Origin of the sequence: Pseudomonas haemolytica, assembly GCF_009659625.1 — a bacterium.
Lineage (GTDB): Bacteria > Pseudomonadota > Gammaproteobacteria > Pseudomonadales > Pseudomonadaceae > Aquipseudomonas > Aquipseudomonas haemolytica.
The window spans coordinates 803,621-1,023,207 of record NZ_VOIW01000001.1 but is presented as its reverse complement, the minus strand read 5'-3'; the positions used below and the strand labels follow the sequence as shown (position 1 = coordinate 1,023,207).

Here is a 219,587-nt window from a genome sequence, read left to right as displayed (position 1 = left end):
TAGCTTGGCACGATCTGGTGCAGTTTTTCCTGCCAGGCCGGGCTTGCCACCTTGTCCTTGAACACTTTCTGCAGCACGGTCAGCATGATCGGAGCCGCGGTGGACGCGCCTGGCGATGCACCCAACAGGCCAGCGATGCTGTTGTCGGCGGAGCTGACCACTTCGGTACCGAGTTTCAGCACGCCGCCCTGCTCTTCATCACGCTTGATGATCTGCACGCGCTGGCCGGCTTGCCACAGGCGCCAGTCGGATTGCTTGGCGTTCGGGAAGTACTCTTGCAGCGCCTTGAAGCGGTCGTCATCCGACAGCATCAGTTGGCCGGCGAGGTACTCGACCAGAGGGTATTCACGAATACCGACTTTGGTCATTGGCCAGATGTTGTGGGTGGTGGTGCTGGTCAGCAGGTCCAGGTACGAGCCTTCTTTCAGGAACTTGGTCGAGAAGGTCGCGAATGGGCCAAACAGGATCACGCGCTTGCCATCCAGCACGCGGGTGTCCAGGTGCGGAACCGACATCGGTGGCGAACCCACCGAAGCCTTGCCGTAGGCCTTGGCCAGGTGTTGTTCGGCGATGGTTGGGTTATCGGTCACCAGGAACGAACCCCCTACCGGGAAGCCAGCGTATTCCTTGGCTTCAGGAATGCCCGACTTTTGCAGCAAGTGCAGGGCACCGCCGCCGGCGCCGATGAACACGAACTTGGCGTCGGTTTCAGTCTTGGTGCCGTCCTTGAGGTTTTTGTAGCTCACACGCCACGAACCGTCGTCGTTGCGGGTGATGTCCTGTACTTCGCTCGACAGTTTCAGGTCGAACTTCGGCGTGGTTTGCAGGTGAGCGACGAACTGGCGAGTGATCTCGCCGAAGTTCACGTCGGTACCGATCGGGCTCCAGGTGGCCGCGATTTTCTGGTTCGGGTCACGCCCTTCCATCATCAGCGGAACCCACTTGGCGATCTGCGCCGGGTCTTCGGAGTACTGCATACCGGCGAACAGCGGGCTCGCTTGCAGGGCTTCGTAGCGTTTTTTCAGGAACTTGATGTTGTCATCGCCCCACACAAAGCTCATGTGCGGAGTGGAGTTGATGAACGAACGCGGGTTCTTCAACACGCCCTGCTGGACCTGCCAGGACCAGAACTGACGGGAGATCTGGAATGCTTCGTTGATCTCGACCGCTTTGGGGATCTCAACGTTGCCGTTCTTGTCTTCCGGGGTGTAGTTCAGCTCGGCCAGGGCCGAGTGACCGGTACCGGCGTTGTTCCAGCCGTTGGAGCTTTCTTCGGCCACGCCATCGAGGCGCTCGACCATCTCCATGGACCAGTCCGGTTCCAGCTCATTGAGCCAGACACCCAGGGTCGCACTCATGATGCCGCCGCCGATCAGCAGCACATCGACTTTCTTTGCCTCTTCCGCGTGAACGGACGTGATCCCCATCGACAAAGCCAGCCCCAGCAGGGCAGTGTTTACTTTTTTAAACATCAGTAGCACCTATGATAAAACGCCATCCGCCCTACCGCCCCTGGTCATGAGCGACCCTCGATCACGCTACGTCAGGCAACGTACCGCGGGGTCTGCACATTCACATAAGGACTGCAGGGTGGGCACACAAGGCCGATTGATCGACCTCACTGTTATGTCCCTTCTGCGCTGACTTCTTATCATTATTGGCTTCAGCTACCTGGGCGACAGCCAACCGCTGGGACGTATACGGGTGTACGCACCATGGAAAGACTAGACCAAGACGGCGCGCAGAATATCACGCTGAACGGCGTTTATGCGCCGTTTGGCCAATTGACAGCCCTAAATCGCGGGTTTTAATGCCCCAGTGTCAAGCCTGGCAGGCGCGACCTGCGGTCACAGGCCTGGAACTCTCGCGCAAATGGCGGTTCTAGACACCTTCGTCGCCGTTTGCGTAGCATCGGCGACTGTCCTTCGTGCACGCCACCCCAACAGAGTTACCCATGACTATCCAGCAAACACCCGGGCACGTACTGCCCGTGCGCAGCGCCGCCAAAATGGAAGCCGCCATGGCCGTGGGCGCCTTCGCGATCGGCACCGGCGAATTCGCCATCATGGGCCTGATGCCCGACATCGCCCAGAACCTGGGTTTGAGCGAACCCCAGGTCGGCCACGCCATCAGCGCCTACGCACTGGGCGTGATGGTCGGTGCCCCGCTGCTGGCCATCCTCGGCGCCAAGCTGCTACGCAAACACATGCTGCTGTTGCTGATGGGCCTGTATGCCCTCGGCAACTTCGCCACCGCCTTCACCCCGACCTTCGGCTCGCTGGTGGCCTTCCGCTTTATCAGCGGCCTGCCCCACGGCGCCTACTTCGGCATCGCCGCCGTGGTTGCCTCCAGCATGGTGCCCAACGACAAACGCGCCGGCGCCGTAGCGCGCGTAATGATGGGCCTGACCCTGGCCATGCTGCTCGGCAACCCCATCGCCACTTTCCTCGGCCAACACCTGGGCTGGCGGTCGGCGTTCGCCCTGGTCAGCGTGATCGCCCTCATCACCATCGCCCTGGTCTGGCAGTTCGTACCCCACCGCCACGACGAACAACGCAGCGACCCACGCAAGGAACTGCGCGCCTTCACCAAACCCCAGGTGTGGATGGCGCTGTCCATCGGCGCGATAGGTTTTGCCGGGATGTTCTGCGTATTCAGCTACCTCGCGCCGACCATGCTCGAAGTGACCAGAGTCTCGCCACAGTGGATTCCGTTCGGCCTGGCCGCATTTGGCGTCGGCGGCATCATCGGCAATATCGCCGGCGGCAAGCTGTTCGATCGCATGCAATTTCGGGCGGTGGGCTTGATCTTGGTGTGGTCGATGGCCGTGTTGTTGTTCTTCCCCTTCGCCGCATCGTCGCTGTGGGGCGTGCTGCTGAGCATGGGGTTGGTGGGCACCATGGTCGCGTTGGCGGCGCCGTTGCAGATTCGCCTGATGGACATTGCACATGAGGCGCCGAGCTTGGCGGCGGCGTCGAATCATGCGGCGTTTAACCTGGCGAATGCACTGGGGCCGTGGTTTGGCGGGATGGCCATCACTGCCGGCCTGGGCTGGACCAGCACCGGCTACATCGGCGCCGCTACGGCACTGGTGGGCTTGGGCCTTTACCTGATCGCCCGGCGCATGAAAGGCGGTCACTAACGCCACAAGTTTTGCGCCGATCATAAATCCAATGTGGGAGGGGGCTTGCTCCCGATTGCAGTGGGTCAGTCAACACACCACAGACTGACCCACCACCTCATCAATCATCATGCAACAACCCCGAACCATAGTCCCCATAACTACTCCCCAGCCCGTTGCCACCGAAATTTAGCTTGGTGGCTTTGTTGGGGCTGTGGTCACCGAATGCCTGGCATCCACCTGAAAAGCACGGGTCACTGCTCACGGCTGGTGAGGATGAACAAGCACTCAACATCAACGTACCGGTGATCATCACAACTTTGACGAGGTTCGAGACCATGGTTTCAGCTTCCTGTGGGCTGGAGGCGTAGAGGCCTCTCTTGTTGGGATCGTAGACCTCAAAGGTGCAGCGGATTATGAAACTTTGCAGCGGGACAGGATGAGTTCAGGTTGCCGCCTTGGGGTAAGGCGGCGGGGCTGATTGTCAGGCTTTGACTGCGGCCGCTACAGACGCAACTTGTTCCTGGGCTCGGTCAACAAGCAGCGAGCTCAACTCGATTAACTGCTGAATGCCCAGGGCGATGGCGCGTTGGGAGTCGTCGAGATCGAAAGCCAAGGTAGCGGCCATTTCGTTGGCGGATGCGAGATTTTCGGCGGCGTTGGCCAGGAGGGTGTCGGGGTCGATGGTTGGGTTTACGAGGTATAGGTTGTTGCTTGGACGTTCGGCGGGCGCAGTGTCGTAGGTGTGATCTTGTACATGGCGAAGCTCCTTAACTATTCAGGAACTACCAATCTCACTTCCACATGAGAGGTGGCAGCTGTACGCAGGTGTGGAAGACCAGGGCCTTCATCAGCAAGCCCTGTGCCCTGAGTACCGAATACTCCGTGCATCCAAGAAAGGAGAGGACTGTTACTGATCAACGGGATCAGTCCCTGAGCTTCGTAGTCCAATTAAGAACTTTTAAACAAACTCCACAAAAACGCCACCAGACCACCCGCCGTGGCAATCGCCGCCAGCCAACTGAGCATCGGCAAGCCCGCCCACACCGGCCCCACTGCAGCGATCTGCGGACCGAAGGTAATCACCAAGGCGCTGATCAGCAACGCTAAGGACAGCCTTGTGGAGGCCAGGCGCAATGAGCGCTCCAGACGCTCTAGCCCAGGCAGATCCATGCGCACTTCCAGGACTCCGTGCTTGAGCCGGTTGACTAGAAGTCGCGCCAGTTGCGGCAACTCACCCAACAGGCCGCGTCCCAACTCAAGGCCATCGAGGCCCAGGCGCTTAGTCATCCTCCAACTCAATTGCTCCCGGAGCATTTTGACGATGGCCGGCTTGGCTGTGGCGATAAGGTCTAATTCCGGGTCCAGACGCGTCAGCACACCATCGGCAGTCACCAGTGCCTTGAACAGCACCAACAAATCAGGCGGTAAGAGCAATTGGTGCTCGCGCATCAAATCAAGAAAGTCTTCAATGAGCGCACTCATGTTCAATGCCTTGCCACCATGGCGCGCAATGTATTCGCGAGCGGCCTGTTCAATGGCGGGTACGTTCTGCACACCATTGCCGCTCCAGTCGATTAGCACAGTCACCAGCGCATCACTATTGTTCTCGGTCAATGCGCGCATGAAGCTCATCACCTCCAGGCGTCGGCGCTCATCGAGACGACCAACCATGCCAAAGTCGATAAAACCGACACGGTTACCACTCATGGCCTTGAGGTTGCCTGGGTGCGGATCACCATGGAACACACCGTCCTCCAAGAGCATTTTTATAAATGCACTTGCGCCACGGCTGGCCAGCAGGCTCGGGTCCAAGCCTTGCTCGATCAGAGCTTGGCGCTCCAGTGGGGTATAGCTGGGAAGGTATTCCTGTACAAGCAGCCGCTCGCTGCTATGGGCCCAATAAATACGCGGGATGACAATGTGCGGCTGCTGCGAAAAATTAGCCGCTACGGCGTCACAGTTAAGGCCTTCCTGAGTGAAATCCAGCTCTTCCAACATCGCTCGAGCCAGTTGTCGGACCATCTTGCGCGGTTGGTACTGCGCCAAAGCGCCGTTGTCTTCAATCAGTAGGGCGACGCTTTCCAGCAGTTGCAGGTCGGCAGTCATTTTACGTCGCAACCCAGGGCGCTGAATTTTGACCACCACGTCCTCACCACTGAGCAGGCGCGCGCGATAGACCTGGGCAATCGACGCTGCCGCAAGAGGAGTGGTATTGAACTCGGCGAACACCTGATCAAGCTCAGCACCAAGGTCTTCAAGAACCTGGCCTTGCAACTGCTCCCAAGTCAACGTTGCCGCGCCGCTGTGCAGGTTTTCGAGTTCTTCGATCCACAATGCCGGCAAGATGTCGCCGCGACTTGCAAGGATCTGCCCAAGCTTGACAAACGTTGGCCCCAACGCCTCCAATGCTCGCCTCACGCGCTGTGGGGTGCCCTCGTCAGTTGGTTGGCTGGCGACGGGCTCAGCCCCCCCCACCAGCCGTCCCAGGCCCAGACGGAATAGCACATCCTGAGCCCCGAAACTGGCGAGGACAGTAACAATTTCACGCACTCGTTGATGGTGCTTGAGTGCGGTCCAAGTCGATTCGAGCATAGCGGGTAGCCCCCAGGTTTTTCTATCGTGTCGTGCAAACAGCGAAATTCCAGCACTCGGTGCCTGGATGCACCTTTGGACACTCGCAGCTCATTTTCGATCAGTTGATTGACCGCTTGGGCTTTGAATTTTCGGGTAATACGGGGGGCTGCAAGGCAGCGTTCATTCGCGTTTGCCAGCCCAGAAGCTCGCATTAGCCACATGAGCTTTTCCGACTCCGAGTACGCCGGTACAGCGTCAGTGACATCGGCCATCGCCCTGTGTGGGAGCGTTGACCAAGCCGCTGGCGGTGGATGTGTTGGGGAGGCAGGTTTCTAGCGGTGTGCTGCTAGCTGCGCGCCGTCCTTATGAACCTCGAGCACTGCACGAACAGCCGTCTCTAGCGGCCGCCCAAAATATTACAATTATTTTTTACGGTTGTTGGTGCCTGGTCCGTCTCACTACCTAGAACGATAATTCTTCGTATTTAGGGGGAGGCGCCGATGTACCGTCCGCTGTATAGAGCTTCGCGCATAAAATTTTTGCCCGTAGCGCCGCTTACCATGCTGTGTGTGCTGATGTCCGACCTGGCGGCTGCCGATCCTCATCAGTTCAATATCACACCACAGCCCTTGGCAAGCGCGCTGAATCGCCTGGCCGCTCAGAGCGGTTTGCGGGTGATAGTGGATGGCTCGTTGGTATCGGGCAAGAACAGCCCTGGCGTAGTCGGCTCCAAAGAACCGGAGGCCGCACTGGCTGAAGTGTTGAGCGGCAGCGGCTTGACCTGGCGGCCTACCGCTGAGGGTAGCGTGACGCTGGAGAAGGCTGTTGAATCAGGCGGCGCCTTGCAGCTGGGTGAGACCGCAATCACCGCTCAGCAGTTGGGCGAGACGACCGAGAACAGCGGTTCCTACACGACGGGGGCCATGCAAACTGCCACCAAGCTGCCACTCACCTTGCGTGAAACGCCGCAGTCGGTCAGCGTGGTCACGCGCAAGCGCATGGACGACAAGGCCATGACCACCCTCAGCGATGTCGCCAAGAGTGCGCCGGGTGTATTTCTGAATACCTCCGGCGGCGCCGGGCGGCCCACGTTCAGCGCGCGTGGTTTCGACGTCGATACCATCTTGTACGACGGTTTCCCCACCAGTTTCCTCACCTACATACCCAGCAGCGAAGCCAACCTGGCGATGTATGACCGCGTCGAGATCGTTCGCGGTGCCACCGGCCTGGCTCAGGGCGCCGGCAGCCCCGCTGGCGCCATCAACTTGATACGCAAGCGCCCGACCCATAAGTTCCAGGCCACGCTCACCGGCAGTGCCGGTAGCTGGGACAATTACAGCAGCACCCTGGACGTCGGCGGCCCGCTCAATGACAGCGGCACCTTACGCGCCCGGACCGTGCTCTCAAAGCAGGACTCGAAAAGCTTTCGCGAGTCGGTCGAGAGTGATGCCGACCTGTACTACGGCGTAGTCGACGCCGACCTGACCGATACCACCACCCTGACGCTGGGTGCCTACCGGCAGAAGGACTACACCAACTACGTCTGGGGTGGGCTGCCTATGGCCCGCGGCGGCGGCCATCTAGGCTTGCCCCGCGACACCTTCCTGGGCCATGACTATGAATACATGGACAACCGCACCACCGGTTATTTCGCGACCCTGGAGCATGGCTTCGCCAATGACTGGAAGCTGCGCATGGCCGCCATGCAGGCGACGACCAACACAGACGTGCTGGCCTCTTCCATCTGGGGGTACAACCGCCACTACCTGTGGACGCAAGCCATGGAGCAGAAGGAAAAAGGTTACGACCTGGCGCTCAGCGGCCCCTTCCAGCTACTGGGTATGGAACATGACTTCACCGTGGGCGCCAGCAAGCGTCAGCTGGACTACCGCACCGGCAAGCTTTGGGAGCGTTTCATCGACAGTAACGTCGATCTCTTCGGGTGGGATCCACGGGGTCATACCAAGCCGGAGATCACCAAGGGGCGCACCCTGCGTCCCGAGACCACGACTCAGGACAGCTTCTATACCAGCACCCGCCTGCGCCTGACCGAGCCGTTGTCGCTGATTCTCGGCGGCCGCCTGGACTGGTACGAATTCGAAAGCCGGGAAACCCCCGAAAGCAACTACAAGGTCACGCGCAACCTGACCCGTTATGCCGGCCTGGTCTATGACCTGGATGCCAATCACTCGGTCTATGTGAGCTACACCGATATCTTCAAGCCGCAGACCGAAAAAGGCCTCGGCGGACAAGTGATCAAGCCTATCGAGGGTGAGAACTACGAGGTGGGCATCAAGGGCGAATACTTTGGTGGTGCGCTGAACGCCAGTGCCGCAATCTTCCAGATCGATCAGAACAACCGCGCCCAGGAACTGCTTGATGTCAAAGGCTGCGGTACCACCCCTGTCAGTTCGTGCTACCAGGCTTCCGGCCTGGTGCGCAGTCGAGGCATTGACCTGGAAGTCCAGGGCGCCCTGACCGAAAACTGGCAACTGGCCGGCGGGTACACCTACACCCAGACCAAATATGTCACCGATGCCGACACCTCCCTGGAAGGCCAGGACTTCAACCGCCGACTGCCGCGTCAGATGTTCAAGGTGTCCACGATCTACAACCTGTCCGGCGACCTGAACCGCTGGCGCATTGGCGGTGATCTCTACCAGCAGAGCCAGATCCGCACCTCGGGTGGCAGCGGTACCAGTGCATGGAAAAACCGGCAGGGCTCGTACACAGTCGCCGGCCTGGTGGCGGGCTACAAGGCCAACGAGCATCTGGATCTGCAGTTCAACGTAAACAACCTGTTCGACCGTAAGTACTACTCCAGCGTCGCCAATGGCGGCTATGAGCCTTACGACATCTACGGCGACCCACGCAATTTCAAGCTGACTGCCCGCTACAGCTTCTAAGCAGCGGCCCCTCGCTCGCGCCCAGGGATGGACGCGGGCAGGTCGCGCAGGCGGAAAACAGCCCCTTGCTGCGCATAGCAGGGGACAGATGTATTTAGCGAAATGCTCAATCCATGCAGGTTTTTAACCACGATATACGGCGCAATTATCTCCTTGAGATCTGAGGTGTTATCCAAACGACAAGATGTAGAAAATCATCTTCTAAAAACACTAGGAGTAAAAAACGTTGCCTGACCATTGAGAACGGTAGACTCCAGGTGTGATGCCTGACCACGATTTGAACGCACGGTGGAAGGTGTTTCCGTCCTCAAAACCCAACAGATACGCTACTTCAGCAACGCTGATTTGCGAACGGCTCAAGTAATGCTCGGCAAGTCTGCGCCGCGTCTCCACCAGCAACTTTTGATAGCTGCTGCCTTCAAGCTCCAGCGCACGCTGCAAGGAGCGTTTGCTCGTCGCTAGCCGTTGCGCGACCGCATCGATGTTCGCCTGGCCGCTTGGCAATAAGTCAAGCAGCACCCCCTGCACACGCTTGCGTACGCTGGCCGCGGCGCCCAATTCACTTAAGCGCTTGTCCAGCAGCGGCTGAAAAAACGCCCACATGGGTTGGTTCGCGGTCAGAAAAGGCCGCTTTGAATCACTGTCGCTAAACCTGATTGAAGGCTTGGGGCCCACCGTGACAGCGCAGCCGAAAAACGCTTCGTAAGGGCCGCAATCATCGGGCGGCGTCGGTAATTGCACACGTATTGGGCAGATCCGATGACGGGTTGCCAGGCGAGCCAGTTGAGTAAAAAACACAAGCTCCGTCATTACGGTGCTGGCAGGCCATGACGGCACAACCCTCGGAAACTCTACACTCACCGCCATGAAGGCCGCTTGCTGCTCAATGTGCAACACCAGAGGCCCTATCAGCGCTTTATAGCCGGCAAGTCGCCGCAGGGCGACCTCCAGGTTCGGGCTGCACAAGCTTGCAAATATGGGAGGGTCAAACGCTTCGGCGGTAATCGCTTTGCCTATGATCAATGGCAGTTCTTGCCCTTGGGTCAACTGCTCCAGTGCGAGCCAAAGCTGGTAATACTCTATCGGGTCCACGCTCGCATCTGGCCGGGCAAAAAGGTCATCGGGAAGCTTGGCAAGCCTCAGCACATCGGCAACGTTCGCACCGAGATCAGCAATGAGCAACGCCCACCCCGGATGCACCGAAAACTGCGTAGCAGGCCTCATAGGTCTCGCTCCTGTCACCGCACCATAGCTATCATTAGCTTGTCGTAAATCCGGTCACCCAGCCATTTGCGGATGGTCATCAGTGGCCGCGCATATTTACCCCCAACATAGCGTGTTTTGGGATGGGCGCTACGCACAGCCTTCAACACCAGGTCGACGATTACCTGGGGCTTGGACAGCGACCCGGGTTTATACGACTGCCGAGTGGCAGAGGCGACCTTTTGGGCCATGGCATGGTAAGCACCGTTTTCCGAGCGGCGAAGCATGGGTTCCAGCATGACCGCCCCAAACTCGGTGTCGATCGCGCCCGGTTCAATCAAGACCACGTTGATACCGAACTGTCGAAGCTCCAGGCGCAAACAATCCGACCATCCTTCCAGAGCATGTTTGGTGGCGTGATACCAACTGCCTAGCGGGGTGTAGACCTTGCCCCCCATGGAGGAGATATTGATGATGAGACCTTTGCCCTGGCTACGCATACCCGGCAGCAGGGCCTGCGTCAGTCGTGCAAGCCCGAACAGGTTCACCTCGAATTGGTAGCGGGCGTCATCGATCAGGGTGTCTTCCATCGCCCCGTATAATCCAAAGCCGGCATTATTCAGAAGCACATCTACCGTACCGTGCTGACTTTTAATGTGGGCAACGACTCGCTCCACATCCTGCTCGCTAGTGATATCCATCGCGAGTGTAATCGCCCCCAACCGGCGCAGTTCCGTCATCTGATCCACGCGCCGGGCGACGGCGTAAACGACCATGCCCTCCCCCAACAAAGCCTGCGCGAAAGCCTTCCCCATCCCGGAAGAAGCGCCCGTTACCAGTACTACTCGACTTGATTGCTTCATGGAACAAACCTGCGCCTGACTCGATGTGAGTGAAGGTTATCGCCAGGTCAGGAGAGAGGCATTGGTAAGACACGCCAGTTGGCATGCCAATGACGCCAACTCGAAGTCATCGACACTAAAGCTCCGCTACTTCCCCCCACAAACAACCGACATCGGCCCCAACCAAACATAGGTGTAGTACGCGAACGCCTGTGAACTGTTCAAGTAATCTGGAGATGTCGGGGGTCAAACCGTATTATCTGACGAAATAGCGCCTTCGGATCCTTGGCATATTCAACACGCTGCACCGCTAAGTGCGAAGTGGTGAGAGACACGGCTCACGCCTCTCCCACACCCAAGATCCATCCCTGATGCACTGCACACCATTCGCCTCATTGACTCAGATTCCCCAGGCCCCTACAAACCGCTCCCTCTCCCGCCGCTTTTCCGTCGCACCGCGGTAATAGCTGTAGCTAAGCAAGCCAACCAATTCTCGTATCCAGCTATGCCAACGTCCGCAGCCATTCCAGCAGGTCGGCCTGAGGGCTATCAGGCCGCAACGGCTCAGGGGATAACAGGCAGTAGCGTGAGCCATCCTCCACGAAATCCAATGGAGCAGTTAAGACACCCGTCTCCAAATCGTCTCGCACTAGATGCCACGGCCCGATTGCCACACCCAGGCCTGCCACAGAAGCCTGCAAGCTAAAATAGAAGTGCTCAAAGGTTTGCCCTGTCGTATCGGGTGGAGACTCGCCTACAGCTGACGCCCATTCATGCCAAGCACTTAGACGCGAGCGGGTATGCAGACGCGGTGCGGTCGCCTTAATCACGGTGCCCGTCTTCTTCTTGGTGAACCAAGCTGCTGCCTTATCGGAGCGGCAAACTGGTCCCACTTTTTCCGCGAAAAGAGGCTCGACGTGGTAGCTGTTGGGCCAAGGAAAATCATCACGCCGGATGGCGAGGTCGATACCGTTGGCGAAGCTGAACGGCCCCCCGCCAGCTACGAGGTGTACGTTGATGTCGGGGTGCCGAGCCTGGAAGGTTGACCAGCGTGGAATTAGCCATCGCATTAGCAGTGTCGGCTCACAAGACAGTACCCAGCGCCGCTCTTGTCGAGCACTGACACGTAGTTCGCTAATAGCCTGGCGCATCAGATCCATGCCTTTGCCGACAGCTTTCGCCAACTTGCAACCCGCATCGTTCAGGTACACACGCCTGCTCCGCCGATCGAACAACGGAATGCCAAGCTCGTCCTCCAGCAGACGTACAGCGCGACTGATCGCGCCCGGAGTCAGATGTAACTCCTCTGCTGCCCTGCTGAAATTCTCTAGGCGAGCCGCTGCTTCGAAGCAGCGCAATGCAATCAGCGAAGGCATGCGTGGTTGTGAGTCTGGCTCACCATTTCTATCAGGAATCATCGTTATCAACTAAGCATGGGGTTCAGTAATATCTCGTAAATCCTGCAATTATACAGAATACGACATGACCGAATTGTTAGCCGTAATCACGATAACCCTACTCGCCGTTATCAGCCCAGGCCCGGATTTTGCCATGGTATCGCGCAACAGCCTTATTCTCTCGCGGCGCGCTGGGGTGCTGACAGCATTAGGCATAGGGTTGGGTGTCCTTGTGCATGTTACGTACACCCTCGTGGGCGTGGGTCTGGTAATTCAGCAATCACTCTGGCTATTCAATGCTATCAAGCTCATCGGGGCGGTCTACCTGGTTTATCTAGGCGTGAAGATGCTTCGATCCAAGCCCAGCCGTGTATCAGTCGACAGAGGCTTAGCATCGCTATCGGATCTAGCTGCAATGCGCACCGGCTTCCTGACCAACGTGCTAAATCCCAAGACCACCATCTTCATTATCAGTTTATTCATGCAGGTGGTTCGCCCTGATACGCCTTTGGCAGTACAGATAGGTTATGGGGCTATTATCTCAGTGGCGCATGTTGCGTGGTTCAGCCTAGTAGCGCTTTGCTTTTCCGCAGGCCCTGTACGGAATAGATTGCTGGCTGTGCGCCATTGGATCGACCGCGTGTTTGGCGGACTTCTGGTCGGGTTCGGTATTCTGCTGACAGTAGTAACCGGGCCGTCGCATTTGTAATCTCGCACCTTGAAAGAATATCTGCTTTTGGCCGATTGAGGGCTGTCGCAAAGGGCAGCAACCGGCCAAAAGCAGTCAGTGGGATCTATCTAAAAACTCGGGGTGACTCACGTTGACATCGTTGGCAGCAAAACTAGCCATTTATCACCTTAATTTACTACACTGCGCTGCCATACCCCCTCTAGAGGATGATGTAAAGTGACCACATCGTTCGAAGAAATAGTTATTGAGCGATTTACAGAGGTGCACGTCGAAGGTGTAACAGCGCTCTACAACGAGCCAACGGTATGCCGTCAAGTACTTCAGATGCCTTATCAACCAAATGATATATGGCGAAGCCGTCTATCTGGCTGCGATGAACGTCGAGTCCAATTAGTGGCAGTCCACAAAGGTAAAGTCATCGGTAATATTGGGTTAGACCAGTATTCACGAATCCGACAAAGCCATGTCGGCTCAATCTATATGGGTGTCGCGCTAGCTTGGCACGGCAAAGGTGTAGGGAGCCAATTGATGGGGGCCGTTTTGGAGATTGCTGATAACTGGATGAATCTTCACCGGGTAGAGCTAACAGTCTACTCGGACAACAATGCCGCTAAATCCCTCTACCAAAAATTTGGATTTGAAGTTGAAGGGACATTGCGAAAGTATGCGGTTCGTGACGGTGTCTTTGTCGATGCACTTGCAATGGCTCGTCTACGTTAGTTCGAGAGCTTTTAGTGTTGTGTGACGTCCGTTTCTGGATGGGTATCATCTGTCTCTACGGTGCCGAGTCGCGCAGCTGTGTGTGCTGACGTTCGACGCCGCTGGGGCCATTTTGAAGGCACGGTTCTTCAATTTTACGACCGAGCTTTGCAAAAGACTCTGCTGCTATTGGGCCCACTCAATGGTGCTGATGAAATCAACTGTGGTTGAGTGGCATACGGCGAGAGAATCTAGCACTTGGAAGTGTTGAATAACAACAGTACATAAGGGGCTTCGCCCGGCTCTTCGATGCGACTAACTGGCGTATCCGCTGGCACGACTGCCCGCCAAAATTTTAATCCGTTCATATTGTCAATCATGGTTGAAACTCGCCAGGCTCCTGCGTGTAATTTGAAGAGTGTACGCACCGCCGCTCTTCCGACTGAGTCGCCGCGATATGATTCTGCTACAAAAAACTCGGCCATCTCAAACAAGGGCGCATCGCTCAATGTTCTCACAAGAGCAAATCCAGCAACCTTGCCATTCACAAGAATAAAATAGGGGTGCCTCTCAGGCTCCTCCCAGTAAAGTGGGAGGTACGGATACGCTGTGTCTACGCCCAGCTCATGTAAGTAATCGACCAGCATAGCGGTCAAAATTCCTTGCGAGTTCTTTGCCACAACGCTGACTTCAATATTCACTATTTATCCTTTAGTTATGATTAGCAGAGCAGTTTCCTGGAGAACAGAAGCACTCCCAGCTTACCCTTTGAAGTCACAATGGATTTGCATGCTCTCTGTTTGGTTGTGATGAATACTGAAGCCGCACTGCTCAAGTTCTCCTTTGACGTGTTTAATAACAGCGAGGTGCTCCTCCGCTCTACGCTGTTGAAGACTCAACGATGTAAAGACTCCCAGGGGCAAGAATCGCAGTCTTTTTCCATTCAGAACGATTGACACATCTACATGAGAACCATCCACGTCATGCCCATTGGAGCCAAATATATCACCCACCTCGCTCTTTCGACTGGGGTAGCATGTGCAAAATAGCTTGATACCTAGCCATCTTGACATGTGCCTAAATACACCAAGCCTGCTACTTTTATTTTCATATCCACGAACGAGCAATAGCTTAACGGATGACGGGAGTTTCGACTGGACTTCAAGCAACTTAAGAAATACATTTTTTTCAATTAATACTTTAGAGGATGGCCAGCGAGGTGCAACCTTTAAACCTTGGGATTCCCCTTTAAAAAGTGTCAGCATGCTGTTCGAACTCTTATCGTTTATCTGTGTGACTTCCTAAGAGTTTATCATGCGTCAGCGTGTTTAGTATTGTCCTCACAATTCGATACTCCGGGAAACCAGCCCCTCCAGAACTTAAAAGAACCCCGAGCGTTTTTTTGTTGCAAGTGCCTGTAGCGCCAATCCCGACACCCACTGCCAACGCCGACATCTGACGCTGTGCAAAAAAGGGGACCAAAAAGAGGACAGATTTATTTAACATTTGGGTCTCGCGACGCACGATCAACACCCAGCCCCCCTCCGACCCATTCCTGATAAACTGCCCACCCTTCGCATTATCCATCCCAGATCCCAATGCCCTCAGTCATAGCTCCACCGCAAGCCCTGTCCCGCCGCTTCTCCGTCGCTCCCATGATGGATTGGAACGACTGATTCTACAGCCCCCGTAATACATGGCCTTCAGAGCCACCCCAAAAAGCCCATACCACTTTCGTACCACCAGAATGCCCCAGCACTGAAGCCCTGTCCGTTACCTCGGCAAATACGATTGATCTTTCAGCTCAACACGTATACTCACTGGAGATCACGTCATCGTTAGGCAAATGGCCCATGGCAAAGAAAAAAACGGACGGCAAACAGTTAGAGAACGTCGTCACTTACATCGAGAGTTTGCGGCTCCCAACGGATTGGACGATCACACCCCGACTGCTCAGTAGTACTGATAAGGGAAGGCCAGGAGCTGAGCTCGACATAATGGTCGAAGGCAAGGTTGGCACGATCGACTTCAAGTGGCTTATTGAATGCCGAGACCGACCGTCAGCAGGACCCGCCCCTGCTGCATGGATCGAACAGCTGATTGGCAGACGGCAGAGATTTAACCTTTCACGCGTGACGGCAGTTTCTACAACCGGCTTCAGTGCTGCCGCATTGGAGGAGGCAGCGCGCTTTGAGATCGACACTCGAGAATTTAGGGAGCTTTCCCCCTCTGAATTCGAGGGTTGGCCAGAGCTTGTCGGCATGCCCCATCGCACAGAGTTGCGCTACCTAGACAAAATTGAGTTTGGCATAGAGTCACTCCCGCGAACGGTCAGCTTAGAGAGCCTGAACGAGCTGTTACGAGGCGATCAAGCGAACATTTCGCTTCGAAATGTGAATAACAACATGACCATCACTCCGCGTGAGGTTTTTACAAAAACACTCGGTAATCATCCGGAGCTACTGAGTGGCTTGACGCCGAACGGTCCAGCAGTACCAGTGCATTTCAACGTCACCTTAAAGGAGCCCTATGCCTTAGATACGTCCGATGGCCCAGTGCCCATTGTTCTACTAAGGTGTACAGGTAGCGTCCAATGGCTTGAGGAGCACAAACCGTTGGTTCTTTCGGGCGAGTACTCCCGCAGTCCCACTGGAGAAACGATTTCGCGATTGCGGATGTTCGAACCCCTGGAAATTCTGGGCTTGAATCTACAGACGGAAATTCATGAAACTCCCGGTATTCCTGGCTCCACAGTCGTATTTAGGAATATCTCCGAAGCACCACGTCAGGCAGTTAAGAAACCCAAGTCTTAAGGATTTCGGGGGCAGACCACGATATCCGACGCAATGATCACCTTGAGATCCATATTCGGGTCCGATGTGACTCAAAATCAGCCAGCATCACAACGCACGGGATCAACGATATGGCAGCGCAAGAAGGAATTGATGCTTTGGTGAGAGAACTAAGCAACTGTGGGAAAGGCTCCTCAGGGTATGTGGCTGTTCTGCAGGGCCTTGGTGAAGCCGGTGGTGCGCAAGCGGTAGACGTATTGATCAAAGAGATGCACGCCTGTGGGCGCGGAAGCGCTGGCCATGTCGCCGCAGCCATAGCGCTGGGGCGTGCTAGTCGGAATCAATAAACGTCCCCAGAACAACAGAAAGGAACATTCGCCAGGCTATCTCGGCCAGGCGTAACTGCAACAAGGAGTCGTCGCGATGGCTGAACAATTTGAACCGGAAAAAACCTACGCACTTCACTATGAGGGTGATCGCCTGGGCGTAGTGCGCAAAGGACTGTATTACGAGGGACCAGAGGCCTGGCAGGTTGGGGAAATCAAAGACGGAACCTTTTATTACAACGGCAAATCGGCTGGCACCATCGAAGGGCTGATTGTAACGCGGACCGAACCCAAGCCCGTAACTATGCTACGACTTGTCCCTCTGGAGGAGTAACCTCACCCAATTCCCCATAACGCCGCTTAGATAAAAGGCTCCGCACATCGACCAAGTGCAGGAGCCTTTTTTGTACGCTGTATTTAATCCATGCCAGGCCAGCGGCACCCAAGACCACCCATACAACGATTGCCTATCACCTCAATCCCTCTATCCAGCTCCCCAGCACCTGACATCGCCCTAACAAATCAACGCGACCAACAAACGCCGCTCGTACGTGCGCACCCGCACATAAGGGAGCCCTAAGCTCAAAATTTTTCGGGCTAAAAAAAAGAGTAACATAAGTAATCTTGACCATTTTTTACGCTCAAGCCATTGAAATTAAAGGGTTTTGCGTTTCAAGCAAAAGGTAATATTTAAGTAATATTGAAGTAATCTGATTACTCTCTATAAATGTAATTCTCTACTTTAATAAAAACCTTTAAAATCAATAGGTTGTAAAATAATTACCTTTTCAATTACTTCTCTATTACTCCTTTTTGTAATCTCATAGCCCGCGGAATACGTGGCCTCCAGACCGTTTCTGTGGGGAGATTACTGAAATTACTCTTTTTGAGACTCCCCCCCTCCCCCTCAACAGCAGAGCCTCCAGCCCCCTTCTACGAAATACCCCCTCGGTGCAGGGTTCCGCAGGCTTTTGACCACTCCACAACGCCGAGCAGCCCCCCAGCCGGTGCCGCGTTGAGCTATCCGCAGGGCCGCAGAAAAAACGACCCATTTAGCCCGCAGGCGAGGTGGGGGGACGACGGCGCGCGCCAGGTGCAGACCAACCTACCAACCGCCTGTAGCACGTCAATTCCCCGGAATGTGTAGCACGCCACAGCCCCACCCAGTAGTGCGTCCACCGAGCCGATGACTCCCTTGCCGTCCCGCCGTGCTTCAGCGAGCCAGTCGATGCTTCAGGACACGGCCGTAGCCCCGTGTTTATTGGCTGTCACCCCCGCTTTCCATTGTCGTGACACCTCAAAAGTGCTATGTTTGACTGGGTTTTTTCGCGCCCTCCGAGCACAAACTTTCATCCCTTCCTGTTCACTTTTGCCGCCTGCGGTACCCCCTTCTTCTACAGCTCGTCGCTTCAAATCGCGTCTTGGTCAAACCTCGATTACTGTATGCGCATACAGTACAAATAAGCAGTCAGACGCATGACCCCTACTGAACTCAAAACGGCATGGCTCGCCAAATGGCGTCGAACTCTTGACGACGGTGTGTACCGAATGGATCACCCCGAAGCCCATAGAGTGTCTTGCCGGCTGGAAGCCCGGGACATGCTAGAGGCCGGCGTGATTGATCAAATGGAAAAGTTGGAAATGGACGAGCTGGCCGATGCGGCTTACTGGCATGCCGTCGAAGAGCTGGCTACCGCCGCTGAGGGGTACATGTTTGGCGGCCACTACGATGTAGTGCGCAAAGCTGGAGCAGTGTGCATTGGGCGGATTGATGCCAACACATACTATTCAGCCACCGGGCCAGGAGCGGATGGGTTTGATGGAAAGGTATTTGGCACAAAGCACTACCTGCGCTTGGTATTTCGCCGTAACGATGAAGCCTGGCCCATTAAGGGGCTGTTGCTTACCGCGCCATGTGGTGAGTTGTATGACCTAGTGCAGACCGCACAAGTTATCAATGGAAAGGTTTATCCAATCATTTGCGACGCGGATGCTTATCGGACGGTGGTAGATTGCGCACAGATCGCCTTGGAAGAGCACGATTTCGAGAGCTATCGGATAGCCAGACCTCTGGTGGTCACGGCCAAATTCGCAAAGTGTGCCGCTTGCCTTGACCGCTTTGGGCTGCGTGAGGACTGCATGAACTGCGCAGGCCAAGGCTTCATCGCTAAAACTGGCAGTCAACCAACGTCGTCTGCGTAAGCAGAAACCGCCTCGTCGACCAGCTCCCGCCATTCGCCACAATCGATCACCTTACGCTCAAGCATGCTGTCAGCTAGCGCCAGGCGTGTTTCATACCGGTATTCTGGTGACCCAGCTTTAAACTCTGCGTCACTGAGAAGCGCAAACCAAGCCTCCATCTCGTTAACCTGCTGTATATCGGTTGTCATGACGAATCTCCCGCCCAGGTGTCTATTCGATAGAGACCGGCCGGGGTACGGCTGTTCACCAGGACCGACGGGCGGAAATAGATATGTGCGGAAGGCTCTCGCAGTACAGCGGCATCCACGACTTCGTTGCGGCGTTGAGCATGCCCAACGCGCTGGTTAATTCCGTAGGGGATCTACCGCTTGACCGCTATAACGTCGCTCCTACGACCCAGGTTGCGCTACTGCACCTGCAGGGCGAGCTGCTGCGCGCCGACCCAGTGCGCTGGGGCTGGCGACCTCACTGGGCAAAGGACCGAGCCGCGCCAATTAATGCCCGAGTTGAGAAGGTCGCTCATGGGCCGTTCTTCCGCTCGATCTGGCCACATCGCGCAATCGCGCCCATAGATAACTGGTTTGAATGGGTCGATGAAGGCGGGCCGAAAAAACAGCCCTACCTGATCCGTAGACGGGATGGCGCGCCGGTACTATGTGCATCCATCGGCCAGCTACCTGACTCCGATGAGGGACCAGGCGAGCATGACGGCTTCGTGATTATCACCGCCGACAGTGCCGGCGGCATGGTGGACATTCACGACAGAAGGCCCGTGGTGTTAACCCCGGACCTAGCCCGTGAATGGTTGGACCCGGCGACGCCCAAGGAACGTGCCGAGCAGATGGTGTTGCACCAGGGCGAGCCGGCAGAGGCCTTTGAATGGTTTAAGGTCGACGTTGCGGTGGGCAACGTGAAAAACAAAGGCCCCAGTTTGATCCAGCCGGTGAGTTAGAAGAGTCCGCCGAAGGCGTTGGGCTCCCAGTTCATGATCACCAGCTCGCCGCTAACTTCGGCCTTCGCCTGGCGTTGATTTGCCGTGCTGTATCGAATATCCACCGTTTCGAAGTGGAACCCCTCAAACACCCGCCTGATATCGGGGTGATCGTTGATGCTCACCATCACCTTGCCTTTGCAGCGCCGCATGAACTCGGCCATCCGTTCATAGTTTTCGAAGGGGAAGTCCACGCCATAGCCGGCGGTCTGCCAATACGGTGGGTCCATGTAATGGAAGGTATGTGGCCGGTCATAGCGCTCGGCGCACTCAAGCCACCCGAGGTTCTCGACGTAGGTACCGGACAAGCGCTGCCAAGCTGCAGACAGGTTCTCCTCGATCCTCAGCAGATTGATGGCCGGCCCCGTTGTGGCGGTACCGAACGTCTGCCCACTGACCTTCCCGGCGAAAGCGTGGTGTTGCAGGTAGAAAAACCGAGCCGCGCGCTGGATATCGGTAAGGGTTTCCGGCCGGGTCATCTTCTGCCATTCAAACACCTGCCTGGAGCTGAGTGCCCACTTGAACTGGCGCACGAACTCTTCCAGGTGGTTCTGCACGACGCGGTACAGCGTCACCAGGTCTCCGTTGATATCGTTGAGAACCTCAACCGGAGCAGCCTGTGGGCGCATGAAGTAAAGCGCGGCGCCGCCTGCAAAGACCTCGACATAGCATTCATGGGGTGGAAACAGTGGAATTAGACGATCTGCCAGGCGGCGCTTGCCGCCCATCCACGGGATAATAGGTGTGCTCATAAGTGATCCTTGTTTTGGAAATTGGATTCGCTTAGGCTTCGCACCCCCTGCGCAGTGGGGCGAGGCCTTGGTTGGAGCACTCGGCGTGTTCGAGTGATTCAGCGTCGAGCGGGTGTTAGCGCACCAGCTCGTCGCCTCGTTTACTGCGCGGGGGTACTACTTTCCCCCCGTTGGAAGCTCAAATTCTTTGAAGCTGACAACCTCTTCACCCAACCACTCGTTTACCTGGGCCAGCCTGGCCTGCAGCGGTTCCAGCTCGTTGACCGCCCAAACTTCAGCAGCCTCCCGCAACGACCCGAAACCGCCCGCGTTCTGCGGCACGATGCCCATCAATTGGGGTGGAATGCGCAACGCCGCAAGCAGATCGTCGCGGCTGATGTTCTTGATCGAGCTGAATTCGTCCTTCGCGGCCACCTCGCTCACCGGGATGAGCTGGATGCCATCTTTCTTGCCAGCAGGCGCGTACACGAACAGGTTTCGGAAGTTGCCAGGCCCTTTCGAGTTCTTCAGCGCGGTGCGCAGTGAGTCGATGTCTTCTTCTTTCTGCGCTGCATCGGTCATGTACAGGATGAAACCGGCGTGACTGCCGTTGTTGTAGTACTTGCGGCGGAATAGCGTGGCGCTCTCGTTGAGCAGCGCGCTTTGCAGCGCTGCCAGCCACTCCGGCAACCCATAAATCTCTTGATTGATATCGGCTTCACGCAGGTGGCAAATCGAACCTGGTGCAAACTCGTGCTCATCCTTCCAGCCGCGCACTTGGTAATAGGCTTCCATGTCCACACCTCGACGCATGTACTTCGCCAGCGGTGGCAGCAAGCCCATGGTGTTGCGCAGCATGTTGTTGCGCTTTTCCAAGTAGCAGTTGCCGCACCAGAGCCAGTCTAGGGCGAACTGTTCAAAGGCCTGACGGCTCAGCAACCGGTGAGGAACGAACGTGCGGGCCAGCATGTTCCGCTTGAAGTTGAGACCGGACTGCAGGTAAACGCTGGCCCGCGTCGTTTTGGCTAGGCCGTCCATGGACATGGGTGTTTCGAACCAACGCCCATTGGCCCAGCATTCCAAATAGTCGAGGATCTCCCTGCTATCGAGCACAGGCGCCGGGTCACCGAAGGTGAACGCCTCCACCGGCCCGGATTCAGCCGGCAGCACGTCCCCCTCAATGGGTGGCTGAACGGTGGTCAGTTGGGTTCCGCGCTTACGTTTGCTCATCAGTAGGACTCCATAAATCCGGTATTCGCCGTGGTCTGCCCTTCAAGAGGCTCGTTATGCAGGGCGTGGAAGGTCGCCCACGCCAAGTCGGCATGGCCTGTCTCGTCAGTGCGACCGGCCGTGTAAGTGAACATGCGCCCGGAGGCGGTGACTGTTTTGCGGATAGCCATCAACGACTGCGCCATGTCTGTCCAGCCGGCATCGAACTCCAGGCGACCGTTCTTGATGACGTCGTAAGCCTTCAACACCAGGCGCGTTTTGACCTCGGGCGAGTAGCTGAACGTGGTGATGTTTGGGAAGAATTGCTTGACCAGCTGCGCGACGCCGGACCCCATGCCCGTGATGTCGATACCGATGTAGGTCACCCAGTAACGTCTGGTGACCTGGCGGATCGCTTCCGCCTGTGCGGCGAAGTCCATTCCCCTGAATTGGTGTCTCTCCAGCACGCGGAACTTGCCGCCAGGGACTGTCGGTGGGGCAATTACCACCAACGCAGCACTGTCGCCGTTCTCGGCTGGGTCATAGCCAACCCAAACCTGACGATCCCCGAACGGACGCGCTGCAAATGGTTTGTAGTCCTCGGCCCAAAGATCCCAGCTGTCCACCATGCAAGGCTGCAGCATCGCAAGCGGGAAAATGCTGGCCCCGTCGTCGATGAACTGGCACATCAGCAGGTTCTGGAAAGCCTCGGCATCGTATTCCTGGCGCAGTTCGTCCAGGTCGAACAGGTCGCAGCCACGGTCCTCCGCGTCCAGGATGGTGACGATCTGTCGCCATACCCGGTCTTCACACAGCCGGCCCTGTTGCAGAACATCATGAGAGACGTCGATTTTGACCCGTTGCGCCGCCGGCTTGCCTTTGTTGAACCGCTCACCGGTCCAGAACGTGTAGGCCTCATGGGCCATGCTGGAAGGCGTCGAAAAGTACGTTCGTCGGTATTGCTTCTGCATCGCCATGCCGCTGGCGACCTTGTTCAGTTCCTTGAATTTGAACGTCCAGAAAAATTCGTCGAAGTAGAAGTTGCCGTGATAGCCCTGGGCCGTCCGAGCGTTGGTCCCCAGGAAGTGCAGCTCGGCGCCATTGCCCAGAATGATGGGATCGCCCGTCAGCTCAACGCCGACTACCTCACGGGCAAAGGCCTGAATGTAGGCCTTGAAAATATGCGCCTGGTTTTTCGAGGCTGACAGGAAAATCTGGTTACGGCCTGTCGTCAGCGCATCGATCAGCGCTTCACGGGCGAAATAATACGTCGCACCGATCTGACGTGACTTGAGGATTGCGCGGGTGCGCTGGTTACCGGCCTTGTACCAATCCAACTGGTAGCCGAAACAGCCGTCGATGAACGCTTCGGTCAGCTTTTCAATGTGTTCTTCGTCGAACTCGTTACGTTTCGGCGCCTTCTTCGGCCCCGCATTGCGCTTCGCCAGGTTCGGATTCAACTCGGTTTCGGTACCGCCGTCGTTGAAGCGCTGAATACGGGCTTGCCGCTCCAGCTGGCGGTGCAGAAGGTCAATTTCCTTGTAGTCGGCCCCTGACTTCGGGTCTTTTAAGATCAGCTGCACCAGGCGGGCTTCGGTCGCCGCCTGGATACGCTCCAGCGGCGTCGCGCGGTCCCATTCGTCCCGGGCTTTCCAGCTGTGCAGCGTTTTTTCCTTCTCCCCGATCAACTCAGCGATCTCGCACACGCGATAGCCCTGCCAATACAGGTGCTTGGCGTGGCGGCGGTGATCGGTAGGTAGTTCGACGATGGCATTCATGGCGCAGATGCTGCCGCCCGCGCGCGAACAGTTCCCCCTCCGCCCCTTGTAGATCAACGATCTACAACAGCGCCTCGTTGCCCGTCGCGCCCGCGCTCAACAACATGCGCTCATCGCCAAGGCAGACTGCCACCGCACTGAGGGATTCACGCATGGCCGGCAAAACCGACAACCCAGCCAAGAAACAACGCTCCAAGTTCTTCCGCGTCGCCGTTGAAGGCGCCACCACCGATGGTCGTCAGATCGAGCGCCAATGGTTGGTCGACGCTGCCGAAACCTACAGCCAGAACACCTACGGTGCGCGGGTTTGGATTGAGCACATGCGCAGCTTGCTGCCGGATAGCCCTTTCCGCGCTTACGGCGATGTCGTCGCGCTGAAGACGGAAGAGGTCGAGATTGCCGGGGCTAAAAAATTGGCCTTGTTCGCGCAAATCGAACCGACCTCCGACCTGATCGCTATGAACAAAGCACGGCAGAAGCTGTACACCAGCATCGAGATTCGGCCGAAATTTGCCGACACCGGCCGCGCCTATTTGGACGGCATCGCCGTTACCGATACCCCGGCCAGTCTGGGCACCGAGATGCTGACGTTCAGCGCCCAGCACCCGGACATGAACCCGCTGACCAGTCGCAAACGCGATCCCGGCAACCTCTTCTCTGAGGTCGTCGAAATCGAACTTGAATTCGAAGAAATTGAGGACGAAGGCGGCAAAGTCGCAGGCCTGTTTACCCGCGTTCTCGACCTACTCGGCAAGAGCAAGGACAAGGAAGGCAAGGACGCCGCTCTATTCACTGAACTCGGCGAGGCTGTTGAAGCCATGGCCGAGCATGTCGCCGGTCAGGGCGAAGCCTTTACCGCCGAAAAAACCGCCCGCGAAAAGCTGCAGACCGCTCACGAGAAGCTGTCTGCCGACTTCACCGCGTTGGTTCAACAGCTCGAAAAAACCCCGGACACCACCGGCCAGAAACCGCAGTACTCCGTTCGCCCGCCGGCTACGGGCGGTGACGGCGCACTCGTCACCGACTGCTGATCCAGATCACGGACAACACCCAGCCAAGGAACATCGGAGAACACCATGCGTAACGATACTCGCGTTCTTTTCAACGCTTACCTGCAACAACTCGCCCAATTGCACGGCGTGAGCGACGTCACCACCAAATTCACAGCCGCTCCATCCGTTGCCCAGACATTGGAAACCCGTATGCAGGAGTCGAGCGCGTTTCTCAGCTCGATCAACGTCTACGGTGTATCCGAGCAGTCGGGCGAAAAAATCGGCATCGGTATCGACGGCACTATTGCCGGCACCACCGATACCACTCAGCAAGACCGCGAGCCACGCGATCCTACCGGCCTCGACAACCGTAGTTACACCTGCACCCAAACCAACTTCGATACGGGCCTGCGTTACCAGAAGCTGGATCAATGGGCCAAGTTCAAAGACTTCCAGGCGCGTATCCGTGACGCCATCATCCGGGCCCAGGCGCTCAACCGGATCATGATTGGCTGGAACGGTACCAGCCGTGCGGCGACCTCTAAACCGGACATCAACAAGCTGCTGCAGGACGTTAACGTCGGATGGCTGCAAAAGATGCGCCTGGAGAACCCTGCACGCGTTATGAAAGAAGTGGTCGACGGCAGCGGCAAGATCCAGATCGGCGCGGGCAAAGACTTCGAAAACATCGACGCCCTGGTCGTGAGCATGGTCAACGAGTTCATCGAGCCCTGGTACCAGGAAGATACTGACCTGGTGGTGATCTGCGGTCGCCAGCTGCTGGCCGACAAGTACTTCCCGATCATCAACAAAACCCAAGCGCCGACCGAAATGCTTGCGGCCGATATCGTCACCAGCCAGAAGCGCATCGGCAACCTGCCGGCGGTGCGAGTGCCTCACTTCCCGCCGAACGGCCTGCTGGTTACCCGCCTCGACAACCTGTCGATCTACTGGCAGGAAGGCACCCGCCGCCGCACGGTGGTGGATAACGCCAAACGCGACCGTATTGAAAACTACGAGTCGGTCAATGAAGCCTACGTGATCGAAGACCTTGGCTGCGCTGCCATGGCCGAAAACATCACCCTGAGCTAAGGCGAGCAACCATGACCAACCCTTGCCGTCGTCACTTCCAGCGCATCACAGCAGCCGTTGCAGCGGCTGCTGTGGCCGGACCAGCCATGACCATGGAAGGTTCCACTGTTTACGAACTGCACCTGGCGAAGCTCCAGCAGGACTACTTGCGCCTGAAACAGGTGCAGTCCACCGAGGGCAAAGCAGAGCTGAAAAAGCAACTGCTGCCCGAATACGTCCCATACGTGGAAGGCGTGCTGGCAGGCGGCAAAGGCGCGCAGGACCAGGTGCTAACCACTTTAATGGTTTGGCGAATGGATGCCGGCGACTTTGCCGGCGCCCTGGACATTGCCGAGTACGTCATCCAGCACGCCTTGCTCATGCCTGACCGCTTCGAACGCACTACCGGCACCATCGTTGCCGAAGAAATTGCCGAAGTCGCCCTGAAGGCGCAGAAGGCCGGTGGCACGTTCGACGTGAAGCTGCTGCTGCGTACTGAGCAAATCGCGGGTGAAGAAGACATGCCCGACCAGGCTAAAGCCAAGCTGCATCTGGCCCTGGGCAAAGCGTTCGCAGAGATGGTTTCGGACGACGACACATCGGAAAGCAAGGTGGCCGCCCTGTGTCACCTGGAGTCCTCGAAAAAATATCTGTCCCGTGCCATCGAGCTGAACACCAACTGCGGTGGCAAGAAGGATTTGGAGCGCGTCGAGCGTCTCCTCAAAAAATACGCTGCTCCGGCAGCTGACTGAGCGTCCCCACGCACCCCGCCGGCTCGGGGCGGATCGGCCAGGCCGCTCCTCCTGAACGTGAAGCCCCGACCACCGGCGACCTATTTCCGAGTGCAGTCTCATGAGCGCATTTGTAGCCAGCGGCACCGTTGCCAGCGGCCACATCAACACCGACCCGTTCTGGCCGTCGATTGACCTGGATAGCCTGCGCGCCACCCTGCGCATCGACGCCAGCGTCACCCCAGCCCGCTTGGAGACCGCCGTGATCTCTGCCGCTATCAACCTCAACCGCGAGCTGAGTGACTGGCGAGCAGCTCAACAGGCAGCTGGTTACGCCACGTTGGACGCTGTACCAGGTGATCGGATCAAAGACGTATCGGTAAAGGCTCACCTCTACCGCCGCGCGATCGAGGCCGGTACCGGCGCCGAAGTCTGCGAGCGCTTTCGCGACTACAGCGCCACCAACACCGGCAACAACAAGGCCGAGGAGGTCGCACCTACCATCGATGACTACCGCCGCGATCTGCGTTGGGCGGTGCGTGACTTTCTCGAAAAAAGCCGCACCACCGTGGAGCTGATCTGATGGCCGTCGCCGTCCGCGCCAATCAAAACGACACCGTCGACGCCCTGTGCTGGCGGTATTACGGCCGAACCGCAGGCGTCACCGAAGCAGTGCTGCAGGCGAACCCCGGCCTGGCCGACTACGGCCCCGTCCTGCCACAAGGCCTCGTTATCAACATGCCCGAAGCCCAAACCAGCGCGCCCCAACGGCAGATGGTGAACCTATGGGACTGACCCACTGCTACCAAGGAAACCCACACCATGGCTGATCCGACTTCCAGCGTTGTGTCCGGCCTGCTTATTGGCCTGGGCCTGGCGAGCGTCACGCCAGTCATCGACGACGGGGCGCTGTTCGGCGCCATCCTCGGCGCTTGGCTGGTCACCAGCACCAAGCGCGACCTCAAGGTCTGGCAGCGCCTGGGCTCTCTGTTCCTATCGGCCGGGGTAGGCTACCTGTTCGCCCCCATGGCCTTGCAAGCAATTCCGTTCATCACCAGCGGCGGTAGCGCTTTCCTCTGCGCCCTGGTGGTCATCCCGATCAGCATCAAACTGATGGTGTGGGTGGAAAAGGCGGACATCTGGGACATCTGGCGTCGCATCCGAGGGGGCACCTGATATGCCGAACATCGAACTGGCCGTGCAGTTGATCGCGGCAATCGCCTACTTGCTGAGCGCTCTGCGCCTGGCCTGTTACACCCGGGGGGATGCGCGTTACCGGCGCAGCATCTCCCTGCTGGCAAGCCTGTTTGGCGGAGTGCTCTGCATCTGCGGTCTGGAAATCCTACTGGACCGTCAGCCGACGAGCTTCGGCCAGGCCGCAGCCATCGTGCTGCTCTGCATCCTGATTTTCCGTTCACGCGGCAACGTCGCCGCCCTGTTGAGGCCCAGTGCATGACCACCACCCTTCGCCACGGCGACCGCTCGCAGGCGGTGCTTATTCTGCAAAAGAACCTCAACAGGTACGGTGCCAACCTGGTACCGGACGGCCACTACGGTGACGCCACCGAGATCGCCGTACGCGCCTACCAGTTGAAAGTTGGCTTGGTAGCCGATGGCGTTGCCGGCACCAAGACCCAATCCAGCCTGGCAGGCGGCGATTGTGCCGAACTGCTGCGCAACCAAGACCTGGTAACCGCTGCTGAACGCCTCGGCGTGCCGCTGGCGACTATCTACGCCGTCAACGAAGTGGAATCGAAAGGCAAAGGCTTCCTGGAAAACGGCAAGCCGGTGATCCTGTTCGAACGGCACGTCATGTACCGACAGCTCGCGAAGGTTCGACACCCAGGTGATGATCCAGCGGAGATCAAGCGGCATGCCGATGAACTCGCCGCGACCAATCCCGCCCTGGTCAATCCGAAGGCCGGTGGTTATGTCGGCGGTACCGCCGAGCACCAGCGCCTGGCGATGGCCCGCCAGATCGACGACACGGCCGCGCTGGAATCGGCCTCCTGGGGCGCCTTCCAAATCATGGGCTATCACTGGCAACGTCTTGGCTATGCCAGCGTGCAGGACTTTGTGGCGGCAATGAGTGCCGGCGAATCGCAGCAATTCGACACCTTCACCCGCTTCATCGAGACGGACTCGGTGCTGCACAAGGCCCTGAAAGCCCGCAAATGGGCCGAGTTTGCCCGTCTCTACAACGGCCCGGACTACCTGCGCAATCTCTACGACACCAAGCTTCAACGCGCCTATGAGCGGCACGCCAGTTGCGAGTGCGGGCAAGGGGTGGCGGCATGAGCACTCCATTGCCTCAGCGTTTTCCTTATCACGAGCTGTTCGAAAAGCTCGCCGTCCTTCGCCCAAGGCCATTTGACGTACTGCTGCTCCCCGCTGAGACCACCAACGAAGAAATGCAGAAAATCGTGAGTGCGGCAGGTTACATGCTTCCCCATCACACCCTGGCTGTCCGGGGTGATGTTCAGTTACTGGACGAAGCCGCGATGAACGCACTTGGTTGGTACCGCGCACCGGAGAGTCAGCACAAATGATCGACTTTAAAGCGGTTCAGAAGCTGCGAGTGCAGGACGGTGACCTTTTGGTGGTCCCGGAATCGACCGAACAGGACGACATGGTACGGCTGGCCGAGTGCATCCAGCTGATGAACAACGCAAGGGCTGTAATCGTGCGCGGCCCGATTAAGCAGCTCGACACCGCTGCCATGAACAAACTCGGCTGGTACCGCGCGTGAGCACCCTGCGCCAGGCCCTGTACGGCATTGCCCTGCTCGGAGCCCTGGCGCTGCTGATTTGGGGCCAGCAACAGCGCATTAACACCGCCCAAAGCCAAGCAGACCTGGCAAAGAGTGCAGCCAAGACGGCCCGCGACGACGCCGACCGCAATCTGGCGACCGCCACCACGCTCACCGCCACGCTGAAGCAAGAGCGCGAAAACCAGTCAACTCTGCGCGCCCAGCAGGATCAACTGCGCCAGGCCCTAGCAAAACGCGCACGAACCATAGAGGAACTGAAACGTGAAAACGACGAACTACGCGACTGGGCTGCTCAGCCTCTGCCTGACGTTGCTCGCCGGCTGCGCGAACGCCCCGCCCTCACCGGCGCCGCAGCTTACCGTGACTGGCTGTCCGGCCGTGGTGCCGTGCCAGCTGCCAGCGACAAGCCCAGCCAGCAACGGTGACCTGCTCACCGACGAAGACCGCGCCGAAGCCGCCTGGGCCGACTGCGCCACACAGGTCGACATGGTCTACAAACACCAGCAGGCCCATCCATGAACAAGCCCGAGAGCCTCCGCGCTCACCTGCTGGACACCGTAGCCGAGTTCCAGAACAACCCCGACCGGTTGCTGATTTTCATCGACAACGGCAAGGTCCGCTGCACTGCTGCGGCGACCTTTTCTTTTGAGTACAGCTACGATCTACAGATCATCATGACCGCCTTCGCGGGGCACCCTGACAGCGTGATGCTGCCCGTGCTGGGGTGGATCAGTGTCAACCAACCGGAGCTGCTGGAAAACTACGAAAAAATGCAGACCGGTATTCAGTTCGAAGCCGACATTCTCGATAAAGACAAGGTGGATCTCGGCCTCACATTGCGCCTGACAGAGCGGGTGGTGGTAGGCACCGATGCACAAGGCAATACAACCGTGAAGCATGCCGGCGAGCCGCAGCGAGTGGCAGGTTACCTCGATCCGAATTGGGTGCCAGGCTCCGAAGGTAATGCCGGCGAATGGGTAGTGCCTGATGACAAGTAAGCTTGAAGCCCTGGAGACTTGGGCGTCCGGCCTGCTGGAGCAACTCCAGCCAGCCGCCCGCAATCAGCTCGCCCGATCCATCGGCCAGGAACTGCGGCGCAGCCAGCAAAAGCGGGTGCTGACACAACAAAACCCGGACGGCAGCAAGTTCGCACCACGAAAAAAGCGCGACTTGCGCGGCAAGCAAGGCCGCATCCGGCGCAAAGTTGAGATGTTCAAAAAGCTGCGTACCGCGACCTACATGAAGGCCCGAGGCGATAGCAACGCTGTGACCGTGGGTTTCACAGGGCGAATCTCCCGCATCGCCAGGGTGCACCAATTCGGTTTGAAAGACCGCGCGGAACGTGACGCGCCCGAAGTGCGCTACGAACAACGCGAGGTACTGGGCTTTACGGACGAAGACCTTGATCTGATCCGCGACAGCTTGTTGGCCCACCTGACACTGTAGATCCCCCTCCTACAAGGCGCCGAAGCTGCGCCCGCACGCGCGTGGCGCCACCATCGGCGCCATGAACGACTTAGCCGCCCTCGCCCGCCTGCTCGAAAACCTCATCCGCTTCGGCGTCATCGCCGCCGTGCAGATGGAGCCCCCGCGCGTGCAGGTAACAACCGGAAAGCTGACCACCGCCTGGCTGCCCTGGCTCGCGGGACGCGCCGGATCTGACCGCGAATGGGACCCGCCCACCGTCGGCGAGCAGGTGATCCTGCTCAGCCCGTCCGGCCAGCTCGCCAACGGCATCGTCGTGACAGGCGTATTCAGCGACCATGTCCCGGCCAACGGTAACCGCGCCGGCCTGCACCGCCGCACCTACGCCGACGGCACGGTGATCGAGTACGACAGCATTGCCCATCACCTCAATGCCACGCTGGTCGACGGCGGCACCACCAATCTGATCAGCAAGGGAGGTATCAACCTGGTAGGCGACATCACGCACCAGGGCGACTACATCCAAACCGGGAATCAGACCGTCACCGGCCAGGTCCAGGTTTCTATTGATGTGATCGCAGCCGGCGTCAGCTTGGTCACGCACCCGCACTCCGGGGTCAAGGCCGGTGGCGACCAATCCGGGGTGCCCATCCCATCATGAACCGACATACCGGCGGCGCCATCAGCGAGCGCGAGCACATCAGTCAGGCAATCACCGACATTCTCACCACCCGCATTGGCACGCGTGTAATGCGCCGCGAATACGGCAGCTTGGTACCCGAGCTGGTGGATCACCCCTTAAACGACGTCAACCGTCTGCGCGTTTACGCCGCCACGGTCATGGCCCTGATGCGCTGGGAAACCCGCATCAGCCTGAGCCGCGTGCAGTTCGCGGGAGCGAACATGCAGGGCCAGGCCTCGATCGATCTGGAGGGCACTGTGGTGGATACCAATGAGCCGCTGAGCCTCAGCGTGCCGCTGCAGCTGGGAGGCAGTGTATGAACAGTTTCGCCGCCATCGACCTCAGTCAGCTACCGCCGCCGCAGATCGTCGAGCAAATTGACTTCGAACTGATCCTGGCTGAACGAAGGGCCTACATGATCAGCTTGTGGCCGGTGGAAGAGCAGGCCCAAATCGCGGCCCGCCTGGCAAAAGATTCGGAGCCACTGACCAAGTTGCTGCAGGAAAACGCCTACCGCGAGACCGTGTGGCGTCAACGGGTCAACGAAGCGTCGCTTGCCAACCTGCTCGCCACCGCGCGTGGCACTGACCTGGAACAGTTGGCCGGCAACTTCAACGTCAAACGCCTGGTGATTCAGCAAGGCAAAGCCAATGCCGTACCGCCGATCCCTACTTTGATGGAAAGCGACGACAGCCTGCGCGAGCGTGCGCAGATGGCCTGGGAAGGGTTGAGCACTGCCGGCCCACGCAACAGCTACATCTTCCATGCTAGGGCAGCGGACGGTCGCGTGGCCGACGCCACCGCCGAAAGCCCCTCTCCTGCCGTCGCCGTGGTCACGGTTCAATCATTGCTGGGCGATGGCACGGCGCCCCCCGAGCTGCTTGCCGTCGTCAACGCTTACCTGAGCGACGACGACCGCCGGCCCGTGGCCGACCGTCTCACCGTTCAGGGCGCGCAAATCCTGAATTACCAGGTCAAGGCCAAGCTCTATTTGTTGTCGAGCGGTCCGGAGTCGGAACCTATCCTGGCCGCTGCCGAACAGCGCCTGCTGGCCTACGTTCATCAACGGCGCCGCCTGGGGATGGAAGTTTCGGAATCGGCCCTGCATGCCGCGCTCCACGTCGAAGGCGTGCGCAAGGTCGAACTCGAAGGTTGGGTGGACATTGTCGCGACCAAGGCTCAAGCGCCCTATTGCACCGGCATCACATTGATCCGAGGCGTTGAGTGATGAGCACGCAGCAGCTGTTACCGGGTAACGATACGCCGCTAGAACGCCATGCGGCGCAGGCACTCGCACAGATCCAGCGCGTCCCCATTCCTTTGCGTCAACTCTGCGACCCGAACAAATGCCCGCTTGAACTGCTGCCGTACCTGGCTTGGGCTTTCTCAGTCGACCGCTGGGACAGCAAATGGAGCGAGGCAGCTAAGCGCACCGCCATTCGTTCATCCCATTACATCCACTCGCGCAAAGGCACCATCGGCGCACTGCGCCGAGTAGTCGAGCCTCTGGGCTACCTGATTGAAGTGATGGAATGGTGGGAGACCGTGCCCGAGGGCGTGCCGGGCACGTTTGCCTTAAAGGTCGGCGTGCTGGACACCGGCATCACCGAAGAAATGTACCTGGAACTGACCTGGCTGATCGACGACGCCAAGCCCCTCACCCGTCACTTGACCGGCCTCGCCATCAGCCTGGAAACACAAGGCGTTATCAACATCGGTGTCGCCGTTTACGAAGGCGACGTAATCGACGTCTACCCGCCTGTGCAGCGTGACATTGAAGTCACTGGCTACATCGGTGTGGTCGGGCGCGAACACAGCATAGACACCCTGGACGTGTACCCATGATCGATCAGAACTCGCAATTTATGGCGATGCTCACCAATGTGGGGGCAGCCAAACTGGCAAACGCTAACGCGTTGGGACTCCCTTGGAAGCTCACAGCGTTGGGGGTGGGTGATGCGAACGGCACCGACCCGCTGCCGAGTGCGACCCAAACCAAGCTAATCAACGAGCGCCGCCGAGCGCCTTTGAATCAGCTCATCATTGACCCGGTAAACCCCGCCGTAATCATCGCCGAGCAGGTCATCCCTGAGGACGTCGGGGGCTGGTGGATCAGGGAGTTGGGTCTCTACGACGAAGACGGGGACTTGGTCGCTGTCTCCAACTGCGCCCCTAGCTTCAAGCCGGTGTTGTCCCAAGGCTCCGGACGCACGCAGATTGTGCGGATGAACTTCATTGTTTCCAGCACCGGCAACATCGTGTTGAAGATCGATCCGGCCGTGGTCCTGGCAACCCGAGAATATGTTGACCTGTCGATTGACACAGTACTGCCGTCGAACAAAGTACCCGGCACGTTTCACCGGGTGACCATCGACAAACGCGGCGTAGTGACCAAGGGCTACAACCCGACGACGCTTGAGGGCTACGGCATTACCGATGCCTTGTCATTGTCGGGGGGCGATGTGGACGGCGAACTCCGTCTGATCGGCGGGCGCAGCCTGTTCGTCCTGGCAAACGAATCCGAATCGTGGGCCGGTGGCGTGCTGACCAAATCACGCGATGGCCAGAACGTTATCGGCGGCGTGGGCGTCTGGGGTAACGGCAACGCCGTGCGCTGTGCCTTTATGGGCCTGGGTAGCTCGCCTTGGGCATCTGGTAACGGCGTGCGGGTGACCTCGGCCGGGGTGGACATTACCGGTGTCGTCAACGGCAACGGCGCAGGGCTGACAGGCCTCAAGTTTGCATCTCTCAACGGCTTACCGAACTCGCTGAGTGGCTACGGCGTTGCGTTTGCCACTCAGGCAGAAGCCGAAACAGGCGCCGACACCAACAAACCTATGAGCGCATTGCGCGTATGGCAGGCCATCGCGGCAAAAGTGGTTCAGGCGACTGAATCGCTATTGGGCCTGACCCGGATTGCGACGTTAACTCAGACGGTTGCCGGCGAGGATGACCGCTCGAGCATCACCCCTAAGAAGCTGCTTTTTGGCTTCGCCATCATGATTGGCTCACAGGGTTACATTTGTTTCCCGGCGTGGCTTAAAGGGTTGACCATTCAATGGGGTACTGGCGGCTCGATTGCCCCTGGTGCATCGGTAGAAGTGAACTATCCCGTGTCCTACCCCAACGCTCACTTGATGACCATGGTCAGCAACTCCTACTCGTCCGGTAACACCACGGGGTCCAGCTCGCTTGGCGTCGCATACATCAACGAGTCACGGTTCAGAATCAGCGCTGTGGGCACCTCGGGCCAGCCCAACTCGCCCTGGATTTCCATCGGATATTAGGAGGCAACATGATTTACTACTGTGAAAGCACGGGCGGTTTTTATGAGGACCAGGTGAACAAAAAAGCGATCCCTGACGATAAGGTTGAAATCAGTGCTGCGTATCGTCTGGAACTCCTCAAAGGCCAGGTACAAGGGCAGTGCATCGTCGCTGATGATAAAGGCTATCCCGTGCTGATAGACGTCCAACCGCCATCAGAACAAGAACTGCGTGCGGAAGCGTTGGCGAAGCGCGACGACCTGGTCAGAGAAGCCAGCACCAAGATTGCCACGCTACAGGATGCGGTCGACCTGGGCGAAGCAACCACCGAGGAACAAGCTGCATTGATTGAGTGGAAGCGCTACCGCATTGCGCTAATGCGGATAGACCAGCAGCCAGGTTTTCCGCGCGACACTCAATGGCCGGCGCAACCTGGCACCACTCAAACAGACTGAACACCTTGTAAGGCAGGGCTGTACAAGCCCTGCACCTCGCTCATACGGCGCGCGCGCGGCAACCTCTGCACTGTCATTCCATCACAGCGCAGGCACCAACCCATGGCCGATTATCTCCACGGCGTGCGGGTCATCGAACTCAACGACGGCACCCGCCCCATTCGCACTATTCCCACCGCAGTTATCGGCATGGTTTGCACGGCTGAAGATGCGGATCCACTGGTTTTCCCCCTCGACACGCCCGTCCTGCTCACCAACGTGCAAACCGCCGTTGGCAAAGCTGGCGTCAAAGGCACCCTGGCCGCGAGCCTGCAAGGCATCGCCGACCAGACCAAGCCCTACGTCATCGTTGTGCGAGTCAAGGAAGGCGCGGACGAAGCGTCCACCACCAGCGCCCTGATCGGCGGCACGACCCCGAACGGCCAATACACCGGCATGAAAGCCTTGCTCGCCGCCAAGTCCCGCGTGGGCATGACTCCGCGCATTCTCGGCGTGCCTGGCCTGGACAGTTTGCCGGTGGCCACCGCCCTTGGCGCCATTGCCAAAGACCTTCGTGCCTTTGCCTACGTCAGCGCCTGGGGCTGCAAAACCAAGGAAGAGGTGGTGGCGTACCGCGAGAACTTCGGCGCCCGCGAGATGATGGTGATCTGGCCGGACTTCCAGAACTGGGACACCGTCGCCAACAAGACCACCACCGCCTCGGCAGTGGCCCGTGCGCTGGGCCTACGCGCCAAGATCGATCAGGAGACAGGCTGGCACAAGACCCTCTCCAACGTGGCCGTCAGCGGCGTGACCGGTATCAGCGCCGACGTATTCTGGGATCTACAGAACCCAGCCACCGACGCCAACTACCTCAACAGCAACGAAGTCACCACGCTGATCAACGCCAACGGCTTCCGCTTCTGGGGTAGCCGCACTTGCAGCGATGACCCGTTGTTCGCCTTCGAAAACTACACCCGCACCGCGCAGATCCTCGCGGACACCATGGCCGAAGCGCACATGTGGGCCATCGACCGCCCGATGCACGCCTCCCTGGTACGCGACCTGGTCGAAGGCGTGAACGCCAAGATGCGCGAGTTGAAGTCCCAGGGCTACCTGATCGGCGGCAGCTGCTGGTACCCGGACGACATCAACACCAAGGACACCCTCAAGGCCGGCAAGCTCTGGGTTGATTACGACTACACCCCCGTGCCACCGCTTGAAGACCTCACCTTCCGCCAGCGAATCACCGACCGCTACTTGATCGACTTCGCCAAGGGCATCAACAGCTAAACCGGGCCTCCCCGCAAGGGGAGTTCACCCTGACCCCGTACCCCGGAGAACACCGCCATGGCAATGCCTCGCAAACTCAAAAACCTCAACCTGTTCAATGACGGCAACAGCTACCTCGGTTTGGTGAAGTCCCTCACCCTGCCCGCCCTCGGCCGCAAGATGGAAGCCTATCGCGGCGGCGGCATGAACGGCCCGGTTAAAGCTGACCTCGGCTTTTCCGATGACGGTATCCAGTTCGAATGGAAGACCGGTGGCCTCGATCTGATCTCTCTGCGCCAGTTCGGTGCCGTCAGCGCCAACAGCGTGGCGCTGCGTTTCTCTGGCCCCTACCAGCAAGACGACACCAACGAAGTCAGCAATGTGGAAGTAGTCGTGCGCGGTCGCCACGAAACCATCGAGATGGGCGACGCCCAGCCCGGTGAGGACACCGAACACTCCATGACCACCACCTGCAGCTACTACAAGCTGACCGTGGATGGTGAAGAAATCATCGAAATCGACCTGCTCAACTTCGTCGAGAAGGTCAACGGCGTGGACATGCTGGAGAAGCACCGCACCGCCATGGGCATCTGACTTGCCTTAGATCAAACACCAAACCTTAACCACCCGGAGTTTTCCCAATGACCACCAAAGCAGGCACCGAACAACCTGATGTGCAGCAACTGGCCGACGACAACACCGTCATCCTCGACACTCCAATCCGTCGCGGCACCACCTACATCGAGAGCATCACCCTACGCAAGCCGAACTCCGGCGAGTTGCGCGGTGTGAGCTTGGTGGAGCTGCTACAAATGGACGTTGGCAGTCTGATCAAGGTTCTGCCGCGCATCAGCTCGCCGAGCATCACCGCCGTGGAAGTCGCCGGCATGGACCCGGCCGATCTGCTGGCTCTGAGCAGCAAGATCTCTGGTTTTTTGTTGCAGAAGTCGGCGATGACGGATGCATCCCTCGTTGCGTAGAGGACGCCATGGCTGATCTGGCCGTGGTTTTTCACTGGGCACCGGCTGATATGGATCGGTTGGGCCTGCAAGACCTGATGGACTGGCGCGAGCGCGCCAGGGTGCGGAGTTCTACCGATGGCGAATGATCTGAGACTTCAGGTGCTGCTCAGTGCCATCGACAAGGCCACAGGTCCGCTGAACAAAATCACGGGCGGCAGCAAGGAAACCGCCCAAGCCCTCAAGGCTGCCCGTGACCGCCTGAAAGAACTCAACACCCAGCAACGCGACGTCAGCGCCTGGCGTGAACTGCAGGCCGCAACCCGCGCGACGTCCGAGGCGCTCGCCGCCAACAACGCTAAAGTAGGCCAGCTCGCCCGCGAAACGGCCAAAGTCCGGCAGCAGCTCGCGCCGACCCAGGCACTCTTCGACAAGTCCCGGCAGAAGGTTGACGCGCTCAAAACCAGTCAGACCGACCTCAAGCGCGACCTCACCGGGACACGCAATGCGCTGGGGTTGATGAGCGACGAACACCGCCAGTCCGCCAGCCAGATAGCCGCGCTCAATGCCGTGATGCAAAAGGGCAATGCACTGACCCGAGCGCAGCATGACGAATACACCCGCCTCACAGCCGCCCAGCGGGAGCGCAAAACCCAACTGGATCAGCTGGCAGCCAAGGAAAAGGCCCTGGCTGACCGGTTCACACTGAACAACGCGCAGTTGCGCACCAGTCGTGCGGGCCATGCCAGTCTGCGCGACGAGATCCGCCGCCTGGAAACCCCGTTCAAGGACCAGCTCGCGCTGCTGAAACAGCACACGGCCGAGTCGAAACGCTTGGGCGAACAGTACGGCCAGCAGCAAGTAAAACTCGGCAACCTCGGCGTGCAGCTCAAAAACGCCGGCATCAACACCAATGCCCTAGGCGCACACGAGTTAAAGCTCAAGCGCGATATCGACACCGCCACCCAGGCCATGAAATTGCAGATGGACCATCTGGATGCGTTGAAGCGAAAGCAGGACAGCCTGGCGAAAGCGCGTGCCACCTACGACAAAACCCAGAGTCTGGCCGGCAGCATTGCTGTATCCGGTGCTGGTAGCCTCGGCGCTGGCTACGCCGCCAGCCGCCCTGTGGTGTCGGCAATTAAAGCCTTTGCACCGAATGAGGACTCTGCCACGCAGCTCAAGGTGTCGATGATGGGCGACACCGGCAAGGTCTCTGCAGACTTTCAAAAGATCACCGATCTGGCGACCAACCTGGGCGACCGACTGCCAGGCACCACGGCCGACTTTCAGAACATGATGACGATGCTGCGACGCCAGGGCCTGAGCGCGCAGAGCATTCTCGGCGGTACCGGTGAGGCTGCTGCCTACCTCGGTGTGCAGTTGAAGATGCAAGCCACGGACGCGGCGGAGTTCGCTGCCAAGATGCAGGATGCAACCCGGACCACCGAAAAAGACATGATGGGTCTGATGGACACCATCCAGCGCGGTTTCTACGCGGGTGTGGACCCAGGCAACATGCTCCAGGGCTTCAGCAAAATCGCGCCTGTCATGGACGTCATCAAAAAGTCAGGGATCGACGCGGCCAAGGAGCTGGCACCGCTGTTGATCATGATGGACCAGGCCGGTATGGAAGGTGGATCGGCGGGAAACGCCTTCCGCAAAATCTTCCAGGCGGGCCTTGATCAAGACAAGGTCGATAAAGCTAACAAAATTGCAGCTGGTGCAAACAAGGGTGTATCGCTCAAGTTCACGAATGATGATGGCAACTTCGCCGGGCTGGAAAATCTCTACGCACAGGTGGAAAAGCTTAAGGTCCTGAACGATACCGACCGCACTGCCGTGATCTCCAAGCTATTTGGGGATGACGCTGAAACGCTGACCACCTTGAATACGATGATGAACAAAGGGTTGGCCGGGTATCAGGAGGTGCAACAGAAGCTGCAGAGCCAGGCCGATCTGCGTACCCGCGTCAACGAGCAGCTGGGTACCCTAACGAACGTCATGGAAGCCGCCGAGGGCAGCTTTACCAATGCCATGGCGGAGTTTGGCGCCGCAGTTGCTCCCGAGCTAAAGGATCTGATCAATACGCTGGGCGAACTTGCCAATGGAGTCGGTGCCTGGGCGCGCGAAAACCCGAAGCTGGCCGGCGGCCTGGTCAAGGTAGTGGCGGCCGTAGCAGTTGCTGCCGTGGTGTTCGGCACGTTGGCGTTGACCATGGCAAGCATGCTCGGCCCCTTCGCAGTACTGCGGTATGGCATGGCGTTGTTTGGCATTCGCTTGGGCAGCATCAAAGCTCAGATGATCGGCACCCGTATTGCTGCCGCCGGCGCCGGTACCGAGGTCGGCCGGATGGGACGAATCTGGAAGAGGGTCACGGCCAGTCGTGCCGCTGGCGGCATGATGAGCGTTATCCCTACGCTGGTCAGCTCCGCGCGGATTGCTGCGGTCAGCGTATTGCCAATGCTCGGCGGCGCAATCAGCGCGGTAGGCGCAGCCATACTTGCTACCCCGGTCGGGTGGCTGATCGCCGCTGTAGCTGGCCTGGTCGCCATTGCAGCGCTGATTTACAAATACTGGAAGCCTATCAAGGGGTTTTTCCTTGGCTTTTGGCAGGGGCTTACCGACGCCCTGCAGCCGGTGCTCGTGGGGTTCGGTAAGTTTGGCGGACTGCTGATCAGCTTGGTGAAAGCCGCTTACTCCATTCCGGTTATCGGTTTCGCGTTGCGCCTTCTGGGCAGCATTTTCCGCCCGCTGTTCAACATGATCTCCTCCGGCATCAGCGGGGTGATTGGTTGGTTCAGTGACCTGTTGAAACCGGTCGAAGACGTCGGTGGCGTCGCCCAGTCGATGGGCCAGCGATTCGGCGCAGCCATTGGCAACATGATCATGACCCTGCTGCAGAGCATCGGCTCAATCGCAACCGGCGCAGTGAACGTATGGACCACCATCAAAGCCAGCTTTGACCAGGGCCTCGCCGGCATCCTGCAATTGATCACCAACTTCAGCCCGCTTGGTTTGTTCTACCAGGCGTTCGCCGGGGTGATGAGCTACTTCGGTGTTGAACTGCCGGGGAAATTTACCGAGTTCGGCGGCATGATCGTCAACGGGCTGGTCAACGGCTTGACCGCTGGCCTCGGCGCCGTCAAAAGCGCCATTGGTTCCATTGGTGACTCCAGCATCGGATGGTTCAAGGAAAAGCTCGGCATCCACAGCCCGTCGCGGGTGTTCGCGGAGCTGGGCGGTTTCACCATGGATGGGCTGACAAAGGGCCTGGAGGGCGGACAAAAAGGGCCGCTCAAAGCGTTGTCGACCATGAGTAAACAACTGACAGCGGCCGGCACCTTGGCCCTCACCGCGACAGCCATGCCGGCGTTGGCGGTCGATGATCGGCCACCGATCAGCAGCGCGGGTACGTCGACGGTTTACGACAGCCACGACAACTATCAGATCACCATCGCTGCGGCGCCTGGCATGGACCTGCAGGCCATGGAAAAAAGTCTGCGCGCCATGTTGAACAAGATTGAAAACGAGAAACGCGCCCGTCAGCGCAGCAAGTTATCGGACCGGGATTAATCACCATGATGCTCAGCCTCGGCATGTTCGTGTTCAGCCTATCGACCCTTGCTTACCAGGAGCTGCAGCGCCAAACCAATTGGCGCCATGCCAGCAACAGCCGCGTCGGTGCACCACCCGCACTGCAATTTGTTGGCCGTGGCGAAGACACCATCACCCTCCCCGGCATCATCCTTCCGGAGCTGGCCGGCAGCATTCTCAGCTTGGACGCTCTGCGTCTGATGGCGAACACCGGCAAAGCCTGGCCGATGGTTGAGGGTACCGGCCGGATATACGGACTGTGGGTGATCGAAAGCCTGAGCGAGACCAAGACCTTGTTTTTTCGCGACGGCACGCCACGGCGCATTGAGTTCACCCTTACGCTCAAGCGTACCGATGATGACCGTATTGACCTGCTCGGCGCTGCTACCAGTACGGGGCTCAACATTCTGCGGGGTTTGCTGTGATAGAGGCTGCACTGTCCAAAGTTACCGGTTACATCATGGATACGGCAGAACGCTTCGTTCGGGACGCCGCCTATCCTGTTCCGGCCTTCCGTCTCACGGTGGACGGCAACGATATCGCCATGAAGGTGAGCCCGCGGCTGATGAACTTGGATCTAACCGACAACCGTGGCGTCGAGGCCGATCAGCTCACGATCACATTGAGCGACCATGACGGCCTGCTGTCGATACCGCCAAAGGGCGCAGTACTTCGCTTGTGGTTGGGCTGGAGCGACACCGGCCTGGTGGACAAGGGCACCTACACCGTCGACGAAACGGAACACAGCGGCGCGCCGGATGTGCTCAGCATCCGCGCTCGATCAGCAGATCTTCGCAAGGGGCTCAAAACCAAGCGCGAGCGCAGCTGGAGCAACACCACGCTGGGCAAAGTCATCGGCGATATCGCCATGGGAAACAACCTCACCTCGACCGTGGCCGGCGCGCTCGGTGCGCTACCGATCCTGCAGCTTGACCAGGCCAACGAATCGGACGCCAACCTAATCACCCGCCTGGGCGAAGAATTCGACGCTGTGACCAGCGTCAAGGCCGGGTGCCTGCTGTGCATCCCCGCCGGCGGCGGCAAGACTGCCAGTGGTCTCCCCCTGCCCCACATCACCCTCACCCGCGCCGACGGCGACCAGCACCGATACCTGCAGGCGGATCGCGACAGCTACGACGGCGTGCGCGCATATTTCTACGACGTGCACAGTGCCAAAAAGCAGGAGGCGATTGCCGGAGGTGGCGAGAACCTCAAGGATTTACGCCACACCTACAGCGATCAGCAGTCAGCACTACGGGCTGCGAGGGCCGAGTTCCGACGCCTGCAACGCGGCAGCGCCACGCTCAGCTATACGCTTGCCATGGGCCGACCAGATCTGATCCCCGAACTGACCTACACACTCCAGGGAGTTAAAGCGGAAATCGACGAGATCATCTGGTACGGAGGCAACGTTCAGCACAGCCTGAGCCCGGATGGGGGCTATACCGTCAGCCTGGAGCTTGAAAGCAGTTTGCCAGAGGAAAATGTTGAAGATCTGGCCGAAGAACATATAGGCGATTACACGGGGATCATCGCCTACTATCGAGACCAGAAAACGGGTAAAGAAAAGACGGTTACAGCAGGTGATCAGACGAAGCCAAGGCGACTGCGATGGTTGTACGCTGGTGAGAAATCAGCAAAGCGGGCGGTGAACCGCGAGTGGCGGAATATGACAACGCCACAATAAAATTTCCCCTACAATGAGAAATATTCACTCACGTTAGCAAAAACTTAGCTTCGTTATTCACAACCATAATCAGCTTAAAATGTTTTCTTTGTGAGCACATGCGAGATAAGATAATTTATCCACTTCTTTCACGGAACTTATAGAGTTAGAGTACCCTGCCTTCAGGCTCAAAAGTTGACTCAACGATCCTATAACAGCCCCTATAGGAATGGAGAATGCACTTGAAAAAAAATCAAATGCCGCTCCCGCCGACCCAGCAGCGATAGCAAGAGGCAACGAGCTTCTATCCAAGTTAAAATTGACAGAGTAATCAAACTTCGAAGTTTTACTCCAACGCTCAAGTGAAACGGTGGATATATCCCCAATCGCTTTTGCAAGATCGGCAACGGCTTTTCTAGATGATAACTCTTGATCAGGAGAGCGCAGGACATCGAGATAAATTTCATCTAGAGCGTTGTGCAAACGCTTCAGCTCGTCGCCTCTCCTTAATTTGAAATCTAAAACATCTTCAATTGGGACGTCGCGGGACGGCACAGGCAAAGTATTAGTCAGATCCAGCCGTAGGGTTCTACGAATTTCGCCTGCTGATTCAGGTAGAACCAGTTCATCACTCATTTGATGGATGACCCAATCGGTCATTCGATCTGTTTTAATCAGGTGAGCAGCAAAGTCAACTTGGGCTTTAAGCATTATTGATGCCATATCCCCAGCTCCTACCCTATGTGGCATGGGAGCCTCCGGCCTTTCTATTACACCACTAGATATTAAGATATCCTCATCAGGAACTTGAACATGGATCATACTATTACTGGGTATGAGCACGCGATCCCAGTACATTGTATAGAATCTAATATCATCAGCACTAAGGCCATTACCACCTATTGAAAACCCTCCGGGCTCAGACTTTACAGGTGTTGAATTTGCAACTACGCCTCTTTTCATAAAAACTCCGGTCTAAACATCATGGAAAAACATGTTCATCAGGCGCGGTCTTATGATTTTTAAAATAGCAGTTGCTCGCCACCCGACTTGAAATCGAGCTAAAAAAATCTGATGCTCCATCCTGACGCGCTCCTTCATATTCTTTAGAGGTTATGCGGGCCTCCTAGTGGCTTCAAGGGCTTCCGTCAAATCCTCAAGGCGCTGCTCAATGTCCCTTATGCGTTTCTTTTCCTCAGCAGCGCTCTGTATCTCCCTCTTACCAGCCTCTCCGAGCGAACGAAACAGCTCAAGGATAGCCTCCTCTTGCTGATTAACAGTTCGCGTTTCGGATGAAGCAGCTGAAACATCGACAGCCATATTGCCTTCACCTGTCAGCAACCAATCCAGGCTTATACCCAAATGGGTGCGTATAGCAGCCATAGCCTTTGCGTTGGGTTCACGCTCACCCAAAAGGTAGTTCTGAAGCGTCCTGTAAGGGATCCCAACTACCTCTGAGGCTTCCTTAATAGACATGCCTCTGTCGTCGATTACGCTGCGCAGGCGAGCGGATATACTCATTTTTTCATGAATCCCGATTGACGCACCCGTTTTGGTGCGTATACTGCGAACAAACAGGTACATCTTAACCAACTAGGAACACTCGAACCATGAGCCAAGCCATGGAAAAGCGCCAGATCCAAGCACGACTGATCGAGCGTGGCAGTAACTTCCGTCAGTTCGCCCTCACCCACGGTTATGAGGTACGCACAGTGACGCAAGTGGTTCAGCGGTGGGCGGGGCACAACAAGCTGCCCCGCGGCAGGTTGACGTTCCAGATCCTACGAGACCTGTCTCGGGTGATTGGCAAAGAGATTTTGCCAGGAATCCTCGCGGGAAACGCCGAGCAAAACTCAGCACCGGCGGTATGAAACAACTGTAGGGGCGATGACTCCAGGGAGAAACCAGAAGATGAAATGCCCAGTTCTAGACAGCAGAAAGAGCGTCGTTATGGCCGTCATAAGCGCCTACCCAGGCGGTCGTTCGTATGCCTCGGCAGACCTCGGCATGCCGCTTAAGAAGTTCGACAACCAGGCCTACGAGAACGCTGGCAGCCGTCCGCTGACCGATGAACATATTCACCGTCTGGAGCAAGTCGCCGGGACCACGTTCCTGCCCGACTACATCGCATCAATGTACGGCGGCATGTTCGTACCACTGAGCCTCCCTGAAACGCTGGATAACGTGGAACTGTACAGCCGATCACTCAAGGCCTCTGCCAAACGGGGCAAGGTCGACCAGATCATGTCTGCGGCCCTTGATGACGGGGTAATCGAAAAACGTGAAGCCGACGCGATCATCGGCGCCCTGATCACTTACATGTCGGCTCGCTACGCCGAGGTGTTCGCGACCATTCAGCTTTACAGCCAGGACGCGGTCCAGTGAACGCCCAAAATCAGCCCTTACCGAGCCGTGATTTGATCTCCTTCAAAGCTGTGGCCACGTCATCAACCGCAAAGCGGATATCCGCCGCTTTCACCGATAGTCCAGGAATGATTCCCGAGGCAGTCAACTTCTCGGTCTCCTTTCCTCGCATGATTTCTAAAAGTGCCTCATATCGCTCAGCGAAACGATGCACCAATTCTTCAACTTCCTTTTTCGAGTGAACAGCCATGAACAAACTCCTTGAAGAAAACCGGGAACAACTCATTGAGCTGTTGGCGAAAGCACAAAAACGACTGGATACCCTAAAGGAAACTGTCAGCACGGCCAATGGTGACCTAGCTGGAATGGATATCCGGATCGCAATTGGCGATGCGATTACACCGTTGAATATTGCCTTCGAAATTGCTGAGCCCATCTGAGCATGAGCACCTACAAGCTGGTCTGCCCCCACTGCCACGGCCGTATGCGTATTCGTACCAGCGAAGGCCAGCATATTTTCCTGCGTATCACCTACATGCAATGCACCAACGAAGCCTGCGGCTGGGCGGTGCGTGCTGAATTTCAAATGACCCACGAACTGAGCCCCAGCGGTATGCCGAACCCGGCTGTAAAGCTGCCAGTTGCAGACGTGGTCATTCGTCGACAGGCAATGAAAACCGCCAATGATCAACCCGATCTGCTGGACCAAATGGAAATGGAGCGTGCGTGATGAATACAGCTACCCACACCGATTACCAGGAATACCAGGCAACCATGCAAGCCGCTGGCCTGTCCTTCTTGCAACGCCACCAGGGCGAACACCTGGGCAACGACCAGTTACTGTTCTGCCGTGCGGTGCAGCACCTGGTGGGCAGTTTAGAAGTGCCATTGCACATGGCGGAAAAGCTGATCAGCCGTGCTTACGGTGAACTCAAATCCAACAACGACCGCCACCAACTGGACGTCGACGCCAGCTCCGGGGCGGTGGCAGTTATCACCGACCCCGCCAACGGCATGACCTGGGCTGTACCGGTCAGCCTGATTTACCAGCGCATCATCAACGCACCGGAAAACCGCCGGCTGCGTCTCGTAACACCGTAACCCCCAACTAACCCACCCTACCCCATTCCCAATGGGTTTGGGTGAGCTTTGCCCGCAATCCGAGGTGGACCATGGAAATCGACATCGCCATCACCGCAAAACTGCCCCGCGACCAAGCCGAGGCACTGCTCCAGGACCTGCGCGCGCAGTACGCGGCGCTGTTCAACGAGCATTGGTATGACGACCGCTTTCGCCGGATCCCCGAGGGTTTGCGGCATGGCTCGTTACTGGTGGCCTTCCCTGCGCTGGCCGCACGAAAAAGCCTGATTGGCGCCCTTAAACACAGCCTCGACGAAGCGAAGTAAGCCACGATGGACATGAAAGAAAGGCTGCGCGCCGACGTCATCCAACGCATTGAGCGGGACTACCAGCTCAAGCACATGCGCGGCACCGACTATATGCGTAAGGGTGTTTGCCCGGCCTGCGGCCAAAAGACCCTGTACACCTTCTACAACTCGCCCTGGACGCTGATATGCGGCCGGCCAGAAAAGTGCGACCACCGTCTCCACGTAAAGGACGTCTATGACGACCTGTTCAACGACTGGAGCAAGACCGCCCCGTCGACACTCGACAACCCCCTTGCCACGGCGCGCGCTTACCTTGAGTTTGCCCGGGGCTTCAAGTTCGAGCTGATTGCTGGTTGGTTCAGCCAGGATAACTACTGGGATGGCAGGCTGAACATTGGCAGCGCCACGGTACGTTTCCCCCTTGAGAAAGGGGGCTACTGGGAGCGCCTGATAGATCGGCCAGACCGGTTCGGCAAGATGAAAGCTCGCTTCCGGCCGACTGGTGAGGGCCAGCCCGGTTACAAAGGCGTCTGGTGGTGCCCACCAAGCGTGGACCTGTTGGAGGTCGACGAACTCTGGATAACAGAGGGTATCTTCGACGCCATCGCGCTGCTGCATAACGACGTGTCGGCGGTATCGATGATGTCCAGCGCCCCCTGCCCGACTGACTCACTCAAGGCCCTGGTCAAACTGCGCCACGACGCCGACAAGCGCTTACCGCTGCTAGTGTGGGCACTTGATAACGAGCCCGTTGCCAAGGCGAACATGCGCCGCTGGGCGAAGGAAGCCAACGACCTGGGCTTCATCTGCAAGGCTGCGGTGATCCCACAGCCCAATGGCAAAAAGGTTGATTGGAACGATCTGCACCTACGGTGGAAGCCAATTGAGGGCGACGACAAGCGCGCCGAGCAGATCGAGCAGGACCTTGACGAAGCGCGCCACCAGGGCGATTTGCTACTGGCTGATTCGGCGGAAGAGAAAGCGTTCCTGATCTACGTGCGCAACGAGCGCAAGGAATTCCATTTCTCATTCCGCAAGCGCTTGTATTGGTTCCGGCTGGACCTTGAGAAGTACGACCGAGCTATGAGCGATCTGGAAAGTTCAGAACGCCATGAAGACCAGTTGCTCAGCGACGAACAGCGCCGTTACAAAGCGTTGCGCCAATCCGGTTCAGTCACCAGCATCGCCAACTGTAATTTCCAGGCGCTGTACTACATGCGCAACGACCTGACTGACGAGGCCTGGTATTACTTCCGCATTGAGCGCCCACAAGGTGCTGCCATCAAGAGCACGTTCACAGCCAAACAACTTACGTCAGCGTCTGAGTTCTCGAATCGCCTGCTCAACGTCGCCAATGGTGCTTGGTTTGATGGCAGCGCCCAGCAACTGAAACGGATCTTGGCGCCCCAGCTGGACTGCCTGAAAGCCGTCAACACCATCGAATGGATCGGCTACAGCCGCGACCACAGTGCCTATGTCTTCAACGACCTGGCGTTCCACGGCGGCAAAGCGCAGGTGCGCAACAAGGAAGACTTTTTTGACCTCGGCAAACTGAGCATCAAGTCGCAAAGCCAGTCGCCAGTGCTGCACATCAATACCGACCTCAACGCCTACAACGAAGGTTGGTTCGACATCTACTGGCGCTGCTTTGGAGTAAAGGGCCTGGTGGTGCTGGCCTGGTGGCTGGGCGCGTTGCATGCCGAGCAAATCCGCCAGATCCACAAGTCACTGATGTTCCTGGAACTGGTGGGCGAAGCTGGATCGGGCAAGACGACATTGGTGGAGCTGCTGTGGAAGTCGGTCGGCCGCACTGATTACGAAGGCTTCGACCCTTCCAAAGCCACCGCAGCCAGTCGTGCGCGTAACTTCTCGCAGGTCAGCAACTTGCCGGTGGTGCTGATCGAGTCGGAGCGTGAACAAAAGGAAGGCCAGCCGGTTAAACACTTCGACTGGGACGAACTGAAAACCGCCTACAACGGCCGCAGCGTTCGCTCCACTGGCGTGAAAAACAACGGCAACGACACCCACGAACCGCCGTTCCGCGCAGCCCTGCTGATCGCGCAGAACAACCCGGTGAACGCCTCAGAACCGATCTTGCAGCGGATCTGCCATGTCCACCTGACACGCGAGCACCACACGCCGGAAACCAAGCAGTACGCCGAGCAGCTGGAGCGCATGCCGATGGACAGCATCAGCGGCTTCCTGGTCAAGGCGCTGCAGCGCGAAAGCGAAACCATGCGGCTGATGGAAGAAAACACCTCCGGCTACGAGCAGGAGCTGCTGGCCCAGCCTGGTGTGCGCACCGTGCGTATCGCCAAGAACCACGCTCAACTGCGCAGCCTGGTGGATGCACTGGCCGGTGTTGTGCCGCTCGGCGACCACCGCAAAGCCCTCGCTCACGCCGAAATCAGCCGCATGGCCTTGGAGCGGCAGCAGGCAATCAACGCCGACCACCCGACCGTCACGGAGTTTTGGGACCTGTACGACTTTCTGAATGGCATGGACGAGAAAGGGGCACTGAACCACGCACGCCGTGATGGCCTGATCGCCGTGAACCTCAACGAGTTCGTGGAGATGGCAGCCAACAAACGCCAGCAGGTGCCCGCCCTCAGTGACCTAAAGCGCCTGCTCAAGACCAGCAAGTCACCCAAGTTTCTGGAGTCGAACAAAGCCGTCAACTCAGCCCGGCTGCTTGACGCTTTCGACAAACCGAAAACCATTCGCTGCTGGGTATTCCAGGGCGTGTAGGGGCTGCAACCCCTCGATATCTACCACCCAAAGGAGAAGCACCATGCACATCCAAGTCATCACCGGTGACGGCCGCCAGGGCGAAACCAACCGTCTTCGGCACCTGAAAGAGCTGAAAGACTGGTTTAACGAGTCTGGGAAAATCGTTCACGCGGAAGCCTATGACCCGGCGGGTTTGGTAGCGATCCTGGAGGTTCGTGCGGTAAGCGACAAAGAAATTCTGGTGCTGGAGTGCAGCCGGTATCAGATCCAGGCGGTCCTGGAATGGCAGTCGGCAACGGATGAAGTTGTTGAGTTTGAAGACCTGCTGCTGCACCTGGTACGCAAGCAAAACCCAATCGGCGAAAGCCAGTAAGAAGGTGGTGCCGAGGGGCTGCAACCCCCCGACACCGACCACCCAAAGGAGAAGCACCATGCAAGTGAATCAACCCCAAGGCGGCATCGAAGAGGCTACCACAACCCCACTGGCAATCGGCGACACGGTCAGCTACGTCGCAATAAGCGGTGGTGGCCGGGAATACCGTCTCATCGCACGTATAGGCGTGATAATTGGGATCGACAGCAACGTTGCCACCTTGCGTGCCGCAAACGGACGCAGCATTACCCAACCGCTGGACAAGCTGACACCCGACGGCCAGCCAAATGCGCTGACGCGCATGTTCATCGGAGGTTAGCGTATGACCGTATTCCTTTTACTTTATCTCTGCGCGGATGCGACCCGGTCCGATTGCCAAGTGGTGAAGGCTGATAGCTGGAATGGCCCTTACGCCAACGAGCAATGCAGCGACGCCTTAACGGACCTAACAGAAGCACTGACTGCAACCAATCGGGAACGGCATCGGTTCGTTTGCGAGATGCAGGGTACTGGAGTGAAACCCGCAGAACATAAGACTCAGCCGGCGCTCATTCATCAATCGTTTCGGATGTAAGGGGATCACCATGAAGACAGCCTTCATCCTGATGGCCCAATACGACGGCCAAGCGATTATCTCGCTGGAGTTGGTTTGCCGGGATTACTTCACGCACCTGACGCCGGACATGTTCCAGCGCAAAGTGATGAGTGGTCAGATCAAGCTGCCCATTACGCGCCTGGAACGGAGCCAGAAGTCCGCCAAAGGCATCCACCTCACCGACCTGGCCGCTTACCTCGATCTACAACGCGCGGCCGCGGTTAAAGAGCACAGCCAGCTCAACGGGTTAAAACACGTCGGTTGAGCCACTTCATTGATGCGGCGCCCAGTTGGACGGGCGCCCTCAATATCTTTTCGTGCCATCCCCACCCTAGATATCGGTCTCCCTTGCCACGCAAGTGCGTGTATCGCCGCATTGAATTCCAATCCCTGTGGCCGGAAACACTCGCCACACGCGGGATATCCCAATCCATTTCAAACAGGCGACTGATACCTTCGTGGCGTAGATCGTGGAAGTGCAGGTCTGCAATCTCCAGGAACTTGCACGCTTTTGCCCAGGATGTGGAGATTGACTCAGGGCTGTATGGAAATATGTCCTCGCCGGCCTTTGGCATTGTCTGGAGGATCTGCCACGCCTCGTCTGGCAGATAACACCAGACGTCGTTGCCGATCTTCTGCCCAGGGTTCTTCATGTCGCGCACCAGCACCCGCTGGCCCGGCTCGTCGACGTCCGCCCAGCGAATACGGGTTATTTCATCCAGTCGGCGCGTGGAGAACAGGGCAAAGCCCACAACCTTCAGCATATTGGTGACAGTCGGGCGCCTTGCCTGCATGGCCTGGTAGTGCGTCAGCACCTTTCCCAGCTCGTCCAACGTTGGCCGGCGGTCCCGTTCGCGGCTTTTCAGGTTGTAGCCCAGTTTCCGTAGCACGCGCCGGGCGCCGCCCATCGCGAGTGGATCGACCTGGTAACCCCACGCATCTCTGGCAATCGCCAGAACAGCGCCGAGATGCGCCAGGTCATTGCCGGCAGTTTGAGGCTGAACCCCTCCGCCCTCCTTGCTCATTCGCCATAGGGCAAAGTCGACCAGTGCCTGGGTGTTGATGTCCGTATCGGTTAACTGGCCCAGGTATGTCTCGCCGATGGCTGTCAGGGTCGCGCGCTTGGTCTTGCCCAGTGGTCGGGCCTTTTCCACCTCGACCAGGTACTGAGCATTCATCTCCTTAACCGTGGCGCCTTTGCGGCTTGCCCGCTCGATTGCACCAGGCTCATCCAGCTGCGTCTCGCGCTTACGCGCCCAAGCCTGCGCGGCCTGTTTTCGGGCGAAGGTCTGGCTCTCTTGGTAGACTTGCACTCCGTCGCGTTTGATGCGGATTTGAGCCGTGTAGCTCACAGTCCCATCCGCCAGTTTTCTTGCCCTGATAGTCGCCATATCGAAAGTGGTACGCGTCTTTTTCTGAGTGGTACATCGTACCACCGAGCCTTAAGAAACGCCTGAAAACGCCCAAAAACACGCCCAGAATACGTTGAGTAAAATGCTAGATAAACAGAGCTTTAGCCCAGCAGAATCAAGCCCCGCACTGTCTCGGCGCTTTAGTGTTGCACCCATGATGGATTGGACCGACCGCCATTGCCGGTTCTTCCTGCGCCTGCTCTCCAAACACGCCCTGCTCTACACCGAGATGGTCACCACCGGCGCGATCCTGCATGGCGATCATGACCGCTTCCTGCGTCACAACGAAGCCGAGCACCCGCTTGCGCTGCAGTTGGGTGGCAGTGTTCCGGCTGATTTGGCCGCGTGCGCCCGCATGGCCGAGGCCGCGGGCTATGACGAAGTGAACTTGAACGTCGGTTGCCCCAGCGACCGGGTGCAAAACAACATGATCGGCGCAATCCTCATGGCTCACCCTGCCCTGGTAGCGGACTGCGTGAAGGCCATGCGCGATGCGGTGTCGATTCCGGTGACGGTGAAGCACCGTATCGGGATCAATGGCCGGGACAGTTATGCCGAGTTGTGTGATTTCGTCGGGACGATGAAGGATGCGGGTTGCACCAGTTTTACCGTGCATGCGCGGATTGCGATTCTGGAGGGGTTGTCGCCGAAGGAGAATCGGGACATTCCGCCGTTGCGCTATGACGTGGCGGCGCAGTTGAAGCAGGATTTCCCTGAGCTGGAAATTAATCTCAATGGCGGCATCAAGACGTTGGAGCAATGCCGTGAGCATTTGCAGACGTTTGATGGGGTGATGCTGGGCCGGGAGGCTTATCACAATCCGTATCTGCTGGCAGAGGTGGATCAGCAGTTGTTTGGCAGTGAGGCGCCGGTGATCAGTCGGGCGCAGGCATTGGCGCAGTTGCGGCCGTATATCGCGGAACATCTGGCGACCGGTGGTTCAATGCATCACGTCACGCGGCATGTGTTGGGGCTGGGGACGGGTTTCCCTGGTGCACGCAAGTTTCGGCAGATGTTGTCGGTGGATATTCACAAGGCGGCGGATCCGTTGGCGTTGTTGGATCAGGCTGCGGGGCTGTTGGAAGGGCGGTGAGTGTCAGTGGGGCAAGCCCCCTCCCACACTTTTATCACGTGCAAGGGCACGGCATTAAGTGCCGGCCCTTGCTGCGGTTTTACAGTTTTTCCGGCACTGTTCCATTGGGTACGGCTATCCATGTGTCGGTCTTGCGGTCATATCGTTTCCAGACACTCTCCGTTCTAAGCTTTCGATAAAGCGTGTCGAACGTGGTGCCACCAAGAATTTGAACTTGAACTTCGCCACCGGCAGTCTTGCAGTTAACCAGCCCTAGAATGGGTGAATTCGGATTCACCTGAAGGGCATACACCGCCTCTCCAAAGGTTCCTGTGGTAGCGTAATCCAGTGCAAAACTTACAAACTGGCTTTGCGGAGTGTCGCTGGACTGTAACGCGAGCAGGCGCATTGTCGTGTAAGTGGCACTGGGGAAATCCGGTTGGTGCAGGTCAGGCCCATCGATTGCCCAGTACTTTTCCGGTGTACCGCCGTTTTTAATATATTTGTCCAGGTCATTCTGGGCCTTGGCATAGATCACGCCTGCCTTCAGCTTCTGGACGTGCCAATTGTTGGTGTCTGCCCCTTCGTACGCGCGGTACACCCAGGTAGCAGGCGCCGTCACTCTGGAATCAGTGATCTTCGCCCCATAGGTTGAGGTCAGTTCATTTTCCTTCTCAAGGGTGCGACTCCCTATGGGTTTGCCAGCTTTGGCGGTATCAATGATTTCACGCATTTGTTGGTTATCGTAGCAACCGGCGTTAAGGGCCTGCTGCACTGTTACGTCGGCAAATACCGCTGTTGAACATATAAAACCCATGGCAGCGACTAGCGTTGATACATTCCGTTTCATCACATCTCTCCTTTGCTTTTTCACTAGCGAACAAACAGATTATTAATGGGAAGGCACACATACGCTTCGCCGCGAACAGTTAAGTCTTCAGAGTTTTTATCGGCATATTTAGCGTCTGCGAATCAGGTATAGCACAGGCAAAAACAGGAACAAGCAAACTTAAAGAAAATAAAGTTTTCACAACTTCAGAATATTGAAAATCACTATATAAAGGCTGTCATACGCCTGACCTCGACTCAAATTGAACCTCCCCCCGATTTTGCCCTCCTATTTAGCAGCACAGCCGGTCTTTCAAACGGCCGTTTCCAGGTTATTGCCCTCGCAAACGACCTAACGCATTTGCGCCCTTGAGCGCCTGCCAGCGCTCGGGTAATGTCATCAGACCCACAGGACAGAGCACGCCCATGACTTCCAAGCTGGAACAACTCAAGCAATTCACCACCGTCGTAGCCGATACCGGCGATTTTTCCACCCTCGCCAAGCTCAAGCCGCAAGACGCGACCACCAACCCTTCCCTGCTGCTCAAGGCTGCGTCGATCCCTGGCTATGCCAAGCTGCTGGATGAGTGTGTACAGGACTGCAACGGCGACGTGGGCCTGGCCAGTGACCGTTTCGCGGTAGCGGTAGGCCAAGAGATCCTTAAAGTGGTGCCAGGCCGTATTTCCACTGAGGTGGATGCGCGCCTGTCGTTCGACGAAGCCGCCATTCTCAAGCGTGCACACCGTCTGATTGACCTGTACGACAAAGCCGGCGTTAGCCGTGACCGCGTGCTGATCAAGATCGCCTCCACCTGGGAAGGCATCCGCGCCGCAGAGAAGCTGGAAAAAGAAGGCATCCAGACCAACCTGACCCTGCTGTTCTCGTTTGCCCAGGCCGTCGCCTGTGCCGAAGCAGGCGTGTTCCTGATTTCGCCGTTCGTGGGCCGTATCTACGACTGGTACAAGAAAGCCAACGGTAACGACTACACCGGTTCCGATGACCCGGGCGTGCAGTCTGTGACGCGCATCTACAACTACTACAAGGCCAACGGCTACAAGACCGTGGTGATGGGTGCGAGCTTCCGCAACCTGAGCCAGATCGAGGAGCTGGCCGGGTGTGACCGCCTGACCATCAGCCCGGACCTGCTGGAAAAACTCGCGGCGGATGAAGGCAAGCTGGAGCGTAAGTTGTCGCCAGGCCATGCCGGTGAGGCCCGTGTGCATCTGACTGAAGCGCAGTTCCGTTGGGAGTCCAACGAGGATGCGATGGCAACTGAGAAGCTGGCGGAGGGGATTCGCCAGTTTGCTCGGGATCAGGAGAAGCTGGAAGCGTTGCTGACTGCCAAGCTGTAAAGGCAGATAGCAGCAAAAAGGGCGGCACCTGTGAGGGTGCCGCCCTTTTTTGTGTGCCAGTCTCGAGCCGATCGCAGGTCAATTGTGGGAGGGGGCTTGCTCCCGATAGCGGTGGGTCAGTTATGAATTTACTGACTGTCACTCCGCTATCGGGAGCAAGCCCCCTCCCACATTTTGATCATATTTCAATTGGGGATCAGTGGCGCTCGAGGGCGTTCACGAGGTCGTGGAAGGCTTCGCGGTTGGACTCGTTGAGGCCCATGAGGATTTTGTGCGCTTCCAGCACCTTGATTCGTACGACTTCCTCGGACTGGTCCTGGGACGGCAGGTCGGTGAGGCATTCCGGGCAGGGGATCGGGCGGTCAACGATGTTGAACACCTGGTCGAAGCCCATGGACTGCAACAGGCGGGTGATGTCTTCGTGGGTGGTGACCACGGTCGGCAACAGGCCGACCTTCTGCCGCGACAGAATGGACAACTTGGCCAAAAGGCCCAGGGTAGTGCTATCGATGCTGCGGGTTTCAGTCAGATCGATCACGATCGCCGAGAAGTTCAGCGCTGTGAAGATCCGCTCAATCGTCGCATCCAGCGCCGAACACAAGGTCAGGCGCACTTCACCGACAAACTTCAGGACGAAGGTCCCGTCTTGCTCGGCGAATTGGATTCTTCCGGTACTCATCAAAGATTCCTGCTCAACACCAATAGGGCGATATCATCCGGCATCTCCCCTAGCGTGGCCAATCCAAAAACCTGCCGCAGGCCATCCAGGCTGCCGCCCGCCGACTTGACCTTTTGGGGCAAGGCGGCTTCTTTCTCTTTGAGTGTAGGCTCTGGAAGAAGGTCCAGGATACCGTCGGACATCAGCGTCAGGCTGAACGTCGGCGGCAGTTCCAGGATGTGGTCTTCGTAGGTGGCTTCATTGAACAAGCCAACCGGCAAACCACGCCCCTCCAGGTAACGCACACTGTCAGGAGTGTACAAAACAGGCATCGGCAGGTGACCGCCAATGCTGTAGGTCAAAAGACCGGTTTCTTCATCGATCACGCCGCCGACCATCGTCACGTGCTTGCCCAGCTTGCAGCTGATCAAGCCTCGGTTGATGTGGCCCAGCACCTCGGAGGGGGTGAACTCCGGCAAGGTGCCATTGCGCTTGGACTCGAACAACAGCCGTGTGGTCATGAACTTCAACAACACGGTGACAAAAGCAGAAGAAGCCCCGTGGCCGGAAACGTCGGCCAGGTAGAACGCCACTCGTCGCTCATCGACACGGAAATAGTCGACAAAATCACCCGACAGATACAACGACGGGATGATCTGGTGCGCGAACTTGAATTCGTCGATGGTCCATGGGCTGACCGGCAGCATGTTCATCTGCACCTGGCGACCGGCGTTCTGGTCTTCCTGCAGCAGGTTCAGGCTGGCTTCGAGCTCGCGGTTGGCGGTCTCGAGCTTTTCCCGGTAGCGCTGGTTTTCCAGGAGCAGACGTGCACGGTCCAGGGCGCGGCGCACCGAGTGCTCCAGCACGGCCAGGTCTTCCAGGGGCTTGATCAGGTAATCGGCGGCGCCCAGGCGCAGGGCTTCCACGGCGTCGTTCATGACCCCGGCACCGGACACGACAATCACCGGCGTCTGCGGGGCAAGGTCGGTCACTTGGCGAATCAGCTCGAGGCCGCCCATCTGAGGCATGCGCAGATCGCAGATCACGAGGTCGGGCTTGTCGCGCTCGAATACCTGAAGACCCTGTTGGCCATTACTGGCCTGCAGGACGCTGAAGCCACTGTCTTCCAAATAGGCCGCGAGGCTCGCACGCACTACTTCGTCGTCATCGATTATCAGCAGCGTGGCACTGGTTTTCTGCATGTGGGCAAACGGCGCCAGAATTAGGTTGGCGTAGGCGGCCCGGCAATGGCCGGGCTCACGTACTGGATTCGCTTTCTAGCCTCTCTGTCCTACAAAGCATTGGGATTTAACCCATGCACAACGGTAAAGCAGAGGTGCCCTTCTAAGGCGCAGACGGTACTCCCATCCGTGAGGGGTTTCAAGCTCATGCCGATGGTCGCCGAGCGTCTTTACATCGCAAATCACCGGGAGTTATAAGAACTGTCACGACCCCAACGTAAAGTAAGGATGGATGCTGTGAGCGAACACGAGCGCGGCTACGACGAAAAACGCGATTTCATCCGCATGCGGGTGGACGCCAATGTGTCTTTGATCCACGCCGGGCAGGAGATTGAAGGTATATGCCTGGACCTTTCCAGCTCCGGCATGCAGGTGCAGGCACCGCGCCAGTTCAGCGTGGGCGACCAACTGACCGTGCGCATCGACTCAGAGCATGCGGCACTCAAGGGCCTGGAGGCGGATACTGAAGTCGTGTGGACCAAGACTGCAGGCGATGAACAACACCTGGGCCTTAAGATCTTGAACATGCGCTGAAAAGCGCGCACAAAAAAGGCGACCCTTCTCAGGTCGCCTTTTTCATTTCAAAACGTCACAGCTTAAAAGTCGTCAACGACCTTGCCATCCTTGACCTTGAACTCGCGGTTCTGCAGGTAGGCGTTACGAATGAAGGTGTACTTGTCACCGCTGATCAGCTTCTCGCTGTCGAGCAGGCTGGCGCGCACGTCGACGACGTTGAGGCCAAAGGTGCTGTTACGCCAGCCGATGTCGTTCATGTAGCGGTACGGCTGGGTGTAGCTGTCAACGTATTTGGACGGCGCATCACGCAAGGTGCTTGGGCCGAGCAATGGGATCATCACGTACGGGCCGCTGCCGACGCCCCAGTAACCGAGGGTCTGGCCGAAGTCTTCATCACTGCGATGCAGCCCCATTTTGGTGCCGACGTCGACGAAGCCCATCACGCCAAACGTGGTATTGACCAACAGGCGAGCCGTGTCTACACCCGCATTGTAGGGCTTGAGCTGCAGCACGTTGTTGGCCAGGTTGCCGACATCGCCGATATTGCGGAAGAAGTTGTGAACGCCGTCCTGCACAAATTGCGGGGTGACGAACTGATAGCCCTGGGCGATTGGCTTGAGGGCATAGGTGTCAACGGTGTCGTTGAAGGTGAAGATCGGGCGGTTGACGCTTTCCCATGGGTCATCTTCCGACGCGGCTTGGGCGGCGAACGGTGCCAACAGGATGGTGGCACACACCGATAGCTGAGCGAAGTACTGGCTCCAGCGCATAGCTTTTGCTCCTTGAATGGTCTGTCATGGGCGCTATGCCCTGAATAAGACCGTCAGTATATGACGGAAGTGTCGATTAAGGCAGCCACTAGGAACTGACTTACGGAAAATGAACAAAATTCCTACAAGTACGCCAGTGTCATGCCCTTGTCATGCCAGCCCGATAGTGTTGCTGCTATTTCAGGGACGTTCAGATGCCACACGCCGAGATTGCCGTCGCCACTGCCCCCTCGTTGACCGCCGTGTTATTTGGCCTGAGTGGCTGCCTGGTAGATTTTGGTTCCCTGGCGCGCACCGATTCGCCCTGCCCCGATGCCGAGGTCACACCCGGCGCGTTGAAAATTCTGCGCAGCCTTAAAGAACAAGGCGTGCCCTGCGCCTGGCTGGACGAACTGCCCCCCTCAATCACTACGCCTCTGTCCACCGGCCTGCCGGGCTGGCTCAAGGCAGCCTCGCCCTCCTCCATCCGCTGGCCCGCGCCCCACGCTTGCTGGCAAGCCTTGATGGAGTTGAACATCGAACGCCTGGAAGGCTGCGTACTGGTCAGCGGCGAGCCGCGCCTACTGCAATCGGGCCTGAATGCCGGGTTGTGGACCATCGGCCTGGCCTCCTGTGGCTCGCTCTGCGGCCTGTCGCCCGAGCAATGGCAAGCACTGACCGAGCAGCAGCGCGAATCCAAGCGTGGCAAGGCGACGATGGCGCTCTATGGCCTGGGCGTGCACTCGGTGATCGATCATCTGGGCGAGCTCGGCAGTTGCCTTGCAGACATCAGCCTGCGCCAGCTCAAAGGCGAGAAGCCCTGATCAAGATCATGCACGGTTGGCCCCAGTGGATTAATCTACAGGCCAGCTCGTAGACCTTTCACGGCGTGCCGCGGTCTATGCCAGTGACTATCGATAAAAGGAAAGAACGTCATGCCTGATCGCAAAAAGCTGGAAGAACAGGTCGAGATCCTGCGCGGGCAGTTGGAACAGGAACCGCCGCTGTCGGAAGAAAAACGTGAAGCGCTGGAAGCCTTGATTGCCAAGTTTGAATTACAGCTCGAACTTGAACCGGCGACTCAGACGCCCAGTATTTCCGACGATGTGAATCAAGCGGCCATAGAGTTCGATGCCGAACATCCAGTCATTTCCGGGACATTGCGCAATATCATGATCACCCTGGGCAATATCGGGATCTAACCTGCCCGCAAGCCAAGCACGAAACCAAAATGTGGGAGGGGGCTTGCCCCCGATAGCAGAGGTTCAGACACAGTTGCTGTGACTGACACTCCGCTATCGGGGGCAAGCCCCCTCCCACATTTGGTTTTGCGTGCAGGCTTACTGACGCGCCAACCGCACGTTCAGAAACTGCGTGTTCTCAGTGCTGCGATACGGGTTGATATCCAACCCACCCCGGCGCACATACCGCGCATACACGGTCAACTTCTCCGGTTTGAGCAAGCGCTGCAAGTCCAGGAAGATCCGCTCCACACACTGCTCATGGAAGTCCGAGTGCTGGCGAAAGCTCACGATGTATTCCAGCAGGCTGGCATGATCCAGTGCCGCACCACGGTACTCCACCACCACACTGCCCCAGTCTGGCTGGCTGGTCACCGGGCAGTTGGATTTAAGCAGGTGGCTGTGCACGCTCTCCTCCACGACACGCGAGTCATCGCAACGCAGCAGTTCCGGGCGCGGGTGTTCGTAATTGCTGACGCTGATATCCAGGTCGTCAATGCACGCACCCGGCAACGCCATCACGCCTTCGGCCTCGATGTCGGCCAGGCTGCGGATGCGCACGTCCACCGGTTTGCCGGCGGCGGCGCTGAGGTCGGCACGCAGGGTGGCTTCCAGGCTGGGGGTATCGACAAACGCGGTCTGGTTCAGCGAATTGAGGTACAGCTTGAAGGACTTGGACTCGATGATGTTCGGCGAGTCGGCCGGAATGCTGAATTCACCGATGGCCACCACCGGCTTGCCCGAGGGCAGCAACCAGGACAATTCGAAGCAGTTCCAGAAATCCACGCCCTTGTACGGCAGGGTTTCGGCGCTCAGGCCCAGTTCGGCCCACTTGGCGGCGCGCGGAATCGGGAACAGCAACGATGGGGTATAGGTGGATATGTATTCACTGGACTTGCCCAGCGGCGAATGTTCGGCTGCGGGATGCATGGCGGAAACCTGGCTAAATAAACCGCGCCAGTCTACCAGCCTTTGCCCCCGCCCTTAACAAACGCCTCACTCAACGGTTAGTTTGCCGACCATGCCCGCCTGGTAATGGCCGGGAAGGTTGCAGGCGAACTCCAGGCCCGTGGCCTTGGTAAAGGTCCAGGTCAGTTCGGCAGTCTTGCCCGGTTCCACCAATACACTGTTGGGATCGTCGTGCTTCATGCCGCCCATATCACCGTGCCCCATGGCGCTGTGGTCCATCTTGCCCATGCCGGTGGCGGTGAGCATGCCGCTGGCTTGCATCTGCAACATCTCTTTCTGGTGCGCCGCATGCATCGCCGCGTCGCCCAGGTTGAATTCGTGGAGCAACTGGCCTTTGTTGACCAGTACAAAACGCACGGTTTCACCGGCCTTTACGTCCAGGGACTTGGGCGTAAAGGCAATGTCCTGCAGCGTGACTTCCACGGTACGCGTGGCTTTTTCAGCCGGTGCCGGTTGGCCGAACGCGTAAGTGTGAGCTGCATCCGCCAGTGCATTGAAACTCAACGCCAACAAACAGCCCGCTAATAACAGGGGGGTACGCAATGCCATCTCTTACTCTCCAAAAATAGGTGACCCGCTTGGGGCGCACTTTAAGATAGCCTCGCTGCCAGCCAACTGACTGCTAGATTACAACTTTGTCAGCTTGCGCCCCTACCCTGGCAGCCACGGTATAAAGGCCAGCGTCCCCTTTGCCAAGAGCCCTACATGAAACTGCTGATCGTCGAAGACCAACCGAAAACCGGCCAATACCTGCGCCAGGGCCTGAGCGAGGCGGGCTTCACCACCGAGTTGGTGGCCGACGGCACGACTGGGCAGCATCAGGCATTGACCGGCGATTACGACCTGCTGATCCTCGACGTAATGCTCCCCGGCCGCGACGGCTGGCAAATTCTCCAAGCGGTGCGCAGCGCAGGCCTGGATATCCCGGTGCTGTTTCTCACGGCTCGCGATGCAGTAGAAGACCGTGTACATGGCCTGGAACTGGGCGCCGATGATTACTTGGTCAAGCCGTTTGCCTTTTCCGAGTTGCTGGCGCGCGTGCGTAGCCTATTGCGTCGTGGCGGCAGCACACCGCAGGAAACCACGTTGCAACTGGCCGACCTGCGCCTGGACCTCGTCCGTCGCCGTGTAGAGCGCGACGGCCAGCGCATCGACCTCACCGCCAAGGAGTTCTCTTTGCTGGAATTGCTGCTGCGCCGCCAGGGCGAGGTGCTGCCCAAGTCGCTGATCGCCTCCCAGGTGTGGGACATGAACTTCGACAGCGACACCAACATCATCGAAGTAGCGATTCGCCGCTTGCGTCTTAAAGTCGATGATAGCTTCACCAACAAGCTGATTCACACCGTGCGCGGCATGGGCTATGTGCTGGAGGAACGGTGCAATTGATCAAGCGGCTCTCCCTCACCAGCCGCCTGGCGTTGCTGTTCGCTGCTTGCACCGCAGTGGTGTCACTGGTCGCAGGCGTGCTGTTCAACCGCGCCAGCGAGGCGCACTTCATTGAGTTGGACCAGCAGCAGCTTGACAGCAAATTAGTGGCGCTGCGCAGCACCTTGCAGGGTATCGACTCACGGGAAGCCTTCCTCCAGCGAACACCACAGCTGCGCGCCGACCTGGGTCACCAGCCCGACCTCACTTTACGCGTCAGCGCTGCCGGCCAGCGCTGGCTGGACGGCGCGCCGAACATCACCTTGCCCGAAGCACCCGGCCTGCACAGCCTGCAAAACGCTGGCACCGAGTACCGCGTGTACAACGCACCGTTGACGCCCGGCCAACCCGGTTCGCCACAGCTGAGCCTGGTACTCGACATCACGCACCACCAACACTTTCTGGAACGTATGCAGCGCTTGATCTGGCTGACCGTCGGCCTCTCGGCCCTGGCTACCGCCCTGCTCGGTGCCTGGGCTGCGCGCAGTGGCTTACGACCGTTGCGCCGCATGGGCGAAGTGGCCGCCGGGGTATCCGCCCACTCCCTGACGCAACGCTTGCCCCATACACAAATGCCGGCGGAACTGGCAGAACTGGCTCAAGCGTTCAACGCCATGCTGGGGCGCCTGGACGATGCGTTCCAGCGCCTCTCTGCCTTCTCCGCCGATATCGCCCACGAACTGCGCACGCCGTTGTCGAACCTGCTGACCCAGACCCAAGTCATCCTCACCCAGCCGCGCCCGCTGGAAGATTATCGCGAGGCGCTGCATAGCAACCTGGAAGAGTTGCAGTGGATGGCGCAACTGGTCAACGACATGCTTTATCTGGCCAAGGCGGATCACGGTTTACTGATGCCCACGCGTGAACCCTTGGACCTGGCTCTCGAAGTAGAAGCGCTGTTGGAGTTTTTCACCCTGGTGGCGGAAGACGCGCAGGTCACGCTGGTGCGCGAGGGTAATGCCCACACGGCGGGAGATCGCGGCATGCTGCGCCGGGCCGTGTCGAACCTGCTGGATAACGCGTTGCGGTTCACCCCATCAGGCGGCGAAGTGCGGGTGCGCATCTTGCAAGGCACAGAGGGCGTGAAGCTGACGGTGGAGAACAACGGGGAAGGCATTCCGGCGCGGTTATTACCGCGGCTGTTTGACCGTTTCTACCGGGCTGATCCGGCACGGCATGAGGGCAGCAGTGAGCATGCAGGGCTGGGGTTGGCGATCACCCAGTCGATTGTGCGGGCCCATGGGGGGAAGATTTATTGTGAGTCGAAGGCGGGCTGGACAAGGTTTGTGATTGAGTTGCCGAAGGGAGATTGATGCAGGCTGGGCCGCCCCTATCGGGAGCAAGCCCCCTCCCACACTGGACCGCGTTTATTCAGGAACAATGAGGTCAAAATGTGGGAGGGGGCTTGCCCCCGATAGCGGTCTAAAGCCTTACGAATATCTCAGCGCATGCGCCGGCTCAATCTTCGCCGCCCGATACGCCGGGTAAATCGTCGCCAGGAAGCTCAGCACAAACCCCGCCGAGCAAATCAGCAACACGTCCCCGCCTTGCAGCTCCGAAGGCAGGTTGCTGACGAAGTACACGTCCGAACTGAAGATATGCTGCCCGCTGACCCGCTCCAGCCAGCCCACCAGTTCACTGACGTTCAGCGCGGCAATCACCCCCAGCACACCGCCGATCAGGGTACCGACTACGCCGATCACCGTGCCCTGCACCATGAAGATCGCCATGATCTGCCGAGGCGTGGCGCCGATGGTGCGCAGGATCGCGATGTCCGCGCCCTTGTCGTTCACCACCATGATCAAGGTCGCGATGATGTTGAACGCGGCCACGGCGACGATCATCAGCAGCAACAGGCCGATCATGGTCTTTTCCATTTTCATCGCGCTGAACAGGCTGCCCTGGGTGTGGGTCCAGTCATCGGGCTTGTAGGCTGCACCCAGGCTGGCGGCGATATCCGCCGACACTTTCGGCGCCGCATACAAATCCTTTACCGCCAGGCGCACGCTTTGCACCTGGTTGGGCTGCCAATGCTGGATTTCTGCTGCGTCGGCCATGTGGATCAGCGCCATGGAGCCATCCAGCTCGGCGCCCACCTTGAAGATGCCCACCACGTTCAGCCGCTGCATGCGCGGGGTAATGCCACCTGGGGCGCTGCTGAGTTCCGGAACGATCAGGGTCAGCTTGTCACCCACATTCAGGCGGAAGCGGCGCGCCGTGATATCACCGACCACTACGCCGAACTCACCGGGTTTCAGGTCGTCGAGTTTGCCGCGTACGATGTGCTGGGCCACGATGGACACCTTGCCTTCCTGGGCCGGGTCGACGCCGCTGATCTCAATCGGCTGCATGGCCCCCTTGTAGGAGAACATGCCGTCCATCTGCGTGAAGGGTACGGCCGCAGTGACTTGCGGATTCTTCATCGCGGCAGCGGCTACTGGCTGCCAATCATCAATCGGCTTCACGCCAACGAGGGTGGCGTGGGGCACCATGCCCAAAATGCGCGAGCTCATTTCACGCTGGAAGCCGTTCATCACCGACAGCACCACGATCATGGCCAGTACGCCCAGGGCGAGGCCGATCATCGAGGTCATCGAGATAAACGAGACAAAACGGTTGCGGCGCTTGGCGCGGGTATAGCGCGTGCCGATGAAAATGGATAACGGTCTGAACATTCGCGTACACCGCCTGAAAAAATGAAAAAGCCCAGCGTCAACAACGCCGGGCTTGAAGCAGGTCAGATGGCGACCAGGTGACCTTCCTGCAGGTGCAACACGCGGTCCATCTGCCGGGCCATGCTCATGTCATGGGTCACCACCAGGAACGCGGTGCGCATCTGGGTGCTCAGTTCCAGCATCAAGTCCTTGATGCCCTGAGCGGTGTGGGAGTCGAGGTTGCCGGTCGGCTCGTCGAGCATCACCAGGCCCGGGTTGTTCACCAGGGCGCGGGCAATCGCCACACGCTGGCGCTCACCGCCGGACAGTTCGGCCGGCTTGTGCTCCAGGCGATGGCCGAGGCCGACGCGCTCCAGCAAGGCTGTAGCACGCTGGCGCGCTTCGGGAATCGCGGTCTTGCCGATCAGCAACGGCATGCACACGTTTTCCAGGGCGGTGAATTCCGGCAACAAGTGGTGGAACTGGTACACAAAACCCAACGAACGGTTGCGCAGTTGGCCACGGGCCTTTTCATTCAAGGCCGACAGTTCTTCACCGGCCAGCCACACGCTGCCCTGGGACGGGGTATCGAGGCCGCCCAACAGGTTGAGCAAGGTACTTTTGCCGGAACCGGAACTGCCGACGATCGCCACGCGTTCGCCCGGGTGCAGTTCGAGCTGCAGGTTGGACAACACCACCACCGATTCCGGGCCTTCCTCGTAGGATTTGCCCAGGTTGCGGCAGCTCAGGATTGCTTTTTCACTCATGCCCGATTCACTCATAACGTAATGCCTGTGCTGGCTGGGTACGTGCCGCGCGCCAGGCTGGATACAGGGTGGCAAGGAAGCTCAGGACCAACGCAGCGCCGCCCACCATCAGCACGTCCTGGGTTTGCACCTGGGACGGCAAGTAATCGATGAAGTAGACGTCGGCGTTGAGAAACTTGTGGCCGATCAGGGTTTCGAGCCCGGCGATGGCAGCACTGACATTCAGTGCGGCGAGGATGCCCACCGCCGTGCCGATCAAGGTGCCGACTACGCCGATCACGGTGCCCTGCACCATGAAGATCGCCATGATCTGCCCCGGCGTGGCGCCCAGGGTACGCAGGATGGCGATATCGCCCTTCTTGTCGTTCACCACCATCACCAGTGTGGAAATGATGTTGAAAGCAGCGACAGCGACGATCAGCAGCAACAGCAGGCCGATCATGGCTTTCTCCATGCGGATGGCCTGGTACAGGTTGCCGTGGGTGCGAGTCCAGTCGCGGGCGTAATACTGCGACTCGCCCAGGTGCTGGGCGATTTCCCAGGCACCACGCGGCGCATCGAACAGGTCATTGAACTTGAGGCGCAGGCCCTGCACCTGATCCGGCTGCCAGCGATGCAGGCGGGCCAGGTCGGTGAGGTTGGTCAGGCCGAGGTAGCCGTCGATCTCGCCGGCGCCGACGTGGAAGGTGCCGACCACGGTAAAGCGCTTCATGCGCGGGAACATGCCGGCCGGGGTCACAGTGACTTCCGGGGCGACAAACGTCAGCTTGTCGCCGACCCCCACGCCGAGCTTGGCTGCGGCCTTGTCGCCGATCACGATGCCGAAGCTACCGGGCGCCAGGTCATCGAGCTTACCCTGCAACATGAACTGGTCGATGATCGAGACGTTGCGCTCCTGGGCCGGGTCGATGGCATTGAGCAGGATCTTCTGCACCTTGCCGTCGTTGGTCAGCAATCCCTGCATCTGGGTAAACGGCGCGACGGCCACCACCTTGGGGTTCTGCTTGACCTTGTCGGCCAGGCTTTGCCAGTCGTTGATGGGCGCATCGCCCTCGATGGTCGCATGGGGCACCATGCCCAGCACGCGGGTGCGCATCTCATGATCGAAGCCGTTCATCACCGACAGCACCACAATCATCACGACCACGCCCAGGGCGAGACCGATCATCGAGGTCAAGGAAATGAACGACACAAAATGATTGCGACGCTTTGCACGGGTATAACGCGTGCCGATAAATACGAAGAGAGGTCTGAACATGTCGGGGCTTGTTCGGAGGAAAAGAAGACGTCCCGGTGGCGGGGTCTGGTAAGCAGCTTTACACTCAGACCATTACCGTTACCTGGGGTTCGCCATGTCGACATTAGATGAAGAAGAGCGCCGCGAATACTACCGTATCGACGACATGATCGCACTTCAAATCAGCACATTGTCTGGCCCCGAAGCGGCGAGCAAGGAAGTGTTGCTGGATGATTCGCCGCTGTTCAATCTCCTCAGCGAACTGCACCTGAGCGAATTCGAAGCCCAGCATCTGCTGCGCCAGATCAGCGAGAAAGATCGCAGCCTGGCAGCGTTCCTCAAAGTGCAGAACAAGCGCCTGGACCTGCTCAGCCAGATCATGGCCCGCGGCCTGCTGAACGAGGTTGGGGCGCCGCAACCGGTGATCATTTCCGAGGGCGGTATCGACTTCCAGCACCCTACTCCGCTGGCGCCCGACACTCACCTGGCGGTCAAGCTGGTGCTGATGCCCCAGGCGCTCGGCCTGTTGCTGCGCGCACGGGTGACCCATTGCGACCCCAAGGGCGCCGGCTTTGATGTCGGCACGGAATTCGAATCCATGACCGATGCCCAACGCCAGTTGCTGGCGCGCTACATCCTGCAGAAACAGGCACAGGAACGGCGCCTGGCGCGGGAACAAAGCGACGCCCAAGACACCTGAATTCGTATTATCCCGCCAGACCACCTGGCGCAAAGGAGCAACTGTGACCCTGATCTACGGCCACCGCGGTGCCAAAGGCGAAGCACCGGAAAACACCCTGACCAGCTTTCAGGAGTGCCTCAAGCACGGCGTACGCCGTTGCGAACTGGATTTGCACCTGTCCATGGACGGCGAGCTGATGGTCATTCACGACCCGACCCTCAAGCGCACCGCCGACCGGCGTGGCAAAGTCGTCGAGTATTCGGCGGCCGACCTGGTGAAAATGGACGCACGCAAAGGCGGCCCAGGCTGGGTCAGCCCTTGCCCGATCCCGCGCCTGGAGGAGCTGTTCGAAAAGTGCGACTTCGACCACTGGCAGTTGGAAGTCAAAAGCGCCTCGCGCACTCGCGCTGCGACCACCGTGCTGGCAATCCGCGAAATGGCCGTACGCTTTGGCCTGATGGACAAGGTCACCGTGACGTCAAGCTCGCGGGAAGTGCTCAAGGCTGCCGTCGAACTCACCCCGGACCTGTCGCGCGGCCTGGTCGCCGAATACGCCTGGCTCGACCCGTTGAAGGTCGCGCAGAACTACGGCTGTGAATACTTGGCGTTGAACTGGACGCTGTGCACCCCTGAGCGGCTGGAAAAAGCCCAGCGCCAGGGACTGCACGTGTCCGTGTGGACAGTCAACGAACCCGCGCTGATGCGCAGGCTCGCCGACTTCGGCGTAGATAGCCTGATTACAGACTTTCCCGGTTTGGCCACTGCCACCCTCGGGAATTACTGAAATCGGTCTCCCCGGCCGGCTCAGGCCACCGGCCGGAGCCGCTCAAAAAAGCCGGTTGAGGCCGTCGTAGGCGGCAACCCGGTAGGCTTCGGCCATGGTCGGGTAGTTGAAGGTGGTGTTGACGAAATACTTGAGGGTATTTTGCTCGCCCGGCTGGTTCATGATCGCCTGGCCGATGTGCACGATCTCCGAAGCCTGGTAGCCGAAGCAATGCACGCCGAGGACTTCCAGGGTTTCACGGTGGAACAGGATCTTCAGCATGCCTTGCGGCTCACCGGCAATCTGCGCACGCGCCATGCTCTTGAAGAACGCCTTGCCCACTTCGTAAGGCACCTTGGCCTTGGTCAGCTCGTGTTCGTTCTTGCCGATGGAGCTGATCTCGGGAATCGTGTAGATCCCGGTGGGCACGTCGTTCACATAGCGCCAGCTGCCATTGTCGACAATGCTGCCGGCGGCCGAGCGGCCCTGGTCATGGGCGGCACTGGCCAGGCTTGGCCAGCCAATCACGTCACCAGCCCCGTAGATGTTGGTCACGCAGGTACGGTAGTTCTCGTCCACTTCGATCTGGCCACGGCTGTTGACCTTGACCCCGATGTTTTCCATGCCCAGCTTGTCGGTGTTGCCGGTACGGCCATTGCACCACAGCAAGGCGTCGGCCTTGATCTTCTTGCCGGACTTGAGGTGCAGGATCACCCCGTTGTCCAGGCCTTCGACCCGCTCGTACTCTTCGTTGTGACGCACAGTGATGTTGTTGTTGCTGAAGTGGTAGCTCAACGCCTGGGAGATTTCCGAGTCGAGGAAGCTGAGCAACTGGTCGCGGTTATCCACCAGCTCCACCAATACACCCAGGCCGCTGAAGATCGAGGCGTATTCACAGCCGATCACGCCGGCGCCGTAGATGATCAGTTTGCGCGGGGTGTGGCCCAGGCTGAGAATAGTGTCGCTATCGTAGATACGCGGGTGGTGGAAATCGATATCCGCCGGGCGATACGGGCGCGAGCCGGTGGCGATGATGATGTGCTTGGCCACCAGCTTCTCGACCACGCCATTGGCGCAGACCACTTCGACGGTTTGCTCGTCGGCGAAACTGCCGGTGCCGAAGAACAGGTCAACACGGTTACGGGCGTAGTAGCCGGTGCGCGAGGCGACTTGCTTGGAGATGACTTTTTCGGCGCTTTTCAACACGTCCGGGAACGAGAACCAGCGCGGCTCACCAATGGCCCGGAACATCGGGTTGGTGTTGAACTGCATGATCTGCCGCACCGAGTGACGCAACGCCTTGGACGGGATGGTACCCAGGTGGGTGCAGTTACCGCCGACCTGGCGACGGCTATCGACCATCGCCACCTTGCGCCCTGCTTTGGCAGCGTTCATCGCCGCACCTTCTCCAGCTGGGCCGGAACCCAGTACCACCACGTCGTAGTTGTAGACAGCCATGCGTACTCCTCAGAACAGGCCAGGCGTACGGTTGGACGCCGGGCTAAATCATGCCGCGGCCAGCGGTCATGAAGGACAATTTGGCTCAAGTGTGTGAACCGGGGCACAGTCTATAGAAGGCTCAACGCCGCGAACATTAACCCTTGGTCGCGTCGTAGGCCAGTTTTGCCTTTACTACAGAACATCCTGTTGGAAATAAATGGGATAGTCACCTGCGCAACAAACGCCCCATGTGACCCCTACACCGGCCAGACACAAAAACGCCCCGATAAGTCGGGGCGTTTTCATTTACTGCAACGGCTTAGCGCGGAAACGCAGGTGGGTTGACCCCAGCCATGTCTTCCATCACGCGAACCACCTGGCAGCTGTAGCCGAACTCGTTGTCGTACCACACGTACAGCACAACACGGTTGTCCTGGGTGATGGTCGCTTCGGCGTCTACCACACCGGCGTGGCGCGAGCCGACGAAGTCGGTGGAGACCACTTCCTGGGAATTGACGAAGTCGATTTGCTTATGCAGATCGGAGTGCAGCGCCATGTAGCGCAGGTACTCGTTCATCTCTTCACGGGTGGCGGCTTTCTCAAGGTTCAGGTTGAGGATGGCCATCGACACGTTCGGCGTCGGCACGCGGATCGCGTTACCGGTCAGCTTGCCGGCCAGTTCAGGCAGTGCCTTGGCAGCAGCGGTGGCAGCACCGGTCTCGGTGATCACCATGTTCAACGCGGCGCTACGGCCGCGGCGATCGCCCTTGTGGAAGTTGTCGATCAGGTTCTGGTCGTTGGTGTACGAGTGAACGGTTTCAACGTGGCCGTTAACGATGCCGAACTTGTCATTCACAGCCTTCAGCACCGGCACGATGGCGTTGGTGGTGCAGGAAGCGGCGGACACGATCTTGTCGTCAGCGGTGATTTCAGCGTGGTTGATACCGTGCACGATGTTCTTGAGCTTGCCTTTGCCAGGCGCGGTCAGCACAACGCGATCGATACCCGGGCAAGCCAGGTGCTGGCCCAGGCCCTCGGCATCACGCCATACGCCGGTGTTGTCCACCAGCAGGGCGTCCTTGATACCGTACTGGGTGTAATCCACCTCAGACGGGTTCTTCGCGTAGATCACCTGGATCAGGTTGCCGTTGGCGGTGATGGTGTTGTTTTCTTCATCAATGACGATGGTGCCGTTGAACGGACCGTGTACCGAGTCGCGACGCAGCAGGCTGGCGCGCTTGGTCAGGTCGTTCTCGGCACCTTTGCGCACCACGATGGCACGCAGGCGCAGGCCGTCGCCGCCACCGGTTTTCTCGATCAGGATGCGCGCCAACAGGCGGCCGATACGACCGAAGCCGTACAGCACGACGTCGGTGCCCTTGCGGGCCGCGGCGTTTTGCTGGCCAACCACTTCGGCCATTTCTTCACGCACGAACTGCTCGGCGCTACGGCCGGCGCCTTCCTTGCGGAACTTGTAGGCCAACTTGCCCAGGTCTACCGAGGCCGCGCCGAGCTTGAGCTCGCTCATGGCCTTGAGCAGTGGGAATGTTTCGTGGACGGAGAGTTCGCTGTCGTCGGCAGAGCGATGGCGCGCAAAGCGGTGCGCCTTGAGAATCGCGATGACAGACTGGTTGATCAGGCTGCGGCCATAGATCGAGCTCACCACATTGTTATTGCGGTACAGCTGGCCGATAAGCGGAATCATCGCTTCTGCGAGTGCTTCACGGTCGATCCATTCACCAAGACACTGGTCGGGCTTCTGAGTCACGGGAACCTTCCACATGTAGGGGCAGAAAAAAGGGGCTACATTATGTCGCCCGACTGCACGATGAGCAATGCGCGAGGGGCAACAAAAAGCCCTTGCAAAAAAATACCACCGCGCTACAGCCCAGGAAATACGCGGGTTCCAGAAGGCCACTAGTCGAGCGCAGAGGCTGACTTGTCCGTAACCCTCCTAAACATTCGCGCATTTTGGCACTACATATTGAGTCAAAACCCACCATTGTTTGTCTTAGCCACTACATTTCCTACAAACCGTAATAGGCACAGTCAGCAACTGACAGGCGGCACCTCGGGCCGTTACAATTACCGACTTTGTCGCAACGCTTGGAGCTCAACCTTCCGTGCCCGTTCTGCGTCTACCGCTTCTCCCTGCCGCGGCAGGTAAACAGCACTGGGGCAACCTGCCCGGTGCCGCCCTGAGCCTGGCCATTGCCGAGGCTGCCAGCGCAGCCAAGCGCTTTACCCTGCTGCTGACCGCCGACAGCCAAAGTGCCGAACGGCTGGAGCAGGAGCTGAGCTTCTTCGCCCCCGATTTGCCGGTGCTGCATTTTCCCGACTGGGAAACCCTGCCCTATGACCTGTTCTCGCCGCACCAGGACATCATTTCCCAGCGCATCGCCAGCCTGTACCGCCTGCCGGAACTGGCCCACGGCGTGCTGGTGGTGCCGATCACCACGGCCTTGCACCGCCTGGCGCCGACCAAGTTCCTGCTGGGCAGCAGCCTGGTGCTGGACATTGGCCAGAAGCTCGACGTAGAACAGATGCGCACGCGCCTGGAGGCCAGCGGCTACCGCTGCGTCGACACGGTGTACGAGCACGGTGAATTCGCAGTGCGTGGGGCGCTGATCGACCTGTTCCCGATGGGCAGCAAATTGCCGTATCGCATCGACCTGTTCGATGACGAAATCGAAACGCTGCGCACCTTTGATCCGGAAAACCAGCGCTCCATCGACAAGGTCGATTCGATCAAGCTGCTGCCGGCGCGGGAATTCCCGCTGCAAAAGGACGCGGTCACGCGTTTCAAGGCGCGCTTTCGTGAACGCTTCGACGTGGACTTCCGCCGCTGCCCGATCTTCCAGGACTTGAGCAGCGGGATTACACCGGCGGGTATCGAGTACTACCTGCCGTTGTTCTTCGACGAAACCTCCACCCTCTTCGACTACTTGCCCCAGGACACCCAGGTGTTCTCGCTGCCGGGCATCGAACAGGCGGCAGAAAACTTCTGGAACGATGTGCGTAACCGCTATGAAGAGCGCCGCGTCGATCCGTCCCGGCCTTTATTGCCGCCCGCCGAACTGTTCCTGCCGGTGGAAGACTGCTTCGCCCGCTTGAAAAACTGGCCGCGCGTGGTCGCCAGCCAGCAGGACGTGGATGCCGGCAGTGGCCGCGAGCGTTTCCCAGCAGGGACGCTGCCGGACCTGGCAATCCAGGCCAAGGCCACGCAACCGCTGGAAGCACTGTCCAACTTCCTCGGTGACTTCCCCGGCCGCGTGCTGTTTACCGCCGAATCCGCCGGGCGTCGCGAAGTGCTGCTGGAACTGCTGGAACGCCTGAAGCTGCGCCCGAAAACCGTCGACAGCTGGCCGGACTTTGTCGCCAGCAAAGAGCGCCTGGCGATTACCATCGCGCCGTTGGACGAAGGGCTGCTGCTGGATGACCCGGCGCTTGCACTGATCGCCGAGAGCCCGCTGTTCGGTCAACGCGTGATGCAGCGCCGCCGCCGGGAAAAACGTGCCGATGCCAACAATGACGCGGTGATCAAGAACCTCACCGAGCTGCGCGAAGGCGCGCCGGTGGTGCATATCGACCACGGCGTCGGCCGCTACCTCGGCCTGCAGACCCTGGAGATCGACAACCAGGCCGCCGAATTCCTCACCATGGAATACGCCGAGGGCGCCAAGCTCTACGTGCCGGTGGCCAGCCTGCACTTGATTGCCCGCTATACCGGTAGCGACGATGCCCTGGCACCGTTGCACCGCCTGGGCTCCGAGACCTGGCAGAAAGCCAAGCGCAAGGCCGCCGAACAAGTGCGCGACGTGGCAGCCGAGTTGCTCGACATCTATGCCCGCCGTGCGGCCCGCGAAGGCTACGCGTTCGCCGACCCCAAAGCCGACTACGCCACCTTCAGCGCCGGCTTCGCCTTCGAAGAAACCCCGGACCAGCAAACCACCATCGAAGCGGTGCGCGCCGACATGCTTGCGCCCAAGCCGATGGACCGCCTGGTGTGTGGCGACGTGGGCTTCGGCAAGACCGAAGTGGCGATGCGCGCAGCCTTTATTGCGGTACACGGCGGTCGCCAGGTGGCGATCCTGGTGCCCACCACCCTGCTCGCCCAGCAGCACTACAACAGTTTCCGCGACCGCTTTGCCGACTGGCCGGTAACCGTGGAGGTGATGAGCCGTTTCAAGTCCGCCAAGGAAGTGAATGCCGCCATCGCCGACCTGGCCGAGGGCAAGATCGATATCGTCATCGGTACCCACAAGCTGTTGTCGGACGATGTGAAGATCAAAAACCTGGGCCTGGTGATCATCGACGAAGAACACCGCTTCGGGGTGCGCCAGAAAGAACAGCTCAAGGCCCTGCGCAGCGAAGTCGACATCCTCACCCTCACCGCTACGCCGATTCCGCGCACGCTGAACATGGCGGTGTCGGGCATGCGTGACCTGTCGATCATCGCCACCCCGCCGGCGCGCCGCCTGTCGGTGCGTACGTTCGTGATGGAGCAGAACAAGAGCACGGTCAAGGAAGCGCTGCTGCGCGAACTGCTGCGCGGCGGCCAGGTGTATTACCTGCATAACGATGTGAAGACCATCGAGAAATGCGCCGCCGACCTCGCCGAGCTGGTGCCAGAAGCGCGTATCGCCATAGGCCATGGGCAGATGCGCGAGCGCGAACTCGAACAGGTGATGAGCGACTTCTACCACAAGCGCTTCAACGTGTTGATCGCCTCGACCATCATCGAGACCGGCATCGACGTGCCGAGCGCCAACACCATCATCATCGAACGCGCCGACAAGTTCGGCCTGGCCCAGTTGCACCAACTGCGTGGCCGTGTCGGGCGCAGTCACCACCAGGCGTATGCCTATCTGCTTACACCGCCGCGCCAGCAAATCACCAGCGACGCGGAAAAGCGCCTGGAAGCCATCGCCAACACCCAGGACCTCGGCGCCGGCTTCGTGCTGGCGACCAACGACCTGGAAATCCGCGGCGCCGGCGAACTGCTCGGCGATGGCCAGAGCGGCCAGATCCAGGCAGTCGGCTTCACCCTGTACATGGAGATGCTCGAACGCGCAGTGAAAGCCATCCGCAAAGGCGAGCAACCGAATCTCGACCAACCGTTGGGCGGCGGCCCGGAGATCAACCTGCGCCTACCAGCGTTGATTCCCGAAGACTACCTGCCGGATGTGCATGCGCGGCTGATCCTCTACAAGCGCATTGCCTCGGCCACCGACGAAGAGGGCCTCAAGGACCTGCAAGTGGAGATGATCGACCGCTTCGGCCTGCTGCCGGAACCGACCAAGAACCTGGTGCGCCTGACCCTGCTCAAATTGCAGGCCGAGCAGTTGGGTATCAAGAAAGTCGACGCCGGGCCGCAGGGTGGCCGCATCGAATTCGAAGCGCAGACGCCGGTAGACCCGTTGGTGCTGATCAAGCTGATCCAGGGCCAGCCCAACCGCTACAAGTTCGAAGGGGCTACGCTGTTCAAGTTCATGGTACCGATGGAACGTGCCGAAGAACGCTTCAATACCTTGGAGGCGCTGTTCGAGCGCCTCATCCCGAAATCCGCTTGAAGGACGCCGCCATGCGCCTGTTCCGCATTCTGAGCCTGTTGTTGGTGGTAATCGCGCCTTCGGCATTCGCCGACGGCCTGTACCAGGTGGAAATGATCCTGGTGCGCCAGAATGCCGAGCCGGTGATCAACAGCCGCGCCGCACCCGAAAACTGGGATGCGGGCGCACCACGCCTGGGCGAGCGGATGAGCCCGCCGCGCCTGGGCAATATCGTCGACAAGCTCAGCGCCGACGCCAACTATACGGTGCTCGCCCACAAGGCCTGGGAACAGAACCTGGGCGAGCAGCCGGTCAACGTCGCGATCACCGACGGCCAGGAGCAATTCGGCCAGTTCCCCATCGAAGGTGTGTTGAGCCTGCAACTGGGGCGTTTTACCGATATCGACGCGGACTTCTGGATCAACCAGTTCGACAGCAACGGCAGCGTGATTGCCAGCGAGCATTTGAGCCAGAAAGACGTGCGCACCAAGAACAACCAGCTCAACTACCTGGATGGTGGTCACCTGGCGTTGCTGATCAAGATCACCTCGCTGACCGCCAAGCCACCCAGTGCACCACCGCCCGACCTTCAGGACTGATCCCGCGCCATGCCCCTGACGTCGTCGCTGACCAAACCCCTGGCCCCTTCGTGGGCCAATCGCTTTAAAGAGCAAAGCCTTGAGCGCGGGCGGCGCTACGCCCTGGAAAACCGCGTGCGCATCGTCGAGTCCGGCGACAGCACCATCATTGCCAGTTGCGAAGGTTCGGGCGGCAACGTTTACCGGCAGACCATCTCGCTGCGCGAATCAGCCAAGGGCACGCTGATCCTGGTGGACAGCCGCTGCACGTGCCCGGTGCACACCAATTGCAAGCACATCGCGGCGGTGCTGCTCAAGGTTCAGGAAACCCTGGCCTACCCGGCAGCGGCCCAGGATGCCGAACTGCTGGAGAAACTCCAGGCGGTGCTGGATAACCGCGTGGTGTTGCCACAGGTGGTGATGGACGATGTACAGCCCGTACCGCGCTTGTGGCTGGCCAGTGTGGAGTTCAGCGCATTCGAGCCGCGCAACGGCAAGATGCAACGGTATATCCAGCACCGTGCGGCGCTGTCGTTCAACTACCTGGGCAACTATGTCAGCGGGCAGAAAAATGCCGACATCATCGTGCGCCAGGAAACCCAGAGCCTGCGCATCAAGCGCCATCCCGAGCGGGAACAACCCTTTCGCGAACAACTGCGCCTGCTCGGGTTCAAGATCGCCACACGCCAGAGCAAGGCCCTGCCGGAAAGTGCCGGCGAGCTGTTCGAGATGGTCAACGACAGCGCCTGGCTGAACTTCACCCTCAATGCGTCGCCGACCTTGCGCGCCGAGGGCTGGGAGCTGCAGATCGATGAAGACTTCGGCTTTGACCTGAGCACCGTCGATGACTGGTATGCCACGGTCGATGAAGGGCCGGAACGCGATTGGTTCGACCTGGAACTGGGCATTATCGTCAATGGCGAACGCTTGAGCCTGCTGCCGATCCTGTTGAACCTGATGCGCTCCCACACCGAGATCCTCAACCCGGAGAAACTGGCGCGGCGCCGCGATGATGAGCTGATCCTGGTGAACATCCCCGGCCTGCCCAATGGCGGCCATGGCCCATTGCAAGTGGCACTGCCCTACGGTCGCTTGAAGCCGGTGCTGGCGACCCTCGGCGAGTTCTACCTACAAGAAGCCGGCACGACCACGCTACGCCTGGCCAAAGCCGATGCGATCCGCCTCAACCCGCTGGAAGACCTGCCGCTGCAATGGGAAGGTGGCGAAAAAATCCGCAACTTCGCCCAACGCCTGCGCGACATCAAGGGCTTCACCTGCGTGGCGCCTGAGGGCCTGAACGCGACCTTGCGCCCTTATCAGTTGGAAGGCTTGAGCTGGATGCAGTCTCTGCGCCAATTGGAGGTGGGCGGGATTCTTGCGGATGACATGGGCCTGGGCAAAACCCTGCAAACCCTGGCGCATATCCTTACTGAAAAAATCGCAGGGCGCCTGGATAGGCCGTGCATGGTGGTGATGCCCACCAGCCTGATCCCGAACTGGCTCGATGAAGCTGCACACTTCACCCCGCAGCTCAGGGTGTTGGCTTTGTATGGCGCGGGGCGTAAGAAACATTTTGCCAACCTTCAGGACTACGACCTGCTGCTGACCACCTACGCCCTGCTGCCCAAGGACATTGAGCAACTCGCCGCCCTACCCCTGCATGTGTTGATCCTCGACGAGGCGCAGTACATCAAGAACCCTTCCAGCAAGGCCGCCCAAGCCGCACGCGAACTGAATGCGCGCCAGCGCCTGTGCCTGAGCGGCACGCCATTGGAAAACCACCTGGGCGAGCTGTGGTCGCTGTTCCACTTCCTGCTGCCAGGCTGGCTGGGCGACGTGAAAAGCTTCAATCGCGATTACCGCGTGCCGATTGAAAAGCGCGCCAGTGAAGTGCGATTGCAGCACCTCAACGGTCGGATCAAGCCGTTCCTGCTACGTCGCACCAAGGAACAGGTGGCGACGGAATTGCCGCCCAAGACCGAGATTATCCATTGGGTAGACCTCAACGAGGCCCAACGCGATGTGTACGAAACCATGCGCCTGGCCATGGATAAAAAGGTCCGCGACGAAATCACGCGCAAGGGCGTGGCACGCAGCCAGATCATTATCCTTGAAGCGTTGCTCAAACTGCGCCAGGTGTGCTGCGACCTGCGCCTGGTCAACGACGCCAGCCTGCCAACGCGTGGCAGCAGCTCGGGCAAGCTCGACAGCCTGATGGAAATGCTCGAAGAGCTGTTTGCCGAGGACCGGCGAATCCTACTGTTTTCCCAGTTCACCTCGATGCTGAGCTTGATCGAAGCCGAGCTGAAAAAACGCGGCATTGCCTACGCATTGCTGACCGGTCAGACCCGTGACCGGCGCACACCGGTGAAGGATTTCCAGAGCGGCAAGCTACAGATATTCCTGATCAGTTTGAAGGCCGGTGGCGTGGGTTTGAACCTGACCGAAGCCGACACGGTGATCCACTACGACCCGTGGTGGAACCCGGCCACGGAAAACCAGGCCACCGACCGCGCCTATCGCATCGGGCAGGAAAAACCGGTGTTCGTATACAAGATGATTGCCCGGGGCACGGTGGAGGAGAAAATCCAGCATCTGCAGAAGGAGAAATCCGACCTGGCGGCGGGTGTGCTGGATGGGCGCACTACGGGGGACTGGCAATTGGGCAATGAGGATATCGAGGCGCTCTTCGCACCACTGCCGAATAAGCAAGAAAAGCGCTGAACGTTAGATCGCCTTCGCGAGCAAGCCCGCTCCCACACTTGAATGTATTCACATATCAAAATGTAGGAGCGGGCTTGCCTGCGATGGACGCGACGCGGTATTCGATCAGTCGATCAGTTGCGCATCGCGCAAGGCCGTGAGGGCCACCAACCAGCGCGGATCCTGCTTGTAATCAGCTGAAGCAATCGCCTGGCCGCGCATACGTGCAATCCGCGCCGACGGTGTGACCTTCATCCGCTGCGCCGCACTCAGCGCCAGCTCGGCAGCCGCGCGGTCATTGCAAACCAGCCCCATGTCACAACCCGCAGTCAGCGCCGCTTCGATTCGACTGGCCGCATCACCGACCACATGGGCGCCCGCCATGGACAGGTCATCACTGAAAATCACCCCATCGAACTGCAACTCACCGCGCAGGATGTCCTGCAACCAGCGGCGCGAAAAGCCGGCGGGCTGGGCGTCCACCTGCGGGTAGATCACGTGCGCGGGCATCACGGCGGCCAATTGCTTGCTCAAGCGTGCGAAAGGCACCAGGTCATTGGCGCGAATCTGTTCCAGGCTGCGTTCGTCATTGGGAATGGCGACGTGGGAATCGGCCTCAGCCCAACCGTGACCCGGGAAGTGTTTGCCGGTGGCGGCCATTCCGGCACTGTTCATGCCGCGGATAAAGGCGCCGGCGAGCAGGGCAGCGCGCTCGGGGTCGCCTTCGAAGGCGCGGGTGCCGACCACGGCGCTGCGTTGATAGTCGAGGTCCAGTACCGGAGCGAAACTCAGGTCCAGGCCCACGGCCAGTACTTCGGTGGCCATGATCCAGCCACACTGCTCAGCCAGGTATTCAGCGTTGGGGTTGTCCGCCAGCGCACGCATGGCCGGCAGGCGCACAAAGCCTTGGCGCAGGCGCTGTACGCGGCCACCTTCCTGGTCGACGGCCAATAGCAAATCAGGACGCACCGCTCGAATCGCCGCGCTCAACTCGCGAACCTGGCGCGGGTGCTCGATATTGCGCGCAAAAATGATCAGGCCGCCCACTTCCGGTTGGCGCAACAGATGACGGTCCTCGGCCGTCAGCCAGGTACCGGCAACGTCGACCATCAAAGAACCTTGCAGGGCAGCAGTCATAAACCTTCCTTAAATAACGCACACAACCCGTCGTGCTCACCAGGCACGGTAAGCACGACGGGTTACGAGTAAATAGCTGAAATCGGCATGGCGGCTAGCTTAGCGGATGCAAGCGGCCGCGCACACCCGGGGGCGGTCAAACCTTGGCAGCGGTCGGGGCTGTTTTACTGCGTGGGCGCAACTGGGCAGCAGTCATGGCCGGGTCGGTGACGCCGGTCTCGGCGCGCATGCCGGCTGCCAGGAACGGCACCATCAGGCGCATCACCTGCTCGATGGAGGTGTTTACACCGAAGTCGGTCTCGGCAATCGCCCGCAAAGCCTTGATCCCGGACATACTGAAGGCCGCAGCACCGAGCATGAAATGCACGCGCCAGAACAGTTCGATAGGTGGAATACGCGGGGCGGCTTCGTTGACCAGCAGCATATAGCGGCGGAATACCTTGCCGTACATGTCTTCCAGGTAGCGGCGCAGGTGGCCCTGGCTCTGGCTGAACGCCAGGCCCAGCAGGCGCATGAAGATCGACAGGTCGTTGCCGCTGCGCGGCTGCACGACCAACGCTTGCTCAACAAGGATTTCCAGCAGGTCTTCCAGGCTTGGCTTGTGATCGGCCTTGGCCTGGCGACGCTCCAGCTCACGGTCAAGGCTGGCGCAGAACGGCCCCAGGAAGCGCGAGAATACTGCCTGGATCAGGGCTTTTTTCGAGCCGAAATGGTAGTTCACGGCGGCAAGGTTGACCCCAGCCTTACTGGTGATCAGCCGCAATGAAGTTTCAGCAAATCCTTTTTCCGCGAACAATTGCTCGGCAGCATCGAGAATGCGTTCAACGGTTTCCGACTGGGCCATGGCTACTCCGCCTGACAAACACTTGTTTGAAACATACGTTTCAGAGTGTGTCTTGTCAAGCCTGCGGGTTCGCTTTCTGGCTAGGCAGTCATCTGTTTCAGCGCTATTAAATCACATCCCTACTGCCCTGTAGGCAGCGCCCTCTCTACGCTGTAGGAAGGATGAAGAATGACCGTCCAGCGGAGTCGTTGAAAAGGATGATTGCCAAGCGCAGTTCACTGTATATAATCCCAGTCACTGTATAAAAAGACAGAGCGATCAACATGCTAAAACTGACGCCACGCCAAGCTGAGATTCTGGCTTTTATCAAGCGCTGCCTTGATGACAATGGTTACCCGCCGACCCGTGCGGAGATTGCCCTGGAACTGGGGTTCAAGTCCCCCAACGCCGCCGAAGAGCACCTCAAGGCCCTCGCTCGCAAGGGCGCAATCGAGATGACTCCAGGTGCCTCGCGGGGTATTCGCATCCCTGGCTTCGAGGCCAAGGCCGACGAATCGACACTGCCGATCATCGGCCGTGTTGCCGCCGGTGCGCCGATCCTGGCGCAGCAGCACGTCGAGGAATCCTGCAACATCAACCCGACCTTCTTCCATCCTCGCGCCGACTATCTATTGCGCGTGCACGGCATGAGCATGAAGGACGTGGGCATCTTCGACGGCGATCTGCTGGCCGTCCACACTACCCGTGAAGCTCGCAATGGCCAGATCGTCGTCGCCCGTATCGGCGATGAAGTCACCGTCAAACGCTTCAAACGTGAAGGCAGCAAGGTCTGGCTCCTGGCCGAGAACCCTGAGTTCGCCCCGATTGAAGTCAACCTGAAAGATCAGGACCTGGTGATCGAAGGCTTGAGTGTCGGCGTCATTCGCCGCTAAAGGAGGCATCATGCAGCTCGTGCACACCCCACAACACACCCAACTGTCGCTGTTCGAGGCCTTCATGGCCCAACCCCTTGCGCCCATCCTCAAGGAAACGGTCGAGGCCCCCTGGGGCAGCGAACCTGAGGCGTTCAGTGAATTGTCGTTGCGCGGTGCGGCTGAGAGCTGCCTGAACCTGCTGGCACCTATCCTGCGCGAATTGAGCGAAGACAAGGACGCACGCTGGCTGACCCTGATCGCCCCACCCGCCAGCCTGACCCAGGCCTGGCTACGGGAGGCTGGCCTCAACCGTGAGCGTATCCTGCTGCTGCAACCACGCGGCACGCAGAGCGCCCAGCAGTTGACCTGCGAAGCCTTGCGCCTGGGCCGTAGTCATACGGTGGTGAGTTGGTTGAATCCGTTGAATGCTGCGGCCAAGCAGCAATTGATCAGTGCCGCACGTACGGGCGATGCACAGAGCTTGAATATTCGCTTGGGATAATAAGCCCTGTGGATGGACTCGCTCGCCACAGAAGCGCCTTCACCACCAGACTCAGTGAAGAACCCGCGGGCCGTCGTCTTTCTCAGGCTCGCCTTCCGCCAAGCGACCTGCCATCTGCACACCCACGCTCAACATGGCTTTAGCCACTTCCACGTGTTGGCCCTGCAGGAACACCTTGGCATCTTCGGAAAAATCCAGAATAACCAGAGAACCCTCGTCCTCCGCCCGGCGCAATTCGATTCGGCCGTCAGGCAGTTCAACAATTTCCAGAAAGGACGTTGGCATAAAAGTCTGTTCTCCACGAAAGGCCGGGATTATATCAGTCATCCACCCAGCCTCGCAGAGGATCTGGGCAGGTTTCTTTACCGCTTGATGAATGGTACCGGGCTAACTCGCTCCCACCCTCAGCACTCGTTCAACCCTTCACGAAAACGCAGTGCCATTTTTTTCAGCTCCTGGCGCCAACCTTCCAACTCTTCGCGGCTCAAGGGCTTGGGCTCATCCTCTTGCAACGCCACAGCGGCAATCAACGGCTGGGTAACATCGCCCTTGGGCACATGAGGAACACGCGGAGGTTGGAACATATCCGCATGGGCCTTGAGCAATCGCGCCACCCAACTGTCAGGGCTCTGGGCCATTTCCACCAGTTCGGCCAATTCAGGGATCGCCATGGAATCCAGCACTTCACGGTTCACGATCATTTCCGCTCGAGGCGCACCCGCCTGGGGCAAGCGGTAGAACCCAGCGATTTCATGGCACAGCCCCAGCAAGGCGCCGTACAGATGGAACAGGGCTGCTTCGCGCCCTGCCTGCACCAGCGCGATGGCATTCATCTCCTTCCCTTCCTCGGCACGCCCAAGGGCTTCCAGAGATAAACCCGCGAAGTAAATTTTCTGGTTAGTACGGGTATAGAGTTCGTTGGCCATGACGGCAATCTCCACAACGAATAGGCGGGATGCTGGCTGAACAGTGTCACGGAACGGCCGGGCGTACCGCAAGTGCAAATGTGGGAGGGGGCTTGCTCCCGATGGCGGTGGGTCAGTTACAGATGTATCAACTGACCCACCGCCATCGGGAGCAAGCCCCCTCCCACATTGCATCTTCAGCGCATCCGATGGATCAAGCGCCCTGGCGCTTGTCCTCGACCTTCCACTTGCCGCCGTCGTAGAACGCTTTCCAGCCGGTAGGCTTGCCGTCCACTTCGGTCTGCACGTACTGCTCCTTGGTCTTGCGGCTGTAGCGGATCACGGCTGGGCGACCATCCGGGTCCTTCTTCGGCGCTTCACACAGGAAGTGGTACTTCGGATCAATCTCATCCTTGTGCGGCACGATCTCCAACACCAGTGGTGCACGGGTCTCGCGGTTTTTCGGGAACTGGCTGGCAGCCAGGAACAGGCCCGAAGCACCGTCACGCAGGATGTAGGTGTCGTTGACCTTCTCGCACTTGAGCTCAGGCATCTTCACCGGGTCCATCTTCGGCGGCGCCGCATCACCGCTTTTCAGCAGTTTGCGGGTGTTCTTGCAAGTCGGGTTGGTGCAGCCGAAGAACTTGCCGAAACGTCCGGTCTTGAGCTGCATCTCACTGCCGCACTTGTCGCATTCCAGGCTTGGGCCTTCATAGCCCTTGATGCGGTAAGTGCCCTCTTCGATCTCGTAGCCATTGCAATCCGGGTTGTTACCGCAGATGTGCAACTTGTGCTTCTCGTCCAGCAGGTAGGCGTCCATCGCCGTGCTGCAGATCGGGCAGCGGTGCTTGCCGCGCAGTACCAGCGACTCGGATTCACCCTCGTCATCGGCGGCGATCTCATCGCCCGGCACCAGATTGACGGTGGCCTTGCAGCGCTCTTTCGGCGGCAGGCTATAGCCCGAGCAACCGAGGAACACGCCAGTGGAGGCGGTACGAATCTGCATCGGACGGCCACAGGTCAGGCACGGGATGTCGGTCATCACCGGCTGGTTGGCACGCATGCCGCTCTCAGGGCTTTCAGCCACTTCGAGTTTTTTCTTGAAATCGCCGTAGAACTCGTCGAGCACGTTTTTCCAGTCGCGCTGACCCTGGGCCACGTCATCGAGATTCTCTTCCATGCCGGCAGTGAAGCCGTAGTCCATCAGGTTGGAGAAGCTCTCGGACAGACGTTCGGTGACGATGTCGCCCATCTTTTCCGAATAGAAACGACGGTTGTGCAGCGCCACGTAGCCACGGTCCTGGATGGTGGAGATGATCGCCGCATAGGTCGACGGACGACCGATACCGCGCTTCTCCATCTCTTTCACCAGGCTGGCTTCCGAATAACGCGCCGGCGGCTTGGTGAAGTGCTGGGACGGGTCGAGCTTGATCAGCTTCAACGTGTCGCCCTGGGCCATGTCCGGCAGTACGTCGTCATCGCCAGGCTTGGCGATTTGCGGCATGACGCGGGTGTAGCCGTCGAACTTGAGGATACGGCCCTTGGCACGCAGCTCGAAGTCACCAGCACCCACGCTGACGGTAGTGGACAGGTATTGCGCCGGCAGCATCTGGCAAGCCAGGAACTGGCGCCAGATCAGCTCGTAGAGGCGCTCAGCGTCGCGCTCCATGCCACTGAGCTTGCTCGGCTCGGTGTTGGCGTCGGAAGGACGAATCGCTTCGTGAGCCTCCTGGGCGCCTTCCTTGCTGCTGTAGACGTTCGGCTTCTCCGGCAGGTATTTCTTGCCGAACTCGCTTTCAATATAAGTACGCGCCATCGCGACCGCGTCTACCGAGAGGTTGGTGGAGTCGGTACGCATATAGGTGATATAGCCGGCTTCATACAGACGCTGGGCCATCATCATGGTCTTCTTCACCCCGAAGCCCAGGCGGTTGCTCGCGGCTTGTTGCAGGGTGGAGGTGATGAACGGCGCCGACGGCTTGCTGCTGGTCGGTTTGTCTTCGCGCTTGACGATGCTGTAGCTGGAAGCCTTGAGCTTTTCCAGCGCGGCCATGGCCTGGGCTTCGTTCAGCGGCTTGAAGGCTTCGCCTTTCTCACGAGCCACTTCAAAGCGCACGTTGGCGCCCTTGGCGGTGCCGAGGTCAGCGTGGACCTCCCAGTATTCTTCGGGATTGAACGCACGGATCTCGCGCTCACGCTCTACCACCAGCTTTACCGCAACCGACTGCACACGGCCGGCAGACAGGCCACGGGCGATCTTGGCCCACAGCAGTGGCGAGACCATGTAGCCCACGACGCGGTCGAGAAAACGACGGGCCTGCTGGGCGTTGACGCGGTCGATGTCCAGTTCACCCGGTTTGGAGAAGGCTTCCTGGATGGCTTTCTTGGTGATTTCGTTGAACACCACGCGCTTGTAGCGGCTGTCATCACCGCCGATGGCTTCGCGCAGGTGCCAGGCAATGGCTTCCCCTTCGCGGTCCAAGTCCGTCGCGAGATAGATGGTGTCAGCATCCTTGGCGAGCCGGCGCAGCTCTTCGATGACCTTTTCCTTGCCCGGAAGGATTTCGTACTTGGCCTTCCAGCCATGATCCGGATCCACACCCATGCGCGAGACCAGCTGCTTGCGCGCTTTCTCTTTAGGCGAGAGCACCGGGCCTTCGCCCGCAGCCGCCTTGCCGCGCTTGGCAGCAGGCTCCTTGCTGGCGCTAGCCGAACCGCTGGTGGGCAGGTCTCGGATATGGCCGATACTCGACTTCACCACGTACTCGTTGCCCAAGTACTTGTTGATGGTCTTGGCCTTAGCCGGGGATTCCACAATGACCAGCGATTTGCCCATGGATCGGAAAATTCCTGAATTCGAGAAGTGAAAGGCAGTTGGCGCCTGTCGCGGCAACGCTATATATAGTGGCAACAAGGTGAGGTCAAGCGCAGCATTCTGCGCGACCTGCCGTTATTGCCCTGAAAAAAGACTGGGTTCGGTCTTGACCAAAGCAAAGCGCGGGACCTGCTCGCCGTCAACTTCGACGGTCTCCACGAACATGCTCAAGGGGCGCACCCAAAAGCCGTATTCGCCATACAGCGCTTGGTAAAACACCACTTCTTCTTCGTTTTCGGAGTGCCGTGCCACGCTGAAAACGCGGTACTGCGGCCCCTTATAATGTTGGTAGAGCCCTGGTTCGACTTTCATGCTCTGGCCCTCTTGCAAAATTTGTTGAAAAAAATATTAAAAAGTTCCAAAAAACAAAAACCGGGGCACTGGGCCCCGGCTTCCATCAACGCAACGCTTAAACGCGTTCGAAGACGGTAGAAATGCCTTGGCCGAGACCAATGCACATGGTTGCAACCCCAAGGTTGCCGCCATTTTGCTTCATCACGTTAAGCAAAGTGCCGGAGATACGTGCGCCGGAGCAACCGAATGGGTGGCCCAGGGCAATCGCACCGCCGTGCAGGTTAACCTTCTCATTCATCTTGTCGAGCACTTTCAGATCTTTCAGCACTGGCAGGGCCTGTGCGGCGAAAGCTTCGTTGAGCTCGAAGAAGTCGATGTCGTTGATGGTCAGGCCTGCGCGCTTCAAGGCTTTTTGTGTGGCCGGTACTGGACCATAGCCCATGATCGCCGGGTCCACACCCGCTACGGCCATGGAACGGATCACCGCGAGAGGCTGGATCCCCAGGTCCTGGGCACGCTGGGCCGACATCACGATCATGCACGAAGCACCATCGGTGATCTGCGACGACGTACCGGCTGTCACGGTGCCGCCCTTTGGATTGAACGCCGGCTTCAAGGCCGCCAGGCTTTCCAGGGTGGTGTCCGGACGAATGGTTTCGTCGTAGTCGAACAGTTTCAGGAAACCGTTCTCGTCGTAGCCGTTCATCGGGATGATTTCATCCTTGAACTTGCCTTCCACGGTGGCCTTGTGCGCCAGTTGGTGGGAACGCAGGCCAAACGCATCCTGGGCTTCGCGGGTAATGCCGTGCATTTTGCCAAGCATTTCTGCGGTCAGGCCCATCATGCCCGAGGCTTTCGCTGCGTACAGCGACATGTGCGGGTTAGGGTCCACGCCGTGCATCATGCTGACGTGGCCCATGTGCTCCACGCCACCGACCACAAACACATCACCATTGCCAGTCATGATCGCCTGGGCAGCGGTGTGCAGCGCGCTCATCGACGAGCCACACAGGCGGCTGACGGTCTGGCCGGCCGCGGTGTGCGGGATCTGGGTCATCAAGGAGGCCATGCGCGCGATGTTCCAGCCCTGCTCCAGGGTCTGGTTGACGCAGCCCCAGATCACGTCTTCGACTTCGTTCGGGTCAACCTTGACGTTGCGCTCCAGCAACTTGCTGATCAGGTGCGCCGACATGTCTTCGGCACGGGTATTGCGGTGCATGCCGCCCTTGGAGCGGCCCATCGGAGTACGACCGAAGTCGACAATCACGACGTCTCTTGGATTCAAGCTCATAAATATTCTCGCTCTAGTCGTCTGGGCACTTAACCGAAGAAGCTCTGGCCATTCTTGGCCATTTCGCGCAGCTTCGCGGTCGGGTGGTACAGCGGGCCCAAATCAGCGTATTTGTCAGCCAGGGCAACGAACTCAGCCACACCGATCGAATCGATGTAACGCAGCGCACCACCACGGAATGGAGGGAAACCAATACCGTACACCAAGCCCATATCGGCCTCGGCGGCGGTCTCGACGATGCCGTCTTCCAGGCAACGCACAGTTTCCAGGCACAGGGCGATCATCATCCAGTTGATGATGTCCTCGTCGGACACCTCACGCTGTTCGTAGATGACCGGAGCCAGCACTTCGTGTACCGAAGGGTCGGCCACTTTCTTCTGCTTGCCCTTCTTGTCGGTCTCGTAGGCGTAGAAGCCCTTGCCGTTCTTCTGACCCAGGCGCTTGGCCTCGTACAGCGCGTCGATCGCCGAGCGGCGGTCGTCTTTCATGCGGTCCGGGAAGCCTTCAGCCATGACGTCGCGACCATGGTGGCCAGTGTCGATACCGACCACGTCCATCAGGTACGCCGGGCCCATTGGCCAGCCGAATTTTTCCATGACCTTGTCGATGCGTACGAAGTCCACACCCGCGCTGACCAGCTTGGCGAAACCGCCGAAGTACGGGAACAGCACGCGGTTGACCAGGAAGCCCGGGCAGTCGTTGACCACGATCGGGTTCTTGCCCATTTTCTTGGCGTAGGCAACGGTGGTGGCCACCGCCAGCTCGCTGGACTTCTCGCCACGGATCACTTCCACCAGTGGCATCATGTGCACCGGGTTGAAGAAGTGCATGCCGACGAAGTTTTCCGGACGCTTGAGGGCCTTGGCCAACAGCGAGATGGAAATGGTCGAGGTATTGGATGCCAGGATAGTGTCGTCTTTGACCTGGGCTTCAACTTCAGCCAATACCGCCTGCTTGACCTTCGGGTTCTCGACAACCGCTTCGACCACCAGGTCGACATGGCCGAAATCGCCGTAGGACAGCGTAGGACGAATGCCGTTAAGCACTTCAGCCATCTTCGCAGCGGTCATGCGACCTTTATCAACGCGGCCGACCAGCAACTTGGCGGCTTCCGCCAGGCCTTGCTCGATACCGTGCTCGTTGATGTCTTTCATCAGGATCGGCGTGCCTTTGGACGCCGACTGATAGGCGATACCGCCACCCATGATACCGGCGCCGAGTACGGCAGCCTGTTTCACGTCCTTGGCGATTTCGTCGTAGGCCTTGGCCTTTTTCTTCAGCTCCTGATCGTTCAGGAACAGGCCGATGAGGCTCTGGGCAGCTGAGGTTTTCGCCAGTTTGACGAAGCCGGCAGCTTCCACTTCCAGGGCCTTGTCGCGACCGAAGTTCGCGGCCTTCTGGATGGTCTTGATCGCTTCAACCGGCGCCGGGTAGTTCGGGCCGGCCTGGCCCGCCACGAAACCTTTGGCGGTTTCGAACGACATCATTTGCTCGATGGCGTTGAGCTTGAGTTTTTCCAGCTTCGGCTGACGCTTGGCCTTGTAGTCAAACTCGCCGCTGATGGCGCCCTTGATCAGGTTCAGCGCAGCTTCGGCCAGTTTCTCCGGAGCAACGACAGCGTCGACAGCACCGACTTTCAATGCGTCTTCGGCTTTGTTTTCCTTACCGGCGGCGATCCATTCGATGGCGTTGTCGGCACCGATCAGGCGCGGCAGACGCACGGTGCCGCCGAAGCCTGGGTAGATGCCCAGCTTGACTTCCGGCAGGCCGATCTTGGCGGTCGCGGACATGACGCGGAAATCTGCCGCCAGGCACATCTCCAGGCCGCCGCCCAAGGCGATGCCATTGATCGCGGCAACGGTCGGCACGTTGAGGTCTTCGAAATCGCTGAAGATCTTGTTGGCTTCGAGGTTGCCAGCCACCAGCTCGGCATCGGGCAGCTTGAAGTTGTCGACGAATTCGGTGATGTCAGCGCCGACGATAAACACGTCCTTGCCGCTGGAGACGATCACGCCCTTGACCGAAGCATCTGCTTTGATGGTGTCTACGGCCTGACGCAGTTCGTTCAGGGTTAGACGGTTGAACTTGTTGACGGACTCACCCTTGAGATCGAACTTCAGTTCGACGATGCCACTTTCAAGAGCCTTAACCGTGATGGCTTTACCTTCGTAAATCATCAACTGATCTCCACGATATGGAAGCTGAACAGTACACACTGGACGCTGGTCTCTGGTTTGACATTGACAGTTGCATCAATGCTCACGCCAGTCAGCCAGGCACACCCGCCAGTGCGATAGTCGGGGTTCTGTATGAGCCGTCTGACAGACAAACGCTCAATTCATACGCCCGTTTGATTTGGGTACGCCACCTTCATCCAATTCCGAGCAATTGTCAATCGCTCCAAAGGCTAGTAAAAACGCGACTTTCCAGTCATTTCAGAACCCCGCCCCCAAGGCGCGGCCTCGCCAATATTCAAATATTCACGAAATCAATAAGGCAAAAGATGTGGGAAACGGCTGTACAGAATGGGATATGCCGCTAGGCTTGCGACAAACCTTGGCGCGAGCGGATGAACATCCGCCGCGGGAACCACAGAATTACCGGCCTGCCTGGCCAACTCCAGCCCGATGATGATGTCGGGCTTTTTATTGCCCGTCAGGCCAAAGCCTTGAGCAGTGCATCAATATCCTTCAATACGCTCATCTCGCCCTTCTCGCCCCAATACAAAGCGATCATCTGCTTGTCGGCCTCGACCTTGTAGACGTTCGCCGGCAGCGTTGCAAAATGCGGCAACAACTTTTCATCCACACACCCTTCGCGCCATTGATTGACCCAAACCCCCGGCTCCAGCTGCCAGTAACTCCAGATCGCCGGGGTGCTGCCACGCCGGGGGCGACAATATTGCGCGCATGGGCTCGGCGGCTCCTGCTTGAGCCAATGCGGCCACTCCTGGGGCGCCAACTGCATCGCCAGGCCGATGCGGCGTGCCTCCATGCGCAGGGCCATGCGCCCGCTCTGCTGGCGCGACGGGCGCAGCCATGCCAGGGGGCTTAAAACCACCGCAAGGATTGACACCACTATCAAGACCGTCATATGTGTACTCCCGAATTTCTAGATGAGCGGATTTGACCTGACGCAACCCCATCCGCTTGAAAGCAGCCATACTGAACGTATTGCAGTCCCTTGGAGGAACGCCTCATGCCCTACAAACATATTCTGGTCGCTGTCGATCTGACCGAAGAGTGCGATCCGGTGATCAAGCGCGCACAGGAGTCTGCATTGGCCAATGGCGCCATACTGTCGCTGGTGCATATCGTCGAGCCCATGGCCATGGCCTTTGGCGGTGACGTGCCGATGGACCTTTCCCAGTTGCAGCAACAACAATTTGACCAGGCCAAGGAGCGCCTGGACCGTTTGATTCTCAAATACCCGCACCTGAAAAAGGAAGACTGCCACCTGACATACGGCCAACCGCGCCAGGAAATCCACCACTTGGCCAAGGAAAAGGCTTGCGACTTGATCGTGGTGGGTAGCCATGGTCGTCACGGCTTGGCGTTGTTGCTGGGTTCTACTGCCAATGACGTACTGCACGGCGCGCCGTGCGATGTACTGGCGGTAAAACTAGTGAAAGCCTCTTAAGTACAACGCCTAGCAAATGTGGGAGCGGGCTTGCTCGCGAAAGCTGTCTGTCAGTTGATGCATCTGGTGACTGACACACCGCTTTCGCGAGCAAGCCCGCTCCCACATTTGGATCGCATTTCATATAAAAAGCCCGGCGCTCATAGGAATGGACGCCGGGCTTTTCAGTGCTGCTGGATCACTCAGGCATCCAGCTCGGCCCAACGCTCAACCAACGCTTCCAACTCCTGGTTCAACGTCTCCAGCGAAGCGATGACCGCTGCGGTTTCCGCCGCCGGGCGCAGGTAGAAGCCCGCGTCGGCCATTTGCGCTTCTACCGCAGCAATCTGCTGTTCCTTGGCGTCGATATCACCCGGCAAAGCTTCCAGCTCACGCTGAAGCTTGTAGCTGAGTTTCTTCTTGGCCGCTGGTGCAGCTTCCTGAGCCGGTGCAACAGCTTCCACAGGAGCAACCACCGCCGAGGCCAAGTCAGCCTTGCCGGACTTGCTCTCGGTCACGCCCAGAAGACGCGGCGAGCCACCCTGGCGCAGCCAGTCCTGGTAACCACCCACGTACTCGCGCACCTTGCCTTCACCTTCGAAGACCAGGGTGCTGGTGACCACGTTGTCGAGGAATGCCCGGTCGTGACTGACCATCAGCACAGTGCCGTTGAAGGTCAGCAAGACCTCTTCCAGCAGCTCCAGGGTTTCCACATCGAGATCGTTGGTCGGTTCATCGAGTACCAGCAGGTTGGCCGGCTTGCTGAACAGCTTGGCCAGCAGCAAACGCGCACGCTCACCACCGGACAAGGCCTTGACCGGCGTACGCGCACGTTGCGGGCTGAACAGGAAGTCGCCCAGGTAGCTGAGTACATGGCGGCTCTGGCCGTCGATGTCGATAAAGTCGCGGCCTTCGGCAACGTTGTCGATCACGGTTTTTTCCAGGTCCAACTGGTGGCGCAACTGGTCGAAGTAGGCAACGTCGATGCGCGTACCCTCTTCCACGGTGCCGCTGGTCGGTTGCAGACCGCTGAGCATCAGCTTGAGCAAGGTGGTCTTGCCGGTACCGTTGGCGCCCAGCAGGCCGATACGGTCGCCGCGCTGCAGGACCATGGAGAAGTCCTTGATCAGGAACGGGCCGTCCGGGTGATGGAAGCTGACGTTCTCCAGCACCATCACTTGCTTGCCTGACTTGTCGGCGGTATCCAGCTGGATGTTGGCCTTGCCGGTACGCTCGCGGCGTTCGCTGCGCTCGACGCGCAAGGCTTTCAAGGCACGCACACGGCCTTCGTTACGGGTGCGGCGCGCCTTGATGCCCTGGCGGATCCAGACTTCTTCCTGGGCCAGTTTCTTGTCGAACAGCGCGTTGGCGGTCTCTTCAGCAGACAGTGCGGCCTCTTTGTGCACCAGGAAGCTGGCATAGTCGCCGTTCCAGTCGATCAGGCCGCCACGGTCCAGTTCGAGAATGCGCGTGGCCAGGCTCTGCAGGAAGGCACGGTCGTGCGTGATAAACAGCACGGCGCCCTGGAAATCCTTGATGGCTTCTTCGAGCCAGGCGATGGCGCCGATGTCCAGGTGGTTGGTTGGTTCGTCGAGCAGCAGCAGGTCCGGCTCGGACACCAGAGCCTGGGCCAGCAGCACGCGACGACGCCAGCCGCCGGACAATTCGGCGAGGGTCTTGTCGGCCGGCAGTTGCAGGCGGCTCAGGGTGCTGTCTACCAGTTGCTGCAAACGCCAGCCGTCACGGGCTTCGAGGTCTTGCTGGACGTGCATCAGCTTGTCCAGGTCTTCTTCGGTGACGCAGTTCTGCGCCAGGTGATGGTATTGCGCGAGCAACTCGCCAACACCGTCCAGGCCTTCGGCAACCACGTCGAACACTGTCCGTCCGTCGGCCACCGGCAATTCTTGCGGCAATTCGCCGATCTTGAGGCCAGGGGCACGCCAGACAGAGCCGTCATCGGGCTTCTGGTCGCCTTTTACCAGCTTCATCATGCTGGATTTGCCGGTGCCGTTGCGGCCGATGATGCACACCCGCTCACCACGGGCGATCTGCCAGGACACCTTGTCCAACAACGGCATGGCGCCGAAAGCAAGGGACACATCGCTGAATTTGAGCAGGGTCATACGCTTCTCCAAAAACTGGGCGCGCATTCTACCTGACTTGAGGGTGGGATGCGGTCGGCATTTTCTCTATCGACACGTTCTGTAGGACATTTCCGGCGAACTTGATCGAACCTGTCGGCAAAGCTTTCGCGGGCCGCTGGCAAAAGGCTAAGCTAGGGGCAATCAGTGTCGGCAGTGCCGGCGCTAGTCGTGATTTCTTTGCACGGACGTCTCATGCGCAGTCGCCTTTTCAACTTTTTATCTTGTCTGCTTCTTTCCGCCACTGCCGTTCAATCCGCCCAGGCAGTGGACCTCACCACCCAACGTCAGTATTACGACCAAGCCAAACGTGCCCTGGCCAAGGGTGACAGCGGGCCCTACATGCAATACAGCCAGGCCCTGGCCGACTACCCGCTCACGCCGTACCTGGCTTATGACGAGCTGACCGCACGCCTGAAAACCGCGAGCAACGAGGAAATCGAACAGTTCCTCGCCAAACACGGCGACCTGCCCCAAGCCAACTGGATGAAACTGCGTTGGCTGCGCTGGCTGGCCGAACGTGGCGATTGGCAGACGTTTGAAAAGTACTACGACGCCAAGCTCAATTTCGTCGAACTGGACTGCCTGCATGGCCAATACCAGCTCAGCCACAATCTGAAGGCTGAAGGCTACAAGACCGCCGAAAAATTGTGGATGACCGGCAAATCCCAGCCGGCCGCCTGTGATGCCACTTTCGGCCAATGGGCCGCCGCCGGCCAGTTGACCGAACAGAAGATCTGGGACCGCGCCAAGCTCGCCGCCGAAGCGCGTAACTACGCGCTGGCCAACAGCCTGGTGAAAACCCTGCCAACCCTCGGCGCCCAAGGCCGCCTGATGGTGGACGTGGCGCAGAAGCCCGACATGCTCAGCGACCCGTCACGCTTCCTGCCGGCCACCGAGGCAATGTCCGACGCCGTGGGCCTGGGCCTGCGTCGCCTGGCGCGCCAGGACCCGGACAAGGCCATGGCCCTGCTCGACGGTTACGCCAGCAGCATGCACTTCTCCCGTGACGAAAAAGTGTCGATTGCCCGCGAGATCGGCCTGACCCTGGCCAAGCGCTTCGACCCGCGTGCGCTGGAAGTAATGACCAAGTACGACCCCGAGCTGCGCGACAACACCGTCTCTGAATGGCGCCTGCGCCTGCTGCTGCGCCTGGCGCGCTGGGAAGACGCCTACCAGTTGACCCGCAAGCTTCCACAAGACCTGGCCACCACCAACCGCTGGCGCTACTGGCAAGCGCGCAGCCTGGAGCTGGCCGAGCCGAAAAACCCGCAAGCCCAGGTGCTGTACAAAAACGTGGCCAAGGAGCGGGATTTCTATGGATTCCTCGCTGCTGACCGCTCCAAAGCTCCCTATCAGTTGAATAACAAGCCGCTGGTGATGAGCCAGACGCTGGTCAACAAGGTCCGCAACACCCCTGGCGTGCGCCGTGCGCTGGAATTCTACGCCCGTGGCCAGATCGTGGACGGCCGTCGCGAGTGGTACCACGTGAGCCGGCACTTCAACCGTGACGAGATGGTCGCCCAAGCCAAGCTGGCCTACGACATGAAGTGGTACTTCCCGGCCATCCGCACCATCAGTCAGGCGCAGTACTGGGACGACCTGGACATCCGCTTCCCGATGGCCCACCGCGACACCCTGGTGCGCGAAGCCAAGGTACGTGGCCTGCACTCGAGTTGGGTGTTCGCCATCACGCGCCAGGAAAGTGCCTTCATGGACGACGCCCGTTCCGGCGTCGGCGCCAGCGGCCTGATGCAACTGATGCCCGGTACCGCCAAGGAAACTGCGCGCAAATTCAGCATCCCCCTGGCCTCCCCGGCCCAGGTGCTGGACCCGGACAAAAATATCCAGCTCGGCGCCGCCTACCTGAGCCAGGTACACAGCCAGTTCAACGGCAACCGCGTGCTCGCCTCCGCCGCCTACAACGCCGGCCCTGGCCGCGTGCGTCAATGGCTGCGCGGTGCAGACCACCTGAGTTTCGATGTCTGGGTGGAAAGCATCCCCTTCGACGAAACCCGCCAGTATGTGCAGAACGTGCTGTCTTATTCGGTGATCTACGGGCAGAAGCTCAATTCACCGCAACCGTTGGTGGATTGGCATGAGCGGTATTTTGATGATCAGTAAGAAGAGCAGCTTCGAGCGGTAAGTTTGAAGCTTCAAGAAATGCCCGCATTGAGAGGTGCGGGCATTTTTTATGCGCGGGATTTAGCGTTAAGCGTGCTCTTGCACCCCATCACTGAACTGCAACGCCGCCAACCGCGCATACAGCGGATTGCTCGCAATCAACTGCTGATGCGTCCCCACTGCCACCAGCTTGCCCTGGTCCATCACGGCAATGCGGTCCGCGTTCTTCACCGTAGCCAGACGATGGGCGATCACCAAGGTGGTACGCCCTTGCATCAGTTGCGGCAGCGCTTGCTGGATCAAGTGTTCACTCTGGGCATCGAGGGCGCTGGTGGCTTCGTCCAGCAGCAGGATTGGCGCATCCACCAGCAGCGCGCGGGCGATGGCCAGGCGTTGGCGCTGGCCGCCGGAGAGGCCCATGCCGCCGTCGCCGAGGTGGGTCTGGTAGCCGTCTGGCATTTGCAGGATGAAGTCGTGGGCATGGGCGATGCGGGCGGCGGCTTCGACCTGGGCCATGGTGGCGGACGGGTTGCCGTAGCGGATGTTTTCCTCAACGCTGCCGAAGAACAGCGCCGGGCTCTGGGACACCAGGGCGAATTGGCGGCGCAGGTCCAAGGGATCAAGTTCGGTCAGCGGGCGGCCTTCCAGCAAGATACGGCCGTGCTGGGGGTCGTAGAAGCGCAGCAATAGGTCGAAAATCGTCGACTTACCCGCACCGGACGGCCCTACCAGGGCCAGGGTTTCGCCGGGGTTGATGGTCAGGTTCAAGCCATCGATGGCGTAGCTGTCCGGTCGCGAAGGGTAGGAAAAGCGCAGGTCTTGCAGCTCCATGCGGCCACTGACCCTTTCTGGCAAGCGTTCGCTGCCCTTGGCCGGCGCCTGGATATCGTTGCTCGACTGCAACAGTTCACCGATGCGCTCAGCCGCACCGGCAGCACGCTGCAACTCGCCGAGTACTTCGCTCAGGGTGCCGACGGCGCTGCCGACAATCAGGCTGTAGAACACAAACGCCGCCAGCTCGCCGCCGGAAATGCGCCCGCTGATCACGTCCATGCCGCCTACCCACAGCATCACACCCACGGCGCCGAGCACCAGCATGATCACCAGAGTAATCAGCCAGGAGCGCTGCAAGATGCGTTTACGTGCGGTGGTGAAGGCGTCTTCCACGGTCACCGCGAAACGCTGCTCGTCCTGCACCTGGTGGTTATAGGCCTGCACGGTCTTGATCTGGCCCAAAGTCTCGGCGACATAGCTGCCGACGTCAGCGATACGATCCTGGCTCAGACGCGACAGGCTGCGCACCCGGCGCCCGAAGATCAGGATCGGCGCCAGCACCAGTGGCAGCGCCACCACGACGATGCTGGTGAGTTTGGGGTTGGTGATGAACAGCAGCACGATACCGCCGATGACCATCAGGGCATTGCGCAGGAACAATGACAGCGAGGAGCCGATCACCGATTGCAGCAGGGTGGTGTCGGTGGTCAGCCGCGATTGGATTTCCGAACTGCGGTTGTTTTCGTAGAAGCCGGGGTGCAGGTAGATCAGGTGGTTGAACACTTGCCGACGAATATCCGCCACCACCCGTTCGCCAATCCACGACACCAGGTAAAACCGCGTGAAGGTGCCCACGGCCAGGCCCAGCACCAGCACCATGAACAGGCCGATGGATTGGTTGAGCAGGTGCGGCGATTGGGTCATGAAGCCCTGGTCCACCAGCAGGCGGATGCCCTGCCCCATGGACAAGGTAATACCAGCGGTGACGATCAGCGCCAACAGGGCACCCAGCGCCTGCCAGCGATAGGGCGCAATAAAGCGGCTGGCCAGGCGAATCGCACGGCGTTGACGGATCGAGAACATGGAAGGCACCACCAATGAGGAGTCTGTACTGCAACATTGGGGGAACTTGCCCGAATAACAATGAGTCAGGTTAATTATGCCCGCCGATGCAGGCCTCTAGAGGCTATCGGTCTAAGACGCATCTGGAAATATGTACCGGTTTCTGGTGGACTGGGTGTTCGAACCGATGATCGTGCAGGGAGCTGTAACAGCGCGGTCACGCGGGGGATTTAAAGTAGGTACACAACCTGATGAGGAGACAGGCCATGACCTTGCAAGACAGCAGCAATGCCAAAATTGAAGTGATCCGCCAGCCGCAGCAGTTGCCTTGCTCGTACATCGATGCCAAGGGCCGCGAAGTGCAGATTACCGAAGAGATGATCCAGCAAGCGTGCAGCGAGCTGGAACAGCGACTGGTCAAACCTGCCCAGCAAGGCTGATACGCCCGCGCTCTTTCAAACCCGGCCCAGGTGGCCGGGTTTTTTTATCGGTGTTTACAGGGCTTCAGCGCCCAGGGCCGAAACGATAGCGGACAACGCCGCCGACTCACCATCGATCCGCACCTTCAAGCCGTCAATCTCACGCCGCTGCGGGTAGTGCTTGCGCAGCAGGTCGAATGCCTTGCGCTGCTCTTGCACGGTTCCCACCAGGCTGCGACGGAAATCCGCATCATCCCGGCGCGGGTCGTAGACACTGCGGCACAAGGTCGCCAGCGCCCAGGCTGGATCAGTGGCAGCGTTCAGGTGCACTTCGGTCAGCCACGGCGCTGGCAGCAAGTCACTCAGTTGGATGCTCGGCTCCTGGCCCAGGTGCGCGCAAAACGCCTGGTAGATCTGCGCCGTGCCGCGCTGTTTGCCATCGAGGCTGTAGCCGGCGATGTGCGGCGTGGCCAGCACGCACAGGTCAGCCAGGTCGACATCCACCTCGGGCTCACCTTCCCACACATCCAACACGGCTTGCAGGTCTTCACGCGCCAGCAACACCTCGCGCAGGGCGGCGTTGTCCACCACCGCGCCACGGCTGGCGTTGATCAGCCATGTACCGGGCTTGAGCTGTTCCAGGCGCTGGCGATCCAACAAGTGCCAGGTAGAGCCATTGCCGGACTTGGTCAGCGGCGTGTGCAAGCTGATCACGTCGCACTGCTCGATGATCTGCTGCAGGCTGACGTAGTCGCCGTCTTCGGCGATCTGGCGCGGCGGGTCGCAGACCAGCACGTTCCAGCCCAGGCCCTTGAGCACCTTGACCAGCCGCCCGCCGACTTCACCGGCACCGACGACGCCATAGGTGCGCTGCCCAAGCTCGACACCTTCGATTTCGGCCAGGGTCTGCAAGCTGCCAAGCACGTAGTCCACCACCCCGCGCGCATTGCAGCCGGGCGCGCTGGACCACTGGATACCGGCCTGCTTGAAGTAGTCGAGGTCCAGGTGGTCGGTGCCGATGGTGCAGGTGCCAACAAAGCGCACGTTACTGCCCTCGAGCAGGGCACGGTTGACGTTGGTCACCGAACGCACCAGCAGCACGTCGGCCTGCTCGACGGTGGCGCGGTCGATGGACCGGCCGGGCACGCGGTGTATCTGGCCAAACCCTTCGAAGAATGCATCGAGCAGCGGGATATTTTCGTCGGCAACAATCAGCATGGCAGGCTCCTTTGGCGGTTCAGCAGTGTACAGGCTTGTGGGGATCCAATGTGGGAGGGGGCTGCCTGCGCGGTCGCATTACAAATCAGCAACACAGGTTTTTTCCTGACCGGTGCGTCAAAGCGTAGAATCCGCCGTCCTTGCGACTGCCTTTTGATTGGACACCTGTACGTGAACACTGCCACCGCTACCCTAACCCGCCCCGCCCGCATCAGCCGGGAAGTGCGCGGCCTGCTGACACTGGCCTTGCCGATCATGATCGGCCAACTGGCAACCACGGCGATGAGCTTTGTCGATGCGGTGATGGCCGGGCGTGTCAGCCCGCAGGACCTGGCGGCGGTCGGCCTGGGTAACTCGATCTGGATTCCGGTGTACCTGTTGATGACCGGCACCTTACTGGCCACCACGCCGAAAGTTGCCGAGCGTTATGGCGCAGGCAAACTGACCGAGATCGGGCCGTTGGTGCGCCAATCGTTGTGGTTGGCCGTGGTGGTCGGCCTCTGCGGCGCGCTGCTGCTGCTGTGCGCCGAACCGATTCTGCATGCGATGAAGGTCGAGCCCGACCTGATCGAACCGTCCATGGGCTACCTGCATGGCATCGCTGCGGGCATGCCAGCGATTGCGCTGTATTACGTGCTGCGCTGTTTCAGTGACGGCCTGGGCCGCACGCGGCCAAGCATGGTCATGGGCCTTTGCGGCCTGGCGCTGAATATTCCGTTGAACTACATCTTCATCTACGGCCACCTCGGCCTGCCGGCCATGGGCGGTGTGGGTTGCGGCTGGGCCACGGCGATTGCAATGTGGGTAATGATGCTCGGCCTGGCCGGCTGGACGCGCTGGGGCCCGGCTTACCAGAGCAGCGAGTTGTTCAAGCGTTTCGACTGGCCAAAATGGACGGTGATCAAGCGCATATTGGGCATCGGCCTGCCGATTGGTGTGGCGATCTTCGCCGAGTCGAGCATTTTCGCGGTGATTGCCCTGTTGCTGGGTAGCCTGGGCGCTACCGTGGTTTCCGGCCATCAGATCGCGCTCAACGTCAGTTCCTTGGTGTTCATGATCCCCTACTCCCTGAGCATGGCCGTCACGGTGCGCGTAGGCCAAGCCCTGGGCCGTGGCGAACCCCGTGAAGCGCGCTTCGCTGCCGGGGTCGGCATGGGCACCGCATTGGCCTATGCATGCCTGTCTTGCAGCCTGATGCTGCTGTTTCGTGAGCAGATCGCAGCGATCTATACGCCGGACCCCGTAGTGATCCACCTGGCATCGATGTTGATTGTGTTCTCGGCGCTGTTCCAGTTCTCCGACTCGATCCAGGTCACCGCCGCCGGCGCACTGCGCGGCTACCAGGACACCCGGGTGACCATGGTGCTGACCTTGTTTGCGTATTGGGGCGTGGGGTTGCCGGTGGGTTACGCCCTGGGCCTGACCAACTGGCTTGGCGAGCCCAGCGGCCCGAGCGGCTTGTGGCAAGGGCTGATCGTCGGCTTGAGCTGTGCGGCGGGGATGTTGCTGGTGCGCCTGGCGCGCAGTGCACGCCGACGCATTCGCGCAGACAAGGCGCAGGGTTAATCGAGCTTCTTGCGGATCCAGTACAGGTAGGTACCGGCCTGCTCCTGCTGGTCCACCAGTTCGTGGTCAAGGAACACGCAGAACTTGGGGATGTCACGGCGGGTCGACGGGTCGGTGGCGATCACCTTGAGCAGGCCGCCCGCCGGCAGGTCACGGATGTGTTGGTGCAGCATCATCACCGGTTCCGGGCAGTGGAGGCCGGTGGCGTCGAGGGTGCCGTCTACGGGCAAATCAACTCTCATACTTCACTCCTGAAACTGGCTCCGCTCAAAAATGTGGGAGCGGCGGTGCGACGATTCGACTTGCTCGCGAAGACGCGGGCACATTTACCATAAATTTCGACTGTTATACCGCTTTCGCGAGCAAGCCCGCTCCCACATTCGGTCTCATCGGCCTTTAGATTTCTTCACATCCACCAGCCGACGCAAGTGGCAGGTCACTTCTTCACGGTCGTGGTACAGCTGCTTGCAGCCGATTTCCACGCGAATGCCGCGCTCCTTGAAACCGTCCTCGATCCGCTCCAGCAGGCGCTTCACCTCGGCGTAACGCTGTTTCATCGGCAGCTTCAGGTTGACCACCGCCTCGCGGCAATGCCCCTCGCCGATCCAGGTTTCCAGCAACGCCGCGTTGCGCGCGGGCTTCTCGACGATGTCGCAGACCATCCAGTCCACCGGTTGCTTGGGCACGAAGGTGAAGCCGTCGGCCATCAAGTGCTGCACCAGGCCGGTGTCCATCAGGCTTTCAGCCATAGGGCCGTTGTCGATGGCGGTCACCAGCATGCCACGGTTGACCAGTTGCCAGGTCCAGCCGCCCGGCGCAGCACCGAGGTCGACGCCAGTCATGTCGCCGTGCAGGCGCTCGTCCCACTGGTCACGGGGGATGAAGTGATGCCAGGCCTCTTCCAGCTTCAGGGTCGAGCGGCTGGGCGCGTCACGCGGGAACTTCAGGCGCGGGATGCCCATCGGCCACATTGCCGAGTTGTTCGACTCGGCCAGGCCCATGAACACTTCGCGGCCGCTCTTGAAGGTCAGCAGCAGCCGCGGCTTGCTCGGGTCGTCCACCAGCTTGCCAGCGTTGAGCAACGCTTTGCGCAGGTGCACTTCGAATTTCTTGCAGAAATTCGACAGTTCCTTGCCGTCGTTGGTGTCGACCATCTCCAGCCACAGGCTGCCGCACACCGGGAATTCACGCAGGTGGGCGAGGATCACGCTGATGCGGTCGGTTTCCGGCAGGTCGATAAATACCCCGCGCGCCCACTGCCTTGGGAAGATCAGCTCGGCAAAGCGCTGGCCGTGCATCAGGCGCTGGGCGCCGTCTTCTTCGGTGCAGACAAATTCGGCGCAGGCGCTGCCGGTCTTGGCCTTGGCGTAGCCGGAAACGTTCAGGCGCGCGGCGTGTTCCGCGATCTCGGAACAGACTTCGCCTTCAAAACCCGGGCGGCAGTGCATAAAAAGGGTGTTCATCAACTCTCCTGGTGAATCAACTGACCTTGCGCTATCGCAATGCCTGTCATGAAAACGCGCGCATGATAGCCGAGTTCGGAACCTTGGGCTCGGCGATAGAGTCCAGTTATTAGCTTGCTATTGAAAACAGCGCTAACGTGATAGCTCTGTTCGTCCCGTCAGGTCCGTAGCCGTGCGGACCATAAGGAGTCATGTAATGTCATCCCTTGATAGCCTGAGAACCCTTAAAACCCTGGAAATAGACAGTAAGACCTACCACTACTTCAGCTTGCCCGAAGCCGCCAAGAGCCTGGGCGACCTGGATAAGTTGCCGATGTCCCTCAAGGTGCTGCTGGAAAACCTGCTGCGCTGGGAAGATGACAAGACCGTCACCGGCACCGACCTCAAGGCCATCGCCGCCTGGCTCAAAGAGCGCCAGTCTGACCGCGAGATCCAGTATCGCCCCGCCCGCGTGCTGATGCAGGACTTTACCGGGGTGCCCGCCGTGGTCGACCTGGCCGCCATGCGCGCCGCCATGGCCAAGGCCGGCGGTGACCCGCAGCGCATCAACCCGCTGTCGCCGGTGGACCTGGTGATCGACCACTCGGTAATGGTCGACAAGTTCGGCACCACCAGCGCCTTTGAGCAGAACGTCGACATCGAGATGCAGCGCAACGGCGAACGTTACGCCTTCCTGCGCTGGGGCCAGAGCGCCTTCGACAACTTCAGCGTGGTACCGCCGGGCACCGGCATCTGCCATCAGGTCAACCTCGAATACCTGGGCCGAACGGTGTGGACCAAGGATGAAGACGGCCGCACCTATGCCTTCCCCGACACCCTGGTCGGCACCGACTCCCACACCACCATGATCAACGGCCTCGGCGTACTTGGCTGGGGCGTAGGCGGCATCGAAGCCGAAGCGGCAATGCTCGGCCAGCCCGTGTCGATGCTGATCCCGGAAGTGATCGGCTTCAAGCTCACCGGCAAACTCAAGGAAGGCATCACCGCCACCGACCTGGTGCTGACCGTCACGCAAATGCTGCGCAAGAAAGGCGTGGTGGGTAAATTCGTCGAGTTCTATGGCGACGGCCTCGCCGATCTGCCACTGGCCGACCGCGCCACCATCGCCAACATGGCCCCGGAGTACGGCGCCACCTGCGGTTTTTTCCCGGTAGATGAGGTGACCCTGGACTACCTGCGCCTGTCCGGCCGCCCGGCGGAAACGGTCAAACTGGTGGAGGCCTACACCAAGGCCCAGGGCCTGTGGCGCAACGCCGGCCAGGAGCCTGTGTTCACCGACACCCTGGCCCTGGACATGGGCAGCGTCGAAGCCAGCCTCGCCGGGCCCAAACGCCCGCAAGACCGTGTATCCCTGCCGAATGTCGGCCAAGCGTTCAGTGACTTCCTCGACCTGCAATTCAAACCCACCAGCAAGGAAGAGGGACGCCTGGAAAGCGAAGGCGGTGGCGGTGTCGCCGTGGGCAATGCCGATCTGGTCGGTGAAACGGACTATGAGTACGACGGCCAAACCTACCGCCTGAAAAACGGCGCCGTGGTGATCGCCGCGATTACTTCCTGCACCAATACCTCCAACCCCAGCGTGATGATGGCTGCCGGGCTGGTGGCGAAAAAAGCCGTGGAAAAAGGCCTGACCCGCAAGCCGTGGGTGAAAACCTCCCTGGCTCCAGGCTCCAAGGTGGTCACCGACTATTACAAAGCCGCGGGCCTCACCCAGTACCTGGACAAGCTCGGCTTCGACCTGGTGGGCTATGGCTGCACCACCTGTATCGGTAACTCCGGGCCGTTGCCCGAACCTATCGAAAAAGCCATCCAGAAGGCCGACCTCGCCGTGGCCTCGGTGCTGTCGGGTAACCGCAACTTCGAAGGCCGCGTGCACCCACTGGTGAAAACCAACTGGCTGGCTTCGCCGCCCCTAGTCGTCGCTTACGCGTTGGCCGGCACCGTGCGCATCGACATCAGCAGCGAGCCGCTGGGCAACGACCAGCACGGCAAGCCGGTGTACCTGAAGGACATCTGGCCCAGCAGCCAGGAAATCGCCGACGCGGTGGCGCAGGTCAGCACCAGCATGTTCCACAAGGAATACGCCGAGGTGTTTGCCGGTGACGAGCAGTGGCAGGCGATCGAAGTGCCGCAGGCCGCGACTTACGTGTGGCAGAAGGACTCCACCTATATTCAGCACCCACCGTTCTTCGACGACATTTCCGGCCCGCTGCCGGTGATCAAGGACGTCAACGGCGCCAACGTGCTGGCCCTGCTGGGGGATTCGGTGACCACCGACCACATCTCCCCTGCCGGCAATATCAAGACCGACAGCCCGGCCGGGCGCTACCTGCGCGAGCAGGGCGTAGAGCCGCGTGACTTCAACTCCTACGGCTCGCGCCGGGGCAACCATGAAGTGATGATGCGCGGCACCTTCGCCAATATCCGTATCCGCAATGAAATGCTCGGCGGCGAGGAAGGCGGCAACACGCTGTATATCCCCACCGGCGAGAAGATGGCGATCTACGATGCATCGATGAAGTATCAGGCTTCAGGCACGCCGCTAGTGGTAGTCGCCGGCCAGGAATACGGCACCGGCTCCAGCCGCGACTGGGCGGCCAAGGGCACCAACCTGCTGGGGGTCAAGGCAGTGATCGCCGAGAGTTTCGAGCGTATCCACCGCTCCAACCTGGTGGGCATGGGCGTGTTGCCGCTGCAGTTCAAGCTGGACCAGAACCGCAAGACGCTCAAGCTCACCGGTAAGGAGAAGATCGATATCCTCGGGCTGACCGATGCCGAGATCGAACCGCGGATGAACCTGACGCTGGTGATTACCCGCGAAGATGGCAGCAGCGAGAAGGTTGAGGTGCTGTGCCGGATTGATACTTTGAATGAAGTGGAATACTTCAAGGCGGGCGGGATTCTGCACTATGTGCTGCGCCAACTGATCGCGTCATAAGCAACACTGCAAAACCAATGTGGGAGGGGGCTTGCTCCCGATGGCGGTGGATCAGGTAAAGATGTTCAACCTGACACACCGCCATCGGGAGCAAGCCCCCTCCCACAGTTTTGACCGCATTTCAAATCAGCCGAACAACCACTTCCACAGCAGTACCAAGACGACTACCGCCAGCACCGGCCGCGCAATGCGGTAAGCCTTGGGATGCTTGCGCTTCCACTGCTTGACCTTGCCACTGAACTTGTCGCTGAAGGTCTTGCTCCAGGCATACGCTTGGTTGATGCCGCCCACGCGTTCGTCGTCAAGGTTCTGCGGTGCCGTAGCGCGGCCCAGTTGCTTGCTGACCCAGCGGTTGATACGGGTCATCACGCGGTTGCTCAACGGGCGCTCGATGTCGCAGAACAGGATCACACGGGTGTGCTCGGTTTCGTTCTTCACCCAATGCACGTAGGTTTCGTCGAACATCACGTCTTCACCGTCGCGCCAGGCGTAGACCTGGCCGTCGACGAAGATACGGCAGTCGTCGGAGTTCGGCGTAGACAGCCCCAGGTGATAACGCAGGGAACCGGCAAACGGATCGCGGTGCGGGTTGAGGTGGCTGCCGCCCGGCAACAGCGCGAACATCGCGCCCTTGACGTTAGGGATGCTGCTCACCAGGGCCACGGTCTTGGGGCACAGGGCCTCGGCCGATGGCAGCGGCTTGTCGTACCACTTGAGGTAGAAGCGCTTCCAGCCTTTCTTGAAGAACGAACCGAAGCCGGCGTCGTTGTTCTTTTCGGCAGCGCGGATGTAACCCTCGTCGAACAGGTGCATGGCCTCTTCGCGGATCACTTCCCAGTTGTCCTTGAGCACGTCCAGTTCCGGGAACTTGCTGCGGTCCAGGTACGGCTTGGACGGTACCGCGGAGAACAGGTACATCAAGGCGTTATAAGGGGCGAACAGCGCCGAATGGTTGACGAACTGGCGCAGCATCGGCAAACGGGCCTTGCCACGCAGGTGCACATACAGGGTGCTGCCGATAAACAGCAGCAACACCGACAGTTTGGCGGCCAAAGAAAAGGTCATGCAGCAACTCCTGGAAATAAGCGCCTGGCCGGCAAACTTCCGTCGACGGGAAACCAGACGTAACAGCCGGCCATGATAAACACTTGGAGCATTATGCAGAAGGCCTACGCCATCTGGCTGACCTACATCAACTCTTATGGCGAGGGAGCTTGCTCCCTCGCCACAGTACGTCAGGCCTGGTTTTCCTGGTCGGTAAACAGGTCACTGAACAACATGCTCGACAGGTAACGCTCACCGGAATCCGGCAGGATCACTACGATGGTCTTGCCCTGCATTTCCGGCTTTTCGGCCAGACGCACCGCCACGGCCATGGCGGCCCCGCAGGAGATACCGCACAAAATGCCCTCTTCCTGCATCAGCCGCAGCGCCATGGCCTTGGATTCTTCGTCGGTCGCCAGCTCCACGCGGTCAACCATCGACAAGTCGAGGTTCTTCGGCACAAAACCGGCGCCGATGCCCTGGATCTTGTGCGGGCTGGGCTTGATCTCTTCACCAGCCAACGCCTGGGTGATCACCGGGGACACCATCGGCTCGACGGCCACCGACAGGATCGGCTTGCCCGCCGTGTTCTTGATATAACGCGAAACACCAGTGATCGTGCCGCCGGTGCCCACGCCCGCTACTAGCACGTCCACAGCGCCATCGGTGTCGTTCCAGATTTCCGGGCCGGTGGTTTTCTCGTGGATCGCAGGGTTTGCCGGGTTATCAAACTGGGCCGGCATAAAGTAAGTGGCCGGGTCGCTGGCGGCGATTTCACCGGCCTTGTCGATGGCGCCCTTCATGCCCTTGGCCGGCTCGGTCAGCACCATCTCGGCGCCGAGGGCCTTGAGCACTTTACGGCGCTCGAGGCTCATGGACGCCGGCATGGTCAATAGCAATTTATAGCCACGGGCAGCGGCGACAAACGCCAGGCCGATCCCGGTATTGCCGGAAGTAGGCTCGACGATTGTCATGCCCGGCTTGAGCTTACCGCTGCTTTCCGCATCCCAGATCATGCTCGCACCAATACGGCACTTCACCGAATAGCTGGGGTTACGCCCTTCGATCTTGGCCAGGATAGTCACGCCACGCGGTGCGATGCGATTGATCTGAACCAGGGGCGTGTTACCGATGGAATGCGCGTTGTCTGCGAAAATACGGCTCATGACGGATCCTATTTCGAGGCTTTTGGAAAGGCCCCAAGGGTATGCCTCGTACTCCTAGGCGTCCAGACAGTGGAACGTTGCGTTCATCAGAACAGTCAATTTCCTACAAGCAAGGAGGACTGCCCCATGAAACGTCGTTACAGTTGGCCGTTATGGACCATCGCCGGGCTGGTGGTGCTGCTGGTTGCCCTGGATCTGGCCCTGCCCTACCTGGTGCGTAACTACCTCAATGACAAGCTCGCCGACATGGGCGACTACCGTGGCCAAGTCACGGACGTGGACCTGGCCCTGTGGCGCGGCGCCTATAAGATCAATGGCCTGCAGATCGTCAAGGTGGACGGCAAAGTGCCGGTACCGTTCGTCAAGGCGCCGCTGATCGACCTGTCGGTAAGCTGGCACTCGCTGTGGTACGACCATGCGGTGGTGGCCGAGGTGCAATTCATCCAGCCCGAACTGAACTTCGTCGACGGCGGCGCCAACAAACAGGCCTCCCAGACTGGTAAGGGCACCGACTGGCGGGCCCAGTTGAGCAAGCTGCTGCCGATCACCCTGAACGAAGTACGTATCCAGGACGGCAAGATCGCGTTCCACAACTTCAGCTCCAAGCCGCCGGTCAATATCAAGGCGACCTCCGTCAACGCCAGCCTCTACAACCTGACCAACGTGGTCGATGTCAAAGGCAAGCGCGACGCCAGCTTTGAAGGCAAAGCCCTGCTGCAGGGGCAGGCACCGCTGGAGGCCACCGCGACCTTTGATCCGCTGAGCAATTTCGAGGACTTCGAATTCCGCTTCCGTGCCAAAGACTTGCAGCTCAAACGCATGAATGATTTCGCCTCTGCCTATGGCAAGTTCGACTTCAAGGCCGGCACCGGCGATGTGGTGATCGAAGCCCAGGCTGAAAAAGGCCAATTGCGCGGTTACATCAAACCGCTGCTGCGTGACGTGGAAGTCTTCGACTGGCAGCAGGACGTTGAAAATAAAGATAAAAATATCTTCCGCTCGATCTGGGAAGCGGTGGTCGGTGCCAGCGAGACCGTGCTGAAAAACCAGAACAAAAACCAGTTTGCGACCCGCGTGGAACTCAGTGGCAGTGTGCATCAGCAAGATATCAGCGCGTTCTCCGCGTTTTTGGCGATTCTGCGCAATGGCTTCATCCAGGCCTTTAATGCAAGGTACGAACAACCCAAGCCCAGCGCAGATTAAAAAATGTGGGAGGGGGCTTGCTCCCACATGTACTGCACTGGTCAACGGGAAGTGACCGGCCATTCAGAGACTGGACAAGGGATTTCGGCGTGGACCAATGAATACGGGCACTTCGGCGGTGATCCGTTCAAATGGGCACACCGGGCGCAGCGGGCGTGTGCCCCATTTCACTGCCGTTTGGTGATAAGCCACCCATACCTAGAGTGCTATAGATGCCAGGATTTGATTGAGAAGATAATCGCCTTGTTGGGGGACATTTCCCGAATCATCTTTTGCCAATGAAGATAGCGTTGGTCGTATACGCCGGATGTAATCTGTCCTCGTTCCGCTAAAGCGTTGCTCTCCAAGATTGCCGCGTTTAACGTAGAAAGAGTTTCCGCAGCCTTACGATGTTTTAGAGATAGCAAGTCACTAACGATTAAAAATAATTTGGGTAGTTCTTCAGTACGCGTTATGACTAAGTTATTGTTACTGGCCATGTAGTCTATAGTGCGCACTATACGAATAGCTTCGCTCCTGAGACTCGTGAACCTTGAGTACCTAGTGATAATCAGTCCTGAATAAAGCCCTGCTATCACGCCTATCGGCAGGCTTGAAGTCAAGCTCAACAGAAGGATGTACATGTTCTCGCTCGACATCGTGGGCTGTAACCTCTCGAAAATAATTCTAGGGCAAAATGCGGAAGAGCTTAATAGTCTCTTCAGCTTGCGAGCAACTTTACTTCGGTCCGATTATACATTGTTTTAACTCTCCATCTTTCGTATCGCTGACGACCTAAAATTTAGGTCACTCATTCGCGTGGGTCTCTCCGATACCATCACGTCCCTTTCCCCCGTAGGCCCTCTGTAGCACGCCAGTGGTTCCAAGCGCCGGGGGGTTCACTGCGTCTCCAGCGATATAGACTACCTTGAGAGGTGTCGCAATGTGGCGATGAGCTAGCAAGGAGTAGTTATGCCTACGAGATATCGTGATGCGGTGACTGGGGAATACATTACTGAGGGTGAAGCGAAGCGCAATCCTAGAGAGTCGGTGAAAGAAACTGATAAGCCCAAGCCTAAGTCTCCTCCACCTAAGAAGAGGAAGTAAGGCGCGTGGCGCGGCTAGATGGCTAGCCGCGCTCGTCACCATGTAGCGAATTAGGTATACCTCAATCACTACCTCTTGTCGGGTCGAATGGTCCGTAGCGTTATTTCAGCTTGACCACTTCAATCGCTACACGCATCATCGCTACACCTAAACCGCTACAGAGACTTCGCCATGATGATCCGTGCCTACCTCCGCGCTTCCACCAATGAGCAAGATGCCAGCCGTGCCCGAGCGGACATCAAGGCATTCGCTGACCAACACGGCCAACGCATCGCTAGCTATTACACGGAGAATGAGAGCGGTGCCACCCTGCAACGGCCTGAGCTGATGCGCCTGCTGGCTGACTGCGAGCCGGGTGACGTGTTGCTGGTTGAACAGGTTGACCGGCTATCACGACTAACCGAGGCGGACTGGCAAGCCCTACGCGCCGAGTTGACCGCCAAGGGCGTACTTGTGGTTGCCCTGGACCTACCAACAAGTCACGGCGCTATGGCTGCCGGTGCAGGTGCCGACGACTTCACTACCCGCATGCTGGGCGCGGTGAATGCAATGCTGCTGGACATGCTCGCCGCTGTCGCCCGCAAGGACTACGAGGATCGCCGCCGCCGTCAAGCACAGGGCATCGAGAAGGCCAAGGCTGGTGGCGCCTATAAAGGACGCGCAACTAACGAGGCGCTGCACTCGCACATCACTGAGCTGTTGAAAGAAGGTAAGTCGATTCGCAAAGTCGCGGGCCTGCTGGGGTGCAGTACGAACACTGTGCAGCGGGTTCGGCAGGCAGTGGTGCCCGTAGAAGCATAAGCAGCGCACTTGCGTGGGAGGTGCAATGCCTCCCTGGCAGCCGCAATAAGTAGGGCCTCTAATTTAATTGTCACATACGTAGGAGAGATGGGATTAAGGCACGCCTACACGGCGTATCCACTGGCACCTGACGTTCATCAGGGCAACCCGTCATTGATCCAACCTCTCGGCATTGAAGGCTGGCGCAGACTCAAGCGCACCCCGCCGCATAGTCCACCTTCTGATACATCTGCCAACACCCACGCTGTAAGCCCTGAGACGCCATCTGAGCCGTCTTGGCGACACCTCAAAAGCACCCTAAATTCAGCTACAAGCCACGGCCTGTATGTGTTTTGGCATTCAGCCACATTCCCCTTCAAAATAGCTTTGGTGATCTATGCGCCTTGCATTCCCAAGCCCGATCCAGCCTGTCCAGGCGGACGGCAGTCGGTACGTCCGACAGTACAAATCAGTCCGTTACCACGCATTAAAGGGCAGATTCCCGCGCACTAAAGCGCTGGTGGTCCTGGCGTTACAACAGCTCAATCATCGACACCAAGGACCAGTAACCATCGGTGCGATCCTCAAACACAACACCACGTTGAACCGTACCAGCGTCCACCGGGCATTGGTCGATCTGCATTATGAGGCGCACCTCGTGTGGCTCCCTGTGCCGAACGCTGAGCACATCACCAGCTATCTATTGGGCACCAACCGCGCAATGGTCGGCTTGCCTCCCCTGGGGCCTGCTGAGCAGCGCGAGGCGGTAGCAGCCGAACGGACCCTCAAGCTGATGCTGGATGACCACATTGCAAAGGCTGCGTTGAAGCGTCGTCGCTGACCTTGCACTCGCAAACCGAAACAGCCAATCAACAGCATGGGCCAGTCCCTATATATATGCGCGGCAATTGGTCCAACCCAATGAATACGGGCACTTCGCCAACCTGCTGGCCCAAGGTGGCCCGGCACTGGCACGCCCATAAGTGAGTAAATAATGAACAACGCGACGACCGCTCAGGCGACGACCGCTCCCACCCTACCTGCGCATATCCAGGCTTTGGTGAACCAGTTACACGACCTCATCGCAGTTCACGGCTTGCTGGCACTGCACAGCCAACGGCAGATCGCCACCCAACTTGGCCTATCCCGTCGCCGGGTAAACGACCTGAGCAAGATGCGACCACCAACCACGCTCGACATGAGCGCCACTACAAGTGAGTTCGACCTGACCGAATTCAACACGGAGCCGACCATGACCCGAGTACAAGCCGTGGATGCAATCCTAGCGCTTGCCATCCGCCCGTTGGGCGTCAAGTACCACGAGTACAAAGAGACCTTGGGCGCAGCGTTCGGTCTCACTTGCGTAGATGGGGAGTTCAATTTGAACATGGATGAGAAACAACACCGCCAACTTCGCGCCGATGTACGACGCAAGGCCAAAGCCGCTGGTGATGTAGCACTGTTCATTCCTGGCTGGATGGATGCAAGCGATCCCGTTGCAAGTAACCGCGCAATGCTCGCCGCTGCCCAGGCCGTATACGAGGCGGTCGAAGATGCCGCAGCTGCATACCGTGACCAGTATCCGGATATGCCGTACTTGTCTGTCGTAAACGAGATTAAAGCAATCGCTATCCCCGGTTACAGCAGTGACCCAGTGGTTGCTCGCTGCGAGCGGAACAGCAACACCGTCGACTTGCTACTGAGCCGAACCTAATAAAACCCTTCGCCACTTGCCATGCAGGGCGGCTTCGCGCTGCCCGGAGAAACCTCCCATGAACCTGACACTCAACGAACTACTGGACGCCTGCGAGTTGCCACCATCCGCGCAACACAACACCGACGACCACGAACCCCGCCGCGCCCTGGATGCTGAGCCCGGGGAAATGTACCGTGCTGCCGTCGCCCTGGCTAATGGCGGTGATGGCGGGGCGGCAGGCCAACGGCTGGCTTTACGCGATGATAGGCGTTACCGAGACGCCACCACCCTAGGCCAGCGGCGAGGGTTGAACGTGGCTGAGAGAGCCTCACAAGACCTCACAGGGCGCAACGCCCGTGGCCGTTTGCGGGACTGATTAACGCTGCACTCCCGGCCCAAATCGGCGGCACTTATCCGAATGAACCTTGACCTTCCGGCACTAGCTGGCGGATCAACCCTGCACGAAGGAATCATCCGTGAAGCACTACTCACGTAACGAAAAACATGTCGGCTTGTTCAAGCAACGAGGCCGACCACCTCTCCATAGAATCCGCTGTATGCACGTTATCCGGTCGATGTTAGCGGCTGGGGAACCCGTCACTGTCGGCAGTGTGCATAAGCGCATCCGCGTTGGGGCGCCCGCCCAAACCTACACCGTGATGAATTATTTCCTGACTGCCGGACTTGCAGCGGCACCGTTGGTTGGCGCCCCACATATCAACCGATTCGAGGTTGCATGCCCTGACACCTGGGCCGCGACGATCCGCGAACTTAATGAAATTGAGAAATTGTTATGACTGAACAAAATACCGAGACAACCCGCCGTCGCCGTAAACGTAAGCCCCTGGATGTCCACGCCGAGGGGCTGGCGCTGCTGGCTGAAACACTGGCCGCGTCCCGCAAGAAGTTGGAGTGGTGCGCCGAGAACGACGTGCCTGTCGATGCTGCCCAGGTAAGCGCCAACGTCTCGCTGCTGAAACTGCTGGAGACGATGCGCCACGTCGATGACGACGACAAGGACAAAGAGACCGCCGAGCTGGTAGCTGGCTTCCATGCCAAGACCGCCGAGCGTGCGGCCCGTCCTATTGCTGCCCCGACCAAGGCCGACCTGTTGGCGGAGTACGGCTTGTGATCGACGACCGCAGCACCTCACAGCTCAACGTCGACCGCATTTATGCCGACATGCAGGCGAAGGCCGCGAAGGCCACGGACGACGCCCGACTGGGCCGACTGGCCGCGCTAGCCACCAGCGCCTCAATGCAGTCCCTGGACAGCACACCGGCTTCCGGCTTCCTCAACTTCCGCACTGAGTCGGACGTAGCCGCAACCAGCGGCGGCATCAAAATCCCTTAGCCAACCGGCACCAAACAATCCCCTTCTATATAGAGAGAAATTCCATGACTCGTAAATTCGCTGCTGCCCGCAAATCCGCTAACGCCATCGCATTGTTCGATGCGCTCCAGGCTGCTGTCCCGCTTCATCTGGTCGAAGTCCCAGCCACCCAGTACCCAACTGCCCCGGCTAACCTACAAGAGCTTCGCAAGGGCATCACCACCATGACGGAGCTATTCACCTCTGACGAACGTGCTGACTCCAAGAAGACCAGCCGCGACGATGTTGAGCATGAGCTGATGGGCGTGATGACCACTCTGTCCAATCGAGGCTTTGCATTCGCAGACCTGCCAATCCTCTTCGCCTTTGAGCAAGATCGTAACCAGCACCTCGACACAGTGACGCGCTACACCCGCGCCGCCAACGCAAACACCGAGGCACTGTCGGCCAAGGTGGCCGAATGGTTCTCTGACATCACCGCCGTCCTGAGTGTGGCAAAGATGGTTGGCGCTGACGTGATGGCCGAGGCTGCCACTGCTCCGAACAAGACTATGGCGGCGCTGGGTATCGACCTGCACGTTCGCGAGAAGCTGAACGCATCGGCCCAAGCTGGCGTCCCGGTAATGGCAGCAGGCCGTGGTCTGATGGTCCTCAAAGCTGCCAAGATCGACGCCTTGTCCCTAGACTTAGGCGACGTTGAGCTGGCTGCCGCAATGGCCTTGTACAGCTACTTCCCGGATGCTATCGAAGGCGCGTCAATGCAGGAAGCTGGGCTGCGCTTCGGCTCCGTCGTCCTGGGTGCCAATGCTGAAGGCGTCGTGGTCTACCGCGAGGCGGTCCAATCAAACGCATCGGGCCTGCTGCCGCACACTGCCCTGGTGGCTGCTGATGGCAAAGCCCTGGCAGCGCTGCAATCGAAGATCGACGTTCGCCTGGGTGGCGTAGACCACGCCTTTACCGGCACCGTGGAGAATGGCGGGATGACTGTTGCGGAACGCCGTCTGCGTGACTTCGGCAAGTCTGCTGTTACCACGTACTAAAACCAACCCTGCTTGCCTAAACGGCTTGCAGGGTATTTTGCTTGTCGAGCAGTTCGCGGACTCTAGCCAGCAGTTCCCGCTGCCGTGTGAGAGGAGCCGTTCCGCCATAGACGCCGGTGTGCTTATTCCCAGACTGGGTATGGCCGAGGATACCGCCCACCTCCGCATCGCTCGCACCTGCCGCCCTGAGCAAATCCGCTGCCGTGTGCCGTGCGCTGTACAGACTGACCTGTCCCGTGATGCCCGGTATCTTGAGCAGGGCTGCGCTCACAGCACGACTCAACCGTGTAACGCGCTGTCGCCCTCTGTCCGCTGTGCTGCCGTCACCAAAGCCTGATAGCACTAGTTTGAACAGCGGAACGTCCTCCGCAGCCACAGGCAAATCCCTACGACTGGCAGCGTTCTTGGCACCAGATAGGCCAGCCTGGAATACCTGCTCCCTGTTACCCACGATGTCTTCCCGCATAGTCAACGCCGCTGGGCCTTCGCTCAACAGCTCCAGGGGCCGCACACCGTATCGGACAAGCAGATGCATTGCTGCCGCGTCTACCGCATCACCACGGGCGTCCAGGGCAGCCTGCACCTGCGCCACCACGGCTAACGGCATCGGGTCGCGGGCGTTCTTCTGGAGCGCACCACCCGCACGGATGGCCCTGGCTACCGCGCCCTGCTTCGGTAGGCTGATCCCTTCCCATCCTGGCACCTGTCGTAGAATCGTTATCATCCCCGCTGCCTGGGTGTGGACCGACGAAGCTTTGCCACCGCCAGCTAGCTTGCCCTCGGCGTAGGCCATGATCCGTTGCACCTGCTGCGCCGGGGTGCTCGGCCAGCTTAGAACGTCATTGCAGAGTTTGCGCATGATGCCCACCCGGCCAGCGCTGACTCGCTCACAATAGCCGTCCAGGGCTTCCGCGAACTGCTGGGCTGAACGTCTATCGCCCTGCTGGCTGACCGGCTCCACAGGCGCTTCCACCGGGCCAGGAATGATAGTGCCCAGGGTTGGCGGCTCGCCACGTTCCAAGGCTTCCAGCGCTCTAACAGCGGCCATAGATTCGAGTGGGTGAACAGCCTCCATCCCTGGTGGTGGCATCCCCTGCGCGGCCATCGAGTACGCCCGCTTCTGCCAATCCAGTTCGGTCTGCCAGCTCCGCGTCACCAGCTTCGCCCCTGGCGCCATGTCTGCAACCGCACGAAGTGTTACCCGCTCGACCACGGCCTGTAAGCTTGCCAGGACGGCGCGGGGATCAACCGGGACCGACGCTCTGCGCTCGGCTGGATCGTTAGCCACAGGCGCCAGGGCTTCGCTACAGATGCGGTCAAACTCTACTGACACCTGCCGGGCAAGGCGCAGAGCTTCTGCGCGGTCGGCGGTGCCTAGGGCTTTGCGGTATTCAGCGCGGCCCAGCAGTTCAGCAACTGGTAGCGGGAAGCGGCGGCGGTAGTGGTAACGCCCTTCACGGCGGGTGAGGTATGACATGACGGCTCCGGGGCATGTGGCACAGTCGCGTGCCGGTGGCTGGTGGACCATAGAGCGGCTGAATGCGCAGCTATGTGTCCCGGCCCACCTCGGCTGGAAGCGTTGATTCTACTGGCTCCGCACCAAGATTGGCAGTCAGAAGTGTACCGGGGAGTCAGAGACTGAATAACCCGTCTGCGTTCACAGTCGCCGGGGCTGCGCGGTATAGTCCGGACATTGATGAATTCGAGGAATGACCGATGAAGTTCGAAGGCACCCAGGCCTATGTGGCTACCGATGACCTGAAACTGGCCGTCAACGCCGCCATCACCCTGGAGCGGCCGCTGCTGGTCAAGGGCGAACCGGGCACCGGCAAGACCATGCTCGCCGAGCAACTGGCCGAATCCTTCGGCGCCCGGCTGATCACCTGGCACATCAAGTCCACCACCAAGGCGCATCAGGGCCTGTACGAGTACGATGCGGTCAGCCGCTTGCGCGACTCGCAGCTGGGTGTGGACAAGGTCCACGATGTGCGCAACTACCTGAAAAAGGGCAAGCTCTGGGAAGCCTTCGAGTCCGAAGAGCGGGTCATCCTGCTGATCGATGAAATCGACAAGGCCGACATCGAGTTCCCCAACGACCTGTTGCAAGAGCTCGACAAGATGGAGTTCTACGTCTACGAAATCGACGAGACCATCAAGGCCAAGAAACGCCCGATCATCATCATTACCTCCAACAACGAAAAAGAGCTGCCGGACGCGTTCCTGCGTCGCTGCTTCTTCCACTACATCGCCTTCCCCGACCGCCCTACCCTGCAAAAAATCGTGGATGTGCACTACCCGGACATCAAGAAGGACCTGGTCAGCGAAGCGCTGGATGTATTCTTCGACGTGCGCAAAGTGCCGGGCCTGAAGAAAAAACCTTCCACCTCCGAGTTGGTCGACTGGCTCAAGCTGCTGATGGCCGACAATATCGGCGAAGCGGTGTTGCGCGAACGCGACCCGACCAAGGCCATCCCACCGTTGGCCGGGGCCTTGGTGAAGAACGAGCAAGACGTGCAACTGCTGGAACGTCTGGCATTCATGAGCCGTCGCGGTAATCGATAATGTTGCTCAACCTGTTCAATGAAATGCGTGCAGCCAAGGTGCCGGTGTCGGTGCGCGAACTGCTCGACCTGATCAATGCGTTGAAACAGCGCGTGACCTTCGCCGACATGGACGAGTTCTACTACTTGGCCAGGGCGATTCTGGTCAAGGACGAGCGGCATTTCGACAAGTTCGACCGCGCCTTCGGTGCCTATTTCAACGGCCTGGAAAAGCTCGACGACCACTTGCAGGCGCTGATCCCCGAAGACTGGTTGCGCAAGGAATTCGAACGCTCCCTCAGCGATGAAGAACGTGCGCAGATCCAATCCCTCGGCGGCCTCGACAAGTTGATCGAGGAATTCAAGAAACGCCTGGAAGAACAGAAAGAACGTCATGCCGGCGGCAACAAGTGGATCGGCACCGGTGGCACCAGCCCATTTGGTTCCGGCGGCTACAACCCGGAAGGCATCCGTGTGGGTGATGCCGGTAAGCGCCAGGGCAAGGCAGTGAAAGTCTGGGACCAGCGCGAGTACAAGAATCTCGACGACCAGGTGGAACTGGGCACGCGCAACATCAAGATCGCCCTGCGCCGGCTACGCAAGTTCGCGCGCCAGGGTGCGGCCGAAGAGCTGGATATCGACGGCACCATCGACCACACCGCCCGCGATGCCGGGTTGCTGAATATCCAGATGCGCCCCGAGCGCCGCAACACCATCAAGTTGTTGTTGCTGTTCGATATCGGCGGCTCGATGGACGCCCATGTGAAGATCTGCGAAGAGCTGTTCTCAGCGTGCAAGACCGAGTTCAAGCACCTGGAGTATTTCTACTTCCATAACTTCGTGTACGAGTCGGTGTGGAAGAACAACCAGCGTCGCACCTCGGAACGCACCTCCACCCAGGACCTGCTGCACAAATACGGCGCCGACTACAAAGTGATTTTTATCGGCGATGCGGCCATGGCACCCTACGAAATCACCCAGGCCGGCGGCAGCGTCGAGCATTGGAACGAAGAGCCTGGCTATGTGTGGATGCAGCGCTTCATGGCCAAGTACAAGAAGCTGATCTGGATTAACCCCTACCCGAAAGATACCTGGGGCTATACGGCCTCGACGGGGATTGTGCGCGAGCTGGTAGAGGATCAGATGTATCCGCTGACGTTGCGCGGGTTGGAAGAAGGCATGCGCTTTCTCTCGAAATAGGCGGTGTCCTGGCCGGCCTCATCGCAGGCAAGCCAGCTCACACATTTTGACTGCATTTCAAAGTTGGAATGCATTCCTCTGTGGGAGCGGGCTTGCCTGCCATGCTTTTTAGCGATCGGCAAACCGCTGCAAAAACTCGATGTGCTGCCGATGCGCCGTCTCTTGCACCACCGGCGCAAATCTGACTTTCTCCCCCGGCAAACACTGCGCCAGGCGCGCCAGCGCCAACGGCGTCAACGCACCCAAACGTGGATAACCACCGATGGTCTGCCGGTCATTGAGCAACACAATCGGCTGCCCGTCCGGCGGCACCTGGATTGCGCCCAACGGAATGCCTTCCGAAATCAACGACGGCCCCTGGTACTGCAACGGCGTGCCCAGTAAGCGCATGCCCATGCGATCAGCGCGACTGTCCAGAGCCCACTCGGTGTTGAAGGCGTCGAATAAACTCTGCCCGCTGAACTGGCCGATCTGCGCACCGATGATCACGTCCAGCGGTGCAGCAGATTGCAAATCCGGGTCAGCCAGCACTTTCATCGCGCCGCCCGTGCCGGAATAGGCCAACCGCTCGCCTTCAGCCAATGCCTTGCCGAAACCGTCTACGCCGCCCAACTCTTCACGCACCACCGTGGCACAACTGCCGAGCACCGCCGGCGCGTCAAACCCGCCAGGCGCGGCCAGATAAGCCCGTGCACCACTGAACGGTTGGGTAAAGCGCAGGCGCTGGCCCTTTTGCAGGATAAAACTGCGCCCGGGGCTGATGGCGCGCTCATCGATATACGCACCCAGGTCCGCACCGGCCAAGGCCAACAGGCAATAGTCCTCGGCCAGCACAGTAAAGCCGCCCAGGGTGATTTCCACTACCGGCGCATCCAGGGCATTGCCCAGCAGCCAGTTGGCCCAGGACATTGACACCCAATCCAACGCGCCGCCCTGGGTCACGCCGAGGTGGCGCACGCCAAAACGCCCGGCGTCCTGCAACAGGCACAGCGGCGTGCTGGCCTCGATGGTCAAGCGGCTCATGCCTGCGCCTCCAACGGCGTGTCATCACCATCCAGGTTGATAAATTCGGCGTGGCCAACCGGCTCGAAGCGCACCGTATCGCCGGGCTGCATCAGGCTGTAGCCGTCGCGCTCACGGTCGAACAGTTTGGCTGGGGTGCGGCCGATCAGGTTCCAGCCGCCCGGGGACACCACCGGGTAAGCAGCGGTTTGCCGCTCGGCAATGCCGACGCTGCCGGCCGCCACGCGTTTGCGCGGCGTGTTGAGGCGCGGCGTGACGAGGGCTTCGTCCACCAGCCCCATAAAGGCAAAGCCCGGGGCAAAGCCGAGAGCGAAAACCTGGTATGGGTGGGCGCTGTGGCGACGGATCACTTCCTCCACAGCCAGCCCGCTACGCTGGGACAGCAAGGCCAATTCCGGGCCGACACTCAGGTCGTACCACACCGGCAGCACATGGCACTGGCCACTGCCCTGGGCCTGGGGCTGCAGGTCAGTTAGGGCGTGATCGATCAATTCCCGGGCCTGGGCCGGGGTCAACGCAGTGAGATCGTAATGCACCATCAAGGTGGTATAGGACGGCACCATGTCCACTAACGCTGCGCCGAACCCGCTGCGCAGGCGCTGGGTGGCGGCGAGCATCCACGGCATGTTGGCTTCGGCAATCACGTCAAACAGACGCACCATCAGGCAGTCGATGGCCACCACTTCGATCCGTGGCTTCATGCTGTCTTCAGCGCTTGGCGAATACGCTGCACCGCGGCGACCGAACTGGCATTGTCGCCATGCACGCATAAGGTATTGGCCTGCAACACCAGCGCGCTGCCGTCACTGGCGACCAGCGGCTCGCCACGGGAAATGGTCAGTGCCTGCTGGACGATAGTCTCGCAGTCGTGGTGCACCGCACCCGGCAACTGGCGGGAAACCAGATGGCCCTTGGTGTCATAGGCACGGTCGGCGAAGGCTTCGAACCACAGGGTCACGCCGTATTCGTCGCCCAATGCCTGGGCCGCGCTGTTGTCGCGGGTGGCCAGCAACATCAGCGGCAGGTCGCCATAGGCCGCCACAGCCTGGATCACCGCACGCAACTGCGCGGGGTTGGCCATCATGTCGTTGTACATCGCACCGTGGGGCTTCACGTACCTGACGCGACCGCCCTGAGCACGACAGATGCCTTCCAACGCGCCGATCTGGTAGTGCAACAGGTCCTGGATTTCCTGCGGCGTGTAGTGCATGGAACGCCGACCGAAGCCCTGCAGATCCTGGTAGGCCGGGTGGGCGCCCACTTGCACGCCATGTTTGAACGCCAGGCTGACGGTCTTGCGCATGATACTGGGGTCGCCGGCATGGAAGCCGCAGGCCACGTTGGCGCAATCAATGAACGGCATGACTTCGGCGTCCAGACCCATGGTCCAGTTACCAAAGCTTTCGCCGATGTCACAGTTCAAAAGCAGGCGGCTCACGGTGGTCGCTCCTGTAGGCTTTGTTTTTTTGTAGTGTGGGATTTATTACACAGAACTCGCAACTTGTCCTGGCACCCCTACGACGCTTATCGTGGAACAGCTCGATTTTTGGCGCTTGCCCGGTGCGACGTCCAACTAATAAAAACCGATCCATGCATAAGAAAAGTTGATCCCATGAATTTGAAGTTCCTCGAAACCTTCGTCTGGGTGGCCAAGCTCAAGAGCTTTCGCCTGACCGCCGAGAAGCTGTTCACCACCCAGGCCTCGATCTCCAGCCGCATCGCGGTGCTGGAAAGCGAGTTGGGGGTGAAGCTGTTCCTGCGTGACTCCCGTGGCGTAAGCCTGACCCCGGAAGGCTTGAAGGTGCTCGATTATGCCGAACAGATGATGGTGACCATGCAGGGCTTGAAGCAGTCCCTGGAGACCACCAGCAGCAAGGTCGGGCGCATTCGGATCGGCGCGATGGACACGGTGATCCATACATGGCTAAGCCCGCTGGTCGCCGAATTGATGGACCATTTCCCTCTGGTGGAAATCGAGTTGGTCGCCGATACCGCGCTGAACCTCAGCGATCAACTGCAAAAAGGCTTCCTCGACCTGATCCTGCAAACCGACCTGCTGCGCCTGGAAACCGTACGCAGCCTGGAACTGGCCAGCCACCCCATGGCCTGGATCGTCGCCAGCCAATCGATCTATAACCGCGACTACGCCTCCCTCGCTGAGCTGGCCCAGGAGCGCATCATCACCTACTCGAAAAACTCCCACCCCCATCAGGACGTGATCAGCCTGATGCAGGCCAACGGCGTGGCCGCGCCACGGATGAACTGTGTGAACTCGGTGTCGGCGATCACCCGGTTGCTGCGCGACGGCTTCGGCATTGGCGCGCTGCCGCCGGTGCTGGTCAGCGAAGAACTGGCGCGGGGAGAGTTGGTGATGCTGCCAATGGCGCAGCGCCTGCCGAACTTGCAAGTGGTGGTGTCGTGGCGCGTGGGGGTGGAGTTGGTGGAGGAGATTGTCGGGTTGTGCCAGAAGGTGGTGGCCAGGTATGCCGAAGAAGTCGGCGAAGAACGGATGCTGCTGAGCCTTTGAAGAAACACAATCCAAATGTGGGCGTTAGAGACCTTTAAGGTCGCGCTCTTCAATCGGCCGGCTCTGGCGCAAGCGTCTGCCGCCCAACACCACCCAGTCGATCAGGCGGAACAGGCATTCGATGCCGAACGACAGCAGCATCGCCCCGCCCAGGCCCCAGCCCATGGCCTCCGGTGTCAGCAAAATCTGGTAGCTGTAGCCATTCCAGGTCTCCAGGCGGATATCCGGGTCGGCGGCCACCGCCACTTGCAGGACGCGGATGTACCAAGGGCCTTGCATGGCCTGGAATTGCTTGTCCAATGCCACCTGGCGGTCAAGCATTGCGCCCAGGCTGCTGGCGTCGCTCTGGAATACCGGATCGTCACTGGCGCGGTAGTGGGCGACCAGCGCCTGCAAGTCACCGTTGAAGAACTGCTGCGCCGTGGATTCAAAGCCGCGCAGGCCTGTCTGGGCCTCGATCAGGTGGGCCTCGACGCGCTTGGCGTAGTCGTTGACAAACCCCGGCACTTGCACGCCGACCAACAAGCCAATGGCAAACAGCACCAACCGCAGATAGCTAAGTAACATGGTCGATATCCTTACTCGGTAACGCCCTGGCTGACGCATTCACCGCGTCGCCACAGGCTCCATTGGCCCGGTTCGTAGCGGGTCCAGTTTTCGTTGTCGGTCAAGGGCTCGGTGGCGATCACCGTCACCACATCATTGGGGGTGGTTTCGGCCTGAAAATCGACAATCACGTCGACATCTTTTAAGCGCGCCGGGCCAAAGGGTGCACGCCGGGTAATCTGCGCCAGTTTGGTCGAGCAGTAGCAGAACAGCCAGTCACCGTCGCTGAGCAGGCAGTTGAACACACCTTTGCTGCGGTATTCGGCGCAGGCGGCGATCAGGTCCGGCAGCACTTGCTCGATATCCACCGGCTCGGGGAAGGCTTCACGCACACGGTTGAGCAGGTCGCAGAAGGCCGCTTCGCTGTCGGTATCGCCCACCGGGCGGTAGAACGTGGCGCGTGGGTTGAAGTCCGCCAGTTGGCCGTTGTGGGCAAAACACCAGTTACGGCCCCACAGCTCGCGCACGAACGGATGGGTATTGGCCAGGCTCACCTTGCCGACGTTAGCCTGGCGGATATGGCCGATTACCACTTCACTCTTGATGGGATAACGCTGTACCAGTAACGCGACTTCCGACTCGCTGCTCGCGGCCGGGTCCTGGAACAGGCGCAGGCCACGGCCTTCGTAGAAGGCGATGCCCCAACCGTCGCGGTGTGGGCCGGTGCGCCCGCCGCGCTGCATCAGCCCGGTAAAGCTGAACACGATATCGGTGGGGACGTTGGCACTCATGCCCAATAATTCACACATGCCAGGGCTCTCGCTGCAGGGCGGACAACGTTAAAGGCGCGGTTCGACCCGCATACCGCTGACAGGCGCAGGGCGACGGAACGGCTCATCATCGTCCGGCTCGGCGGCCAAGGCAGCATCCGCAGCGGCCTTGCGCTCACGGCGGGCGTTGGCGGCACGCTCGATGGGCCAGCGGATCAGCACAAACACGATGTACAGGGCAAACACGATCATGGTGTACATGAACAGATCGGAAATCGCCCGCCAGGCGTTGTTGCCGACCTTGAGCACCAGGTCCAGGGCGGTAATCGCCACGGCCGGCGCAAATTGGGTCTTGACCGGGTCGACGATGGTCGGGCTCAGCAACAGCACTGCCATCAGCAATTGCAGCGGCTCGCGCAGCCAGCGCCAGATCCATCGGGTCATGCGCCACCACACCAACAGGCAGCCCAAAGCGGCGAAGGCGTAAAGGCCCCAAGCGGTCAGATAGTCGTTCTCGGTCATGGTGTCCATGGCAAGGTAGGCAAACAGGCGGCTATGATAACGGCTTTTGCGTGTCGCGGCTGCAATGCCTGCCACCTTCCGCCAGACAGAGAGTGATCCATGACGTCATCGACCGCCCCGATTGCCCGCAAGGCCCCAGGCCAAGACCCGTACGCCTGGCTGCAAGCGCGGGACACCCCTGAGGTGCTCGACTACCTCAAGGCCGAAAATGCCTGGCAGGAAGCCCAATTGGCCGATCAGCAGGCGCTGCGCGAGACCCTGTTCGAAGAGATCAAGGGCCGCATCCTCGAAACCGATCTGTCCCTGCCCTCCCCTTGGGGCCCGTACCTGTACTACACGCGCACCACCGCCGGTGACGAATACGCACGCCACTACCGCTGCCGACGCTCGGCCGATGACAGTAACCAGGTGGACGACAGCAGCGAAGAACTGCTGCTGGACCCGAACGTATTGGCCAATGGCGGCTTTTTCTCTCTGGGTGCGTTCAGCATCAGCCCCGACCATCAGCGCCTGGCCTACAGCCTCGACACCAGCGGCGAAGAGATCTACACCCTGTTCGTGAAGGAATTGGCCACCGGCAAGGTCAGCGAACTGGCATTCGAGAACTGCGACGGCAGCATGACCTGGGCCAATGACAGCCTGACCCTGTTCTTCGGTGAGCTGGACGACACCCATCGCCCGCACAAGCTGTATCGCTATCGCCTGGATGGCACGGCGGCGCAGGAAGTGTTCCACGAGCCCGACGGCCGTTTCTTCCTGCATTGCTACCGCTCAAGCTCCGAGCGCCAAGTGCTGCTGGCCCTGGGCAGCAAGACCACCAGCGAAATCTGGGCGCTGGACGCCGAGCAGCCGCACCTGGCCTTTACCTGCCTGGCGGCGCGGGTCGAAGACCATGAATACGATGTCGACCATGGCAAGCGTAATGGCGAGTGGACCTGGTTTATTCGCAGCAACCGCGATGGGATCAACTACGCGCTGTACGTCGCCACCGACACCGGCACGACGCCCACCGAAGCCGACTGGCAGAACCTGATCCCCCACAGCGACGAGGTCATGCTCGACGGCGTAAGCCTCAATGCCAGCGCCATGACGTTGAGCCTGCGCATCGGCGGCCTGCCGGTCATCGAGGTGCACCCCGAGAACGTGCCAGCCTATCGCGTGGAATTGCCTGACGCTGCCTACAGCCTCTACGTACAAAACAGCCTGGAGTTTCCCAGCGACAAGATCCGCCTGCGCTATGAAGCCTTGAACCGCCCGGCCCAGGTACGTCAGCTCGAACTGGCGAGCGGCGCCCAAGTCGTGCTCAAGGAAACCCCGGTACTCGGCACATTCAACGCCGATGACTACGTCAGCCAACGCCTGTGGGCCACCTCCGCCGATGGCACCCAGGTGCCCATCAGCCTGGTGGTCAAGCGTAACCAGCTCGGCCAGCCGACGCCGCTGTACCTGTATGGCTACGGTGCCTACGGCCAGAGCCTCGACCCGTGGTTCTCCCACGCACGCTTGAGCTTGCTGGACCGTGGGGTAGCGTTTGCCATCGCCCATGTGCGCGGCGGCGGTGAGTTGGGCGAAGCCTGGTACCGCAACGGCAAGCAGGAACACAAGCAGAACACCTTCAGCGACTTTATCGCCTGCGCCGAACACCTGATCGCCCAAGGCCTGACCACCTCCAAGCAACTGGCGATCAGCGGCGGCAGTGCCGGCGGCCTGTTGATCGGCGCCGTGCTCAACCAGCGCCCGGAATTGTTCCAGGCGGCGATTGCCGAAGTGCCGTTCGTCGATGTGCTCAACACCATGCTCGACCCGGAACTGCCCCTGACCATCACCGAGTACGACGAATGGGGCAACCCCGAGGAGCCGGAGGTGTATGCGCGCATCAAGGCCTACGCGCCGTACGAAAACGTCAGCGCCCAGGCCTACCCGGCCATGCTGGTGATTGCCGGCTACAACGACAGCCGCGTGCAGTACTGGGAAGCAGCCAAGTGGGTGGCGAAGCTGCGTGACACCTCAACCTCCGATAACCTGCTGCTGCTCAAGACTGAGCTGGGTGCCGGCCATGGCGGCATGAGCGGTCGTTACCAGGGATTACGTGACGTAGCGCTCGAATACGCGTTTGTGTTCAAGGCGCTCGGCTTGCTCTAACCCACTGCGCACGGGCAGTTGCTGAATCGACAGTGTTAACCGCCGGGTGTCTTCGGCTTGCTGTCGTTCTGCTGCAGGCCAGGGACTGTCTGGTCCTTGGGCGGTGTCGGCAACACGATGGGCGCCAACAGCGGTGAGCCGTTTGTCTTCGGCGTGGTTGGCGGGCTGACTTGGGGGTACAACGTCGGGGTCGGAGTGCCCGGCGCGCCGGGAGTGGGTGCTGGCGCGACCGGTACGGTTTGCAACTCCTGAGCCTGCGCCGTACCCAATGCGAGCGCGCTCAACACAATGACCGTTAGAATGCTGCACTTCATCGATGGCTCCATGGCCTGACCGGAATGTCGTAAGGCTACTCCCAACCGCGCAAGAATGCCCTTCCCAATGAGATTTCCATGAAACGTTTCGTTCTGCTGGACACCACTCCGATCCCCGACAACGGCGGTGCCTTGTGCCTGTTCGAGTACGGCGAGGATTTCGTCATCAAGATCCAGGGCGGTGACGGCGGCCAGTTGATGAACACACGCATGCACGGCTCCGAAGACGCCCTGGCGGAAATTCCCTGCCGCAAGGTGGCAGGTCGCCCGGGTTCACGCGTACTGATCGGCGGCTTGGGCATGGGTTTTACCTTGGCCGCGGCGCTCAAGCATCTGGGCAAAAGCGCCGAAGTGGTGGTGGCGGAATTGGTACCCGGCGTTGTGGAATGGAACCGTGGGCCGCTGGGAGAAAAGTCCGGACGCCCGCTGCTGGACCCGCGCACGGTGATCCGCCAGGAAGACGTGGCCAAGGTGCTGCAGGCCGAGCCACAGGGCTTCGACGCGATCATGCTCGACGTCGACAACGGCCCCGAGGGTCTTACGCAAAAGGCCAACAGCTGGCTGTACTCCGCCGGTGGCCTGGCAGCCTGCGCCAAGGCCCTGCGGCCCAAGGGCGTATTGGCCGTGTGGTCTGCCAGTGCCGATAAACTGTTCAGCGACAAACTGCGCAAGGCCGGCTTCAAGGCCGAGGAAGTCCAGGTGTTTGCCCATGGCAACAAGGGCACTCGGCATACCATCTGGATTGCCGAGAAGGTCAAGAGCTGAGTCACGCCAGACCAGGCGCCGCAGGTCAAATGTGGGAGGGGGCTTGCTCCCTCCCACATTTGGTACTGCTTCAGTCTCTGGATTTGCGGTAATCGATCACGTACGGCACTTTTTTATCGAGGGTCTTTTCCAGCTCATTACGATCCAGCTGAGTCATACCGCCCAGTTGCCTGGCAGTGAAACCGCTATCGCCAACCTGTGACCCCGGCGCCAGGCCGACCATACGCTTGGCCACGGCCTCGATGGCATCCTTATAGCCCCCCTTCTTGTTCAGGTTGAAAGCACCCAGGTCGATCTGCGTGCGCAGCCAGTTTCCCCAATAGAACTCCAGGAATTCCGGTGCAATCGCACCCTCGGTCGGCTTGCCATAGGCGGCCTTGCGGGTGAAATACACCAGGCTGCGGAAGGTATCGTCCTGCAGGCTCTTGAAGCCCAGGTGCGCCGGCAGTTGCTCCGGTGGCAGGGTCTGGCCCTGGTTGTCCTTGAGCCAGACTTTGCGGGCGGCCTCCATGCGCTGCCAGAAGGCGGCGAGGTTCGGGCTGCTGCTGAAATCGTCGGTGACCTTGACCCACATTTTCAAACGCGGGCCGGCGCCGGGTGTTTCCCACAGGGTGGTGAAACTGTGATGACCATCGGTCAGGTAAAGCTGGCCGCCGGGGCCGACCACCACGGTCTTCATCTCCTCGGGATAAGTGCCGACCGGGTGCTTGCAGGTGAAGGTGGCAGGCCGCAGCAGCTCGGCGTTCTTGGGCACCTGGTCGGCCTCACCCTGGCCGTTGGTTTCGCAGTATTCGTCGAAAGCCTTGGCGGGCTTATCGGCGAACAGCCCCAGGCTGTAGTAGATCTGGTCGAAGCCCACCACGGCCTGGGTAGGGTGCAATTGTTCCAGGGCAACCTCGATCACCTGCCCAGGTTGTGGCGTCGAAAACGCCTGGGCCTGCGCGGTGACAACACAGAGCACAAGCCCGATAGTCCATGAATGCAGACGCATGTATTTAAAATCCTTATCAGTCAGTGCAGCAATCCTAGCGGTCATTTACCGCGCAAGCGGCTAGAATCCACCTTATCCGTGAACCACCAAATAGCCAGGAGCCATGATGAGCTCGACCAACCCGCCCTCCCACACCGCCAAGCTCGACCGTATCCTCGCCGATGCCCAGCGCGACCGGGAAATGGGCTACCGCGACAAAGCCTTGAAGATGTACCCCCACGTGTGCGGCCGCTGCGCCCGTGAGTTCGCCGGCAAGCGCCTGAGCGAACTGACCGTACACCACCGCAACCACAATCATGATGACAACCCCCAGGACGGCTCCAACTGGGAGTTGCTGTGCCTGTATTGCCATGACAACGAACACTCGCGCTACACCGACCAGCAGTACTTCGGCGAAGGCTCCACCAGCAGCCCGAGCATTGCCAAGGCTACGCACAACCCGTTTGCGGCGTTGGCGGGGTTGATGAAGAAAGACAGCTGAATTACGCAGCTTCAAGTTTCAAGCAGCAAGCTACAAGAAAAAGCCATACCGCTTTTACTTGCAGCTTGAAGCTTGCCGCTATACTGCTGCCCTTTTAAAGGCACTCCCGTGGGCAATAAACGCTACAGCTGCATCGGTCTGTATAACCCCAAATCCCCCGAAAACGTCGGCTCGGTGATGCGTGCCGCCGGCTGCTACGGCGTGGCCTCGGTGTTCTACACCGGCGTGCGTTACGAGCGCGCCCGGGATTTCATTACCGACACCAAGAAGGTCCATCACGACATTCCGCTGATCGGTATCGACGACCTGAAAAAGATCCTGCCCCTGGGCTGCATCCCGGTTGCCGTGGAATTGGTGGAAGGCGCCCGGCCCCTGCCGGAATACACCCACCCCGACCGCGCGCTGTATATCTTCGGCCCCGAAGACGGCTCCCTGGACAAAGAGATCCGCGACTGGTGCGAAGACGTGGTGTACATCCCCACCACCGGCTGCATGAACCTGGCGGCCACGGTCAACGTGGTGCTCTACGACCGCCTGGCCAAGGGCAACAACACCCGTTCGGGCCCCAAGTACTGATTTTCCGGGAACATCCGGCACCTGCGCGCAGTCAGCTAGTAACACTTGCCCTTGTTGGAGACAGATCATGAGCGACAGCAAAACCTTGCGACCCATCATCGAAGCGACGCCCTTGAAGACTCAACCGACCCAAAACGTTCACGGCTGGGAACGCATCGGTTCCGTGGCCGGTGGTGTGATGATGGTTGGCAAAGGCCTGCGCCGCGGCGGAATTTTCGGCTTGATCCAGGTGGCGATTGGCGGCGTGGCACTGGCCCGTGGCTTTACCGGGCACAGTTCGCTCAAGGACAAGCTGGAACAAGGCCGCCAGGAAATGAACAGCGTGCGCACGAAGATCGAGCGAGCTGGGGAAGAGTTGAAGAACTTGAAGACCAAGGCCGAGATCGCGGCTGAAAAGGCTGTAAAACCCAACGCCTGACCTAAGTCTTGGACATGTTGGAGATTCAAATGTGGGAGGGGGCTTGCCCCCTCCCACATTTTGAACTGCACATGGCTTGGGATCACTGCAGTAGTTTGCTGTCCAGAACAACTGAAGACTCGCCGATCACACTCTCGGCCAACTGCACGAACTCCTTGGTACTAATGCTGTTCGCCCGCATCACCGCCTGCGCCAGATCATCCAGGGACCGCTTGTTGTGGGTCTTCACGCGGATCTCACGGTCCAGGTCCTGCAACACCAGCACCGCCCGCGCCATGCCCGCAGCACCGATTTGCTCGCCCCTGAGGGTGGTGACCGCCTTGCTCTCCTTGGCCAGCCGTGCCTGGATCGCAGCGTAGCGCTCATCGGTGAGGCCACCGGCACGCCGCACCAGTTCAATCGCGTAATACTCCCCCAAACCCTCGCTGATCCAGTCACTGCTGTCGTGGTCGTTAAAGCGCCCGATAGCCTGCACCACTTCGCGGAGCAACGGGCTGCTGCCATTTTCGCTGACCAGTGGCGTGCGACTGTTGATGTAGATCGAATCGCGCGATGAATAAGCGCCACGGCGCATGGGGTCACCGGCACCGACGATCAACAATTTGGCGGGGTGGCGCGGGAACGCGGCTTCCACTTGGGGCCAGACGAATGTCAGCAGGGTCAGCACATCCATGCGACGCATGCCCTGCCCCTTGGGCGAGGCCACGGTGACTTCGGTTTCGCCCAGGCGCAGGCGGCGGCTGCCCAGGTGTCCGGCAAGCATCCAGCCGGTGGGCCGGTCGAACAGGCGGGATACGTTGTCGATACGGAATTTATGCTTGCCAATGCGTGGCCAGGCCGTTTCGACGCTCTTCCAGCCGGTGGGCAGCTCAAACATCAGGCGCGAGACCAATTCAATGCCATCTTGCTGGTCAAGGCGCGCAGCCGGCACCAGGTCTTCACCGCGCAGTAACGCCCAGCCAGGGGTAATACGCGCATCATAAACGCCAGGTTTGCGTGCATGGGACAAGCGCACCCGGTAGGTCAGGCTGGCTTTGTCGGCGCTGGGATGCCACAGGCCACGGCTGCCCGTGACCTGCCATTGGCCGTCGGCCTTGAAGTCGCTGTAGTCACCATCGCGGCCCAGGTCGAAGTCCAGGCTGCGCACCGCCGAGCCTTGGGACAGGCTGACGCGCACCTCGGCCTGGTCGCTCTGGGGGAGCAGCTTGACGTGATAATCCAGGTCGACTTTTTTCGCGCACCAGCCCGGCCCGCTCAGCGCCAGTACTATCAGGCCCGCTGCCAACTTGGCTGCCACCTTCATACACACTCCTTTGTTCAGCCTGCGCGGAAGATCAGGTAATCCTCCCAGTCGTCCTCGGGCACGCTGCCTTCGCTGAGCATGCGCCCGGACTGGGAAATGCGTTCGTGGTGTACTGCGTCACGGTCGCCGCAGACCAGGTGGTGCCAGAGCGGCAAATCCTTGCGCTCGCTGACCAGGCGGTAGCCGCAGGTCGGTGGCAGCCATTTGAATTGATCGGCCTGGCCCGGGGTGAGCTGGATACAGTCCGGCACCGAGGCCCGGCGGTTGGGGTAGTCGGTGCACTGGCAGGTTTTCAGGTCGAGCAGTTTGCAAGCGATGCGCGTGTAATAGACGCTGTTGTCGTCCTCATCCTCAAGCTTTTGCAGGCAGCACAGGCCACAGCCGTCGCACAACGACTCCCACTCCTCCTGGTCGAGGTGCTCAAGGGTTTTGCGTATCCAGAAAGGTTCGACTTTGGCGGCCATGGCTCAACATCAGTATCGGAAGGTGAAAAGGCCGCCAGTCTAGTGCCCAAGCCCGTTGCGGCCAAGCGCTTACGACTGACGGTGTTGCAAGGCTTGTCAGGCTGGGGGGCGGCGCAGTAGCTTTGAGTCCCGGTTTCTTCATCAGGATCTGCCCATGAGCGATAACCCACGCGTTGCCGATTACCCGATCCACACTCAGTTCACCGAGCGCTGGTCGCCCCGCGCTTTTACCGGCGAAAGCATCCCGCAAGAGACCCTGCTGAGTTTCTTCGAGGCCGCACGCTGGGCGCCCTCGGCCTACAATTCGCAGCCGTGGCGGTTTCTCTATGCACGCCGGGACACGCCGGATTGGGAGCGCTTCCTGGGCTTGCTGAATGAATTCAACCGCGGCTGGGCGCAACACGCGTCGGCCTTGGTGATCATCGCCTCGAAAACCGACTTCACGGCGCCAGGCGCCACGGAAGAAACTCCGGCACTGTGGCATACCTTCGACACCGGTTCTGCCTGGGGCCACCTGGCGTTGCAAGCCAGCCTCAGCGGCTGGCACACCCACGGCATGGCCGGGTTTGACCAGGAGCTGACCCGCAAGGAGCTGAAGATTCCACAGGGGTATGCGCTGCATGCGGCCGTGGCCGTGGGCAAGCTGGGCGACAAGTCGAGCTTGCCGGAATATCTGCAAGGCCGTGAAGCGCCGAGCCCACGCCGGCCGTTGAGTGAGCTGGTGTCCGAAGGTGACTTCAGCCTGTAAGCCCTGCGCAAATCCAATGTGGGAGGGGGCTTGCCCCCTCCCACATTTTAGATTTATGCATGGCCCAGGATCAGTACCCGCGCTCGAAATCCACTTCACCGCGCAACGCTTGCTTGGCCTGATACGCCCGCACGTTCTGCACAAACAACGCCACCATCATCGATGGCGAAGTCGGCGCCGAGCTGTGCCCGGTCAACAGCAAACCCCAGGCCGTCCAGAAGGGATGGCGTTGTGGCAACGGCTCCTGGCGGCACACGTCAATCACCGCGCCGGCCAGGTGCCCTTCCTTCAGTGCTTCGACCAGATCGGCGTCCACCACCGCCACGCCGCGCCCGACGTTGATAAACAACGCGGTCGGCTTGAATTGCTTGAACAGCGCGGCGTCGTACAGGTCGTGGGTGTCCGGCGTGTTGGGCAACAGGTTGATCACGTAATCCACCTCCCCCACCAAGCGGCTCAACTGGTCGAGTTCGGCCACTTCGAGAAACGGCGCTTGTTCCCGGGCTACGCGGGCGATGCCGTACAGCGTGACGCCAAACGGCACGAGGAAGTCGGCCACGCTCTGGCCAATATCGCCGGTGCCGACGATCAGCACTTTGCGCCCCGCCAGGCTCTGGCCCATGCGGTTGTCCCACTTGCGCTCGACCTGGCTGACCAACCGCGCCAGCACTTCACGCTCGTGGCCAAGCATGTAGGTGAGGACGAACTCGGCCATGACTTGACCAAAAATGCCGACGGCGCGGGTCAGGCGGTAATCGCGGGGCAAGCCATCGGCCAGCAGCGGCGTGATGCCGGCCCAGGTCGATTGCAGCCATTGCGGGTGATGGCCCTGGCGCAACAGGGTCGCCAACAGATCGGGCTGGCCCAGCCATACCGGGCAATCGGCGGCCAGGCGCGAGAGTTCGGCCGAATCGCCGCTGGTCAGTACTTCAAGGTCTGGGGCCGCTTCCTTGAGCAATTGGGCGTAGAGCGGGTGATCCTGTTCAGCAATCAGAACACGCATGGTTCAAACCTTTGAAAAAACAGTGCAGACGGCCGCCCGCATCCTTACGGCCACCGTCCTCTAATACGATTCCATTCAAGCCTGTGCCCTGATGCGGGCACTGATCGATCACATCGGGTCGTTGCGGCGCAGCAGCTCTTCGGGCAAGTGCTCGATGTACTCATCCTCGGCCGGCGGCATTTGCAGGTGGTAGCCCTGCTTGTCGAGGTTTTCCAGCACTACCGCGATGTCTTCGCGCGACAGCTTGCGCTCCGGCGTCAGCACCATGTCGAACGCGTGATGCGCCTTGCCGAAGGCCTCCATCAAGGGTTCAGGCACGCGCTCCAGGGCGTCGCTTTTGAGCACGTAGAGGTACATGCCGTCTTTTTTCTTGCTGCGATAGATCGAGCAAATACGTTTCAAGGCTGTTCTCCGGCATTGGCCAGGCTGTCGAGCAGCGCCTGGCCCATCAACTCGCGGCGCCAGCCACGCAGCGAGTCTGGCAATTGGTAAGGCCCATCGGGGTAGCCGCTTTTGACCAGGGCCTCGAGGGTTTTCTTGCGCAGCATCAGTTCCGGCGCCATGTCCAGGCGCTCGGCGAACGTCTGGCCCAGAGCGCGCAGTTGCTTGATCAGCGCGGCGGCATCTACCGGCAAGGGTTCGGCAACAGCGGGAGGCCATTGGTCCATCGGCACGCTGCCGGTACGCTTGATCAGGTCCAGCAGGAACTGCCCATCCTGGCGCACGGTACGCGGGTGCATGTCTTCGATCTTGCCCAGGGCCGCCAGGTTATCCGGCTGGGATTTGGCCAACGGCCACAACGAATGTTCGCGAATGATGCGATTGCGCGGCAGGTCACGGGCACGAGCCTGCTGCTCGCGCCAGGCGCACAGCTCGCGCAGCACGGCGAGTTGGGCACGGGACAGTTTCCACGCCAGCTTGGCGTCGCGGTACACCTCGTAGGGGTCGACTTCGCGTCGCAGGTTGGCAACAAGCTCCGCACCGTCTTCAAGCACCCAGGCGTATTTGTCGTCTGACAATTGCGGGCGAAGCCGGGTGTAAACCTCAGCCAGGTGCACCGCGTCTTCGGCGGCATAGCTTATTTGCGTCTCGGAGAGTGGCCGCTGTAGCCAGTCCGAGCGGGTTTCGCCCTTGGGCAACTCGATATCCAGCACGGCTTGCACCAGGCGCGAGTAACCCATGGAGAAACCGAGGTTGAGGTAAGCCGCGGCCAATTGGGTGTCGAACAATGGCACCGGCAGGCTGCCGGTCAGGCGCAACAGTACTTCCAGGTCTTCGCTGCAGGCGTGCACTACCTTGATCACTGCCGGGTTTTCCAGCAAGGCGGCCAAGGGTTGCCAATTGTCGATGGTCAGGGGGTCGATCAGGTAAGCGCGTACGCCATCACCAATCTGGATCAGCCCGGCAATAGGATAAAAGGTGTCGACCCGCATGAATTCGGTGTCGAGGGCGACGAATGGCAACTGCTGCCATTCGGCGCAATGCTGGCCGAGGCTATCGTTGTCGCAGATCCAGTGAATATCGATGGCCACACGGCTCTCCCTTGAAGAATGGCGCGCAGTATATATCGCGAAAGGGACTTGCGAGCATCCGCAGTGCACATACCATCATGAAAAGCCTGACAGGAGATGAGGAATATTCCGACGAATGGAATTTATCCTCTCTTACGCAGAACGTAGACACACCACAGCGTGGAGCCCGGCAGGAACTCCTGGTAATTCAGGATTTTGAAACCCGCTTGACGAAACTCGTCCTCTACCGGTGTACCTGCATTCACGGAAACGATCACCGTGTCGCGGCTGACGCGATGAAACTCGCGCAACAACATTAATCGCACATCGCTGCCGGGCACATGACGAAACAATTCCAGGCAGAAAATGCAGTCCACCGCATTCGCCGAAAGGCCAATGGAAAACGCCGAGCCCTGGAACGTTTTGACACGCTTGAGCAGCGTTCCCGGATGATGAGTGCGAGCGTGGTCGAGCATGGCCTGGGAATTGTCCGAGGCCAGGATCACCCGGTTGACGTGCTCGGCCAACACCGGCCAGAACCGCCCCGAACCACACGCCAGGTCAAGGATGAGCCCTGGCTCCCCTGCCACCTTCAGTGCATGACGCACCAGCCGCGCATCCCGCCACGCGGCCAGGCGCTGCAACAGCCTGGGCGGACGCGGATCACCGCAGACCCTGGCATGCTCACGGTCACAGCGCTCAGTGAATTCGATCTCGATGGAGGATGGGGGTTGTGGCGACATCACGGGCTCATGTGAGTAAAACGGTAGTGAACGACCTTGATCAGCAGCTTAACCACTACAACGTGAAAAAAAGGTCGAAAGCCCCACCACCGTAAAACCGGTCACGCCTGATGCAGGTACCAACGCCAATCCTGCTCGCCGACCTCGCCCATGAACTGGCGGTATTCCTCGCGTTTGACCGCCAGGTACACGCCGAGGAATTCACTGCCGAACGCATCCCGTGCCCAGCTTGAGCCTTCAAGTGCGCGCAGGGTGGTCAGCCAGTCGGTAGGCAACAACTCCTTGGCCTGGGCGTAGCCGTTGCCTTCCACCGGGGCGCCGGGGTCGCGTTTTTCGCGGATGCCTCGATGGATGCCGGCAAGGATTGCGGCAGCCGCCAGGTAGGGGTTGGCGTCGGCGCCGCAGATACGATGCTCGATATGCCGGGAGTTGGCCGGGCCACCGGGCACGCGCAGGCTGACGGTGCGGTTGTCGACGCCCCAGGTGGCGGCCAGGGGCGCGTAGCTGTTGGCCTGGAAACGCCGATAGGAGTTGGCGTTGGGGCAAAACATCAGCAATGAATCAAGTAAGGTGCTGAGCATGCCGCCCACTGCCTGGCGCAACAGCGGCGTGCCGTCGCCAGCCTCGCTGGCGAACAGGTTATTGCCTTGGGCATCGGCCAGGCTGACATGCATATGCATGCCGGTGCCGGCCAGGTCGTCGAACGGCTTGGCCATGAAACAGGCAGTCATCCCATGCTTGTGGGCCACGCCCTTGACCAGCCGTTTATAGCGCACGGCTTCGTCCATCGCCTGCAAGGCGTCAGTGCGATGTTCGAGGGTGATTTCCACCTGGCCCGGGGCGTATTCGGAGATGGCCGTGCGCGCCGGGATCCCTTGCAGCTTGCAGGCGCTATAGAGGTCGGCGAGAAACGGCTCGATCTGCTCCAGTTCGCGCAGGCCGTAGACCTGGGTCGAGCGTGGGCGCTTGCCGTCCGCATCCCGCGCCGGTTGTGGGCGGCCGTTGCTGTCGGGTTTCTGGTCGAGCAGGTAGAACTCAAGTTCCGCCGCCATCACCGGGTAATAACCGTCGGCCTTGAGCCCATCGATGACCTTGGCCAGCAAATGCCGGGGGTCGGCTACAGTGGCGGGTAAACCTTCGGTGGGGTGCATGCTGACTTGCACCGCAGCGGTTGGGATCAAGCGCCAGGGCATGCGCTGCAAACTGCCGCTGATCGGGTAGGCACGGCAGTCGATATCGCCTACTTCCCACACCAGCCCGGAGTTTTCTACGTCATCACCATTGATACTCAGGCCGAGGATGGTGCTGGGCAGTGGCCGACCACTTTCGTATACCGCCAGCAGCTCGTCGCGGTGCAGCAACTTGCCGCGCGGTACGCCGTTGTTGTCGAGAATAAACAGCTCGAACATGTCGATATCGGGGTTCTGCTCAAGGAACGTCTGGGCTTCGTGCAGGTGGGCAAAAACACTCATGGGGATTTCTCATACGTTTGGGTCAGGCAGATGCGCGCAGACGCGCCATCCATGGAATAGATCAACGTAGGAGAGAGGTATCTGGCGGGCGTGCGTGTCGGCAATGGAACAAGGCCCAGAACGCAAGCGCTGACGGCAATGTCGCGGTGTGAGTAACGGGGCAACCGTGCATGCGCGAATCACAGTGATAGAGACATCTGAGCGTCACACGCCTGGATACGCGATTAAATCCAGGCTTGACGGAGTTTGGTTACCGTTCGGCTAAACATTCAGCGCCTTGCCACACTGCCCGGCGCTGGAAATAATGAACGCCCCCGACCGTGCCCCAAGGACTCGACTGCATGAAAGCTCCTCTGGCCCTCTGTGTACTGGCAAGCCTGGCAAGCATCGCCCAGGCCGACACGACCCCATCACGCCTTGACGATGTGATCCAGCGCGGCACCCTCACCGTTTGCACCACCGGCGACTACAAGCCCTACACCTCCCTGCGCGCAGACGGCCGCTATGAAGGCATCGACATCGCCATGGCCGAGTCGCTGGCAAAGAGCCTCAACGCCAAGGTCAACTGGGTACCCACCACCTGGAAAACCCTGATGCCGGACTTCCTCGCCCAACGCTGTGATATCGCCGTGGGCGGTATTTCCGTGTCTTTGGAGCGGCAGAAAAAAGCCTTCTTCAGCCAATCCCTCGGGGTCGACGGCAAGATCCCGCTGGTGCGCTGCGCCGATGTGCAGCGCTACCAGACGGTCGAACAGATCAACCAGCCCCAGGTGCGGGTGATCGAGCCGGCAGGCGGTACCAATGAAGTGTTTGCACGCGCCCATCTGGCCCAGGCGCAGATTCGCCTGCATGACAATGTGACGATTTTCGACGAGTTACTGGCGGGTAAGGCCGATGTGATGATCACCGACGCCAGCGAGGCACGCTACCAGCAGAAGCTCAAGCCTGGGTTGTGCGCGGTTAATCCGGAGCAGCCGATGCAGTACAGTGAAAAAGCCTTTCTGTTGCCTCGCGATGATGTGGCCTGGAAGAGTTATGTGGATCAGTGGTTGCACTTGAGTGTGGCGACCGGTGGGTATGCGGGGATTGTCAGCCAGTGGCTGGCGGCGCCATGAACGAGGCCGGGCCGGATGATAATCGGGTAGATACCTAAGCCTTGATCAGCTCAACAAACGCCGCACACGCCGCACTTCGATAAGCGCCCTTACGACTCAACAATGCCGCAGTACGCTGCGGCAGCGGTGGGTCGATAGCCACGGCGTGCAGGCCCGCCTGGGCCTTGGCCAGTGCTCGCGGCAGGATCGTTGCCAATGGCGTGCTGCGTACGATCTCGATAATCGCGCTGATGGAATTGGCCTCCATCGCGATGCGCGGTTTCACCCCTTGCTGACGGCAGTAATCATCGATGTAGCGGCGGGTGGCGAAGCCCGTGTTCAGCAGCACCAGCGGTTGCTCGAGCCAGTCCAGACGATTCAATTCGGGATGTGCTGCACCTACGACCACACTCAGTTCTTCGACAAACAACGCCTCACACTCGATATCCGGCCCGTGTTCGCCGGTAAACCCGATGCCAATATCCAGCAGGTCTTCGCCCAGCGCCGCTTCGATACGGTCCTGGGTCAACTCCTCGACGCTGAGGGTGATGCCCGGGTACAGCGCATTGAACCGTGCCAGCAGTGGGCCGATCAGGTAGGCGGTAAAGGTCGGCGTCATGGCCAGGCGCAAATGCCCGCGGCTGAGGTCTTGCACATCGTGCACGGCGCGGGTGCCGGCCTGTAGGTCCTGCAAGGCCAGCCGGGCAAAACGCACGTAGGCTTGCCCCGCATCGGTCAGGCTGATGCTGCGCCCGGAACGGTCGAGCAGTGGCGCGCCCAGAGTTTCTTCAAGTTGCTTGATCTGTTGCGACAAGGTCGGCTGCGACACATGCAGCGCTTCGGCGGCGCGGGTGAAATTGCGGTGCTCGGCAACGGCCAGCAAATAACGGATATGGCGCAACAGCATCGACAACGCTCCAACTATAGGCATGACTTATAGAAAGCATAATAAACCGGTCTTGGACGCTATAGCCGAAAACTTCCATCCTTGCTCCATCAGCGACGCAAGGAGAACCACCATGCAGCATCTCATCGACGGCTTTCGCAAATTTCAAAATGAAGCCTTTACCCAACGCAGCGACCTGTTCAAACACCTGGCAACCACACAAAACCCCGGCACCTTGTTCGTGTCCTGCTCCGACAGCCGCGTAGTCCCGGAGCTTTTGACCCAGCAGGAACCCGGTGATCTGTTCGTCATCCGCAATGCCGGCAACATCGTGCCGTCCTATGGCCCAGAGCCGGGCGGCGTGTCGGCTACGGTTGAATATGCAGTGGCAGTACTCGGCGTCAGCGACATTGTGATCTGCGGGCATTCGGACTGCGGTGCAATGACCGCGATTTCCACCTGCAAATGCCTGGACCACTTGCCGGCCGTTGCCAACTGGTTGCGCCATGCCGAGTCGGCCAAGGTGATCAACGCTTCGCGCCAGCACGTCTCGGACGCTGCACGCCTGGATGCATTGGTGCGCGAAAACGTGGTCGCCCAACTGGCTAATCTCAAGACCCACCCCAGCGTCGCCCTGGCCATGGAACAAGGCCGGATGAACCTGCACGGCTGGGTATACGACATCGAAACCGGCGGCATCGACGCGTTGGACGGGCGCACTGGGCGCTTCGTCTCCCTGCTCGACCATCCGGCCACCTGCGCCCACGCCGCCTGAACCTGACTTAAACCAAGAGGACATCACCATGTTGCAATCCCAATTCGCCCAAACCCCGCGCCTGGCCCTGGCCGACACCGTTATCGACCTCAAGGCGCGCAAGAACCTGTCGTGGCAGGACCTCACCGACGGCACCGGGTTGAGCCTGGCGTTCGTCACCGCTGCCCTGCTCGGCCAGCACCCGCTACCCAAGGACGCGGCCGACATCGTGTGCGACAAACTTGGCCTCGACCAGGACGCCAGCCGCCTGCTGCAAAGCGTGCCGCTGCGCGGTAGCTTCCCAAGCGGTGTACCGACCGACCCGACCCTGTACCGTTTCTACGAAATGCTGCAGGTCTACGGTTCTACCCTCAAGGCCCTGGTGCATGAGCAATTCGGCGACGGCATCATCAGTGCCATCAATTTCAAGCTGGACATCAAGAAAGTCGAAGACCCGGACGGCGGCTCCCGTGCAGTCATCACCCTGGACGGCAAGTACCTGCCGACTAAACCCTTCTGATTGCGCGATGACCGTCTACGCTCTTGTCACATCAACAAGATCGAGGGACGGGTACATGAACACACTGCTCCGACTCACCTGGCTGCTGCTGTTGTTATGGGGCAGCCAGGTGCATGCCCAAACAGCTCAGGAAGCAGACGCGCAAGCCGCCAAGGCCCTGCTGGAAAAGGCCTTGGCGTACTACCACAAGCAAGGCGACAAGGCCCTTGCGGCCTTCAGTCGCCAGGGTGAATTCATCGACCAGGACCGCTACGTGTTCGTGGTCGATACCCAGGGCGTGCTGCTCGCCAGTGGCGGCCCCTCCTCCGCGCTGATCGGTCGCGATGTGTCCGAGGTGCTCGGGCCAGACCTGCAAGCCTCGTTCAAACAAGCGCTCAGCGTGCCCGAAGGCCAGGGTATCCAGCAGGCCGACTATCGCTGGCAGAACTGGAATGACGGCAAGGTCGAACACAAGCATGTGTTTTATCAGCGAGTGGGCCAACGCATCCTGGCGGTGGGTTATTACCTGCCACGGGCCACGCCGGAACAGGCCCGGGCTCTGCGCAACAAGGCGGTGGACGCGCTGATGAAGGATGAAACCGCCACGCTGAAAGCGATCAACGCCTTGCAGGGCGGTTTCCTGCAGGATGACCTTTATGTGTTTGTGGTCGACCTGGATACCCATCGCTATGTGGCCCACGGCACCAACCTGCGATTGGTCAACACCGACTTCGGCAAGATCAAGGACCCGGACGGCAAACCGGTGGGCGAGCCGATCCTCAAGCTGATGGCCGAGCAGGACCAGGGCGAATACAAATACCGCTGGAAAAACCCGGTGACTGGCAAGGTCGAGAACAAACACGCGTACCTGCGCAAGGCCGGCCATTTCATGGTGGCGGTGGGTTACTACAGCCCATGATCTAAATTGGAATGCAATCAAACTGTGGGAGGGGGCTTGCCCCCTCCCACATTTCGATCTCCTACATTCGGTTTATCAGGGTGCCAGTTAACGCGCCTTGTCTTCACGACCGCGCAACACTCGGTTCGGCATCGCTATCGCCGCCGCCAACCCAAGCAGCGACACCGCCGCACTCACCATCAGCAAATGCCGGAATGTCACCGCCAACTCGCCGCGCAAGGCATCCTGCGCCGGCCCGGACGCAGCGTTGAGGCCGTCGAGCAGCACGTTGCCGGAACTGCCTTCGCCCACCAGCGCGCCGCTGCCCAAGTGCACAAAACTGGAATCCTGCAACAGTGCCAGCAACAGCGCCGACATACACGCCACCCCCACGGCCCCGCCCAGGGAGCGGAACAGGTTGGTGGTGCTGGTGGCGACGCCGATGTCCCGTTGCTCCACCGAATTCTGCGTGCCTACCAACGAGGTCGGGAACTGCATACCGGCGGCAATCCCGCACAACAGCATGAACACAGCGGTGATCCCCACCGCCTGGGGCGCGCTGTAGGCCATGCCGAGAATCGCCAGCGGGCTCAATAACGCGCCACTGAGGATCATCGGTTTATAGCGGCCGGTCACCGAGGTCATGCGCCCGGCAAAATAAGCCCCCATCGGCAAACCCATCGCCAGCGGCAGCAGGTGCAGGGCGGCGCTTTCGGCGCCGGAGCCGGTCACGGTCTGGTAACGCAGGGGCATCAGCACGGTCAGGGAAATCGCCTGGAAGCTGGTGACGAAAATCGTGCACCAGCACAACACCGCGCTGCGGTTGGCAAACAGGTGCATGGGCAGCAACGGTTCGCGGGCACGGCGTTCGTGCCATACAAACACGCTCAACGCCAGCAACGCGCAAGCGAGGAACCCCAACACTTCAGTGTCACGCCAATGATGGCCCTGGCCGATTTCCGTGACGCCCAGCAGCAAGGCAGTCAGGCCGATGATCATCAGCACGGTGCCCAGGTAATCAATGATCGGCTTGCGCTGCGGCACCGGCAGCCCCACCAGGGTGCGATGGGCCAGGTACCAGGCGCCAGCGCCCAGCGGCAGGTTGATCAGGAACACCCAGCGCCACGACAGGTACTCGGTCATATAGCCGCCCAGCACCGGCCCGGCCACGCTGGCTACCGCGTACATGCTGCTGAAGTAACCCTGGTAACGCCCACGCTCACGGGGTGGGATGATGTCGCCGATGATCGCCTGGCTGACCGAGATCATCCCGCCAGCACCGATGCCCTGGAGAATCCGTGCCAGCACCAATTGCTCCATGCTCTGTGCCATGCCACAGAACAGCGACGCCAGGGTGAACGCGCCCATGCCGATCAGCATCATTGGCCGTCGCCCATACAGGTCGCCGAGCTTGCCGTAGATCGGCACGGCCACCGTCATCGCCACCATGTAGCCGGAGATCACCCAGGCCAACAGGTTGACGTCATGGAACTGCGCGGAAATGGCCGGCATGGACACGGCGACAATGGTCTGGTCCAGGGCCCCCAGGAAGATCGCCATCATCAGCGCGGCAAGGATACTGCGCACGGCGGGAACGGTTGGAGCAGGCTGATTGAGGTGAGTCACGGCGGAACCTTCGAGCAGGGCCAGCAGGCAAAGATCGCCTGCGGGAATGCTCGATACGATAGCAGGCTATTCGATAGGCTCGTATGGAAGCCCGACGTAATTTTCTGCGATGGTTATGCGCCCGGCGTCCGAGTGAATGAAATAGTCCAGCTCGCTCTCGGCAATGCGCTGGCTGAAGCCGTCCGCCTGGGGGAACTGGTGCAGCATCGAAGTCATCCACCAGGAAAACCGCTCGGCTTTCCACACCCGCCGCAGACAGATCGCCGAGTATTTTTCCAGCAGGTCCAGGCGCCCTTCTCGATACACCTTGAGCAAGATCCGGAACAACGTGCTTACATCGCTGGCCGCCAGGTTCAGGCCCTTGGCGCCGGTGGGCGGGACAATGTGCGCGGCGTCCCCTAGCAGGAACAGGCGCCCGTGCCGCATCGGCTCCACCACGAAGCTGCGCAGCGGCGCGATGCTTTTCTCAAGCGACGGGCCGGTCACCAGCTGTTCGGCCAATGCGCTGGGCAGTCGCGTTTTCAGCTCATTCCAAAAACGTGCATCCGACCATTGCTCCACGACCTCGTCCTGCGGCACTTGCAGGTAATAGCGGCTGCGCGTCGGTGAGCGCATGCTGCACAGCGCAAAGCCTCGCGGGTGCTTGGCGTACACCAGCTCGGCATGTACCGGCGGCGTGTCAGCGAGCACTCCCAGCCAACCAAAGGGATAAACCCGTTCGAACACCTTCAACGCCTCGGCCGGAATCGATTGGCGGGCCACGCCATGGAAGCCATCGCAACCGGCGATATAGTCGCACTCCAGGCGACAGGCTTGACCTTCATGCTCGAACGTCAGCCAGGGCTGCTCACCGTTGAGGTCGTGGGGCTGTACATCGGACGCTTCGTACAGGGTGCAAGCGCCAGCGGCTGCGCGGGCCGCCATCAGGTCGCGGGTCACTTCGGTCTGGCCGTAGATCATCACCGACCGGCCACCGGTCAGGGTCTTGAGGTCGATAGGGATGAGCTGCTCATTGAGCGCAATTTCAAAACCGTCATGCACCAGCCCTTCAGCATCCATGCGTTGGCTGACCCCAGCCTCGCGCAGCAGGTCGACCATGCCCTGCTCCAGCACGCCAGCACGGATGCGGCCTTGCACGTAATCAGCGCTCTGGCGCTCTAGAATAAGGGTTTGGATGCCAGCGTTGTGCAACAACTGGCCGAGCAGCAATCCGGATGGACCGGCGCCGATAATGGCGACTTGGGTTCTCAGGGTTTTCATTATTTTTATGGCCTTCGTGCTTCACCCGAACAGATAGAGTGAAAGAGTTGTCATTGGTCTTGTGGCTGACATTTTTCACTTGAGCGAGCAGCATAAGAAGGTGAAAACTGCGTCAAAGCCTGCGCTTTTCGCCAATCGGGGCGATTACCGAACCACTATCCTGAGTATCGGATTGAAACCATGACCAAAACCGCGATTCCGGTCTTCAAGCTTTACGGGGAAAGCCAGCAGTGGCCGACTCCCGATTTGTTGCACTGCGAAACCATTTCCCGACGCAGTCGGGAATACCAGTGGGAAATCCAGCCCCACCGGCACGCGGATCTGTGCCAGTTACTGTATGTACATAAAGGCCAGGCACAGCTGGAGATCGAAGGCCAGCGCACCACGCTCAACGAGTCGAGCCTGCAAGTGCTGCCCCCGCTCTGCGTGCATGGCTTTCGTTTTTCCGAAGATGTGCAAGGTTACGTGGTGACCCTATCGGCGCCGCTGGTCAGCCACTTGCAGGCGCAACTGGGCGATACCATCGATGGCCTGCAAACCCTGGGCAGTTACCCGGCGGGCAAGGACAGCGATTACTTGAACAACCTGTTCGCCCGCTTGCAGGACGAATACGCCGACGAGCAACCAGCCCGGGACATGATGTTGCACGCCCTGGTCAGCGTGCTGCTGGTGTGGGTCAGCCGCCAGGCGATCCAACGCCGTCATCCACGGGCGCCGCGTGGTCGTGAGTATTTTCGGCGCTTCACCCAATTGGTCGAACAGCATTACCGCGAGCACCCCAAGATTGAAGACTTGGCCCACAAGCTGGGCATCTCGGTCTCACATTTGAACGGGACATGTCGGGAATTGGGCGGGCAGCCTGCGTTGCAGATCATGCATGACCGCCAGTTGCTGGAAGCCAAGCGCCTGCTGACCTACACCAGCATGACCATCAATGAGATGTCCGAGGTGCTGGGTTTTTCCGATCCGACCAATTTCTCGCGGCTGTTTCGCCGTCGAGTCGGTTTTTCACCCAAGGCTTTTCGCGAGCAACTTAAAGCCGATCAGCCTACCTGAGCGCGCTGAAACTGCCGGTGCGCGGAACGCATTGGCCTTGATGGCAGCTGATGGCGAAAGCCGCCGGCTGCATGCGGGTTTGCTCAACGCGGTAAGCGGCAGTCCCATACAGCGCCGTAGCCAATGCGCAGAGGGTAAAAATCGTCAGGTACTTTCTGGTTTTGATGCTCATGGCACAGACCTCTGAACGGATCTACAGGGTGCTGTTTAAAGCATAGGTCAGTCAGGGCGAGTTGCCATTATTGGGCGCCATTCAACAGATTTATGTCGGCCTAGAGACCGACATCCCACACAGGCTCCTCGGGAAACCGCAGCACCAGAAAATCCAACAGGCTGCGCAGCGCCGAGGGCATGTGTTTGCGCGAGGCGTACACCGCGTAGATGTTCATCTGCCGCGGCTCGGCGTCGGGCAGCAAACGCACCAGTTCACCGCTGCGGATCAAGTCACCGGCCTGGTAACTGGGCAACATGGCCACGCCTGCCCCGGCCAATGTCAGGCGCAACAAGGTGCTGGCCTCGTTGGCGGTGATATTGCCGTGTATCGGCACCGACACGTGTTCGCCGTGCTCTTCGAAATGCCACAGGCTTTTGCCGAAGTAAGAGTGGGTCAGACAGTTATGCCGGGCCAGGTCTTCGACCTTTCGCGGGGCCGGGTGCTCCGCCAGATAGGCCGGGGTTGCGCACACCACCGAACGGCAGACCGTCAGGCGCCGGGCGATCAGGTTCGGGTCCAGGTCATTGCTGGTACGAATGGCCAGGTCGATACGTTCATCCACCAGGTTGACGGTACGGTCGAGCATTTGCAGATCAACCGTCACCAAGGGGTAGCGTTTGACGTACTCAGCGATAACCCCAGCCAACTGTGACTGACCGAACGAGGTGCTGACACTCAGCCGCAGTTGCCCGCGTGGCGCCTCATCCGGTTCGCTGACGGCGGCCTGCATATCGCAGCACAGCTCCAGCAATTGCCGGCAGCGCGGCAGGGTTTCACCTCCTGCCGCGGTGAGGCTGAGCTTGCGCGTGGTGCGGTGCAGCAGGCGTGCACCAACCCAGTCTTCCAGCTCGGCCAGGTAGCGCGAAACCACCGGGCGCGACAGGTCGAGGTGGTCGGCAGCAGCGGACTGGCTGCCCAGGTCCACCACGGTGACAAACACGCGCATTGCTTGAAGACGATCCATGATTTGCCCGATTTTAGAAACAAACTATGTCCAAGCATCGCATTTTTTGTTGTGTTTTATGCAACTAAGCTCTGTTCACACCTTACCCATGGCAGGAGCTGCCCGATGTTCTCGACCCTCAAACGCTTGACCCTGGCCACTGCTGCCCTGGCCTTCGCCGCCCACGCCGCAGCGGCAGAGCTGAAACTTGACGTCTACAACCCAGGCGAAGCCGCGATCTTCCCGGTCAGCTCGGTGCTGGTGAGCGGCGCGAAAGACGCGATCCTGGTGGATGCGCAATTCGGCAAAGGCCAAGCCGAACAACTGGTACAGAAAATCCGCGCCAGCGGCAAGCACCTGACCACCATCTACATCAGCCATGGCGACCCGGACTACTACTTCGGCCTCGACACCCTGACCGCCGCATTCCCCGATGCCAAGGTGCTGGCCCCGCAACCGGTGGTCGACCATATCAACGCCACCGTCGCCGGCAAGCTGGAATTCTGGGGCCCGAAAATGGGTGCCGACAAACCGGCCAAGACCATCGTGCCGCAGGTACTGCAAGGCCATAGCCTGACCCTTGAAGGGCAACAGCTTGAAGTGATCGGCCTCGACGGCCCGCAGCCGGATCGCAGCTTCGTGTGGATCCCCTCCATCAAGGCCGTGGTCGGTGGTGTGGTTGTCGCAGAAAACATCCACCTGTGGATGGCGGATACCCAGGGCGCGCAATCCCATAAAGACTGGTTGGCGACCCTTAAGCGTATTGAAGAACTGAAGCCGAGCACCGTGATTCCGGGCCACTACCTGGGCACGCCTTCGCTGGCCTCGGTGAAATTCACCGCTGACTACATCAAGGCGTTCGACATCGAGACCGCCAAGGCCAAGGATTCCGCCGCCCTGATCGCGGCCATGAAAAAGCGTTACCCCACCCTCGCCGACGAGAGCTCGCTGGAACTGAGCGCCAAAGTTGCCAAGGGCGAAATGAAGTGGTGATTGGTTTTAAACCCTAACCCTGTTGGAGAACGTCATGAGCAAGATCGCAATCATTGGTGCCACCGGGCGTGCCGGTAGCCAACTGCTGGAAGAAGCGCTGCGCCGTGGGCACACCGTCACCGCCATCGCCCGCAATACCGACAAGCTAGGCGTACGCCCGGGCGTCACGCCCAAGCAAGTCGACGCACTGGATGCCGATGCCCTGGAACAAGCCATCAGCGGCAGCGACGTGGTGATCAGCGCTGCGCACTTCGCCACCTTGCCCGCCAGCGCCGTGATCGGGCCGGTGAAACAGGCCGGCGTGAAACGCTTGCTGGTGGTGGGTGGTGCAGGTTCGCTGCTGCTACCGGACGGCAGCCGGGTGATCGACAGCCCGGGCTTCCCGGAGGAATACAAGGCCGAGGCCAGTGCGGGGGCTGAATTCCTGGAAACCCTGCGTCAGGAAAAGCAATTGGATTGGACGTTCCTGTCACCCTCCGCCCTATTCGATGGAACCGAGCGCACCGGTAAATTCCGCCTGGGCCAGGATGATCTGCTGGTGAGCGGTGATGGTAAAAGCTCGATCAGTTTTGCCGACTTTGCCATCGCGTTGATTGATGAAGTGGAGACCCCGAAGCATTCACGTAAGCGCTTCACCGTGGGTTACTGATACAACGCGGTTCAAAAGTTGTGGGAGGGGGTTTGCCCCCTCCCACATTTGTGCCTGGCTGACCAGCCAATCCATCAGGGCCAACAACCCAGCAGAAGGCACCGTCCCCGGCGGATACACCAGGTAATACCCCATCCCCGTCGGCACCCGCAGCTCAAACGGCGTTGCCAGCCGCCCTGCCTTCAGATCCTCGCCAATCAACGCACGATCACCGATCGCCACGCCGGAGCCTTGTGACGCCACCGTCATCGCCAGGTCCAGTGTTTCGAAATGATGCCCCTGGCTGAGATTAGTCAGGTGCGTATCCGCCGCCTTCAACCACAGCGCCCAATCCCGTTCATCCCGCGTGGGATGCAACAGCACCTGTTGCTGCAGATCAGCCGGCGTGTGCAAGCCCTCCAGCAACGTCGGCGCACACACCGGGGTCAGTTGTTCATCGAACAGATGCCGGGCCTCGGCGGCCTGCTCAGCGATGGGCGCATAGATCACCGCCGCGTCGAATGGCTCGCGGCGAAAGTCCACGGTATAGGCCACGGTGGTGGTGAGTTCCACTGGCACATCCGGGCGCTCCTTTTGCCATTGCAGCAAGCGCGGCAGCAGCCAGCGTATGACGCAGGTGGACGCCTTGAGTTGCACGACCCCACGGCGGCTGCCGATCTGCTCCACGGCCTCGCCGATCAAGCCGAACACCCGCTGCACCCGCAGTGCCCACTCGCGACCTTCCTGGGTCAGGCTCAAGCCCCGCGCCTGGCGCAGGAACAAGGCATAGCCCAAATGGTTTTCCAACCCGGCGATCTGGCGGCTCACCGCGCCCTGGGTGATGTGCAGCTGCTCGGCGGCACGCGTGAAGTTGCAGCACTGGGCGGTGACCCAAAAGGTATGCAACGCGGGCAACGGCGGAAGGCGTTTCATCGGGGCGCAGCCATGATGTGGGGACATGGCTAGTATGACTTTTTATCGATTGTTGCCGCTACCGGCCTGCCGCTCCAATAGCGCCTAAACCCATAACAAGAGCGACATATATGGCGACCTGCGGCGAAGTATTGGTCAACCTTCTGGAAAGCTATGGCGTGGACCACGTGTTCGGCATCCCCGGCGTACACACCGTGGAGTTGTACCGCGGTTTGGCGCGTTCCAGTATCCGTCACGTTACCCCGCGCCACGAACAGGGCGCCGGCTTTATGGCCGACGGTTATGCGCGCACCAGCGGCAAGCCTGGCGTGTGCTTCATCATCACCGGGCCCGGCATGACCAATATCACCACGGCCATGGGCCAGGCCTATGCCGACTCGATCCCGATGCTGGTGATTTCCAGCGTGCAGTCGCGCAGCCAGTTGGGTGGCGGGCGCGGCAAGTTGCATGAGTTGCCCAACCAGAGCGCACTGGTGGCAGGCGTGGCGGCGTTCTCCCATACCTTGATGTCGGCGGCGGAGTTGCCCGGCGTGCTGGCGCGGGCATTTGCGCTGTTCCAGGCGGGCCGGCCGCGCCCGGTGCACATCGAGATCCCGTTGGATGTGTTGGTGGAAAACGCCGATGCGCTGCTGGGCAGTGAGCCGGTCAGCGTGGCCCGCGCCGGTGCGGCACCGGCGGCGGTCAAGCAGATGAGCCGCTTGCTCGGCGCCGCCAAGCGCCCACTGATCCTGGCCGGTGGCGGTGCCATCGATGCCGCGCCCGAATTGACCCGCCTGGCCGAAGCCCTCGGTGCACCCATGGCCCTGACCATCAATGCCAAAGGCCTGCTACCTGCAGCACACCCACTGTTGATCGGCTCGACCCAAACCCTGGTGGCCACCCGCGCCCTGATCGCCGAGGCCGATGTGGTGCTGGCCATCGGTACGGAACTGGCGGAAACCGACTACGACGTGACCTTCGCCGGCGGCTTCAAGATTCCCGGCGCGCTGCTGCGTGTCGATATCGACCCGGACCAGACCGTACGCAACTACCCGCCCCAGGTAGCGCTGGTGGCCGACGCACACATCGCCGCCGAGGCCTTGCTCACCGAACTCAACCGCGAGCCGCTGGCGCCGCGCAATACCGAGTGGGGCGCAGCTCGCGTCGCCCGTTTGTGGGCCGAACTGGAGCCCACCTGGGATACCGCCACCCGCATACAAACGCGGTTGCTCAACACCGTCCTGGATGAACTGCCCGGCGCCGTGCTGGTGGGCGACTCCACCCAGCCGGTGTACAGCGCAAACCTGGCCCTGAACCTCGACCACCCACGCCGCTGGTTCAACTCATCCACCGGCTACGGCACCCTGGGTTATGCCCTGCCCGCGGCCATCGGCGCCTGGCTCGGGCGCGGTGACGGGCAACCCGTGGTGTGCCTGATCGGCGATGGCGGGCTGCAATTTACCCTGCCGGAACTGGCCAGCGCGGTGCAAGCGCGTACACCGGTGATTGTGTTGTTGTGGAATAACCAGGGCTATGAAGAGATCAAGAAATACATGCTCAACCGCGCCATCGAACCCGTAGGCGTGGACATCTACACCCCGGATTTTATCGGCATAGCCAAGGCGATGGGTTGCGCGGCAGAAAGCATCAATGGCATCGAATCTCTGCGCGCGGCATTGCGTACCGCCGCTGATCGCCAGGGGCCGACGCTGATTGAAATCGACCAAGGGCTGTGGGAGACGGTATGCCCGGCATCTGCAATTTTTAAATAACCCCTGCGACTTTCTGATTTGCTCCGTGCGCCCATGCATGGCCTGATCCGCCCTTGTTCACTCAAGGCAGACCCATGGAAAACGTTCAGGCAAAACCCACCACCGCTGTCTGGCTGATGATCAGCGTGGTGCTGGTCGCCCTAAACCTGCGGCCGTCGATGGCGGCCGTGGGGCCGTTGTTGTCGTCGATTCGTGCGGATGTGCCGTTGAGTTTCAGCAGCGCCGCCTTGCTGACCATGTTGCCGGTTATGGCCATGGGCCTGGCGATGTTCTTTGGCATGGGCCTGGCCAAGCGTTGGGGCGAACATCGCAGCATTGTGCTGTCGCTGTTGGTCATCGGCGTGGCGACCTTGTCGCGGCTGTTCCTGGATTCGGCGCTGGAGCTGATCGTCAGCGCCATTGCGGCGGGGATCGGTATTGCGCTGATCCAGGCGCTGATGCCGGCGCTGATCAAGTCACGGTTCAGCGCTAACGTTTCGCTGTTCATGGGCCTGTATGTCACCGCCATCATGGGCGGCGCCGCGCTGGCTGCGTCGTTCTCACCCTTGGTGCAAGTGCACACCGGCAGTTGGCGCATCGGCCTGGCAATCTGGGCGGCGCTGGCGCTGCTGGCCCTGATGTTCTGGTATGCGCAGCGGGCGGTCTTGCCGCCATTGCCCCAAGCCGGTTCTAGCGCGCAGGAATCATTCTTCGGCAATCGCCGCGCCTGGTTGCTGGCGATCTTTTTCGGCCTCGGCACCGCGTCCTACACCTGTGTGTTGGCGTGGCTGGCGCCGTACTACGTCGAGCAGGGCTGGAGCGAACAGAATGCCGGCTTGCTACTGGGCTTTTTGACTGCCATGGAAGTGGTCTCCGGGCTGGTCACCCCGGCGATTGCCAACCGCCGCCAGGACAAACGTGGCGTGGTCGCAGTGCTGCTGGTGCTGATCATCCTGGGGTTCTGCGGCCTTATTCTCAGCCCGCAACACTGGAGCCTGCTATGGCCGTGCCTGCTCGGCCTGGGTATCGGCGGCCTGTTTCCGATGAGCCTGATCCTGTCCCTCGACCACCTCGAGAACCCGCGCCGCGCGGGTGGCCTGACTGCGTTTGTGCAAGGCATCGGTTACCTGATCGCCGGCCTCTCGCCACTGATCGCCGGCATGATCCGCGACCAACTGGGCAGCTTTGAATGGGCCTGGTGGTCATTGACGGCGGTGATCGTGCTGATGCTGCTGATCGTCGTACGCTTCGATCCGAAGCATTACGCGCAACATATCCGCTGACGTCGTGTTGTAAACATTTTTTGTCCCACACGAAACATTGAATGGTCCTACAGAGCTTTCTATTGGCACGAGCGTTCCGTTAACATTTTGCCCAGTCTTGTACTGAATTCGGTACAAAGGGTTTACGGACGAAACCGATGCTAAACAGTAACTTGCTCAGAAAGCTCGATATGCAGGATCTGATGGTGTTCATCGCCGTCTACGACCAGAGCAGCGTTACCGATGTGTCCGAGACGCTGTTCGTCAGCCAGTCCACCGTGAGCTACAGCCTGAAGAAGCTGCGCACCAGCTTTGAGGATGAGCTGTTTATCAACACGCGGGCTGGCATGCGTCCGACGTACAAGGCCACCAACATGTACGGGCATGTGCAGAAGATCCTGGAAAGCATCAACCTGTGTCACGCCGGTGGCCAGACCTTCGACCCGACCCAGCAGGCCGTGACCTTCAATGTGTGCGCCCCGGAATACTTCGAACAACTGATCCTGCCGCGCCTGCTGAAGCACTTCGACCACGCCGACCTGCCGGTGATCGTCAATGTACAAAAGCTGGAAACCGACATCCCCGCCGACGACCTGCGTGAAGGTCGCCTCGACTTGGTGATCTGCTTCGGCCCGCACTTTCACCGCGCCCATAAAGACTTCAAGACACAGATGCTGCTCGAAGACGACCTGGTCTGCGTGTTTGACCAACGCTCGGCCCCCCGGGAACCGGCATTCAGCCTGCAGTCCTTCGTCGAGCGTCGCCACGTATTTCCCACGCCGTGGAGCTCCGACACCAACATGATCGACGGCTGGCTCGCACGCCAGGCCCGCAAGCGCCAGGTGATCGCGCGGGCCAACAGCTACAGCGCGGCATTGAAGATGATTGCCGGCACCGACTTCATCGTCACCCTGCCCCGCCGTGTGCAGAAGTTGCTGGCGCCGGCACCGGTGTTCGGTGTGTGCGAGGCCCCCAACGGTCTGCCGGGGTTCACTCTGGATATGCAGTGGAACGAAACCAGTGGGCAGGACAGCGCCAATACCTGGTTTCGCGAGCAAGTGGTGAGGGTGTGCGCGGATCAGGGCTTGCTGTAGGAACCGAGCTTACACGCACGCCACCAGCACGGGGTTCAGGCGCAACACGGCATTGTCGGCCTCATTATCAAATGGCCAGTGATGCGCGGCGCTTAGTGACAGTCTGCGACGCGTCATCCCGAGCAACTTGATAATCGGCATGACAGCTAGCTATCACCTTGACCATCCATGCCAGAAACTTTTTTACGGCTCCTGAACGTTCACGCCCTGGAACGCATACGGCTGAAAACTGCGCGCCAGGAATCTTGATGTCCGGTCTATAAGGAATCAGCAATCCATTGGCAACGTAGTCTGCCGCCAGGACCGTGCTCGCCAGCGTCAAACCATGCCCGGCAATAGCGGCCTGGAGTGCAAAATGTTCATCGTTGTACTCACGCAAGACAGCTTTTGCGAGCCAGCCTTCATGATTCGCAGCTGCGCACCAAGCGGCCCAACTAATTGAAGCGGGCGATGACGTAGCCCAACGTATATTTATAAGTTTCAGCGAAGTTTCAACTTCTTCTTCCTTCCAGTGAGCGTGGGAGAACACGCCAAACTGCTCGCGCATCAGCGCTTGACTGTACAATTCTGGAAAATCGCGAAATCCACAACGAATAGCCAAGTCCACAGATGAGTCACGGAATAAATCGACCACTTCATTACTGGTTTCAATACTTACATGAATGTCAGGATGTTCACTATAAAATTTAGCCAGCCGAGGGATCAGCCATAACGAGGCGAATGCCGGCGTGGTTGAAACTCGGAGTGTATTGGTGTCGGCCGGAGGCTTCAGCGTCGACATACTACTGCTTATATCCAAAAAAGAAAGATGCACCTTTGAATATAATCTCTCACCGTTATCGGTGAGTTTGACACCGTGGGGAGTTCGCACAAAAAGCATACTACCCAGCAAGTTTTCGAGTGTTTTTATTTGTTGTGATACCGCCGCCGGGGTAACAAACAACTCTGCGGAAGCTGCTTTAAACCCACCCAGTCGTGCGGCGGATTCAAACGCTCGAATGGCTGTCAACGGCAATTTTGCGAACATTAAGTCATCCCCCTTCCATGGTGAAAAAAACTAAGCCAGGCTTACTTTATCTGATTTGCCTCGGCTTTCATAGAAGGGAATTCTAGGCTACGCCACCCAGCCTGTAAGACGAAGCCTGGCGATTGCGGATCGTCGAGTACTTGTGACAACGCTTGCGGGTCGGCGGAGTTGCTTAGTCTAAATAATGACACTGGCCTATTTACGGCCTATCCCTGCCTGTGCATTTCAGCATTCATGGATTAGGTCTTTTTGCGCCTTTTTTTAGAGCCAATGGTGCTTCTATGGAAAAAAGCATACCCATAATTGACGTCGGTAGTTTGACGCAGGGGACAGATATATCACCGCGCCTAGTTAAGGAGATCGACACTGCGTGCAGGGACGTCGGATTCTTCACAGTCGTTAATCACGGCGTAGATGAAACACTTATTTCGACGGTGTTCTCTCACATTGAGTCTTTTTTTGACCTGCCTATTCAGGCCAAGGAAAAAATCGAAATTCATAAATCTGCGTATATGCGTGGCTACTTTAGCGAAGGCGCAGATAAGTCAGATGGCATATTGGGCGATGTCAAAGAGGGATTTGACATGGCTACGGACTTGCCACTTGACGACGCGTTCGTAAAAGCGAAACTGCCTTTTTACGGCCCCAATGTATGGCCAGAGGAATTGCCCGACTTCAAGCTGGCGATGACGGAATATCACTCGCAGATGCTCGCGTTCGGAAAAAAGCTGCTTAACGTATTTGCCCTTGCGCTGAATATGCCTATCGATTACTTCGACGATAAATTCAAGAAACCGATGGCTCAACTAAGAGTTCTACGCTACCCCTCCACTCAATATACATATGGCGAGCCAATGGGCGCTGGAGAACATACAGACTTCGGCTGGATAACCATGATCTCGGAAAGTGATACAGGCGGATTGGAGGTGCAAAGTGCTGATGGCGCCTGGATCAAAGTCAAGCCAATTCCAAATGCCTTTGTGGTCAACGTCGGTGATTTAATGTCTCGCTGGACGAATGACCGCTACAAGGCAACCCTGCACAGGGTAATAAACACCTCTGGCAAATTGCGCCACTCGGCGGCGTTTTTCATGGATCCGGACTACACCGCCAAGGTGGAATGCCTGCCAAGTTGTTGCGCAGACGACAGCCCTGCGAAATATGGCGCGATTGTGGCCGGAGAGTACATGGACCAGCGCTTCCTGGAAACGACCACGTTTCGTGAACTTGAACCCAATTAGTAGGAGCATTGAACGTGCTAGGTAAAGAATATACATTCTATCTATCAGCGATCGTAGCGATACTCGGGACTGTGGGCTATCACATGCTCATGAAGAAAATACCGTCTACGATCAACCCCTTGGTTTCAATTGTCAGTATTTATGTGGCGATTGTTATTCTGTCTACGTTGATGTTGCCGTTCTTTTTGGGTAGCGGAACTTTGCTGGCCGGGCTGAAGCAAATGACATGGCTTCAGGGAGGCATCGCATTTTGCATCTTAATGATGGAAATCGGTTTCTTGATGATGTACCGCAGCGGATGGGACCTCAGTACAGGCAATATCGTTACCGGCGCGATTATCAATATTGCCCTTGGTTTCATTGGCGTATTTCTTCTTAAAGAAGGACTGTCCTATTTGAACATTGCTGGCGTGTTGTGCTGCATCGTCGGCGTGATACTGATCGGCTACAAATCAGATAGCGGGGATCAACACTTGAACCCGGATACTAACGCAGCGGTCTCGGTTGCCTCTGCATCAATGGCGCCAGACGCAGCAGTGAAAGACCAATAGCCGCCAGGATAAGTGCAACGCTTTCGCGTTATGTTGCGCGCGTTCATACCCGAGCCTCGCCGTCATTTCCACGAGCGCAACTAAGTGATTACGCCTGTTAGAGGCATGGTCGATTGCTCAATGCTAGCCCCCACACCAGCTAAAAAGCTTGAGAGGCGTTAATGTCTTTACTTTATGCTGAACACTATCTGCGCGCTATCAAAGACGTTAACGCGAAAAACCTCCTCATTTCGATAGCTAAAGAGCGAAAGTTACTGCCCTCTGTGACGGTGCTGAGTGCGATAGCGATATTGACTGCGTCCGGTATGTTCCTGGCATGTAGTGAACAGATTATTGCGGTGTCAGGCGCTATTCTCCTTATTGCCCTTGCAAAAATCTGGTCGTGGTACCTGAGCCATGATTGTGCACATAATGCTGTATTCAGGTCGAAGAAAAGCAACTCTATAGTCGGAGAGTGTTTGTCTTTTCTCAACGGTCTCTCCTTTTTCTCGTTTGAGGCATATAGAAAAGACCATGTCCGGCATCATGCCGAAAGAATCGACATTGGTGGGTTCGATAGCATCAGTTTTTCTATCGCTTACCCAAGATTATTTAGGGTGATCGCCTTTGCGGAAACAATATACCTCCCTGCCTTCTACTACCTGATCAAGATAATCAATATCTACCATGTGATATTCAGTGGAAGCAGGCGCGACGCAACCAGGGGTGTAGGCAGCCTTTGCATTTATGCTGTCGCATACGTCACGTTTGCCCGGTCTTCGCTGATGCTTGTGCTGGTATGGCAAGCCTCCTCCTTCATCAGAATACACGTAGTACGTTTCGTCGACTGTTTCCAGCATTCTTTTCAGCAGGTGTATGTGGATGGGGAAAAGCTAACCCATGGAAAACTCTATGAAATCCAGAATACATTCTCGGTACCCGTGGCTAGAAAGTTCACCTTTCTCAATCTGATTATTTTGAATTTTGGTTACCATACGGCGCACCACTGCTTTCCAACCTGCCCTTGGTACATGTTGCCAAAACTGGAAAGTGCAATAATCGAACAACTCAGACTCTACGGGGTATCTGACGCGAGAGAAGAAAGTATCACCTTCTTCAATTTTCTGGATGCCTATCATCGTGGGCGGTTATCAAGAGTCGTCAGCACCGATGAAGGACAGCCATATGATGCTGACGGTAAGTTTAGTACCCATCAGTTTACCGGCGCATACACGGACAAACTCTTAGGCTAAGTGGCACGCTCGTTTCGCCCCCATCAACAGGGTAACTGACAGTGAGCCGAGAGCCCCTCCTCGGAACTGTTTAGCAATGGTCTCAGAGATGACCAACTTCAGCACCTGGCGCCAGTCATTTAACTATAACTCCAGCCATGAAAAATCAATTAGATCTTTAGAAGGAGCGTGTGTGGACGATTCATGTGGAGCTTCCAATAGCTTCTGGCTCACAGCCGTTGAAAAAGAGAGTGTTCGGGACGCGCTTATAGACATTTGCTACGAGCCGACAGGAGGGCGAGACTATATCCATCTGATTCGCATGACAGCCTATCAGAAGTTCCCCCAGCGCCTTCTGAAGAAGCTGGAATCGCTCAAAGATAACGATGCATCTTACTGTGTATTTGAGAACCTTCCTGTTGATGACGCCTTTGGCAGTCCGCAAGGCGACGCCGACAGCTTAAAATTCAAAAGTGGTTATCTCTCTGAAAACGTATTGGTCGCCCTGGGCAGTTTGATAGCGGAACCCTACTCTATCAAACACGAGGGGCCGAAACTGGTCAATGATTTAGTGCCGCATCCGGAGGCAGTAGGCGAGTATACCGGCAATGGTTCGGATCTGGAGTTGGACCTGCATACTGAAAACGCCTTTCAGGCTCATGACTCACGTGGCGACACGTCGCCACTGGCCCTGTTGCTTCTCGGCGTTCGAGGTGATCCTTGCGGTGTCGGCCCGAAAACCTGGGTGGCCGATGCAAGGCAAGCGCTTCAGATTCTAGAAAAAGTGGATATTGAACTGCTGTATGGCAAACATTTTATTATTCGCCAGCCCTACCGCTGGAGGAACAGTTCCACTAGAACTCAAGAGACTCATGTATACCCTATTCTGAGCGGGCCGCTGACTCACCCTCGAGTCACTGCCGCGTTTTACCCGGACATGGTTATTGCCGCTGATTACGAAGCGCGGAATAGCCTGTTGAGGTTTTACGACGCACTTAAAAGCGTGGCGCGCCCATTGGACATTCAACCTGGCAAGTTGGTGTACATCAATAACCGTTTCATGCTTCATTCGCGTGACAGCTTTACCCCCACATTCGATCCAGCGGGGCACGCGTACCGCTGGGTCCAGCGTTTGTTCATAACTAATAACTTGTGGAATTTTCGATCGTTCAATACCGCTGGCGGGCGAATCTTCGAACCCGTTACTCGGTGATATAACAGGTCAATAAAATGTCGAACCTTAAGTCATATACATCCATCATTCATAATATAGGCACTTTCCTGACGGGGGATCTCGCAGCACCACTCGTTGATGCAGACACACTGGTCAGTGTGGGCGGAATGATCACGTACGTCGGTCAGGCTGTCGATGTGGACTTTTCAACTGCAGATCTGGTGATTGACGCGAAACAGAGCACTGTCATGCCGGGTTTGATCGACAACCACACTCACCCGACTCTGGGTGAATACAGCCCACGCTCCGGCAACCACAATTGGATCTGGCACTCATTGCAGGGCGGCGTAACGACCATGATTTCTGCCGGGGAGGTGCACGTTCCAGGGCTACCGACCGACAGGGTCGGCACTATCGCAATGGCAATTGCTGCCCAACGCTCTTTTTCCAATGCGCGCCCTTGCGGGGTAAAAATGGAAGCAGGTGCACCACTGCTCAATGACGAGTTTTCGGATCAGGACTTTGCCGAAATGGTTGCCCAAGGCATCAACCAACTGGGAGAGGTCGGGATAGGCCCTGTCAAGTCAGTCAGTCGTGCAGCTGAATTGGTCAAGATGGCTCGCAAGCATGGCATGACGTCCATTACCCACACGGGTGGTCCTTCGATTTCTACCTCGCAGAGAATGGGTGCAGAAGAGATCCTTGAAATTGCGCCCGACATCATTGGCCATATCAATGGCGGTTATACCGCACTGGCACCCAGCCAGATCAGGTGCCTGTGTGAAGGCTGCCTGGGCGCCTTGGAAATCGTGCATAACGGGAACGAGTTCGCGGCAGTGACCACACTGAATTACGCACGAGAAATGAACCAACTTGATCGCATAGTCATTGGAACAGATTCTCCAGCCGGGTGCGGCGTTCCTGCGCTGGGCATGCTCAGAGCAATTGCCTTGCTCAGTAGTTTCGGCGACGTCCCCCCGGAAAAGGCCGTCTGCTTTGCCACGGGTAACACTGCAAAGGTACGCAAGTTGAACCGCGGGGTTCTAAAGGTCGGAAGAGAAGCCGACATTCTGATCGCGTGTGGGCCGCTCGGTGGAGCAGAGCCCAGCGTACTGGGCAGTTTCAGCAGTGGTGACCTTCCAAGTATCACCTCGGTCCTGATTGATGGACGCCTGGTAGTAAGACAATCCAGGAACTCACCACCGCCCTCTGTCACACCTGAAATAACGCTGCGTAACTAAATAGAAGCGTCCCGAGAGGGACGCCGCCTCGAGAATCCCATATATGCATAGAATCCTGCCCGAAATCACGCGCAGAGGGCCTACCGTACTCGCCTGCGGTTGCGCGATTGGATTGGCTATCCCCTATCTGGCAGATTTGGCGAGACCGTTGCTCCCCGTCATGGTCTTCATATTCGTTCTAGGCACGCTCCTGCGCATCAACAACGCTGAAGTCATCACTGCGGCAAAAAACTTGAAAATATCCCTGATATTTCCAGTCTTGATGGTTGTTGCTTGCCCTTATCTTTTCGGAATGCTTTCACTTTACCTCAGCGGTAATCAGGAACTGTCCCTTGCGATAGCCATCGCTGTTGCCGCCCCGCCGGCCAGCGGAAATGCAGCAGTCGCAAGAATGCTCGGGCTTGACCCTTCGATGTCACTGGTGACTGCGCTCTGCTCTATGGCAATTATCCCGATCACCGCTCCCCTGATACTCCACCTATTCGCAGACGGCCTTTCACTCTCTTTAAACCCTATTGATCTGGCGATCAGACTGGTCGTGTTGATAGGAGGAGCCGAAGGGGCTGCTATATTGATACGTCGCTTTTCGCAAACGTTCGTCGCCACACACGGCTTGGCTATCGACGGTATTGTCGTGATCGCTCTTTTCCTCTTTGCAGTAGGAACGATGGCGGGCATGCAGCAGGTTATTCTGGAGACCCCTTCGTTGGCCATTTCAATGATCGCCATCGCCTACGGCATAAACGTTTGCCTGCAACTGCTCATGGGCTGTTTATATCCCGGGTCACTGATGTCGAAGTTCACCATGGCACTCAACGGCGGCAATAGAAATGTTGGCCTATTGTGGTCTGCTCTTGGGGTCAGTCTCTCCCCTACCATGGCGTTGTATTTCGCATGCTGCCAGCTGCCTATCCACACCATGCCGAAGATACTGCAGTTTGTTTTACCTAGAATTGAAAGTTGTTTGAACAAACTGGTTCTAAGCAAAAATCGAATCTGAGTTATTACCGTCTGGAACTGCATAAAATGATACTCACACCCGACCATATCAGGCAGATCGCCGAACGCTCTTCGTCGGAGTCTACTGCCTGCGCGTGTATTCGAGGCTTGTCGCAGGGGTGGGAGACCTTGCCCAAGGTACTCGAGGCGAGCAACCTCTTGCGCTTCATAGGCGAAATCACGATCGATAAAGATCAAGACCCCAGCCTTGATGAATACCACCCCGACGGTACCCATTTCTGGTCTGAAGACGCCCCTGTCTGCCTTGAATTCTTTCCCTATAATATTTCAAGCATTTGGGGCTGTAAGCGATGCTCGCGAGCATTCCTGAGATTTACGGAAGCAGGTGCATATCATTCCGAGCAACGCATCCGTATTTTGCGTACGCCCCTCATTAGCAACCCCGCTCAAGAAACGCATTTTCAGAATTAGCGGTTTTTAAGCAGGCCTGTAGGGAAAGCTTCAGGCTTTGTTCACCAGCCCTCGATCACTCATGAAAGCCTCCAACCGCGACCGCATCCAGCGTTCCGCCGGGTCGGTGTCGACGTGGCTGAGCCAGACCATCGACAAGTCCAGGGTCGGGGTTTCGAACGGAAACGGCTCGCAGAACAGGTTCCCGCTGGCAGCCATGGCCTGGGCGGTGTAGTCCGGCAGGCTGGCGATCATGTCGGTGCCGGCAAGCAGCGCCGGCAACGAGCTGTACTGCGGCACCGACAGCACCACATGGCGTTTGCGGCCTACTTCCGCCAGCCACTCATCGGCAAACCCGGCCACGTTGGCGGTATGGGACACCAGCACATGGGGCCGTGCGCAATATTCGTCAAGGGTCAGCGGCGTGTCCGATGCATCGGCGCGCAGCAGGCAGGGGCGGATATGCCGCAATAGTTTGCGCTTGGCATTCGCCGGCAGGCCGCGGGTCTGGGTGATGCCGACGGTGATATCGCCGGAAGCCAGCAGGTCGGGGATGCGCCAGTAATCCACATGCTGCACCACGAACACCACCTGCGGCGCTTCCTGGCGCAAGGCCCGCAGCAACGGCGGCAGCAAGCCGAACTCCACGTCATCGGACAAGCCGATGCGGAAGGTCATGGTGCTGATGGACGGATCAAAATCGTGGGTCAGGCTCAGGGCCGAAGACAGGGAGTCCAAGGCCGGCGACAGATGTTGGATAATTTCCTCGGCGCGAGCCGTGGGCTCCATGCGATGGCCGACGCGAATGAACAGCGGGTCGTTGAACAATGTGCGCAAGCGGTTGAGGGCCGAGCTGATGGTCGGCTGACCGAGAAACAGCTTCTCCGCCACCCGCGTCACATTGCGCTCGAGCATCAGTGCTTCGAAGACCACCATCAGGTTGATGTCGGCCTTGCGTAATTCATTGCGATTCATCTGCACCTGCCCCTTTCCCCAAGACAAGCGGCAGTTTAGAAAGGCCGCAGGGCTGCGTCTATGTGCGCACTGTTCATCCAGCGGCTTTGGGACTATAAATCAGCTCTTGAAGGTTACAGGTACACCATTGTGCTGGTCATTTTCGCCCTAAGCCTGCTGCTCAGCGGGGTTTTGTTCTGGGCCATCAAATACATCGTCCACCCTACCGCCAGGACATTGTTGCGGGTTTTTGTCGGTCTATGCCTGGCGGCGGTAGTGGCTTACCTGGTGCTGGCTTCCGGGTTTCCGACCTCGTTGCTAGTGTGATGGGTCTCCAGGTCTCTGGCGCAGGCGTTTGCCCAGCTTTTTCGGATAGGCTCCCACAATTTGACCGCGTTTGTCCTGATACTCAGGGTTTCAGCGGGCGTTCCTGATCCCGTTCTGAAAGCTCTGTCCCATCATCAGGATGCTTCCAGGTTTGCGGTTTTTCTTCCTCACGTTGTTGCCGAGGCTCTTCACGTTCCGACTCGTCGTGCTGCTTCTGCTCGTTCCCCATAGCCACCTCCCATCCGTAAGAATTGGACACATGCTCAAGCATAGATCAAGGCAGGGCTTTTGACGGAAGCACCGATTGATAGCCAATGCACATCAATCCATCCAAATTTGTCACTTATCATTTCTAAATGTGTCAGCCACTATCCCAAGTCTTAGGCGAAACAAGCACTTTAAAAAGAACGCTGGAGACACAAAACCATGACTAGCCCTTCCCGGCCCGACTCTGCCCGCTCGAAAATCGGTGCGGTTTTCCGCGTCACTTCGGGCAATTTCCTCGAACAGTTCGACTTCTTCCTGTTCGGTTTCTACGCCACCTATATCGCTGCCGCGTTCTTCCCCGCCGCTAATGAGTTTGCGTCATTAATGATGACCTTCGCCGTGTTCGGTGCGGGCTTCCTGATGCGGCCACTGGGCGCAATCATTTTGGGTGCCTACATTGACGATGTCGGTCGCCGCAAAGGCTTGATCGTGACCTTGTCGATCATGGCCAGCGGTACGCTGCTGATCGTGTTGGTACCGGGTTATCAGACTATTGGCCTGTGGGCGCCATTGCTGGTGCTGCTGGGTCGCTTGCTGCAAGGCTTCTCGGCCGGTGCGGAACTGGGCGGTGTGTCAGTTTACCTGTCCGAAATGGCCACTCCGGGCCGCAAGGGGTTCTACACCAGTTGGCAGTCGGGCAGCCAACAGATCTCCATCGTGGTCGCCGCCGCACTCGGCTATGGCCTGAACGTGTGGATGGAACCGGCGGTGGTAGCTGACTGGGGCTGGCGTATTCCCTTCGCCGTCGGGTGCGTAATCATTCCGTTTATCTTCGTGCTGCGTCGCAACCTGCAGGAAACCGAAGAGTTCGCCAACCGTAAACATCGCCCGACGATGCGCGAAGTGCTGGCGACGCTGGTGAAAAACTGGACCGTCGTGATCGGCGGCATGCTGATGGTGGCCATGACGACCACAGCGTTCTATTTGATCACTGTATACGCCCCGACCTTCGGCAAGACCGTACTGCAATTGAGCACGTCCGATGCTCTGCTGGTGACCTTGCTGGTGGCCGTTTCGAACTTTGTCTGGCTGCCGATCGGTGGCACCCTGAGCGACCGTTTTGGCCGCAAACCGGTGTTGATCGCCATGACGGTGCTGACCGTTCTGACCGCTTATCCAGCGTTGTCCTACGTGGTGAACGCGCCGAGCTTCGGCCATATGCTGGAAACCCTGCTGTGGTTCTCCTTCCTCTACGGCATGTACAACGGCGCGATGATCCCGGCACTCACCGAAATCATGCCGGTAGAAGTGCGCGTGGCGGGTTTCTCCCTCGCCTATAGCCTGGCGACGGCGATCTTCGGTGGCTTCACCCCGGCGATCTCCACCTGGTTTATTCACATTACCGAAGACAAGGCTTCGCCGGCCTACTGGATGATGTTTGCCGCGCTGTGCGCCCTGTGCTCGACCCTGGCGCTGTATCGCCGCGCCAACACCCGTGGCCAGGTGATGCAGGAGGCGGCGTGATGAAGCCATTGCTCAAGACGTTGACGGCACTGACCCTCGGCGCCCTGGCGCTGGCGGCCCAGGCCGAAGAGCTCAAGGTAATGACCTCTGGAGGTTTCACCGCCGCGTATAAGTTGCTCGGCCCGCAATATGCCCGGCAAAGCGGCGACACCCTCGACACGATCCTGGGGCCGTCGATGGGCAAGGCGCCGGAAGCGATTCCCAACCGCCTGGCCCGTGGTGAACAGGCTGATGTGGTGATCATGGTCGGCTATGCCCTGGATGAGTTGATCAAGCAGGGCAAGGTCGACCCCGCATCCCGGGTCGAGCTGGCGGATTCGAGAATCGGCCTGGTGGTGAAGGACGGCGCGGCCAAACCTGCGATCGGTACTGATGCCGAACTCAAGGCGGTGCTGAGCAAGGCCAAATCCGTGGCGTACTCGGACAGCGCCAGCGGTGTTTATGTCGAGAAAGAGCTGTTCAAGAAACTCGGCATGCCGGCCAAAGGCACCATGATCGAACGCATCCCGGTGGCCGAACAGGTCGCCAAGGGGGATTACGAAGTCGGCTTGCAGCAGGTGGCAGAATTGCTGCCGGTGAAGGGCGTGACGTATGTCGGCAAGATCCCGGAAGATGTGCAGTCCGTTACCCGCTTTGCGGCAGGCGTTCCGGTAAACGCCAAACACCCGCAAGAGGCCAAGGCGCTATTGCAGTTCATGGCCTCGCCCCAGGCCCAACCGGTGGTGCAATCCACCGGCCTGGACTCGGTATCACGCTGAGCGAAACGGCATTTCCCGCACCAATCGCTCCAACTCCAGCGCCGCCGGTGGCAACGTCCGCCCGCGGCGCTTGATCAAGCCCACATTGCGCATCACTTGCGGCTCCACCAAGGGCACACTCATCAGGATCGGGTGATCGCCCGCCGGCATCGCAATTGACGGAACCATCGCCACACCTAAACCCGCCTCCACCAGCCCGATCATCGTGGTCACGTGATGGGTCTCGCAGATACTCGGCTTTTTCACCCGAACGCCCCGCAACGCCTGGTCGAGCAGGAAACGGTTACCCGAGGTTTTGTCCACAGTGATGTAGTCGTGCTCATAAGCCTCGGCCCAGCTCACACTCTCGCGCTCGGCCAACGGATGATCACGACGGCAGGCCAGCACATAGCGCTCCTGCAACAACAATTCAAACTCGACCTCGTCCGCCAGGCTGCCGCTGAAACTCACGCCAAAATCCGCCTCGCCACTCTCCACCGCATTGCACACTTCACCGGCGCTGGCATCCAGCACCCGCAGGCGAATCTTCGGGTACAGCTTGTGGAATTCGGAAATCACGTGGGGCATGAAGTAGTACGCAGTGGACGGCACACAGGCGATGGTGACGTTGCCCATGCGCGTGGACGCGACGTTACTGATGCCCATCAAGGCGATATCGAGGTCGTCGAGCATACGTTCCACCTGGGGCAGGAACGCGCGGCCGACCATGGTCAGGCTGACACGCCGCGTGGTGCGCTCGAATAGCTTTACGTCGAGGGCGGATTCGAGTTTTTCGATACGCCGGCTGAGGGCCGGTTGCGAGATTCGGATTGCCTCGGCGGCGCCACGGAAACTGCCCTTGTCTACCACGGCGCGGAAGGCCTGGAGGTCGTTGAGGTCGAAGTTGATGATCACGGGAGGCAAGCCAGAGTGGTCGGGATGATCGGCATTATCGTATGGGAGCCAGTGGGACGCCACGTGTGGGGGGCCGGTTTGCTGTAATAACCTTGCTGCACCTATGAGGCCATGACTATCAGTGGCTTATTAGCCGTCATCGGCCACGCAATCTCAGCTACTGCGAAGCCTGCGCGAAACGCTGTCGATCCAGGCGTGCTTTACGGTGGCAAAAATATACGGAACTGTTTCATCTGCGCGAGGACTGATCCCCATGGATTGACGCGTGCAGCGCTGCGGGAGGGGCTCAATTTCCGTAGGAAATCCCGCAAAACAATTCAAAATGCTTCAAGTTAGTATAAATTGCGTGCAGTTCATCCCAGGCATTCAAGGAGGTTACCCCGTGGCAACTCTGCAAACGAACACTATTCAGGCACTGCAAGACAATCGCAGCGCCCTCCTTGACGAATGGAATGCCAGCCTCGATACCTCGGGGGCGACGCGCAACATCAAAGGCGACGACGTCAAACAGCAAACTCGAGAGTTCCTGAATCTGCTGGCGACAGCCCTGCAACAAGGTGGTTCGCAGAACACCGACCATGAAAACTGGGCAGAGACCCGCGTATTCCTGGAAAAACTGTCCCACAGCCGCGCGCTCGCCGGCCAAGACTCGCAACAGACCGCCAGCTTCATCTTTGCCCTCAAGGGCCCGCTGTTCGCTCTGCTGCAGCGTGTGTATGCCGAGCAACCGGCGCAGCTTGCCGAACAATTGCTGAAGATCTCCGAACTGCTCGACGCACTGGGCATGCACACCATCCGCACTTTCCAGAAGTCCCGCGAGTCGGTGATCAAGCGCCAGCAGGAAGAATTGCTGGAGCTGTCGACGCCGGTGGTCAAGCTGTGGGATGGCGTACTGGCCCTGCCGATGATCGGCACCCTGGACTCGCAACGCACCCAAGTGGTGATGGAATCGCTGCTGCAGCGCATCGTCGACACCGGCGCTGAAATTGCCATTATCGACATCACCGGCGTGCCGACCGTCGACACCCTGGTCGCCCAACACCTGCTCAAAACCGTCACAGCCATTCGCCTGATGGGTGCCGATTGCATCATCAGCGGCGTGCGCCCGCAGATCGCCCAGACCATCGTGCACCTGGGCCTCGACCTGCAAGGCGTGGTCACCAAGGCCAACCTTGCCGACGCCCTGGCCCTCTCCCTCAAACGCCTTGGCGTCACCATCACCAAGGCCGTCTGAGCATGGAACGCATCCCTATTTTGCAGATGGGCGAATTCTTGCTCGTGACCATCCAGGTGGACATGCACGACCAACTTGCGCTGACCTTGCAGGACGATCTGTCCGAGCGTATCAGCCGTACCTCGGCCCGTGGCGTCCTCATCGATATCTCGGCGCTGGACATGGTCGACTCGTTCATCGGCCGTATGATCGGCACCATCTCGGGCCTGTCCCGCATCATGGATGCACAGACCGTCCTGGTGGGCATGCAACCGGCCGTGGCCATTACCCTGGTGGAACTGGGCATGACCCTGCCTGGCGTCGCCACCGCACTGAATGTGGAGCGCGGAATGAAACTGCTGCGTGACCGGGTAGAACAGTTATGACCCAAGCCAGCAATGGCACCCACCCGGTGCTGATCGAACAGGACGTCGTGCTGGCTCGACAATTGGTCCGCAAACTGGCCCAGGAGTGCGGCATGCGCCTGATCGACCTGACCAAGCTGGTTACGGCGGTCAGTGAATTGGCGCGTAACACCGTGGTCTATGGCGGTGGTGGTCATATGGACTGGGCGGTGCTTGAGAAAGACCACCGCACTGGAATACGCCTGACGTTTCGCGATGAAGGGCCGGGCATTCCTGACCTGAAGCTGGCGATGACCGACGGCTGGACATCCGGCAGCGGGTTGGGCCTGGGGCTTACCGGGGCCAAGCGCCTGGTGGATGAATTTGAACTGGACACCGCGCCAGGCAAGGGTACCCGCGTGACGATCACCCGATGGGCCTGAATATTCCCAGCGCCCTCACCCACGTGTTGTTGATTGAGGACTCCAGCCAGATCGGCCATGCCCGTCGTGTGGCACAGCGTTTCGCCGAGCAGTTGGGGTTCGATGAGACCGACGCGGGGCGCGTAGCCCTGGTGACGACTGAACTGGCCAGCAATGTCCTCAAGCACGCCGACCATGGCGCACTGCACCTGCGCGCCACGGGTAACGGAGGCGTCGAACTGATCGCCATGGACCGTGGGCAAGGCTTTGACTTGAACAGCTGCCTGGTGGATGGTTTTTCCACCGGTGGCACCCAGGGTATCGGCCTGGGGGCCATCTCACGGCTGGCCCAGGTGTTCGATGCGCATGCCGATCAGCGCGGCACGGCAATCATGGCCAGGTTGTACCCACGCGGCTCGACGACGGAAGACATTCGCTACGGAGTCAGCCAGCATTCGCTGCATGATGATCCACACTGCGGCGATGCCTGGCACCTGGCAATCGAACCCGGCCGCTTCAGCGTGATGATGGCCGACGGCCTTGGCCATGGCGAGCATGCAGAGCGCGCGGCCAGGGCTGGGGAAGAAGTGTTTGCGCGGTATGCCTTTATGGATTCGACGGTGCTGATGAGCGACATGCACATAGGCATGAACGGCACCCGAGGCGGCGCCATGGCCGTGGCCCAATACGATGCCCAGAGCGACAACCTGAGGTTTACCGGGGTCGGCAATATCGGCGCCAGCCTGATCGGGCCGGGCAAGTCGCGCGGCCTGGCGTCCCATCCGGGGATCGTCGGCGTGCAGTTCCGCAAGGCACAACCCTTCGACTACGCTCAAGTAGCCGGCCAGTTGTTGATCCTCTACAGCGATGGCCTGCAGTCGCGCTGGAACCTTGCGGATTATCCGGGGCTCGTCCATCGCCATCCGGCCCTCATTGCCGCCATCCTGCACCGCGACTTTTGTCGCGGCCGGGATGATGTCACCGTCTTTGTGATTGCCCTGGAGGCCATTGATGGCTGACACCACTGCCTCGCTCACCGCTGAAATCCAACGCCTGCGCCAGGAAGCAGACGCTCTGCGTGCGGAATTGGATGAAACCAACCAGGGCGTGCTGGCTCTATACGCCGAGCTGGACACACAAGCAGACCAACTGCGCCAGGCGTCGGACCTGAAAAGCCGCTTCCTGTCCTATATGAGCCATGAGTTCCGCACCCCCCTGGGCTCGATCCTGAGCATCACCAGCCTGCTGGCCGATGAGCTGGACGGCCCGCTGAGCGCGGAACAACACACTCAGGTCGGCTTCATTCGCAGCTCTGCCCGCGAACTGCGCGAGATGGTCGACGACCTGCTGGACCTGGCCAAGATCGAAGCCGGGCGCATCACCATCTCCCCGGCCTGGTTCGATATGTTCGACCTGTTCTCGGCTCTGCGCGGGATGTTCCGGCCGATTGTCGATGCGTCGTCCGTCGACCTGATTTTTGAAGAGCCTTCCGGCCTGCCCAAACTTTATACCGATGACAAGAAGCTGGCGCAGATCCTGCGCAACTTTATCTCCAATGCTTTGAAGTTCACTGTGCAGGGTGAAGTGCGGGTGTCGGCGCGCATGGAAAATGACCGCGAAATTCGCTTTGCAGTTCAGGACACAGGCCTGGGTATACCGGGGGAGCTGCATAAAAACCTGTTCGAAGACTTTTCCCAGATCGATTCTCCGCTGCAAAAACGCCTGCGCGGCACCGGCCTTGGCCTATCCCTTTGCAAGCGTTTCGCCGAGCTGCTGGGCGGTCGCGTGGGAGTGGACAGCACACCCGGCGTAGGCTCGCTGTTCTTTGTGATCATTCCTCTGTCCATAGCCAGCGAGAACGTCAATGAAACGTGACATTCAACTCTTGATCGTGGACGACAACGCCGCCACGCGCTATGCACTGCGTCGGCGCCTGGAGCGCCATGATTATAAGGTGCTCGAAGCTGGTACAGGCCAGGAAGGACTGGACCTGATCGCGAAAGAAAGAATTGATGCACTGATCCTGGACGTCAACCTGCCGGACATGAGCGGCTTTGATATCGTGCGGCGTTTGCGCACCGATCCGGCCACGGCCTTGCTGCCGGTGGTGCATGTTTCGGCCGCATCGATCGAGACCGGCGACATCATCACCGGCCTCAACGCCGGCGCCGACGCCTACCTGATCCATCCTGTTGACCCCGATGTGTTGCTGGCGACCCTGCGCACTTTGCTGCGTGTGCGCGACACCGAATACGCCCTGCGCGAAAGCGAGGCGCGCTTTCGAGAGATCTTCTTCAATATCAGCGCGCCGATTGCAGTAATGGATGCGCAGCTGAAGGTGCACGAATGCAATCATGCCTTCGCCCAACTGATGCACGACAACCTCAACCCGGATGCCCTGCTCGAATGCTTCGCAGACGGCCAACACGCGGTCATCCACGAACTGTGCCTGCGCCTGACCGCGGGTGAACGCTGGAAGGGCACGTTGCAGATGAAGGTCGACGGCCAACTGCGCGAGACCGAATGGCAGATTTCTCCCTATCGCCGTGCCGAACTGAGCCTGGTGTTTGTCGAAGATGTCACCGAGCATCGCCACCGCGAGCGCCATCAGCAGGCCGAACTTGCCAATGCCGCAAGCCAGCTGGCGCGCACAGAAGCGCAACTGCTCCAGGCCCAGAAAATGGATGCCCTGGGCAAACTGACCGGTGGCATTGCCCATGACTTCAATAACCTGCTGACCGGGATCATCACCAGCCTGGAACTGATCAAGAAGCGCATCGAAAGCAGCCGTACCGACAAGGTCGTGGGTTACGCCGACGCAGCGCTCAGTTCAGCCCTGAGCGCCGCCGGCCTGACCAACCGCTTGCTCGCCTTCGCCCGCCAGCAGCCGCTGGACACCCGACCGATCGATATCAATGCGCATATTCGCTCCCTGGAAGAATTGCTGGTGCGCACTATCGGCGAAAACATCGCCTTGAAACTGGAGCTGACCAACAACCCAGCCGTGGCAATGGTGGACCCGATCCAACTGGAAAGCGCGGTGCTGAACCTGGTGATCAACGCAAGGGACGCTCTGCCCCAGGGCGGCATTGTTTGGGTCACGACCTACCAGGCGTTTTCCAATGGCAACCTCAAGCTGGAAAACGGCCCCTACATCGCCCTGTCAGTACGCGACAACGGCGTAGGCATTGAGCACGACGTGATCGACAAGGTGTTCGACCCGTTTTTCACCACCAAGCCCGTGGGCCAGGGCACCGGTCTGGGCCTGTCGACCATCTACGGTTTCGCCCGCCAATCTGGCGGTGATGCGCAGATCCGCAGCGTCACCCGCCAAGGCACGGAAGTGACCATCATGCTCCCCGCCGCTGCCGGCCCCGCCGCTGCTGCCACCGAGACATTGGTGGCGCCAGGCAGGAGTCATGGCGAACACATCCTGATTGTGGAAGACATGCCCTCGGTGCGCAGTTTTGTGGCCGAGGTGCTGATCGACGCAGGTTACTGCTGCAGCCTTGCAGCGGACGGCGACGAAGCACTCGCCATCCTGCAGAACGACCCGACCATCAACCTGCTGCTCACCGATGTCGGCCTGCCGTACATGACAGGCCGCGAGCTGGCCGACCTCGCACGCAGCCTGCGTAACGACCTGCCAATCCTGTTCATGACCGGCTACGCCGAGAATGCGGCAAACCGACAGAACTTCCTGGGTGAAGGCATGGACCTGATCACCAAGCCATTCCACATCGATGAGCTGTTGAAAAAGCTCAGGCATGGTCTGGAAACAAACAACTAAGCACCGATAAAAGGGCCTTTGAGCATCTGACCCAGCCAGACAGCCAAGTGTCGCAGATGAGCAACGCCCTGCAAAAAGCAGGTGACGGCGCGATCGGCAACGTGGGTTCACTCATCAAACGCGTGCTAGAGCATCGCATCGATGGCACTGATGATTACTATCGAACGGAGCGCGTGCCAGATTTTCAAAAACGGCTCCTATAATCGGCTCCAAATTCTCCCCTTCGCCTTGCTTCAGGCGACGTTCACCCTGGAACCCAACACCATGTCAAGTGCGAGCCAGCCCACCAGCGGCCTCCCCGAACACAATCAACAGAGTGTCAAACAGCAGTGGCTGGCAATCCTTTCGGTCGCGGTGGGTGCCTTCGCCCTGGTGACCAGCGAGTTCCTGCCGGTAGGCGTGCTCAACGACGTCGCCAGCGATCTGGGCATCAGCGCCGGCCACGCCGGCCTGATGGTGACCCTGCCCGGCATTATGGCCGCCCTCGCCGCGCCGCTGCTGTCGGTCGGCATTGGCGCCATGGACCGTCGCTACCTGCTGATCGGCCTGACGCTGATCATGATCATCGCCAACTCGGTCGTGGCTTTTGCCACCGACTTCAGCCTGCTGCTGTTGGGCCGTGTGTTGCTGGGTATCAGTATCGGCGGCTTCTGGGCGACGGCCATTGCCCTCAGCGGGCGCCTGGCACCCAAGGGCGTGGGCGTAGCGAAGGCGACCTCGATCATCATGATGGGCGTGACCCTGGCCACCGTACTAGGCGTTCCCGTCGGCACCTGGCTCAGCGGTTTGATGGGTTGGCGCATGACCTTCCTGGTCACCGCGCTGGTTGGCGTACCGGTGCTGCTGGCACAAGTCTTCCTGTTGCCGCGGCTTGACCCGGAAAAGGCCATTCAGATCCGCGATCTACCGGCCTTGTTTATCAACCCACAAGCGCGAGTTGGCTTGATCGCGGTACTGCTGATCGGCCTGGCGCACTTTGCCGCGTACACCTATGTCGCGCCGTTTTTCAAATACAGCTCTGGCTTCGACGGGCCAACCATTGGTTCGCTTTTGCTGCTCTTCGGCGTAGCGGGAGTATTCGGTAATATCTTTGCCGGTTTCGCCGCCAACCGCAGCGTGCGCCACACTCTGCTGCTGGTTGCACTGATGATCGGCACCAGCACCGCGCTGTTCCCCTACTTTGCCACCGGCATGACCGGCGCCTCGATGCTGATCGCACTCTGGGGCTTCGCCTTCGGCGCCTTCCCGGCCTGTGCGAGTATCTGGATGTTTGTTGTTGCACCTAAGGACGTGGAGCGTGGCATGCCACTGTTCGTCGCGCTGTTCCAGGTAATTATCGCCCTGGGCTCGTTCTTTGGTGGGCGGATTGTCGATCAGATGGGTAGCGCTGTGTTGTTGAGTTTGGCTACAGCGCTGGTGGGGGCTGGGTTTGTGACGGTGCTGGTGTTGGGAAGGAATGTGAGTAATAGCTTGGTGGTGCAGCCTGGCTGAATCCAAAACTACAGAAACGAAAAAGCCCCGTAGCTTGTTCAGCTACGGGGCTTTTTCTATGTGAAAATTTTACTCATTTGAAGCGGCGGTGGGCGTCTTCGGCCGAGAACCTCGAGCGGATACATCAATGAACCCAGGCTTGAAAAAAAGTAGTTACAACTCATCGGATGCAGGTTGGCCTGCGCAGATTTAGCATTGGCGACTACTAAGCCAATGGCGTACATTAGCTATGATTTTCATCGAGACTTCGGGCTTCACCCGTCGCGTCAAAGAGCTTATCGACGACGATGCTTATCTCGCGTTTCAGAGCATGCTGATCGTGAACCCTTCAGCCGGTGATGTCATCGAAGGTACAGGCGGCGTTCGTAAGATACGGATTGCCGCCAGAGGCCACGGCAAACGTGGCGGAGCACGAGTGATCTACTACCACTTCGTCTCGGCATCACAGATTGTTTTGTTGATGATCTACCCCAAAAATGAACAGCAAGACCTTTCCGCTGACGAGCGTAAATCGTTGAAAGCTGCAATCGAGCACTGGAGATAGCTATGAGCAATTTTTTTGATGAGCTGATGGAAAGCGTTCAAGAAATGAACGAAGTCCTGCGCGGGGAACGTGAACCTTCCCGCGAATTCCATGTTGATGCGATGCAGGTTAAAGAAATTCGTAAAGCAACAGGGCTGACCCAGGCCAAATTCGCAGCCTTGATTGACGTTCAACTCGGCACGCTACGCAATTGGGAGCAGGGCCGTCGCGATCCAACAGGGCCAGCAAAGGCATTGTTGAAGGCCATTCATAACGACCCGGTGCATGTTCTGAACGCTTTGGCCACTTAAGCCATGCGAAGCGTACGGTTATGCATGACCTGCAACCTCTGCGCAATTACACAAACCGTCATTTTCTCTGACACCTTATCGACTAAAAAGCCTGCTGAGCATTAAGTTCAGCAGGCTTTTTCAGTTTCAGATGCAGGTGATTACTTGACTGGTTTATCCGCCGGGAAATTACGCCCCAGCACCGCGTCCACCAGCACCTGTGCATTCTCGATCAATTGCGCCAGGCCCATGATCACGGGTGAGTGCGTGCTGTCGGGATCTTCGGCGCACTGGTGGCGGTTTGGAGTGCGGATGAGAGGATTTCGGAGGCGTTGGCCAGGGCTTCTTCGGTGCCGACGTCGGCGCCTACGTGGAAGATTTTGCGCGGAGGAAACTCGGAATCTGAATCGAGGTTGGTCATGTTCATTGTGTAGCTTCTGTATGCAATGGCAGCTGTCACATCCTGCTGTCAAACAGGAACAGGTGGCAGCTATGCGCGGGTTGACAGACCGGTATACAGGACCCGGCGCACCCGAAGATGCCCCACGCACAGCCGCCATAAAACAACGTCACAGCGCAAGAAGCCTGTAATCGTATGGAGGTCGTACACCTGTAAATCAGTCTGTCAAAACCGGCCGCCATGAGGGCGACGGCGGAAGGTTAGCGCCCTGCCTCACCCAGCGCAGCCCTGGATGGAAACTGAAGAGCCTGGATAACGGCAAGCGAGTTTTTTTGAAATGCTTAGTAATGAGAATTCGCAGAATGAGGCGTGTGTAGCCAATCCTCTGAACTAGCCTCGATAGGGTCGCCATCGTGGCGACATCTTTCAAATCAATTGATGAGACAAGCCACCCTCGAACCGAGAGAGCGAAAATGAGTGTAAAACGCAGCTTTTTGATGACTTACTCCGTAACAGCATACTCGGAGTCAGACAGATCTTTGGCTGACCGCGGTCGACGTAAGATTGCCGATATGCAAACAACGGGATGGGGCAAAATTGATGATCTAGAAACGGCTTTTAGCGGTACGCTAACCCTGACCGAAATATATATTGAAGGGTAACGCAATCAGGCAGAATCCCAAGTTCGTGAAGTCATTAGGGATCTGATGACGCAAGCTGAAGCGTATGCGGAATGCCAAGTCACCGTTGCAGTTTTGGTGGATGGACTCGGCCCCCACATCTCGCTGGTTATCTGACCTTTCAAAGTGATTGTAAAGGCATCTCAGAAATTGGTGCTTTGCCCTAAGCGCCCTTAAGTCAGAACTCCATAAACGCCTAAGCCCCTGAAATGTTCGACCATTTCAGGGGCTTAGGCGTATTCAATAATGGCGGAGAGATAGGGATTCGAACCCTAGGTACCGGTGAAGGTACAACGGATTTCGAATCCGTCCCATTCGGCCACTCTGGCATCTCTCCAACGGCGCGCATCATAACAGCCTGTTTCGTGGAAGCAAAGCTCTGATGAGATTTTTTTCCGTGCTATCAGATGCTTGCGTCGATTACAGCGGTACGCCGAGACGATTGGCGACTTCTTCGTAGGCTTCGATCACATCACCGAGGCCCTGGCGGAAGCGGTCTTTGTCCATCTTCTTCTTGGTGTCCTTGTCCCACAGGCGGCAGCCGTCTGGGCTGAATTCGTCACCCAGGACGATAGAACCGTCGTGGAACACGCCGAATTCGAGCTTGAAGTCCACCAGCAAGAGACCTGCGTCGTCGAACAGTTTGGTCAGCACGTCGTTGACCTTGAGGGACAACTCCTTCATGCGCGCCAGTTGTTCAGCGGTGCCCCAGCCGAAGGCCACGACGTGGGATTCGTTGATAAACGGGTCGCCCTTGGCGTCGTCCTTCAGGAACAGTTCGAACGTGTAAGGGTTGAGCTTGAGGCCCTCTTCCACGCCCAGGCGCTTGACCAGGCTACCAGCGGCATAGTTACGCACGACGCATTCGACCGGGATCATGTCGAGCTTCTTGACCAGGCATTCGTTGTCACCCAGCAGTTTGTCGAACTGGGTCGGGATACCGGCCGCTTCGAGTTTCTGCATGATGAAGGCGTTGAACTTGTTGTTCACCATACCTTTGCGATCAAGCTGTTCGATGCGCTTGCCGTCGAACGCCGAGGTGTCGTTGCGAAACAGCAGGATCAGGCGGTTGGCGTCGTCGGTCTTGTATACCGACTTGGCTTTGCCGCGGTAGAGTTCTTCACGTTTTTCCATGATGGGCTCCGCTTTCAGTAAGGTGGGCTAGGCGATGTGTCGCCAGTCGAGCCCTGAATCTTGATCGGCCAGTTGCAGCCAGTCCGGGTCGCACCCGAGGGTGTCGACAAAACATTGCCGGGCAAGCGTCGGCAGGTTGTTCTTGCTGCTCAGGTGGGCCAGGACCAAGTGTTGCAGGTCTTGCCAGCCCAACTCATACACCAGGTACGCCGCCTGGTGGTTGTTCAAATGCCCCAGCTCGCCGCCCACCCGCTGCTTGAGAAAGTAGGGGTAATGACCGCGTGCCAGCAAGTCTCGGCAGTGGTTGGACTCGATCATCAAGGCATCGAGATTCCGGTAACCATCCAGCACTTTGGCGCAATAGGAACCCAGATCGGTCAGCACGCCGAAACGCCGCTGGCCGTCACTGAATACGTATTGCGTCGGCTCCTGGGCATCGTGAGCGACCGCAATGACATCGATGCTCAAGGCACCGATTTGCAGTTGCTCGCCACCCGCCAGGAAGCCTGCCGGTTCAATGGGTTTGCGCATCCCGCGCAGAGTGCCGCGACTCAAGTACACCGGCAGATTGTAGCGCCGAGACAGCAAACCCACGCCATGCACGTGGTCGGCATGTTCGTGGGTCACTAGAATCGCGCTCAACTGCGTGGGGTGAACCCCCAGGCGCAGCAGGCGTCGCTCGGTTTCCCGCAGGGAGAAACCACAATCCACCAGCACGTATGTGTCGTCATGGGCGACCAGCGTACCGTTCCCTTGGCTACCGCTGCCGAGAACGGCAAAACGCATCGGATCAGCCCAGGTTGTCTTGAATCACGCCCAACACTTTGCGCGCCGTTTCAGCTGGCGCAACGGTGTTGATGTTCTTCTCGACGGTGACTTGTACGCTCTCGCCAACCTTGCTCAAACGAACCTGGTAACGCTCGGCACGGGTTTCGACTTCTTCCTTGGTCGGCGTGCTGCCGAACAATTTGCCGAAGAAACCTGGCTCGTCGTCTTTCTTCTCGGCCTTTTCAGCCACGTTGATGTAGTACAGGCCCAGGCTGCGGTTGATGTCTTCAACGCGCCAAGGGCCCTGCTCCAACGCGCGGCCGACACTGGCCCAGGCACGGTCGAGGTCTTCACCCAGGTTCAGCACCACGTTACCGCTGCCATCTTCGGTGAGGCTGACGCGGTTAGGCGTATCGTAATCACGCGCGGCAAGCAGGGAAACGGAACCGCCCTTCTCGGAAATACGGCTCATGCTAGCCAGCATCTCGTCGACCAGCGCGGCGTCGACGCCGGTGTTGACCGAACGTGGTGTGAAATCGACGTTGGCTGTGCTGCCGGCAGGACGCTCGGCGCTGACCACATAGACTTCACTGGTATTGCGCTGCACGCCTGGCTCGATGCGCACACGCACACGGGCTTCGCTGTCGGCGGCTACACCGCCAGCCTGCAGGCGCTGAGCCATGTTGGCGGACAGTTCGCGGCCTTGCTGCCACGCCGTGGTGAACTCACCGGTCTGCGGGCGTTGCTGGTCGAGGCGGAAACCGTTGTCCTGGAAGAACTGCACGGCCACTGGCCAGACTTCGGCAGGTGGGCGCTGGGCCACGATCCAGCGGTTGTCGCCGCTTTTCTGCAGGCTGTAGTCGCTGGCATCCGCCACTGCCGTAATTGGCTGTGGGCGCGGCACCACGTATTCACCCTTGACGGTGTCATCGGCAACATTGCGTGGGATCGGCAGCAACGGGTCAAGGCGCTTGGCGACATTGACATCCGGCGGCAATTGCATCGGTTTGGTTGCTTGTGCTTCCAGGTAATCGCTGCCGCGGTCACGGAAGTAGCCTTCCGGGCCCCAAATCCAACCGCAGCCACTGGTGCTGGAGATAATCAAGGCAAGTGCGGAAAGTCCGGCCAATCGCTTCATGCGTAGTGCTTCCTCAATTAAACCAGGACGCCGGACTGGCGCAGGGCCTGTCGCAGCGGTTCGTGACAGGCTTCGCTGAGCCGGGTGAGCGGCAGACGGATACCGTCCGGCATCAGGCCCATCTCAAACAGCGCCCACTTCACGGGAATAGGGTTGGATTCGATAAACAATGTCTTGTTGAGCGGCATCAGCTTCTCGTGAATGCCACGGGCAGTCACGGCGTCGCCGGCGATGGCGGCGGCGCACATTTCGCTCATGGCGCGCGGGGCCACGTTGGCGGTCACGGAGATGTTGCCTTTGCCACCCAGCAGGATCAGCTCGACGGCCGTGGCGTCATCACCGGAATACACCAGGAAGTCGCTGCTCACGCCGGCCAGGATGTCCTTGGCGCGCTGCAGGTCGCCGGTAGCTTCCTTGATGCCGATGATGTTCGGCACGGTGGACAGGCGGATCACGGTCTCGGGCTTCATATCGCACGCGGTGCGACCCGGTACGTTATAGAGGATCTGCGGGATGTCGACGGCTTCGGCAATGGTACGGAAGTGCTGGTACAGGCCTTCCTGGGTCGGCTTGTTGTAGTACGGGGTTACCAGAAGACAGGCGTCGGCGCCGGCTTTCTTGGCATTCCTGGTCAGCTCGATCGCTTCACGCGTCGAGTTGGCGCCCGTGCCCGCGATCACGGCAATACGGCCCGCGACGCGCTTGACCACGAACTCGATCACCTGGATGTGTTCTTCCACATCGAGAGTGGCCGATTCACCTGTGGTGCCGACCGCCACGATGGCGTTGGTGCCCTCTTGCAGGTGGAAGTCCACCAGTTTGCCCAGGCTGTCCCAGTCGAGACGACCTTGTGCATCCATGGGTGTGACCAGTGCCACCATACTGCCCGCAATCATGCAACCGCTCCTGCCGGAAAAAGAGAGCCGTAATGGTACTGGCGCCAAGATGCTTGTACAAGCGAAGTACCGCGTGAGGACGCGTTCTGGACCAACTAAACGTCGGGCGATGCCATCATTGGGCCAAAGTACCGCCTGAGGTCGACCGATCACGCAATGAAAACGCCACCTCCTAGCCCTTGGCGACGGTTTTCGCTACCCTTCATCCTTTGATCGATACGGCCCACACGGTATCGACCGCTCATCGCTTTAGGAAGGCTGCATGTCCACCCCCACAGTTCGCGAACAATTCCTTGTTATCAGTGCCCTCGGCGCCAACCCCATGGAGCTGACCAACGTCCTGTGCCGCGCCAGCCATGAGAACCGCTGCGCCGTCGTGACCTCCCGCCTGACCCGCCACGGCGAGTGCAGCGCGCTGGTCTTGCAGATTTCCGGCTCCTGGGACGCCTTGGCGCGCCTCGAAACCGGCCTGCCGGGCCTGGCCAAGAAACACGATTTCACCGTCAACGTAGTGCGCAGCGCCGCCCTGGAAAATCGCCCGCAGGCCCTGCCTTACGTAGCGTATGTCAGCTCGGCCTACCGTTCGGATATCGTCAACGAGTTGTGCCAGTTCTTCATCGACCACAACGTCGAGCTGGAAAACCTGACCTGCGACACCTACCAGGCCCCGCAAACTGGCGGCACCATGCTCAACGCGACATTCACCGTGACCCTTCCGGCGGGCGTACAGATCAGTTGGTTGCGCGACCAGTTCCTGGATTTCGCCGATGCCCTGAACCTCGACGCACTGATCGAGCCATGGCGCCCACAGAACCCAATGTAAGGAAGTACTCCATGCCGGTAGCCATCGACAAACCCGTGGCCGATTTCGAAGCCCAGGCCACCAGCGGCCAGACCTTCAGCCTCGCAGCCCTCAAGGGCAAGCAAGTGGTGATCTACTTTTACCCGAAGGACAGCACCCCGGGCTGCACCACCGAAGGCCAGGGTTTTCGTGACCAGTACGCAGCGTTCAAGGCCGCCAACACCGAAGTTTTCGGCGTGTCGCGTGACAGCGTAAAGTCCCACGAAAACTTCAAGGGCAAGCAGGAATTTCCCTTCGAGCTGATCAGTGATAAAGATGAAGCGGTTTGCCAGCTGTTTGATGTGATCAAGCTGAAGAAGCTGTATGGCAAGGAATACCTGGGCGTGGATCGCAGCACGTTCCTGATCGACAAAGATGGCGTACTGCGCCAGGAATGGCGCGGCGTGAAAGTGCCGGGGCATGTAGATGCGGTTTTAGCGGCAGCGCAGGCGCTGAGCAAGGCCTGATCTTGCGTCGACAAGGTCGTCAGGCCTTGCGCAACCAATAACGGTAAACACCGGCAGCCTCTTCTTCCTTGACCAGCGTATGGCCGGCCAGCTTGGCAAAGGTCCGGAAATCACGCTGGGAGCCTGCATCCGTGGCGGTCACCTTGAGCACTGCGCCGCTGGCCAAACGATTGAGTTCCAGCTTGGCCTTGAGCAAGGGCAACGGACAGTTGAGGCCGCTGGCATCGAGTTCGGCGTCAAAGGCTACAGCGTCGGTCATGGTGTTACTCCAGGCAAACATTTGGGCTGCTTAGAATATCTGGTCCGAAGCGCAGTGTCCGGCTACAGTAAGCTCTTTGTCGAAAGGCTTTGTGCATGACTTTTTTGCGCCCTACCCTGCTGACGCTGGCCTGCCTGCTGGCCTCCCCGGCCTTCGCTGACGAGCTGCCGTCACTTGGCGACGCCAGTTCTGCCATTGTCTCGCCACAACAGGAATACCAACTGGGGCGCGCATGGCTGGCCTACCTGCGCGGTCAGGTCTCGCAGCTCAATGACCCGCAACTCAAGGATTACGTTGAAACCAGCGTGTACAAACTGGTGGAGACCAGCCAGGTCAACGACCGGCGCCTGGAATTCATCCTGATCAACAGCCCCCAGCTCAATGCCTTTGCCGCACCCGGTGGGATCGTCGGGGTCAACGGCGGCTTGTTTCTCAATGCGCAGACCGAAGGTGAATATGCGTCGGTACTGGCCCACGAACTGGCTCACTTGTCCCAGCGTCACTTTGCCAGGGGCGTGGAAGCACAGTCACGCATGCAACTACCGATGATGGCTGCTCTGCTCGGCGGCATCATCGCCGCCGCCGCAGGTGCCGGCGATGCGGGTATCGCCGCGATTGCCGGCTCACAAGCCGCAGCGATCCAGGAGCAGCGCCGGTTCTCCCGGCAGAACGAACAAGAGGCTGACCGTATCGGCATCCTCAACCTGGAGAAAGCCGGTTACGACCCCCGCTCCATGCCCACCATGTTCGAACGCCTGATGCGCCAATACCGCTTCGACGCCAAGCCACCGGAATTCCTGCTGACTCACCCGGTGACGGAATCGCGGATCGCCGATACCCGCAACCGCGCCGAGCAGGCCAAACCCGGCGGCAAGGAAGACAGCTTGCGCTATCAACTGATTCGCGCACGGGTGCAATTGAAGTACGAAGACACGCCAGGTCTCGCCGCCAAGCGCTTCCAGGCCCAGTTGGACGACAACCCTAAAAACGACGTGGCGCGATATGGCCTGGCCATCGCCCAGATCAAAGGTACCCAACTCAAGGAAGCACGGGAGAGCCTGGCGCCGCTGCTGGCCAAGGCGCCCAACGACATCACCTACAATCTGGCGCAGATCGAGCTGGATATCACCAGCAATCGCATGCCGGATGCACAGCAACGCACTGACCGCATGCTCACGCAATATCCCAGCAACTATCCACTGAACCAGGTGCGGGTTGACTTATTGCTTAAACAGAACCGCACTGCTGATGCGGAGAAGGCGCTGGACGGGTTGCTCAAGTCCCGCCCGGACGATCCAGACGTATGGTATCAAGTCGCCGAAACGCGCGGCTTGTCCGGCAACATCATCGGCCTGCATCAGGCTCGCGCCGAATACTTCGCACTGGTGGGTGATTTCCAGCAGGCCATTCAGCAGTTGGACTTTGCCAAGCGCCGCGCTGGCAACAACTTCCCTCTGTCCTCGCGCATCGATGCCCGTCAGCGCGAGCTGATCGAGCAGGAACGCCTGGTGAAAGGGATGATGAGCTAAACCCATCGCCCACAAAAAAGCCCCGCTATCGTTAACCGACAGCGGGGCTTTTTTGTGGGCTAGCGAATTACTCTGCCAGCTTGAAGGTAATGAAGCTCGCACGACCTTGACGCAGGACGCGCATCGACACCGAGCGATTCTTCGGCAACGCCTTGGCGATGTCGGTGAATTCCTTGGTGGTGTCAATCGCCTGGTTGTTCAGGTGAGTGATCACGTCACCAGGCTGCAGGCCGATCAAGGCGGCCGGGCCGTCCTGCACTTCCTTGATCACGACACCGCTCTGCAGGTCGAAGGTTTTCTTCTGCTCGGCGGTCAGTTCAACCACGGCAATACCCAGGCGGTTGCTGCTGCGCTCGGCACCTGGCTTGGCGTTGCCCAGGGCATCAAGGGTCGCGCCTTCCTCCGGGATGGCGCCGACGGTCAGTTCAACGGCCTGGCGCTTGCCATCACGAATCACTTCCAGCTTGGCTTTGCCGCCGGCCTTGAGCGCACCGACCAGATGAGGCAAGTCGGCCGACATGACAATCGGCTGGCCGTTCATGCTAAGGATCACGTCGCCGACCTTCAGACCGCCTTTGGCCGCGGGGCCATTATCCTGAATCTGTGCAACCAGGGCGCCAGCCGGCTTGTCGAGACCGAAGGACTCAGCCAGGTCTTTGTTCACTTCCTGGATCACCACGCCCAACCAGCCACGGCTGACCTTGCCACCGCTTTTCAACTGATTGGAAACGTCCATGGCCACGTCAATCGGGATCGCGAAAGACACGCCCATGAAGCCCCCGGAACGGGTGTAGATCTGCGAGTTGATGCCCACCACCTCGCCGGCCAGGTTGAACAGCGGGCCACCGGAGTTGCCCGGATTGATCGGCACGTCAGTCTGGATGAACGGTACGTAGTTTTCGTTCGGCAGGCTACGACCGATGGCGCTGACGATGCCCTGCGTAACGGTATGATCGAAGCCGAACGGCGAACCGATTGCTACCACCCATTGGCCGGCCTTCAAATCCTGGGATTTACCCAGCTTGAGCACCGGCAAGTCCTTGCCATCGATTTTCAGCAAGGCTACGTCGGAACGCGGGTCGGTGCCGATCAGCTTGGCCTTGAGTTCACTGCGATCAGCCAGGCGCACGAGAATCTCGTCGGCATCGGCAATCACGTGGTTGTTGGTGAGGATATAGCCGTCAGGTGAAATGATGAAGCCGGAGCCCAGGGACTGGGCTTCTCGCTGGCCACCACCACCGCGAGGGGTACGTGGTTGCGGCATGCCTCGCTCGAAGAACTCGCGCAGCATGGGCGGCAAGCCTTCCAGATCCGGCATCTGCTGGTTCGAGACTTTGCGATCCGGCAGTTTCTGCGTGGTGCTGATGTTCACCACCGCAGGCGAGGCCTGCTCCACCAGTTGGGTGAAGTCAGGCAGCTCGACTGCTTGCGCAGGCAAGGCCTGACCCAGCACCAGTACCGTGGCGACTATGGATAGGTAAGACTTCAAACGTGGTATCGACATACAGCTCCCGTTACGACGAGCAAGGTTGAGCGACAGGGTTCAATAAACGCCGAATATTGCGATCGGCATTTTTGTTCCGCGAACAAAACAAGGCCAGAGCCAACAAACCCTGACCTATAAAAAACATGAGGAATTTTTGCAAGTGAAAATGCTGATCCAGAAATTTCATACGTTCAGCACCTAACCAAACTTGGGCACAGATTGAAAGATCAGGATGAACATTAGATTAACCATCTCACGGCTTGGCAGCGGCCTTCTCACTGCGCAGCGACAACGCGATACGCTCAGCAGTGCCGATAGGAATTTCACCCACGACCGTCACCATCATTTCACCCTCTACCGTATTCAAGCGCCGGGATACGGCTACGGTTGGGCCTACCTGAGTGCGGGTTTCATTGACGTCCGCGTCGTTGGTTGACTCAAGAAACACAGAAAAACGCGCCAGCCCATCATCGTACATCAAGCTGTCGACTGTTGATTTCGTTTGGGGATTTTTGCGTGTGTTGCTGCTGATCTGTTGAAAACCTGTCGGCAGCCAATCCAGATGCCACGCCTGGGCGGCAGGCATGTCCGGCTCTTTACGTGTAGAAACGGCTACCGGCGAGCATTCGTTACTGGGCTGCAAGTCATGGTCGGAGGGAGCTACCGAGGTTTCCAGCCGAGTGAACTGAAAGCGCTCCAACAACTGCCCCTGGTCATTAAGCAGCAGGGATTTAAGCGGCAGCGCGGTCTCACGGTCCAGGTGCAATTCAAAGCCATAGCGGTATTGATCTCGCGGCCTGATCGACACAATCACTGCATTACGACCGGCCACGCGGGATTTACCAATGACGGCGAGTTCATAGAGTTGAGTGAGTTTTTGTGGATCAAATGCACGCGAAGACGCATCAGGAGAGTTACTGAGGCCAGCAACCAGGGCGCCACTGACGCACTGCGTCCGGCCATCCACTCGTACGGCTTCCTGAGCCGAGCCATCAAGCTGCAGCAACCGTTCACGGACATGACCATCCTGGACACGATGCCAGATGTCATGGGTAGAAAAACTGCCATTACGTTCGTAGACAAACGTACCTTCGAAACTTTGCTGCTGCTCTGCACGCCCAAGTCGAATCAGCCAGTCTTGGGCTTCATCGGCATGGGCGGGTAGTGCAAACCAACTACTGAGCAAAAGCGTAAGGAGCGGTATGGCGCGCATAGGGCTCCTTAGCGGATCAGCGGTTTTCCTGGCTTGCTGCTCGAGCGTATGGCAGAGCGCTTTCGGCGCCTTTCGAGGCCGATTCCTGTGCGTGTTGACGCAGGTAGCCTGGAAGACGCTGGTCCTGCCAGCCGGATTGCCCTTGAAGTACACCATTAGCCATAGGGCCGGTGGTATCGGAGCTTTCCTTGTAGCCTGCCAGTACAGCCGGGCCTTTGACTTGCGGGCCGGCCATGACCGGTTGCTGAGTCTGTTGCGCCAACTCGTTACCCGCAATCTCGTCCTGGTTGTACAGGCGAACCCCGGCCAGTACAGCGACGGTTACCGAAGCAGCCACTGCCAGGCGACCCAGGCTACGCCATGGACCCCGTGCAGCTTTTGCCGGAACGGCTTCATCAGCAAGCGCAGCAGAAACGGCCGCAGCAATATCCAGACGAGGGATTAGAAGATCCTTGTGCATCACCGCCCGAGCGACTTGGTAACGAGACCAGGTATCACGGGTTTCGGCATCATCAAATGCGTTAAGCACTCGACGAAGTTCCAGTTCATCCGCTTCGTTATCCATCACTGCGGACAGCGATTCCTGCAGGGCATCACGACTCATGGCGGTTCCTCTCTTGGCTGTCGCCGCTGTCTTTAGTTTTCCTGCAACAATGGTTGCAGGGCTTTGTCGATGGCTTCCCGGGCCCGGAAAATCCGTGACCTTACAGTCCCCACCGGACATTGCATAACGCTCGCAATGTCTTCGTAACTCAGACCATCGAATTCACGTAAAGTTAACGCAGTACGCAAATCTTCTGGCAGTTGCTGAATTGTGCGATGGACGGTGCCTTCGATCTCGTCGCGCAGCAATGCACGCTCCGGCGACTCGAGATCTTTGAGGCCGTGATCACCATCGTAAAATTCTGCATCTTCTGAACTAACATCACTGTCTGGTGGGCGGCGGCCGCGAGACACCAGATAGTTTTTCGCCGTGTTAATGGCGATGCGGTACAGCCACGTATAAAACGCACTATCACCGCGAAAATTTCCCAGTGCACGGTACGCCTTGATAAAGGCTTCCTGTGCAACGTCCTGCGCTTCATGGGTGTCGTGCACAAACCGCACGATCAACCCGAGAATTTTGTGCTGGTATTTCAGCACTAGCAGATCAAATGCTCGCTTGTCGCCGCGTTGTACGCGCTCGACCAGCTGCTGATCCTCTTCCTGGGTTAGCATGAACACTCCTCGTTGTACTTGAAGGAGGCTTGCATAACTAAACGATCAGGCTTGCAAACATAGACTCGGGCTTTTCGCAAAAGTTCTCCCCCTTCAAGCAAGTTTCCGGCATGCACTGATTTGGCACACACGAAAAACGCAGCCCGGGCGGTGCCGGCTGCGCGAATAATCTTGTCGCCGGTTTCGTGACGCGTCCAATGCTCCCGACGGGCCAATAAACTCAACGTCTTCCCAGCTTTCGGGCAACCTGCTATTGAGTCGGGGCTTATGCAAAAAGTTCCCGTCCCGCCTACCGGCTGTTTCCCAAAGCTGCGCAGCATAATCTCACAATGCCACGAATGCCTGGCTATTGTGCCGCTCCCCCCCTCTATATACTAGTGGCCCGTGTGCCCCTTTGATTCGCCGATCCAGGCGTCCTGTTCGCGCCGCTCCTTCGGATCGCTTTTTGCGGAATCCATTCAATGAGCCAACAGTTTCAACACGATGTCCTGGTGATCGGTAGCGGCGCAGCCGGCTTGAGCCTTGCCCTGACCCTGCCCAGCCACCTGCGTATCGCAGTCTTGAGCAAAGGCGACCTGGCCAACGGCTCGACATTCTGGGCCCAGGGCGGTGTCGCCGCTGTGCTGGACGACACCGACACAGTGCAATCCCACGTCGAAGACACCCTCAACGCCGGCGGTGGCCTGTGCAATGAAGACGCCGTGCGTTTCACCGTCGAGCATAGCCGCGAAGCCATCCAATGGTTGATCGACCAAGGTGTACCGTTCACCCGCGATGAACATGCTGGCAGTGACGATGGCGGCTTTGAGTTCCACCTGACCCGCGAAGGCGGCCACAGCCATCGTCGAATCATTCATGCTGCCGACGCCACCGGCGCCGCGATTTTCAAGACCCTGCTCGACCAGGCCCGCCAACGCCCCAATATAGAATTGCTCGAGCAACGCGTCGCCGTCGACCTGATCACCGAAAAACGCCTGGGCCTTGCGGGCGAGCGCTGCCTGGGCGCCTACGTGCTCAACCGCGCCAGCGGTGAAGTCGATACCTACGGCGCACGCTTCACCATCCTGGCCTCGGGCGGCGCCGCCAAGGTCTACCTTTATACCAGCAACCCCGACGGCGCCTGCGGCGACGGCATTGCCATGGCCTGGCGCTCGGGCTGCCGCGTGGCTAACCTGGAATTCAACCAGTTCCACCCCACCTGCTTGTATCACCCACAAGCCAAGAGCTTCCTGATCACCGAAGCCCTGCGCGGCGAAGGCGCGCACTTGAAGCTGCCCAATGGCGAACGTTTCATGCAGCGCTTCGACCCACGCGCCGAACTGGCACCGCGCGATATCGTCGCCCGCGCCATCGACCATGAAATGAAGCGCCTGGGTATCGACTGCGTGTACCTGGACATCAGCCACAAGCCCGAAGCGTTCATCAAGACCCACTTCCCGACCGTCTACGAACGCTGTCTGACCTTCAATATCGACATCACCAAAGGCCCGATCCCGGTGGTGCCCGCGGCGCACTACACCTGCGGCGGCGTGATGGTCGACCAGCATGGCCGCACCGACGTACCTGGCCTCTACGCCATTGGCGAAACCAGCTTCACCGGCCTGCACGGTGCCAACCGCATGGCCAGCAATTCACTGCTCGAGTGCTTCGTGTACGCACGCTCAGCGGCGCAGGACATCCTTGAACAACTGTCGCGCATCTCGGTACCGGCCGCCCTGCCCCGCTGGGACGCCAGCCAGGTCACCGATTCGGACGAAGACGTGATCATCGCGCACAACTGGGACGAGCTACGGCGCTTCATGTGGGACTACGTGGGGATCGTGCGCACCAACAAGCGCTTGCAGCGTGCACAACACCGGGTGCGCTTGCTGCTGGATGAGATCGACGAGTTCTACAGCAACTATCGCGTAAGCAGAGACCTGATTGAATTGAGGAACCTTGCTCAAGTAGCGGAACTGATGATCAGGTCTGCCATGAAACGTAAGGAATCTCGGGGTCTGCACTACACGTTGGACTATCCAGAGCTGCTGCCAGAGGCGAAGGATACGATCCTTACACCCGACAAATGAGGCACGTTAGGAGCCATAGCGTAGCACCATGGGGCCCCAGTTTGTAACAGCTTTGGCGCACATTTGTCCCAACGCTGAAGTCCTTATCACCTGCCCGCAAGGGTCCTTATCGTGCGCCTGAGCGAGCATGCGAGGGCCTATGGGGGTAAGCGCGCAGGTTAGTAGTTACAGGTGGTCACTCAGATTTTTGTGCCAGATCCTCATGAGGTGCCCTTGAGGCACCCATACAGCCAGAAGGCCACATGAACACCAACGCAGGCCCGTAGGCCGCGCTAAACGTGTCCATGAAGTTGTCCTAAGAGTTAAGGGATCGGTGAACCGTCAGGTTTGTGAGACCGTATTGAGTGGCAATCTCAAGGATGCCCTCATAGGATTTAGGCCAGCCTCCACCACTTGAGTCGTTGGTGGCCCCTGACTGGAGCAGGGCAAAGCAAACGGCTGCATATGGGGTCAGGTGATCGACTTGTATCTTCGTAACCACCCGTTTGTCCTTGTAGGTATAACAGAGAGTAAAACTCATGGCTGGCCTTGCCGTAACATGGTCGATGCCCAAGCATAGCAACTAAACAGCTCGCCCATGAGGCCCATTACGGACCTCATGGATACAGCGGGTGTTACGGCTTGACGACCACACGGGTGATCAGCGGAAAGTCTACGGTCTCGACCTGAAGTTTCTCAGTAGGGTCCGCTGGGTTTGCCAGCTTCAGCTTGACCTTGGCCTGAGCCATTACGTCAGCGATACCGGTGATTTCGATGTCCCAGCCCTGTACCGAGGCGTTACGGCTGGCGAGGATTGACCACACATCACCGTCGTTACCTTCACGGAACGACAGGGAGGCGAAGCCTTTAGGGAGCATGAAGACGCCACGGTTGCCATCCGAATAGAACTGGGTACGGCAGCCCAACAGGTCCTCAATATCATCTACGCCTGCACGCTGGGCAGCACGCTCAAGGATTGCCTGTTCGGTCATGTGCATCAGCAGCACGAAGTCACTCAGGGAGTTGCCCACTGAGTGGTTGATGCTCAGTGTTAGTTGGTCAATCCAATCCTCAGCACGATCACGTGGTCCAGTGCCAGCAATGGTGACTTCCTTGACCTCGACACTTGGGGACTTCAGGAGAATGTCCACGATGGTAGAGCCGCACGCTTTCTCAAAGTCCTGCATGGCCTTATCCAGCATTTGGCCGATGGAGTTGCTGGTGAAACCTGCCACCACATGAGCATCTAACAGAGTCATACGGTGCGAGAAGAACGCGGCGGTATCAGTGGGCTCCGTAAAGATCACGTCACCGGCAACAGCTTCACCCTTTGTAATGGTCGAGGTGTCGTAGATCGACTTACGTGGGTCGAACTCGACGTTGCGGTCGACCATGTTGACCAGTTGCACAGGGGTCGGCTCAGTGCCCTTAGGTCGAAACTCACACGGGATAGCATCAACGGCGTTCTGGTGCCATTCGCCACCATTAAAGAAGTCGTCAAGGACCGCAACGATACCTTCAGCGGCGACGCTGCCGTCACTGCATGGGGCGCTTGTGGATGCCTGGGTGTTGAACTGAAGGTTACCACCATTGCCCCACACGGCCTGCTCATAGGCAGTCGGTGCGCTGTAACGGTCAGTGTTCTCGCGGTGGTCGGCGGATTTGAAAGCGTTCTGTTTACGAGTAGGCATGATTGAGTATCTCCTGAAAGTTTACTTGAAGGGGTTCAACGGGACGCCAACAAGAGCCAGCGCCACCGGAGGCAAGACGGTGTGAGTCAGTAGGTTGCCCGTGAGTCATTCCCACGAGGACCATGAGGACCGGCCATTAGCGGCACGGATAGCAGCACCACGTGCACGGTATTCAGCTTCGCGGGCCTCACGCTTGGCACGGCGACGGGCGACCTCAAGGGCCGTAGGGGTCGCATAGGAAGCAACGCGCTCAGCGTGGGCACGAGACTCAGCTAACTGGCGCTCACGCTCGGCTGCTGAATGGGCCTCACGAGCACGAACTGCTCGGACCACAGCGGGGAACGCATCAGCGATCAGACCAGCGTCAAGGTATTGCTTAACGATGGCCTCACGGGCCGAATCATTCTTACCTGCACCAGCGATCAGCCCAGACAGCATCACGCCTTCAGCGAAGGTACGGGTCACGCTCTGGCCTTGGACTTCAACAGTTTCGGGCGTTACGTTTTGAATGTTCAATTGCATGGTAGGTGTCTCCTAAATTCGAGACATTGATTCATGGCCCTGCCGCATAGAGGCAACGTGACCAGATGGCAAGGAGTAGCCGCACGGACCTCTCAAGGACATGATCAATATCTTCTGGGTTTGGGTTGGTACGATCACGGGTCTGTAACTTGGCGGGGTGTGATCTTGGTGCCGATGGCGGACGGCGTTACAGTAGATGGATGATGCGTTGAGCTTTCCCTAAAGGGACCTTTAAGCGTGCACGGAGTACCGCGTCGATGTGGAGCGATGGTGACCCGATGATCGACTTAACGAAGGCGCTCAGACCGGGGTGATTGGCTTCGAGGTGGGCCAGTAGGGAATCCAAATGGACCCCGCATGATGACTCGCAATAGAAGCTGTTACGGGCACGTCGATCACGCCAGATGCCACGGAGGGTCAGCAACTTCACGCGGGACGCGGGGGTGACGCACAGGGCATTGAGCTGGTCGAGGAATGAACTGCTCATAGCTGTGCCTCCTTGCATGCACGGCCCCAGCGATCCACACGGGATGCCTGAGCGGCCTTCTTAGCTTTGGCCTGAGCGGCCTTGGCTTCAGCTACGCCGACGTTGATGGTCTCAGTATTTGCACGCAACCAGTCAAGGCCACGGGGTTTGACCCTCCAGCCTTCACGGTTGCCGAAGTCCGATGAGATCGCCACAAAGGCGCCTGATGAGAAACCTTGCTGCTTTGGTCGGATCTGACCAGTACGGCTACCAAAATCGTCACAGACGTGAACGAACATCGTCCCCTTTGCGAGAAATTCAAGAGCAAGTCGAGGCTGTTGAATACCAGCCACACGGCAAGCCTCGGTCCATGTCAGACCCGCGCCGCGAGCCTTCATGTCGAGAGTCGTAGCCTTGGGCATGTTTGCGTCCAGAAGGGCATCTTTATGGCGCAGCTCACGGACGGCACTGTTACGCATGGCGATGAACGCACGAATGACCATCAGGTAAAAGTCGGTTGAAACCCACATGGCGTATGCAATTGCGCCCTCTTCTGTTGCAAGGGTCCCGTTACCGTGGGAGACATGCAAATTTGCATCTTTGATCAGGGCAGCTTGAACAGCATTACGCCACTGACCCGGTTCCCGAACATTCAGAGTCTTGGCGATCTCGTTGAGATTCCACATTCCATCTTCGTTCGGCTTGAAGGTCTGCCCCTCAATCACGATAGGCAGCAGGTCAGTTTGGTTATTGGTGTTGGCCAGCATAGTAGTGGACTCCTTTTGAATGCTCCCTGAGTTCGCTCCCACAGGCCGACCGTCAAGGCCCCACTACGGGCATCGACCATGGCTCAAGAAGCATTCAGAAAGACTTGACGTTGATAAAAGCCCAGCGACGGGCGTAGAGGAATTCAGAACGACCGATTAGCTTAGCGGTCTGTCCCTGTTCTTGTGAGGGTTTTTAATCTGGTCATACTGGAGTACCAACGAGCCGCTACGGTCACACTTCTACAACCACGACATCGAAGGTAGACCCAAGATCTTAATGATCGACCTTAAGGTAACTCTAAGAGCATTCTCTTTAAGGTTTTATTATTTATAGAACTAAACCAATAAAACTTAATCTTAGAGTCATCTTGTAGAGATCTTTAAGTTAAAAGGCCCCTTTATACTGTGCGATCAGAGATAGGAGGCCCAAACCTATCAAGGGTCTATTCACACGAAGCGCGCAGACAGAATCGCTACAGCGGACCTGATGCTGGTCCCGCAGATCCCGTTAGGGCTGCGCTTGGTGGTCATGACGTCTTGGATATTGGGCTACCTGAAAGAGGTAGCGGTGGTCACTGGACGTACACGCCTTGCCCGCAGAGGGCCACCTTGAGGTGACCTTGCGGCATCTTGAAAGGAAAGCAACGCTGATTTAGCCTGTCCCTCTTTGGGTGAGGGTTTTTAAATCTTCGTCGAACGTGCTGCCAACTTGTTAGTTAAGCCACACGCTACAACTGGCTACGCTGTCTCCGACCACTCCGCCCTGTAAGACGCAGTTCGCTGATCGACGGACTCACCTGCTGCTTCACCCAGCTCCAAATCGCTTCGGACCGTGGTACCGATAAGGAATAGCGCTCAGAGCACAAACTAAATCTAAGCCATCCCGCTATACCGTTTGTAAACTTTTAGCGGACACTGAATTTTTTTGCTCAGCCACTCGAATAGCTCGTTACCTCCAGAAAGCATACCTTCCTCGAACTCATCAAAGCCGAAGAGCTTCGCCGCTTCCGAATCTGACTTAAGTGCCATGCGCACTACGTGATATTGCGCCACCGCCGCGCTTGCATCTTCTTCACCATAGAACACGCAAAAAATAAGCTCCAGCGCATTAAGCTCGAATGGACAGCCTCGACTTTGACTGGCTGCATCATAAAAACCACTTATATAGCCCATCAGCCAAAGATCAATAATCGGTTTTCCGTCGTTGGTCCAGTGAACTAATGGAGGATTTCCTCTATCTTCACCACCGCAGAGTAACTGGTACTGCGCCTTGAGCGCCGAGCACACATCAGCTACAAGGTCTGTCACCGCTGGACTACTCACAGGGTAAACCTTCGGCGCTGGCTCGCTCCGCCTCTTAAAAAAACTCATTAGGCCCATTTGCAATGGATTCCTTTCAACCCGTAATGGCTGAAGGCTACCACATACCCAGCGAATCTCCTGAAGCCCGCACACCATAAGCACCATTGAGGCGCTCGCATTGCCTCCGTACAGATCGAACGCCAGCGACCCTCGAATCAGCCTTCTGATAATGCCTCAATCAGAGCTTCGGCCATTCGTTTTACCTCAACCGCACTCCCAGCCCCGTACAGGTCATAACTGATCGACCCCGAGGCGTGCCCCAAGATGGACTCAGCGGTCCCCACAGGCACCTCAGCGGCCTTCAGGGCACCGGCCAGAGAGTGACGCAACGAGTGGAAGGTCTGGGTCCGATCAGCTTTCAAGCTCAAGACATCCCGTAGCGCCCCATTAAGCACGTTCGAGAACTGACCAGCTCCCAAGGTGAACAGCCGAGAGTCGGCCTTCCTGACAAACTCAAGGAACGCCTGAAGATCAAAACCATAAGCGCCATCAGTCAGAGGCACAACACGGAGAGCATTCTTGGTCTTGACCGTCTTGCCATCGTTCCTATTAATGTCGATGACCCACACGCCGCTGACCTGTTTAACGTCAGCCTTGGTCAACTGCCTAAGCTCCTCAATACGGGTCCCAGTGATCACCCCAAGGGACAACGCCCAGCGCTGCCATGCGTCCACAGGAAGGGACTTAGCGTGAGCCATTAGGGCCTTTACCTGATCCTGAGAGAACGCCTCACGGGAACTGTCAGCGCCTTTCGTTGGCTTCAGACCCTTATCAAAACTCTTGTCGAGGTAGCCGTTATTCACAGCCCAATCCATGACCGTCGATAGCCGGGTCAGCAGCTTCTTAACCGTCGAAGGCTTACGGTCCTCAAGGAGCTTGTTCCGAAGGTTCTTCATGTCCTCCCGTGTGTGGGTCTTCATGTCCAAGTCGCCAAGGATCGTGCCGATAGCCTCACACGATGACTTCACGTCCCGCATGGTGCTGACCTGAATGCTGTCTTTGCGTTCCGCCATGTAGAGCGCGGAGAGGTCCTTGAATGTCAGACCTGAAAGAGCACTTACAGATAAGGGCAGGGAGAGGGCCACAGACGTGCCACAAGATTCGCCATTGAGGTCCTTCACGATCTCGACCAGTTTCCCCGACCGGCCCCGCATACGCTCCTGCGAAGCCTCAAGGATCTCAAGGGCCTTACTCACTGCCCGTTGCTGATTGATGCTCAGGGGCAACTTTGCGGATGCCTTACGCAACGCCAAGTGATGCTCATCGTTGATCATCTCGTAAGCGACCAGTGAGCTGTCACCGTGTGCCATCGTCAGGTTGTACTCAGCGAACTCAATCAAGCGCTCACGGAGTTCGTCCCATGACGCCTCAGGGTTGTCCAAGTGGTAAGCCTTGAGAGTCGAAAGAATGTCGTCGGAGATGGTCATTGCGGTGGCCTTGTCGGTAGTCCTAAGTGACAGCGTGAAGAAGCCCTTAACGGTTCCTTGAGGGCGAAGGCGAAGGTAATAGCGACCAGACCGGCGATAGTGGTACGGCTTGGCGAGCGCAGTTTGTAACAGGTTTGTCCCACTTGGGGAGTGGTGGTTGACGGTCATCGGCTGAAACCCCTGTATCCATTGGGTTTAGCCTCACAGGGTCGAGTTCTACAGCAACTATAAGGTCAGCCGCGACCTGATTGAACTGCGCAACCTCGCCCAAGTAGCTGAGCTGATGATCCGCTGCGCCATGGAACGCAAGGAAAGCCGAGGCCTGCATTACACCCTCGACTACCCGCAGATGCTGCCCGAAGCCCTCGACACTATCCTGGTGCCGACCACCTACGGCGGCTGAACTTCAGGCGCACCCGCAGGCGCCGGTGTATATCGGCGGCCTGCGCGTCCTTCGGCACACAGATCGAGCGCACCCGCAGCTCACCGGGCACTCGATAGCGCAACACCACGATCAACGGCAAGGCCAGACTGTCGGGACGCAGTTGTACTGCGTGCCAGCCACGTGCGGCGCTCCATAGTTGCCAACCGTCATCGTCACGGCGCAGGCCACGAATCGACGAACGGTGATTAAGCAGGATATGGCGCGGTAAAACCCAGGCGCAGTGAGCCAGGCATAACAGGATGCCGAGGCTCGAATAAGACAGGTGCAGAACCAGCAGGCTACCCAGCGCGATCAGTTGGGCAAGCAGATACACCGCCAGCAGCAGCCGTGAGGCCTGCCAGCGGCATTCGAAGCGATTACTTGGGCTGGACACGATCCAGGATCATCCGAACCATGCGTTGCAGCTCCGGATCTTCAGATTCGGCTCGCTCCATGAACCAGCCAAACATGTCCTGGTCTTCGCAAGTCAGCAACCTGACGTAGAGGTCGCGGTCCACCTGATTGAGCGTCGCGTACACCTCTTTAGTGAACGGCACCAACAACACATCCAGCTCCAGCATGCCACGACGGCTGTGCCAGTAGAGGCGATTGATTTCTACATCTTCGACCATGGAGCGCTCCTCAAATAGAGCGCAAGTATACAGCCCCGACGAGACCGGAACAGTCGGCTTTGGTCGCCCCATACGGAAACTATCCATTTGCCGGGCGCCCCTCTATGATGCACCCATGACTTTTTGATCTGCGATGACCCATGGCTGACTCTGCTTTTTTCTGCCCGCTGTCCCACGAAGGCGTTCTCGCCGTCCGCGGCTCCGATGCTGCCAAGTTCCTGCAGGGCCAACTGACCTGCAACCTCAATTACCTGAGTGACACCCAGGCCAGCCTGGGCGCGCGCTGCACGCAAAAAGGCCGCATGCAGTCGAGCTTCCGCATCCTGCTGCAAGGGGACGGCGTACTCCTGGCCATGGCCACCGAGCTGCTCGAACCACAGCTGGCGGACCTGAAAAAGTACGCGGTGTTCTCCAAATCCAAACTCACCGACGAAAGCGCCGCCTGGGCTCGCTTCGGCCTGGCGGACGCAGACGCCTCCCTCGCCACCCTTGGCCTGGAACTACCGGTCGAGACCGACAGTGTGGTGCGCACCGATACATTGATCGCCATCCGTGTCTCCCCCGGCCGCGCCGAACTCTGGGTGCCCAGTGAACAATCTGACGCCGTGCGCAGCCAACTGGCCGCGCAATTGCCGCAGGCTGACTTGAATGCATGGCTACTGGGCCAGATCCGTGCGGGTATCGGCCAAGTGATGCCGCAGACTCGCGAGCTGTTCATCCCGCAGATGCTCAACCTGCAAGCCGTAGGCGGCGTGAGTTTCAAGAAAGGTTGCTACACCGGTCAGGAAATTGTCGCGCGCATGCAGTACCTGGGTAAACTCAAGCGACGCCTGTATCGCCTGAGCCTGGAGGCGGCCGAATTACCCGAGCCTGGCACGCCTTTGTTTTCCCCCAGCCACAATAGCGCGATCGGCGAAGTCGTCATCGCGGCAAAAGCAGACCAGTCGATTGAACTTCTCGCCGTGTTGCAAGCCGAAGCTGCCGACAGTGGCGACGTGCGTTTGAGCACACTGGAAGGCCCCGGCCTGCACCTGCTGGACCTGCCTTATCAACTGGACCGTGATCGCGAGATCCAGCGCTAATCGCCGTACCTTTTTGCAACACCCTAGAGAGCATGAATGAACGAGCTGGCGGAAAAAGTCCAACAGGCTTTGGTGATGGCCATCGGCAACGATGACCTGGTTCTGCCGACACTGCCGGAGGTGGCCCTGAAAATTCGCCAGGCCGCCGAAGACCCGGAGATCAGTATCAGCCACTTGAGCAAGGTGATCAGTCGCGACACCGCCTTGTCGGCGCGCCTGATCAAGGTGGTCAACAGCCCGCTGTTACGGGCCAGCCAGGAAGTCACCGACCTGCACACGGCCATCACGCGGCTGGGCACCAACTACAGCAGTAACCTGGCCATCGGCCTGGTAATGGAGCAGATCTTTCATGCTCGCTCCGATGTGGTCGAGCAGAAAATGCGCGATGTATGGCGTCGCAGCCTGGAAGTGGCGGGCGTCAGTTACGCCTTGTGCCGTCGCCACAGCCAGCTCAAGCCAGACCAGGCGGCCTTGGGTGGCTTGGTGCATCAGATTGGCGTGCTGCCGATCCTGACGTACGCCGAGGATGACTATGAGTTGTTGTCCGACCCGGTCAGCCTCAACCATGTCATCGACAGCATCCACCCGTTGCTGGGGGACAAGCTGCTGCGCGTCTGGGACTTCCCGGAAATGCTGGTGAACCTGCCTGGTCAATACCTGGACCTGACGCGCGACTCTGCGAACCTGGACTACATCGACCTGGTGCAAGTCGCCGCGCTGTACTGCCACCGCGGCACCGACCATCCCCTGGCGAACGTGCCGATGGCTACGTTGCCGGCCATCAAGAAATTGCGCATCGACCCCTGCAGCGATGCCCTGCGCACCGAACTGGATGAAGCGCGCTCGATGTTTTACTGATCAACCGGCGATAAAACTCACGCGTACTTTCAACCCGGCCGACTCGCCATCATGCAGGCTGATCTGCGCCAAGTGCGCACGGCAGATCTCCCCGACGATTGCCAGCCCCAAGCCAGACCCCATGCCCTGTTGGCTACGTCGATAAAAACGCTCGAACACCCGGTCCCGCTCATCCAGCGGGATACCCGGGCCATCATCCTCGACCTCCAGCACCGCCGGCGCGGTCACCCGCAGAATGACGTTGCCCCCGGGTGGCGTGTGGGCCAGGGCGTTGTCCACCAGGTTGCTCAGCAACTCGTTCAACAGTGTCGGCTCGCCGCGCAGCCATACCGGCTCGTCCGCCTCCAGCGCCAAGGCCACTCCCCGTGCATGAGCCAGCGGCGCCATGGCCATGCCCAGCTCGCGAGCCAACTGGCTGAGGTCGAGCAGTTGCGCGCCCCCTTCGGCAATGGCCCGGGCACCATTTTCGATACGGGCCAGGGACAATAACTGGTTGGCCAAATGCGTCAGGCGGTCGGTGCCTTGGGCGGCGCTTTCCAAGGTGCTGCGCCACGTGGTCGGTTCTTCGGCGCGCAAGCCCAGCTCCAGACGAGCCTTGAGCGCAGCCAGCGGCGTACGCAGTTCGTGGGCAGCGTCAGCAATAAACTGCGCCTGGCGCTCGAACTGCCCGCGCAGGCGCTCGGTGAAGTGATTGAGGGAACGCACCAGCGGGCCGAACTCATCCTGAACCTCCACCAGCGGCAATGGCCGCAGGTCATCAGGCTGGCGCTCTTCTACCGCCGTACGCAGACGCTCCAACGGGCGCAACGCAGCGCTCACGGCGAACCACACCAGCAGCAGCGCACCGATGGCCAGCATGCCCAGGCGCAACAAGGTGTCGGCCATCAAGCTGCGGGCCATGGCGACCCGTGCTTCGTCAGTTTCCGCGACGCGGATTTCCGCCATGCCATTCATGTTCGGTTCAGAGACGGCCTTTAGCAGGCTCACCACCCGTACCGGCTGGCCCTGGTACATCGCGTTGTAGAAGCGCGCCAACGCCGGGTAATCGTCGGTGCGCGGTGTGCCGGGTGGCGGGCCGGGAAGGTTTTCGTAACCGGATATCAGCTTCTGATCAATATCATTGACTTGGTAATAAATACGCCCGGCACTGTCGTAGGCAAAGGTGTCCAGCGCCACATACGGCACATTCGCGCTGAGGGTGCCGTCCACCTGGGTCAAACCGGCGGCGATGGTGCGCGCCGAGGCCAGCAAGGTGCGGTCATAAGCAGTGTCAGCGGCTTCGCGACCGTTCCAATACGCGCTCATGCCGCTGGCGAGCATCAACAGCACCAGCAACAGCGCCAGGTTCCACAGCAGGCGCCAGCGCAGGCTGCTGGGCTTATGCATCGCGAGCTTCGAGCAAGTAGCCAAGGCCGCGGAAAGTCACGATGGCGATGGGCTGGCCGTCGAGTTTCTTGCGCAGGCGGTGCACGTAGATTTCGATGGCGTCGGGGCTGGCCTCTTCGTCCAAACCGAATACCTGGGAAGCTAATTGCTCCTTGCTCATCACCCGCCCCGGCCGGGCGATCAGGGCTTCAAGCACGGCTTGCTCACGGGAGGTCAATGTCATCAGGTCGCCACCGACCGTGAAGCGCCGGGTGTCGAGGTCGTAGACCAGCACCCCGCAAGCCTGCTGGCGCTCACCGCCCAACACACTGCGTCGCAGTAACGCCTTGACCCGAGCTTCGAGTTCCGTCAGTTCAAATGGTTTGGCCAGGTAGTCGTCGGCGCCCAGGTTCAGACCATGCACGCGGTCTTTTACATCACTGCGTGCCGTCAGCATCAACACCGGCAGGTTCTTGCCGCGGGCGCGCAAGCGCGCCAGCACCTCGAAACCGTCCATGCGCGGCAAGCCCACATCGAGGATCGCCGCCGCGTAGTCCTCGCTGCCCAAGGCCAGGTCCGCCGCCACGCCATCGTGCAGCACGTCGACGGTCAAACCCATGCTCTTGAGCGCTTGGGCGACACTGTCGGCGAGTTGCAAATGGTCTTCAACCAGAAGGACACGCATGGATTTCTACCTCATGGGGGATGGTCGACGCGGCTTTTCATGGGCCCGCTGGCCGGCGAGTTTACAGGCGCTACCCGCCCTGTGAAGCCGGAAAACATTGAAAGGCAATTGAAAGGTTAGTGAAAGCTTCGCACTTTAGCATCGAGTGACGGTGGTCTATGCCTGCCGAGCTATCTGATCCGTAGCGCGCGAAAAACGCCTCGATGCGTTTTCGTCAAAATAAGAACAATAACGGAGTACATCACGATGCTGTCGTCACAGCCACAGGCTTGCCCGCCTGCTCGTTCTTCCCGCATGACCCAAACCGCCCTCGCCAGTGCCCTGTGCCGTTCTCACTCTTCAGCCCGTGATGCGGATGAAGTGCGCATGCGGGTGAGCGATAGCGTCGTGCGCGGGTAGTAGCCCCCTATAACAACAACGATGGAGATAACCATGACGCTTTCACTGCGTAAACTTGCCCTCGCCGCCGGCTGCATGCTGTTCGCCGGCCAACTGCTGGCCGCCGACGAACCCAAGCGCCCGGAATGCATCGCCCCGGCCTCCCCCGGCGGCGGCTTTGACCTGACCTGCAAGCTGGCGCAAAGCGCGCTGGTCAACGAGAAGTTGCTGAGCAAACCGATGCGCGTGACCTACATGCCTGGGGGTGTGGGCGCGGTGGCCTATAACGCCGTGGTCGCCCAACGGCCAGCGGACGCCGGCACCCTGGTGGCCTGGTCCAGCGGTTCGCTGTTGAACCTGGCCCAAGGCAAATTCGGGCGTTTCGATGAAAGCGCCGTGCGTTGGCTGGCGGCCGTCGGCACCAGCTACGGTGCCATCGCGGTGAAAAGTGATTCGCCCTACAAGACCCTCGACGACTTGGTAAAAGCCCTGAAGAAAGATCCGGGTAGCGTGGTGATCGGTTCCGGCGGCACCGTCGGCAGCCAGGACTGGATGCAAACCGCATTGATCGCCAAGGCGGCCGGGATCAACCCACGGGAGCTGCGTTATGTAGCGCTCGAAGGCGGCGGCGAAATCGCCACAGCCCTGCTCGGCGGTCATATTCAGGTAGGCAGTACCGACATCTCAGACTCCATGCCACACATCCTCAGCGGTGACATGCGCCTGCTGGCCGTGTTCTCGGAACAGCGCCTGGACGAGCCGGAAATGAAGGACATTCCGACTGCCAAAGAGCAAGGCTACGACATCGTCTGGCCGGTGGTACGCGGCTTCTACCTCGGGCCAAAAGTCAGCGATGCCGACTATGCCTGGTGGAAAGACGCGTTCGACAAACTGCTGGCCTCCGAAGACTTCGCCAAACTGCGTGACCAGCGCGAGCTGTTCCCGTTCGCCATGACCGGCCCGGAATTGGACACCTATGTGAAAAAACAGGTGGCTGATTACAAAGTGTTGGCCAAAGAGTTTGGCCTGATCCAGTAATTGCCCCTTGTCGCGCGGCCATGCTCATGCTCACAAGCGGGCGTGGCCCAGGAGTTTCCCATGCTCTTACAACGCATTTTCGCCGCCACGCTGCTGATGGCCTGCGCCGTCCTCGCGCTGATGGCCTGGCCATACCAGGCATCGTTTTCCTACGAGCCCGTGGGGCCTCGGGCCTACCCGTTGCTGATGCTCGGGTTGATGAGCCTGGCGCTGATCTACATGCTGTTTCGCCCGCAACCGACCAAGCACACCGAAGAAGAACCCGCGCTGGACCGCGAAACCCTGATCAAGATCGGCGCGTGCGTCGCGCTGTTGATCGTGTTCGCCGGCACCTTCGAACCCCTTGGTTTCATCCTTAGCAGCATGCTGATCGGCATCCCTATGGCGCGCCTGTATGGCGGCCGCTGGTTACCCAGCGTGGTGATCGTCAGCCTGATGGCGATTGGTCTTTACCTGCTGTTCGATAAAGCCATGGATGTGCCGCTGCCCCTCGGCCTGCTCGACGTTCTGGAGAACTGATATGGATACTTTCGGCTATTTGGGCCAGGGTTTCGGCGTCGCGCTAAGCCCCTATAACCTGGTGACCGCACTGTGCGGCACCCTGATCGGCACCGTGGTAGGCCTGCTGCCGGGCCTGGGACCGATCAACGGCGTAGCATTGTTGATCCCCATCGCGTTTGCCCTGGGGCTGCCACCCGAATCGGCGCTGATCCTGTTGGCAGCGGTGTACCTGGGCTGTGAATACGGTGGCCGTATCAGCTCGATCCTGCTCAACATCCCGGGTGAAGCCTCTACCGTGATGACGACCCTGGACGGCTACCCGATGGCCCGCAAAGGCCTGGCTGGCGTAGCGCTGTCGCTGTCGGCGTGGAGTTCGTTCATCGGTGCGTTCATCGCCACCTGCGGCATGGTGCTGTTTGCGCCGTTGCTGGCCAAATGGGCGATTGCCTTCGGGCCGGCGGAATATTTCGTACTGATGGTGTTCGCGATTGTCTGTCTCGGCGGCATGGCCGGTGACAAGCCATTGAAAACTTTCGTAGCAGCGCTGATCGGCCTGTTCCTCTCGGCGGTGGGCATCGACGCCAACAGCGGCGTGTACCGTTTTACCGGCGATAACATCCATCTCACCGACGGCATCCAGTTTGTGGTGTTAGTACTGGGCCTGTTCTCCATCAGCGAGATCCTGTTGCTGCTGGAAAAAACCCATCGTGGCCAGGAAGCCGTGAAGGCCACCGGACGAATGATGTTCAACCTCAAGGAAGCTGGCGCGGTCTTCGTCGTCAACATCCGCTGCGGTTTGCTCGGTTTCATCATGGGCGTATTGCCAGGTGCCGGGGCGACTTTGGCCTCGGCCGTTGCCTACATGACCGAAAAACGCCTGGCGGGTGCCAGCGGTAAATTCGGCCAGGGCGACATGCGCGGCCTGGCAGCGCCGGAAACCGCCATTGGCGCTTCCGCCTGCGGCGCCCTGGTGCCGATGCTGACCCTCGGCGTACCCGGTTCGGGCACCACGGCAGTGATGATCGGCGCATTGTCGCTGTACAACATCACCCCGGGCCCGCTGCTGTTCCAACAACAACCCGACATCGTCTGGGGCCTGATCGCCTCGTTGTTCATCGCCAATATCATGCTGGTGATCCTCAACATCCCGATGATCCGCATCTTCACCCGCATCCTTGCCGTGCCGAACTGGGCGCTGGTGCCGGTGATCGCCATCATCACCGCGATCGGTGTATACGCGGTTCACGCCACCACGTTCGACCTGTTCCTGATGGTCGGCATCGGTATCTTCGGCTACATCCTGCGCAAACTCGACTTCCCTCTGTCGCCGGTGCTGCTGGGCTTTATCCTCGGCGGCTTGATGGAGCAGAACCTGCGCCGCGCGCTGTCGATCTCCAACGGTGACCTGCAGATCCTCTGGTCGAGCCCGATCACCTTCGGTGTGTGGGTGCTGACCGCGCTGATGCTGGCCTTCCCGCTGGTGCGCATTTACCGCAAACGTGCCCTGCAGCGCCGTGCCGTGGCTGATGTCTGAGGTCACCTTTAAACATTGGTGGGGAACACCGCTGGTCGGCCTGGCCGGCGGTTACCTGGCCAGCCTGGTCGGCTGGCCGTTGCCGTACATGGTCGGCTCGTTGCTGGCGATCATCCTGGTGCGTTGCCTCACGCCGTGGCAATTGGCGGAGATTCCCGGCGGGCGCAAATGCGGCCAATGGGTGGTGGGGATAGGCATAGGCCTGCACTTCACGCCGGTGGTGATCGAGCAAGTGATGAGCCATTTCGGCCTGATTTTCTTCGGTGCCTTGGTGACGAGTTTGTCGAGCGTGGTCGGTGTGTGGTTGATGCGCCGCAGCGGTGAAGACCGCGCCACGGCGTTTTTCTCGAGCATGCCGGGCGGCTCCGGGGAGATGGTCAACCTCGGCGCACGTAATGGCGCGGTACTTAGCCGGGTGGCGGCGGGGCAAAGTTTGCGCGTGCTGGTGGTGGTGTTGTGTGTGCCAGCGATTTTCAAGTATCTGCTGGGCGGCGGCGCACCGCAGTTTCATCCGGCGCCGGTAGACTGGGCCTGGCTGGCCCTGCTGTTTCCGACAGGTGCGCTGGTGGCATGGGGCTGGCAGCGTTTGCGCCAACCCAACCCTTGGCTGTTCGGGCCATTGCTGGTCAGTGCCATCGCCAGCGTGAGCTGGGATTTACACATTGGCCTGCCCGACGGCGGCAGCCAGATCGGCCAATGGTTGATCGGCAGCGGTCTGGGCTGCCACTTCAACCGCCAGTTCTTCCGTAGGGCGCCGGCATTCATGGGCCGTACCTTGATCGGCACGGCCCTGACCATGGCGCTGGCGACATTGGCTGCGGTGGGCTTGAGTGCACTGACGCACCTGGACCTGCGCTCACTGACGTTGGGCATGATGCCTGGCGGTATTGCCGAGATGAGCCTGACAGCCGAGACGCTGCAATTGTCGGTGCCGTTGGTGACGGCGATGCAGGTGATGCGTTTGTTGTTTGTGTTGTTTCTCGCAGAGCCGTTGTTCCGACACTGGAACCGCCAGCCAGACAAGATCTAGGGGGCGTTCTCAATTAGTTTCCCCCCGCGTTGCCGCCTTAAAGCGGCGGCAACCGCCACTCGATCGGCACCTCGCCATTCTGTTCAAGAAATTTGTTGGCCCGGCTAAAATGCCCGCACCCAATAAACCCGCGATACGCCGACAACGGTGACGGGTGCACTGACGTCAGCACCAAATGCTTGGTGGCATCAATCAACTTCTGCTTGCCCTGGGCATGCGCGCCCCACAACAAAAACACCAGGTGGGGCTGATGCTCGCTGACCACCTCGATAATCCGATCAGTAAAGAACTGCCAGCCCTTGCCCGCATGGGCGTTGGCATTGGCGCGCTCCACGGTCATGGTGGTGTTGAGCATCAGCACACCCTGGTCGGCCCAGCTTTGCAGGTAGCCGTGGTTGGGAATGTCGATGTTCAGGTCGCGCTTGAGTTCTTTATAGATGTTGACCAGCGACGGCGGCGCCGGCACGCCCGGTTGCACCGAGAAGCACAGCCCGTGGGCCTGGCCTGGGCCGTGGTACGGATCTTGGCCGAGGATCACCACCTTGACCTTGTCCAAAGGCGTGGAGTTGAGGGCGTTGAAAATCAACGGGCCGGGCGGGTAGATCTCTTTGCCGGCGGCATGTTCCTGGCGCAGGAACTCGCGCAACTGGGCCATGTAGGGCTTCTCGAACTCATCGCGCAGGGCGTGTTTCCAGCTGGGTTCGAGTTTGATACGGTCGCCATCGGTCATGGTTGAATTGTCTTGTAAAAAAGAATGAGGCGAACCCTAGGAAAGCCGACTCCGCTTGTCAATTGGTCTGACACACCGGCGGCACTTTCCCACGAAGGGATCATACTCATCCTTCACCTTCTCGATTGAGGTCACGATGAACCTGCACTTCGAAGAACTGACCGGCAGTGGCGGTGCCCGCATCGGCATCGCCAGCCTGGACGCGGAAAAAACCCTTAACGCCCTGTCCCTGCCGATGATTTTGGCCTTGGGCGAGCGCCTGGATACCTGGGCCAAAGACCCGCAAATCGTCTGCGTGCTGCTGCGCGGCAATGGGCCAAAGGCCTTTTGCGCTGGTGGCGAAGTGCGCAGCCTGGCCCAGGAATGCCGTGAACAACCCGGCGAAGTGCCGGCCCTCGCCGCGCAATTCTTTGCTGCCGAATATCGTCTCGACTACCGCCTGCACACCTACCCCAAGCCGCTGATCTGCTGGGGCCACGGCTATGTATTGGGCGGTGGGATGGGCCTGCTGCAAAGCGCATCCGTGCGCATTGTTACGCCGAGCAGCCGTCTGGCCATGCCCGAGATCAGCATCGGCCTTTATCCGGATGTAGGTGCCAGCTGGTTTCTTTCCCGCCTGCCGGGCAAGCTCGGTTTGTTCCTGGGCCTCACCGGCGCCCATATCAACGGGCGCGACGCACTGGATCTGGGACTCGCCGACCGCTTCCTGCGTGAAGACCAGAAAGACGAGCTGATTGAGGGCCTGCTGCAACTGAACTGGCAAGAACAAACCGCGATGCAGCTCAACAGTTTGCTCAAAGCCCTGGCCCAGGAGGCAGTCAGCCAACAACCCGAAGCACAGTGGCTGCCGCGCCGCGACCAAATCGACGAATGGCTGGATGTGGGCGATGTGCGGTGCGCCTGGCGGGCGTTGAGCCTGCTGCGCGATCACAACGACCCGCTATTGAGCCGTGCCGGCAAGACCCTCTCCGAAGGCTGCCCTCTGACGGCGCACCTGGTATGGGAACAAATTAAGCGCGCGCGCCATCTTTCCTTGGCCCAGGTGTTTCAGATGGAGTACAGCATAAGCCTCAATTGCTGCCGTCATCCGGAATTCGCCGAAGGGGTCCGGGCCCGATTGATCGACAAGGACCAGACGCCCCATTGGCATTGGCCGGATATCAATACGCTTCCAGAAGCGGTGGTGCAGGCACACTTCAACAAGGCATGGGAAGGTAGGAATCCTCTGGCAGATTTATCGGACTACTGACAGGTTAGCTCTCTTTGTCGTTGATCGTGAAAGCGCAGTTGTCCGGCTGGCTGTCCGTGCAGAGATACACTGGCATTCCGAACGCACCCGCCTGCAACTCCCAATGCAAGGTGCTGGTCAACGACATGTTGATCACCCCGTTGCCTTTGTCTGGCCGCAACGCTACGACGCTGCCCCAACTGGTGCGGTAAATGCACTTGTCCATGTAGCCATTTTCCCTCTCCTGGTCCTCGCCCGGTACAAAGACTGCACCGACGAACCGGTCGACGAAGTCCCGGTGACTGACCTTCGGACTTTGCCAGAGCAGGCCTTTATCCACGGCGTGAAAATGCTGGTCAGCATACTTGACCGTCGAGGGATAAGGGCAGCCTTGCTCTGCTTTCACCTGTGCAATGACGCCGCTCATCAACAGGAGCGCACACATCAGTCGCTTGAACATATGAGGTTCCATTAGCCCGCTCTCTCCATGGAAAAGCACAACGGCTTTCCCACAGTGAAATACAGCCGAAACCGCAAAGATAGCTGTTAAATCTGACAGTATGGATATACGGCACCATAAAAAAGCGGCGCTTCATGCGCCGCTTTTTTCAAATGGTTTAACGGTGGCCGCCGCGGCCACCTCCATGATCGCTTCCCCGTCCGTACCCACCGTTGCCGCCGTGATTACCCCACCCCTGATTCGTATAGGGCCTGTAACCGGCCCTTGGGTAATAGCGTGGCGCCGGCTGGTAGTAGCGCGGCGCGGAATAATAACGAGGCTGTGGCGCATAGTAGCGAGGCACTGGGGCGTAGTAGCTACGCCCATACGGGGCATAACGCGGACCGCCGTAGTAATAGACCGGCGTCGGTGCGGTGTAGACCTCGGAGCGATAGTAGGTAGCGCCTCCATCGTAATAGGGCACGCAAGCTGACAGGGTCAGGCCGAGCAAAGCGATAAGTAGCAGTCGTCGATACATGGCGGCCTCCTGGACCGCGGAAGAGCTCCTCCAGCGACGCTGGAAAGCGGCATTCAGCCTTCACTGAATGACGAAACATCTGACATCAAAAACCGAATCTGGTGCGCCACCGACATAAGCAGAAACATCTGTTTCAGACGAGCTGAATGCCGGCCTCCAGGTCATGGCGATGGAACAGGACCGAGCAGCGCTGTATCGTGCAGGACTTGCGCCCCCCTGCCCGATATAGCCTGAACCGACCGATGACCACGCCAACCCTCTGCCCCGCCTGCGGTGCCCGCAACGACTGTACCTTGGCCGATCCGCGCACAGCCGACCAAGCCTGCTGGTGCTACAGCGTCACCATCGACCCCGCGGTGCTTGAAGCCCTGCCTGATGAACTGCGCAATAAAGCCTGCCTGTGCCCTCGCTGTGCCCAGGCGGACGACCAGTTGCGTAACCGCAATGCGCGTTGATCGCTTCCTCAGCAATCTGGCACAGTTCAATCGCAAGCAAGTACGCCTGCTACTGGTGGCGCGCCGGGTAACTGTCGATGGTGCTGCAGTCAGCGATCCCCATCATGAAGTGCGCGAGTTCAGCCTGGTCTGCGTTGACGGCGAAGTACTGCAAGCGGGAAAGCCGGCACGTTATTTCATGCTGCACAAACCCCAGGGTTGCGTCAGCGCCACTTCGGACCCGCAACACCCCACGGTCCTCGACCTGCTGGATGAACCGAACAAGGCCGAGCTGCACATCGCCGGCCGCCTGGATTTCAACACCACCGGCCTGATGCTGATCACCAATGACGGCCAGTGGTCGCGACGCCTGACTCAACCGCAAACCAAGTTACCCAAGGTTTACCATGTGGAAACCGAGCAGGACATCGGCTCGGAGTACGCGACGACGTTTGCCGCCGGTGTGTATTTCGCCTTTGAAGACCTCACCACCCAACCCGCCGAACTTGAGCTGCTGGGCCCCAGGACGGCGCGCTTGAGCATCATCGAAGGCCGCTATCACCAAGTGAAGCGTATGTTCGGGCATTTTGATAACAAGGTGACCGGCCTGCATCGTGAGCGAATGGGGCCTTTGATGCTGGATGCAAGCCTTGCGCCGGGCCAATACCGGCCACTGACCGACGACGAAATCCGACAAGTCTGACGACCGTTCAGCCGGTGATGGCAAAAAACCGGCCTTTCGCCTTGCGACCTGTCGTCTGTGCTGCTTGAATCAGGGCTTCAGCCAAATCATGACGGCTGGCTCGCCCCATACCTCCAAGAAACACCTTGCCTTGCCCGCGCTTGATCCACGGGCCTTTCCGGCAAAACAGCCCACCATAACAACACCCGCCGGCCAGCCGTCATCGGACCGACATGGGCCCTCATTTTCCAGGCGTATGCCTACCTGTCACAAAGCTCGTGCAGAGTGATCTGCGCGCACTACCCGCTTGCCAGGAGTCTTACGACATGAGGCCAGAAATCGCTGTGTTGGATATACAGGGTCAGTATCGGGTGTACACCGAGTTCTATCGCGCGGACGCGGCTGAAAAGACCATCGTCCTGGTCAACGGCTCCATGGCGACCACGGCGTGCTTCGCTCAAACCGTGAAAAGCCTGTACCCGCAATTCAATGTGGTGTTGTACGACCAGCCCTACGCTGGCCGTTCTAAAATCCATAACCGCCATGAGCAGATGCTGACGAAGGAAGTCGAAGGCCAGATCCTCCTGGAACTGCTCGACCACTTCGCCGCCGAGCACGTGCTGTCCTTCTCCTGGGGCGGCGCTGCAACGTTGGTCGCCCTTGCGCAACGGCCTCGGCGCGTGGAAAAAGCCGTGATCAGCTCATTCTCGCCGGTGATCAACACCCCCATGCGCGATTACCTCGAACGTGGCGTCGACTACCTTGGCAACCTTGACCGTGACCGCGTCGGCCACCTGGTCAACAGCACCCTCGGCAAACACCTGCCGTCGCTGTTCAAACGCTTCAATTACCGCCACGTCAGCAGCCTGGCCGAGCACGAATACGGGCAAATGCACTTTCACATCAGCCATGTGCTCAACAGTGACCGGCAGTGCTACCTCAAGGCAGCCAAGCAGATCGACATCCCGGTGCTGTTCTTGAACGGTGAATGGGACGAGTACACCAGCGCCGAGGATGCGAAGCTGTTTGGTCAGCATGTAGCCCAGAGCAGCTTCAGCACCATTCAGGCGACGGGGCATTTCCTGGATATGGAGCATAAAGCAGCGTGCCGGGATAGCCGTAACGCAGTGGTGGGCTTCTTGAAACCAGAGCGGCAGGTAAGCCGGTTGCGGTATCAACAGGGTCAGGCGCAGCATGCATTTGCACTCTGAAATGAAGGTGTACTGTGGCGAGCAGACTTGCTTGCGCCGGCGTGCGACGCGGCCCCACTATTTTGGGAGCGCTTCGCACGCCAGCGGGAGCAAGCCCCCTCGCCACCTGCAACCCACACATTTTTCGAAGAAAAACTTCAAATCCCGATGAACATCTGGTACAAAGTCAGCCGCTCTGAGCGGGTATAGTTTAATGGTAGAACAGTAGCTTCCCAAGCTTCCGACGAGGGTTCGATTCCCTCTACCCGCTCCACTCAGATTTTGCGCTTGCGTCAGGATGGTTCTGGCGGGAGATGCATAAAAAACCGGTCCTTGGTGGCCGGTTTTTTTATGTTTGAAATGTGCAACCACGCTGCACCACCCACGCCAACGGCAACGTCATACACAACATCCCGGCCAACACCATCAGCGCCACCGGCACACCCAACGAATCCCCTACCCCACCAAACACCACCGGTGCCAGCGCGCCTCCGCCGATGGTGCCGGTGTAGAACAGCGCAAACGCCTGCTCCCGCTTGCCTGCACCGGCCAGGTCGGGCACGGCCCCGTACAGCACCGAGGACGTGCCATTGAGCACCAGCCCCAACACCGGCAACATCATCATCAAGCCGCTCAGCGGCAGGTACACCGCTGCGACGATGAGCAGTGCGGTGCTGGTTTCCGTGATCCACACGGTCTGCATCATCCCGATGCGAGCGCCGAGATAGCCGCAGAACAGTTTGCCGAAGGCTCCTCCCACAAACAGCAAGGTCAGAGCCAGGCCAATACCCGCAGTTCCGGCGCCCTTGGCCTGAAGCAGGAACGGCAGGAAGGTGAGAAAGCCCATGCGCACAGCGCTGTCGAGGGTGCCGGTAAGAATCAGCGCGCGCAGGCCGGCGATGGAGCCGTTTCCGGTAAGGGCCTTGGTCTTTTTTATAGCAATCGATTCGGCTGCTCGCGCAGGTATCAGCCACCACAGCAACCCCGCCGCCACCAGCCCAAGCAGCCCCAGCAGTGTGGCGCTGGCGCGCCAACTGACAACGGTGAGCAGCAATCCGACCAAACCTGGAATCAGGGTTTTGCCGATGTCGCCGGAAAAGTTGTATTGCGACAGTGCCTGCTTGACCCCGCCACCGTCTTCGTAAGCATCGGTGACCATCGAGGAGGCCAGTGGATGTTGCGTGCTGGCACCCAAGCCGCCCAGGAGCAACGCCAGCAGCAACACGCCAATCCCAGTCGCTTGTCCCACCAACAGGTAGGCAACACCCGCGAGCGCCGTGCCGCCCACCAGCATCGGTGTGCGACCCCAACGTTTGGCAGCACGGCTGGCGAGCAACTGAAACACCGCCATCATCCCGGAATAGGCGCCACGCAAAAGGCCAACCTGAGCGTAGGACAAGGCGAACTGAGCCTGCCAGATCGGTAGCAGCACGTAGATCACATCGGTGAGGCCATCGTGCACGGCGTGAGCGCCGCAACCGGCCAACAGGCTGCGACAACGCCTGGATAATTCGGGCGAAGGTGCAGCAACGGCATCGTTCATGGTGTGGGGATCGGCTCAGGTTTAAGGGGCTTGCAACCGGTCAACGCGATCAACAGGGTCAGCAGCTGGAAACCGATGATCAGCCCCACACAACCGGCCCAGCCCCAGCGTTCCCAGATCAGCGCCGGGGCGATAGCGCCGCAGCTACCGCCCAGGTAATAACAGGTGAGGTAGACCCCCACCGCACCGGCCTTGTTGTCGCCGGCGCTGGCGGTGGTGAAGGCATTGGCAGCGGCCTGGGCGAGGAACACGCCGGTGGAACTGAGTGCCAGACCCACCACGATGCACCACAGGGAGGGCAACAGGGTCAGGGCAGAACCACAGACGCCCACTACGGCGGCGACACTCAGCAGTTCGGCATGTGGGCGGGCTTTGCTGAGGCGGCCGGCGATGGGTATCACGATCAACGCCATCAGGAACACCATATACAGCGTCCCTAAGGCAGCAGGTCCGAGGCTGAACGGTGGTAGGCCAAGGTACAAACCTACGTAGGTAAAAGCAGCGACTTGCGAGAACAACACGCAAAAGCCTACGGCGTAAGCGGCCAGTAACGGCTTGTGCCAGACACCTGACGACGCAGCCTTGACCTGCTGCGCCCGCGGGCAGTTGGGCGGTAACAGAAACTGGATAAACCCGCCCACCATCAAGCTCAACACCGCCAGCCACTCAAACGCTTCACGCCAGCCCACGTACTCGGTTACCACTCCGGTGACGAATCGCCCGGCAAACCCACCCAACACAGTGCCCGCCACATACAGGCTGGTGACTTCCGTCACCGTGCCGCCGCGCCAGCGATCACCGATGTAGGCAACGCTGGTGGCAAACACCACCGGGATCAGCATGCCCTCGACAAAGCGCCACACCAACACTTCAGCGAAGCTGTCAGCGTAGGCCGTCATCAACGCCGGCCCGGCCAACAGCAGCGCCGCCGCTGCGATCACGGTGCGTTGTTCGAAGCGCCGGGTCAGGCGGCTGACGAACGGGGCAGTGATCGCCACAGCCAGTGTGGTCACGGTAATACTCCAGCCAGCAGCCTTGGCGCTGATATGAAATTGCGCGGCGAACACTTGCAGGATGCTTTGGGTGGCATAGAGATTGAGAAACGCCGCACAGCCACACAGGAACAGGGCAAGGCGGGCACAATGCAGGCGCGGTTTCATGAAACCTCTCGTTTTATTTTGTGCGGTCTTTATAGAATGACGGGCAACCCTTAAACCAATACCGAATTCCGACCGATTGATACCCAAGGACCAGGATGCTCGACCTACGCAAGCTGCGTTACTTTCTGACGGTCGCTGAAGAATTGCACTTCGGCCGCGCGGCACTTCGCCTGCATCTGGCCCAGCCACCGCTGACTCGGCAGATTTCCGCGCTGGAGGCCGAGTTGGGATTCAGGTTGTTTGATCGCACCAGCCGCACGGTCACCCTCACCGCCCAGGGGCGTTCGTTCCTGCCCTACGCCCGGGGGGTGTTGGAGCAGGTGGAATTGGCGCAAGTGATCGCCGGTAAATTGGCTGCTGGCACTGCGGGTCAGCTGGCATTGGGTTATGTCAGCTCAATCGTCCTGTCGGACCTGTTCAGCCAGGCCATCCAGACCTTCGCCCAGCGCTTTCCCGATGTGCAGTTGACCTTGGTGGAGTGCGCCTCCGGCAGCCTCGGTGCGCAGATTGCGGATGGCCGCCTGGATATCGGCTTGAGCCGCCTGTTGCCGCAAAGTACTGATGTCAGGACGTTGTCTTTGGGTGAGGAACGGTTGGTGGCGGCGGTCTCCAGCGACAGCCCGCTGGCGAGTCAGACGATGGTCAGCCTGGCGCAACTGAGCACTTATCCGTTGATTCTGTTTCCCGCCGATTATGGGTCTGGCTTGAACCAATCCATCGAACAACTTTACCGACACCATGGCCACCCGCTACGCCCTGGACCGACAGGGCGTCAGATCACCTCGATCATCGCGCTGGTGGCAGCCGGACAAGGCGTGGCGCTGGTGCCGGAATGTACGCAGAGTTTGATGAACAAGGGCGTGACCTATAGGCCAATGCAGGAAGTGGATGCCTGTGCGCAGTTGCTGGTGCTGACCCCAGCATCAACTAGAAATATTTTGGCGGATGCATTTCTTGGTGTACTTGAGCAGGCACTACACACCCGGTAACACCCCGAAAAACCTCGCAATATCTCTCTGCAGCGCCATTTCCACGCGCCCATATACTTCATTCAACGCCTGGCGAAACAGCGGACATCGACCGCTGGTAGGTAGAGTATTGATAATTTCTCTTCAGTGGTTATAGTCACCACCAACACACACCACAAGGAGGTGATGTGGACAGCCGATATTTGATAGGTCACATCGTTGCAGACGGTTGGTATCTGGTGCGCACCAGGGGTAGTCACCACCCCTTCAAGCACCCGACAAAGCCGGGGCTGGTAACGATCCCTCATCCAAAAAAGGACCTGCTGGATAAAGCCGCCAAGAGCATTTTGAAACAGGCTCTGTTGAGTTAACCGTCCCTGGAGGGCAACGCACATGCTTTACCCCATCGCAATTTCATCGGGCGACGAAGACCACGCGTGGGGCGTGGAAGTCCCGGACATTCCTGGCTGCTACTCTGCTGGCGATGACTTGGACGACGCCATGGCCATGGCCCGCGAAGCCATCGAGGGGCACTTCGAGATTCTCGCAGAAGATGGCGCGCCGATCCCCAACGCACAGAAAGTCACCTTGCATGCCGCCAACCCACAATACGCCGGCTGCACTTGGGCAGTAGTGGACATCGACGTCACCAAGTACCTGGGCAAGGCGCAAAAACTCAACATCACCCTGCCAGGGTATCTGCTCAATCGCATCGATGAATATGTGTTGAGTCATCCGGAAGAAAAAAGTCGCTCGGGGTTCCTGGCCTCGGCAGCGCTCAAGGTATTGCAGCAGGACCGGTAGGTGCTTCTAAGTAAAATCTTACGGCGGTGACGAATTCACATCGGGATGATGTCAGCTCGTCCACCCAACGGAGCGGAGCGCTGCAATGCTTGAAACCAGACACCCCACGCCAAAACCTATCCTGCGCCAAGTGGTCGGCTGGGTGGTGGTGTTACCGCTGTTGGTCTCGTTTTTAACGCTGCCATTTCCTCTGGGCTGGTTCCTGGCACTCGGATCGATAGCCGCGTCGGTTTATGGCGTAAGGTTTGCCTCGCGCCATGCCAGCCGAAGCGTAACGCTGTTTGCTTGGGTGATAAGCCTTCTCAATGTGCTTTCGTTGGTGATGATAGGCCATGCATCAGTGCTCATGGGGCTTTACAGGATCTCCTGGTTCTACTGGTACCCGTACTACTCCAGTTGGGTTTACTGGAACTTCTAGGCTGCGAAGAATTTGATCGCAAGAAACGTAGTTTGCAAACCCGCTGGTGGAACTACAGTAGCGCTGTACGCATTGACGCCCCTTCGAGGAACCTGCTCATGACTTACGAATACAAGCTCATGCCCTCCCCTGTCGGTGAACTGACCCTAGTGGCGCGCAACGGCAAACTCAGCGCCATCCTGTGGGAAGTGGAACGCGCCAACCGCGTACGCCTGGGTGAACTGGTCGAGGCCAGCAATAACCCCGTGCTGTTGGAGACCGAACGCCAGTTGACGGAATACTTCGCCGGCTCGCGCAAACAGTTCGAGCTTGAGCTGGACTTCACCGGTACGCATTTTCAAAAACAAGTCTGGCAGGCACTGCTGACCATTCCCTTCGGCGAAACCCGCAGCTACAGCCAGATCGCCCAGCAGATCGGCAACCCGAAAGCCGTGCGCGCAGTAGGTGCCGCCAACGGGCGTAATCCAATCTCAATCATCGCACCGTGCCATCGAGTGGTGGGGGCTTCGGGCGGACTCACCGGGTTTGCCGGAGGGCTTGAGGCCAAGCAATATCTGTTGACGCTCGAGGATCGCGGTCAAACAAAAATGGTGTTCTGATCAGGGCACTGCAACTGCCTGGCGCGTAAAAGACTGGTAGTCGAATAAACGCTCGAAACCCAACTTGCAATACAGCGGGACGGCGCCCTCCGATGCCTCTAGAAAGCATCGGTTGGCGCCCAAGGCCGCGGCGTGAAGCAGCGCAGCTTGAATCAATTGCGTAGCGTAACCTCTTCCACGAAAGCTTATGAGAGTGCCGACATCATTAAGCCGGGCCTCTCCCTTACAGAGAGACAACGTCAACGAACTGCTCACCTGCCCCTCTACGGACAAGGTGAAGTGGTAAAGGGTCTCATCAGCTTCAAGGGCTCGTTGGTGCCGCTCCTGATAATGCACCACGCTTTCGGGCAGCATCGCGAACGCGTTGCCAAGTGGAATTGCCCACGCGTTCAAGTCCCGTGTCAGGCTGATCTGCACACCGCCCTCACTCTTGGATGGAACAAAACGCGACAATTGGAGGACCATCACGGTGGTCTTTTCGGCAGGCTGAAAATCGAGCCCCGTGAGCACTTCGCGTAATCCCTGGACCTTTTCTTCGTGGATCACTACGCGTATTTCGATCAGGGTGCGGCGGATCAACTCCAAGGGCTGCACCATTGCCTCCCCCGACGGGGCGCTGCCCACACGAATAAACAACAGGTTCCACGGGACAAAATGCTCGTCAATGAAGTAAGCGTTGATACCGGCGCTGTAACGCCGATGCAGCGCGCAGGTTGCCGCAAAATAATGATCTTCGGTCAGGTGATAACGTGTGGACAGGTCGCAGGTGGCGTCAGCGTACATGGGAATATCCAGATAAAAACCCAGTCTTGTGCTCGCTGCTCCATGGCGCCGTAGGCTCGATCCTAAAGATCCGAAAAAAAACGCACACATTTGCCCAGACGTTAAGTTGTAAAAAGAAATTTCAGCGAATGCCTGCGGTCAGTATTTTCATCACCTCTTTTAAGGAAAACGGTCATGAAATTCTCCGCAGTCTCCCAATCCCTCTCTCGTTGGGCGGGCAGTGCCCGGACATTCTATGCGGCGGTCGCGTTGATTTTACTGTGGAGCCTGAGCGGGCCTTATTTCCACTACAACGACACCTGGCAACTGATCATCAACACCTCGACCACCATCATCACGTTCCTGATGGTGTTCCTCATCCAGAACACGCAAAACCGCGACAACGATATTCTGCATATCAAGATCGATGAACTGCTGCGCGTGTCCAAGGATGCCCAGAACGCCGTGCTCAGCCTCGACGGCCTGGACCGCAAAGAACTGGAAAAACTGCGCCAGGAATACCGCAGCATCGGCAACACCGGCACCGTAAGTTTGAACAGCAGCTGCGGCGCCGCAGCCGACGACGCAGCTCCGAACAAGACGGACCTCAACCAGGCATGAAAAAACGGCGGTTGGAGAAGCTCCAACCGCCGTTTTTCATTTCAAGCAGCGGCCTCAACCGTCCCCTTGATGACCTTTGCCATAGGTCGATGCCAGGGCTCGGGCTTTTTGCAGACGCTCTTCGAGCTTGGGCAGCGTCTCATCCACCAGCGCTTTTATCTCCGGCACATCCGACGCGGCGCCTTCTTTCTTGAACAGGGCGATAGCGTCTTCGTTTTCCTTGACCTGTTGCGCGGTATAGGCGGCGTCAAAGGAGTCGCCATCCTTGAGTTCGGGCATCAGGGTTTCGGCTTTATCAACGATCTTATCCCGTGGGGCCACCGGCAAATCGAGCTTCTTGGCGATGGCGGCCAAGTGCTGGTTGGCCAGGGTGCGCTCGTTGATGACTTCGATGGTGTAGTCCTTGATCTCTTGGGACGAGGTCTTGGCGTGGGCCATGCGACTGGTTTCGATATCGGCCATACCTTTGGCCGAAGCCTGCTCGATGAATTCAGCAGGCGACTGGGCGAAAGCATTGCTGGCGCCGAGGCCCAGCAGCATCGCGAAACTGGCGGTGCGTAACCGGATAGCCATGCGGCTCATGATGGGTTCCTCCAGGGCAAAAATAAGTGCGGGGAAACACGCCCCGCCCTGAATTCGAATTTTCAAGGCGGCAAAGGTTTAGAAAAAACTTGCCAGTGCGACGAACGGTTGTGGACGCCTCAGGCCGGTTTGCTACCGAACAAGCCCGGTAAGGCGTGCGCCAGGGCATTGATGGCGAAGCCAATAAACATTACGCCGCAGAGCTTGGTGATCAGAATTTCATGGCGTTGGTACACCGTGCGCACTCGCTGAGCACCGACCACGCCGATCAGGATCGCGTAGGCCAACAGGCCACCGATGAAGCTCATGAAGATCAGCGACGGCAGCATCGACCAAGTCAGCAATTCGGCACGGCTGGACAGCAACGCGGTGAAGGTCGCGACAGCAACCGGGTACGCCTTGGGGTTGGTCAGGCCGAACAAAATGCCATGCCAGAACGGGTGCCTCGCCGCGCCCTGAGGCGCATCACCGCTACGGCGCTGGGTACGGATTGCGCGCCAGCCGAGCCAGAACAAATACAACCCGCTGAGTACACCCAGTACATCAAACGCACTGCTACCGACTTCCCGCGCACCGACGATGGCAATCAGCGCCGTGCTGCACCACACCACGTCGCCGAGCAAATGCCCACACAGAAAACCCGCCCCGGCACGCCGGCCGCGGGCAGCGCCGATGCCGAACACAGCCAAGACACCTGGGCCGGGGGTAATACCGTAGATAAAACCCGAGGCAAGGACGGCGAGCAGCAAGGATGGGGTCATGGGTAGACGCTCTGACAGACGTGTGAAGGTGATTGATTCTGCATGTTTCAGCGCGGCGGGTAAAACTTCATTCCCGCGTAAGGCTTGGCGCGACAAGCTTGCAGGCGCGAGGCCAAGTCACCGACATGAGCCTCCAGCTTGTGGCCGTCCGGATCGAGGAAGTAAAACGACGCGCCTTCGCTGCGGTTATCGCGCCACTCCTGTACGCCGCCCGCCCGCAGGCGCTCGACCAACGCGGCGAAATGAGCGGCCTCGACGGTGAAGGCGTAATGGGTGTAATCCGCCGCCGGCGCGGTCGGGCGCAACGGGTCCAGCGACAGGCAGAGCCAGAGCCCGGGTAATGAGAGGTAGGCACCGTTGTCCCAGGTAGCGTCGAGTTGGAGGTGCAGCAGGTCGCGATAAAAACTGACGCTGCGCGGCACGTCGGTCACCGCCAGGGTCAGGTGGTTGAGTCCAGAAAGCATGAATATTTCCTTGATCAGAATACCCCTGACGAACGGAGCAAACCGTTGATGCAGTGACGATGTAGTATGTTGCACTACACATCACTACATCGAGGTTCATATGTCTGTTATGTCCCTACGTATACCGGAAGACGTCGCCGACACGCTTGCCAGTCTCGCCAAGGCTACCGGTCGCAGCAAATCCTTTCTCGCCGTTGATGCGTTACGCGAATACTTGACACGTGAAGCATGGCAAATCGAAGAAATTCAAAAAGCACTGAAAGAAGCGGATGCGGGTGATTTCGCCACGGCTGCCGAAGTAAAAGCTGTCGCTGACAAATGGCGCACCAATGCAGGTTGAGTGGCTGCGGGCAGCCCTAAGAAACCTAGACGATGAAGCGGCTTATATTGCCGAAGAAAACCCCAAAGCTGCGCATGAATTTGTCCAGGCAATTTTGAGTGGCCTCGAAAATGTCGCGCAGTTTCCCGCGATGGGCAAAGAGGGCCGAGTGCCTGGGACTCGGGAGTGGGTTGTACCTCGATGGCCCTACATTGTTCCTTACCGAATTCGAGAGGGGCGACTACAGGTAATGCGGATTTTTCATACCCGTCGCCAGCCACCGAAATCGTGGTGATACGGGCCTACTCACTCAGCACACCCCGTACCCGCCCAATCAACCACTGCAACCCCGAATCCCCTCCCCGCCGCACATGCCAGGCCAGCTCAAAAGCAAACGAAGGAATATGAAACGGCGCAGGCACGGCCAGCAGGTGCCGATGATCGATATTCAGTAAACCTCGGGACGACACCGTCAAGACCAAGTCCGTGCCCTCGATCAACTGCGGTGCAACGCCCCAATGCGGCAGGCTGATCGCCACATGCCGTCGTTCACGTATCGCGCTCAGTGCGCGTTCGATTTCCGGCGTGCCACTACCGCGCATCTCCAGGAGCACATGGGGACGCGACAAGTAGGTCGGCAGGTCCAGCACGCCGCTGGGTGGAAGGCTGTGGCGGTCGACCAGGCAGGTGTAATGCTCTTCGAACAACGGCGTAGTACGCAGTTCGGCGGGCATGTCGGGGAATACGCCAGCCGCCAGGTCGAGATCACTATTGAGCACGCCATCAACCATGCCTTCGCGGCTGGCCTGGATGATCTGCAGGTCGATGCCAGGCGCTTCATGGCGTAGGACACGGACCAACCCTGGCAGGAAAATCGCCGCGCTGTAGTCCGACATCGCCACGCGAAACCGGCGCTTGGCCGAGGCGGGGTCAAAACGATTTGGCGCCAGCAACGCCTGCACCTGGGCCAGGGCTTCGGCCAAGGGCGCGGCCAACTCCAGGGCGCGAGCCGTTGGCACCAGTGTGCCGCCCTGGCGCACCAGCAGCGGGTCACCGAGCATATCGCGCAAACGCGCCAACGCATGGCTGACCGCCGGCTGGCTCAGATGCAAGCGCTCGGCAGCGCGGGTGACGTGTTGCTCGCTGAGCAACGCGTCGAGAATCACCAGCAGGTTAAGGTCGATGCGACGCAGATCATTCATCAGCTGCATGCTCGGCATAAGAACTTGGAATTTAAATTTGCGTGACGAATAGCCTAGAGTCCAGCAAAACCTCTGGGAGATAGTGAGATGACCACCTTGCATTGGCTGGGTTTGTTAGCGCTGGCGGTGATCGCCGGGGCGGTGGTGCCGTTTCAAAGTGCGATCAACGCCAACCTCGGGCGCGGGCTCGGCCATCCGTTGTGGGCCACGCTGGCTTCGTTACTGGTGAGTATCATCGTGCTGCTGCCGGTGATCGTGGCGCTGCGTTTACCACTGCCGAGCTTGGCCTTTATCAGCAAGGCACCGTTGTGGATGTGGGCCGGGGGTGCCTTCGGCGTGTGTTTTATCTCGTTGGCATTGATGCTGCTACCCAAACTGGGTGCATCAGGGTTTATTGCGCTGGCCATGGCCGGGCAGATTCTCGCGTCGTTGCTGCTCGACCACTTCGGCCTGTTCGGCCTGGTGGAACGCCAGTTGACCACGCCGCGGGTGCTGGGCGCGCTGTTGTTGATCGCCGGCGTGGCGTTGATTCAGTTCAGCGCCATACCCGCTCGCGTAGTGGCAACGGCCAGCTGATCAGATCGAGACACCAGGCTCCTGTGCACTATCAGCGACGCTCAGCGGCCAGGCGATTGATCTCGGCCTGCTCGACCACCGGCTGCGGCGCGCCCTGGCTCGCGGCCTGCAACATCGCCCGGCCGACGGTCTCGGTGCTCACCACCCAACCCGGTTTTGTCCGCCGCACAAACGAGAGCAACGGCCCGAGCACGCTGTAGAAAGATCGGTACAACGGCGTTTTCGAACGTACGCCATGCAACGGCTGGATGATCCCCGGGCGGAACAGGTACACCGCCTTGAATGGCAGGCGCAGCAAGGCATTTTCCGTCTTGCCCTTGACCCGCGCCCACATCGACTTGCCCACCTCGGAACTGTCAGTACCGGCACCCGACACGTAGATAAACGTCATCTGTGGGTTGAGCCGTGCCAGGGTGCTGGCCGCGACCAGGGTCAGGTCATAGGTGAGGTGGGTGTACCGGGCTTCCTTCATGCCTGCCGACGAAACGCCGAGGCAAAAGAAACACGCCTCAAAACCTTGCAGCAGGTTTTCCAGGGGTTGGAAATCCAGCATGTCGCTGTGCAGCACCTGGTGCAGCTTGCCGTGTTCCTGGGTCAAGGGCGTGCGGCCGACGGCGACGACTTCCTGCACATCAGCCGCCAGCAGGCACTCGCGCAGCACGCCCTGGCCGACCATGCCGGTGGCGCCGAATAACAGAACTCTCATTAAATACTCCTTCATCCTACTGACTGGGCGAGCCGACATACGAGCCTTTTGAACGCTATCGGAAAATCCGCTCTGCACACTGACACCTTACTCAATCCAGGGACGCACAATCCCACCGATTCGTATGCCATTGAGAAAAATTTTACGCGTTCGAAACCATACATTCGGATCGTCCACCAATACAGCAGAACGTTGAAGGTAGCTACTCAGATGACATTCCTTTGCCATCACAAAAAGTAGGATTTCGCACACACCAAAAACTCCATTCGGAGAGGTGCGCATAGGAATCGTCTGACTTATCGAAATAGAACTTTCCCGCTACTGTTTTCCGAAACCCCAAAGGACGGCTAGAAAAGTGGAAAGCTCATCACTTACAAACAAATTCTCAAATTACAAAAAACTTATCGAATTAGCCGAAACAGACTGGCACTCAGCGAAGAGGGGGCGAATATGCGAACTCAATGTCACCGTCACACACAACAACTACCTAACAGATCAATATGAACGTAACCTCCATCACTTCTGCACAACCTCATATCTCGGGCTCGACCACCACCCAAGTATAATAGACGGCGCGATACAAGGAATAAGGGAAGCCAAAACCCTCCGAATTGCAAATTCAAAAAACAGATGCAAATTGGAAATACTCGAACGGTACGAACTAGAACTATCAGCTCACTTTAACTCAATTTGTTTAAGCACTTTGTCTTGCAGCGCTGCTAGTTCTGGACTGCTCCCCCTGCTCGCGAGCGGTGCTTTTACTAACAACTGCCCGCCAACGATGGTATTCGACAAACAATCTCACTACTCGATGAATCACATCAAAGCCGCATGCGCTGATGAAACTGAAGTCAAGACCGCCCCCCACAACGACCTTTCTTTCATTGAGGACTTATGTAAAAAACGCAAATATGTCGCGTATATAGCTGACGGAATATATAGCATGGGTGGCGTTGCGGACGTTGAGGGACTGCTCTACTTAAAAGCCCGTTACGGACTGTTTCTCTATATGGACGACTCACATGCTCTATCGGCCTTCGGAGAGAAAGGGTATGGCTTCATCCGACCCTGCATGCGAGCGCTAGACGATCAGACGTTAATTGTAGCTTCTTTAGGGAAATCTTTTGGTGCTAGCGGAGGATTGATAATGTTTGGCACCGAACAGCAAAAAAGTTTGATGTATCGTTATGGAGGCCCTAGCAATTGGTCGCAGAGTCTAAACTCAGCAGCTATTGGGGCAGGACTGGCCTCGCTAAAAATACATCAAACTGAAGAACTGCGCACACTTCAAGAAAAACTCCAATCCAACATCCAACTATTTGACAAACTAATACATACCGAACAACACGGCACATACACGGCAATACGTCTGATTACCTGTGGTGAGGCTGACAAAGCAAATGCACTCGCCATCCAACTCTCGGACATAGGTTTTTTTACATCTGCTGTATTTTTTCCGGTAGTTCCAAGAGGGCGGGCTGCTGTACGCATAACTCTTCGAGCAGATAT

General features: G+C 59.0%; 233 protein-coding genes, 2 tRNA genes and 2 pseudogenes (2 of these 237 running past the window's edge). 136 read left to right on the top strand and 101 right to left on the bottom strand.

Annotated features, from left to right (window positions below; all coding sequences use genetic code 11):
• A protein-coding gene (gene mqo, locus FRT59_RS04805; protein ID WP_034118722.1) for a malate dehydrogenase (quinone) crosses the window boundary here: on the bottom strand, positions 1-1,472 show its 5' portion. It extends 175 nt beyond the left edge of the window; the window shows 1,472 of its 1,647 coding nt (coding positions 1-1,472); its start codon is at positions 1,470-1,472; the stop codon falls past the left edge of the window.
• Between the two features lie 482 nt (positions 1,473-1,954).
• Here mqo and FRT59_RS04800 point away from each other — a divergent pair, with 482 nt between their 5' ends.
• A complete protein-coding gene (locus tag FRT59_RS04800) occupies positions 1,955-3,142 on the top strand; it encodes an MFS transporter (protein ID WP_034118721.1) in 1,188 nt (395 codons plus the stop codon).
• A gap of 100 nt (positions 3,143-3,242) precedes the next feature.
• On the opposite strand, the gene FRT59_RS27135 is transcribed toward FRT59_RS04800, so the two are convergent.
• The 3 genes from FRT59_RS27135 to FRT59_RS04790 form a co-directional block, all read right to left on the bottom strand.
• Positions 3,243-3,461, bottom strand: coding sequence for a hypothetical protein (locus FRT59_RS27135; RefSeq protein WP_167524249.1), 219 nt, complete (start codon positions 3,459-3,461; stop codon positions 3,243-3,245).
• 144 nt (positions 3,462-3,605) lie between these two features.
• On the bottom strand, positions 3,606-3,899 hold the full coding sequence (locus FRT59_RS27130) for a DUF6124 family protein (RefSeq protein ID WP_325167976.1): 294 nt from the start codon (positions 3,897-3,899) through the stop codon (positions 3,606-3,608).
• Between the two features lie 173 nt (positions 3,900-4,072).
• Positions 4,073-5,716, bottom strand: a complete 1,644-nt coding sequence (locus FRT59_RS04790; RefSeq protein WP_153870537.1) for an ABC1 kinase family protein — start codon at positions 5,714-5,716, stop codon at positions 4,073-4,075.
• Between the two features lie 557 nt (positions 5,717-6,273).
• On the opposite strand from FRT59_RS04790, the gene FRT59_RS04785 reads away from it, so the two are divergent.
• Positions 6,274-8,604: a TonB-dependent siderophore receptor gene (locus FRT59_RS04785; protein ID WP_233094150.1), complete on the top strand. Its 2,331-nt coding sequence runs from the start codon at positions 6,274-6,276 to the stop codon at positions 8,602-8,604.
• A 210-nt stretch (positions 8,605-8,814) separates the two neighbouring features.
• Here the strand turns inward: FRT59_RS04785 and FRT59_RS04780 are convergent, their stop codons facing one another.
• The 3 genes from FRT59_RS04780 to FRT59_RS04770 all read right to left on the bottom strand — a co-directional run bounded on the left by FRT59_RS04780 (position 8,815) and on the right by FRT59_RS04770 (position 12,067).
• A complete protein-coding gene (locus FRT59_RS04780; RefSeq protein WP_153870535.1) occupies positions 8,815-9,828 on the bottom strand; it encodes an AraC family transcriptional regulator in 1,014 nt (337 codons plus the stop codon).
• 14 nt (positions 9,829-9,842) lie between these two features.
• Entirely contained in the window at positions 9,843-10,670 is an 828-nt protein-coding gene (locus FRT59_RS04775; protein WP_153870534.1) for an oxidoreductase, read from the bottom strand.
• Positions 10,671-11,152: 482 nt separating this feature from the next.
• Positions 11,153-12,067, bottom strand: a complete 915-nt coding sequence (locus tag FRT59_RS04770; RefSeq protein ID WP_034118828.1) for a LysR family transcriptional regulator — start codon at positions 12,065-12,067, stop codon at positions 11,153-11,155.
• 64 nt (positions 12,068-12,131) lie between these two features.
• Here FRT59_RS04770 and FRT59_RS04765 point away from each other — a divergent pair, with 64 nt between their 5' ends.
• Both FRT59_RS04765 and FRT59_RS04760 read left to right on the top strand, forming a co-directional pair.
• On the top strand, positions 12,132-12,755 hold the full coding sequence (locus FRT59_RS04765) for a LysE family translocator (protein WP_153870533.1): 624 nt from the start codon (positions 12,132-12,134) through the stop codon (positions 12,753-12,755).
• Between the two features lie 198 nt (positions 12,756-12,953).
• Complete coding sequence (locus tag FRT59_RS04760) at positions 12,954-13,457, top strand: GNAT family N-acetyltransferase (protein ID WP_034118715.1); 504 nt, start codon at positions 12,954-12,956, stop codon at positions 13,455-13,457.
• 230 nt (positions 13,458-13,687) lie between these two features.
• Here the strand turns inward: FRT59_RS04760 and FRT59_RS04755 are convergent, their stop codons facing one another.
• Positions 13,688-14,137, bottom strand: coding sequence for a GNAT family N-acetyltransferase (locus FRT59_RS04755; protein ID WP_198809589.1), 450 nt, complete (start codon positions 14,135-14,137; stop codon positions 13,688-13,690).
• A gap of 1,152 nt (positions 14,138-15,289) precedes the next feature.
• Between FRT59_RS04755 and FRT59_RS04750 the strand changes: the two genes are divergently transcribed.
• Positions 15,290-16,249 (top strand): hypothetical protein, encoded by a 960-nt coding sequence (locus FRT59_RS04750; protein WP_153870532.1) that lies wholly within the window; start codon positions 15,290-15,292, stop codon positions 16,247-16,249.
• 173 nt (positions 16,250-16,422) lie between these two features.
• Here FRT59_RS04750 and FRT59_RS04745 read toward each other — a convergent pair whose 3' ends face one another.
• On the bottom strand, positions 16,423-16,572 hold the full coding sequence (locus FRT59_RS04745; protein ID WP_153870531.1) for a hypothetical protein: 150 nt from the start codon (positions 16,570-16,572) through the stop codon (positions 16,423-16,425).
• 79 nt (positions 16,573-16,651) lie between these two features.
• On the opposite strand from FRT59_RS04745, the gene FRT59_RS04740 reads away from it, so the two are divergent.
• The gene (locus FRT59_RS04740; protein WP_153870530.1) at positions 16,652-16,888 is read left to right on the top strand and encodes a hypothetical protein; all 237 of its coding nucleotides are present in this window, start codon (positions 16,652-16,654) and stop codon (positions 16,886-16,888) included.
• 1,142 nt (positions 16,889-18,030) lie between these two features.
• Positions 18,031-18,756: a hypothetical protein gene (locus tag FRT59_RS04735; protein ID WP_153870529.1), complete on the top strand. Its 726-nt coding sequence runs from the start codon at positions 18,031-18,033 to the stop codon at positions 18,754-18,756.
• Here the strand turns inward: FRT59_RS04735 and FRT59_RS04730 are convergent.
• Complete coding sequence (locus FRT59_RS04730; RefSeq protein WP_153870528.1) at positions 18,735-18,944, bottom strand: hypothetical protein; 210 nt, start codon at positions 18,942-18,944, stop codon at positions 18,735-18,737. The genes FRT59_RS04735 and FRT59_RS04730 overlap by 22 nt on opposite strands.
• An 83-nt stretch (positions 18,945-19,027) precedes the next feature.
• Between FRT59_RS04730 and FRT59_RS04725 the strand changes: the two genes are divergently transcribed.
• Positions 19,028-19,708 carry an SOS response-associated peptidase family protein gene (locus tag FRT59_RS04725; protein ID WP_153870527.1) on the top strand — a complete coding sequence of 227 codons (681 nt, stop codon included), beginning with the start codon at positions 19,028-19,030 and terminating at the stop codon, positions 19,706-19,708.
• Here the strand turns inward: FRT59_RS04725 and FRT59_RS04720 are convergent.
• From FRT59_RS04720 to FRT59_RS04710, 3 genes are all read right to left on the bottom strand, one after another.
• Positions 19,705-20,499, bottom strand: coding sequence for a DNA adenine methylase (locus tag FRT59_RS04720; protein WP_054919850.1), 795 nt, complete (start codon positions 20,497-20,499; stop codon positions 19,705-19,707). The genes FRT59_RS04725 and FRT59_RS04720 overlap by 4 nt on opposite strands.
• Before the next feature lie 156 nt (positions 20,500-20,655).
• The gene (locus FRT59_RS04715) at positions 20,656-21,708 is read right to left on the bottom strand and encodes a phage portal protein (protein ID WP_153870526.1); all 1,053 of its coding nucleotides are present in this window, start codon (positions 21,706-21,708) and stop codon (positions 20,656-20,658) included.
• A complete protein-coding gene (locus FRT59_RS04710) occupies positions 21,708-23,465 on the bottom strand; it encodes a terminase ATPase subunit family protein (protein WP_153870525.1) in 1,758 nt (585 codons plus the stop codon). Before FRT59_RS04710 ends, FRT59_RS04715 begins: the two co-directional genes overlap by 1 nt.
• Before the next feature lie 152 nt (positions 23,466-23,617).
• Between FRT59_RS04710 and FRT59_RS04705 the strand changes: the two genes are divergently transcribed.
• The 27 genes and pseudogenes from FRT59_RS04705 (at position 23,618) to FRT59_RS04575 (ending at position 42,351) form a co-directional block, all read left to right on the top strand.
• Positions 23,618-24,496, top strand: a complete 879-nt coding sequence (locus tag FRT59_RS04705) for a GPO family capsid scaffolding protein (RefSeq protein ID WP_153870524.1) — start codon at positions 23,618-23,620, stop codon at positions 24,494-24,496.
• A gap of 45 nt (positions 24,497-24,541) precedes the next feature.
• On the top strand, positions 24,542-25,549 hold the full coding sequence (locus FRT59_RS04700; protein WP_019818191.1) for a phage major capsid protein, P2 family: 1,008 nt from the start codon (positions 24,542-24,544) through the stop codon (positions 25,547-25,549).
• Between the two features lie 11 nt (positions 25,550-25,560).
• Positions 25,561-26,280, top strand: coding sequence for a phage terminase small subunit (gene gpM / locus FRT59_RS04695; protein ID WP_153870523.1), 720 nt, complete (start codon positions 25,561-25,563; stop codon positions 26,278-26,280).
• Positions 26,281-26,380: 100 nt separating this feature from the next.
• Positions 26,381-26,842 carry a head completion/stabilization protein gene (locus FRT59_RS04690; RefSeq protein WP_124414149.1) on the top strand — a complete coding sequence of 154 codons (462 nt, stop codon included), beginning with the start codon at positions 26,381-26,383 and terminating at the stop codon, positions 26,840-26,842.
• The gene (locus FRT59_RS04685; protein WP_065932283.1) at positions 26,842-27,054 is read left to right on the top strand and encodes a tail protein X; all 213 of its coding nucleotides are present in this window, start codon (positions 26,842-26,844) and stop codon (positions 27,052-27,054) included. Before FRT59_RS04690 ends, FRT59_RS04685 begins: the two co-directional genes overlap by 1 nt.
• Positions 27,055-27,081: 27 nt before the next feature.
• Complete coding sequence (locus tag FRT59_RS04680) at positions 27,082-27,435, top strand: putative holin (RefSeq protein ID WP_019818195.1); 354 nt, start codon at positions 27,082-27,084, stop codon at positions 27,433-27,435.
• A gap of 1 nt (position 27,436) precedes the next feature.
• Entirely contained in the window at positions 27,437-27,715 is a 279-nt protein-coding gene (locus FRT59_RS04675) for a phage holin family protein (RefSeq protein WP_065932284.1), read from the top strand.
• On the top strand, positions 27,712-28,557 hold the full coding sequence (locus FRT59_RS04670; RefSeq protein ID WP_153870522.1) for an N-acetylmuramidase domain-containing protein: 846 nt from the start codon (positions 27,712-27,714) through the stop codon (positions 28,555-28,557). Before FRT59_RS04675 ends, FRT59_RS04670 begins: the two co-directional genes overlap by 4 nt.
• A complete protein-coding gene (locus tag FRT59_RS04665; protein ID WP_153870521.1) occupies positions 28,554-28,808 on the top strand; it encodes a hypothetical protein in 255 nt (84 codons plus the stop codon). Before FRT59_RS04670 ends, FRT59_RS04665 begins: the two co-directional genes overlap by 4 nt.
• Entirely contained in the window at positions 28,805-29,008 is a 204-nt protein-coding gene (locus FRT59_RS04660; RefSeq protein WP_153870520.1) for a hypothetical protein, read from the top strand. The genes FRT59_RS04665 and FRT59_RS04660 overlap by 4 nt, the downstream gene beginning before the upstream one ends.
• A pseudogene (locus FRT59_RS04655) lies at positions 29,005-29,367 on the top strand (Rz-like lysis system protein LysB); the annotation flags it as partial. The gene FRT59_RS04660 and the pseudogene FRT59_RS04655, both read left to right, overlap by 4 nt.
• Positions 29,291-29,548, top strand: coding sequence for an Rz1-like lysis system protein LysC (gene lysC / locus FRT59_RS27120; RefSeq protein WP_342448775.1), 258 nt, complete (start codon positions 29,291-29,293; stop codon positions 29,546-29,548). The pseudogene FRT59_RS04655 and the gene lysC, both read left to right, overlap by 77 nt.
• Positions 29,545-30,027 carry a phage tail protein gene (locus FRT59_RS04645; RefSeq protein ID WP_153870517.1) on the top strand — a complete coding sequence of 161 codons (483 nt, stop codon included), beginning with the start codon at positions 29,545-29,547 and terminating at the stop codon, positions 30,025-30,027. Before lysC ends, FRT59_RS04645 begins: the two co-directional genes overlap by 4 nt.
• The gene (locus FRT59_RS04640; RefSeq protein WP_153870516.1) at positions 30,017-30,475 is read left to right on the top strand and encodes a phage virion morphogenesis protein; all 459 of its coding nucleotides are present in this window, start codon (positions 30,017-30,019) and stop codon (positions 30,473-30,475) included. Before FRT59_RS04645 ends, FRT59_RS04640 begins: the two co-directional genes overlap by 11 nt.
• 61 nt (positions 30,476-30,536) lie before the next feature.
• Positions 30,537-31,115, top strand: a complete 579-nt coding sequence (locus FRT59_RS04635; RefSeq protein WP_153870515.1) for a phage baseplate assembly protein V — start codon at positions 30,537-30,539, stop codon at positions 31,113-31,115.
• Positions 31,112-31,456 carry a GPW/gp25 family protein gene (locus tag FRT59_RS04630; protein WP_153870514.1) on the top strand — a complete coding sequence of 115 codons (345 nt, stop codon included), beginning with the start codon at positions 31,112-31,114 and terminating at the stop codon, positions 31,454-31,456. The genes FRT59_RS04635 and FRT59_RS04630 overlap by 4 nt, the downstream gene beginning before the upstream one ends.
• Positions 31,453-32,364, top strand: a complete 912-nt coding sequence (locus tag FRT59_RS04625) for a baseplate assembly protein (protein WP_019818205.1) — start codon at positions 31,453-31,455, stop codon at positions 32,362-32,364. Before FRT59_RS04630 ends, FRT59_RS04625 begins: the two co-directional genes overlap by 4 nt.
• The gene (locus FRT59_RS04620; RefSeq protein ID WP_153870513.1) at positions 32,364-32,981 is read left to right on the top strand and encodes a phage tail protein I; all 618 of its coding nucleotides are present in this window, start codon (positions 32,364-32,366) and stop codon (positions 32,979-32,981) included. Before FRT59_RS04625 ends, FRT59_RS04620 begins: the two co-directional genes overlap by 1 nt.
• The gene (locus FRT59_RS27115; RefSeq protein WP_153870512.1) at positions 32,978-34,423 is read left to right on the top strand and encodes a phage tail protein; all 1,446 of its coding nucleotides are present in this window, start codon (positions 32,978-32,980) and stop codon (positions 34,421-34,423) included. The genes FRT59_RS04620 and FRT59_RS27115 overlap by 4 nt, the downstream gene beginning before the upstream one ends.
• Positions 34,424-34,431: 8 nt before the next feature.
• Positions 34,432-34,857: a tail fiber assembly protein gene (locus FRT59_RS04610; protein ID WP_153870511.1), complete on the top strand. Its 426-nt coding sequence runs from the start codon at positions 34,432-34,434 to the stop codon at positions 34,855-34,857.
• Positions 34,858-34,959: 102 nt separating this feature from the next.
• Positions 34,960-36,129: a phage tail sheath protein gene (locus FRT59_RS04605; RefSeq protein WP_153870510.1), complete on the top strand. Its 1,170-nt coding sequence runs from the start codon at positions 34,960-34,962 to the stop codon at positions 36,127-36,129.
• A gap of 57 nt (positions 36,130-36,186) precedes the next feature.
• Positions 36,187-36,702, top strand: coding sequence for a phage major tail tube protein (locus FRT59_RS04600; protein ID WP_153870509.1), 516 nt, complete (start codon positions 36,187-36,189; stop codon positions 36,700-36,702).
• 47 nt (positions 36,703-36,749) lie between these two features.
• The gene (locus FRT59_RS04595) at positions 36,750-37,088 is read left to right on the top strand and encodes a phage tail assembly protein (protein WP_153870508.1); all 339 of its coding nucleotides are present in this window, start codon (positions 36,750-36,752) and stop codon (positions 37,086-37,088) included.
• 8 nt (positions 37,089-37,096) lie between these two features.
• The gene (locus tag FRT59_RS04590; protein ID WP_014717550.1) at positions 37,097-37,216 is read left to right on the top strand and encodes a GpE family phage tail protein; all 120 of its coding nucleotides are present in this window, start codon (positions 37,097-37,099) and stop codon (positions 37,214-37,216) included.
• Positions 37,206-40,643, top strand: a complete 3,438-nt coding sequence (locus FRT59_RS04585; RefSeq protein WP_153870507.1) for a phage tail tape measure protein — start codon at positions 37,206-37,208, stop codon at positions 40,641-40,643. Before FRT59_RS04590 ends, FRT59_RS04585 begins: the two co-directional genes overlap by 11 nt.
• A 5-nt stretch (positions 40,644-40,648) precedes the next feature.
• Positions 40,649-41,089 carry a phage tail protein gene (locus FRT59_RS04580; RefSeq protein WP_153870506.1) on the top strand — a complete coding sequence of 147 codons (441 nt, stop codon included), beginning with the start codon at positions 40,649-40,651 and terminating at the stop codon, positions 41,087-41,089.
• Positions 41,086-42,351 (top strand): phage late control D family protein, encoded by a 1,266-nt coding sequence (locus tag FRT59_RS04575; protein ID WP_342448774.1) that lies wholly within the window; start codon positions 41,086-41,088, stop codon positions 42,349-42,351. The genes FRT59_RS04580 and FRT59_RS04575 overlap by 4 nt, the downstream gene beginning before the upstream one ends.
• Before the next feature lie 69 nt (positions 42,352-42,420).
• Here FRT59_RS04575 and FRT59_RS04570 read toward each other — a convergent pair whose 3' ends face one another.
• Together FRT59_RS04570 and FRT59_RS04565 are read right to left on the bottom strand one after the other, a co-directional pair.
• Positions 42,421-43,293 carry a DUF6236 family protein gene (locus FRT59_RS04570; protein WP_153870504.1) on the bottom strand — a complete coding sequence of 291 codons (873 nt, stop codon included), beginning with the start codon at positions 43,291-43,293 and terminating at the stop codon, positions 42,421-42,423.
• Positions 43,294-43,443: 150 nt separating this feature from the next.
• Positions 43,444-43,851: a helix-turn-helix domain-containing protein gene (locus FRT59_RS04565; RefSeq protein ID WP_167524248.1), complete on the bottom strand. Its 408-nt coding sequence runs from the start codon at positions 43,849-43,851 to the stop codon at positions 43,444-43,446.
• A 101-nt stretch (positions 43,852-43,952) separates the two neighbouring features.
• Here FRT59_RS04565 and FRT59_RS04560 point away from each other — a divergent pair, with 101 nt between their 5' ends.
• Together FRT59_RS04560 and FRT59_RS04555 are read left to right on the top strand one after the other, a co-directional pair.
• A complete protein-coding gene (locus tag FRT59_RS04560) occupies positions 43,953-44,201 on the top strand; it encodes a helix-turn-helix domain-containing protein (protein ID WP_153870703.1) in 249 nt (82 codons plus the stop codon).
• A 40-nt stretch (positions 44,202-44,241) separates the two neighbouring features.
• Positions 44,242-44,715, top strand: coding sequence for a YmfL family putative regulatory protein (locus FRT59_RS04555; protein ID WP_153870502.1), 474 nt, complete (start codon positions 44,242-44,244; stop codon positions 44,713-44,715).
• A 10-nt stretch (positions 44,716-44,725) separates the two neighbouring features.
• Here the strand turns inward: FRT59_RS04555 and FRT59_RS04550 are convergent, their stop codons facing one another.
• Positions 44,726-44,944: a hypothetical protein gene (locus tag FRT59_RS04550; RefSeq protein ID WP_153870501.1), complete on the bottom strand. Its 219-nt coding sequence runs from the start codon at positions 44,942-44,944 to the stop codon at positions 44,726-44,728.
• On the opposite strand from FRT59_RS04550, the gene FRT59_RS04545 reads away from it, so the two are divergent.
• The 8 genes from FRT59_RS04545 (at position 44,943) to FRT59_RS04510 (ending at position 50,045) form a co-directional block, all read left to right on the top strand.
• Positions 44,943-45,134 carry a hypothetical protein gene (locus FRT59_RS04545; RefSeq protein ID WP_153870500.1) on the top strand — a complete coding sequence of 64 codons (192 nt, stop codon included), beginning with the start codon at positions 44,943-44,945 and terminating at the stop codon, positions 45,132-45,134. The two genes, FRT59_RS04550 and FRT59_RS04545, sit on opposite strands and share 2 nt — an antisense overlap.
• A gap of 2 nt (positions 45,135-45,136) precedes the next feature.
• Positions 45,137-45,424, top strand: coding sequence for an Ogr/Delta-like zinc finger protein (locus FRT59_RS04540; RefSeq protein ID WP_019818220.1), 288 nt, complete (start codon positions 45,137-45,139; stop codon positions 45,422-45,424).
• Positions 45,424-45,795, top strand: coding sequence for a hypothetical protein (locus FRT59_RS04535; protein ID WP_153870499.1), 372 nt, complete (start codon positions 45,424-45,426; stop codon positions 45,793-45,795). The genes FRT59_RS04540 and FRT59_RS04535 overlap by 1 nt, the downstream gene beginning before the upstream one ends.
• Positions 45,796-45,866: 71 nt before the next feature.
• Positions 45,867-46,100, top strand: coding sequence for a hypothetical protein (locus FRT59_RS04530; RefSeq protein WP_040269179.1), 234 nt, complete (start codon positions 45,867-45,869; stop codon positions 46,098-46,100).
• Between the two features lie 12 nt (positions 46,101-46,112).
• Positions 46,113-48,830: a toprim domain-containing protein gene (locus tag FRT59_RS04525; protein WP_167524247.1), complete on the top strand. Its 2,718-nt coding sequence runs from the start codon at positions 46,113-46,115 to the stop codon at positions 48,828-48,830.
• A 43-nt stretch (positions 48,831-48,873) separates the two neighbouring features.
• Complete coding sequence (locus FRT59_RS04520; RefSeq protein ID WP_153870497.1) at positions 48,874-49,185, top strand: hypothetical protein; 312 nt, start codon at positions 48,874-48,876, stop codon at positions 49,183-49,185.
• Between the two features lie 58 nt (positions 49,186-49,243).
• Positions 49,244-49,504 (top strand): hypothetical protein, encoded by a 261-nt coding sequence (locus tag FRT59_RS04515; RefSeq protein WP_153870496.1) that lies wholly within the window; start codon positions 49,244-49,246, stop codon positions 49,502-49,504.
• A 265-nt stretch (positions 49,505-49,769) separates the two neighbouring features.
• Positions 49,770-50,045 (top strand): pyocin activator PrtN family protein, encoded by a 276-nt coding sequence (locus FRT59_RS04510; RefSeq protein ID WP_153870495.1) that lies wholly within the window; start codon positions 49,770-49,772, stop codon positions 50,043-50,045.
• Here the strand turns inward: FRT59_RS04510 and FRT59_RS04505 are convergent.
• On the bottom strand, positions 50,020-51,171 hold the full coding sequence (locus tag FRT59_RS04505; protein ID WP_153870494.1) for a site-specific integrase: 1,152 nt from the start codon (positions 51,169-51,171) through the stop codon (positions 50,020-50,022). The two genes, FRT59_RS04510 and FRT59_RS04505, sit on opposite strands and share 26 nt — an antisense overlap.
• Positions 51,172-51,274: 103 nt before the next feature.
• Between FRT59_RS04505 and dusA the strand changes: the two genes are divergently transcribed.
• The gene (dusA, locus tag FRT59_RS04500; protein ID WP_153870493.1) at positions 51,275-52,285 is read left to right on the top strand and encodes a tRNA dihydrouridine(20/20a) synthase DusA; all 1,011 of its coding nucleotides are present in this window, start codon (positions 51,275-51,277) and stop codon (positions 52,283-52,285) included.
• A 79-nt stretch (positions 52,286-52,364) separates the two neighbouring features.
• Here dusA and FRT59_RS04495 read toward each other — a convergent pair whose 3' ends face one another.
• Positions 52,365-53,114, bottom strand: a complete 750-nt coding sequence (locus FRT59_RS04495) for a hypothetical protein (protein ID WP_034118712.1) — start codon at positions 53,112-53,114, stop codon at positions 52,365-52,367.
• A 404-nt stretch (positions 53,115-53,518) separates the two neighbouring features.
• On the opposite strand from FRT59_RS04495, the gene tal reads away from it, so the two are divergent.
• Positions 53,519-54,445 carry a transaldolase gene (tal, locus tag FRT59_RS04490; protein WP_034118711.1) on the top strand — a complete coding sequence of 309 codons (927 nt, stop codon included), beginning with the start codon at positions 53,519-53,521 and terminating at the stop codon, positions 54,443-54,445.
• Between the two features lie 196 nt (positions 54,446-54,641).
• On the opposite strand, the gene rssC is transcribed toward tal, so the two are convergent.
• Together rssC and rssB are read right to left on the bottom strand one after the other, a co-directional pair.
• Positions 54,642-55,124 carry an anti-sigma factor antagonist RssC gene (gene rssC, locus FRT59_RS04485; RefSeq protein WP_010566476.1) on the bottom strand — a complete coding sequence of 161 codons (483 nt, stop codon included), beginning with the start codon at positions 55,122-55,124 and terminating at the stop codon, positions 54,642-54,644.
• A complete protein-coding gene (rssB, locus tag FRT59_RS04480; protein WP_014717527.1) occupies positions 55,124-56,305 on the bottom strand; it encodes a two-component system response regulator RssB in 1,182 nt (393 codons plus the stop codon). Before rssB ends, rssC begins: the two co-directional genes overlap by 1 nt.
• 276 nt (positions 56,306-56,581) lie before the next feature.
• On the opposite strand from rssB, the gene FRT59_RS04475 reads away from it, so the two are divergent.
• Positions 56,582-56,878 carry a PilZ domain-containing protein gene (locus FRT59_RS04475; RefSeq protein WP_162524825.1) on the top strand — a complete coding sequence of 99 codons (297 nt, stop codon included), beginning with the start codon at positions 56,582-56,584 and terminating at the stop codon, positions 56,876-56,878.
• A gap of 62 nt (positions 56,879-56,940) precedes the next feature.
• On the opposite strand, the gene FRT59_RS04470 is transcribed toward FRT59_RS04475, so the two are convergent.
• The gene (locus FRT59_RS04470) at positions 56,941-57,630 is read right to left on the bottom strand and encodes an MlaA family lipoprotein (protein WP_153870492.1); all 690 of its coding nucleotides are present in this window, start codon (positions 57,628-57,630) and stop codon (positions 56,941-56,943) included.
• A gap of 194 nt (positions 57,631-57,824) precedes the next feature.
• On the opposite strand from FRT59_RS04470, the gene pcrP reads away from it, so the two are divergent.
• Positions 57,825-58,433 (top strand): HAD superfamily inactivated hydrolase PcrP, encoded by a 609-nt coding sequence (gene pcrP / locus FRT59_RS04465; protein WP_153870491.1) that lies wholly within the window; start codon positions 57,825-57,827, stop codon positions 58,431-58,433.
• Between the two features lie 111 nt (positions 58,434-58,544).
• Positions 58,545-58,811 (top strand): DUF4404 family protein, encoded by a 267-nt coding sequence (locus tag FRT59_RS04460; RefSeq protein ID WP_005786202.1) that lies wholly within the window; start codon positions 58,545-58,547, stop codon positions 58,809-58,811.
• Positions 58,812-58,949: 138 nt separating this feature from the next.
• Here the strand turns inward: FRT59_RS04460 and queF are convergent, their stop codons facing one another.
• Complete coding sequence (gene queF, locus FRT59_RS04455; RefSeq protein ID WP_153870490.1) at positions 58,950-59,780, bottom strand: NADPH-dependent 7-cyano-7-deazaguanine reductase QueF; 831 nt, start codon at positions 59,778-59,780, stop codon at positions 58,950-58,952.
• A gap of 66 nt (positions 59,781-59,846) precedes the next feature.
• A complete protein-coding gene (gene copI / locus FRT59_RS04450; RefSeq protein WP_034118705.1) occupies positions 59,847-60,368 on the bottom strand; it encodes a copper-resistant cuproprotein CopI in 522 nt (173 codons plus the stop codon).
• A 156-nt stretch (positions 60,369-60,524) separates the two neighbouring features.
• Between copI and FRT59_RS04445 the strand changes: the two genes are divergently transcribed.
• Both FRT59_RS04445 and FRT59_RS04440 read left to right on the top strand, forming a co-directional pair.
• Entirely contained in the window at positions 60,525-61,205 is a 681-nt protein-coding gene (locus FRT59_RS04445; RefSeq protein ID WP_034118704.1) for a heavy metal response regulator transcription factor, read from the top strand.
• The gene (locus tag FRT59_RS04440; RefSeq protein WP_153870702.1) at positions 61,202-62,557 is read left to right on the top strand and encodes a heavy metal sensor histidine kinase; all 1,356 of its coding nucleotides are present in this window, start codon (positions 61,202-61,204) and stop codon (positions 62,555-62,557) included. Before FRT59_RS04445 ends, FRT59_RS04440 begins: the two co-directional genes overlap by 4 nt.
• A 117-nt stretch (positions 62,558-62,674) precedes the next feature.
• Here FRT59_RS04440 and FRT59_RS04435 read toward each other — a convergent pair whose 3' ends face one another.
• From FRT59_RS04435 to FRT59_RS04425, 3 genes are all read right to left on the bottom strand, one after another.
• Positions 62,675-63,919 carry a lipoprotein-releasing ABC transporter permease subunit gene (locus FRT59_RS04435; protein ID WP_034118703.1) on the bottom strand — a complete coding sequence of 415 codons (1,245 nt, stop codon included), beginning with the start codon at positions 63,917-63,919 and terminating at the stop codon, positions 62,675-62,677.
• Positions 63,920-63,981: 62 nt separating this feature from the next.
• A complete protein-coding gene (lolD, locus tag FRT59_RS04430) occupies positions 63,982-64,665 on the bottom strand; it encodes a lipoprotein-releasing ABC transporter ATP-binding protein LolD (RefSeq protein ID WP_019818240.1) in 684 nt (227 codons plus the stop codon).
• Between the two features lie 7 nt (positions 64,666-64,672).
• Positions 64,673-65,923, bottom strand: coding sequence for a lipoprotein-releasing ABC transporter permease subunit (locus FRT59_RS04425; protein WP_034118702.1), 1,251 nt, complete (start codon positions 65,921-65,923; stop codon positions 64,673-64,675).
• Positions 65,924-66,017: 94 nt separating this feature from the next.
• Between FRT59_RS04425 and FRT59_RS04420 the strand changes: the two genes are divergently transcribed.
• Both FRT59_RS04420 and FRT59_RS04415 read left to right on the top strand, forming a co-directional pair.
• Positions 66,018-66,602 carry a PilZ domain-containing protein gene (locus FRT59_RS04420; RefSeq protein WP_034118701.1) on the top strand — a complete coding sequence of 195 codons (585 nt, stop codon included), beginning with the start codon at positions 66,018-66,020 and terminating at the stop codon, positions 66,600-66,602.
• 43 nt (positions 66,603-66,645) lie between these two features.
• The gene (locus FRT59_RS04415; protein ID WP_003172585.1) at positions 66,646-67,368 is read left to right on the top strand and encodes a glycerophosphodiester phosphodiesterase; all 723 of its coding nucleotides are present in this window, start codon (positions 66,646-66,648) and stop codon (positions 67,366-67,368) included.
• Between the two features lie 42 nt (positions 67,369-67,410).
• On the opposite strand, the gene sthA is transcribed toward FRT59_RS04415, so the two are convergent.
• Positions 67,411-68,805, bottom strand: coding sequence for a Si-specific NAD(P)(+) transhydrogenase (gene sthA, locus FRT59_RS04410; RefSeq protein WP_005786183.1), 1,395 nt, complete (start codon positions 68,803-68,805; stop codon positions 67,411-67,413).
• 301 nt (positions 68,806-69,106) lie between these two features.
• Positions 69,107-70,570: a glyceraldehyde-3-phosphate dehydrogenase gene (locus FRT59_RS04405; protein WP_106804812.1), complete on the bottom strand. Its 1,464-nt coding sequence runs from the start codon at positions 70,568-70,570 to the stop codon at positions 69,107-69,109.
• Positions 70,571-70,910: 340 nt separating this feature from the next.
• On the opposite strand from FRT59_RS04405, the gene mfd reads away from it, so the two are divergent.
• From mfd to FRT59_RS04390, 3 genes are read left to right on the top strand one after another with little or no spacing between them, the layout of a single operon-like run.
• A complete protein-coding gene (gene mfd, locus FRT59_RS04400) occupies positions 70,911-74,360 on the top strand; it encodes a transcription-repair coupling factor (RefSeq protein ID WP_034118698.1) in 3,450 nt (1,149 codons plus the stop codon).
• An 11-nt stretch (positions 74,361-74,371) separates the two neighbouring features.
• Positions 74,372-74,938, top strand: coding sequence for a CsiV family protein (locus FRT59_RS04395; protein ID WP_153870489.1), 567 nt, complete (start codon positions 74,372-74,374; stop codon positions 74,936-74,938).
• Positions 74,939-74,947: 9 nt separating this feature from the next.
• Entirely contained in the window at positions 74,948-77,641 is a 2,694-nt protein-coding gene (locus FRT59_RS04390) for a DEAD/DEAH box helicase (RefSeq protein ID WP_034118696.1), read from the top strand.
• Positions 77,642-77,746: 105 nt separating this feature from the next.
• On the opposite strand, the gene nagZ is transcribed toward FRT59_RS04390, so the two are convergent.
• Both nagZ and FRT59_RS04380 read right to left on the bottom strand, forming a co-directional pair.
• Positions 77,747-78,757: a beta-N-acetylhexosaminidase gene (gene nagZ, locus FRT59_RS04385; RefSeq protein WP_153870488.1), complete on the bottom strand. Its 1,011-nt coding sequence runs from the start codon at positions 78,755-78,757 to the stop codon at positions 77,747-77,749.
• Positions 78,758-78,893: 136 nt separating this feature from the next.
• A complete protein-coding gene (locus FRT59_RS04380; RefSeq protein ID WP_153870487.1) occupies positions 78,894-79,601 on the bottom strand; it encodes a TetR/AcrR family transcriptional regulator in 708 nt (235 codons plus the stop codon).
• Between the two features lie 263 nt (positions 79,602-79,864).
• Between FRT59_RS04380 and lexA the strand changes: the two genes are divergently transcribed.
• On the top strand, positions 79,865-80,473 hold the full coding sequence (gene lexA / locus FRT59_RS04375) for a transcriptional repressor LexA (protein ID WP_003172575.1): 609 nt from the start codon (positions 79,865-79,867) through the stop codon (positions 80,471-80,473).
• Positions 80,474-80,483: 10 nt separating this feature from the next.
• Entirely contained in the window at positions 80,484-80,957 is a 474-nt protein-coding gene (gene sulA / locus FRT59_RS04370; protein ID WP_034118693.1) for an SOS-induced cell division inhibitor SulA, read from the top strand.
• Between the two features lie 51 nt (positions 80,958-81,008).
• Here the strand turns inward: sulA and FRT59_RS04365 are convergent, their stop codons facing one another.
• From FRT59_RS04365 to FRT59_RS04335, 7 genes are all read right to left on the bottom strand, one after another.
• A complete protein-coding gene (locus FRT59_RS04365) occupies positions 81,009-81,242 on the bottom strand; it encodes a hypothetical protein (protein ID WP_005786160.1) in 234 nt (77 codons plus the stop codon).
• Between the two features lie 119 nt (positions 81,243-81,361).
• The gene (locus tag FRT59_RS04360) at positions 81,362-81,883 is read right to left on the bottom strand and encodes a DUF6586 family protein (RefSeq protein WP_153870486.1); all 522 of its coding nucleotides are present in this window, start codon (positions 81,881-81,883) and stop codon (positions 81,362-81,364) included.
• A gap of 193 nt (positions 81,884-82,076) precedes the next feature.
• Positions 82,077-84,698: a type I DNA topoisomerase gene (topA, locus tag FRT59_RS04355; RefSeq protein ID WP_034118691.1), complete on the bottom strand. Its 2,622-nt coding sequence runs from the start codon at positions 84,696-84,698 to the stop codon at positions 82,077-82,079.
• Positions 84,699-84,812: 114 nt separating this feature from the next.
• On the bottom strand, positions 84,813-85,049 hold the full coding sequence (locus FRT59_RS04350; protein ID WP_153870485.1) for a DUF1653 domain-containing protein: 237 nt from the start codon (positions 85,047-85,049) through the stop codon (positions 84,813-84,815).
• A gap of 97 nt (positions 85,050-85,146) precedes the next feature.
• Complete coding sequence (gene fadA / locus FRT59_RS04345) at positions 85,147-86,322, bottom strand: acetyl-CoA C-acyltransferase FadA (RefSeq protein WP_016975260.1); 1,176 nt, start codon at positions 86,320-86,322, stop codon at positions 85,147-85,149.
• A gap of 29 nt (positions 86,323-86,351) precedes the next feature.
• A complete protein-coding gene (fadB, locus tag FRT59_RS04340) occupies positions 86,352-88,499 on the bottom strand; it encodes a fatty acid oxidation complex subunit alpha FadB (protein ID WP_034118690.1) in 2,148 nt (715 codons plus the stop codon).
• 478 nt (positions 88,500-88,977) lie between these two features.
• Positions 88,978-89,415, bottom strand: coding sequence for a type II secretion system protein (locus FRT59_RS04335; protein ID WP_153870484.1), 438 nt, complete (start codon positions 89,413-89,415; stop codon positions 88,978-88,980).
• 105 nt (positions 89,416-89,520) lie between these two features.
• Between FRT59_RS04335 and FRT59_RS04330 the strand changes: the two genes are divergently transcribed.
• A complete protein-coding gene (locus FRT59_RS04330; protein WP_034118688.1) occupies positions 89,521-89,961 on the top strand; it encodes a universal stress protein in 441 nt (146 codons plus the stop codon).
• Positions 89,962-90,143: 182 nt separating this feature from the next.
• On the opposite strand, the gene FRT59_RS04325 is transcribed toward FRT59_RS04330, so the two are convergent.
• On the bottom strand, positions 90,144-92,063 hold the full coding sequence (locus FRT59_RS04325) for an ATP-binding cassette domain-containing protein (protein WP_034118687.1): 1,920 nt from the start codon (positions 92,061-92,063) through the stop codon (positions 90,144-90,146).
• 213 nt (positions 92,064-92,276) lie between these two features.
• On the opposite strand from FRT59_RS04325, the gene FRT59_RS04320 reads away from it, so the two are divergent.
• Positions 92,277-94,205 (top strand): transglycosylase SLT domain-containing protein, encoded by a 1,929-nt coding sequence (locus tag FRT59_RS04320; RefSeq protein ID WP_153870483.1) that lies wholly within the window; start codon positions 92,277-92,279, stop codon positions 94,203-94,205.
• A gap of 87 nt (positions 94,206-94,292) precedes the next feature.
• On the opposite strand, the gene FRT59_RS04315 is transcribed toward FRT59_RS04320, so the two are convergent.
• Positions 94,293-96,062 (bottom strand): ABC transporter transmembrane domain-containing protein, encoded by a 1,770-nt coding sequence (locus tag FRT59_RS04315; RefSeq protein WP_153837744.1) that lies wholly within the window; start codon positions 96,060-96,062, stop codon positions 94,293-94,295.
• 245 nt (positions 96,063-96,307) lie between these two features.
• Here FRT59_RS04315 and FRT59_RS26940 point away from each other — a divergent pair, with 245 nt between their 5' ends.
• Positions 96,308-96,481, top strand: coding sequence for a PA1571 family protein (locus FRT59_RS26940; RefSeq protein ID WP_043047507.1), 174 nt, complete (start codon positions 96,308-96,310; stop codon positions 96,479-96,481).
• A gap of 54 nt (positions 96,482-96,535) precedes the next feature.
• Here FRT59_RS26940 and pdxB read toward each other — a convergent pair whose 3' ends face one another.
• Entirely contained in the window at positions 96,536-97,678 is a 1,143-nt protein-coding gene (gene pdxB / locus FRT59_RS04310; RefSeq protein WP_153870482.1) for a 4-phosphoerythronate dehydrogenase PdxB, read from the bottom strand.
• A 171-nt stretch (positions 97,679-97,849) separates the two neighbouring features.
• Between pdxB and FRT59_RS04305 the strand changes: the two genes are divergently transcribed.
• On the top strand, positions 97,850-99,244 hold the full coding sequence (locus FRT59_RS04305; protein WP_034118682.1) for an MATE family efflux transporter: 1,395 nt from the start codon (positions 97,850-97,852) through the stop codon (positions 99,242-99,244).
• Here the strand turns inward: FRT59_RS04305 and tusA are convergent.
• Together tusA and rlmM are read right to left on the bottom strand one after the other, a co-directional pair.
• A complete protein-coding gene (tusA, locus tag FRT59_RS04300; RefSeq protein ID WP_153870481.1) occupies positions 99,241-99,486 on the bottom strand; it encodes a sulfurtransferase TusA in 246 nt (81 codons plus the stop codon). The two genes, FRT59_RS04305 and tusA, sit on opposite strands and share 4 nt — an antisense overlap.
• Positions 99,487-99,630: 144 nt before the next feature.
• A complete protein-coding gene (gene rlmM / locus FRT59_RS04295) occupies positions 99,631-100,707 on the bottom strand; it encodes a 23S rRNA (cytidine(2498)-2'-O)-methyltransferase RlmM (protein ID WP_034118680.1) in 1,077 nt (358 codons plus the stop codon).
• Positions 100,708-100,903: 196 nt separating this feature from the next.
• On the opposite strand from rlmM, the gene acnA reads away from it, so the two are divergent.
• On the top strand, positions 100,904-103,645 hold the full coding sequence (gene acnA / locus FRT59_RS04290) for an aconitate hydratase AcnA (protein WP_034118679.1): 2,742 nt from the start codon (positions 100,904-100,906) through the stop codon (positions 103,643-103,645).
• 126 nt (positions 103,646-103,771) lie between these two features.
• On the opposite strand, the gene FRT59_RS04285 is transcribed toward acnA, so the two are convergent.
• Positions 103,772-104,710, bottom strand: coding sequence for an aspartyl/asparaginyl beta-hydroxylase domain-containing protein (locus FRT59_RS04285; RefSeq protein WP_034118678.1), 939 nt, complete (start codon positions 104,708-104,710; stop codon positions 103,772-103,774).
• A gap of 170 nt (positions 104,711-104,880) precedes the next feature.
• Positions 104,881-105,855, bottom strand: a complete 975-nt coding sequence (gene cysK, locus FRT59_RS04280) for a cysteine synthase A (RefSeq protein ID WP_034118677.1) — start codon at positions 105,853-105,855, stop codon at positions 104,881-104,883.
• Positions 105,856-105,981: 126 nt separating this feature from the next.
• Between cysK and FRT59_RS04275 the strand changes: the two genes are divergently transcribed.
• From FRT59_RS04275 to FRT59_RS04240, 8 genes are all read left to right on the top strand, one after another.
• Positions 105,982-107,058 (top strand): DUF748 domain-containing protein, encoded by a 1,077-nt coding sequence (locus FRT59_RS04275; RefSeq protein WP_034118676.1) that lies wholly within the window; start codon positions 105,982-105,984, stop codon positions 107,056-107,058.
• 1,257 nt (positions 107,059-108,315) lie between these two features.
• The gene (locus FRT59_RS04270; protein ID WP_153870480.1) at positions 108,316-108,945 is read left to right on the top strand and encodes a recombinase family protein; all 630 of its coding nucleotides are present in this window, start codon (positions 108,316-108,318) and stop codon (positions 108,943-108,945) included.
• Between the two features lie 376 nt (positions 108,946-109,321).
• Positions 109,322-109,765 carry a hypothetical protein gene (locus tag FRT59_RS04265; RefSeq protein ID WP_153870479.1) on the top strand — a complete coding sequence of 148 codons (444 nt, stop codon included), beginning with the start codon at positions 109,322-109,324 and terminating at the stop codon, positions 109,763-109,765.
• 153 nt (positions 109,766-109,918) lie between these two features.
• Positions 109,919-110,638 (top strand): hypothetical protein, encoded by a 720-nt coding sequence (locus FRT59_RS04260; RefSeq protein ID WP_153870478.1) that lies wholly within the window; start codon positions 109,919-109,921, stop codon positions 110,636-110,638.
• Between the two features lie 58 nt (positions 110,639-110,696).
• On the top strand, positions 110,697-110,996 hold the full coding sequence (locus FRT59_RS04255) for a hypothetical protein (protein ID WP_153870477.1): 300 nt from the start codon (positions 110,697-110,699) through the stop codon (positions 110,994-110,996).
• A gap of 417 nt (positions 110,997-111,413) precedes the next feature.
• A complete protein-coding gene (locus FRT59_RS04250; RefSeq protein ID WP_153870476.1) occupies positions 111,414-111,752 on the top strand; it encodes a hypothetical protein in 339 nt (112 codons plus the stop codon).
• Positions 111,749-111,973: a hypothetical protein gene (locus FRT59_RS04245; RefSeq protein ID WP_069868725.1), complete on the top strand. Its 225-nt coding sequence runs from the start codon at positions 111,749-111,751 to the stop codon at positions 111,971-111,973. Before FRT59_RS04250 ends, FRT59_RS04245 begins: the two co-directional genes overlap by 4 nt.
• Before the next feature lie 203 nt (positions 111,974-112,176).
• Positions 112,177-112,992 (top strand): hypothetical protein, encoded by an 816-nt coding sequence (locus FRT59_RS04240; RefSeq protein WP_153870475.1) that lies wholly within the window; start codon positions 112,177-112,179, stop codon positions 112,990-112,992.
• Positions 112,993-113,008: 16 nt separating this feature from the next.
• Here the strand turns inward: FRT59_RS04240 and FRT59_RS04235 are convergent, their stop codons facing one another.
• Positions 113,009-114,469, bottom strand: coding sequence for a DUF6538 domain-containing protein (locus FRT59_RS04235; RefSeq protein WP_153870474.1), 1,461 nt, complete (start codon positions 114,467-114,469; stop codon positions 113,009-113,011).
• 239 nt (positions 114,470-114,708) lie between these two features.
• Here FRT59_RS04235 and FRT59_RS04230 point away from each other — a divergent pair, with 239 nt between their 5' ends.
• Both FRT59_RS04230 and FRT59_RS04225 read left to right on the top strand, forming a co-directional pair.
• Positions 114,709-115,554: an AAA family ATPase gene (locus FRT59_RS04230; RefSeq protein WP_034118675.1), complete on the top strand. Its 846-nt coding sequence runs from the start codon at positions 114,709-114,711 to the stop codon at positions 115,552-115,554.
• Complete coding sequence (locus FRT59_RS04225) at positions 115,554-116,732, top strand: vWA domain-containing protein (RefSeq protein WP_153870473.1); 1,179 nt, start codon at positions 115,554-115,556, stop codon at positions 116,730-116,732. Before FRT59_RS04230 ends, FRT59_RS04225 begins: the two co-directional genes overlap by 1 nt.
• 108 nt (positions 116,733-116,840) lie before the next feature.
• Here FRT59_RS04225 and FRT59_RS04220 read toward each other — a convergent pair whose 3' ends face one another.
• The 3 genes from FRT59_RS04220 to FRT59_RS04210 are packed head-to-tail and all read right to left on the bottom strand — an operon-like array spanning position 116,841 to position 119,193.
• Positions 116,841-117,755, bottom strand: coding sequence for a 5-oxoprolinase subunit C family protein (locus tag FRT59_RS04220; RefSeq protein WP_153870472.1), 915 nt, complete (start codon positions 117,753-117,755; stop codon positions 116,841-116,843).
• Positions 117,752-118,456: a 5-oxoprolinase subunit B family protein gene (locus FRT59_RS04215; protein WP_153870471.1), complete on the bottom strand. Its 705-nt coding sequence runs from the start codon at positions 118,454-118,456 to the stop codon at positions 117,752-117,754. The genes FRT59_RS04220 and FRT59_RS04215 overlap by 4 nt, the downstream gene beginning before the upstream one ends.
• Positions 118,453-119,193, bottom strand: coding sequence for a 5-oxoprolinase subunit PxpA (locus tag FRT59_RS04210; RefSeq protein WP_198809586.1), 741 nt, complete (start codon positions 119,191-119,193; stop codon positions 118,453-118,455). The genes FRT59_RS04215 and FRT59_RS04210 overlap by 4 nt, the downstream gene beginning before the upstream one ends.
• A gap of 174 nt (positions 119,194-119,367) precedes the next feature.
• Between FRT59_RS04210 and FRT59_RS04205 the strand changes: the two genes are divergently transcribed.
• Positions 119,368-120,282, top strand: a complete 915-nt coding sequence (locus FRT59_RS04205; protein ID WP_034118670.1) for a LysR family transcriptional regulator — start codon at positions 119,368-119,370, stop codon at positions 120,280-120,282.
• Between the two features lie 24 nt (positions 120,283-120,306).
• Here the strand turns inward: FRT59_RS04205 and FRT59_RS04200 are convergent, their stop codons facing one another.
• From FRT59_RS04200 to FRT59_RS04190, 3 genes are read right to left on the bottom strand one after another with little or no spacing between them, the layout of a single operon-like run.
• On the bottom strand, positions 120,307-120,849 hold the full coding sequence (locus FRT59_RS04200; RefSeq protein WP_153837738.1) for a DUF2937 family protein: 543 nt from the start codon (positions 120,847-120,849) through the stop codon (positions 120,307-120,309).
• An 11-nt stretch (positions 120,850-120,860) separates the two neighbouring features.
• Complete coding sequence (locus tag FRT59_RS04195; protein ID WP_003189615.1) at positions 120,861-121,637, bottom strand: class II glutamine amidotransferase; 777 nt, start codon at positions 121,635-121,637, stop codon at positions 120,861-120,863.
• A gap of 30 nt (positions 121,638-121,667) precedes the next feature.
• Positions 121,668-122,195: an MFS transporter gene (locus tag FRT59_RS04190; protein ID WP_162524822.1), complete on the bottom strand. Its 528-nt coding sequence runs from the start codon at positions 122,193-122,195 to the stop codon at positions 121,668-121,670.
• 24 nt (positions 122,196-122,219) lie between these two features.
• On the opposite strand from FRT59_RS04190, the gene FRT59_RS04185 reads away from it, so the two are divergent.
• A complete protein-coding gene (locus FRT59_RS04185; protein ID WP_153870470.1) occupies positions 122,220-124,262 on the top strand; it encodes a S9 family peptidase in 2,043 nt (680 codons plus the stop codon).
• Between the two features lie 35 nt (positions 124,263-124,297).
• Here FRT59_RS04185 and FRT59_RS04180 read toward each other — a convergent pair whose 3' ends face one another.
• Entirely contained in the window at positions 124,298-124,576 is a 279-nt protein-coding gene (locus tag FRT59_RS04180; RefSeq protein WP_153870469.1) for a hypothetical protein, read from the bottom strand.
• A 78-nt stretch (positions 124,577-124,654) separates the two neighbouring features.
• Here FRT59_RS04180 and FRT59_RS04175 point away from each other — a divergent pair, with 78 nt between their 5' ends.
• Complete coding sequence (locus tag FRT59_RS04175; RefSeq protein WP_034118665.1) at positions 124,655-125,341, top strand: spermidine synthase; 687 nt, start codon at positions 124,655-124,657, stop codon at positions 125,339-125,341.
• Between the two features lie 70 nt (positions 125,342-125,411).
• Here FRT59_RS04175 and FRT59_RS04170 read toward each other — a convergent pair whose 3' ends face one another.
• A complete protein-coding gene (locus FRT59_RS04170) occupies positions 125,412-126,332 on the bottom strand; it encodes a ParB/Srx family N-terminal domain-containing protein (RefSeq protein ID WP_153870468.1) in 921 nt (306 codons plus the stop codon).
• Between the two features lie 106 nt (positions 126,333-126,438).
• Between FRT59_RS04170 and FRT59_RS04165 the strand changes: the two genes are divergently transcribed.
• The 3 genes from FRT59_RS04165 to FRT59_RS04155 all read left to right on the top strand — a co-directional run bounded on the left by FRT59_RS04165 (position 126,439) and on the right by FRT59_RS04155 (position 127,807).
• The gene (locus FRT59_RS04165) at positions 126,439-126,813 is read left to right on the top strand and encodes a YajD family HNH nuclease (protein WP_034118663.1); all 375 of its coding nucleotides are present in this window, start codon (positions 126,439-126,441) and stop codon (positions 126,811-126,813) included.
• 108 nt (positions 126,814-126,921) lie between these two features.
• Positions 126,922-127,389, top strand: a complete 468-nt coding sequence (locus FRT59_RS04160; protein ID WP_003189607.1) for an RNA methyltransferase — start codon at positions 126,922-126,924, stop codon at positions 127,387-127,389.
• 67 nt (positions 127,390-127,456) lie between these two features.
• The gene (locus FRT59_RS04155; RefSeq protein ID WP_153870466.1) at positions 127,457-127,807 is read left to right on the top strand and encodes a YgaP family membrane protein; all 351 of its coding nucleotides are present in this window, start codon (positions 127,457-127,459) and stop codon (positions 127,805-127,807) included.
• Between the two features lie 82 nt (positions 127,808-127,889).
• Here FRT59_RS04155 and FRT59_RS04150 read toward each other — a convergent pair whose 3' ends face one another.
• A complete protein-coding gene (locus tag FRT59_RS04150) occupies positions 127,890-129,110 on the bottom strand; it encodes a hypothetical protein (protein ID WP_153870465.1) in 1,221 nt (406 codons plus the stop codon).
• A gap of 14 nt (positions 129,111-129,124) precedes the next feature.
• Entirely contained in the window at positions 129,125-129,574 is a 450-nt protein-coding gene (locus FRT59_RS04145; protein WP_003172524.1) for a YcgN family cysteine cluster protein, read from the bottom strand.
• Positions 129,575-129,728: 154 nt separating this feature from the next.
• Here FRT59_RS04145 and FRT59_RS04140 point away from each other — a divergent pair, with 154 nt between their 5' ends.
• A complete protein-coding gene (locus FRT59_RS04140; protein ID WP_153837727.1) occupies positions 129,729-130,322 on the top strand; it encodes a nitroreductase family protein in 594 nt (197 codons plus the stop codon).
• 70 nt (positions 130,323-130,392) lie between these two features.
• Here FRT59_RS04140 and FRT59_RS04135 read toward each other — a convergent pair whose 3' ends face one another.
• From FRT59_RS04135 to FRT59_RS04115, 5 genes are all read right to left on the bottom strand, one after another.
• Positions 130,393-131,325 (bottom strand): D-2-hydroxyacid dehydrogenase, encoded by a 933-nt coding sequence (locus FRT59_RS04135; RefSeq protein ID WP_153870464.1) that lies wholly within the window; start codon positions 131,323-131,325, stop codon positions 130,393-130,395.
• Positions 131,326-131,433: 108 nt separating this feature from the next.
• Positions 131,434-131,727 (bottom strand): YcgL domain-containing protein, encoded by a 294-nt coding sequence (locus FRT59_RS04130; RefSeq protein WP_003189597.1) that lies wholly within the window; start codon positions 131,725-131,727, stop codon positions 131,434-131,436.
• A complete protein-coding gene (gene rnd, locus FRT59_RS04125; protein ID WP_034118658.1) occupies positions 131,724-132,857 on the bottom strand; it encodes a ribonuclease D in 1,134 nt (377 codons plus the stop codon). The genes FRT59_RS04130 and rnd overlap by 4 nt, the downstream gene beginning before the upstream one ends.
• Before the next feature lie 122 nt (positions 132,858-132,979).
• Positions 132,980-133,579, bottom strand: a complete 600-nt coding sequence (locus FRT59_RS04120; protein ID WP_034118657.1) for a class I SAM-dependent methyltransferase — start codon at positions 133,577-133,579, stop codon at positions 132,980-132,982.
• Between the two features lie 101 nt (positions 133,580-133,680).
• Positions 133,681-135,051, bottom strand: coding sequence for a glutamine synthetase family protein (locus FRT59_RS04115; RefSeq protein WP_153870463.1), 1,371 nt, complete (start codon positions 135,049-135,051; stop codon positions 133,681-133,683).
• A 341-nt stretch (positions 135,052-135,392) separates the two neighbouring features.
• Here FRT59_RS04115 and FRT59_RS04110 point away from each other — a divergent pair, with 341 nt between their 5' ends.
• Positions 135,393-136,166 (top strand): transporter substrate-binding domain-containing protein, encoded by a 774-nt coding sequence (locus tag FRT59_RS04110; RefSeq protein ID WP_153837715.1) that lies wholly within the window; start codon positions 135,393-135,395, stop codon positions 136,164-136,166.
• A 34-nt stretch (positions 136,167-136,200) separates the two neighbouring features.
• Here the strand turns inward: FRT59_RS04110 and cynR are convergent, their stop codons facing one another.
• The gene (gene cynR / locus FRT59_RS04105; protein ID WP_153870462.1) at positions 136,201-137,052 is read right to left on the bottom strand and encodes a transcriptional regulator CynR; all 852 of its coding nucleotides are present in this window, start codon (positions 137,050-137,052) and stop codon (positions 136,201-136,203) included.
• A 112-nt stretch (positions 137,053-137,164) separates the two neighbouring features.
• On the opposite strand from cynR, the gene FRT59_RS04100 reads away from it, so the two are divergent.
• From FRT59_RS04100 to FRT59_RS04090, 3 genes are read left to right on the top strand one after another with little or no spacing between them, the layout of a single operon-like run.
• The gene (locus FRT59_RS04100) at positions 137,165-137,806 is read left to right on the top strand and encodes a carbonic anhydrase (RefSeq protein ID WP_034118653.1); all 642 of its coding nucleotides are present in this window, start codon (positions 137,165-137,167) and stop codon (positions 137,804-137,806) included.
• A gap of 28 nt (positions 137,807-137,834) precedes the next feature.
• Entirely contained in the window at positions 137,835-138,305 is a 471-nt protein-coding gene (gene cynS / locus FRT59_RS04095) for a cyanase (protein ID WP_034118652.1), read from the top strand.
• Between the two features lie 55 nt (positions 138,306-138,360).
• A complete protein-coding gene (locus FRT59_RS04090) occupies positions 138,361-139,203 on the top strand; it encodes a cache domain-containing protein (RefSeq protein ID WP_153870461.1) in 843 nt (280 codons plus the stop codon).
• A gap of 87 nt (positions 139,204-139,290) precedes the next feature.
• Here FRT59_RS04090 and FRT59_RS04085 read toward each other — a convergent pair whose 3' ends face one another.
• Entirely contained in the window at positions 139,291-140,808 is a 1,518-nt protein-coding gene (locus tag FRT59_RS04085; protein WP_198809585.1) for an MDR family MFS transporter, read from the bottom strand.
• Positions 140,809-140,874: 66 nt separating this feature from the next.
• On the bottom strand, positions 140,875-142,059 hold the full coding sequence (gene pobA, locus FRT59_RS04080) for a 4-hydroxybenzoate 3-monooxygenase (RefSeq protein WP_198809605.1): 1,185 nt from the start codon (positions 142,057-142,059) through the stop codon (positions 140,875-140,877).
• A gap of 189 nt (positions 142,060-142,248) precedes the next feature.
• Here pobA and FRT59_RS04075 point away from each other — a divergent pair, with 189 nt between their 5' ends.
• The gene (locus tag FRT59_RS04075) at positions 142,249-143,124 is read left to right on the top strand and encodes a helix-turn-helix domain-containing protein (RefSeq protein ID WP_034118648.1); all 876 of its coding nucleotides are present in this window, start codon (positions 142,249-142,251) and stop codon (positions 143,122-143,124) included.
• Here FRT59_RS04075 and FRT59_RS04070 read toward each other — a convergent pair.
• Together FRT59_RS04070 and FRT59_RS04065 are read right to left on the bottom strand one after the other, a co-directional pair.
• Positions 143,117-143,296 (bottom strand): hypothetical protein, encoded by a 180-nt coding sequence (locus FRT59_RS04070; RefSeq protein WP_034118647.1) that lies wholly within the window; start codon positions 143,294-143,296, stop codon positions 143,117-143,119. The genes FRT59_RS04075 and FRT59_RS04070 overlap by 8 nt on opposite strands.
• A gap of 100 nt (positions 143,297-143,396) precedes the next feature.
• Positions 143,397-144,302, bottom strand: a complete 906-nt coding sequence (locus FRT59_RS04065; RefSeq protein ID WP_153870458.1) for a LysR family transcriptional regulator — start codon at positions 144,300-144,302, stop codon at positions 143,397-143,399.
• Between the two features lie 105 nt (positions 144,303-144,407).
• Between FRT59_RS04065 and FRT59_RS04060 the strand changes: the two genes are divergently transcribed.
• Both FRT59_RS04060 and FRT59_RS04055 read left to right on the top strand, forming a co-directional pair.
• The gene (locus FRT59_RS04060) at positions 144,408-145,274 is read left to right on the top strand and encodes an MBL fold metallo-hydrolase (RefSeq protein ID WP_153870457.1); all 867 of its coding nucleotides are present in this window, start codon (positions 144,408-144,410) and stop codon (positions 145,272-145,274) included.
• A gap of 34 nt (positions 145,275-145,308) precedes the next feature.
• The gene (locus FRT59_RS04055) at positions 145,309-145,923 is read left to right on the top strand and encodes an NAD(P)-dependent oxidoreductase (protein ID WP_153870456.1); all 615 of its coding nucleotides are present in this window, start codon (positions 145,309-145,311) and stop codon (positions 145,921-145,923) included.
• On the opposite strand, the gene FRT59_RS04050 is transcribed toward FRT59_RS04055, so the two are convergent.
• Entirely contained in the window at positions 145,894-146,835 is a 942-nt protein-coding gene (locus tag FRT59_RS04050; protein WP_233094149.1) for a LysR substrate-binding domain-containing protein, read from the bottom strand. The two genes, FRT59_RS04055 and FRT59_RS04050, sit on opposite strands and share 30 nt — an antisense overlap.
• 110 nt (positions 146,836-146,945) lie before the next feature.
• Between FRT59_RS04050 and FRT59_RS04045 the strand changes: the two genes are divergently transcribed.
• The 3 genes from FRT59_RS04045 (at position 146,946) to FRT59_RS04035 (ending at position 150,921) form a co-directional block, all read left to right on the top strand.
• On the top strand, positions 146,946-148,586 hold the full coding sequence (locus FRT59_RS04045) for a 5-guanidino-2-oxopentanoate decarboxylase (protein ID WP_153870455.1): 1,641 nt from the start codon (positions 146,946-146,948) through the stop codon (positions 148,584-148,586).
• Positions 148,587-148,660: 74 nt separating this feature from the next.
• Complete coding sequence (locus FRT59_RS04040; protein ID WP_153870454.1) at positions 148,661-149,848, top strand: cyanate transporter; 1,188 nt, start codon at positions 148,661-148,663, stop codon at positions 149,846-149,848.
• 137 nt (positions 149,849-149,985) lie between these two features.
• Positions 149,986-150,921, top strand: coding sequence for a LysR family transcriptional regulator (locus FRT59_RS04035; RefSeq protein WP_034118641.1), 936 nt, complete (start codon positions 149,986-149,988; stop codon positions 150,919-150,921).
• 67 nt (positions 150,922-150,988) lie between these two features.
• On the opposite strand, the gene FRT59_RS04030 is transcribed toward FRT59_RS04035, so the two are convergent.
• Positions 150,989-151,948, bottom strand: a complete 960-nt coding sequence (locus FRT59_RS04030; protein ID WP_153870453.1) for a LysR substrate-binding domain-containing protein — start codon at positions 151,946-151,948, stop codon at positions 150,989-150,991.
• 281 nt (positions 151,949-152,229) lie between these two features.
• Between FRT59_RS04030 and FRT59_RS04025 the strand changes: the two genes are divergently transcribed.
• The 6 genes from FRT59_RS04025 (at position 152,230) to FRT59_RS04000 (ending at position 158,366) form a co-directional block, all read left to right on the top strand.
• Positions 152,230-153,189, top strand: coding sequence for an isopenicillin N synthase family dioxygenase (locus FRT59_RS04025; protein ID WP_153870452.1), 960 nt, complete (start codon positions 152,230-152,232; stop codon positions 153,187-153,189).
• A 14-nt stretch (positions 153,190-153,203) separates the two neighbouring features.
• Complete coding sequence (locus tag FRT59_RS04020; RefSeq protein ID WP_052224559.1) at positions 153,204-153,740, top strand: hypothetical protein; 537 nt, start codon at positions 153,204-153,206, stop codon at positions 153,738-153,740.
• Between the two features lie 161 nt (positions 153,741-153,901).
• Entirely contained in the window at positions 153,902-154,972 is a 1,071-nt protein-coding gene (locus FRT59_RS04015; RefSeq protein ID WP_153870451.1) for a fatty acid desaturase family protein, read from the top strand.
• Between the two features lie 88 nt (positions 154,973-155,060).
• On the top strand, positions 155,061-156,164 hold the full coding sequence (locus FRT59_RS04010; RefSeq protein WP_167524246.1) for a TauD/TfdA family dioxygenase: 1,104 nt from the start codon (positions 155,061-155,063) through the stop codon (positions 156,162-156,164).
• Positions 156,165-156,181: 17 nt separating this feature from the next.
• Positions 156,182-157,366, top strand: coding sequence for an amidohydrolase family protein (locus FRT59_RS04005; RefSeq protein WP_153870449.1), 1,185 nt, complete (start codon positions 156,182-156,184; stop codon positions 157,364-157,366).
• Between the two features lie 43 nt (positions 157,367-157,409).
• Positions 157,410-158,366, top strand: coding sequence for a hypothetical protein (locus tag FRT59_RS04000; protein WP_034118636.1), 957 nt, complete (start codon positions 157,410-157,412; stop codon positions 158,364-158,366).
• Positions 158,367-158,827: 461 nt separating this feature from the next.
• Here the strand turns inward: FRT59_RS04000 and FRT59_RS03995 are convergent, their stop codons facing one another.
• Positions 158,828-159,751, bottom strand: a complete 924-nt coding sequence (locus FRT59_RS03995) for a LysR substrate-binding domain-containing protein (RefSeq protein WP_034118634.1) — start codon at positions 159,749-159,751, stop codon at positions 158,828-158,830.
• 129 nt (positions 159,752-159,880) lie between these two features.
• Between FRT59_RS03995 and FRT59_RS03990 the strand changes: the two genes are divergently transcribed.
• From FRT59_RS03990 to FRT59_RS03980, 3 genes are all read left to right on the top strand, one after another.
• On the top strand, positions 159,881-160,057 hold the full coding sequence (locus tag FRT59_RS03990; RefSeq protein ID WP_198809584.1) for a hypothetical protein: 177 nt from the start codon (positions 159,881-159,883) through the stop codon (positions 160,055-160,057).
• A 426-nt stretch (positions 160,058-160,483) separates the two neighbouring features.
• A complete protein-coding gene (tcuC, locus tag FRT59_RS03985) occupies positions 160,484-161,788 on the top strand; it encodes an MFS transporter (RefSeq protein ID WP_153870448.1) in 1,305 nt (434 codons plus the stop codon).
• Complete coding sequence (locus tag FRT59_RS03980; RefSeq protein WP_153870447.1) at positions 161,788-162,546, top strand: substrate-binding domain-containing protein; 759 nt, start codon at positions 161,788-161,790, stop codon at positions 162,544-162,546. The genes tcuC and FRT59_RS03980 overlap by 1 nt, the downstream gene beginning before the upstream one ends.
• Here the strand turns inward: FRT59_RS03980 and FRT59_RS03975 are convergent.
• Positions 162,538-163,440: a LysR family transcriptional regulator gene (locus tag FRT59_RS03975; protein WP_034118629.1), complete on the bottom strand. Its 903-nt coding sequence runs from the start codon at positions 163,438-163,440 to the stop codon at positions 162,538-162,540. The two genes, FRT59_RS03980 and FRT59_RS03975, sit on opposite strands and share 9 nt — an antisense overlap.
• Before the next feature lie 382 nt (positions 163,441-163,822).
• Between FRT59_RS03975 and FRT59_RS03970 the strand changes: the two genes are divergently transcribed.
• The 10 genes from FRT59_RS03970 (at position 163,823) to nadS (ending at position 171,534) form a co-directional block, all read left to right on the top strand.
• Positions 163,823-164,674 (top strand): STAS domain-containing protein, encoded by an 852-nt coding sequence (locus tag FRT59_RS03970; protein ID WP_198809583.1) that lies wholly within the window; start codon positions 163,823-163,825, stop codon positions 164,672-164,674.
• A 2-nt stretch (positions 164,675-164,676) separates the two neighbouring features.
• Positions 164,677-165,039 carry an STAS domain-containing protein gene (locus FRT59_RS03965; protein WP_153870444.1) on the top strand — a complete coding sequence of 121 codons (363 nt, stop codon included), beginning with the start codon at positions 164,677-164,679 and terminating at the stop codon, positions 165,037-165,039.
• The gene (locus tag FRT59_RS03960; protein WP_153870443.1) at positions 165,036-165,440 is read left to right on the top strand and encodes an ATP-binding protein; all 405 of its coding nucleotides are present in this window, start codon (positions 165,036-165,038) and stop codon (positions 165,438-165,440) included. The genes FRT59_RS03965 and FRT59_RS03960 overlap by 4 nt, the downstream gene beginning before the upstream one ends.
• Entirely contained in the window at positions 165,431-166,438 is a 1,008-nt protein-coding gene (locus FRT59_RS03955; RefSeq protein ID WP_198809582.1) for an ATP-binding protein, read from the top strand. The genes FRT59_RS03960 and FRT59_RS03955 overlap by 10 nt, the downstream gene beginning before the upstream one ends.
• Positions 166,431-167,294: a sensor histidine kinase gene (locus tag FRT59_RS03950; protein WP_153870442.1), complete on the top strand. Its 864-nt coding sequence runs from the start codon at positions 166,431-166,433 to the stop codon at positions 167,292-167,294. The genes FRT59_RS03955 and FRT59_RS03950 overlap by 8 nt, the downstream gene beginning before the upstream one ends.
• Positions 167,284-169,209 (top strand): response regulator, encoded by a 1,926-nt coding sequence (locus FRT59_RS03945; RefSeq protein WP_153870441.1) that lies wholly within the window; start codon positions 167,284-167,286, stop codon positions 169,207-169,209. Before FRT59_RS03950 ends, FRT59_RS03945 begins: the two co-directional genes overlap by 11 nt.
• A 56-nt stretch (positions 169,210-169,265) precedes the next feature.
• Positions 169,266-169,412 (top strand): hypothetical protein, encoded by a 147-nt coding sequence (locus FRT59_RS03940; protein ID WP_153870440.1) that lies wholly within the window; start codon positions 169,266-169,268, stop codon positions 169,410-169,412.
• 61 nt (positions 169,413-169,473) lie between these two features.
• Positions 169,474-170,700 (top strand): MFS transporter, encoded by a 1,227-nt coding sequence (locus FRT59_RS03935; RefSeq protein ID WP_153870439.1) that lies wholly within the window; start codon positions 169,474-169,476, stop codon positions 170,698-170,700.
• 229 nt (positions 170,701-170,929) lie between these two features.
• Positions 170,930-171,244, top strand: coding sequence for a type II toxin-antitoxin system RelE/ParE family toxin (locus FRT59_RS03930; protein ID WP_034118627.1), 315 nt, complete (start codon positions 170,930-170,932; stop codon positions 171,242-171,244).
• 2 nt (positions 171,245-171,246) lie between these two features.
• A complete protein-coding gene (nadS, locus tag FRT59_RS03925) occupies positions 171,247-171,534 on the top strand; it encodes a NadS family protein (protein ID WP_153870438.1) in 288 nt (95 codons plus the stop codon).
• Between the two features lie 232 nt (positions 171,535-171,766).
• Here the strand turns inward: nadS and FRT59_RS27110 are convergent, their stop codons facing one another.
• From FRT59_RS27110 to dapA, 6 genes are all read right to left on the bottom strand, one after another.
• Positions 171,767-171,940: a hypothetical protein gene (locus FRT59_RS27110; protein ID WP_233094148.1), complete on the bottom strand. Its 174-nt coding sequence runs from the start codon at positions 171,938-171,940 to the stop codon at positions 171,767-171,769.
• Positions 171,941-172,840: 900 nt separating this feature from the next.
• Positions 172,841-172,930: transfer RNA gene (locus tag FRT59_RS03915), tRNA-Ser, on the bottom strand.
• Positions 172,931-173,013: 83 nt separating this feature from the next.
• A complete protein-coding gene (purC, locus tag FRT59_RS03910; RefSeq protein WP_005786030.1) occupies positions 173,014-173,727 on the bottom strand; it encodes a phosphoribosylaminoimidazolesuccinocarboxamide synthase in 714 nt (237 codons plus the stop codon).
• Between the two features lie 27 nt (positions 173,728-173,754).
• Positions 173,755-174,513, bottom strand: a complete 759-nt coding sequence (locus FRT59_RS03905; protein ID WP_153837692.1) for an MBL fold metallo-hydrolase — start codon at positions 174,511-174,513, stop codon at positions 173,755-173,757.
• Between the two features lie 4 nt (positions 174,514-174,517).
• Positions 174,518-175,633, bottom strand: coding sequence for an outer membrane protein assembly factor BamC (gene bamC, locus FRT59_RS03900; protein WP_153870437.1), 1,116 nt, complete (start codon positions 175,631-175,633; stop codon positions 174,518-174,520).
• 17 nt (positions 175,634-175,650) lie between these two features.
• A complete protein-coding gene (gene dapA / locus FRT59_RS03895) occupies positions 175,651-176,529 on the bottom strand; it encodes a 4-hydroxy-tetrahydrodipicolinate synthase (protein WP_153870436.1) in 879 nt (292 codons plus the stop codon).
• A gap of 262 nt (positions 176,530-176,791) precedes the next feature.
• On the opposite strand from dapA, the gene FRT59_RS03890 reads away from it, so the two are divergent.
• On the top strand, positions 176,792-177,352 hold the full coding sequence (locus tag FRT59_RS03890; protein ID WP_003189463.1) for a glycine cleavage system transcriptional repressor: 561 nt from the start codon (positions 176,792-176,794) through the stop codon (positions 177,350-177,352).
• Between the two features lie 11 nt (positions 177,353-177,363).
• Positions 177,364-177,837, top strand: a complete 474-nt coding sequence (locus FRT59_RS03885; protein ID WP_153837691.1) for a peroxiredoxin — start codon at positions 177,364-177,366, stop codon at positions 177,835-177,837.
• Positions 177,838-177,856: 19 nt separating this feature from the next.
• Here the strand turns inward: FRT59_RS03885 and FRT59_RS03880 are convergent, their stop codons facing one another.
• Positions 177,857-178,096: a sulfurtransferase TusA family protein gene (locus tag FRT59_RS03880; protein ID WP_153837690.1), complete on the bottom strand. Its 240-nt coding sequence runs from the start codon at positions 178,094-178,096 to the stop codon at positions 177,857-177,859.
• 95 nt (positions 178,097-178,191) lie between these two features.
• On the opposite strand from FRT59_RS03880, the gene FRT59_RS03875 reads away from it, so the two are divergent.
• Entirely contained in the window at positions 178,192-179,625 is a 1,434-nt protein-coding gene (locus tag FRT59_RS03875; RefSeq protein WP_034118619.1) for a M48 family metalloprotease, read from the top strand.
• Positions 179,626-179,692: 67 nt separating this feature from the next.
• Here the strand turns inward: FRT59_RS03875 and FRT59_RS03870 are convergent, their stop codons facing one another.
• The 4 genes from FRT59_RS03870 to rpoE all read right to left on the bottom strand — a co-directional run bounded on the left by FRT59_RS03870 (position 179,693) and on the right by rpoE (position 183,542).
• A complete protein-coding gene (locus FRT59_RS03870) occupies positions 179,693-181,129 on the bottom strand; it encodes a DegQ family serine endoprotease (protein WP_153870435.1) in 1,437 nt (478 codons plus the stop codon).
• 235 nt (positions 181,130-181,364) lie between these two features.
• Entirely contained in the window at positions 181,365-182,324 is a 960-nt protein-coding gene (locus FRT59_RS03865; protein ID WP_153870434.1) for a MucB/RseB C-terminal domain-containing protein, read from the bottom strand.
• 16 nt (positions 182,325-182,340) lie between these two features.
• Positions 182,341-182,928, bottom strand: coding sequence for a sigma-E factor negative regulatory protein (locus FRT59_RS03860; RefSeq protein WP_034118616.1), 588 nt, complete (start codon positions 182,926-182,928; stop codon positions 182,341-182,343).
• A 32-nt stretch (positions 182,929-182,960) separates the two neighbouring features.
• Positions 182,961-183,542 carry an RNA polymerase sigma factor RpoE/AlgU gene (rpoE, locus tag FRT59_RS03855; protein ID WP_003172477.1) on the bottom strand — a complete coding sequence of 194 codons (582 nt, stop codon included), beginning with the start codon at positions 183,540-183,542 and terminating at the stop codon, positions 182,961-182,963.
• A gap of 461 nt (positions 183,543-184,003) precedes the next feature.
• Between rpoE and nadB the strand changes: the two genes are divergently transcribed.
• A complete protein-coding gene (gene nadB / locus FRT59_RS03850; protein ID WP_153870433.1) occupies positions 184,004-185,611 on the top strand; it encodes an L-aspartate oxidase in 1,608 nt (535 codons plus the stop codon).
• Positions 185,612-186,225: 614 nt separating this feature from the next.
• Here nadB and FRT59_RS03845 read toward each other — a convergent pair.
• The 6 genes from FRT59_RS03845 to FRT59_RS03820 form a co-directional block, all read right to left on the bottom strand.
• Positions 186,226-187,281, bottom strand: coding sequence for a hypothetical protein (locus FRT59_RS03845; protein ID WP_020301034.1), 1,056 nt, complete (start codon positions 187,279-187,281; stop codon positions 186,226-186,228).
• A 105-nt stretch (positions 187,282-187,386) separates the two neighbouring features.
• Positions 187,387-187,803: a hypothetical protein gene (locus tag FRT59_RS03840; protein ID WP_020301033.1), complete on the bottom strand. Its 417-nt coding sequence runs from the start codon at positions 187,801-187,803 to the stop codon at positions 187,387-187,389.
• A gap of 187 nt (positions 187,804-187,990) precedes the next feature.
• On the bottom strand, positions 187,991-188,290 hold the full coding sequence (locus tag FRT59_RS03835; RefSeq protein WP_020301032.1) for a hypothetical protein: 300 nt from the start codon (positions 188,288-188,290) through the stop codon (positions 187,991-187,993).
• The gene (locus FRT59_RS03830) at positions 188,287-189,036 is read right to left on the bottom strand and encodes a hypothetical protein (protein WP_020301031.1); all 750 of its coding nucleotides are present in this window, start codon (positions 189,034-189,036) and stop codon (positions 188,287-188,289) included. Before FRT59_RS03830 ends, FRT59_RS03835 begins: the two co-directional genes overlap by 4 nt.
• An 873-nt stretch (positions 189,037-189,909) precedes the next feature.
• Positions 189,910-190,359 (bottom strand): hypothetical protein, encoded by a 450-nt coding sequence (locus tag FRT59_RS03825; RefSeq protein ID WP_131672185.1) that lies wholly within the window; start codon positions 190,357-190,359, stop codon positions 189,910-189,912.
• A gap of 194 nt (positions 190,360-190,553) precedes the next feature.
• Positions 190,554-191,993: a tyrosine-type recombinase/integrase gene (locus FRT59_RS03820; protein ID WP_020301029.1), complete on the bottom strand. Its 1,440-nt coding sequence runs from the start codon at positions 191,991-191,993 to the stop codon at positions 190,554-190,556.
• 43 nt (positions 191,994-192,036) lie between these two features.
• Between FRT59_RS03820 and FRT59_RS03815 the strand changes: the two are divergent.
• Positions 192,037-192,228: pseudogene (locus FRT59_RS03815) on the top strand (L-aspartate oxidase); the annotation flags it as partial.
• On the opposite strand, the gene FRT59_RS03810 reads toward FRT59_RS03815, so the two are convergent.
• The gene (locus FRT59_RS03810; protein WP_198809581.1) at positions 192,197-192,643 is read right to left on the bottom strand and encodes a protein YgfX; all 447 of its coding nucleotides are present in this window, start codon (positions 192,641-192,643) and stop codon (positions 192,197-192,199) included. The pseudogene FRT59_RS03815 and the gene FRT59_RS03810 sit on opposite strands and share 32 nt — an antisense overlap.
• The gene (locus FRT59_RS03805; protein WP_014717362.1) at positions 192,627-192,881 is read right to left on the bottom strand and encodes an FAD assembly factor SdhE; all 255 of its coding nucleotides are present in this window, start codon (positions 192,879-192,881) and stop codon (positions 192,627-192,629) included. The genes FRT59_RS03810 and FRT59_RS03805 overlap by 17 nt, the downstream gene beginning before the upstream one ends.
• A gap of 140 nt (positions 192,882-193,021) precedes the next feature.
• Here FRT59_RS03805 and ygfZ point away from each other — a divergent pair, with 140 nt between their 5' ends.
• Positions 193,022-193,963, top strand: a complete 942-nt coding sequence (gene ygfZ / locus FRT59_RS03800; RefSeq protein WP_153870432.1) for a CAF17-like 4Fe-4S cluster assembly/insertion protein YgfZ — start codon at positions 193,022-193,024, stop codon at positions 193,961-193,963.
• A 36-nt stretch (positions 193,964-193,999) separates the two neighbouring features.
• Positions 194,000-194,821, top strand: a complete 822-nt coding sequence (locus FRT59_RS03795; protein WP_034118601.1) for an HDOD domain-containing protein — start codon at positions 194,000-194,002, stop codon at positions 194,819-194,821.
• Here the strand turns inward: FRT59_RS03795 and FRT59_RS03790 are convergent, their stop codons facing one another.
• Both FRT59_RS03790 and FRT59_RS03785 read right to left on the bottom strand, forming a co-directional pair.
• Positions 194,822-196,207, bottom strand: coding sequence for a sensor histidine kinase (locus tag FRT59_RS03790; RefSeq protein ID WP_153870431.1), 1,386 nt, complete (start codon positions 196,205-196,207; stop codon positions 194,822-194,824).
• The gene (locus tag FRT59_RS03785; RefSeq protein ID WP_034118599.1) at positions 196,200-196,871 is read right to left on the bottom strand and encodes a response regulator; all 672 of its coding nucleotides are present in this window, start codon (positions 196,869-196,871) and stop codon (positions 196,200-196,202) included. Before FRT59_RS03785 ends, FRT59_RS03790 begins: the two co-directional genes overlap by 8 nt.
• 426 nt (positions 196,872-197,297) lie before the next feature.
• Here FRT59_RS03785 and FRT59_RS03780 point away from each other — a divergent pair, with 426 nt between their 5' ends.
• The 4 genes from FRT59_RS03780 to FRT59_RS03765 are packed head-to-tail and all read left to right on the top strand — an operon-like array spanning position 197,298 to position 201,352.
• The gene (locus FRT59_RS03780) at positions 197,298-198,287 is read left to right on the top strand and encodes a Bug family tripartite tricarboxylate transporter substrate binding protein (RefSeq protein WP_161793256.1); all 990 of its coding nucleotides are present in this window, start codon (positions 197,298-197,300) and stop codon (positions 198,285-198,287) included.
• Positions 198,288-198,347: 60 nt separating this feature from the next.
• Positions 198,348-198,806: a tripartite tricarboxylate transporter TctB family protein gene (locus tag FRT59_RS03775; protein ID WP_034118597.1), complete on the top strand. Its 459-nt coding sequence runs from the start codon at positions 198,348-198,350 to the stop codon at positions 198,804-198,806.
• A 1-nt stretch (position 198,807) separates the two neighbouring features.
• Positions 198,808-200,322 carry a tripartite tricarboxylate transporter permease gene (locus FRT59_RS03770; RefSeq protein WP_038848176.1) on the top strand — a complete coding sequence of 505 codons (1,515 nt, stop codon included), beginning with the start codon at positions 198,808-198,810 and terminating at the stop codon, positions 200,320-200,322.
• Positions 200,315-201,352, top strand: a complete 1,038-nt coding sequence (locus FRT59_RS03765) for an AbrB family transcriptional regulator (protein ID WP_034118817.1) — start codon at positions 200,315-200,317, stop codon at positions 201,350-201,352. Before FRT59_RS03770 ends, FRT59_RS03765 begins: the two co-directional genes overlap by 8 nt.
• 37 nt (positions 201,353-201,389) lie before the next feature.
• Here FRT59_RS03765 and ung read toward each other — a convergent pair whose 3' ends face one another.
• On the bottom strand, positions 201,390-202,082 hold the full coding sequence (gene ung, locus FRT59_RS03760; protein WP_153870430.1) for a uracil-DNA glycosylase: 693 nt from the start codon (positions 202,080-202,082) through the stop codon (positions 201,390-201,392).
• Positions 202,083-202,218: 136 nt separating this feature from the next.
• Here ung and FRT59_RS03755 point away from each other — a divergent pair, with 136 nt between their 5' ends.
• Positions 202,219-203,331 carry an enoyl-CoA hydratase/isomerase family protein gene (locus FRT59_RS03755; protein ID WP_034118594.1) on the top strand — a complete coding sequence of 371 codons (1,113 nt, stop codon included), beginning with the start codon at positions 202,219-202,221 and terminating at the stop codon, positions 203,329-203,331.
• Positions 203,332-203,335: 4 nt separating this feature from the next.
• Here the strand turns inward: FRT59_RS03755 and FRT59_RS03750 are convergent, their stop codons facing one another.
• Both FRT59_RS03750 and FRT59_RS27105 read right to left on the bottom strand, forming a co-directional pair.
• The gene (locus FRT59_RS03750) at positions 203,336-203,770 is read right to left on the bottom strand and encodes a DUF3757 domain-containing protein (RefSeq protein WP_153870429.1); all 435 of its coding nucleotides are present in this window, start codon (positions 203,768-203,770) and stop codon (positions 203,336-203,338) included.
• A gap of 157 nt (positions 203,771-203,927) precedes the next feature.
• Positions 203,928-204,287: a hypothetical protein gene (locus tag FRT59_RS27105; RefSeq protein ID WP_233094147.1), complete on the bottom strand. Its 360-nt coding sequence runs from the start codon at positions 204,285-204,287 to the stop codon at positions 203,928-203,930.
• A gap of 242 nt (positions 204,288-204,529) precedes the next feature.
• On the opposite strand from FRT59_RS27105, the gene FRT59_RS03745 reads away from it, so the two are divergent.
• The 4 genes from FRT59_RS03745 (at position 204,530) to FRT59_RS03730 (ending at position 206,867) form a co-directional block, all read left to right on the top strand.
• Positions 204,530-204,742, top strand: coding sequence for a cysteine-rich CWC family protein (locus FRT59_RS03745; protein ID WP_034118591.1), 213 nt, complete (start codon positions 204,530-204,532; stop codon positions 204,740-204,742).
• Positions 204,732-205,424: a pseudouridine synthase gene (locus FRT59_RS03740; RefSeq protein WP_153870428.1), complete on the top strand. Its 693-nt coding sequence runs from the start codon at positions 204,732-204,734 to the stop codon at positions 205,422-205,424. The genes FRT59_RS03745 and FRT59_RS03740 overlap by 11 nt, the downstream gene beginning before the upstream one ends.
• Positions 205,425-205,729: 305 nt before the next feature.
• Positions 205,730-206,614 carry an alpha/beta fold hydrolase gene (locus FRT59_RS03735; RefSeq protein WP_153870427.1) on the top strand — a complete coding sequence of 295 codons (885 nt, stop codon included), beginning with the start codon at positions 205,730-205,732 and terminating at the stop codon, positions 206,612-206,614.
• Positions 206,615-206,793: 179 nt separating this feature from the next.
• Positions 206,794-206,867, top strand: a tRNA-Gly gene (locus FRT59_RS03730).
• A 75-nt stretch (positions 206,868-206,942) separates the two neighbouring features.
• Here the strand turns inward: FRT59_RS03730 and FRT59_RS03725 are convergent.
• Together FRT59_RS03725 and FRT59_RS03720 are read right to left on the bottom strand one after the other, a co-directional pair.
• A complete protein-coding gene (locus FRT59_RS03725) occupies positions 206,943-208,136 on the bottom strand; it encodes an MFS transporter (RefSeq protein ID WP_153870426.1) in 1,194 nt (397 codons plus the stop codon).
• Positions 208,133-209,296 (bottom strand): MFS transporter, encoded by a 1,164-nt coding sequence (locus FRT59_RS03720; protein ID WP_034118587.1) that lies wholly within the window; start codon positions 209,294-209,296, stop codon positions 208,133-208,135. The genes FRT59_RS03725 and FRT59_RS03720 overlap by 4 nt, the downstream gene beginning before the upstream one ends.
• A gap of 95 nt (positions 209,297-209,391) precedes the next feature.
• Here FRT59_RS03720 and FRT59_RS03715 point away from each other — a divergent pair, with 95 nt between their 5' ends.
• The 5 genes from FRT59_RS03715 to FRT59_RS03695 all read left to right on the top strand — a co-directional run bounded on the left by FRT59_RS03715 (position 209,392) and on the right by FRT59_RS03695 (position 212,085).
• Positions 209,392-210,285 carry a LysR family transcriptional regulator gene (locus FRT59_RS03715; RefSeq protein ID WP_153870425.1) on the top strand — a complete coding sequence of 298 codons (894 nt, stop codon included), beginning with the start codon at positions 209,392-209,394 and terminating at the stop codon, positions 210,283-210,285.
• Positions 210,286-210,452: 167 nt separating this feature from the next.
• The gene (locus FRT59_RS03710; RefSeq protein WP_198809580.1) at positions 210,453-210,635 is read left to right on the top strand and encodes a type II toxin-antitoxin system HicA family toxin; all 183 of its coding nucleotides are present in this window, start codon (positions 210,453-210,455) and stop codon (positions 210,633-210,635) included.
• A 22-nt stretch (positions 210,636-210,657) separates the two neighbouring features.
• Positions 210,658-211,068 (top strand): type II toxin-antitoxin system HicB family antitoxin, encoded by a 411-nt coding sequence (locus FRT59_RS03705; RefSeq protein WP_034118585.1) that lies wholly within the window; start codon positions 210,658-210,660, stop codon positions 211,066-211,068.
• Between the two features lie 85 nt (positions 211,069-211,153).
• Entirely contained in the window at positions 211,154-211,486 is a 333-nt protein-coding gene (locus FRT59_RS03700; protein WP_153870424.1) for a hypothetical protein, read from the top strand.
• Positions 211,487-211,584: 98 nt separating this feature from the next.
• The gene (locus FRT59_RS03695) at positions 211,585-212,085 is read left to right on the top strand and encodes a methylated-DNA--[protein]-cysteine S-methyltransferase (RefSeq protein ID WP_153870423.1); all 501 of its coding nucleotides are present in this window, start codon (positions 211,585-211,587) and stop codon (positions 212,083-212,085) included.
• Here the strand turns inward: FRT59_RS03695 and FRT59_RS03690 are convergent, their stop codons facing one another.
• Complete coding sequence (locus tag FRT59_RS03690; RefSeq protein ID WP_153870422.1) at positions 212,086-212,868, bottom strand: GNAT family N-acetyltransferase; 783 nt, start codon at positions 212,866-212,868, stop codon at positions 212,086-212,088.
• 174 nt (positions 212,869-213,042) lie between these two features.
• Between FRT59_RS03690 and FRT59_RS03685 the strand changes: the two genes are divergently transcribed.
• Positions 213,043-213,468, top strand: a complete 426-nt coding sequence (locus tag FRT59_RS03685) for a low affinity iron permease family protein (RefSeq protein WP_153870421.1) — start codon at positions 213,043-213,045, stop codon at positions 213,466-213,468.
• 54 nt (positions 213,469-213,522) lie between these two features.
• Here the strand turns inward: FRT59_RS03685 and FRT59_RS03680 are convergent, their stop codons facing one another.
• The 3 genes from FRT59_RS03680 to fos all read right to left on the bottom strand — a co-directional run bounded on the left by FRT59_RS03680 (position 213,523) and on the right by fos (position 215,275).
• The gene (locus FRT59_RS03680) at positions 213,523-214,050 is read right to left on the bottom strand and encodes a DUF4142 domain-containing protein (RefSeq protein WP_034118580.1); all 528 of its coding nucleotides are present in this window, start codon (positions 214,048-214,050) and stop codon (positions 213,523-213,525) included.
• A gap of 119 nt (positions 214,051-214,169) precedes the next feature.
• Positions 214,170-214,811, bottom strand: coding sequence for a LysE family translocator (locus FRT59_RS03675; RefSeq protein WP_153870420.1), 642 nt, complete (start codon positions 214,809-214,811; stop codon positions 214,170-214,172).
• Positions 214,812-214,858: 47 nt separating this feature from the next.
• Complete coding sequence (gene fos, locus FRT59_RS03670; protein ID WP_153870419.1) at positions 214,859-215,275, bottom strand: fosfomycin resistance glutathione transferase; 417 nt, start codon at positions 215,273-215,275, stop codon at positions 214,859-214,861.
• Between the two features lie 100 nt (positions 215,276-215,375).
• Between fos and FRT59_RS03665 the strand changes: the two genes are divergently transcribed.
• Both FRT59_RS03665 and FRT59_RS03660 read left to right on the top strand, forming a co-directional pair.
• Positions 215,376-215,615 carry a CopG family ribbon-helix-helix protein gene (locus tag FRT59_RS03665; RefSeq protein ID WP_034118577.1) on the top strand — a complete coding sequence of 80 codons (240 nt, stop codon included), beginning with the start codon at positions 215,376-215,378 and terminating at the stop codon, positions 215,613-215,615.
• A complete protein-coding gene (locus FRT59_RS03660; protein WP_153870418.1) occupies positions 215,605-215,889 on the top strand; it encodes a type II toxin-antitoxin system RelE/ParE family toxin in 285 nt (94 codons plus the stop codon). The genes FRT59_RS03665 and FRT59_RS03660 overlap by 11 nt, the downstream gene beginning before the upstream one ends.
• Positions 215,890-215,896: 7 nt before the next feature.
• On the opposite strand, the gene FRT59_RS03655 is transcribed toward FRT59_RS03660, so the two are convergent.
• The gene (locus FRT59_RS03655) at positions 215,897-216,805 is read right to left on the bottom strand and encodes a LysR family transcriptional regulator (RefSeq protein ID WP_411829027.1); all 909 of its coding nucleotides are present in this window, start codon (positions 216,803-216,805) and stop codon (positions 215,897-215,899) included.
• Positions 216,806-216,883: 78 nt separating this feature from the next.
• Between FRT59_RS03655 and FRT59_RS03650 the strand changes: the two genes are divergently transcribed.
• Complete coding sequence (locus FRT59_RS03650) at positions 216,884-217,372, top strand: DMT family transporter (RefSeq protein ID WP_034118575.1); 489 nt, start codon at positions 216,884-216,886, stop codon at positions 217,370-217,372.
• 31 nt (positions 217,373-217,403) lie between these two features.
• On the opposite strand, the gene FRT59_RS03645 is transcribed toward FRT59_RS03650, so the two are convergent.
• Positions 217,404-218,078: an NAD-dependent epimerase/dehydratase family protein gene (locus FRT59_RS03645; protein WP_153870416.1), complete on the bottom strand. Its 675-nt coding sequence runs from the start codon at positions 218,076-218,078 to the stop codon at positions 217,404-217,406.
• A 355-nt stretch (positions 218,079-218,433) separates the two neighbouring features.
• On the opposite strand from FRT59_RS03645, the gene FRT59_RS03640 reads away from it, so the two are divergent.
• Positions 218,434-219,587 carry the 5' portion of an aminotransferase class I/II-fold pyridoxal phosphate-dependent enzyme gene (locus FRT59_RS03640; RefSeq protein ID WP_198809579.1) on the top strand. 73 nt of this gene lie beyond the right edge of the window, so 1,154 of the gene's 1,227 nt are visible here — the first part of the coding sequence; the start codon lies at positions 218,434-218,436; its stop codon lies off the right edge, out of view.

What these genes read in the sequence shown, in the direction of transcription:
- sulA (WP_034118693.1), top strand. Translation starts at nt 80,484, where the DNA reads ATGCAGCTCGTGCACACCCCACAACACACCCAACTGTCGCTGTTCGAG.
- FRT59_RS03725 (WP_153870426.1), bottom strand. Translation starts at nt 208,136, where the DNA reads ATGAACGATGCCGTTGCTGCACCTTCGCCCGAATTATCCAGGCGTTGT.
- queF (WP_153870490.1), bottom strand. Translation starts at nt 59,780, where the DNA reads ATGCATCCCGCAGCCGAACATTCGCCGCTGGGCAAGTCCAGTGAATAC.
- FRT59_RS03775 (WP_034118597.1), top strand. Translation starts at nt 198,348, where the DNA reads ATGCTCTTACAACGCATTTTCGCCGCCACGCTGCTGATGGCCTGCGCC.
- FRT59_RS04790 (WP_153870537.1), bottom strand. Translation starts at nt 5,716, where the DNA reads ATGCTCGAATCGACTTGGACCGCACTCAAGCACCATCAACGAGTGCGT.
- FRT59_RS04510 (WP_153870495.1), top strand. Translation starts at nt 49,770, where the DNA reads ATGAAGACAGCCTTCATCCTGATGGCCCAATACGACGGCCAAGCGATT.
- FRT59_RS04205 (WP_034118670.1), top strand. Translation starts at nt 119,368, where the DNA reads ATGAATTTGAAGTTCCTCGAAACCTTCGTCTGGGTGGCCAAGCTCAAG.
- FRT59_RS04505 (WP_153870494.1), bottom strand. Translation starts at nt 51,171, where the DNA reads ATGGCGACTATCAGGGCAAGAAAACTGGCGGATGGGACTGTGAGCTAC.
- FRT59_RS27135 (WP_167524249.1), bottom strand. Translation starts at nt 3,461, where the DNA reads ATGGTCTCGAACCTCGTCAAAGTTGTGATGATCACCGGTACGTTGATG.
- FRT59_RS04495 (WP_034118712.1), bottom strand. Translation starts at nt 53,114, where the DNA reads ATGAAACGGAATGTATCAACGCTAGTCGCTGCCATGGGTTTTATATGT.
- FRT59_RS04730 (WP_153870528.1), bottom strand. Translation starts at nt 18,944, where the DNA reads ATGACAACCGATATACAGCAGGTTAACGAGATGGAGGCTTGGTTTGCG.
- FRT59_RS04030 (WP_153870453.1), bottom strand. Translation starts at nt 151,948, where the DNA reads ATGTTCGCAAAATTGCCGTTGACAGCCATTCGAGCGTTTGAATCCGCC.
- FRT59_RS03820 (WP_020301029.1), bottom strand. Translation starts at nt 191,993, where the DNA reads ATGACCGTCAACCACCACTCCCCAAGTGGGACAAACCTGTTACAAACT.
- lolD (WP_019818240.1), bottom strand. Translation starts at nt 64,665, where the DNA reads ATGAGTGAAAAAGCAATCCTGAGCTGCCGCAACCTGGGCAAATCCTAC.
- FRT59_RS04600 (WP_153870509.1), top strand. Translation starts at nt 36,187, where the DNA reads ATGGCAATGCCTCGCAAACTCAAAAACCTCAACCTGTTCAATGACGGC.
- FRT59_RS04740 (WP_153870530.1), top strand. Translation starts at nt 16,652, where the DNA reads ATGGCTGAACAATTTGAACCGGAAAAAACCTACGCACTTCACTATGAG.
- FRT59_RS03840 (WP_020301033.1), bottom strand. Translation starts at nt 187,803, where the DNA reads ATGCAATTGAACATTCAAAACGTAACGCCCGAAACTGTTGAAGTCCAA.
- FRT59_RS04240 (WP_153870475.1), top strand. Translation starts at nt 112,177, where the DNA reads ATGACGGAGCTATTCACCTCTGACGAACGTGCTGACTCCAAGAAGACC.
- rpoE (WP_003172477.1), bottom strand. Translation starts at nt 183,542, where the DNA reads ATGCTAACCCAGGAAGAGGATCAGCAGCTGGTCGAGCGCGTACAACGC.
- FRT59_RS04550 (WP_153870501.1), bottom strand. Translation starts at nt 44,944, where the DNA reads ATGGCTGTTCACTCGAAAAAGGAAGTTGAAGAATTGGTGCATCGTTTC.
- FRT59_RS04275 (WP_034118676.1), top strand. Translation starts at nt 105,982, where the DNA reads ATGAAACGTCGTTACAGTTGGCCGTTATGGACCATCGCCGGGCTGGTG.
- FRT59_RS04060 (WP_153870457.1), top strand. Translation starts at nt 144,408, where the DNA reads ATGTTCTCGACCCTCAAACGCTTGACCCTGGCCACTGCTGCCCTGGCC.
- FRT59_RS03735 (WP_153870427.1), top strand. Translation starts at nt 205,730, where the DNA reads ATGAGGCCAGAAATCGCTGTGTTGGATATACAGGGTCAGTATCGGGTG.
- FRT59_RS03790 (WP_153870431.1), bottom strand. Translation starts at nt 196,207, where the DNA reads ATGCATAAGCCCAGCAGCCTGCGCTGGCGCCTGCTGTGGAACCTGGCG.
- FRT59_RS26940 (WP_043047507.1), top strand. Translation starts at nt 96,308, where the DNA reads ATGACCTTGCAAGACAGCAGCAATGCCAAAATTGAAGTGATCCGCCAG.
- FRT59_RS04010 (WP_167524246.1), top strand. Translation starts at nt 155,061, where the DNA reads ATGACCAACTTCAGCACCTGGCGCCAGTCATTTAACTATAACTCCAGC.
- FRT59_RS03845 (WP_020301034.1), bottom strand. Translation starts at nt 187,281, where the DNA reads ATGCCTACTCGTAAACAGAACGCTTTCAAATCCGCCGACCACCGCGAG.
- FRT59_RS04090 (WP_153870461.1), top strand. Translation starts at nt 138,361, where the DNA reads ATGAACACACTGCTCCGACTCACCTGGCTGCTGCTGTTGTTATGGGGC.
- FRT59_RS04150 (WP_153870465.1), bottom strand. Translation starts at nt 129,110, where the DNA reads ATGAAGGTGGCAGCCAAGTTGGCAGCGGGCCTGATAGTACTGGCGCTG.
- FRT59_RS04675 (WP_065932284.1), top strand. Translation starts at nt 27,437, where the DNA reads ATGCCGAACATCGAACTGGCCGTGCAGTTGATCGCGGCAATCGCCTAC.
- FRT59_RS03700 (WP_153870424.1), top strand. Translation starts at nt 211,154, where the DNA reads ATGCTTGAAACCAGACACCCCACGCCAAAACCTATCCTGCGCCAAGTG.
- FRT59_RS03875 (WP_034118619.1), top strand. Translation starts at nt 178,192, where the DNA reads ATGACTTTTTTGCGCCCTACCCTGCTGACGCTGGCCTGCCTGCTGGCC.
- tal (WP_034118711.1), top strand. Translation starts at nt 53,519, where the DNA reads ATGACTTCCAAGCTGGAACAACTCAAGCAATTCACCACCGTCGTAGCC.
- FRT59_RS04580 (WP_153870506.1), top strand. Translation starts at nt 40,649, where the DNA reads ATGATGCTCAGCCTCGGCATGTTCGTGTTCAGCCTATCGACCCTTGCT.
- FRT59_RS04075 (WP_034118648.1), top strand. Translation starts at nt 142,249, where the DNA reads ATGACCAAAACCGCGATTCCGGTCTTCAAGCTTTACGGGGAAAGCCAG.
- FRT59_RS04405 (WP_106804812.1), bottom strand. Translation starts at nt 70,570, where the DNA reads ATGTGGAAGGTTCCCGTGACTCAGAAGCCCGACCAGTGTCTTGGTGAA.
- FRT59_RS04000 (WP_034118636.1), top strand. Translation starts at nt 157,410, where the DNA reads ATGCATAGAATCCTGCCCGAAATCACGCGCAGAGGGCCTACCGTACTC.
- FRT59_RS04720 (WP_054919850.1), bottom strand. Translation starts at nt 20,499, where the DNA reads ATGAGCACACCTATTATCCCGTGGATGGGCGGCAAGCGCCGCCTGGCA.
- FRT59_RS04535 (WP_153870499.1), top strand. Translation starts at nt 45,424, where the DNA reads ATGAATACAGCTACCCACACCGATTACCAGGAATACCAGGCAACCATG.
- FRT59_RS03940 (WP_153870440.1), top strand. Translation starts at nt 169,266, where the DNA reads ATGAGCAACGCCCTGCAAAAAGCAGGTGACGGCGCGATCGGCAACGTG.
- FRT59_RS04145 (WP_003172524.1), bottom strand. Translation starts at nt 129,574, where the DNA reads ATGGCCGCCAAAGTCGAACCTTTCTGGATACGCAAAACCCTTGAGCAC.
- FRT59_RS27105 (WP_233094147.1), bottom strand. Translation starts at nt 204,287, where the DNA reads ATGTATCGACGACTGCTACTTATCGCTTTGCTCGGCCTGACCCTGTCA.
- FRT59_RS03980 (WP_153870447.1), top strand. Translation starts at nt 161,788, where the DNA reads ATGAAGCCATTGCTCAAGACGTTGACGGCACTGACCCTCGGCGCCCTG.
- FRT59_RS03655 (WP_411829027.1), bottom strand. Translation starts at nt 216,805, where the DNA reads ATGCAGCTGATGAATGATCTGCGTCGCATCGACCTTAACCTGCTGGTG.
- FRT59_RS04065 (WP_153870458.1), bottom strand. Translation starts at nt 144,302, where the DNA reads ATGGATCGTCTTCAAGCAATGCGCGTGTTTGTCACCGTGGTGGACCTG.
- FRT59_RS04225 (WP_153870473.1), top strand. Translation starts at nt 115,554, where the DNA reads ATGTTGCTCAACCTGTTCAATGAAATGCGTGCAGCCAAGGTGCCGGTG.
- bamC (WP_153870437.1), bottom strand. Translation starts at nt 175,633, where the DNA reads ATGAAGCGATTGGCCGGACTTTCCGCACTTGCCTTGATTATCTCCAGC.
- FRT59_RS04100 (WP_034118653.1), top strand. Translation starts at nt 137,165, where the DNA reads ATGCAGCATCTCATCGACGGCTTTCGCAAATTTCAAAATGAAGCCTTT.
- FRT59_RS03660 (WP_153870418.1), top strand. Translation starts at nt 215,605, where the DNA reads ATGCAGGTTGAGTGGCTGCGGGCAGCCCTAAGAAACCTAGACGATGAA.
- FRT59_RS04365 (WP_005786160.1), bottom strand. Translation starts at nt 81,242, where the DNA reads ATGCCAACGTCCTTTCTGGAAATTGTTGAACTGCCTGACGGCCGAATC.
- FRT59_RS03745 (WP_034118591.1), top strand. Translation starts at nt 204,530, where the DNA reads ATGACCACGCCAACCCTCTGCCCCGCCTGCGGTGCCCGCAACGACTGT.
- FRT59_RS04360 (WP_153870486.1), bottom strand. Translation starts at nt 81,883, where the DNA reads ATGGCCAACGAACTCTATACCCGTACTAACCAGAAAATTTACTTCGCG.
- FRT59_RS03835 (WP_020301032.1), bottom strand. Translation starts at nt 188,290, where the DNA reads ATGAGCAGTTCATTCCTCGACCAGCTCAATGCCCTGTGCGTCACCCCC.
- FRT59_RS03740 (WP_153870428.1), top strand. Translation starts at nt 204,732, where the DNA reads ATGCGCGTTGATCGCTTCCTCAGCAATCTGGCACAGTTCAATCGCAAG.
- FRT59_RS04070 (WP_034118647.1), bottom strand. Translation starts at nt 143,296, where the DNA reads ATGAGCATCAAAACCAGAAAGTACCTGACGATTTTTACCCTCTGCGCA.
- rssB (WP_014717527.1), bottom strand. Translation starts at nt 56,305, where the DNA reads ATGCAGAAAACCAGTGCCACGCTGCTGATAATCGATGACGACGAAGTA.
- FRT59_RS03870 (WP_153870435.1), bottom strand. Translation starts at nt 181,129, where the DNA reads ATGTCGATACCACGTTTGAAGTCTTACCTATCCATAGTCGCCACGGTA.
- FRT59_RS03705 (WP_034118585.1), top strand. Translation starts at nt 210,658, where the DNA reads ATGCTTTACCCCATCGCAATTTCATCGGGCGACGAAGACCACGCGTGG.
- FRT59_RS04140 (WP_153837727.1), top strand. Translation starts at nt 129,729, where the DNA reads ATGAGCGATAACCCACGCGTTGCCGATTACCCGATCCACACTCAGTTC.
- dapA (WP_153870436.1), bottom strand. Translation starts at nt 176,529, where the DNA reads ATGATTGCGGGCAGTATGGTGGCACTGGTCACACCCATGGATGCACAA.
- FRT59_RS04350 (WP_153870485.1), bottom strand. Translation starts at nt 85,049, where the DNA reads ATGAAAGTCGAACCAGGGCTCTACCAACATTATAAGGGGCCGCAGTAC.
- FRT59_RS03720 (WP_034118587.1), bottom strand. Translation starts at nt 209,296, where the DNA reads ATGAAACCGCGCCTGCATTGTGCCCGCCTTGCCCTGTTCCTGTGTGGC.
- FRT59_RS04590 (WP_014717550.1), top strand. Translation starts at nt 37,097, where the DNA reads ATGGCTGATCTGGCCGTGGTTTTTCACTGGGCACCGGCTGATATGGAT.
- FRT59_RS04690 (WP_124414149.1), top strand. Translation starts at nt 26,381, where the DNA reads ATGAGCGCATTTGTAGCCAGCGGCACCGTTGCCAGCGGCCACATCAAC.
- ung (WP_153870430.1), bottom strand. Translation starts at nt 202,082, where the DNA reads ATGACCGATGGCGACCGTATCAAACTCGAACCCAGCTGGAAACACGCC.
- FRT59_RS03890 (WP_003189463.1), top strand. Translation starts at nt 176,792, where the DNA reads ATGTCCACCCCCACAGTTCGCGAACAATTCCTTGTTATCAGTGCCCTC.
- FRT59_RS04715 (WP_153870526.1), bottom strand. Translation starts at nt 21,708, where the DNA reads ATGAGCAAACGTAAGCGCGGAACCCAACTGACCACCGTTCAGCCACCC.
- FRT59_RS04115 (WP_153870463.1), bottom strand. Translation starts at nt 135,051, where the DNA reads ATGAGTGTTTTTGCCCACCTGCACGAAGCCCAGACGTTCCTTGAGCAG.
- FRT59_RS03755 (WP_034118594.1), top strand. Translation starts at nt 202,219, where the DNA reads ATGAACCTGCACTTCGAAGAACTGACCGGCAGTGGCGGTGCCCGCATC.
- FRT59_RS03785 (WP_034118599.1), bottom strand. Translation starts at nt 196,871, where the DNA reads ATGCGTGTCCTTCTGGTTGAAGACCATTTGCAACTCGCCGACAGTGTC.
- FRT59_RS04035 (WP_034118641.1), top strand. Translation starts at nt 149,986, where the DNA reads ATGCTAAACAGTAACTTGCTCAGAAAGCTCGATATGCAGGATCTGATG.
- FRT59_RS04050 (WP_233094149.1), bottom strand. Translation starts at nt 146,835, where the DNA reads ATGAAACGCCTTCCGCCGTTGCCCGCGTTGCATACCTTTTGGGTCACC.
- FRT59_RS04165 (WP_034118663.1), top strand. Translation starts at nt 126,439, where the DNA reads ATGAGCTCGACCAACCCGCCCTCCCACACCGCCAAGCTCGACCGTATC.
- FRT59_RS04540 (WP_019818220.1), top strand. Translation starts at nt 45,137, where the DNA reads ATGAGCACCTACAAGCTGGTCTGCCCCCACTGCCACGGCCGTATGCGT.
- FRT59_RS04395 (WP_153870489.1), top strand. Translation starts at nt 74,372, where the DNA reads ATGCGCCTGTTCCGCATTCTGAGCCTGTTGTTGGTGGTAATCGCGCCT.
- pdxB (WP_153870482.1), bottom strand. Translation starts at nt 97,678, where the DNA reads ATGCTGATTGTTGCCGACGAAAATATCCCGCTGCTCGATGCATTCTTC.
- FRT59_RS04110 (WP_153837715.1), top strand. Translation starts at nt 135,393, where the DNA reads ATGAAAGCTCCTCTGGCCCTCTGTGTACTGGCAAGCCTGGCAAGCATC.
- FRT59_RS03995 (WP_034118634.1), bottom strand. Translation starts at nt 159,751, where the DNA reads ATGAATCGCAATGAATTACGCAAGGCCGACATCAACCTGATGGTGGTC.
- FRT59_RS03750 (WP_153870429.1), bottom strand. Translation starts at nt 203,770, where the DNA reads ATGTTCAAGCGACTGATGTGTGCGCTCCTGTTGATGAGCGGCGTCATT.
- fos (WP_153870419.1), bottom strand. Translation starts at nt 215,275, where the DNA reads ATGCTTTCTGGACTCAACCACCTGACCCTGGCGGTGACCGACGTGCCG.
- FRT59_RS04670 (WP_153870522.1), top strand. Translation starts at nt 27,712, where the DNA reads ATGACCACCACCCTTCGCCACGGCGACCGCTCGCAGGCGGTGCTTATT.
- cysK (WP_034118677.1), bottom strand. Translation starts at nt 105,855, where the DNA reads ATGAGCCGTATTTTCGCAGACAACGCGCATTCCATCGGTAACACGCCC.
- FRT59_RS04005 (WP_153870449.1), top strand. Translation starts at nt 156,182, where the DNA reads ATGTCGAACCTTAAGTCATATACATCCATCATTCATAATATAGGCACT.
- FRT59_RS04625 (WP_019818205.1), top strand. Translation starts at nt 31,453, where the DNA reads ATGAACAGTTTCGCCGCCATCGACCTCAGTCAGCTACCGCCGCCGCAG.
- FRT59_RS04705 (WP_153870524.1), top strand. Translation starts at nt 23,618, where the DNA reads ATGGCCGGCAAAACCGACAACCCAGCCAAGAAACAACGCTCCAAGTTC.
- FRT59_RS04390 (WP_034118696.1), top strand. Translation starts at nt 74,948, where the DNA reads ATGCCCCTGACGTCGTCGCTGACCAAACCCCTGGCCCCTTCGTGGGCC.
- nadB (WP_153870433.1), top strand. Translation starts at nt 184,004, where the DNA reads ATGAGCCAACAGTTTCAACACGATGTCCTGGTGATCGGTAGCGGCGCA.
- FRT59_RS03715 (WP_153870425.1), top strand. Translation starts at nt 209,392, where the DNA reads ATGCTCGACCTACGCAAGCTGCGTTACTTTCTGACGGTCGCTGAAGAA.
- pcrP (WP_153870491.1), top strand. Translation starts at nt 57,825, where the DNA reads ATGCCACACGCCGAGATTGCCGTCGCCACTGCCCCCTCGTTGACCGCC.
- FRT59_RS03955 (WP_198809582.1), top strand. Translation starts at nt 165,431, where the DNA reads ATGGGCCTGAATATTCCCAGCGCCCTCACCCACGTGTTGTTGATTGAG.
- FRT59_RS03650 (WP_034118575.1), top strand. Translation starts at nt 216,884, where the DNA reads ATGACCACCTTGCATTGGCTGGGTTTGTTAGCGCTGGCGGTGATCGCC.
- FRT59_RS03960 (WP_153870443.1), top strand. Translation starts at nt 165,036, where the DNA reads ATGACCCAAGCCAGCAATGGCACCCACCCGGTGCTGATCGAACAGGAC.
- FRT59_RS04175 (WP_034118665.1), top strand. Translation starts at nt 124,655, where the DNA reads ATGAAACGTTTCGTTCTGCTGGACACCACTCCGATCCCCGACAACGGC.
- tcuC (WP_153870448.1), top strand. Translation starts at nt 160,484, where the DNA reads ATGACTAGCCCTTCCCGGCCCGACTCTGCCCGCTCGAAAATCGGTGCG.
- FRT59_RS04200 (WP_153837738.1), bottom strand. Translation starts at nt 120,849, where the DNA reads ATGTTACTTAGCTATCTGCGGTTGGTGCTGTTTGCCATTGGCTTGTTG.
- FRT59_RS04055 (WP_153870456.1), top strand. Translation starts at nt 145,309, where the DNA reads ATGAGCAAGATCGCAATCATTGGTGCCACCGGGCGTGCCGGTAGCCAA.
- FRT59_RS04045 (WP_153870455.1), top strand. Translation starts at nt 146,946, where the DNA reads ATGGCGACCTGCGGCGAAGTATTGGTCAACCTTCTGGAAAGCTATGGC.
- FRT59_RS04445 (WP_034118704.1), top strand. Translation starts at nt 60,525, where the DNA reads ATGAAACTGCTGATCGTCGAAGACCAACCGAAAACCGGCCAATACCTG.
- FRT59_RS04635 (WP_153870515.1), top strand. Translation starts at nt 30,537, where the DNA reads ATGAACGACTTAGCCGCCCTCGCCCGCCTGCTCGAAAACCTCATCCGC.
- FRT59_RS04595 (WP_153870508.1), top strand. Translation starts at nt 36,750, where the DNA reads ATGACCACCAAAGCAGGCACCGAACAACCTGATGTGCAGCAACTGGCC.
- FRT59_RS04425 (WP_034118702.1), bottom strand. Translation starts at nt 65,923, where the DNA reads ATGTTCAGACCTCTCTTCGTATTTATCGGCACGCGTTATACCCGTGCA.
- FRT59_RS03950 (WP_153870442.1), top strand. Translation starts at nt 166,431, where the DNA reads ATGGCTGACACCACTGCCTCGCTCACCGCTGAAATCCAACGCCTGCGC.
- FRT59_RS04230 (WP_034118675.1), top strand. Translation starts at nt 114,709, where the DNA reads ATGAAGTTCGAAGGCACCCAGGCCTATGTGGCTACCGATGACCTGAAA.
- FRT59_RS04170 (WP_153870468.1), bottom strand. Translation starts at nt 126,332, where the DNA reads ATGCGTCTGCATTCATGGACTATCGGGCTTGTGCTCTGTGTTGTCACC.
- FRT59_RS03690 (WP_153870422.1), bottom strand. Translation starts at nt 212,868, where the DNA reads ATGTACGCTGACGCCACCTGCGACCTGTCCACACGTTATCACCTGACC.
- FRT59_RS04330 (WP_034118688.1), top strand. Translation starts at nt 89,521, where the DNA reads ATGCCCTACAAACATATTCTGGTCGCTGTCGATCTGACCGAAGAGTGC.
- tusA (WP_153870481.1), bottom strand. Translation starts at nt 99,486, where the DNA reads ATGAGAGTTGATTTGCCCGTAGACGGCACCCTCGACGCCACCGGCCTC.
- FRT59_RS04570 (WP_153870504.1), bottom strand. Translation starts at nt 43,293, where the DNA reads ATGAAAAGAGGCGTAGTTGCAAATTCAACACCTGTAAAGTCTGAGCCC.
- acnA (WP_034118679.1), top strand. Translation starts at nt 100,904, where the DNA reads ATGTCATCCCTTGATAGCCTGAGAACCCTTAAAACCCTGGAAATAGAC.
- FRT59_RS03965 (WP_153870444.1), top strand. Translation starts at nt 164,677, where the DNA reads ATGGAACGCATCCCTATTTTGCAGATGGGCGAATTCTTGCTCGTGACC.
- FRT59_RS04285 (WP_034118678.1), bottom strand. Translation starts at nt 104,710, where the DNA reads ATGACCTTTTCTTTGGCCGCCAAACTGTCGGTGTTGCTGCTGTTTATC.
- FRT59_RS03905 (WP_153837692.1), bottom strand. Translation starts at nt 174,513, where the DNA reads ATGCGTTTTGCCGTTCTCGGCAGCGGTAGCCAAGGGAACGGTACGCTG.
- topA (WP_034118691.1), bottom strand. Translation starts at nt 84,698, where the DNA reads ATGGGCAAATCGCTGGTCATTGTGGAATCCCCGGCTAAGGCCAAGACC.
- FRT59_RS03675 (WP_153870420.1), bottom strand. Translation starts at nt 214,811, where the DNA reads ATGACCCCATCCTTGCTGCTCGCCGTCCTTGCCTCGGGTTTTATCTAC.
- FRT59_RS04525 (WP_167524247.1), top strand. Translation starts at nt 46,113, where the DNA reads ATGAAAGAAAGGCTGCGCGCCGACGTCATCCAACGCATTGAGCGGGAC.
- FRT59_RS03770 (WP_038848176.1), top strand. Translation starts at nt 198,808, where the DNA reads ATGGATACTTTCGGCTATTTGGGCCAGGGTTTCGGCGTCGCGCTAAGC.
- FRT59_RS03685 (WP_153870421.1), top strand. Translation starts at nt 213,043, where the DNA reads ATGAAATTCTCCGCAGTCTCCCAATCCCTCTCTCGTTGGGCGGGCAGT.
- FRT59_RS04530 (WP_040269179.1), top strand. Translation starts at nt 45,867, where the DNA reads ATGGAAATCGACATCGCCATCACCGCAAAACTGCCCCGCGACCAAGCC.
- FRT59_RS03765 (WP_034118817.1), top strand. Translation starts at nt 200,315, where the DNA reads ATGTCTGAGGTCACCTTTAAACATTGGTGGGGAACACCGCTGGTCGGC.
- FRT59_RS04470 (WP_153870492.1), bottom strand. Translation starts at nt 57,630, where the DNA reads ATGCGCTGGAGCCAGTACTTCGCTCAGCTATCGGTGTGTGCCACCATC.
- FRT59_RS04325 (WP_034118687.1), bottom strand. Translation starts at nt 92,063, where the DNA reads ATGACCCTGCTCAAATTCAGCGATGTGTCCCTTGCTTTCGGCGCCATG.
- FRT59_RS03935 (WP_153870439.1), top strand. Translation starts at nt 169,474, where the DNA reads ATGTCAAGTGCGAGCCAGCCCACCAGCGGCCTCCCCGAACACAATCAA.
- FRT59_RS03930 (WP_034118627.1), top strand. Translation starts at nt 170,930, where the DNA reads ATGATTTTCATCGAGACTTCGGGCTTCACCCGTCGCGTCAAAGAGCTT.
- FRT59_RS04645 (WP_153870517.1), top strand. Translation starts at nt 29,545, where the DNA reads ATGAACAAGCCCGAGAGCCTCCGCGCTCACCTGCTGGACACCGTAGCC.
- FRT59_RS03880 (WP_153837690.1), bottom strand. Translation starts at nt 178,096, where the DNA reads ATGACCGACGCTGTAGCCTTTGACGCCGAACTCGATGCCAGCGGCCTC.
- fadB (WP_034118690.1), bottom strand. Translation starts at nt 88,499, where the DNA reads ATGATTTACGAAGGTAAAGCCATCACGGTTAAGGCTCTTGAAAGTGGC.
- FRT59_RS04640 (WP_153870516.1), top strand. Translation starts at nt 30,017, where the DNA reads ATGACAAGTAAGCTTGAAGCCCTGGAGACTTGGGCGTCCGGCCTGCTG.
- FRT59_RS04335 (WP_153870484.1), bottom strand. Translation starts at nt 89,415, where the DNA reads ATGACGGTCTTGATAGTGGTGTCAATCCTTGCGGTGGTTTTAAGCCCC.
- FRT59_RS04775 (WP_153870534.1), bottom strand. Translation starts at nt 10,670, where the DNA reads ATGAAGCAATCAAGTCGAGTAGTACTGGTAACGGGCGCTTCTTCCGGG.
- FRT59_RS04260 (WP_153870478.1), top strand. Translation starts at nt 109,919, where the DNA reads ATGAACAACGCGACGACCGCTCAGGCGACGACCGCTCCCACCCTACCT.
- FRT59_RS04195 (WP_003189615.1), bottom strand. Translation starts at nt 121,637, where the DNA reads ATGTGTGAATTATTGGGCATGAGTGCCAACGTCCCCACCGATATCGTG.
- FRT59_RS04555 (WP_153870502.1), top strand. Translation starts at nt 44,242, where the DNA reads ATGAAATGCCCAGTTCTAGACAGCAGAAAGAGCGTCGTTATGGCCGTC.
- FRT59_RS03680 (WP_034118580.1), bottom strand. Translation starts at nt 214,050, where the DNA reads ATGAGCCGCATGGCTATCCGGTTACGCACCGCCAGTTTCGCGATGCTG.
- gpM (WP_153870523.1), top strand. Translation starts at nt 25,561, where the DNA reads ATGACCAACCCTTGCCGTCGTCACTTCCAGCGCATCACAGCAGCCGTT.
- FRT59_RS04735 (WP_153870529.1), top strand. Translation starts at nt 18,031, where the DNA reads ATGACCCCTACTGAACTCAAAACGGCATGGCTCGCCAAATGGCGTCGA.
- nadS (WP_153870438.1), top strand. Translation starts at nt 171,247, where the DNA reads ATGAGCAATTTTTTTGATGAGCTGATGGAAAGCGTTCAAGAAATGAAC.
- lexA (WP_003172575.1), top strand. Translation starts at nt 79,865, where the DNA reads ATGCTAAAACTGACGCCACGCCAAGCTGAGATTCTGGCTTTTATCAAG.
- FRT59_RS03945 (WP_153870441.1), top strand. Translation starts at nt 167,284, where the DNA reads ATGAAACGTGACATTCAACTCTTGATCGTGGACGACAACGCCGCCACG.
- FRT59_RS04435 (WP_034118703.1), bottom strand. Translation starts at nt 63,919, where the DNA reads ATGTTCAGACCGTTATCCATTTTCATCGGCACGCGCTATACCCGCGCC.
- FRT59_RS04215 (WP_153870471.1), bottom strand. Translation starts at nt 118,456, where the DNA reads ATGAAGCCACGGATCGAAGTGGTGGCCATCGACTGCCTGATGGTGCGT.
- FRT59_RS03645 (WP_153870416.1), bottom strand. Translation starts at nt 218,078, where the DNA reads ATGAGAGTTCTGTTATTCGGCGCCACCGGCATGGTCGGCCAGGGCGTG.
- nagZ (WP_153870488.1), bottom strand. Translation starts at nt 78,757, where the DNA reads ATGACTGCTGCCCTGCAAGGTTCTTTGATGGTCGACGTTGCCGGTACC.
- FRT59_RS04180 (WP_153870469.1), bottom strand. Translation starts at nt 124,576, where the DNA reads ATGAAGTGCAGCATTCTAACGGTCATTGTGTTGAGCGCGCTCGCATTG.
- FRT59_RS03860 (WP_034118616.1), bottom strand. Translation starts at nt 182,928, where the DNA reads ATGAGTCGTGATGCCCTGCAGGAATCGCTGTCCGCAGTGATGGATAAC.
- FRT59_RS04025 (WP_153870452.1), top strand. Translation starts at nt 152,230, where the DNA reads ATGGAAAAAAGCATACCCATAATTGACGTCGGTAGTTTGACGCAGGGG.
- FRT59_RS04015 (WP_153870451.1), top strand. Translation starts at nt 153,902, where the DNA reads ATGTCTTTACTTTATGCTGAACACTATCTGCGCGCTATCAAAGACGTT.
- FRT59_RS04545 (WP_153870500.1), top strand. Translation starts at nt 44,943, where the DNA reads ATGAACAAACTCCTTGAAGAAAACCGGGAACAACTCATTGAGCTGTTG.
- FRT59_RS04680 (WP_019818195.1), top strand. Translation starts at nt 27,082, where the DNA reads ATGGCTGATCCGACTTCCAGCGTTGTGTCCGGCCTGCTTATTGGCCTG.
- FRT59_RS04255 (WP_153870477.1), top strand. Translation starts at nt 110,697, where the DNA reads ATGAACCTGACACTCAACGAACTACTGGACGCCTGCGAGTTGCCACCA.
- sthA (WP_005786183.1), bottom strand. Translation starts at nt 68,805, where the DNA reads ATGGCTGTCTACAACTACGACGTGGTGGTACTGGGTTCCGGCCCAGCT.
- rlmM (WP_034118680.1), bottom strand. Translation starts at nt 100,707, where the DNA reads ATGAACACCCTTTTTATGCACTGCCGCCCGGGTTTTGAAGGCGAAGTC.
- FRT59_RS04135 (WP_153870464.1), bottom strand. Translation starts at nt 131,325, where the DNA reads ATGCGTGTTCTGATTGCTGAACAGGATCACCCGCTCTACGCCCAATTG.
- FRT59_RS04565 (WP_167524248.1), bottom strand. Translation starts at nt 43,851, where the DNA reads ATGAGTATATCCGCTCGCCTGCGCAGCGTAATCGACGACAGAGGCATG.
- FRT59_RS04585 (WP_153870507.1), top strand. Translation starts at nt 37,206, where the DNA reads ATGGCGAATGATCTGAGACTTCAGGTGCTGCTCAGTGCCATCGACAAG.
- FRT59_RS04155 (WP_153870466.1), top strand. Translation starts at nt 127,457, where the DNA reads ATGAGCGACAGCAAAACCTTGCGACCCATCATCGAAGCGACGCCCTTG.
- FRT59_RS04770 (WP_034118828.1), bottom strand. Translation starts at nt 12,067, where the DNA reads ATGATTCCTGATAGAAATGGTGAGCCAGACTCACAACCACGCATGCCT.
- FRT59_RS04220 (WP_153870472.1), bottom strand. Translation starts at nt 117,755, where the DNA reads ATGAGCCGCTTGACCATCGAGGCCAGCACGCCGCTGTGCCTGTTGCAG.
- FRT59_RS03665 (WP_034118577.1), top strand. Translation starts at nt 215,376, where the DNA reads ATGTCTGTTATGTCCCTACGTATACCGGAAGACGTCGCCGACACGCTT.
- FRT59_RS27110 (WP_233094148.1), bottom strand. Translation starts at nt 171,940, where the DNA reads ATGAACATGACCAACCTCGATTCAGATTCCGAGTTTCCTCCGCGCAAA.
- FRT59_RS04315 (WP_153837744.1), bottom strand. Translation starts at nt 96,062, where the DNA reads ATGTTCTCGATCCGTCAACGCCGTGCGATTCGCCTGGCCAGCCGCTTT.
- FRT59_RS04040 (WP_153870454.1), top strand. Translation starts at nt 148,661, where the DNA reads ATGGAAAACGTTCAGGCAAAACCCACCACCGCTGTCTGGCTGATGATC.
- FRT59_RS04460 (WP_005786202.1), top strand. Translation starts at nt 58,545, where the DNA reads ATGCCTGATCGCAAAAAGCTGGAAGAACAGGTCGAGATCCTGCGCGGG.
- FRT59_RS04665 (WP_153870521.1), top strand. Translation starts at nt 28,554, where the DNA reads ATGAGCACTCCATTGCCTCAGCGTTTTCCTTATCACGAGCTGTTCGAA.
- FRT59_RS04515 (WP_153870496.1), top strand. Translation starts at nt 49,244, where the DNA reads ATGCAAGTGAATCAACCCCAAGGCGGCATCGAAGAGGCTACCACAACC.
- FRT59_RS27115 (WP_153870512.1), top strand. Translation starts at nt 32,978, where the DNA reads ATGATCGATCAGAACTCGCAATTTATGGCGATGCTCACCAATGTGGGG.
- FRT59_RS03695 (WP_153870423.1), top strand. Translation starts at nt 211,585, where the DNA reads ATGACTTACGAATACAAGCTCATGCCCTCCCCTGTCGGTGAACTGACC.
- FRT59_RS03805 (WP_014717362.1), bottom strand. Translation starts at nt 192,881, where the DNA reads ATGGTCGAAGATGTAGAAATCAATCGCCTCTACTGGCACAGCCGTCGT.
- purC (WP_005786030.1), bottom strand. Translation starts at nt 173,727, where the DNA reads ATGGAAAAACGTGAAGAACTCTACCGCGGCAAAGCCAAGTCGGTATAC.
- FRT59_RS04660 (WP_153870520.1), top strand. Translation starts at nt 28,805, where the DNA reads ATGATCGACTTTAAAGCGGTTCAGAAGCTGCGAGTGCAGGACGGTGAC.
- FRT59_RS03865 (WP_153870434.1), bottom strand. Translation starts at nt 182,324, where the DNA reads ATGCGCGCCATACCGCTCCTTACGCTTTTGCTCAGTAGTTGGTTTGCA.
- FRT59_RS04265 (WP_153870479.1), top strand. Translation starts at nt 109,322, where the DNA reads ATGCGCCTTGCATTCCCAAGCCCGATCCAGCCTGTCCAGGCGGACGGC.
- FRT59_RS03830 (WP_020301031.1), bottom strand. Translation starts at nt 189,036, where the DNA reads ATGCTGGCCAACACCAATAACCAAACTGACCTGCTGCCTATCGTGATT.
- copI (WP_034118705.1), bottom strand. Translation starts at nt 60,368, where the DNA reads ATGGCATTGCGTACCCCCCTGTTATTAGCGGGCTGTTTGTTGGCGTTG.
- dusA (WP_153870493.1), top strand. Translation starts at nt 51,275, where the DNA reads ATGCTAGATAAACAGAGCTTTAGCCCAGCAGAATCAAGCCCCGCACTG.
- FRT59_RS04785 (WP_233094150.1), top strand. Translation starts at nt 6,274, where the DNA reads ATGTCCGACCTGGCGGCTGCCGATCCTCATCAGTTCAATATCACACCA.
- FRT59_RS04270 (WP_153870480.1), top strand. Translation starts at nt 108,316, where the DNA reads ATGATGATCCGTGCCTACCTCCGCGCTTCCACCAATGAGCAAGATGCC.
- FRT59_RS04380 (WP_153870487.1), bottom strand. Translation starts at nt 79,601, where the DNA reads ATGGCCCAGTCGGAAACCGTTGAACGCATTCTCGATGCTGCCGAGCAA.
- FRT59_RS03885 (WP_153837691.1), top strand. Translation starts at nt 177,364, where the DNA reads ATGCCGGTAGCCATCGACAAACCCGTGGCCGATTTCGAAGCCCAGGCC.
- cynR (WP_153870462.1), bottom strand. Translation starts at nt 137,052, where the DNA reads ATGCTGTTGCGCCATATCCGTTATTTGCTGGCCGTTGCCGAGCACCGC.
- FRT59_RS04520 (WP_153870497.1), top strand. Translation starts at nt 48,874, where the DNA reads ATGCACATCCAAGTCATCACCGGTGACGGCCGCCAGGGCGAAACCAAC.
- FRT59_RS04800 (WP_034118721.1), top strand. Translation starts at nt 1,955, where the DNA reads ATGACTATCCAGCAAACACCCGGGCACGTACTGCCCGTGCGCAGCGCC.
- FRT59_RS04700 (WP_019818191.1), top strand. Translation starts at nt 24,542, where the DNA reads ATGCGTAACGATACTCGCGTTCTTTTCAACGCTTACCTGCAACAACTC.
- FRT59_RS04765 (WP_153870533.1), top strand. Translation starts at nt 12,132, where the DNA reads ATGACCGAATTGTTAGCCGTAATCACGATAACCCTACTCGCCGTTATC.
- FRT59_RS03795 (WP_034118601.1), top strand. Translation starts at nt 194,000, where the DNA reads ATGAACGAGCTGGCGGAAAAAGTCCAACAGGCTTTGGTGATGGCCATC.
- FRT59_RS04780 (WP_153870535.1), bottom strand. Translation starts at nt 9,828, where the DNA reads ATGAGGCCTGCTACGCAGTTTTCGGTGCATCCGGGGTGGGCGTTGCTC.
- FRT59_RS04620 (WP_153870513.1), top strand. Translation starts at nt 32,364, where the DNA reads ATGAGCACGCAGCAGCTGTTACCGGGTAACGATACGCCGCTAGAACGC.
- ygfZ (WP_153870432.1), top strand. Translation starts at nt 193,022, where the DNA reads ATGGCTGACTCTGCTTTTTTCTGCCCGCTGTCCCACGAAGGCGTTCTC.
- FRT59_RS04750 (WP_153870532.1), top strand. Translation starts at nt 15,290, where the DNA reads ATGGCAAAGAAAAAAACGGACGGCAAACAGTTAGAGAACGTCGTCACT.
- FRT59_RS04235 (WP_153870474.1), bottom strand. Translation starts at nt 114,469, where the DNA reads ATGTCATACCTCACCCGCCGTGAAGGGCGTTACCACTACCGCCGCCGC.
- rssC (WP_010566476.1), bottom strand. Translation starts at nt 55,124, where the DNA reads ATGAGTACCGGAAGAATCCAATTCGCCGAGCAAGACGGGACCTTCGTC.
- FRT59_RS04120 (WP_034118657.1), bottom strand. Translation starts at nt 133,579, where the DNA reads ATGTCGCCACAACCCCCATCCTCCATCGAGATCGAATTCACTGAGCGC.
- FRT59_RS04725 (WP_153870527.1), top strand. Translation starts at nt 19,028, where the DNA reads ATGTGCGGAAGGCTCTCGCAGTACAGCGGCATCCACGACTTCGTTGCG.
- fadA (WP_016975260.1), bottom strand. Translation starts at nt 86,322, where the DNA reads ATGAGCTTGAATCCAAGAGACGTCGTGATTGTCGACTTCGGTCGTACT.
- FRT59_RS04560 (WP_153870703.1), top strand. Translation starts at nt 43,953, where the DNA reads ATGGAAAAGCGCCAGATCCAAGCACGACTGATCGAGCGTGGCAGTAAC.
- FRT59_RS04250 (WP_153870476.1), top strand. Translation starts at nt 111,414, where the DNA reads ATGACTGAACAAAATACCGAGACAACCCGCCGTCGCCGTAAACGTAAG.
- FRT59_RS04685 (WP_065932283.1), top strand. Translation starts at nt 26,842, where the DNA reads ATGGCCGTCGCCGTCCGCGCCAATCAAAACGACACCGTCGACGCCCTG.
- FRT59_RS04185 (WP_153870470.1), top strand. Translation starts at nt 122,220, where the DNA reads ATGACGTCATCGACCGCCCCGATTGCCCGCAAGGCCCCAGGCCAAGAC.
- FRT59_RS04710 (WP_153870525.1), bottom strand. Translation starts at nt 23,465, where the DNA reads ATGAATGCCATCGTCGAACTACCTACCGATCACCGCCGCCACGCCAAG.
- FRT59_RS04610 (WP_153870511.1), top strand. Translation starts at nt 34,432, where the DNA reads ATGATTTACTACTGTGAAAGCACGGGCGGTTTTTATGAGGACCAGGTG.
- FRT59_RS04320 (WP_153870483.1), top strand. Translation starts at nt 92,277, where the DNA reads ATGCGCAGTCGCCTTTTCAACTTTTTATCTTGTCTGCTTCTTTCCGCC.
- cynS (WP_034118652.1), top strand. Translation starts at nt 137,835, where the DNA reads ATGTTGCAATCCCAATTCGCCCAAACCCCGCGCCTGGCCCTGGCCGAC.
- FRT59_RS04420 (WP_034118701.1), top strand. Translation starts at nt 66,018, where the DNA reads ATGTCGACATTAGATGAAGAAGAGCGCCGCGAATACTACCGTATCGAC.
- FRT59_RS04605 (WP_153870510.1), top strand. Translation starts at nt 34,960, where the DNA reads ATGGCCGATTATCTCCACGGCGTGCGGGTCATCGAACTCAACGACGGC.
- FRT59_RS04630 (WP_153870514.1), top strand. Translation starts at nt 31,112, where the DNA reads ATGAACCGACATACCGGCGGCGCCATCAGCGAGCGCGAGCACATCAGT.